The organism is Lascolabacillus massiliensis (genome assembly GCF_001282625.1).
GTDB lineage: Bacteria > Bacteroidota > Bacteroidia > Bacteroidales > Dysgonomonadaceae > Proteiniphilum > Proteiniphilum massiliensis.
In genome coordinates this window covers 57672-288357 of sequence record NZ_CTEJ01000001.1, presented here as the reverse complement: position 1 = coordinate 288357, position 230686 = coordinate 57672, and the positions used below count along the sequence as shown (strand labels likewise).

Annotated in this window: 184 protein-coding genes, 10 tRNA genes, 1 pseudogene and 1 riboswitch (2 of these 196 only partly in view); of the genes and pseudogenes, 108 read left to right on the top strand and 87 right to left on the bottom strand. The window is 36.9% G+C overall.

All coding sequences use genetic code 11. The features are described 5' to 3' along the window. The 6 genes from pnp to BN1354_RS01170 all read left to right on the top strand — a co-directional run. A protein-coding gene (pnp, locus tag BN1354_RS01195; protein WP_045090080.1) for a polyribonucleotide nucleotidyltransferase crosses the window boundary here: on the top strand, window positions 1-932 show its final stretch. The gene continues 1204 nt to the left of window position 1, outside the view; the window shows 932 of its 2136 coding nt (coding positions 1205-2136); its start codon lies beyond the left edge, outside the window; it ends in the stop codon at window positions 930-932. 228 nt (window positions 933-1160) lie between these two features. Continuing rightward, window positions 1161-2762 carry a thiamine pyrophosphate-dependent enzyme gene (locus BN1354_RS01190; protein ID WP_197271976.1) on the top strand — a complete coding sequence of 534 codons (1602 nt, stop codon included), beginning with the start codon at window positions 1161-1163 and terminating at the stop codon, window positions 2760-2762. Between the two features lie 13 nt (window positions 2763-2775). After that, window positions 2776-3351: an indolepyruvate oxidoreductase subunit beta gene (locus tag BN1354_RS01185; protein WP_045090082.1), complete on the top strand. Its 576-nt coding sequence runs from the start codon at window positions 2776-2778 to the stop codon at window positions 3349-3351. 1 nt (window position 3352) lies between these two features. Next, complete coding sequence (locus tag BN1354_RS01180; RefSeq protein WP_045090083.1) at window positions 3353-4648, top strand: phenylacetate--CoA ligase family protein; 1296 nt, start codon at window positions 3353-3355, stop codon at window positions 4646-4648. Window positions 4649-4690: 42 nt separating this feature from the next. Further along, entirely contained in the window at window positions 4691-5116 is a 426-nt protein-coding gene (locus tag BN1354_RS01175) for an ACT domain-containing protein (RefSeq protein WP_053825992.1), read from the top strand. A 252-nt stretch (window positions 5117-5368) separates the two neighbouring features. Further along, on the top strand, window positions 5369-6571 hold the full coding sequence (locus BN1354_RS01170) for an aminotransferase-like domain-containing protein (RefSeq protein WP_053825991.1): 1203 nt from the start codon (window positions 5369-5371) through the stop codon (window positions 6569-6571). A gap of 111 nt (window positions 6572-6682) precedes the next feature. Here the strand turns inward: BN1354_RS01170 and BN1354_RS01165 are convergent. The 4 genes and pseudogenes from BN1354_RS01165 to BN1354_RS01150 all read right to left on the bottom strand — a co-directional run. Beyond that, window positions 6683-7807 (bottom strand): annotated as a pseudogene (locus BN1354_RS01165) (sodium ion-translocating decarboxylase subunit beta); the annotation flags it as partial. Between the two features lie 86 nt (window positions 7808-7893). Then, a complete protein-coding gene (locus BN1354_RS01160) occupies window positions 7894-9795 on the bottom strand; it encodes a biotin/lipoyl-containing protein (RefSeq protein ID WP_045090087.1) in 1902 nt (633 codons plus the stop codon). Between the two features lie 10 nt (window positions 9796-9805). Then, window positions 9806-10060 (bottom strand): OadG family transporter subunit, encoded by a 255-nt coding sequence (locus tag BN1354_RS01155; RefSeq protein ID WP_053825990.1) that lies wholly within the window; start codon window positions 10058-10060, stop codon window positions 9806-9808. Window positions 10061-10346: 286 nt separating this feature from the next. After that, window positions 10347-13019: a calcium-translocating P-type ATPase, PMCA-type gene (locus BN1354_RS01150; protein WP_053825989.1), complete on the bottom strand. Its 2673-nt coding sequence runs from the start codon at window positions 13017-13019 to the stop codon at window positions 10347-10349. Window positions 13020-13443: 424 nt separating this feature from the next. Between BN1354_RS01150 and BN1354_RS01145 the strand changes: the two genes are divergently transcribed. Further along, entirely contained in the window at window positions 13444-15600 is a 2157-nt protein-coding gene (locus tag BN1354_RS01145; RefSeq protein ID WP_053825988.1) for an elongation factor G, read from the top strand. A gap of 135 nt (window positions 15601-15735) precedes the next feature. Here BN1354_RS01145 and BN1354_RS01140 read toward each other — a convergent pair whose 3' ends face one another. The 4 genes from BN1354_RS01140 to BN1354_RS01125 form a co-directional block, all read right to left on the bottom strand. Next, window positions 15736-16965 (bottom strand): NADP-dependent isocitrate dehydrogenase, encoded by a 1230-nt coding sequence (locus BN1354_RS01140; protein WP_053825987.1) that lies wholly within the window; start codon window positions 16963-16965, stop codon window positions 15736-15738. A gap of 9 nt (window positions 16966-16974) precedes the next feature. Continuing rightward, on the bottom strand, window positions 16975-18333 hold the full coding sequence (locus BN1354_RS01135) for a citrate synthase (protein WP_045090092.1): 1359 nt from the start codon (window positions 18331-18333) through the stop codon (window positions 16975-16977). A gap of 161 nt (window positions 18334-18494) precedes the next feature. After that, the gene (icd, locus tag BN1354_RS01130) at window positions 18495-19751 is read right to left on the bottom strand and encodes an NADP-dependent isocitrate dehydrogenase (protein ID WP_045090093.1); all 1257 of its coding nucleotides are present in this window, start codon (window positions 19749-19751) and stop codon (window positions 18495-18497) included. Between the two features lie 25 nt (window positions 19752-19776). Continuing rightward, window positions 19777-22026: an aconitate hydratase gene (locus tag BN1354_RS01125; RefSeq protein ID WP_053825986.1), complete on the bottom strand. Its 2250-nt coding sequence runs from the start codon at window positions 22024-22026 to the stop codon at window positions 19777-19779. Between the two features lie 291 nt (window positions 22027-22317). Here BN1354_RS01125 and BN1354_RS01120 point away from each other — a divergent pair, with 291 nt between their 5' ends. From BN1354_RS01120 to BN1354_RS01085, 8 genes are all read left to right on the top strand, one after another. Continuing rightward, entirely contained in the window at window positions 22318-22728 is a 411-nt protein-coding gene (locus BN1354_RS01120) for a SoxR reducing system RseC family protein (RefSeq protein ID WP_053825985.1), read from the top strand. A gap of 4 nt (window positions 22729-22732) precedes the next feature. Next, window positions 22733-23602, top strand: a complete 870-nt coding sequence (locus BN1354_RS01115; protein WP_053825984.1) for a Fe-S cluster domain-containing protein — start codon at window positions 22733-22735, stop codon at window positions 23600-23602. A 25-nt stretch (window positions 23603-23627) separates the two neighbouring features. Further along, window positions 23628-24959 (top strand): electron transport complex subunit RsxC, encoded by a 1332-nt coding sequence (gene rsxC, locus BN1354_RS01110; protein WP_053825983.1) that lies wholly within the window; start codon window positions 23628-23630, stop codon window positions 24957-24959. 19 nt (window positions 24960-24978) lie between these two features. Further along, window positions 24979-25944 (top strand): RnfABCDGE type electron transport complex subunit D, encoded by a 966-nt coding sequence (locus tag BN1354_RS01105; protein WP_045090098.1) that lies wholly within the window; start codon window positions 24979-24981, stop codon window positions 25942-25944. Beyond that, a complete protein-coding gene (locus tag BN1354_RS01100; protein WP_045090099.1) occupies window positions 25937-26614 on the top strand; it encodes an RnfABCDGE type electron transport complex subunit G in 678 nt (225 codons plus the stop codon). The genes BN1354_RS01105 and BN1354_RS01100 overlap by 8 nt, the downstream gene beginning before the upstream one ends. Next, complete coding sequence (gene rsxE / locus BN1354_RS01095) at window positions 26607-27206, top strand: electron transport complex subunit RsxE (protein WP_045090100.1); 600 nt, start codon at window positions 26607-26609, stop codon at window positions 27204-27206. Before BN1354_RS01100 ends, rsxE begins: the two co-directional genes overlap by 8 nt. Before the next feature lie 12 nt (window positions 27207-27218). Next, a complete protein-coding gene (gene rsxA / locus BN1354_RS01090; protein WP_045090101.1) occupies window positions 27219-27800 on the top strand; it encodes an electron transport complex subunit RsxA in 582 nt (193 codons plus the stop codon). Between the two features lie 175 nt (window positions 27801-27975). Next, a complete protein-coding gene (locus tag BN1354_RS01085) occupies window positions 27976-29250 on the top strand; it encodes a DUF6600 domain-containing protein (RefSeq protein WP_053825982.1) in 1275 nt (424 codons plus the stop codon). 82 nt (window positions 29251-29332) lie between these two features. Here BN1354_RS01085 and BN1354_RS01080 read toward each other — a convergent pair whose 3' ends face one another. The 5 genes from BN1354_RS01080 to lpxD all read right to left on the bottom strand — a co-directional run bounded on the left by BN1354_RS01080 (window position 29333) and on the right by lpxD (window position 34694). Continuing rightward, window positions 29333-30205 (bottom strand): carbon-nitrogen hydrolase, encoded by an 873-nt coding sequence (locus BN1354_RS01080; RefSeq protein ID WP_053825981.1) that lies wholly within the window; start codon window positions 30203-30205, stop codon window positions 29333-29335. 110 nt (window positions 30206-30315) lie between these two features. Further along, window positions 30316-31338, bottom strand: coding sequence for an agmatine deiminase family protein (locus tag BN1354_RS01075; RefSeq protein ID WP_045090103.1), 1023 nt, complete (start codon window positions 31336-31338; stop codon window positions 30316-30318). Between the two features lie 4 nt (window positions 31339-31342). Next, the gene (gene lpxA / locus BN1354_RS01070; RefSeq protein ID WP_053825980.1) at window positions 31343-32131 is read right to left on the bottom strand and encodes an acyl-ACP--UDP-N-acetylglucosamine O-acyltransferase; all 789 of its coding nucleotides are present in this window, start codon (window positions 32129-32131) and stop codon (window positions 31343-31345) included. Window positions 32132-32149: 18 nt separating this feature from the next. Then, window positions 32150-33535, bottom strand: coding sequence for a bifunctional UDP-3-O-[3-hydroxymyristoyl] N-acetylglucosamine deacetylase/3-hydroxyacyl-ACP dehydratase (locus tag BN1354_RS01065; RefSeq protein WP_045090964.1), 1386 nt, complete (start codon window positions 33533-33535; stop codon window positions 32150-32152). A gap of 112 nt (window positions 33536-33647) precedes the next feature. Further along, window positions 33648-34694 (bottom strand): UDP-3-O-(3-hydroxymyristoyl)glucosamine N-acyltransferase, encoded by a 1047-nt coding sequence (gene lpxD, locus BN1354_RS01060; RefSeq protein WP_045090105.1) that lies wholly within the window; start codon window positions 34692-34694, stop codon window positions 33648-33650. A gap of 451 nt (window positions 34695-35145) precedes the next feature. Between lpxD and BN1354_RS01055 the strand changes: the two genes are divergently transcribed. After that, a tRNA-Pro gene (locus tag BN1354_RS01055) sits at window positions 35146-35221 on the top strand. Window positions 35222-35353: 132 nt separating this feature from the next. On the opposite strand, the gene BN1354_RS01050 is transcribed toward BN1354_RS01055, so the two are convergent. Further along, the gene (locus BN1354_RS01050; RefSeq protein ID WP_053825979.1) at window positions 35354-36841 is read right to left on the bottom strand and encodes a butyryl-CoA:acetate CoA transferase; all 1488 of its coding nucleotides are present in this window, start codon (window positions 36839-36841) and stop codon (window positions 35354-35356) included. Window positions 36842-36905: 64 nt separating this feature from the next. Further along, on the bottom strand, window positions 36906-37424 hold the full coding sequence (locus BN1354_RS01045; protein ID WP_053825978.1) for a hypothetical protein: 519 nt from the start codon (window positions 37422-37424) through the stop codon (window positions 36906-36908). 289 nt (window positions 37425-37713) lie between these two features. Between BN1354_RS01045 and miaB the strand changes: the two genes are divergently transcribed. The 4 genes from miaB to BN1354_RS01025 all read left to right on the top strand — a co-directional run bounded on the left by miaB (window position 37714) and on the right by BN1354_RS01025 (window position 40249). After that, window positions 37714-39060, top strand: coding sequence for a tRNA (N6-isopentenyl adenosine(37)-C2)-methylthiotransferase MiaB (gene miaB / locus BN1354_RS01040; protein ID WP_053825977.1), 1347 nt, complete (start codon window positions 37714-37716; stop codon window positions 39058-39060). 148 nt (window positions 39061-39208) lie between these two features. Next, window positions 39209-39451, top strand: a complete 243-nt coding sequence (locus tag BN1354_RS01035; protein WP_045090131.1) for a YtxH domain-containing protein — start codon at window positions 39209-39211, stop codon at window positions 39449-39451. Between the two features lie 24 nt (window positions 39452-39475). Continuing rightward, entirely contained in the window at window positions 39476-39847 is a 372-nt protein-coding gene (locus tag BN1354_RS01030) for a phage holin family protein (RefSeq protein WP_053825976.1), read from the top strand. A 3-nt stretch (window positions 39848-39850) separates the two neighbouring features. Further along, a complete protein-coding gene (locus tag BN1354_RS01025) occupies window positions 39851-40249 on the top strand; it encodes a hypothetical protein (RefSeq protein WP_053825975.1) in 399 nt (132 codons plus the stop codon). Window positions 40250-40263: 14 nt separating this feature from the next. Here the strand turns inward: BN1354_RS01025 and BN1354_RS01020 are convergent, their stop codons facing one another. Next, on the bottom strand, window positions 40264-42570 hold the full coding sequence (locus tag BN1354_RS01020; protein ID WP_053825974.1) for a RelA/SpoT family protein: 2307 nt from the start codon (window positions 42568-42570) through the stop codon (window positions 40264-40266). Between the two features lie 200 nt (window positions 42571-42770). Next, a riboswitch (TPP riboswitch) is annotated at window positions 42771-42866 on the top strand. 102 nt (window positions 42867-42968) lie between these two features. Between BN1354_RS01020 and BN1354_RS01015 the strand changes: the two genes are divergently transcribed. Beyond that, window positions 42969-45203, top strand: coding sequence for a TonB-dependent receptor (locus BN1354_RS01015; RefSeq protein WP_053825973.1), 2235 nt, complete (start codon window positions 42969-42971; stop codon window positions 45201-45203). Between the two features lie 72 nt (window positions 45204-45275). Then, the gene (gene pnuC, locus BN1354_RS01010) at window positions 45276-45890 is read left to right on the top strand and encodes a nicotinamide riboside transporter PnuC (RefSeq protein WP_045090135.1); all 615 of its coding nucleotides are present in this window, start codon (window positions 45276-45278) and stop codon (window positions 45888-45890) included. Here pnuC and BN1354_RS01005 read toward each other — a convergent pair. The 5 genes from BN1354_RS01005 to BN1354_RS00985 form a co-directional block, all read right to left on the bottom strand. Continuing rightward, the gene (locus BN1354_RS01005; protein WP_053825972.1) at window positions 45839-46834 is read right to left on the bottom strand and encodes a lipoate--protein ligase; all 996 of its coding nucleotides are present in this window, start codon (window positions 46832-46834) and stop codon (window positions 45839-45841) included. The genes pnuC and BN1354_RS01005 overlap by 52 nt on opposite strands. Window positions 46835-46991: 157 nt before the next feature. Next, the gene (gene lpdA, locus BN1354_RS01000) at window positions 46992-48707 is read right to left on the bottom strand and encodes a dihydrolipoyl dehydrogenase (protein WP_045090137.1); all 1716 of its coding nucleotides are present in this window, start codon (window positions 48705-48707) and stop codon (window positions 46992-46994) included. Between the two features lie 66 nt (window positions 48708-48773). After that, window positions 48774-49880: a dihydrolipoamide acetyltransferase gene (locus BN1354_RS00995; protein WP_053825971.1), complete on the bottom strand. Its 1107-nt coding sequence runs from the start codon at window positions 49878-49880 to the stop codon at window positions 48774-48776. Between the two features lie 12 nt (window positions 49881-49892). Further along, the gene (locus tag BN1354_RS00990; RefSeq protein ID WP_045090139.1) at window positions 49893-50894 is read right to left on the bottom strand and encodes an alpha-ketoacid dehydrogenase subunit beta; all 1002 of its coding nucleotides are present in this window, start codon (window positions 50892-50894) and stop codon (window positions 49893-49895) included. Between the two features lie 81 nt (window positions 50895-50975). Further along, the gene (locus BN1354_RS00985; RefSeq protein WP_045090140.1) at window positions 50976-51971 is read right to left on the bottom strand and encodes a thiamine pyrophosphate-dependent dehydrogenase E1 component subunit alpha; all 996 of its coding nucleotides are present in this window, start codon (window positions 51969-51971) and stop codon (window positions 50976-50978) included. 282 nt (window positions 51972-52253) lie between these two features. On the opposite strand from BN1354_RS00985, the gene BN1354_RS00980 reads away from it, so the two are divergent. The 4 genes from BN1354_RS00980 to BN1354_RS00965 all read left to right on the top strand — a co-directional run bounded on the left by BN1354_RS00980 (window position 52254) and on the right by BN1354_RS00965 (window position 56613). After that, window positions 52254-52688: an RrF2 family transcriptional regulator gene (locus BN1354_RS00980; RefSeq protein WP_053825970.1), complete on the top strand. Its 435-nt coding sequence runs from the start codon at window positions 52254-52256 to the stop codon at window positions 52686-52688. A 149-nt stretch (window positions 52689-52837) separates the two neighbouring features. Beyond that, the gene (locus BN1354_RS00975) at window positions 52838-55102 is read left to right on the top strand and encodes a nitric-oxide reductase large subunit (protein ID WP_197271953.1); all 2265 of its coding nucleotides are present in this window, start codon (window positions 52838-52840) and stop codon (window positions 55100-55102) included. 52 nt (window positions 55103-55154) lie between these two features. Continuing rightward, window positions 55155-55880: an iron-sulfur cluster repair di-iron protein gene (gene ric / locus BN1354_RS00970; protein ID WP_197271951.1), complete on the top strand. Its 726-nt coding sequence runs from the start codon at window positions 55155-55157 to the stop codon at window positions 55878-55880. A 103-nt stretch (window positions 55881-55983) separates the two neighbouring features. Further along, entirely contained in the window at window positions 55984-56613 is a 630-nt protein-coding gene (locus BN1354_RS00965) for a thiamine diphosphokinase (protein ID WP_045090143.1), read from the top strand. Between the two features lie 20 nt (window positions 56614-56633). Here the strand turns inward: BN1354_RS00965 and recO are convergent, their stop codons facing one another. Beyond that, window positions 56634-57356, bottom strand: coding sequence for a DNA repair protein RecO (recO, locus tag BN1354_RS00960; RefSeq protein ID WP_045090144.1), 723 nt, complete (start codon window positions 57354-57356; stop codon window positions 56634-56636). Window positions 57357-57484: 128 nt separating this feature from the next. After that, complete coding sequence (gene rplS, locus BN1354_RS00955) at window positions 57485-57835, bottom strand: 50S ribosomal protein L19 (protein ID WP_045090145.1); 351 nt, start codon at window positions 57833-57835, stop codon at window positions 57485-57487. A gap of 216 nt (window positions 57836-58051) precedes the next feature. Here rplS and BN1354_RS00950 point away from each other — a divergent pair, with 216 nt between their 5' ends. The 4 genes from BN1354_RS00950 (at window position 58052) to aroB (ending at window position 63760) form a co-directional block, all read left to right on the top strand. Then, window positions 58052-58804, top strand: coding sequence for a 5'-nucleotidase C-terminal domain-containing protein (locus tag BN1354_RS00950; protein ID WP_053825968.1), 753 nt, complete (start codon window positions 58052-58054; stop codon window positions 58802-58804). Between the two features lie 11 nt (window positions 58805-58815). Next, the gene (locus BN1354_RS00945) at window positions 58816-59658 is read left to right on the top strand and encodes a bifunctional metallophosphatase/5'-nucleotidase (RefSeq protein ID WP_053825967.1); all 843 of its coding nucleotides are present in this window, start codon (window positions 58816-58818) and stop codon (window positions 59656-59658) included. A gap of 71 nt (window positions 59659-59729) precedes the next feature. Beyond that, the gene (locus BN1354_RS00940; protein ID WP_053825966.1) at window positions 59730-62705 is read left to right on the top strand and encodes a serine hydrolase domain-containing protein; all 2976 of its coding nucleotides are present in this window, start codon (window positions 59730-59732) and stop codon (window positions 62703-62705) included. Beyond that, complete coding sequence (gene aroB / locus BN1354_RS00935; RefSeq protein ID WP_053825965.1) at window positions 62705-63760, top strand: 3-dehydroquinate synthase; 1056 nt, start codon at window positions 62705-62707, stop codon at window positions 63758-63760. Before BN1354_RS00940 ends, aroB begins: the two co-directional genes overlap by 1 nt. On the opposite strand, the gene BN1354_RS00930 is transcribed toward aroB, so the two are convergent. Genes BN1354_RS00930 through BN1354_RS00920 form a run of 3 tightly spaced genes read right to left on the bottom strand, consistent with a single transcriptional unit; the run spans window position 63755 to window position 66950 of the window. Then, window positions 63755-64837, bottom strand: a complete 1083-nt coding sequence (locus BN1354_RS00930; protein WP_045090150.1) for a glycosyltransferase family protein — start codon at window positions 64835-64837, stop codon at window positions 63755-63757. The two genes, aroB and BN1354_RS00930, sit on opposite strands and share 6 nt — an antisense overlap. A gap of 11 nt (window positions 64838-64848) precedes the next feature. Continuing rightward, the gene (locus BN1354_RS00925; RefSeq protein ID WP_053825964.1) at window positions 64849-66192 is read right to left on the bottom strand and encodes a dihydroorotase; all 1344 of its coding nucleotides are present in this window, start codon (window positions 66190-66192) and stop codon (window positions 64849-64851) included. Beyond that, window positions 66192-66950 carry a polyprenol monophosphomannose synthase gene (locus tag BN1354_RS00920; RefSeq protein WP_053825963.1) on the bottom strand — a complete coding sequence of 253 codons (759 nt, stop codon included), beginning with the start codon at window positions 66948-66950 and terminating at the stop codon, window positions 66192-66194. The genes BN1354_RS00925 and BN1354_RS00920 overlap by 1 nt, the downstream gene beginning before the upstream one ends. A gap of 132 nt (window positions 66951-67082) precedes the next feature. Here BN1354_RS00920 and BN1354_RS00915 point away from each other — a divergent pair. After that, window positions 67083-67154 (top strand) — tRNA-Met (locus BN1354_RS00915). A gap of 61 nt (window positions 67155-67215) precedes the next feature. Here BN1354_RS00915 and BN1354_RS00910 read toward each other — a convergent pair. The 4 genes from BN1354_RS00910 to BN1354_RS00895 all read right to left on the bottom strand — a co-directional run bounded on the left by BN1354_RS00910 (window position 67216) and on the right by BN1354_RS00895 (window position 72997). Beyond that, a complete protein-coding gene (locus BN1354_RS00910) occupies window positions 67216-69510 on the bottom strand; it encodes a GH92 family glycosyl hydrolase (RefSeq protein WP_045090153.1) in 2295 nt (764 codons plus the stop codon). Window positions 69511-69548: 38 nt separating this feature from the next. Next, entirely contained in the window at window positions 69549-71006 is a 1458-nt protein-coding gene (locus BN1354_RS00905; protein WP_045090154.1) for a glycoside hydrolase family 125 protein, read from the bottom strand. 122 nt (window positions 71007-71128) lie between these two features. Further along, the gene (locus BN1354_RS00900) at window positions 71129-71605 is read right to left on the bottom strand and encodes an Lrp/AsnC ligand binding domain-containing protein (RefSeq protein ID WP_045090155.1); all 477 of its coding nucleotides are present in this window, start codon (window positions 71603-71605) and stop codon (window positions 71129-71131) included. A gap of 147 nt (window positions 71606-71752) precedes the next feature. Beyond that, complete coding sequence (locus tag BN1354_RS00895) at window positions 71753-72997, bottom strand: DUF1015 domain-containing protein (protein WP_053825962.1); 1245 nt, start codon at window positions 72995-72997, stop codon at window positions 71753-71755. A 150-nt stretch (window positions 72998-73147) separates the two neighbouring features. On the opposite strand from BN1354_RS00895, the gene BN1354_RS00890 reads away from it, so the two are divergent. Then, window positions 73148-73648: a DMP19 family protein gene (locus BN1354_RS00890; RefSeq protein ID WP_053825961.1), complete on the top strand. Its 501-nt coding sequence runs from the start codon at window positions 73148-73150 to the stop codon at window positions 73646-73648. On the opposite strand, the gene BN1354_RS00885 is transcribed toward BN1354_RS00890, so the two are convergent. The 4 genes from BN1354_RS00885 to BN1354_RS00870 all read right to left on the bottom strand — a co-directional run bounded on the left by BN1354_RS00885 (window position 73639) and on the right by BN1354_RS00870 (window position 78860). After that, window positions 73639-75216 (bottom strand): ADP-ribosylglycohydrolase family protein, encoded by a 1578-nt coding sequence (locus BN1354_RS00885; RefSeq protein WP_053825960.1) that lies wholly within the window; start codon window positions 75214-75216, stop codon window positions 73639-73641. The genes BN1354_RS00890 and BN1354_RS00885 overlap by 10 nt on opposite strands. Before the next feature lie 300 nt (window positions 75217-75516). Beyond that, a tRNA-Pro gene (locus tag BN1354_RS00880) sits at window positions 75517-75591 on the bottom strand. Between the two features lie 185 nt (window positions 75592-75776). Further along, window positions 75777-77420, bottom strand: coding sequence for a glycoside hydrolase family 31 protein (locus tag BN1354_RS00875; RefSeq protein ID WP_231623057.1), 1644 nt, complete (start codon window positions 77418-77420; stop codon window positions 75777-75779). Window positions 77421-77441: 21 nt separating this feature from the next. Further along, on the bottom strand, window positions 77442-78860 hold the full coding sequence (locus tag BN1354_RS00870; RefSeq protein ID WP_053825958.1) for a DUF4832 domain-containing protein: 1419 nt from the start codon (window positions 78858-78860) through the stop codon (window positions 77442-77444). 244 nt (window positions 78861-79104) lie between these two features. On the opposite strand from BN1354_RS00870, the gene BN1354_RS00865 reads away from it, so the two are divergent. Beyond that, entirely contained in the window at window positions 79105-80448 is a 1344-nt protein-coding gene (locus BN1354_RS00865; RefSeq protein ID WP_045090160.1) for a Gfo/Idh/MocA family oxidoreductase, read from the top strand. Here BN1354_RS00865 and BN1354_RS00860 read toward each other — a convergent pair. Beyond that, window positions 80441-81301, bottom strand: a complete 861-nt coding sequence (locus BN1354_RS00860; protein WP_045090161.1) for a DUF4886 domain-containing protein — start codon at window positions 81299-81301, stop codon at window positions 80441-80443. The genes BN1354_RS00865 and BN1354_RS00860 overlap by 8 nt on opposite strands. Window positions 81302-81414: 113 nt before the next feature. Next, window positions 81415-82413 (bottom strand): Gfo/Idh/MocA family protein, encoded by a 999-nt coding sequence (locus BN1354_RS00855; protein WP_053826379.1) that lies wholly within the window; start codon window positions 82411-82413, stop codon window positions 81415-81417. A gap of 320 nt (window positions 82414-82733) precedes the next feature. Between BN1354_RS00855 and BN1354_RS00850 the strand changes: the two genes are divergently transcribed. The 3 genes from BN1354_RS00850 (at window position 82734) to aspS (ending at window position 87795) form a co-directional block, all read left to right on the top strand. Then, window positions 82734-84380 carry an ATP-binding cassette domain-containing protein gene (locus tag BN1354_RS00850; protein WP_053825957.1) on the top strand — a complete coding sequence of 549 codons (1647 nt, stop codon included), beginning with the start codon at window positions 82734-82736 and terminating at the stop codon, window positions 84378-84380. Beyond that, window positions 84373-85971: an ATP-binding cassette domain-containing protein gene (locus tag BN1354_RS00845; RefSeq protein WP_053825956.1), complete on the top strand. Its 1599-nt coding sequence runs from the start codon at window positions 84373-84375 to the stop codon at window positions 85969-85971. Before BN1354_RS00850 ends, BN1354_RS00845 begins: the two co-directional genes overlap by 8 nt. Window positions 85972-86037: 66 nt before the next feature. Then, complete coding sequence (gene aspS / locus BN1354_RS00840; protein ID WP_053825955.1) at window positions 86038-87795, top strand: aspartate--tRNA ligase; 1758 nt, start codon at window positions 86038-86040, stop codon at window positions 87793-87795. 82 nt (window positions 87796-87877) lie between these two features. Here the strand turns inward: aspS and BN1354_RS00835 are convergent, their stop codons facing one another. Next, on the bottom strand, window positions 87878-89200 hold the full coding sequence (locus BN1354_RS00835) for a Gfo/Idh/MocA family protein (protein WP_053825954.1): 1323 nt from the start codon (window positions 89198-89200) through the stop codon (window positions 87878-87880). A gap of 112 nt (window positions 89201-89312) precedes the next feature. Then, on the bottom strand, window positions 89313-89969 hold the full coding sequence (locus BN1354_RS00830; RefSeq protein ID WP_074010712.1) for a Crp/Fnr family transcriptional regulator: 657 nt from the start codon (window positions 89967-89969) through the stop codon (window positions 89313-89315). Window positions 89970-90130: 161 nt separating this feature from the next. On the opposite strand from BN1354_RS00830, the gene hcp reads away from it, so the two are divergent. Further along, window positions 90131-91774 carry a hydroxylamine reductase gene (gene hcp / locus BN1354_RS00825; protein WP_053826378.1) on the top strand — a complete coding sequence of 548 codons (1644 nt, stop codon included), beginning with the start codon at window positions 90131-90133 and terminating at the stop codon, window positions 91772-91774. Window positions 91775-91806: 32 nt separating this feature from the next. Next, entirely contained in the window at window positions 91807-93045 is a 1239-nt protein-coding gene (locus BN1354_RS00820; RefSeq protein ID WP_053825952.1) for a DUF438 domain-containing protein, read from the top strand. Window positions 93046-93164: 119 nt separating this feature from the next. On the opposite strand, the gene BN1354_RS00815 is transcribed toward BN1354_RS00820, so the two are convergent. From BN1354_RS00815 to BN1354_RS00785, 7 genes are all read right to left on the bottom strand, one after another. Next, window positions 93165-94163 carry a malate dehydrogenase gene (locus BN1354_RS00815; protein ID WP_053825951.1) on the bottom strand — a complete coding sequence of 333 codons (999 nt, stop codon included), beginning with the start codon at window positions 94161-94163 and terminating at the stop codon, window positions 93165-93167. 133 nt (window positions 94164-94296) lie between these two features. Then, the gene (locus BN1354_RS00810) at window positions 94297-96498 is read right to left on the bottom strand and encodes a sodium-translocating pyrophosphatase (RefSeq protein ID WP_053825950.1); all 2202 of its coding nucleotides are present in this window, start codon (window positions 96496-96498) and stop codon (window positions 94297-94299) included. Between the two features lie 148 nt (window positions 96499-96646). Beyond that, the gene (eno, locus tag BN1354_RS00805; RefSeq protein WP_053825949.1) at window positions 96647-97930 is read right to left on the bottom strand and encodes a phosphopyruvate hydratase; all 1284 of its coding nucleotides are present in this window, start codon (window positions 97928-97930) and stop codon (window positions 96647-96649) included. Between the two features lie 191 nt (window positions 97931-98121). Continuing rightward, a complete protein-coding gene (locus BN1354_RS00800) occupies window positions 98122-98727 on the bottom strand; it encodes a MarC family protein (RefSeq protein ID WP_053825948.1) in 606 nt (201 codons plus the stop codon). 74 nt (window positions 98728-98801) lie between these two features. Next, a complete protein-coding gene (locus BN1354_RS00795; protein ID WP_052673201.1) occupies window positions 98802-99995 on the bottom strand; it encodes a glycosyltransferase family 2 protein in 1194 nt (397 codons plus the stop codon). An 84-nt stretch (window positions 99996-100079) separates the two neighbouring features. Continuing rightward, the gene (locus BN1354_RS00790) at window positions 100080-100712 is read right to left on the bottom strand and encodes an OmpH/Skp family outer membrane protein (RefSeq protein ID WP_045090173.1); all 633 of its coding nucleotides are present in this window, start codon (window positions 100710-100712) and stop codon (window positions 100080-100082) included. 12 nt (window positions 100713-100724) lie between these two features. Continuing rightward, a complete protein-coding gene (locus tag BN1354_RS00785) occupies window positions 100725-100946 on the bottom strand; it encodes a hypothetical protein (RefSeq protein WP_045090174.1) in 222 nt (73 codons plus the stop codon). A gap of 143 nt (window positions 100947-101089) precedes the next feature. On the opposite strand from BN1354_RS00785, the gene BN1354_RS00780 reads away from it, so the two are divergent. From BN1354_RS00780 to tatC, 4 genes are all read left to right on the top strand, one after another. Then, a complete protein-coding gene (locus tag BN1354_RS00780; protein ID WP_053825947.1) occupies window positions 101090-102559 on the top strand; it encodes an aminoacyl-histidine dipeptidase in 1470 nt (489 codons plus the stop codon). 101 nt (window positions 102560-102660) lie between these two features. Continuing rightward, a complete protein-coding gene (locus tag BN1354_RS00775; RefSeq protein ID WP_053826377.1) occupies window positions 102661-103650 on the top strand; it encodes an endonuclease/exonuclease/phosphatase family protein in 990 nt (329 codons plus the stop codon). A 154-nt stretch (window positions 103651-103804) separates the two neighbouring features. Continuing rightward, window positions 103805-104008 (top strand): Sec-independent protein translocase subunit TatA/TatB, encoded by a 204-nt coding sequence (locus BN1354_RS00770; protein WP_045090177.1) that lies wholly within the window; start codon window positions 103805-103807, stop codon window positions 104006-104008. 38 nt (window positions 104009-104046) lie between these two features. After that, complete coding sequence (tatC, locus tag BN1354_RS00765; RefSeq protein WP_045090178.1) at window positions 104047-104871, top strand: twin-arginine translocase subunit TatC; 825 nt, start codon at window positions 104047-104049, stop codon at window positions 104869-104871. A gap of 3 nt (window positions 104872-104874) precedes the next feature. Here tatC and BN1354_RS00760 read toward each other — a convergent pair whose 3' ends face one another. The 6 genes from BN1354_RS00760 to BN1354_RS00735 all read right to left on the bottom strand — a co-directional run bounded on the left by BN1354_RS00760 (window position 104875) and on the right by BN1354_RS00735 (window position 111750). Further along, on the bottom strand, window positions 104875-105252 hold the full coding sequence (locus BN1354_RS00760) for a YccF domain-containing protein (protein WP_045090179.1): 378 nt from the start codon (window positions 105250-105252) through the stop codon (window positions 104875-104877). Next, window positions 105249-105626: a RidA family protein gene (locus BN1354_RS00755; RefSeq protein WP_045090180.1), complete on the bottom strand. Its 378-nt coding sequence runs from the start codon at window positions 105624-105626 to the stop codon at window positions 105249-105251. Before BN1354_RS00755 ends, BN1354_RS00760 begins: the two co-directional genes overlap by 4 nt. Before the next feature lie 57 nt (window positions 105627-105683). Further along, window positions 105684-106424 (bottom strand): 23S rRNA (guanosine(2251)-2'-O)-methyltransferase RlmB, encoded by a 741-nt coding sequence (gene rlmB, locus BN1354_RS00750; RefSeq protein WP_053825946.1) that lies wholly within the window; start codon window positions 106422-106424, stop codon window positions 105684-105686. A gap of 5 nt (window positions 106425-106429) precedes the next feature. Further along, a complete protein-coding gene (recN, locus tag BN1354_RS00745; protein WP_045090182.1) occupies window positions 106430-108097 on the bottom strand; it encodes a DNA repair protein RecN in 1668 nt (555 codons plus the stop codon). 100 nt (window positions 108098-108197) lie between these two features. Continuing rightward, window positions 108198-110165: a PorE family type IX secretion system protein gene (gene porE / locus BN1354_RS00740; RefSeq protein ID WP_053825945.1), complete on the bottom strand. Its 1968-nt coding sequence runs from the start codon at window positions 110163-110165 to the stop codon at window positions 108198-108200. 67 nt (window positions 110166-110232) lie between these two features. After that, window positions 110233-111750, bottom strand: a complete 1518-nt coding sequence (locus tag BN1354_RS00735) for a DUF4301 family protein (protein ID WP_053825944.1) — start codon at window positions 111748-111750, stop codon at window positions 110233-110235. A 289-nt stretch (window positions 111751-112039) separates the two neighbouring features. Here BN1354_RS00735 and dnaK point away from each other — a divergent pair, with 289 nt between their 5' ends. From dnaK to rpoC, 18 genes are all read left to right on the top strand, one after another. Next, window positions 112040-113953, top strand: a complete 1914-nt coding sequence (dnaK, locus tag BN1354_RS00730; RefSeq protein ID WP_053825943.1) for a molecular chaperone DnaK — start codon at window positions 112040-112042, stop codon at window positions 113951-113953. 454 nt (window positions 113954-114407) lie between these two features. Further along, the gene (rpsU, locus tag BN1354_RS00725; protein ID WP_045090196.1) at window positions 114408-114599 is read left to right on the top strand and encodes a 30S ribosomal protein S21; all 192 of its coding nucleotides are present in this window, start codon (window positions 114408-114410) and stop codon (window positions 114597-114599) included. Window positions 114600-114664: 65 nt separating this feature from the next. Further along, the gene (locus BN1354_RS00720) at window positions 114665-115555 is read left to right on the top strand and encodes a tyrosine-type recombinase/integrase (protein ID WP_053825942.1); all 891 of its coding nucleotides are present in this window, start codon (window positions 114665-114667) and stop codon (window positions 115553-115555) included. Between the two features lie 13 nt (window positions 115556-115568). Next, entirely contained in the window at window positions 115569-115871 is a 303-nt protein-coding gene (gene hpf / locus BN1354_RS00715) for a ribosome hibernation-promoting factor, HPF/YfiA family (protein ID WP_045090198.1), read from the top strand. A 101-nt stretch (window positions 115872-115972) separates the two neighbouring features. Further along, window positions 115973-116046, top strand: a tRNA-Thr gene (locus BN1354_RS00710). 10 nt (window positions 116047-116056) lie between these two features. Beyond that, a tRNA-Tyr gene (locus BN1354_RS00705) sits at window positions 116057-116139 on the top strand. Between the two features lie 46 nt (window positions 116140-116185). Further along, a tRNA-Gly gene (locus BN1354_RS00700) sits at window positions 116186-116258 on the top strand. 81 nt (window positions 116259-116339) lie between these two features. Further along, a tRNA-Thr gene (locus tag BN1354_RS00695) sits at window positions 116340-116411 on the top strand. Window positions 116412-116539: 128 nt separating this feature from the next. Continuing rightward, the gene (gene tuf / locus BN1354_RS00690; protein ID WP_053825941.1) at window positions 116540-117727 is read left to right on the top strand and encodes an elongation factor Tu; all 1188 of its coding nucleotides are present in this window, start codon (window positions 116540-116542) and stop codon (window positions 117725-117727) included. Between the two features lie 100 nt (window positions 117728-117827). Beyond that, window positions 117828-117900: transfer RNA gene (locus BN1354_RS00685), tRNA-Trp, on the top strand. Between the two features lie 20 nt (window positions 117901-117920). Beyond that, complete coding sequence (secE, locus tag BN1354_RS11805; RefSeq protein ID WP_045090200.1) at window positions 117921-118112, top strand: preprotein translocase subunit SecE; 192 nt, start codon at window positions 117921-117923, stop codon at window positions 118110-118112. Between the two features lie 18 nt (window positions 118113-118130). Continuing rightward, entirely contained in the window at window positions 118131-118673 is a 543-nt protein-coding gene (gene nusG / locus BN1354_RS00680) for a transcription termination/antitermination protein NusG (RefSeq protein WP_045090201.1), read from the top strand. 76 nt (window positions 118674-118749) lie between these two features. Continuing rightward, window positions 118750-119199 carry a 50S ribosomal protein L11 gene (gene rplK, locus BN1354_RS00675; protein ID WP_045090202.1) on the top strand — a complete coding sequence of 150 codons (450 nt, stop codon included), beginning with the start codon at window positions 118750-118752 and terminating at the stop codon, window positions 119197-119199. Between the two features lie 15 nt (window positions 119200-119214). Next, window positions 119215-119916 carry a 50S ribosomal protein L1 gene (gene rplA / locus BN1354_RS00670; protein ID WP_045090203.1) on the top strand — a complete coding sequence of 234 codons (702 nt, stop codon included), beginning with the start codon at window positions 119215-119217 and terminating at the stop codon, window positions 119914-119916. A gap of 12 nt (window positions 119917-119928) precedes the next feature. Then, window positions 119929-120447, top strand: a complete 519-nt coding sequence (gene rplJ, locus BN1354_RS00665) for a 50S ribosomal protein L10 (protein WP_053825940.1) — start codon at window positions 119929-119931, stop codon at window positions 120445-120447. Between the two features lie 81 nt (window positions 120448-120528). Beyond that, entirely contained in the window at window positions 120529-120906 is a 378-nt protein-coding gene (gene rplL, locus BN1354_RS00660; RefSeq protein ID WP_045090205.1) for a 50S ribosomal protein L7/L12, read from the top strand. A 97-nt stretch (window positions 120907-121003) separates the two neighbouring features. After that, window positions 121004-124816, top strand: a complete 3813-nt coding sequence (gene rpoB / locus BN1354_RS00655; protein ID WP_053825939.1) for a DNA-directed RNA polymerase subunit beta — start codon at window positions 121004-121006, stop codon at window positions 124814-124816. A gap of 91 nt (window positions 124817-124907) precedes the next feature. After that, entirely contained in the window at window positions 124908-129194 is a 4287-nt protein-coding gene (gene rpoC / locus BN1354_RS00650; RefSeq protein ID WP_053825938.1) for a DNA-directed RNA polymerase subunit beta', read from the top strand. Between the two features lie 110 nt (window positions 129195-129304). Here the strand turns inward: rpoC and ppk1 are convergent, their stop codons facing one another. Then, window positions 129305-131377 carry a polyphosphate kinase 1 gene (gene ppk1, locus BN1354_RS00645; protein ID WP_045090208.1) on the bottom strand — a complete coding sequence of 691 codons (2073 nt, stop codon included), beginning with the start codon at window positions 131375-131377 and terminating at the stop codon, window positions 129305-129307. A 164-nt stretch (window positions 131378-131541) separates the two neighbouring features. Between ppk1 and BN1354_RS00640 the strand changes: the two genes are divergently transcribed. The 7 genes from BN1354_RS00640 (at window position 131542) to cysK (ending at window position 140847) form a co-directional block, all read left to right on the top strand. Beyond that, complete coding sequence (locus BN1354_RS00640) at window positions 131542-132030, top strand: metallophosphoesterase family protein (protein WP_053825937.1); 489 nt, start codon at window positions 131542-131544, stop codon at window positions 132028-132030. Window positions 132031-132169: 139 nt separating this feature from the next. Then, window positions 132170-135859, top strand: coding sequence for a phosphoribosylformylglycinamidine synthase (purL, locus tag BN1354_RS00635; RefSeq protein ID WP_053825936.1), 3690 nt, complete (start codon window positions 132170-132172; stop codon window positions 135857-135859). Between the two features lie 65 nt (window positions 135860-135924). Then, a complete protein-coding gene (locus BN1354_RS00630) occupies window positions 135925-136329 on the top strand; it encodes an acyl-CoA thioesterase (protein WP_045090211.1) in 405 nt (134 codons plus the stop codon). A gap of 75 nt (window positions 136330-136404) precedes the next feature. Beyond that, a complete protein-coding gene (dprA, locus tag BN1354_RS00625; RefSeq protein WP_045090212.1) occupies window positions 136405-137511 on the top strand; it encodes a DNA-processing protein DprA in 1107 nt (368 codons plus the stop codon). A gap of 153 nt (window positions 137512-137664) precedes the next feature. Further along, window positions 137665-138717 (top strand): recombinase RecA, encoded by a 1053-nt coding sequence (gene recA / locus BN1354_RS00620; protein ID WP_045090213.1) that lies wholly within the window; start codon window positions 137665-137667, stop codon window positions 138715-138717. A gap of 294 nt (window positions 138718-139011) precedes the next feature. After that, window positions 139012-139833 (top strand): serine O-acetyltransferase EpsC, encoded by an 822-nt coding sequence (gene epsC / locus BN1354_RS00615; RefSeq protein ID WP_045090214.1) that lies wholly within the window; start codon window positions 139012-139014, stop codon window positions 139831-139833. Window positions 139834-139935: 102 nt separating this feature from the next. Beyond that, window positions 139936-140847: a cysteine synthase A gene (cysK, locus tag BN1354_RS00610; protein ID WP_053825935.1), complete on the top strand. Its 912-nt coding sequence runs from the start codon at window positions 139936-139938 to the stop codon at window positions 140845-140847. A 104-nt stretch (window positions 140848-140951) separates the two neighbouring features. Here cysK and mfd read toward each other — a convergent pair whose 3' ends face one another. Continuing rightward, window positions 140952-144305 carry a transcription-repair coupling factor gene (gene mfd / locus BN1354_RS00605; protein WP_053825934.1) on the bottom strand — a complete coding sequence of 1118 codons (3354 nt, stop codon included), beginning with the start codon at window positions 144303-144305 and terminating at the stop codon, window positions 140952-140954. 66 nt (window positions 144306-144371) lie between these two features. Between mfd and BN1354_RS00600 the strand changes: the two genes are divergently transcribed. After that, entirely contained in the window at window positions 144372-146075 is a 1704-nt protein-coding gene (locus BN1354_RS00600; RefSeq protein ID WP_045090217.1) for a glycosyltransferase family protein, read from the top strand. Window positions 146076-146162: 87 nt separating this feature from the next. Beyond that, window positions 146163-148727: an alpha-glucan family phosphorylase gene (gene glgP / locus BN1354_RS00595; protein WP_053825933.1), complete on the top strand. Its 2565-nt coding sequence runs from the start codon at window positions 146163-146165 to the stop codon at window positions 148725-148727. Window positions 148728-148863: 136 nt separating this feature from the next. Here the strand turns inward: glgP and BN1354_RS00590 are convergent, their stop codons facing one another. From BN1354_RS00590 to BN1354_RS00530, 13 genes are all read right to left on the bottom strand, one after another. Next, window positions 148864-149337 carry an AraC family transcriptional regulator gene (locus BN1354_RS00590; RefSeq protein ID WP_053825932.1) on the bottom strand — a complete coding sequence of 158 codons (474 nt, stop codon included), beginning with the start codon at window positions 149335-149337 and terminating at the stop codon, window positions 148864-148866. Then, a complete protein-coding gene (locus BN1354_RS00585; protein WP_045090219.1) occupies window positions 149321-149758 on the bottom strand; it encodes a hypothetical protein in 438 nt (145 codons plus the stop codon). The genes BN1354_RS00590 and BN1354_RS00585 overlap by 17 nt, the downstream gene beginning before the upstream one ends. Window positions 149759-149917: 159 nt before the next feature. Beyond that, window positions 149918-151480 carry a tropomyosin gene (locus tag BN1354_RS00580; RefSeq protein WP_154904802.1) on the bottom strand — a complete coding sequence of 521 codons (1563 nt, stop codon included), beginning with the start codon at window positions 151478-151480 and terminating at the stop codon, window positions 149918-149920. 487 nt (window positions 151481-151967) lie between these two features. Next, entirely contained in the window at window positions 151968-153101 is a 1134-nt protein-coding gene (locus BN1354_RS00575) for an ABC transporter permease (protein WP_053825929.1), read from the bottom strand. Window positions 153102-153160: 59 nt separating this feature from the next. Continuing rightward, window positions 153161-154267: an ABC transporter permease gene (locus BN1354_RS00570; RefSeq protein ID WP_053825928.1), complete on the bottom strand. Its 1107-nt coding sequence runs from the start codon at window positions 154265-154267 to the stop codon at window positions 153161-153163. Next, on the bottom strand, window positions 154264-155007 hold the full coding sequence (locus tag BN1354_RS00565) for an ABC transporter ATP-binding protein (protein ID WP_074010692.1): 744 nt from the start codon (window positions 155005-155007) through the stop codon (window positions 154264-154266). Before BN1354_RS00565 ends, BN1354_RS00570 begins: the two co-directional genes overlap by 4 nt. A 1-nt stretch (window position 155008) precedes the next feature. Then, window positions 155009-155917, bottom strand: coding sequence for an ABC transporter ATP-binding protein (locus tag BN1354_RS00560; protein WP_053825927.1), 909 nt, complete (start codon window positions 155915-155917; stop codon window positions 155009-155011). Between the two features lies 1 nt (window position 155918). Then, complete coding sequence (locus BN1354_RS00555; RefSeq protein ID WP_053825926.1) at window positions 155919-156818, bottom strand: HlyD family secretion protein; 900 nt, start codon at window positions 156816-156818, stop codon at window positions 155919-155921. A 75-nt stretch (window positions 156819-156893) separates the two neighbouring features. After that, window positions 156894-158165, bottom strand: coding sequence for a TolC family protein (locus BN1354_RS00550; protein ID WP_074010691.1), 1272 nt, complete (start codon window positions 158163-158165; stop codon window positions 156894-156896). Window positions 158166-158177: 12 nt separating this feature from the next. Beyond that, the gene (locus tag BN1354_RS00545; RefSeq protein WP_053825924.1) at window positions 158178-158771 is read right to left on the bottom strand and encodes a TetR/AcrR family transcriptional regulator; all 594 of its coding nucleotides are present in this window, start codon (window positions 158769-158771) and stop codon (window positions 158178-158180) included. A 166-nt stretch (window positions 158772-158937) separates the two neighbouring features. Then, window positions 158938-161187, bottom strand: coding sequence for a patatin-like phospholipase family protein (locus tag BN1354_RS00540; protein ID WP_053825923.1), 2250 nt, complete (start codon window positions 161185-161187; stop codon window positions 158938-158940). A 256-nt stretch (window positions 161188-161443) separates the two neighbouring features. Beyond that, window positions 161444-161516, bottom strand: a tRNA-Lys gene (locus BN1354_RS00535). A gap of 77 nt (window positions 161517-161593) precedes the next feature. Beyond that, window positions 161594-161860 (bottom strand): HU family DNA-binding protein, encoded by a 267-nt coding sequence (locus tag BN1354_RS00530; protein ID WP_045090228.1) that lies wholly within the window; start codon window positions 161858-161860, stop codon window positions 161594-161596. 208 nt (window positions 161861-162068) lie between these two features. On the opposite strand from BN1354_RS00530, the gene BN1354_RS00525 reads away from it, so the two are divergent. From BN1354_RS00525 to BN1354_RS00490, 8 genes are all read left to right on the top strand, one after another. Beyond that, entirely contained in the window at window positions 162069-162746 is a 678-nt protein-coding gene (locus BN1354_RS00525) for a rhomboid family intramembrane serine protease (RefSeq protein WP_082057395.1), read from the top strand. Continuing rightward, window positions 162730-163617, top strand: coding sequence for a rhomboid family intramembrane serine protease (locus BN1354_RS00520; RefSeq protein ID WP_045090230.1), 888 nt, complete (start codon window positions 162730-162732; stop codon window positions 163615-163617). Before BN1354_RS00525 ends, BN1354_RS00520 begins: the two co-directional genes overlap by 17 nt. Then, a complete protein-coding gene (locus BN1354_RS00515) occupies window positions 163601-164731 on the top strand; it encodes an endonuclease/exonuclease/phosphatase family protein (protein ID WP_053825922.1) in 1131 nt (376 codons plus the stop codon). Before BN1354_RS00520 ends, BN1354_RS00515 begins: the two co-directional genes overlap by 17 nt. Window positions 164732-164887: 156 nt before the next feature. Continuing rightward, window positions 164888-165244, top strand: coding sequence for a 6-pyruvoyl trahydropterin synthase family protein (locus BN1354_RS00510; RefSeq protein WP_045090232.1), 357 nt, complete (start codon window positions 164888-164890; stop codon window positions 165242-165244). Beyond that, window positions 165234-165815 carry a 7-carboxy-7-deazaguanine synthase QueE gene (locus tag BN1354_RS00505; RefSeq protein ID WP_053825921.1) on the top strand — a complete coding sequence of 194 codons (582 nt, stop codon included), beginning with the start codon at window positions 165234-165236 and terminating at the stop codon, window positions 165813-165815. Before BN1354_RS00510 ends, BN1354_RS00505 begins: the two co-directional genes overlap by 11 nt. 1 nt (window position 165816) lies before the next feature. Then, window positions 165817-166731 (top strand): ribonuclease Z, encoded by a 915-nt coding sequence (locus BN1354_RS00500; protein WP_053825920.1) that lies wholly within the window; start codon window positions 165817-165819, stop codon window positions 166729-166731. Window positions 166732-166856: 125 nt separating this feature from the next. Further along, a complete protein-coding gene (locus BN1354_RS00495) occupies window positions 166857-167129 on the top strand; it encodes a T9SS type A sorting domain-containing protein (RefSeq protein WP_052673204.1) in 273 nt (90 codons plus the stop codon). 139 nt (window positions 167130-167268) lie between these two features. Continuing rightward, a complete protein-coding gene (locus tag BN1354_RS00490) occupies window positions 167269-168270 on the top strand; it encodes an aspartate-semialdehyde dehydrogenase (RefSeq protein ID WP_053825919.1) in 1002 nt (333 codons plus the stop codon). Window positions 168271-168281: 11 nt separating this feature from the next. On the opposite strand, the gene BN1354_RS00485 is transcribed toward BN1354_RS00490, so the two are convergent. From BN1354_RS00485 to BN1354_RS00475, 3 genes are read right to left on the bottom strand one after another with little or no spacing between them, the layout of a single operon-like run. Next, window positions 168282-168764, bottom strand: a complete 483-nt coding sequence (locus BN1354_RS00485; protein WP_053825918.1) for a DUF456 domain-containing protein — start codon at window positions 168762-168764, stop codon at window positions 168282-168284. 33 nt (window positions 168765-168797) lie between these two features. Further along, entirely contained in the window at window positions 168798-169568 is a 771-nt protein-coding gene (locus tag BN1354_RS00480; protein WP_053825917.1) for a metal ABC transporter ATP-binding protein, read from the bottom strand. Window positions 169569-169625: 57 nt separating this feature from the next. Next, complete coding sequence (locus BN1354_RS00475) at window positions 169626-170510, bottom strand: metal ABC transporter solute-binding protein, Zn/Mn family (RefSeq protein WP_053825916.1); 885 nt, start codon at window positions 170508-170510, stop codon at window positions 169626-169628. A gap of 134 nt (window positions 170511-170644) precedes the next feature. On the opposite strand from BN1354_RS00475, the gene mnmD reads away from it, so the two are divergent. The 7 genes from mnmD (at window position 170645) to BN1354_RS00440 (ending at window position 176846) form a co-directional block, all read left to right on the top strand. Next, window positions 170645-171415 carry a tRNA (5-methylaminomethyl-2-thiouridine)(34)-methyltransferase MnmC2 gene (gene mnmD / locus BN1354_RS00470; RefSeq protein ID WP_053825915.1) on the top strand — a complete coding sequence of 257 codons (771 nt, stop codon included), beginning with the start codon at window positions 170645-170647 and terminating at the stop codon, window positions 171413-171415. Window positions 171416-171487: 72 nt separating this feature from the next. Beyond that, complete coding sequence (locus BN1354_RS00465) at window positions 171488-172213, top strand: MBL fold metallo-hydrolase (RefSeq protein WP_053825914.1); 726 nt, start codon at window positions 171488-171490, stop codon at window positions 172211-172213. Between the two features lie 41 nt (window positions 172214-172254). Then, window positions 172255-172626, top strand: coding sequence for a DUF2200 domain-containing protein (locus BN1354_RS00460; RefSeq protein ID WP_045090241.1), 372 nt, complete (start codon window positions 172255-172257; stop codon window positions 172624-172626). Between the two features lie 97 nt (window positions 172627-172723). Beyond that, a complete protein-coding gene (locus tag BN1354_RS00455; RefSeq protein ID WP_053825913.1) occupies window positions 172724-173416 on the top strand; it encodes an ABC transporter ATP-binding protein in 693 nt (230 codons plus the stop codon). Between the two features lie 15 nt (window positions 173417-173431). Continuing rightward, complete coding sequence (locus BN1354_RS00450) at window positions 173432-174361, top strand: HlyD family secretion protein (protein ID WP_053825912.1); 930 nt, start codon at window positions 173432-173434, stop codon at window positions 174359-174361. Between the two features lie 6 nt (window positions 174362-174367). Continuing rightward, window positions 174368-175504, top strand: coding sequence for an ABC transporter permease (locus BN1354_RS00445; protein WP_074010690.1), 1137 nt, complete (start codon window positions 174368-174370; stop codon window positions 175502-175504). Between the two features lie 22 nt (window positions 175505-175526). Beyond that, a complete protein-coding gene (locus BN1354_RS00440; RefSeq protein WP_053825910.1) occupies window positions 175527-176846 on the top strand; it encodes a TolC family protein in 1320 nt (439 codons plus the stop codon). Window positions 176847-176848: 2 nt separating this feature from the next. Here BN1354_RS00440 and BN1354_RS00435 read toward each other — a convergent pair whose 3' ends face one another. Continuing rightward, window positions 176849-178906 (bottom strand): hypothetical protein, encoded by a 2058-nt coding sequence (locus BN1354_RS00435; protein WP_053825909.1) that lies wholly within the window; start codon window positions 178904-178906, stop codon window positions 176849-176851. 132 nt (window positions 178907-179038) lie between these two features. Here BN1354_RS00435 and BN1354_RS00430 point away from each other — a divergent pair, with 132 nt between their 5' ends. The 6 genes from BN1354_RS00430 (at window position 179039) to BN1354_RS00405 (ending at window position 184794) form a co-directional block, all read left to right on the top strand. Beyond that, window positions 179039-179482, top strand: a complete 444-nt coding sequence (locus tag BN1354_RS00430; protein ID WP_053825908.1) for a hypothetical protein — start codon at window positions 179039-179041, stop codon at window positions 179480-179482. 9 nt (window positions 179483-179491) lie between these two features. After that, entirely contained in the window at window positions 179492-180613 is a 1122-nt protein-coding gene (locus BN1354_RS00425) for a nucleotidyltransferase domain-containing protein (protein ID WP_053825907.1), read from the top strand. A gap of 229 nt (window positions 180614-180842) precedes the next feature. Beyond that, window positions 180843-182141, top strand: a complete 1299-nt coding sequence (locus tag BN1354_RS00420) for a Gfo/Idh/MocA family protein (RefSeq protein ID WP_053825906.1) — start codon at window positions 180843-180845, stop codon at window positions 182139-182141. 4 nt (window positions 182142-182145) lie between these two features. Continuing rightward, on the top strand, window positions 182146-183030 hold the full coding sequence (locus tag BN1354_RS00415; protein WP_053825905.1) for an SMP-30/gluconolactonase/LRE family protein: 885 nt from the start codon (window positions 182146-182148) through the stop codon (window positions 183028-183030). Between the two features lie 44 nt (window positions 183031-183074). After that, window positions 183075-184448 carry a dipeptidase gene (locus BN1354_RS00410; RefSeq protein WP_053825904.1) on the top strand — a complete coding sequence of 458 codons (1374 nt, stop codon included), beginning with the start codon at window positions 183075-183077 and terminating at the stop codon, window positions 184446-184448. Between the two features lie 37 nt (window positions 184449-184485). Further along, window positions 184486-184794 carry a hypothetical protein gene (locus BN1354_RS00405; RefSeq protein ID WP_045090251.1) on the top strand — a complete coding sequence of 103 codons (309 nt, stop codon included), beginning with the start codon at window positions 184486-184488 and terminating at the stop codon, window positions 184792-184794. Window position 184795: 1 nt separating this feature from the next. On the opposite strand, the gene BN1354_RS00400 is transcribed toward BN1354_RS00405, so the two are convergent. The 5 genes from BN1354_RS00400 to BN1354_RS00380 form a co-directional block, all read right to left on the bottom strand. Then, on the bottom strand, window positions 184796-185968 hold the full coding sequence (locus BN1354_RS00400) for a hypothetical protein (protein WP_045090252.1): 1173 nt from the start codon (window positions 185966-185968) through the stop codon (window positions 184796-184798). A gap of 10 nt (window positions 185969-185978) precedes the next feature. Further along, complete coding sequence (gene buk, locus BN1354_RS00395; RefSeq protein WP_045090253.1) at window positions 185979-187058, bottom strand: butyrate kinase; 1080 nt, start codon at window positions 187056-187058, stop codon at window positions 185979-185981. Between the two features lie 26 nt (window positions 187059-187084). Then, on the bottom strand, window positions 187085-187984 hold the full coding sequence (locus BN1354_RS00390) for a bifunctional enoyl-CoA hydratase/phosphate acetyltransferase (RefSeq protein ID WP_045090254.1): 900 nt from the start codon (window positions 187982-187984) through the stop codon (window positions 187085-187087). 18 nt (window positions 187985-188002) lie between these two features. Further along, window positions 188003-189433 (bottom strand): glycoside hydrolase family 140 protein, encoded by a 1431-nt coding sequence (locus BN1354_RS00385; protein WP_197271949.1) that lies wholly within the window; start codon window positions 189431-189433, stop codon window positions 188003-188005. A gap of 151 nt (window positions 189434-189584) precedes the next feature. Further along, window positions 189585-189923 (bottom strand): antibiotic biosynthesis monooxygenase, encoded by a 339-nt coding sequence (locus BN1354_RS00380; RefSeq protein WP_045090256.1) that lies wholly within the window; start codon window positions 189921-189923, stop codon window positions 189585-189587. Between the two features lie 163 nt (window positions 189924-190086). On the opposite strand from BN1354_RS00380, the gene codA reads away from it, so the two are divergent. Further along, window positions 190087-191328: a cytosine deaminase gene (gene codA / locus BN1354_RS00375; protein ID WP_045090257.1), complete on the top strand. Its 1242-nt coding sequence runs from the start codon at window positions 190087-190089 to the stop codon at window positions 191326-191328. 49 nt (window positions 191329-191377) lie between these two features. Here the strand turns inward: codA and BN1354_RS00370 are convergent, their stop codons facing one another. Next, window positions 191378-192064 (bottom strand): Crp/Fnr family transcriptional regulator, encoded by a 687-nt coding sequence (locus BN1354_RS00370; protein ID WP_045090258.1) that lies wholly within the window; start codon window positions 192062-192064, stop codon window positions 191378-191380. 143 nt (window positions 192065-192207) lie between these two features. Between BN1354_RS00370 and nrfH the strand changes: the two genes are divergently transcribed. The 4 genes from nrfH to ccsA are packed head-to-tail and all read left to right on the top strand — an operon-like array spanning window position 192208 to window position 196478. Next, the gene (nrfH, locus tag BN1354_RS00365; protein ID WP_053825903.1) at window positions 192208-192804 is read left to right on the top strand and encodes a cytochrome c nitrite reductase small subunit; all 597 of its coding nucleotides are present in this window, start codon (window positions 192208-192210) and stop codon (window positions 192802-192804) included. A gap of 36 nt (window positions 192805-192840) precedes the next feature. Beyond that, window positions 192841-194340 (top strand): ammonia-forming cytochrome c nitrite reductase, encoded by a 1500-nt coding sequence (gene nrfA, locus BN1354_RS00360; RefSeq protein ID WP_053825902.1) that lies wholly within the window; start codon window positions 192841-192843, stop codon window positions 194338-194340. Window positions 194341-194379: 39 nt separating this feature from the next. Next, window positions 194380-195696, top strand: coding sequence for a cytochrome c biogenesis ResB family protein (locus tag BN1354_RS00355; protein WP_052673207.1), 1317 nt, complete (start codon window positions 194380-194382; stop codon window positions 195694-195696). Then, window positions 195693-196478, top strand: coding sequence for a cytochrome c biogenesis protein CcsA (gene ccsA, locus BN1354_RS00350; protein ID WP_045090261.1), 786 nt, complete (start codon window positions 195693-195695; stop codon window positions 196476-196478). The genes BN1354_RS00355 and ccsA overlap by 4 nt, the downstream gene beginning before the upstream one ends. A 42-nt stretch (window positions 196479-196520) precedes the next feature. Here ccsA and BN1354_RS12100 read toward each other — a convergent pair whose 3' ends face one another. Continuing rightward, a complete protein-coding gene (locus BN1354_RS12100) occupies window positions 196521-196658 on the bottom strand; it encodes a hypothetical protein (RefSeq protein WP_231623056.1) in 138 nt (45 codons plus the stop codon). 64 nt (window positions 196659-196722) lie between these two features. On the opposite strand from BN1354_RS12100, the gene BN1354_RS00345 reads away from it, so the two are divergent. The 5 genes from BN1354_RS00345 (at window position 196723) to BN1354_RS00325 (ending at window position 208918) form a co-directional block, all read left to right on the top strand. After that, window positions 196723-198918, top strand: a complete 2196-nt coding sequence (locus tag BN1354_RS00345; RefSeq protein ID WP_053825901.1) for a glutamine synthetase III family protein — start codon at window positions 196723-196725, stop codon at window positions 198916-198918. A 49-nt stretch (window positions 198919-198967) separates the two neighbouring features. After that, the gene (gene gltB, locus BN1354_RS00340; protein WP_053825900.1) at window positions 198968-203500 is read left to right on the top strand and encodes a glutamate synthase large subunit; all 4533 of its coding nucleotides are present in this window, start codon (window positions 198968-198970) and stop codon (window positions 203498-203500) included. Window positions 203501-203535: 35 nt separating this feature from the next. Beyond that, window positions 203536-204960, top strand: coding sequence for a glutamate synthase subunit beta (locus BN1354_RS00335; RefSeq protein WP_053826374.1), 1425 nt, complete (start codon window positions 203536-203538; stop codon window positions 204958-204960). 37 nt (window positions 204961-204997) lie between these two features. After that, entirely contained in the window at window positions 204998-206650 is a 1653-nt protein-coding gene (asnB, locus tag BN1354_RS00330) for an asparagine synthase B (protein WP_053825899.1), read from the top strand. Window positions 206651-206722: 72 nt separating this feature from the next. After that, window positions 206723-208918, top strand: a complete 2196-nt coding sequence (locus BN1354_RS00325; protein WP_045090265.1) for a glutamine synthetase III family protein — start codon at window positions 206723-206725, stop codon at window positions 208916-208918. Window positions 208919-208936: 18 nt separating this feature from the next. Here the strand turns inward: BN1354_RS00325 and BN1354_RS00320 are convergent, their stop codons facing one another. Then, the gene (locus BN1354_RS00320) at window positions 208937-210022 is read right to left on the bottom strand and encodes a mannose-1-phosphate guanylyltransferase (protein ID WP_045090266.1); all 1086 of its coding nucleotides are present in this window, start codon (window positions 210020-210022) and stop codon (window positions 208937-208939) included. Between the two features lie 211 nt (window positions 210023-210233). On the opposite strand from BN1354_RS00320, the gene BN1354_RS00315 reads away from it, so the two are divergent. Beyond that, a tRNA-Leu gene (locus BN1354_RS00315) sits at window positions 210234-210317 on the top strand. A gap of 75 nt (window positions 210318-210392) precedes the next feature. On the opposite strand, the gene BN1354_RS00310 is transcribed toward BN1354_RS00315, so the two are convergent. After that, window positions 210393-212027, bottom strand: a complete 1635-nt coding sequence (locus BN1354_RS00310) for an ABC-F family ATP-binding cassette domain-containing protein (protein WP_053825898.1) — start codon at window positions 212025-212027, stop codon at window positions 210393-210395. 259 nt (window positions 212028-212286) lie between these two features. Between BN1354_RS00310 and BN1354_RS00305 the strand changes: the two genes are divergently transcribed. After that, window positions 212287-213492: an ROK family transcriptional regulator gene (locus BN1354_RS00305; RefSeq protein ID WP_053825897.1), complete on the top strand. Its 1206-nt coding sequence runs from the start codon at window positions 212287-212289 to the stop codon at window positions 213490-213492. An 85-nt stretch (window positions 213493-213577) separates the two neighbouring features. Continuing rightward, window positions 213578-214876: an O-acetylhomoserine aminocarboxypropyltransferase/cysteine synthase family protein gene (locus BN1354_RS00300; RefSeq protein ID WP_053825896.1), complete on the top strand. Its 1299-nt coding sequence runs from the start codon at window positions 213578-213580 to the stop codon at window positions 214874-214876. Between the two features lie 86 nt (window positions 214877-214962). On the opposite strand, the gene BN1354_RS00295 is transcribed toward BN1354_RS00300, so the two are convergent. Beyond that, the gene (locus BN1354_RS00295; RefSeq protein ID WP_053825895.1) at window positions 214963-215499 is read right to left on the bottom strand and encodes a DUF4488 domain-containing protein; all 537 of its coding nucleotides are present in this window, start codon (window positions 215497-215499) and stop codon (window positions 214963-214965) included. A gap of 317 nt (window positions 215500-215816) precedes the next feature. Between BN1354_RS00295 and BN1354_RS00290 the strand changes: the two genes are divergently transcribed. Beyond that, entirely contained in the window at window positions 215817-216707 is an 891-nt protein-coding gene (locus tag BN1354_RS00290; protein ID WP_045090271.1) for a hypothetical protein, read from the top strand. A gap of 24 nt (window positions 216708-216731) precedes the next feature. Beyond that, window positions 216732-218594, top strand: a complete 1863-nt coding sequence (locus BN1354_RS00285) for an SLC13 family permease (RefSeq protein ID WP_394331721.1) — start codon at window positions 216732-216734, stop codon at window positions 218592-218594. 32 nt (window positions 218595-218626) lie between these two features. Here BN1354_RS00285 and ligA read toward each other — a convergent pair whose 3' ends face one another. The 5 genes from ligA to panC form a co-directional block, all read right to left on the bottom strand. Further along, complete coding sequence (gene ligA / locus BN1354_RS00280) at window positions 218627-220633, bottom strand: NAD-dependent DNA ligase LigA (protein WP_053825894.1); 2007 nt, start codon at window positions 220631-220633, stop codon at window positions 218627-218629. 22 nt (window positions 220634-220655) lie between these two features. Then, complete coding sequence (locus BN1354_RS00275; RefSeq protein ID WP_053825893.1) at window positions 220656-221717, bottom strand: hypothetical protein; 1062 nt, start codon at window positions 221715-221717, stop codon at window positions 220656-220658. A 294-nt stretch (window positions 221718-222011) separates the two neighbouring features. Further along, window positions 222012-223334: an MATE family efflux transporter gene (locus BN1354_RS00270; RefSeq protein ID WP_074010689.1), complete on the bottom strand. Its 1323-nt coding sequence runs from the start codon at window positions 223332-223334 to the stop codon at window positions 222012-222014. Between the two features lie 60 nt (window positions 223335-223394). Next, a complete protein-coding gene (gene panD / locus BN1354_RS00265; protein WP_045090275.1) occupies window positions 223395-223748 on the bottom strand; it encodes an aspartate 1-decarboxylase in 354 nt (117 codons plus the stop codon). A 5-nt stretch (window positions 223749-223753) separates the two neighbouring features. Next, complete coding sequence (panC, locus tag BN1354_RS00260) at window positions 223754-224596, bottom strand: pantoate--beta-alanine ligase (RefSeq protein ID WP_053825892.1); 843 nt, start codon at window positions 224594-224596, stop codon at window positions 223754-223756. 198 nt (window positions 224597-224794) lie between these two features. Here panC and BN1354_RS00255 point away from each other — a divergent pair, with 198 nt between their 5' ends. Together BN1354_RS00255 and BN1354_RS00250 are read left to right on the top strand one after the other, a co-directional pair. Beyond that, window positions 224795-225613, top strand: coding sequence for a glycogen/starch synthase (locus BN1354_RS00255; RefSeq protein ID WP_045090277.1), 819 nt, complete (start codon window positions 224795-224797; stop codon window positions 225611-225613). A 139-nt stretch (window positions 225614-225752) separates the two neighbouring features. Then, the gene (locus BN1354_RS00250; RefSeq protein WP_053825891.1) at window positions 225753-227141 is read left to right on the top strand and encodes a DUF4270 domain-containing protein; all 1389 of its coding nucleotides are present in this window, start codon (window positions 225753-225755) and stop codon (window positions 227139-227141) included. 132 nt (window positions 227142-227273) lie between these two features. Here the strand turns inward: BN1354_RS00250 and ruvB are convergent, their stop codons facing one another. Both ruvB and queG read right to left on the bottom strand, forming a co-directional pair. Next, a complete protein-coding gene (ruvB, locus tag BN1354_RS00245) occupies window positions 227274-228302 on the bottom strand; it encodes a Holliday junction branch migration DNA helicase RuvB (protein WP_045090279.1) in 1029 nt (342 codons plus the stop codon). 23 nt (window positions 228303-228325) lie between these two features. Next, entirely contained in the window at window positions 228326-229246 is a 921-nt protein-coding gene (gene queG, locus BN1354_RS00240) for a tRNA epoxyqueuosine(34) reductase QueG (RefSeq protein ID WP_045090280.1), read from the bottom strand. Window positions 229247-229439: 193 nt separating this feature from the next. On the opposite strand from queG, the gene BN1354_RS00235 reads away from it, so the two are divergent. Further along, window positions 229440-230686, top strand: partial view of a lipopolysaccharide biosynthesis protein gene (locus tag BN1354_RS00235; RefSeq protein WP_045090281.1) — the 5' portion only. 205 nt of this gene lie beyond the right edge of the window; the window shows 1247 of its 1452 coding nt (coding positions 1-1247); its start codon is at window positions 229440-229442; its stop codon lies beyond the right edge, outside the window.

The following is a 230686-nucleotide window of genomic DNA, read 5'->3' as shown; positions in this document are numbered from 1 at the left end:
GTCGTGAAATAGGTCACGGTAATCTTGCAAACAGAGCTCTTAAGAGAATGATACCTGATGATTACCCATATGTTGTACGTGTGGTTTCTGATATTCTTGAATCAAATGGTTCTTCGTCAATGGCTACTGTTTGTGCAGGTACTCTTGCCCTTATGGATGCAGGAGTTAAGATTAAGAAACCAGTAAGTGGTATAGCAATGGGTCTTATCTCTGAAAACAAAGGTCAGAAGTATGCTATTCTTTCTGATATTCTTGGAGATGAGGATCATCTTGGTGATATGGACTTCAAGGTATGCGGTACTCTTGACGGGATAACTGCTACTCAGATGGATATTAAAGTAGATGGTCTATCTTATGAGATACTCGAAGAGGCTCTGGCACAGGCAAAAGCTGGCCGTGAGCATATCATGAGTAAAATGATGGAGACCATCTCTGAACCACGTGCAGATATGAAACCTCATGCTCCACGTATCGAGGTGATAGAAATCCCTAAAGACTTTATAGGTGCTGTAATTGGACCAAGCGGAAAAATTATACAGGGCATTCAGGAAGAGACAGGAGCTACTATCACTATTGAAGAGGTGAATAATAAAGGTCGCGTTGAAGTATCTGCTACTAATAAAGCATCAATCGATGCTGCAATGAACAAAATTAAAGGTATCGTTGCTGTTCCTGAAGTAGGTGAAGTTTACAAAGCAACTGTAAGATCAGTAATGCCTTATGGTTTATTCTGTGAATTCCTCCCAGGCAAAGATGGATTGTTGCATATTTCTGAAGTTGACTGGCAAAGATTTGAGTCTATCGAGGATACCGGTATAAAAGAGGGTGATAAGATAGATGTTAAATTGATTGATATCGACTCCAGATCAGGTAAATTTAAACTTTCACGTAAAGTTTTATTACCACGTCCTGCAAAGGAAGATAAAAATTAGAATTTAAGGGTAAGCATACTTTTTACTTATTATATAAGCGAATCTCAAAAGGATTCGCTTTTTTTGTGTGTTTAAATTGAATGCTTTGTTTCGTCTGGAAATGCAACTTTATAATCTAATCTTCTATCTTTTTGATCATTTATAGCGTTAATACTTTATTTTTAGTAATTTTGTAATCATAAACCTCGTTTTACTTATAAAACGAATTATTAACACAGGTTTTTATTAATAATAATGAAACAACTACTTCTAGGTGCTGAGGCGATTGCTCAGGCAGCTTTGGATGGAGGTATATCAGGTGTTTACGCTTACCCGGGCACTCCATCTACTGAGATAACGGAATTTATTCAAAAATCTCCACAAAGTACAAAAACCAGAGTTCGTTCATCATGGTCGGCTAACGAGAAAACAGCTTATGAATCTGCTCTTGGCATGTCCTATGCAGGTAAAAGGAGTTTGGTCTGTATGAAGCATGTTGGACTAAACGTTGCCGCTGATGCTTTTATGAACTCATCTATTACAGGTGTAAATGGAGGATTGGTAATTGTTGTTGCCGATGACCCATCAATGCACTCATCTCAGAATGAACAAGATAGCAGGGTTTATGGTAAGTTTGCAATGATTCCTGTACTTGAACCATCTAATCAGCAGGAAGCTTACGACATGACCAGATATGGTTTTGATTTGTCGGAGAAAATGGAATTACCTGTACTATTACGTATTCCAACACGTTTGTCGCATTCACGATCGGTTGTTATCAGACAGAACCCTCGCGAACAAAACGACCTTAATCCTTCTCCTATAGATGGTAAGTGGATATTGTTGCCAGCAAATGCCCGCAAGAACTATCAGGGATTACTTAAAAAACAGGAGACATTAATCTCACTTTCTGAAAAATCCAGGTTTAACAGAGTTATTGAGGGTATTGGCTCCAGTGCTGTTATAGCTTTTGGAATAGGGTTTAATTATGTAATGGAGGTAATTGATGCATTCAGATTAAATACTCCTGTTCTAAAGATATCTCAATATCCTATGCCAAAACAAACTATCAGGGAGTTTTGTGACAGATACTCAGAAATACTTATTGTAGAAGAGGGTTATCCTGTACTTGAAGAGCTTCTGAAAGGTTATCTGGGAAATAAAAAGTTTCGCGGGAGACTGGATGGCATATTGCCAAGAACAGGGGAACTATCTCCAAATGTTATTGCAAAAGCATTAGGAGTAAAATCTTCTAGTATTCAGAATGTGCCTGATATTGTTGTAGGCAGACCACCTATGCTATGCCAGGGTTGTAGTCACCGTGATCTTTTTGAAGCTATCAATATGGTAATGGAAAACTATTCACAGAAACAGATATTTGGTGATATTGGTTGTTATACTTTGGGTGCGCTTCCCCCTTATAGTAGTATAAGTACATGTGTTGATATGGGTGCCTCGATAACAATGGCTAAAGGGGCTGCTGATGCGGGAATGCGACCGGCAGTATGTGTTATTGGCGACTCCACTTTTACTCACTCGGGGATGACCGGCTTGCTCGATGCTGTTAATGATAAATCTCCTGTGACAGTAATTATTTCGGATAATGATACTACAGCAATGACCGGTGGTCAGGATTCTGCCGGTACAGGCAAATTCTTCGACATATGCAAAGGTATAGGTGTTGAAGAGGATCATATAAGAGTAATTAAACCTCTGAAAAAAAATCTCGAGGAGAATATTGCTATTCTTCGGGAGGAGTTTGAATATAACGGTGTCTCTGTAATTATTTCTCAGAGGGAGTGTGTTCAGACATTAAAAAAGAACAGGAAACAGGCAATTGAAATTGAGTAACTTAAAATTATAAATGCAAAAAAATATTATTATAGCTGGTGTGGGAGGCCAAGGGATACTTACTATTGCCTCTATTATTGACCTGGCAGCAATGAACCTGGGACTAAACCTTAAGCAGGCTGAAGTACATGGAATGAGTCAGCGTGGTGGTGCTGTAGAATCTCATTTGCGTATATCATCTAAAGAAATATACTCTGATCTTATACCTCTTGGAAAAGCTGATCTGATTCTTTCTATTGAGCCTATGGAATCTCTTAGATACCTCCCTTTTTTATCTCCGGAAGGTATAATTGTAACTACAACTGAACCGTATGAGAATATTGGTAACTATCCCGATATTGATGATTTGCTAAACAATATCAGGATGTCTGCAAAACATCTTTTAGTTGATGCAAAAATAATTGCTCAGGAAGCAGGTGGTTCCAAAACATACAATATTGCAATGCTTGGTGCTGCATCTCCATATTTGGGAATTGAGACTGAAGAACTGGAAAAAGCAATTGAAATTTTCTTCAAAAGGAAAGGTGATAAAATAGTGGAAATGAATCTGAAAGCTTTCAGATTAGGTATTGAAAAATGTAAGAATTAAAATGATCTGGAACCGTGAAATAGAGTGTGCCGAAAGGGAACAGATGCAGGAATTGCAAAGTAGCAAGTTTAACTGCATGGTAAAACGCATGTATAATAATGTGCCGTTTTACAGACTGAAATTTGACGAAATTGGTCTTAAACCTGATGATATAAAAGATATTGAGCAGCTAAAAGATCTGCCATTTACTACAAAAAATGATCTTAGAGATAACTATCCATTTGGCTTGTTTACAGTACCTCAGAGTGATGTGGTAAGAATCCATGCTTCCAGCGGTACAACAGGAAAGCCAACTGTTGTAGGTTATACTCATTCGGATATAGAGGTATGGGCTGAGGTGGTTGCCAGAAGTCTTACCATGGCTGGTATTCACAGTGGTGACACTATTCAGATTGCTTATGGCTACGGTCCTTTTACGGGTGGTCTGGGACTTCATTACGGAGCTGAGAAGATAGGTGCAACTGTAATTCCAATTTCCACTGGTAATACTAAGAAACAGCTTCAGTTTATGACTGATTTCAAAGCTACAGTGCTCGCTTGTACTCCATCTTATGCTGCTCATCTGGGTGAATGCATAGCAAATGATGGAATCTCTCCGGATGATATTAAGCTGCGTATTGGTGTTTTTGGAGCTGAACCATGGACTAATGAGCTAAGATGTCAGATTGAGAATCTACTGAGTTTGAAAGCTTTTGATATTTATGGTTTGAGTGAAGTGATCGGACCAGGAGTATCAATGGAATGTGAATGTCAATGTGGCAATCATGTGTTTGAGGATCATTTTATTCCAGAAATTATCGATCCTGAAACTCTTGAAGTTTTGCCTGACGGTGAGATTGGTGAACTTGTATTCACAACTGTGAGTAAAATGGCAATGCCTTTGTTAAGATATCGCACAAGGGATTTAACCAGGTTGCACAGAGAGAAATGTGATTGTGGACGTACTCTTGTCCGAATGGAAAAATGTCTTGGAAGAACTGACGACATGCTGATTATAAGGGGTGTGAATGTATTTCCTTCACAGATTGAATCTGTACTTATGGATATGTCTGAAATAACTCCTCATTATCAAATAATTGTGCGTCGTGAAAACAACCTTGACACTATGGAGATTTTGGTAGAGGTTGATCAGAAAAATTGGTCAGATAGTATTCGTGAACTCGAAGGTATAAGAAGGCGTATTGATAATAATATAAAAAGTATGCTTGGTATAGGAGCTAAGATCAGGTTAGTGGAACCAAATACGATTGAACGATCAGAAGGTAAAGCTAAAAGGGTTATTGACTATAGGAAATGATTGGAATAAGATACATAAAAATAATATATAAAATCAAAAATAATGCATATCAAACAACTCTCTGTTTTTCTGGAAGATAGGTCGGGGCGACTAACAGAACTTACCCGAATACTGGCAGTCAATGATATCAATATTACAGCTTTGAGTGTAGCAGAGACTGCAGACTATGGTATAGTGCGAATGGTTGTTGGCAGACCTGAACTTGCAAAGGATGTTCTCGAGAAAGCGGGCTTTTCGATCGGACTGACTGATGTTGTTTGCGTAAATATGCCTGACCAGCCGGGATCGCTTTACCGCATTCTGGAGATTCTTACTGATGAGGGTATTAATGTTGATTACATGTATGCTTTCTCGAATAATGATGTTGCTCTTGCTGTTATAAGGTCTGCTGATATTCAACGTGTTACGGAAGTGCTTGAGAAGAATCGACTTAAGCTGCTTTCTCAAAGCGATATTTACCAACTATAGAATGACTTAATTTAAATGCTTTGGCAAGTTTTTTCTGCGTCAATTAGAATTGTGATGTTTTTTTGAAGTCTCAACTAATTCTTTCGGGTACCCATTCTGTGAAATGAGTGTTAAATTTGATTTACTGTTTGAACGAAGTGAGTTTAAATCAAATAGCGAATGAACAGCTAATGGGTGAGAGAATTAGTGTAAACTAGAAAAAATATGACAATTCTATAGAAGAAAAAACGAACAGATAATAAAATAAGAAATATGACTAGATTTTCAAGCAGCGTAGCTGAACTGCGCTCTTCAGAAATACGCGATCTAATGAGCCTTGCAACTTCACCAGATATGATTTCTTTTGCAGGTGGAATGCCGGGTAATGAATTGTTCCCATTGAATAAAATAGATAAAATATTAAACTCTCTCTGTGAAAAAGAGAAACAGGTTGCATTGCAGTATGGACCAACCACAGGACTCCCTACCCTACTAGAATCGTTGTCGGAATGGCTTGAGAAAAAAGGATTGCCTGTTAAATCCAACAAACTTATTATAACTACAGGCTCTCTGCAAGCAATAAATATTTTGGCAAAGGCATTTCTTGACCCGGGAGATTCTGTAGTGGTAGAAACACCAAGCTTTATAGGGGCTCTCTCTGCATTCAGATCTTATCAGGCTAATCTTGTTACTGTTCCCTTGAATGGCGATGGAATGGATATTAAACTGCTAAAAGATAGGATAAATTCCTCTTCAGTTAAGCCTAAATTTTTATATTACTCTCCAAATTTTCATAACCCTGCGGGAATAGTTTATTCCGAAGAGGTAAAAAAAGAGATGATCGACGTACTAAGAAATCAGGAAATCCCTATAATTGAAGATGATGTATATAGTGACCTCTATTTTTTTGAAGAGGATAGACCTAAAATGAAACTGATTAAGTCAATGGATCCTGAAGGTATAGATGTCTGCTTTACCGGTTCATTTTCAAAGATACTGGGTCCTGGTCTTCGTCTAGGCTGGATGCTAGTTCCTGATAATATATATCAGAAGTGTGAATTGATAAAGCAGTCAATTGATGCATGCTCTCCAAGTATATCACAGGTTGTTGCTGATAAATTCATCCGTGAAGGTCATATTGATGCCTATATTTCTGAAGTCAGAGAGGAGTATAAAAAACGTGGACTAGCAATGATTGATACTCTGGAGAAATGTTTACCTGAAAGTGTTTCTTTCGAAAAACCTAGAGGAGGGTTTTATACATGGTTACAACTACCTGAGGGATGCGATGCAACAGATGTACTGAAAAAGTCTATTGAAAAAGGAGTGGTATTTGTGACAGGTAAAACTTTCGACCCTGATGGAATTAAAAATGATCATATACGTATATCATTCTGCAATACGGATGTTGAAACGATTAAAAATGGGGTGCCGGTTATTGCTGAAGCAATTAGAGATATTATGAATCTTGCATGAATTTAATGAATAATAATTGATTGTTTAACAATAAAAACGGTTCCAACTATAATAGTTGAAACCGTTTTTATTTTCTAATGATATGAATATTATCTGGTTATTCAAACAATCTTAGCTTAAGAAGGCTATCAGGACTCCTGCTGCAACTGCTGATCCTATTACACCAGAAACGTTACTGGACATACAGTACTGCAGAATATGATTTGATTTGTCATATTTAAGTGCAACATCGTTAGCAACACGTGAGGCCATTGGTACGGCACTTAGCCCGGTTGCTCCTACAAGTGGATTGATCTTTTTCTTAGATCCCTTATTATATAACTTAACTGTAAGTATACCTCCGGCTATTGAGATAGCGAAAGCAAAGAGACCAAGAACTAGAATCCCTATAGTCTCCCATCTCAGGAACACCTCTGCAGGCATAGTTGCACCAACACAGACTCCCAAGAATACGGTAGCCGTGTTCATAATTGGACCAGAGGCTGCATCTGCCAGACGTGCTGTGTTGGGGCCAATCTCTTTCAGCAGATTACCAAGCATTAGCATACCTATAAGTGGTGCAGCAGATGGAACAAGTATTGCTACAACTAATGTAAGAACTATAGGGAATAAGATTTTTACTGTTCTTAAGTGCTTGATTTCGTATTTAGGTGGATATAGTTTATCTTGCTTCTTCATATTGATCATGAAATCATCTTTGGTCATTAGCAATTTTGCAACACCGGGAATGATTACCGGAACCATTGCCATATAAGAATATGCAGCAATTGCGATTGGACCTAACAAGTGAGGTGCCAGCTTTATTGTAGTATAAATTGCGGTAGGTCCATCAGCACCTCCAATTATACCCATCGAAGCTGCTTCAGGCAATGTATAACCCATTATAACAGCAAGGAGTACAACTGTAAAGATACCTATCTGCGCTGCACTGCCAAAAAAAGCAAGCTTCAGATTTCTAAGCATTGGGCCAAAGTCAGTTAATGCTCCCACACCCATAAAAATTATAGGTGGAAGAAGACCCGATTTGATCAGTGAATAGTAAAGAAAATTGATTATTCCATATTCACTTGCAATCTCCGGGAGGTTCATCAGACTCCCGTCAGCCTCGACAACCATACTGCTTTCAACTACTGCCAGTCCAGCTCCCGGCAAATTAGCAAGTAGTACCCCAAAGCCTATTGGTACAAGCAGTAGTGGCTCGTACTCCTTAAATATACCCATATATAAAAGGATACCTGAGATAATCCACATTAGTACAGTGCCCCACTCTACAAATGCAAAACCTGTTACATCAAGAACGTTATTAAAGAATTCTATCATTACTACTGCAATTTAATAAGTATATCATCCTCATCAACTGTATCACCATTTGCAAAACATATCTCAGTCACAGTTCCATCCACCTCTGAAGCAATTGCATTGTATGTCTTCATAGATTCGATGTATCCAATAATATCATTTTTTTTCACTTTATCTCCAACCTTTATAGCAGTTTCACTCGAATCTTTTGTAAGGAAGAATTTTCCTTCCAGCGGAGAAGGTATCTCTTTTAGCTGGCCTGTTGACTGCACTACTACTGGTGCAGGAGCTGACTCTGCAGGTTTAGCTGCAGTTGGTGCCTGACTTATTGTGCCATTTCCGTTATCTGGATAATTTATGTGAACCACATACTCCTCTTCATCAATATTAACAACTAGTGTTTTTGGTTGGAATCCATTTCCGTTATAAGCAGGAACAGTATTGATTGATTCAGAAGCTTCTTTTTCGGCTTTCCTTTTTGCAATATCTTCATCAAATTCTCGTTTTGCATCACCTGATTTATATGCCCTGTACTGTTCTGGATGCATTGCAAGTTCGAATAGCTCTTCGTCATCCAGACCAGTGTCCCAGTTTTTCTTTTCCATCTCTGCACGGTACTCATCCAGTTGATCTGGATAAAGATCCTGTGGGTTACCTGTATAAAACTCAAGGCCTTTGCTTTTAGCCATCTCTATTATCTCAGGTGCAGGATCCACCGGAAGTTTACCTGTTTTGCCGAGTATCATATCCCACACATTATCAGCAATCATAGACCAGCGCTTTTTACCTTTCTCAAGCTGAAGTACGTTCATTAGCGCAAGGTTTTTAACATATTGACTATAAGGTGTCACCAATGGAGGATATCCCACCTTTGGCCATACATATGTTACTTCTTCAAAAAGCTTAATCATCAAGTCATCTTGAGTAAGTTCATTCTGATTATGCTTCCTTTTCCACTTGTTAATTGAAGCTAGGTTATTTTCAAGATCAGACATCAAACTACCCATCATTCCACCTGGTAAACCGGGACCTATAAGAAGCGAATTCATCATCCTGTTCTTTGGATTTATGTAGTATCCTAAGAAATCATCCATATATTTCTGTGTGAGGGTACGCACTTTCATATATGCATTCATGTTGATCTTTGGCACATTAAATCCGGCATCTTTCAACATTGCCTGTATTGCAAGAATATCTGCATGCCCTGTTCCCCATGAAAGTGGCTCCATACCTGCATCAATATAATCTGCTCCGGCATAAGCCGCTTCAAGAATTGAAGCCATCTGGAAACCGGGTCCGGCATGACCGTGATATTGAATAACTGTTTTTGGGTGACGCGCTTTTATATTCTTGATTATTTTCCCAATACTTGCAGGACGTCCAACACCTGCCATATCTTTAATACATATCTCATCTGCACCCATTTCAATAAGGGTGTCAGCAAGCTGAGTATAATATTCAACTGTATGTACAGGAGATACTGTGATACATAATGCTGCCTGAGAAATCATTCCGGCCTCTTTTGCATATTTAATAGAGTTTTCAAGATTTCTGGGATCATTAAGACCATCAAATGAACGAGCAATGTCAGTACCCTGTTTTTTCTTAACATGAAACATCAGTCTGCGTACATCAGCTGGTACAGGACTCATACGAATAGCGTTAAGTCCACGCTCTAACATATGCGTTTGTATACCGGCATCATTAAATGGTTGTGTCCATTCACGAACAGATTTATTTGGGTTTTCACCAAAAAGAAGATTTATCTGCTCAAAACCTCCTCCATTGGTTTCTATACGATCAAAACACCCCATATCTATGATTGCAGGAGCAACCTCTGTAAGTTGTTCAACCGTCGGCACATATTTTCCCGACGATTGCCACATGTCTCTATAGAGAAGACTGAATTTAATCTCTTGTGCCATATATTATTTATTATTTCTTTTTTTGAATTGATTCTACTCTGCCCTGTCCTTGTGTTATCACGTCAACTGCAGCTGTTATGGCTGCAATTTTTCTTGTATTTGTTTTCTTATTCTTTTTTATGGTACCATCATTTCTATTATCTTTTACATATTTATTGGTTAAGGTTATGATCATTCCACCAAGTAGTACAACTAGCCATAAAACTATAACAACCATAATCATACCAATAAACAATAAGCCTAATGCGGTTCCAAGATTTTCCATACGTATCTTACTTAAATTAAATAATTGAAGTTTCTCTAACCTAATTTCTCTTCAGTGATTTTCCATAACCTCAATTTAAATTGAAAGGAATAGGGACATTTTTATGAGAGAGTGTAAGTTTCTAAATTCAAAATTACAAATAATATTCGAAATTATGCACGAAAGGCTTCAAATTGTGCATTAATAAACAAAATTTAAGACATATTTCTTAAAATAGATAATCAGCTTTCTGTAATCATATTTTTATTTCAGAAAGCTGATAAAAATTAAAGCGTTAAATTAATTTTCAATATTCATCTACTGTATGATTCCATTTGAATAGCTTCATAAACTCAACTACAACAATAGGAACAATTGAAAGTGCAGTTACATATAACCAGTGAACAGCATCCATTTCTACTACACCAAAGATATTTCTTAAAACAGGAATAAGTAATACAGCCATCATTAACAAAGCAGAAGCAAGTATCGCCAGTATTAAGTTTTTATTACTTGCAAGACTTGTTCTAAAGGATGATAATTTATTTGAATGCAAGTTTCTTACATGGAACAATTGAGAAAAGGCAAGTACTGCGAAAGCCATTGTTTGACCAAGTACCTGTCCACCATCATTACATCCTATATAATAAGCTGCAAGTGATATTAGTCCTATTGCTGAACCTTGATAGACAATACGCCAGATCATCCCTTTTGAAAAGAAACCTCTCTTTGGATCACGTGGTTTTCGTGTCATAACATCTTTTTGAGCCGGATCCATACTTAAGGCAAGTGCAGGAAGACTGTCAGTTACCAGATTTACCCATAATATGAGAATAGGTGATAATGGATTACCTAAATTAAGGATTGCAGCAATAAATATCAGCAGTACTTCACCCATATTGGCAGAAAGAAGAAACTGAATTACTTTGAGTATATTATCATAAATACGACGACCCTCTTCTACCGCAGTTACTATAGTTGCAAAATTATCATCGGTAAGCACTACATCTGACGCATCCTTAGCTACTTCGGTACCAACAATTCCCATTGCTACACCTATATCTGCCTGTTTTAGTGCAGGTGCATCATTTACACCATCACCGGTCATCGCAACAATATCACCATGACTTTGCCAGGCTTTTACTATTCGCACCTTATGCTCAGGGGCAACTCGTGCATACACTGAGTAATCGCGTACATTGCGAGTAAGCATCTCATCATCCGTTTCCTCTAAATCGCTGCCGGTAACAGCTTTGTCACCCACTTTAAATATACCTATCTCATCAGCAATTGCAATGGCAGTAACTTTATGATCGCCTGTAATCATTACAGGACGAATACCTGCAGTCTTGCATTTTTTTACAGCATCTACAACCTCAGGCCTTGCAGGGTCTATCATGCCAAGCAGACCGATAAAGATCAGATCTTTTTCAATATTTTCTGAATTTACATCTTCAGGAATCTCATCTATATCTTTATATGCTACTGAGAGTACTCGCAGAGCTGATTGCCCCATATTGGTGTTCTCTTTACGAATGGTCTCTATATCCTCTTTAGTAATTGGTCTTATATTACCATGTATAAGAATTCGTGAAGTCACATCAAGTACTTCATCCAATCCACCTTTAACATTTACACGATAAGCATCATTTTCCATCCTGTTTATGGTAGTCATCCTTTTCCTCTCTGAATCAAAAGGTACTTCGCTGATTCTGGGGAATTTTTTTTCTATTTCATTTTTATTGACACCTAGTTTAAGTGCAATATCAACTATAGCTGTTTCAGTAGGATCTCCGGAAAGTTCATGATCTCCATTAGGTAAAATTTTAAGATGCGAGTCGGTGCACAAAAGTGAGCAATGCAGTAAAATATTTTCATCATCATCCTGTTCTTCCGGAAGAGGCAGGTTTCTAAAATTAATTTTATTGCCACCTGCCCAGCCTTCAACAACTGTCATTTTGTTCTGTGTAAGAGTTCCGGTTTTATCTGAGCAGATTACAGTAGTACTACCAAGAGTTTCAACAGACGGTAAAGTACGTACTATCGCATTCTTTTTAACCAGTCGCTGTACTCCAATTGCCAGAACAATTGTGGACACAATTTGAAGACCTTCGGGAATGGCTGCCACTGCAAGGCTAACTGACATCATTAACATTTCTAACCAATGATTACCATATATAATACCAATTACAAATATTACTGTACAGATAACCAAAGCTACATACCCTAAAACTTTTCCAAGCTGGCCAAGTCGTTTACTCATAGGTGTTTCTGTTGCCTCCGTGGATTGTAGCATATTAGCAATCTTTCCAACTTCGGTATTCATTCCGGTGCCTACTATTACTCCTCTTCCGCGACCATAAGTGACTATACTGGTTGAGAATGCCATGTTTGTTCTGTCACCCAGAGTTATATCACTACCTTCAAGTGTGGATTCAATCTTATCAACCGGAACTGACTCTCCCGTAAGAGCAGATTCCTGCACTTTTAAGTTGAATGCTTCAATAAGTCTCATATCAGCGGGAATAATATCTCCTGTATCAAGGACTACAATGTCACCTGGTACAATTTCTGTGGAATCTATCTCTTCAATCTGTCCCTCACGCATAACTTTTGTGCGTGGAGAACTCATTTTATTTAATGCCTCTAATGAAGTTTGTGCTTTTCTCTCTTCTACTGTACCAATTATTGCATTAAGTAACAATATTGCAATTATAACAAAAGATTCTACAAGCCCTTCTCCTTCCATAACCCCAATAACTCCTGACACAATAGCTGCTATAAGTAATATAGCCACCATACTGCTTTTGAACTGTTCAAGAAAAACTGAAAGTAATGATTTTTGTTTTTTTGAAGCTAATTTATTGAGACCATATTTTTCTCTGCGTTTTTCTATTTCTGTTTCTGAAAGCCCCATTTCAGGATTAACTCCGAATTTTTGTAATACCTCTTCAGCTGATTGGGTATAAAATTGTTCCATCTGTATTAATTTTAATTTTTATACTACTGATTTTGATGACAAAAATGGTCTGCCACATGAAATTGGTTCCACATTTTCTCAAAGTACAATATGATAAACAATATGATTATAACAGTAGTTTAGATGTTCATTTATTTAACATTTAGGTACATTTTATAACAGAGTATATGTTATATAACATAAGGGCAACATTTTTCTTTGTCACTCGTTTTGTATAAATTGCAGGTCAATAAATAAAGTTATGACTTTGCCGGTCTTAATAGACGCAAAGTCTTTTTTAATACTAAATATCTAACTAAAAACAGAGAATTGGAAAAACTAATAAACTGACAAACATAGACCTGAGATCAATTAATCATTTAAATTTATTGAATTACTTTGAATACAATTTGAATAATCTAATTAATTAAAATATTTTCTTATCATGAAAGTTTACAAAACAAACGAAATTAAAAACATAGCCCTGATTGGAAATTCAGGGTCAGGTAAGACCACTTTCGCTGAAGCAATGCTTTTCGAGAGTGGTCTGATAAGACGTCGCGGTACAATAGAAGGAAAAAACACAGTAAGTGATTATTTTCCGGTTGAAAAGGAGTACGAATACTCTGTATTCCCATCTGTAATTTCATATGAATGGAAGGATAAGTTAATGAATTTCATTGACTGTCCGGGTTCAGACGATTTTGTTGGTGGTGTTGTTACCGCTCTTAATGTTACAGATTTGGCTTTAATGCTTATTGATGCAGCAGATGGCGTGGAAGTTGGAACTATAAACCAGTTTCGTTATGTTGATGAACTAAAGAAGCCTGCTGTAATACTTGTTAACGGAATGGACCATGAAAAAGCTGATTATGAAAACACATTATCCAGCCTGAAAGAAGTATATGGAAATAAAATTGTTCCTGTTCAATATCCAATTGGTAATGGAGCAGCATTTAATGGCATCATTGATGTTCTGAAACAGAAGTATTACCATTGGGAACCGGGAGCCACTGCACCTGCAGTACTTGAAATACCAGAAAACGAAAAAGAAAGAGCTGCAGAATATTATCAGGTTCTATTGGAAGCTGCAGCAGAAAATGATGAAGGACTGATGGAGAAATTCTTCGATCAGGGAACTTTAACAGAAGAAGAGATGCGTGACGGTATACATAAAGGTATGCTAAATCACAGTTTGTACCCGGTTTTTTGCGCTTCTGCAGAAAAAAATATGGCTGTTCATCGCATAATGAATTTCCTGAGTATGGTTGCTCCATCTCCAGATGATATGCCTGCACCTAAGAACTCAGATGGTGTGGAGGTTGCTCCGGACTCTTCTGCTCCTACAAGTCTGTTTTTCTTTAAAACCACCGTTGAACCTCATATTGGAGAAGTAAGTTACTTCAAGGTTATGTCGGGAGTAGTTAAAGAAGGAGATGATTTTACAAACACAAACCGTCAGTCAAAAGAGAGACTTGCACAGATTTTCACAGTTGCTGGACAAATGCGTAATAAAACAGAACAGCTTCAAGCAGGAAGCATTGGTGTTGCTGTTAAACTTAAAGATGTACGCACTGGTAATACATTAAATGCTAAAGGATCTGATCATATATTCAACTTTATTAAATATCCGGAACCACGTTATAGAAGAGCTATAAGGGCGCTTAACGAATCGAATTCCGAGAAAATGAATGAAGCTCTGAATCGCATGCGTGAAGAGGATCCAACATGGATTGTAGAAATATCAAAAGAACTTAAACAGACAATTGTATCTGGACAGGGTGAGTTCCACCTTAAAACACTCAAATGGCGTATTGAAAACAATGATAAAATAGAAATTGAATTTCTTGAGCCAAAAATACCATATCGTGAAACTATAACAAAAGCTGCACGTGCTGACTATAGACACAAAAAACAGTCAGGTGGTGCCGGACAGTTTGGTGAAGTTCATCTTATTATTGAACCTTATACAGAAGGTATGCCATTACCTGAAATTTATAAATTCAATGGTCAGGAATTTAAGATTCAGAATAGAGATACACAAGTTATAAATCTTGACTGGGGTGGTAAACTTGTATTTGTAAATAGTATTGTTGGAGGTTCAATTGATGCAAGATTCATGCCTGCAATTTTAAAAGGAATCATGGGTAGAATGGAACAAGGTCCTCTGACAGGATCTTATGCCCGAGATGTCAGAGTAATTGTTTACGATGGTAAAATGCACCCGGTTGACTCAAATGAAATCTCTTTCATGCTTGCAGGTAGAAATGCATTCAGTACTGCCTTTAAAAACGCCTCACCTAAAATACTTGAGCCAATATATAATGTAACAGTTTCTGTTCCCGGCGATTATATGGGTGATGTTATGAGTGACCTTCAGGGACGTCGTGCAATTATCATGGGTATGGAAAGTGAAAAGGGATTTGAAAAATTGAATGCTAAGGTTCCTTTAAAGGAGATGAACACCTATTCAACTTCATTAAGTTCTATTACCGGTGGTAGGGGTTCATTCTCAATGAAATTTGCAAGTTATGAGCTTGTTCCTTCAGATGTACAGGAAAAACTTCTTAAAGAGTACGAAGAACAGGAGAAGGAGGATTGATATTTTCATTTTAATGTGGTTATCTTTCTAAGATAAAAGCATTTTAATTTTATAAATAAAACAGGACGGCTCAATTGAGCCGTCCTGTTTATTTAATCAAATACCTCTATAAAAGAGCCTATCTATTTCCGGAATTTAGTTATTGGATATTTTTTCGTCCAGATTCCTTTTCAGAGCTTCCAGGAACTCACGTGTTGTTAACCATTTATCACGTGAAACTTCTGGTCCATGAACAAGCAACGCCAGATCCTTAGTCATTTGTCCCCCTTCTACAGTCTCTATACACACCTTTTCAAGCTTTTCACAAAAATCTATCAGTGGCTCATTGTTATCAAGTTTTCCTCGATGAGACAAGCCCCTCGTCCATGCAAAGATAGATGCAATTGGATTTGTACTTGTTTCCTTACCCTGCTGATGCTGACGATAGTGACGTGTTACAGTACCATGTGCAGCTTCTGCTTCAACAGTTTTACCGTCGGGTGTAATTAAAACAGAAGACATCATCCCTAGAGAGCCGAAACCTTGTGCAACAGTATCTGATTGCACATCTCCATCATAGTTTTTGCAAGCCCATACAAATCCTCCGTTCCATTTCATTGCCGATGCAACCATATCATCAATTAATCGATGTTCGTAGGTAAGTCCGGCCATTTCGAATTTTTCTTTGAATTCATTCTCATAAACCTCTTGAAAAATATCTTTGAAACGTCCATCATAAGCCTTAAGAATTGTATTCTTTGTGGACATATATAATGGATAATTCTCTTTTAGGGCTATTTGAAATGAAGATCTGGCGAAACCATAAATAGATTCATCAGTATTATACATTGCCATTGCAACGCCATCTCCCTTAAAGTCATATACTTCCCAAGTTTTAACTTCACCATTTTCTCCTGTAAAAGTCATAGTGAGCTTACCTTTTCCACTTATTACAGTGTCGGTAGCCTTATACTGATCTCCAAAAGCATGACGCCCAATTATAATTGGCTTTGTCCATCCCTGAACATATCTGGGAATATTTCTGCATATAATTGGTTCCCTGAAAACAGTACCTCCAACAATATTTCGGATTGTACCATTTGGAGACTTCCACATACTTTTTAGTCCAAACTCCTTTACTCTAGCCTCATCTGGAGTGATGGTGGCACACTTAATTCCTACATTATACTTTTTGATAGCCTCAGCAGCATCAATGGTTACTTTATCATCAGTGGCATCACGATGCTGAATACTTAAATCAAAATACTTTATATCTATATCTAAATAGGGTAATATAAGTTCCTCTTTAATAAATGACCAAATAATACGCGTCATTTCATCCCCATCCAGTTCAACAACTGGATTGTCTACTTTTATTTTCTGCATGTTTATTATCTACTTTCTCTCATTTATAGGTATGAAACCCTGTAATTCACGAACATTCTTATAGGCAGGACGAATTAATCTTTTACTGGAGAAGTTCATCTCTTCAATTCGGTGAGCCGACCACCCCACGATACGTGCCATTGCAAAAAGTGGAGTAAATACTTCTGTAGGTAATCCGATTGCATCATATACAAATCCTGAATAAAAATCTACGTTCACACAGACATTAGCCTTAGCATTGGACTTTTTTGACTCTCTGAATACTTCCACTATACGGTTCTCAATAAGTTCCATGAGAGCAAATTCTTTTTCGCGTCCCTTTTCCTTTGCCAGGTCTCTTGCCATCTCTTTCAGCAATCCTGTGCGTGGATCACTTATTGTGTAAACAGCGTGTCCTAAACCATATATTAGACCGGTTTTGTCAAAAGCTTCTTTCCTTAGAATCTTTCTTAAATACTCATCTACCTGATTAGCATCTTCCCAATCTGAGATATTTTTTTTCATATCCTCCAGCATACCCATCACTTTGACATTTGCACCGCCATGAAGCGGACCTTTTAATGATCCAATACCTGCAGCTATTGCAGAATAGGTGTCTGTTTCAGTTGAGCTTGTTACGCGTACAGAGAAAGTAGAGTTATTACCACCACCATGTTCTGCATGCAGAATTAATGCAAGGTCAAGTATTTTTATATCCAGCTCGGTATATTTGTTAGGTCCCTTCATCATAAAGAGGAAGTTCTCAGCTACCGACTTCTCGGGATGTGGAAGACGAACGTGCAAGGATCTACCACGAACATCATGTCTTAATACCTGATAAGCATAAGCGATTATAGTAGGGAACTTTGCAATTAGATTTATGGATTGATGTATAAGATTATTAGGTGATATATCATCGGGATTTTCATCATAGCAATATAATTCAAGAACACTTCTTGCAAGTATATTCATAATGTTTTTCCCTTGAAGAGCAAGAATATTCATTGTTGCCATATGATTCAGAGGCATTGTTTCAGCGATCAGGCTTTTTGTTGCCTCTAACTCTTCCTTTAGAGGAAGACGTCCTGAAAGCAATAGAAAAATTGTCTCCTCGAATCCTAAGCGATTCTCTTTCTGAATACCTGCAACCAGCTCTTCTACATCCAACCCTCTGTAATATAGTTTACCCGGAATAGGTTTGAGTGAACCATCCTCCTGTCGTTCATAACCCACGACATCACCTATGCGTGTTAGGCCGGCAAGAACACCTGAATGATCTTCATTACGTAGTCCACGCTTAACACCCATTTTAGTAAATAGATTTTTATCTATGTTGCTGGTAAACGCAATTGAATCCGAAAGGATCTGTGTTAATTCTTCATTGTTCATATTTTATAAATTCTTTTTGTTTTGATTCTTTTTATTGTCTGCAGGTATTAATTACAGCTCCATTTTTTAACATTGGGAATACCTATTTTGTTTATCGATTCTGAAAAATTAAGTAATAATTATTTTAATATTTAAAGACCTGTTTAACTTATGACTAATTCTCATAAGTTCTCGATAACTTTATTTGAAAACTCGGAAGTAGATAATGGTTTCCCATTTTCCATGAACCTGGCCAGGTCGGGAGTACCATACCCATTCTCAAAAAGCTTTTCAAGTGATGATGTTATAAGCTTTCCTGACTCGCTCCAGCCCAAATGCTCTAGCATCATAACTCCTGACAAAAGCATTGAACATGGATTTGCTACATTTTTTCCAACAATATCAGGAGCTGTTCCATGAGTGGCTTCAAATATTGCATGCCCTGTAAGATAGTTTATATTTGCTCCGGGAGAAATTCCAATACCACCTACCATAGCAGCCAATTGATCTGATATATAGTCACCATTAAGGTTCAGAGTTGCAATAACAGAATATTCTTCAGGTTTTAAAAGAGTATTTTGCAGAAATGCATCAGCAATAACATCCTTTATGAAAACCTTTCCTGTGCTTACTGCTTCATTATACATCTCTACAGCTTTATTTAATCCTTTCTCAAGCTTAATCTGATTAAATCTGTGCTCTGTAAATGTCTGGTCAGGAAACTCACGTTCAGCCAGATCATATCCCCACTTCTTAAATCCTCCTTCTGTAAATTTCATAATATTCCCCTTATGAACCAGCGTTACAGAGGGCAGCCTGTTTTTAATTGCATATTCTATAGATGCGCGAACAAGACGCTCTGTACCCTCACGTGACACAGGCTTTACCCCAAATGATGAACTTTCAGGGAATCGAATCTTATTGACACCCATTTCATTTTTGAGAAAACTCAGGAACTTTTTTGCTTCTGCTGTACCTGCCGCCCACTCAATACCTGCATATATATCTTCTGTATTTTCCCTGAATATTGTTACACTAACCTTTTCAGGATGCAGCAATGGAGTCACCACTCCTTTAAACCATCGAACAGGTCGCAAACAAACATATAGGTCCAGTTCCTGTCTTAAAGCTACATTTAAAGATCTGATACCTTCACCAACAGGAGTAGTTAGCGGACCTTTTATTCCAATCTTGTTTACACGAAAAGCCTCAATAGTTTCATCCGGAAGCCAGGTACCTATTTCATTAAATGCTTTCTCACCTGCAAGAACTTCGATCCATTCTATTTTCCTTTTGTTGCCATAAGACTTTTCAACAGCAGCATCAATTATCTTTTTTACGAAAGGAGTAATCTCTTTACCTATACCATCACCTTCAATATAAGGTATAACCGGATTATCTGCTGCAATAAGTTCATCCACCTCTTTTGATAACTTCATTTAGATTTTATTTCTGATTAGACAACTACTTCATAGCATTTAATGCACTTCCTGCTTTGAACCACTCAACCTGTTGCTCATTGTAAGTGTGTGAAACCTCGAAAGTATCAATTGTTCCATCTGCATGAAGAAGCTGTACAGTCAGGTTTCTGTCAGGAGCAAAATCTTTAAGTCCTAAGATGGATATCTTATCTCTTTCCTGTACTTTATTGTAATCATCATTATTTACAAATGTTAGTGCAAGCATTCCTTGTTTTTTAAGGTTAGTCTCATGTATTCTGGCAAATGATTTTACAAGAATTACCTTAACATTAAGATGTCTTGGCTCCATTGCCGCATGTTCCCTGCTTGATCCTTCGCCATAGTTTTCTTCAGCTACAACAATTGATCCAACTCCACGCGATTTAAATTTACGTGCCAGGGCAGGAACATTTATATATTCGTTGGTTTCTGGGTCCAATACCGCATTAGTCTTATCATTAAAAGCATTAACAGCACCTATAAGCATATTGTCAGAAATATTATCCAGATGACCTCTGAAACGGAGCCATGGACCTGCCATTGATATATGGTCAGTAGTACATTTACCTTTAACTTTTATAAGCAGAGGTAGATTAGTTAAATCCTCTCCATCCCATGCAGGAAACGGTTCAAGCTTCTGAAGACGATTAGAATTTGGGTCGATAGAAATCTGAACTTCACTACCGTTTAAAGCAGGTTCAATGTACCCCGCATCCTTAACTTCATACCCATTTGGTGGCATCTCAAATCCTGTAGGCTCTTTTAGTTTTACCTCCTTACCATACTCATTAATCAGAGTATCAGTCAAAGGGTTAAAACATAAATCACCAGCAATTGTAAGTGCAGCTACAAGTTCAGGTGAAGTAACAAATGCATGCGTATTTGGATTTCCATCATTCCTTTTTGCAAAGTTTCTGTTAAATGAAGTTACTATAGAGTTCTTTCTATCATTAGCATCTTCACGCTTCCATTGTCCGATACATGGACCGCAAGCATTTGCGATAATTGTTGCACCTGCATCTTCGAACACCTGTAAAATACCATCACGTTCAGCAGTATATCGTATCTGTTCAGAACCTGGATTAATTAAGAACTGCGCTTTAACCGGCACATGATCTTCACCTGCCTGCTTAACAATTGAAACAGCCCTGGTAAGGTCCTCATACGATGAGTTTGTACATGATCCAATCAAACCCACTTCCATTTTACGTGGCCAATTGTTCTTTCTGACAGCCTCTCCAAATTCAGATATAGTATATGCCGCATCAGGAGTAAATGGTCCGTTTATATGTGGTTCAAGTTCTGAAAGATTAATCTCAATAAGCTGATCATAATACATTTCTGGATTATCAACTACTTCCTGGTCTGGCTGCAGATGCTCCATAATTTTACGTGCTTCATCAGCAACTTCTTTACGTGAAGTTTGCTCTAAGTAGTCGGCCGACTTATCATCAAAAGGAAATATTGAGGTAGTAGCACCTACTTCAGCTCCCATATTACAGATTGTTCCTTTTCCTGTTGCAGAAAGTGTTTTTGCACCCTCTCCGAAGTATTCTATCACTGCATTTGTTCCACCTTTGACAGTCAAAATACCAGCCACTTTCAGTATTACATCTTTTGGGGCACTCCATCCTGAAAGTTTGCCTGTAAGCTTAACACCAATTATCTTAGGCATTTTCAGTTCCCATGGTAACCCTGCCATTACATCAACAGCATCCGCACCTCCTACACCAATAGCAATCATTCCCAGTCCTCCTGCATTTGGGGTATGTGAATCAGTTCCAATCATCATACCACCCGGAAATGCGTAGTTTTCCAGAACTACCTGATGAATTATACCGGCTCCCGGTTTCCAAAAACCAATTCCGTACTTATTAGATACATCACGAAGGAATTCATACACTTCTCTATTGGTAATATTTGCTGTTTCAAGGTCTGCTTCAGCATTCTTATAGGCCTGTATCAAGTGGTCACAGTGAACTGTGGAAGGAACAGCAACTTTAGTGCGACCAGAATTCATTAACTGTAGTAGTGCCATTTGTGCTGTAGCATCCTGCATTGCTACCCTATCTGGTGCAAAATTCACATAATCACCTGCGCGTTTATAGTTTTTAATTGGAACACCATCAGAAAGATGAGTCAATAAAACTTTCTCTGTTAGAGTTAAAGGTCTCTGCAAAGCTTCTCTTACCTGTTTTATCTTTTCAGGCAGTTGCTCGTATACTTTACGAATAATGTCAATATCAAAAATCATACGGATTAGAGTATTAAAATATTTTAAATAATAAGTTTATCGAGATAATGTTTGACTTTTTAACAAAATAGTATGGGAAAAGTTCGTATGAAAAGAGGGTTATATCATTTAAAAGTACCGCATTGACAGTGTCTATCAAAATGAATCACGGCATTGATTTTTAATAAACCTACATTAACAACCCTAGCACTCATTATGTTCAATAATATTTTTAATAATCACGAAAATAATCTGTAACTTTGCTGTTCAATAAGAAACAGGGTTAAGTAAGGATCTATTTTACTTTACTTCATGATAGAGCACGAAGGAATTATCGAAAAAATCAGCGGAGATCAAATAACCGTTCGAATTATACAAAAGTCGGCATGCAGTGCGTGCCATGCCAAAGGTGCATGTATGGCAGCCGATTCTAAAGAAAAAATCGTTAGCATTTCAGATTCTTCAGGTCGGTTCAACGAAAAAGAACTGGTGATTATTGAAGGAAAGAAATCAATCGGTTACAATGCAATACTATGGGCATTTGTAATACCGCTCATTATTTTAATCTCAATTCTGGTAATTTCATTAAACAATTTAAAGCTTAGTGAAATTGAAGCAGCATTAGGCTCAATAGCTGCACTTATCCCCTATTACTTTATCCTGTATCTGTTAAGGAACAAAATGGCGAATTCGTTTAAATTCAGTATTAAAAAAACAAATTAATAATATGAGTGTATTACTAACTGCCGTTGCAACACTTGGAGCCATAGGCGCAGGAAGCGCTGCGATACTCTACATGGTGGGGCAAAAATTTAAAGTAGAAGAGGATCCTCGCATACAGGAGGTACAGGACTCTTTACCTGCAGCCAACTGTGGTGGTTGTGGTTTTCCCGGATGTGCATCATTTGCTGCTGCATGCGTGAAAGCTGAAACTATGGACAATCTTTATTGTCCTGTTGGAGGTCAAAATACAATGGATCGGGTTGCTGAGATACTAGGTAGAAAAGCACCTGTTGCTGTAAAAAAAATAGCTGTCGTAAGATGTAGCGGAACCTGTGAAAGTCGTCCTCGTACAAATATTTATGATGGCGTTTCTAACTGTACAATTGCAGCTGCTCTTTATGGGGGAGATACAGGTTGTTCTTTCGGGTGTCTGGGAATGGGAGACTGTGTTGAGTCATGTACATTTGATGCAATTCACATAAATCCCGAAACCATGCTTCCGGAAGTAGTAGAAGATAAATGTACTGCCTGCGGAGCATGTGTAAAAGCCTGTCCTAAAGATATCATTGAGTTAAGGAAACAAGGACCTAAATCACGCCGTATATATGTAAGCTGTGTGAATGAAGAGAAAGGAGGCGTTGCCAGAAAATCCTGTGAGGTAGCCTGTATAGGCTGTACAAAATGCCAGCAGGTATGTCCTTTTGAGGCAATTACAATTGAAAACAACCTTGCTTATATTATAGATGACAAATGCCGTCTATGCCGCAAATGTGTACCTGTTTGTCCTACAAATTCTATTCTGGAACTCAACTTTCCTCCAAAAAAAGAGAAACCTGGAACACAATTAGAAGAAGCGGTAGCAATCAAATCTTAATCTTTATCTGTAAGAAATAAACTATATGTTAAAAACATTCAGAATTGGCGGTATTCACCCTAAAGAGAATAAGATATCGGCAGGAAAATCAATACAAGAAATTGAAATTCCTGAACAGGTGATTATACCATTGTCTCAACACATAGGAGCTCCTTGCCAGCCTATTGTAAAAAAAGGAGATAAAGTCAAAGTAGGAACTCAAATAGGTAAATCGGTAGGATATGTATCAGCAAATATCCACTCACCAGTTTCCGGGACTGTATTAAAAATAGATAAAGCTCTCGACTCAAGCGGATATAGAAGAGATGCAATCTATATTAAAACGGAGGGTGATGAATGGGAAGACTCAATTGATACAAGTAGTAATTTAATAAGAGAATTAAGTTTTTCTTCGGAAGAAATACTTGATAAAATATCAAAAGCCGGAATAGTTGGAATGGGTGGTGCAACTTTCCCAACACATGTAAAACTCACACCTCCACCGGGAACAAAACCTGAAATATTAATTGTAAACGGGGTTGAATGTGAGCCTTACCTCACTTCGGATCATGCATTAATGCTTGAAAAAACTGAAGAGATTTTAGTTGGCACAACAATCGTAATGAAGGCATTAAAAGTTAGCAAAGCAATTATTGGAATTGAGAATAACAAAAAAGATGCTATTTCACGATTCAGACAACTGGTCAAATCATATCCCAATATTTCTGTAGAAGCACTTAAAGTACAATATCCCCAGGGTGGTGAAAAACAGCTTATTGATGCTTTAATTGGCAGACAAGTTCCTAGTGGAGCTTTACCAATATCTGTTGGAGCTGTTGTGCAAAATGTTGGAAGTATTTACGCAATATATGAGGCAGTACAAAAAAACAAACCACTTGTAGAACGAGTTGTTACCGTAACAGGTAATGATGTAAAGCAACCGATGAACATATTGTCCAGAATAGGAGTACCACTAAGTAATCTTATTGATAAAGCGGGCGGATTGCCTGAATCAACTGGAAAAATAGTCAGTGGCGGACCAATGATGGGCAAAGCGATTGCAAGTGTAGATATTCCTGTAACTAAAGGTACTTCAGGAATTTTAATAATCCCTACCCTTGAAGCTAAGCGTGAGGCTATGAGAGACTGCATACGCTGTACAAAATGTATTAGTGTATGCCCTATGGGACTCAATCCTACATTACTTATGAATCTTACTGAGTATGAGGTATGGGATCGTGCGGAATCAAATTATATCACTGATTGTATAGAGTGTGGATCATGCAGTTACACTTGTCCTTCACATCGCCCTCTGCTTGATTACATTAAATTGGGTAAAGGCAAAGTAAATACAATTATCAGAGCAAGAAAAAATTAAAGCATATTAATAGTAGGATATGGAAAACAAATTAATTGTCTCGCCATCACCACATGTGCATAGCGGCGACAGTATTGAAAAAAACATGTATCATGTTCTCATTGCGTTGATTCCAGCGTTTTTGATAGCATTATACGTTTTCAGATTAGATGCACTTCTAATCACACTCTTTTCAGTTATATTTTGTGTTGGATTTGAATATCTCATCATGAAATACATTATGAAGAGAAAGCCAACCGTTTTAGATGGCTCAGCTATAATAACAGGCGTATTACTTGCATTTAATGTACCTTCAAACTTGCCTATATGGATTTTGGCAATCGGATGTTTATTCGCCATTGGGGTAGTTAAACTGTCGTTTGGAGGATTAGGTAACAACATTTTTAATCCCGCTATAGCAGGACGTATATTTCTATTGATCTCATTCCCTGCTCAGATGACAACCTGGCCATCAGCAATGGTTAGATCAACAACAGATGCAGTAAGTTCTGCTACAGTTCTAAGCAATATAAAGTATCAACCTGAATTGTTGCCAGCATTACAGGATATGTTTCTTGGTTTTGAAGCTGGTTCTCTTGGAGAGATGAGTGTTGTTGCCATATTAATTGGTCTGATCTATCTTCTCTGGAAAAGGGTTATTACATGGCATATCCCAATTTCGATACTGGCTACTGTGGCATTGTTCACCGGTATTATATATATTTTTAATCCTATTGCCTTATACAATCCTTTAATACATCTCTTTTCTGGTGGTCTTATGCTGGGTGCTGTTTTTATGGCAACCGACTATGTGACATCACCTATGACCAAAAAGGGTATGATTATCTTTGGTTGCGGTATCGGAGTAATAACAGTTGCTATTCGTCTATGGGGAGCATATCCCGAAGGTGTATCATTTGCAATTCTCCTTATGAATGCGTTTACACCATTAATTAATAATTATACATCACCTAAAAGATTCGGGGAGGTAGTAAAAAATGGCTAAATTAAAATCGACTTTTAAGAATATGTTTCTTTCGCTTTTTTTGATCTGTCTTACAGTAGCTATTCTACTTGCACAGGTTAATAAGCTGACAGCTGAACCTATAGCAGCAGCAAAGGCGATGAAATTACAGAACGCAATTGGAGTAGTGGTTCCGGAATTTGACAACAACCCGGTTGAAGAAGCTTATTTAATGGCTGATGGAAGCGGTGATTCACTTCTTGTTTACCCTGCAAAAAAAGGTGATGAAATAGTTGGATACGCTATAAATAGTAATGCATCAGGCTTTGGCGGTGAAATTCAAATTATTGTAGGCTTTGATAATAAAGATAAGATTTTAAACTACGCTATACTGCAACATGCCGAAACACCAGGATTAGGATCAAAAATGGATGTATGGTTTAAAGATTCTGCGAAACCGTCTCAATCAATTATTAACAGAAACCTTTCGGAAGGGTTATTATCTGTTTCAAAAGATGGAGGCGAAATTGATGCTATTACAGCTTCAACTATAACCTCCAGAGCATTTTTAGAAGCAGTAAACAGAGCATATACTGCATATACAAATAGTAATGTAGATACTACTACCGGTGCTACAGATAGTACATGGGATAATGAAAATAATTCTACTGAAGAAGTCGAACTAACAGAGGAGGAAATAAGCAATGAATAAAAACTTTAATGTGCTGCTTAACGGAATAATAAAAGAGAACCCGATAACCGTTCTGCTGCTCGGTATGTGTCCAACTTTGGCAACAACAAGCTCTGCAATAAACGGTATGAGTATGGGTTTGGCTACAATGTTTGTATTAATATGCTCAAATGCAGTTATTTCGATGCTGAAGAATATGATTCCAGATATGGTCAGAATCCCGGCATTTATAGTTGTTATTGCGACATTTGTTACTGTTATCGAGATGATTATGAATGCTTATGTACCAGCATTGGCAGAAAGTCTCGGAATATTTTTACCACTTATAGTAGTAAACTGTATTGTATTAGGAAGGGCTGAATCTTTTGCTGCAAAAAACAGTGTAGTTTCATCAATCTTCGATGGAGCCGGTATGGGTTTGGGATTTACACTTTCACTAACAATATTGGGATCAGTCAGAGAACTTTTAGGTGCCGGTACAATTTTTTCTTTTAATATATATCCTGAACATTTCGGATCACTATTATTTATTCTCGCACCTGGTGCATTTATTGTTCTGGGTTATATGATATCTATTTTCAATAGTATCCAGAGGAAAAGACAAACAAACTAATAATCAATTATTATGGAACTTATAGGAATTATAATAGTAGCAATTTTTGTAAATAACGTAGTATTTGCACAGTTTTTGGGTATATGCCCATTTCTTGGTGTGTCTAAGAAAGTGGATACAGCAATAGGTATGGGAGTGGCTGTAATGTTCGTTTTAACAATTTCAACAATTGTTACTTATCTTATTCAAAAAGGAATTTTGGAGCCATTTAATCTGCAATATCTGCAAACAATATCATTTATACTTATAATTGCATCATTAGTACAAATGGTTGAAATTGTACTAAAAAAAACATCTCCTGCTCTGTATGAAGCATTGGGGGTATTTCTTCCGCTGATTACTACTAACTGTGTGATTCTGGGTGTTGCTATACTTGTAATACAAAAAGATTTCAACCTGCTTGAATCTGTGATATATGCTGTAGCCACAGCTATTGGTTATGCAATTGCTATTATAATATTCTCAAGTATTCGTGAACAGCTAGCATTAACAAAAGTACCAAAAGCAATGAAAGATATCCCAATTGCTTTAATTACTGCTGGTATAATTGCAATGGCTTTTATGGGATTTTCTGGTATCGATCAGGTATTTTAAACTTTATAAGAAGGTAATAAACAAACTAATTTAAAGCTGTCATAGTTTATTTGACAGCTTTTTTTATCAAACAGAATAGAAACATAATATTTAATTGAGATATTGTTAAACCATTATTTTGAATTTTTGTCTTAATGTTAAATTAAAGAAGTTCCACTTATTAAAGATTACGGATATGAAAGCAAAAGCATTAAAACACCAGATCACTCTAGCAATACTAACCTTGCTGTTAACATCATGTTTCTCAACAAGAGAAGTATACTCTCAAGGATATGGTGATTACTACGAGGATGAGTATTATTACGCCGATTATGATCGCGTAGGGGTGAATTTCAATGTGTTCTACAATGAACTCAGACCTCATGGCAGATGGATAAATAACGGTCGCTACGGTCGCGTATGGGTTCCTAACGTGGGCAGAAACTTTCATCCGTATGCCACAAATGGTTACTGGGTAATGACAGATTATGGCAATACCTGGGTATCAGATTACTCTTGGGGATGGGCTCCATTCCACTACGGTCGCTGGTACTATGATGACTTTTATGGATGGGCCTGGGTACCCGGATATGAGTGGGCACCTGCCTGGGTAAGCTGGAGAAGTGGAGGTGGATACTATGGCTGGGCACCAATGGGACCCGGGATCAATATAAACATAAATATAAATATCCCTGGAAGCTACTGGACTTTCCTTCCTCACAAATATATGTATCACCGCAATATGAAAAGATATTATAACAGATACAGTCCGGCAATTTATAACAAAACAACTATAATCAACAATACATATATCTATAACGATAATCGTTATTATAGTGGCCCAACAGTCAGAGAATATGAGCAGACAACAGGCAGAAAAGCAACTGTTATGAGATTAGAGAGTACAGATAATCGCTCAGCAAGAAACACAAGAGTTAGTAACAATACAGTAAGCGTTTATCGTCCTGAGAGTGGTGCCAGCAGGAATACTAACAGGACCTCTACCATTAATTCTACAGATAGAAGCTCTTCTACTAACAGAAACTCAACTATTGACTCTAACAACAGAAGCTCTTCTACAAACAGAAATGCAACTGTAAATCCTGCAAACAGAAGTACTACTACAAACAGAAATGCAACTGCCGAACCGGCTAACAGAAATACAACCACTAACAGAAGCTCAACCGCTGAACCGGCTAATAGAAGCACTTCAACTAACAGGAGTTCAACAGTAAATTCTGTAAGTACTAATAACAGTAATAACAATACAAGAGTAAGCCCATCAAGAACTACATCAAGCAATAGAACTTCAACTGTAGGATCTCAAAGTTCAACCAGCAGTAATAGCAGAAGTACTACTGTAAGATCAAGTTCATCATCAACAAATAACAGGAGCAGCTCTTCAGGATCTGGAAATTCAAATAGCAGAAATACAGAAACTAGTAGCAGAAGCTCTTCAGGACGCAGATAATTTTTTCAGAATGTGCTTTCAATTTAAAGGCCGAACAGTTCATTGTTCGGCCTTTTTTTATTCGATTATTCAAGATTATTTCCTAGTCTATCCATCGTTTAGTTAATTCTCCATACTCATCAATACGACGATCACGGAAGAATGGCCACCAGCGTCTTACATTCTCTGTTCTTTTTTTATCGATCTCAACAATATGGGTAATCTCATTTTCATCTGCTTTGAATATAAACTCTCCCTGAGGACCGCAAATAAAACTATTACCCCAAAACTGAATACCATTTGTCTGACCTGATGGATCGGTCTCATGACCTGTACGATTTACAGAGATAACCGGAACTCCATTAGCAATTGCATGTCCGCGCTGTACTGTGATCCATGCCTCCAGCTGACGTTGCTTCTCTTCATCACTGTCAGATGACTCCCATCCTATTGCAGTAGGATAAATCAGCATTTCAGCACCCGACAATGCCATCATCCGTGCAGCTTCAGGATACCATTGATCCCAACAAACCAGTACACCTAATCGTCCGACAGAAGTGTCAATTGGATTAAAGCCCAAATCACCTGGTGTGAAGTAGAACTTTTCATAATAGGCAGGATCATCCGGAATATGCATTTTACGGTATATTCCTGCAATAGATCCATCCTTTTCCAATACTACAGCAGTATTATGATATAGTCCGGCTGCTCTTTTCTCAAAGAGCGATAAAACAATTACAACACCTAACTCCTTAGCCAACTCACCAAAAGTATCAGTTGAATGACCCGGAATTGTTTCTGCCTGATCAAACACTTCAGTATCTTCAGTCTGGCAGAAATAAAGCCCGTTATGAAGCTCTTGCATCACAATCAGCTCTGCACCGCTATTTGCAAGTTGTCTTATTTTCTCTTTTAATTTATGGATATTGTCTGTTATATCAGCACTGTTTGCCTGTTGAATTATTCCAACCTTCATAATAAATTATATTAAGATGAAATTTCTAATTATATACCTTAATAGTCAACATTAAAACTACACTCATTGTTTTCACGTAGCTCACAGATTAAAAACTATAGTATATATGTTTATAAAAAACCCTCCGGAAACTGCATTGTCAAGCAATGAAGAGACCCATGCTGCTTTATAAACGGACGGCTATCAATACCAACAATATCACGATCCGGGAACACTTGTTGCAATAACTCTATAGCAACCTGATCTTTGGATGAACCGTATATAGGGACCAAAACAGCTTCATTTAAAATTATAAAGTTGGCATATGTGGCAGGTAAACGTCCACTGTCTCCATATAAAGCATCAGCCATAGGCATTGCAACAAGATTATACTTTTCACCTGTAAGAGTAACAAATGATTTGAGTTCATCCTCCATTGCTTTAAGTTCAGTATAATGCTCATCTGTAACATCTTCACATTTTACATAGGCAATAGTATTCTCATTACAAAAACGCGCAAGAGTATCAACATGACTATCTGTATCGTCACCCGCAAGATATCCATGATTTAGCCACAAGATTCTTTCAGCACCGAGAGTTTTTTTAAGATAATCCTCAATCTGATCCTTAGACATAGGCTGATTGCGATTTGGAGCTAAAAGGCATTGTGAAGTTGTTAATATTGTACCTTTACCGTCAGATTCAATCGATCCACCCTCCAGTATAAAGTTTAGGTTATTCTGATAACTTACTGACTCATTAAACAATGAATTCTCAAATAATCTGCTCGTAATCTGATTATCAAAGTTTGATGCAAACTTTAGCCCCCAGCCATTAAATCCAAAATCAAGCAATACTGGTTTACCTTCAACAAATACTGAAATTGCACCATGATCACGTGCCCATGTATCATTGCTATCAACCTCAGTATAGATTAAATTAGCCAGTTCATCTTCTGTAAAATGATCTTTTATATTATATCCACGAGGAATAACAATCAGAAGCTTTTCTCTCTTTAGAATTTCTTTTGATAACGTGATATAGCTTAAAGTCACCTCTTCAAGGACATCAGCCCAGTCGGTACCTGAGTGAGGCCATGTGATCTGTATACAACTTTGAGGTGACCACTCAGCCGGATAATAAATCTGAAGCATGCTATTACCCCTCCATATTACCACGAACGATACCGCGGCTGGACAAACGAATAAAGTCCAAAATCATCTTTCGTTCTTCACTTTCTGGAATTTCACTGTCAATTTTGCCAGTTGCCTGGGATACATTTAAGCCTGACTGATAAATAAATCTGTACATCTCCTGTATAGAATTGATTTTTTCGCTGGTATAACCTCTACGTCGAAGACCTACAACATTTAATCCAACATATACAATCGGCTCTCTTCCAACCATGACAAATGGCGGAATATCTTTAGATATTTTTGATCCCCCCTGAATCATAGTATGTGCTCCGATTCGAGAGAACTGATGAACAAGAGTGCCTCCGCTAAGAATTGCATAATCATCAATTTCTACTTCACCGGCCAGTTGGGTAGAGTTGCCAATAATAATATTATTCTGTAGGACACAATCGTGTGCCACATGACTATATGCCATTAGAAGACAATCTTTTCCCACCTTGGTAAAACCTTTGGATGCTGTACCTCTGTTAACAGTTGCACACTCCCTTACAGTAGTGTTATCTCCAATTTCAGCAGTTGTATCTTCACCCTGGAACTTTAAATCTTGTGGTATACCTGCAATAGTAGCATGTGGGAATATTGTACAGTTTTTACCTATTCTTGAACCATATAGCACTGTTGCATGAGACATTATTCGTGTTCCATCACCTATCTCAGTGTTTTGATCTACAAATGCAAATGCTTCTACGACAACATTGTCTCCTAGTTTGGCTTCCGGATGTACAAATGCCAAATTCGAAATACTATTCATAAATATGGAAATTTTTTATTACTTATTTTTCACTATCTGAGCTGTAAAATCAGCCTCCGATATAACTTTATCTCCAATGAAAGCAAGACCTCGCATGGTTGCGATTCCTCTTCTTACCTCACTTGACAGCTCTACACGGAAAATTAAAGTATCTCCGGGAACTACCTTATGTCTGAATTTGACATTGTCTATTTTTAGAAAGTATGTAGAGTATCTTTCCGGTTCGTCTAACTTAGAAAGAACAAGCAATCCACCTGTTTGAGCCATTGCCTCAACCTGCAGCACTCCCGGCATAACCGGTTCCTGTGGAAAATGACCTGTAAAAAATGGCTCATTACTTGTGATATTCTTAACACCTACAATAAATTTATCTGTAACCTGTATGATTTTATCAACCATCAGGAATGGATATCTGTGCGGAAGCAACTCCCTGATTTTGATATTATCCATAACCGGCTCGGCATTGGGATCATAGATAGGAGGCTGAACCTCATTAAGTTTTATATCTTTTCTGATAAGCCTGGCCAGCTGATTATTTATTTTATGTCCAGGGCGATATGCAATCAGACGTCCCATAATAGGTTTACCAATCAATGCCATATCTCCTATGATATCCAGCAGCTTATGACGTGCTGGTTCATTCGGGAATACTAACTCTCTGGTATTAAGATAGCCAAGCTCCTTAGCATCCTGACGAGGCACATTAAGTTCATCTGCAATTACATCAAGTTCGTTTTGAGGGAGCTCTCGTTCGTAAATTACAATAGCGTTATCAAGGTTGCCTCCTTTAATAAGACCAGCTTCACGTAATTTTTGTATTTCCCTTACAAAAACAAATGTGCGTGAAGGTGCAATATCTGTTTCAAAGTCGGTCACATTATCCATTGTTGCCGACTGATTAGGGATATATTGTGAGTCGAACTCAATGAATGAGTTGATACAGAAAGAATCATCCGGTAAAAGTGTCAGCTTTGAACCTGTTTCAGGGTCAGACACTTCAATCTTTTTTCTGACGATATAGTAATCTTTATCCTTTTCCTGTTCAACTATGCCAGCTTTTTTAATTGCTTTAACATATTCAATTGAGCTGCCATCAAGGATCGGAAATTCAGATGCATTTACCTCGATGAGGCAATTATCAATTCCTAAGGCATATAATGCAGCCATACCATGCTCAATAGTACTGACAGTAACATTGTTCTTACCTATGACAGTACCTCTCTGGGTATTTATAACATTTTCTGCTAATGCCTCTATTATTGGTTGATCTTCAAGATCAATTCTCTTTATCTTAACACCATGGTCTTCCGGTGCAGGGTTGAAAGTGACTACAATATCTAAACCTGTATGTAATCCTATACCCTTCAGGGTGAAGCTGTTTTGTAATGTTTGTTGTCTCACAATCTTTAAAATATTTTTTTCACAATACGGCAATATCTGTGCAAATATACAACCAAATGCACAAATTACCGCTACAATATTTGAAATGTTTATAAATCAGACTTAAAACGATTGTTTAGTCGATCTGTTGTAACCTGTTTTTCAGTTCTGCCACCTCTTTTTCAAGCGCATTGAGCTGCTTGTACATATCCGGAAGTTTGGGAATGATGATACTGGATTTAAAAAAGTTCTTAACAGGAAAAGCCGGAGATCCCATTATTTCAGAACCCTCTTTGGTGTTGCTTATAATACCTGACTGAGCACCTATCTGACTATTTTTACCAATGGTAATATGTCCACCTATACCAACCTGTCCGCCTAAAACAGAATTCTCTCCAATTTTTGCTGATCCTGCAATTCCGACCTGAGCTGCCATTGCAGTATTTTCTCCGATCTCGCAGTTATGAGCAATTTGAATCAGGTTATCAAGCTTGACACCACGATGTATTACTGTAGAACCCATAACCGCTCTGTCTATTGTTGTATTTGCACCAATCTCAACATCATCCTCTATCAGCACATTACCCATCTGTGGAATTTTATGATAAACATATTCCTCTTTGCTATATCCAAATCCGTCTGCTCCAATAACTGCTCCTGAGTGAATAATACAGTTATCCCCGATAACACAATCGTGATAAATTCTTACTCCTGGATACAGAATGCAGTTTTTTCCTATCTTCACACCATCTCCTATATAAACCTGAGGATAAACTTTGCAATTATCTCCTACTACTACCTTTTCTCCTATATATGCAAATGCACCTATATAAACTTCCTCGCCAATTTCAGCTGTTTCTGAAACAAAACTCATGCTTTCAGTTCCACTCTTTTGAGGTGTGCTTTTATTAACCAACTCCATTAGAGAAGCCAGGGCTGTATATGCATTCTTAACTTTGATAAGAGTTGCCTGAATTGGCTTTTCGGACACAAAATCTTCATTTACCAATACAATATCAGCCTTTGTTGTATAGATATATGAAGTATACTTTGGATTAGCAAGAAACGAAATTGTACCTGGCTTGCCCTCTTCTATCTTTGAAAAATTTGAAACGGAAACATCCTGATTACCTATTACTTCTCCTTTGAGATAATCGGCTATTTGTTTTGCTGTATAAGCCATTTGAAGATATATTTTAATGAGACTGCCCGGAATAGGGATAAGAATAATAAAGAACGAGCATTCTCCTAATTTATAATTATAAAATGCAAATTAACAACTTATTTTTCAACAAACCTTCAAATTGATTCATAATATATTTAAACAGAAAATTTCAAATTTCATCTGTAATATTAAAGCTAAACATTATATTTTTAGTAAAACGAATAGATTTAACACTTACTTTAGTCTTACTTGCTTCTTATTTCGCTCTTATAAACTCCTTTTGTGCAAGGGTTACAAGAGAGACATATAGAATATCTATACATCTATATAAATACAAATTTCATTTCAAATATTATAGATAGAGTTGAGATTAGAATTAAGCATGTCAACACCTAAAAACCGGAAATTTATAGTGGATAACTTGATTTGTGAAATTAAAAACAAATTGGTAATTTTGCACACACTTTTTCGGGATGTAGCTCAGTCCGGTTTAGAGTACGCGTCTGGGGGGCGTGGGGTCGGAAGTTCGAATCTTCTCATCCCGACAAGTAAAATTAAAGCAGTTACCTAAAAAGGTAACTGTTTTTTTTGTGTCACGTAAGTAAAAATAAAAGACTACCGGTTAAGTATTTTCTTGCACCGATAGTCTTTTTATTAATGAATTAAATCAAGTAAGCCTATAACTTAGAAAAATCAGCATTTATCATACTTCCTGTTTCCTTAAGTGCCTTATGAAATGCAAAGCAGGCATAGAGATCCTGTGGTATATGTCCCTTTACTCCACGATTTAGATAATCATGCAGAAGTGGACGATAATCAGGATGTGCGCATTTTTCAATTATTTCTTCTGCTCTATTTCTTGGTCCTTTTCCTCTTAGGTCGGCAACTCCGTATTCAGATACAATAATCTTTACAGAGTGTTCGTTGTGATCTTCATGAGTGACCTTTGGAACTATGCAGCTGATTGTTCCGTTCTTCGCTGTTGATGGAGTAAGGAAGATTGAAAGATATGAATTACGGGTAAAATCGCCCGATCCTCCAATACCATTCATCATCTTTGTACCATTAACATGCGTTGAATTTACATTTCCAAAAATATCAACCTCGATAGCTGTATTTAGTGCAATTATTCCTAATCTGCGTGCCAGTCCCGGGTTATTTGAAATCTCTGATGGTCTGAGGACAAGTTTATTTTTGAAGAATGAAAGATCTTCATAAAACTTATGTAATACCTCATTACTTACAGTTAGTGAGCAACCACTTGCAAATGAAATATTCCCCTGCTGCATCATATCAATAACAGCATCCTGAATCACCTCAGTATAGACTTCGAAGCGAGGTATGGCAGGATTACTTCCCATTGAAGCCAGAACAGCGTTAGCAATATTTCCAACACCCGACTGAATTGGCAGGAAATGTGCTGGAATTCGTCCAGCTTTTAATTCTGATACAAAAAATTCTGCTACATTATTACCGATTCGTGCTGTAACATCATCAACCGGTGCAAATCCGCCACCTTCACCATCCTTATTGGTTTCAACTACATAAATTTTAGCTGGATCAACTTTCACATATTCCAGACCTACCCTATTTTGTACTTCATAAATAGGGATTTCGCGACGTTTTGGAGGATCTTGCAATTCATACATATCATGAATTCCGCGAAGCTTTGTAGGTACACTTTTGTTAAGCTCAACGATTACAATATCTGCCAGTCGACAAATGGTTGGTGTGATACCAACTCCGGTTGTGGGAACAATTTCGCCACTTTCTGTTACATCGCATGCTTCTACAACTGCTACATTTATTTTACCCAGAAACCCATAACGAATTTCCTGAGCCAGTTGAGAAAGATGAAGGTCGAAAAAATCGAATTCTCCATTGTTTAGTGCTACCCTCATATCCTTGTTAGTCTGATACGGAGTGCGAAATTTAATTGCTTTGGCACGTGTTAATGAGCCATCGATAGAATCACCCGTTGAAGCACCTGTAAATACACCAATTTTGAAAGAATTGCCTTTTGCGTGCTCTTCTTCAGCTAGCTTGGCTATTGCAACAGGTACAACTTTTGGGCAACCTGCATGAGTAAAACCGCTGAATCCGACATTATCATTATGTTTAACTAGTGATGCCGCCTCTTCAGCGCTAATAAATTTTAAAGCCATAAGAATATATTTGTTTACTATTAAATTGTTTCTATGATTTACAAATATTTTTGAGGATCTCTGTTTAATATTTCTTTTTTAGTATCTCACTGTAAATAAATCCCTTTTTTAACTCCTCTGTTCGGTTAACTCCAATTAGATCCTCAACAATTGGATGAGTGCCATATTTAGTCTCACCTGTTGACTCCTGTATAACTTCCATTTCAGAATCGGAATCATATAAACCTGGAATATCCGCAACCTGTTCATATAACGAATCCGCTTCATTTCTAAAAATTGAACTTCCTAAAGAAGACTCTTTCTTAAAATCAGTGGCTAGATCCATAGAGGATTGGAACACATTTTTACTGCCACTCTGTTTCACTCTTCTCTCTTTTTGCAATTCAAACCTCTTGACCTGATCTTCTGTTAAGAAAGGTGGTGGTGATTGTGTTATTTCTCTATCCTCAGGTTGGAAGTCTGTTTTTGGATTTGGTTTCTGTTGCTGATTTTGCTGTTCCTTTTTCTTCCTGGAATCATTAAAAAATCCCAATATCATAAAAAGTAACAGAAGGATTATATAAATAAGGTCGCCTATTTCCATAATTTGATTAATTTTGCAACAAGACAAAAATAGTCTTTTTTTGTGTAATTCACGAGGTTTGGATATAAAAAAACCGAGAGTAACTTCACAGTCACTCTCGAAACTTTAACCAAAACCTTAACTATGAAAAAATTTTTATTTTTTCCTTACTGCAAAAATAAGACAACTAAGATAATAATACAACTTAAAATGCGATTAATCTTTCAGATTTAACTTTTCTTATACGGCTAAATAATAATTTATTAGCAAATAGCATTAATATCACAGCTTATTAAAAAAAAGGACAACAATGAACCCCGAAATACAAGACAAAAAACTTTACATAGAAACTTACGGTTGCCAGATGAATGTTGCTGACACCGAAGTGGTGGCTTCTATTATGGAGATGGATGGATATAGCTTAACTGAAAATGACAGTGAAGCAGATGCAATATTTGTAAATACCTGCTCTATAAGAGAAAATGCAGAACAAAAAGTGATACAGAGACTTGAATACTTCAACTCTCTAAGAAGAAAAAGAAAAGACAGCCTGATTATTGGAGTATTGGGTTGTATGGCTGAAAGGGCTAAATCTGACCTGATAGATAACCATAACGTGGATGTTGTTGTGGGACCCGATGCCTACCTTGATTTACCCAATCTTGTAGGTGCTGCTGAACAGGGAGAGAAAGCTATGAATGTTGAGCTCTCCAAAACAGAGACTTATAAAGATGTTATGCCGCTTAAACTCAATGGCAGCAACATATCAGGCTATATCTCAATTATGCGCGGATGTGATAAATTCTGTACATATTGCATTGTTCCATTTACCAGAGGACGTGAGCGAAGCAGAGAACCTGAAAGCATACTTAATGAGTTAAAGAATATGCAGATGAAAGGATTCAGGGAAGTTATACTGTTAGGTCAGAATGTGAACTCATATCGTTATAAAGATGGTGATACCAAAGTTGATTTTCACGATCTTTTGGCTATGGTTGCAGAAGCAGCACCTGAAATGCGCATTAGGTTTACAACTTCTCACCCCTGGGATATGAATGACGAGACATTGGAGACAATTGCAAAATACAAGAACCTGGCGAACTATATACATTTACCTGTTCAGTCTGGAAGTTCAAGAATGATGAAACTGATGAACAGAAGATACAACAGAGAGTGGTATATGAAAAGAATAGCTGCGATTAAGAGAATTATACCCGACTGTGGTATATCTACAGATATCATGTGCGGCTTTCACTCAGAAACAGAAGAGGATCATCAAGAGACACTTTCACTTATGAAGGAGGTAGGATTTGATTCTGCCTTTATGTTTAAATATTCTCAACGTCCAGGCACCTACGCAGCTAAAAAACTTGAAGATAATGTACCGGAGGATGTAAAGACACGCCGACTTCAAGAAATTATAGATCTTCAGCTTGAGCTTTCAAGAGCAAGTAATGAAAGAGATATGAATAAGGAGTTTGAAGTTCTTATTGAGGGCTTCTCCAAACGTTCACGAGAACAGCTATTCGGCCGCAATGAACAGAATAAAGTTGTAATATTTGATAAAAAGAATCATAGAATAGGACAATTTGTGAAAGTTAAAATAACAGGCTTTACATCAGCAACTTTATTTGGAGAAACAGTAGATTCTATATAATTTAGCAAAATAGAATATAAACAATTTTGTTAATAAAGCGTTTTACTTTAACAGAACCAAATAACAGTTGTACAGCGAGGTACTCCGAAAATTCAAGTTCTATCAATGAGATCTATTTAAAAATAACAAACTATTAAACGCAGAAATTATGAAATCAGAAGCAAAATTATTATTAGGTTTAGGTATTGGAATTGCACTAGGCGCTGCAGTTGGTTATATAATGGGAACAGATAAAAGAGAAGAGTGGCTTGAGCAAGCAAATGAGTTCGCTGACAAAATCAGAGCAAATGTCAAATCGGCTGTTTACAAAGGAAAAAGTGAAGTTCAGGATTTAAAAGAGGACATTGACGATATTGCTGATATTGCAAAAAAAGAACTTGCTAAACAATAATATTATCCTCTAAAAAGTACTGAAATGGAAGAGAAAAAAGTAAGTACGCTGTTCGAGGAAATGAGAGATGATGTTGGAAAATTTATCAAAAGCACACTCGAACTCGGAAAACTGGAAGCATTTGAAAAGCTTAGCTTAGGTTCATCTGCATTTTTATACGGCTTGATTCTTGCCGGTGCCGGTACAATAGCTTTGTTATTTGTACTGGTAAGTGCAGGTATATACCTGGGAGAATTACTAGGCAGCCTTTGGATGGGATTTGGCATTGTGGCTGCATTTACTTTATTGGTTGTATTTATACTATTGTTAGTAAGAAAACCAATTCAGAGGAGTTTCACCAATAGTATCGTGCGTTTCTTATTGAAACAGGATGATAAAGATGATAAAAATCAGTAACAAATGAGTAAGTATAGGTTAGACCCATTAGAAGAACTTCGACTTGAAAAGAGACACTTCAGAGAAGAGCGTAAAATTGCAAGTCAGCGCTTATCATATCAATTACAGTATTTGAATGATAACTGGGGTTCGATGCTTACAAAAGGTGTTGCCTCTTCCATAAAGTCTAAGTTTTCGGAAACTATGGATAATATGTCCTCTGTTTCTTCCACTTCAGTTACACCATTTATAACAAAAGCACGTAATCCATGGTTGCATAACACGGTAACACAGATAGTTCTGTCCAATTTACCAGTTATAGGTTCAGCAGCATGGAATCTTGCAAAACCTGCTCTTATTGCCTTTGGTGCCAAAAAAATGACATCTATACTTTTTGGCAGGAGAGGCAGGAGAAAAAAATAATTCTAAATTTCTATTTATAGATTAGATCTGTGAACGGTGGTAACACCGTTCACTTTTGCTATTTTAGCACATAGTTGGTTAACCTCTTCTGCGCTATGCACATGAATATTAAATACACCTTCGAAAATACCATCATTAGATGATACATTTACACTTTGGATATTCAACACTGCATCCTCGGCAAGCTTTGCAAGTATAGAGCTTAATATCCCTACTCTATCTATACCTGTGAATACAATTGAAGCAAGAAATGAATACTGCCTGTAATCACCCCATGCAACATCTACTATTCGGTCTCCAAAACTAGATTTCAGTTTTAATCCAGTCTGACAAGAACGTTTGTGAACCTCAAGCTCCTCTTTTTCGGTTACAAATCCAAAAACATCATCACCCGGCAGTGGATTGCAACATGATGGAACAATAAAATTCTTTTTATAATTTGTCTCTTTAAGGTTATAAACAGCCTTTCTGTCTATTTTGGATATAGGCTGAAGTATTGAAGTTAAATTCAGTTCTTCTCTTTCTTCCGTTAACTCCTCTCCTTCTTTCTTTTTTACTTTCTGTTCACCTGCAGGTTTTTTTATTGCACTCATTGCCTGTTTAACATATCGAACAAAAAGATTGTCTTTCTTCTCAGGCTCATCTTTGATCTTTATAAAAGCTTTTTTATCTGCAGGCAGAATTATATCATTATTACCAATCATATAGTACAAATCCTCTTTATTTTCAGCTTTGTACATATGAAGGATCTTATTGAAGGTTGTATTATCAATTACCTCCTGTTCAAATAGCTCTACTAAAATATTCTTTCCTTTATCAGCTATACGTCGTCGTTGTCGTCTGAGTGAAGCTTCAATTTTAGTTCTTGCCTTGGCTGTAGTAACAAAATTTATCCACTCTGGCTGAGGATTTACTGATTGTGATGTTAGTATCTCTATCTGATCGCCACTTCTTAGCTTTTGACTCAAAGGAACTAGAGTATGATTAACTTTTGCTCCAAGGCAATGATCTCCAATACGTGTATGAATAGAATATGCAAAGTCGAGTGCTGTTGCTCCCTGAGGCAGAGTCTTTATTTCACCTTTAGGTGTAAATACAAATATCTCTGATGAGAACAGGTTCATTTTCACAGTATCCAGAAAATCTATTGCATTAGGGTTTGGATTGGATAATATCTCCTGAATTGTTTTCAGCCATTTATCAAGTTCATTATCTTCCTCAATCCTATCTTCTTTATATTTCCAGTGTGCAGCGAAGCCTTTTTCTGCTATATCATCCATACGCCGGCTTCTTATCTGAATCTCAATCCATTTACCGTCGGGCCCCATAACAGTGAGATGCAATGCCTGATAGCCATTAGCTTTGGGGTGACTAACCCAGTCACGTATACGATCGGGACGCAATTTGTAAATATCCGTTATTGCAGAATAGATATCCCAGCACTGCTTTTTCTCATCAATACCGGGTGTCATTTCAAATACTATACGTACTGCAAAAAGGTCGTATACTTCGCTAAAATCAATACCCTTTTTCTGCATCTTATTCCAAATGGAATAAACAGATTTTACCCTTGCCCGCATCTCATACTCGATATTCATTTTATCAAGAGACTCAACAACAGGGACTGCGAAGTTTTCATATATCTTATTCCTCTCAGGAGCTGTTTCCTTAATTTTTCTGGTTAATTCAGCATAAGTATCAGGATGCTCATACTTGAAACATAGTTCTTCCAGTTCAGTCTTTATGGCAAAGAGTCCCAGTCGATGTGCTAAAGGTGCGTAAATATATAATGTCTCTCCAGTAATTTTATATTGTTTCGTTGAAGACATTGATGATAGAGTGCGCATGTTGTGTAGTCTGTCAGCAATCTTAATCAGAATTACACGTATATCATCTGACATTGTTAATAGCAGTTTTCGGAAATTTTCTGCTTGTGCTGAAACATTTTCACCAAACATTCCACTGGATATTTTCGTCAGACCGTCCACAATTGATGCTATCTTATCTCCAAAAAGCGCACGAATATCCTCTACTGTATATTCGGTATCTTCTACTACATCATGTAGAAGCGATGCCGAAATTGATGTTGAACCCAGACCAATCTCTTTGGATACAATACGGGCAACCGCCAAAGGATGCATGATATAGGGTTCTCCTGAGCGACGGCGAGCTCCTTTGTGAGCCTCCTTCGCCATATTGAAAGCACGTGTGATCACGTCTACTTTTCTTCGGTGATTAGAATTCAAATAATCGTTCAGTAGTGCTTGAAACTCATTTTCAATCATCTGATCCTCATCGATTAATTTTTCCTCATCTATCATTGTAAATAGTTATATTCTATATGTTTTACTTGCACCGGAATGTATCAGACCATTTTTTAAACAATAAGTTTAATGCTCGAATTGCTTGTTAAACTTACCTGTTATCTATTCTAATTATACGAAATTACTAATAAATTCAGATAATATTAAATGAATGTAGAAATTTTTGTAAATGAACAAAAAGGATATACCTTTGTTCTTTAATTCAACGGGGGTGCCTAATATAACAGGCTGAGATCATACCCAAAATACCTGATCCGGATAATGCCGGCGGAGGGAGTAAAAATCACATTTGAGTGATTATGGTATTTATCTTTTTTATCCCCTTTTTTATTTAACAAACCGGATGTCAGAGTTGATTAGTTTAATTACTCTGCACATTGTAAAAATTTTAGTAAATGAAAAAGGTTTTTTTATTGTTTATGCTGATTTATATATCAGCAGCAGGTTATCAATTAGGGGCAATGTCCCCTGACAGTCTTAGTCATATCGAATTAGAGGAGGTAATTGTTTCAGGAACTCGTGCAGGTGCAAATACACCGGTATCCTACTCAAACATTTCGATGTCAGAAATAAGAAGAGATAATGCAGCACGTAATATTCCTGCAATTCTGCAAACAACACCATCCCTTGTATCTTTCACAGAAGATGGACTTGGTGTAGGAAATACCTATTTGAGGATACGTGGTACAGATGCTACACGTATCAATGTGACTCTTAATGGGATGCCTCTTAATAATCCTGAAACGCAGGAGGTGTTCTGGGTGAATCTGCCTGATCTGTCCAACTCACTTCAGAATATACAGATACAGAGAGGAGTAGGTACTTCTACAAATGGTTCTGCTGCCTTTGGTGCAAGTATCTCTTTACAAACCACAGGAGCTCGTTCTGAATCTTATGGAGAAACTTCTACTGCAGTTGGTAGTTACGGTACGTTCTCATCTAGCAGTGCTGTGGGTACAGGTATACTGGACAATGGTTTGTCTTTTGATGCCCGTTTCTCAAGGGTTATTGGTGAAGGGTATATAAGAAACGGGACTGTTGATCACACAAACTTTTATGCTGCTTTATCCCACTATACTGACAAACAACTTCTCAGATTGAGTTACATTAAAGGAATTCAGCATACTGGTATCACTTGGGAGGGTGTTTCGGAAGAACAGATGAAAGATTATGAATATGGCAGAAGATATAATCCGGCAGGTGAATATTATGATGAAGCGGGAAACCGACTATATTATGATAATGAAACGGATAATTATTATTCTGACATTATTCAGTTGGTCCTTTCTCGTGAAATTAATCGAAAGCTTTCTCTAAATGCAGGCATAAGCTATAATTATGGTTATGGGTATTATGAGAATTACAGAGAGGACAGAAAGTTTTCTGAGTTTGGACTTGATGATCAAATTATAGATGGTATAACCTATAGTAGATCTGATTTTGTAAGACGCAAAATGTTGGAGAATGATTTCTATGTTGCAAATCTGGGTTTGAACTATTCATTGAACAGTTTTAAACTGACATTTGGAGGAATGTACAGCTATTATGACGGTGATCATTTTGGAAGGCTTCCGTGGATAAAAAATTGGGTTGGTGATGAATATGAAATTGAATGGTATCGAAATATTGGCACAAAGAGTGAATTCAATATTTTCTCAAAAGTTGATTATCAGATTAACGATAGACTATCTCTTTTCGGTGATCTGCAATTCAGAAGAGTTATATATAAATTAAGTGGCACTGATGATGATATGAAAGATCTTACAGGTGAGTTCATATACAATTTTTTCAATCCTAAAGCCGGTATTAATTATAATCTCAACAGCAGTAATCGAATATTTGTATCATTAGCAATAGGTCAGCGTGAACCTCTGCGCGCAGATCTTAAGGATGGTATTAAAGGAGAGTCAGTAAATCCTATTAAGCCTGAGCGAATGATTGACTATGAATTGGGTTATCATTTCACTGGTAAAAATGGTGTGAACCTGGGAGCTAATTTATATTATATGGATTACCACTATCAAATGGTGCAAACAGGTAAACTCAATGATGTGGGCTATAAGTTGATGGAGAATGTAGAAAACAGCTATCGTACGGGTCTTGAGCTTGAGGCTGCTGTTCCTTTTTGGAATAATAAATTTCTCCTTGATGCAAACATTACATTAAGCAGGAATATGATAAAAAACTATGTTGCATGGTTTGATCATTATGATAATCAGGATAACTGGAACTGGGAAGGTCAGATATCAAAGGAGTATGGAAATACTAACATATCTTTCTCTCCTGATATTATCAGTGCTGCTTCCATTACCTGGCAACCTGCAGATATATTCTATCTGAACCTGATGGGTAAGTATGTAGGTAAACAGTATATGGATAACACATCTGATGATGCAAAATCTATTGATGCATATTTTGTTTGCAATCTTTCTGCAGGTTATACATTTAAAAAAATATCTATAGGAACATTTAATTTACAGGTTTATATGAATAATCTGTTTAATAAAGAGTATGTTGCTAATGGTTGGGCCGCTACAGATACTTTTTCTGATGGTAGTTTGATAAACTGGATAGGATATTACCCGCAGGCTACTCGTAACTATATGGCACGCCTTACGCTTTCTTTTTAACAGTATTATGAATCCTAACGTTCTTTAATGAGTAGTAATATTAACTTTGTATTTTAAAGCAAAACAACATTCATGCAGACAATAGAAATAATTGGAGCCATAATCGGGTTATTGTACCTGTATCTCGAATACAAAGCCAACAAATGGTTATGGCCGGTTGGTGTTGTTATGCCTGTTGTATATGTATGGATTTTTTTCAATAGTAAGTTTTATGCCGATATGGGGGTTAATATTTACTACTTCTTTGCAAGTATTTATGGTTGGATTCTTTGGAACAGGCATAGAAATAATGGCCAGGATGAGCTCCCAATTACACATACACCAAACAAACATATTTTGCCTATAACGGTAACAGCTCTTTTACTGTTTGCAATTATTGCATTTATATTAGTTCGATTTACCGATAGTCCGGTTCCATTTGGTGACAGTTTCACCACTGCTCTAAGTATATTAGGTATGTGGCTACTTGCTAAAAAGTATGTAGAGCAGTGGTGGTTCTGGTTTGCAGTAAATATTGCGTCGTGCGGATTGTATATTTGGAAGGGACTCTACCCCACATCTGTTCTTTTTGGTATCTATTCAGTCATATCAGTTTTTGGGTACTTTAAGTGGAAGAAGATTATGCTAAACCAGTATCAATCTACTATAGCATCTGTCAGTTCTTCAGTAGAGAATCCAGCAAAATAAGGAGTTATATCTATATCTTTTATTGCTTTAAAAACATCTTCCTTTTCATACTTTATTCCTTTTAGTCTGTTTTGAAAATCAGTCAGATCGCTTTTTACTCCAAAAAAAGTACCGAAAAAGGTTATATCATCAATTAATCCTTTTTTGGTATTTATAAACACCTGGATCTTTCCACCCGGATATCTTCTGTTACGTACAATTTCAGCAACAGGATTAGAACCATAATTCCATTCCCAGTTTCCAAATTTCTCTTTCCTTCTTTTTTCTATTTCAAGTAATTCATTTTCACTGAATTTATATTCAACCATCTCTGGATATTTTCTTTTCATTTGTTCAAGTATCTTATTGGCAAATTCAGTTACTGTTATCTTTTCCGGGAGGTTGGGCAAAATATTATCTACTCTGCTACGTACAGATTTCACCCCTTTTGCTTCTACTACTTCGCTGGATGTTTCAAGTGCTTTTTGCAGTACTGTAAGATCTACATCAAAGAGTATACATCCGTGATGCATAACCCTGCCTTCAATATATGCCTGTGCATTTCCGCTAATTTTCTTTCCTTCAATTGTAATATCATTACGACCCGAAAACTCTGCATCAACACCTAACTCTTTAAGTGTTTGAATTACAGGCTCTGAAAATGCTTTGAAATCGAAAGTCCGACTTTCACTATCCTCATTTGAAATTATTGTATAATTTAGATTGTTCAGATCATGATACACTGCTCCACCACCTGATATGCGGCGTACTACATGTATCCCATTTTCCTTGACATATTTTTCATTGATCTCAACCTGAGTATTTTGATTCTTGCCTACGATAATTGAAGGTTCGTTTATCCAGAGAATAAATATCTTACCATATTGAGTTAGATTTTTAAAACAATACTCCTCCAGAGAAATATTAAAATCGGGCTTATTTGATTTGTTTACAATATATATCATGACCTAATAATGCTTATTTCACTTTTAAATAAGTTGTTAAATTTTATCCTTGCGAAATTACAAAAAAGAAAGGAAGATCAGCTCCTAACTTAATATTAAAGTCTGAACTGATCTTCTTTCAAATTAAAGTACGTATGTTAAGGTTTTTGGAACTGTACTATTTCTTCTTCTTTTTAGGAATATGAACAGCTTCGTCGAGTACATCGGCAAAAGCTTCGAAGATTGCCTCAGAATAAGTTGGGTGACCATAAATGGTATTTACCACTTCATCCACAGTAATTTCCATTTCCATAATTAAAGATGCCTGTGTTATTAACTCGGCTGCAGTTGGTCCTATTATATGTACGCCAAGAACTTCTCCATAACGGTTATCGGCAATAACCTTAACAAAGCCTTCAGCTTCACTTGAAGCTAGTGCTCTACCATTTGCAGAGAAGTTAAATCTACCAATCCGAATATCATCACCATACTTCTCTCGAGCTTGTGCTTCAGTTAAACCAACCATTGCAACCTCAGGCAGTGTGTAAACCACTGATGGTGCAGATAATAGTTTAACAGAACGGTGATTCCCCTTAACTGCGTTTTCTGCAGCCACTTCACCCATACGGAATGCAACGTGGGCAAGCATCTTGATTCCGTTTATATCTCCAGGAGCATAAATACCTTTGACGCTGGTTTCCATATACTTGTCAACTTTTATCCTACCCCTTTCTGTCTCAAATTTAACTTCGCCCAGTGACTCCAAATCTGGTACCCTGCCAATTGCAAGTAATGCTTTATCAGCAAATACAGATTCACGACCTTCAATTTTAATCTCAAGTTTATCACCCTTATCAACAACCTCTGTAACCTTTGCTGAAGTTACTATTTCGATACCTTTTTTCTTAATTAGTCTGGTAAGTTCATCAGTAATATCATCGTCGAACATAGATACAATATGATCCATCATTTCTACAATGATTACCTTAGAGCCAAGTCCGGCGAATGAAAGGCCCATTTCAGCTCCAATCACTCCACCACCTAAAACCACCATTGTTTCAGGTACCTCTTTTAAACCAAGCAGATCGTCACTAGTAAGAACTTTATCATTCTTAATTCCTGGTATATCTATCATAAAGACTTTTGAACCACCGGCAAGAATAATTTTGTCAGCTTTAATTATCTGCTTATCATCTATGACAACATCCTTATTTTTATTGATCTTACCAAATCCTCTGTAAATATCAACCCCATGGGATTTAAGCAGAGCCTCCACACCGGTGGTGAGTTTTTTCACTACACCGTTTTTAAACTCTACTACTTTCTCCATATCAAACTTGATTTCAGGATTTTCAATAATGATACCCCTGGAAGCAGCATGCTTGATATGTTCAACTATTTCAACATTTTTCAAATAGGCTTTTGATGGTATACAACCAACATTTAAACAGGTACCTCCAAATACTCCTTTTTCAACAATTGCAACTTTAGCACCAAGTTGTGCGGCTCTGATGGCTGCAACATAACCAGCCGGACCACCGCCTATCACAGCAACATTGTAATTGTCTTCCAGACGAATCATCCGCTTATCTTCTTCACTCTCTTCAGCACCTGTATCCTCAAACTCTTCAGGCATAAGAGTATCTATTGATTCGTTTTCATCTCCAATATAACCTATTACTGTTGTAACAGGTACAGTTTCATCATCTTTATGAACAATCTTCAACAGTATACCTGAAGCCTCAGCCTCAATCTCCATACTTGTTTTATCGGTCATAATTTCAAGAATGATCTCACCTTCTTTTACTTGATCACCCTCTTTCTTTAACCATTTTACAATTTGCCCTTCGGTCATGTCTATACCTGCTTTGGGCATGATTATTTCAAAAGCCATATTTTATTTTTTTTCTATTGTCAATTTTGTACAAATTTTCCTATTGTAATATTTAAAACCAGTCTTCTAAACAAACAATGTTAATGGATCCTCTAATGCCGCCTTAAGGTCGGTCATAAATTTAGCTCCTGTTAATCCGTCGATTACCCTGTGATCAGCGGTCAGACTTATTTTCATAATTGGGCGAATAACTATCTCTCCATCACGAGGTACAGCTCTTTGCTGTGTTGATGAAACACTTAGGATTGCCGAATTTGGCTGATTTATTATAGCAGTAAATTCATCCACTCCATACATTCCAAGATTACTGATTGTAAAAGTGCTTCCACTCTGCTCATCAGGGAGTAGTTTTTTAGCGAATGTACGCTCTGTTAAATCCTTCATTGCAACAACAAATTCACTTAACGACATCTTATCCGCACCTTTTACTACAGGGACAAGCAATCCATCATCCATACCAACAGCCATCCCAAGATTTACATAGTTGTGAAAGGTTAATTCAGTTCCCTCTTTGTTCAGGCTCGAGTTTATATATTTATGTTTCAGCAAAGTCTTTACAACCGCCATTGAAATAAGATCGGTCACCGTAAGCTTTTTACCTGTCTTTTCCATTATTGGGTTGATCAGTTTCTTACGCAGAGCAAGTAGCTCGGTCATATCAATCTCCCAGGTTTGAATAAATGTAGGTGCACCGAAGAAGCTTTCAGACATCCGCTTTGATATAATTTTTCGCATCTGTGTCATCGGAACTGTCTCTGTTTCCCCGTCAAAAGCTGCGACCTGAGCCGGCTGTGATTTCACAGCTGCAGGAGTTTGCTGAACGGTAGTCTGCTTAGTGGTTTGTGTTGAAACAGGAATTGTCGGATATCCGAAATCATCAAGCTTAAATCGTGATATAATTTCTGGATCATTTATTAGTTGAAGAACATCATCCTTCATGATCTTGTTGCGATAACCGGTGCCTACCACCCCTTTCAGATCTATATTATGCTCATCAGCAATCTTTTGAGCTAAAGGAGACACATGTATTTTATCTTCGTAGTTAAACCCTGCAACATCATCTCTGTGAATACGTCCTTTATAACCTGTTCCGGTTACATTAAACAGATCCACACCCAAGCGTTTTGCCAATGTCCTTGCTGCAGGTGTTGCTCTTAGTTTTCTGTTTTCCATCAACTCAGATTTTTACCTGTTATTAACTAGTTTGAGGATATATTTCCTAATTCGTTCTACACTTGGAATCATTGCAGATTCTAAAGTCTGGTTATAAGGAATTGGCACATCTTCTCCTGCTAATCTCAAAATCCTTCCATCCAGATAATCAAACGCTTCACTCTCTGCAATTGTAGCAGCTACTTCACCAATAAAACCACTGGTTTTGTGAGCATCGTTTACTAACAGTACTTTTCCGGTTTTCTTTACGGACTGTATAACTGCATCCTTATCAAGTGGAGAAAGTGTTCTTAAGTCCACCACTTCAACCTCTACTCCTTCTGCGTCATAAACTTCCTGAGCTGCTTGCATAACTCTTTCCAGCATACGACCATATGTTACTACTGTCACATCCTTTCCTTCTCTTTTAATATCGGCCTTACCGATTGGCAGAACAAAATCAGGATCGAGTGGTACTTCACCCTTCATATTATACTGAGCCTTATACTCAAGGAAAATTACAGGGTTATTGTCACGTACTGCAGCTTTAAGTAAACCCTTCACATCAGCAGGAGTACCCGGTGCAATCACTTTTAACCCGGGTATATGTGTAAACCATGCTTCTAGGGATTGAGAATGCTGTGCTGCGGATCCTACACCTCCACCTGCAGCTGCGCGGAAAACAACAGGTATCTGACCTTTACCACCAAACATGTATCTTGTTTTTGCAGCTTGATTGACAATATTATCCATCATATAAACAATAAAGTCCATAAAGGTAACATCTACGATTGGACGCATACCTGTCATTGCTGCACCGATGGCGGCTCCTGAAATTGCATTTTCTGATATTGGTGTATCACGTACTCTCTCTTTACCAAACTCTTCAAGCATACCAACAGAAGTACCAAAATCACCACCAAAAATACCCACATCTTCTCCCATTAGGAAAACGTTTTCATCACGACGCATTTCCTCGGACATTGCCATGATTATTGCATCACGGACTGACATTAATTTAGTTTCTTTTTCCATCTATATTTAACTGAGCTGTTTTATATGTTTGTGTCAGACCTCAAAGGTCTATCTCCTATTTTATTAATATAATTGTTAGAATTAAGGTGCGTAAATATCTTCAAAAGCAGATTCTAAAGTAGGTTCAGGACTGCTTAAAGCGAATTTAACTGATTCTTCTACTGCATCCTCAGAGGCCTTCTCAACTGCTTCTATTTCCTTCTTTGTTGCAAGGTTATTATCTAACATATATTTTTCGAAACGAGTAATAGGATCTTTCTTTTTCCATTCATCAACCTCTTCTTTTGTTCTATATTTACCAGGGTCTGAAGTTGAGTGACCTAAATAACGATATGTTATAGATTCTACCAACACAGGTCCGTTACCTTCACGAACATATTTTACAATCTCTTCAAATTTATTATATACAGCCAACAAATCATTTCCATCTTCAATAAAATGTCCTGGGATTCCGTATGATGCGGCTCTTCTATAATTATAATCAATATTTATTACGTCTGAAATGGGTGTACTAATACCATACATGTTATTAATTGAATAAAAAATAACAGGTAGTTTCCATATTGATGCCATATTTAGGGTTTCATGAAATGTACCTTCATTACATGCACCATCACCAAAAAAACATACAACGATATTACCTGTTTTTTTCATTTTCTGAGTCAGTGCAGCACCAATGGCCATACCCATTCCCCCTCCTACAATACCATTTGCTCCTAGGTTTCCGCCATCAAGGTCTGCAATATGCATTGAGCCTCCTTTACCTTTACAGGTTCCGGTAGCTTTTCCCATAATCTCTGCCATCATCTCATTTAGATCAATTCCCAGAGCAATACTCTGTCCATGTCCTCTATGATTAGATGTAATAAGATCTGATCCAATATTAATAGCGGCTACAGCTCCAACATTAGCAGCCTCTTCACCCACTGAGAAATGTGTCATACCAGGTACTACACCTCTTTTTACCAAACGGTTAACTTTATTATCAAAATTGCGGATATCCAACATCATCCTGTGCATCTCCAGCAATTTATCTTTAGACAATTCAGTCTTAACTTTAGCACTTGTCTTTGCCATATTAACTCCTTTAATATTTTCTGTTTGTTTGTTTTAATAAATTAGAATGAATCTACTTAAGAACAGTTTCCAGCTTCTATTGTTTGATGGAGATAACTTTTTATATTTTATTAAACATTTACACCAATTTGCATAAATATACTATTTAAACAACTATACTATCAATTTGAAATTTAACAGTAATATTTATCTACTTTTTTGTCTTAAATTAAAAAATAGACATATCTTTGTTATAGTTAGAGAATTGTTGTAGTTACAAAGTTTTATAGATAATTGAAATAGATGTTTTCAAAATCTTGTGAATATGGAATTAAAGCAGCGTTATATATCGCCTCTCAATCTATTGAAAAGAGAAGGGTTAAAATTGATGATATTGTACGCAATATAGATTCGCCAGAAGCTTTTACAGGAAAAATTCTTGGAGTTCTTTCAAAAAATAAAATAGTAGACTCTTACACAGGCCCTAATGGTGGTTTTGAAATTAAACAGGAAAATCTGCATTTAATTACTATTGCCGACATAGTCAAAGCTATTGATGGGAACAGCTTTTTTAAAGGATGTGTACTTGGGTTAAGCCATTGTGATGAAAATCAACCATGTCCAATGCATAACACTGTAACATCAATTAGAAATGAAATGAAAGAGGTATTGCATTCTACAACATTATTTGAACTTGCTACCGGTATTGGCAAAAAGGATTTTATGCTTATGCGTTAGTTGAAATTATTATTATTGAATTTTTATCTGCTCTGATTGCCGATATTTTTGTCTTTAATAAGATAATAAATTCATTTTTAAGGATTGATTCATATCTATATCAGAACAGCAATATAGAACATAATTTATAACATTTAAAAATTATCAGTATGTCACAGAAAAATCTTTGGATTGCCCTCTCAGCAGTTATTATTTTTTCTTTTGCTGTGCTGCTTTACTATGGAAAGCAAATATATCAAAAGGCACCACCTATTCCCGTTAATGTCGTAAACTCTTCAGGTAAAGTCCTTTTTACCGGACAGGATATTAAAGATGGTCAAAATATTTGGCAAAGCATGGGTGGACAAGAAGTTGGTACAATTTGGGGGCATGGTGCATATGTTGCACCCGATTGGACGGCAGACTACCTGCACAGAGAAGCAAAGTTCCTTCTCAATAAATGGTCGCAGGAAGACCACGGTGTTGAATTTGAATCACTATTGCCTGATGAAAAAGCATTTATGGAAAGCAGGTTGCAAAGATTTCTAAGAGAAAATACATATGATGAGAAAACGGGAAACCTGGTAATTCATAATGAAAGGTATGAGGCATTTCTCTTTTTAAATGAGTATTATTCCGGTATTTTCATGGATAATCCTGAATTCGACGAACTTAGAGCTTCATATGCAATTGCAAAGAATTCTATTAAAAGTGAAGACAGAATGAATAAAATGTCAACATTCTTTTTCTGGGCTTCATGGGCATGTGTTACCAATCGCCCCGGCGAAAATATTACCTATACTCATAACTGGCCGCCTGATGAACAAATTGGCAATGTACCAACCAGTGATCTGATTCTTTGGACCGGTTTCAGTATAATTATGTTGCTTGTTGGTATAGGTATAATGATATTTGTTCAGGCACGTTCTCGAGAAGAAGAGATTCTGCGCCCTGTCGAAGACCCACTTATGAACCAAACAATAACACCTTCCATGTGGGCTGTCAAAAAGTACTTCTGGATAGTAAACCTGCTAATTTTGGCACAAGTACTACTTGGAGTAATAACAGCTCATTACTCGGTAGAGGGTGATGGGTTCTATGGGATAGATATTGCAAGCTTTATTCCATACTCGATAACACGTACCTGGCATATACAACTTGCAATCTTCTGGATTGCAACTTCATGGCTAGCAACAGGACTTTATATCGCACCATCATTAAGTGGAAGAGATCCTAAACATCAGAAGATTGGAGTTAATGTTCTCTTTGTTGCCCTGTTAATAGTTGTTGCAGGATCATTAATTGGCCAATGGTTTGGGGTTATGCAGAGACTCGATTTGGTAAATAATTTTTGGTTTGGCCACCAAGGATATGAATATGTAGATCTTGGACGGTTCTGGCAATTATTACTAGTGGTAGGCTTATTCCTGTGGCTGGCACTTATGGTAAGACCTATTCTTCCGATTATCAGAAAAAAAACGTCGGAAAAAAGTCTGCTAATACTTTTCCTTATATCATGTGCTGCCATTGCTCTGTTTTATGCAGCCGGTCTTATGTGGGGCAGAACTACAAATCTGGCTGTAGCAGAATATTGGCGCTGGTGGGTAGTCCACCTTTGGGTAGAAGGTTTCTTTGAAGTATTTGCAACAGTAGTTGCCGCATTTCTTTTTGTACGTCTGGGTCTATTAGGAATAAAGTCCGCAACAAATAATGTACTGTTTGCTACTGTAATATTCTTATCAGGAGGTATATTAGGTACTTTTCATCACCTCTATTTTACGGGAACACCAACAGCAGTGATGGCTGTAGGTGCAACATTCAGTGCACTTGAAGTAGTACCCCTAGTAATAATTGGTTTTGAGGCATATCATAACTATCGACTCAGCAAAGCAACTGAGTGGCTCGAAGATTACAAATGGCCTATATACTTCCTGTTGTCAGTAGCATTCTGGAATTTTTTAGGTGCCGGTATTTTCGGTTTCATAATTAATCCTCCTATTGCATTGTACTATATGCAAGGATTAAATACCACCCCGGTTCATGGTCATGCAGCACTCTTTGGAGTATATGGAATGTTAGGTATTGGGCTGATACTATTTGTATTGCGCAGTATGTACCGCAAGCATAAATGGAACGATAAGCTGATCTCATTCACTTTCTGGACACTTAACATAGGACTGCTGTTGATGATAGTTTTAAGTCTTCTGCCTGTAGGACTAATGCAGACAGTAGCCAGTGTTAAAGAGGGAATGTGGTGGGCAAGGTCAGCTGAGTTTATGCAACAACCCTTATTAAATGTATTTAAATGGCTTCGCACAATTGGTGATACAATTTTTGCCATAGGAAGTATCGCTCTTTTCTTATTTGTATATCAATTAACAATAATGAAGAAAAGAAAACCTACAGAAAAAGAATTAGATGATAAAACAGAATAGTTATAACTGTTTTTAAAAGTAAAACATTAATTATTAATTAAATTCAAACTAAATGGAAATTAACAACCAAAGTATAATTGGAAAAATAGTAGCCGAAAACTACAAAGCTGCATCTGTTTTTAAAAAATACAAAATAGACTTCTGTTGCAATGGAAACAGAACGATCGCTGATGCCAGCAAAAAAAATCAAATAGATGAAGAAACTCTTATTAATGAGCTTAATGATGTGACCAGTGAAAAGAATCAAGGAGATATCGATTTCAAATCTTTTCCTCTTGATTTACTCTCTGATTATATAGAAAAGACTCACCATAGGTATATTGACTCAAAAATACCGGAGATCACTCCTTATCTTGAGAAAATTGTAAATGTACATGGCAACATGCACCCTGAACTCTATGAAGTAGAACGTTTATTTAAAGAGTCTGCAGGAGATCTCACAGCTCATCTCAGAAAAGAGGAGTTAATGTTATTCCCATATATCAGACAAGTGGTTAAAGCACAGATATCGGGAGGTAAAAAACCTGTTGCAAAGATGGGAGATGCAGCTGAATATATTGCCCTTATGGAAGATGATCATAATGTTGAAGGAGAAAGATTCAGAACTATCAGTGAACTCACCGACAACTATAATCCTCCTGCTGATGCATGCAATACTTACAGAGTAACATTAAGTTTACTTCAGGAATTTGAAGAGGATCTGCACAGGCACATTCACCTCGAAAACAATATTTTATTTCCAAAATCTATTGCATTAATAGAAAACATGGAAGATTAATTTGTATTGATAAAAATGATTACAGAAGAGGGACTCTTTTTTGAGTCTCTCTTTTTCATTTATATATAGAAGGTGATTATCTTTGCATGATAAAGATTCACAAATGAAAAATCTTCTAAGCAGTATTTCAACAGTAATAATTGCAAACGGTCGGTTCCCAACTCACCCCTTACCACTCTCATGTATAGAAAGTGCAACATATATTGTTTGCAGTGATGGAGCGGCAAACGAGTTTATAGAAAAGGGAGGAAAACCAGATGCTATTGTAGGTGATTGTGACTCTATCTCTAATGAGAACAGGGATCTTTATTCAGACATAATACATCCGAACAGTGATCAGGAAACTAATGACCTCACTAAGTCAGTTCAGTTTTGTATAGAAAGGGGTAAAAAAGATATAGTTATTGTTGGAGGTACCGGCAAGCGGGAGGATCACACTTTAGGCAATATTTCATTACTGGCTGATTATATTTCTGATGTTAATATCATTATGGTAACAAATTGGGGAATTTTTACACCTATAAATTCAACTACAAAATTTAACAGCTACAAAGGAGAGAAAGTTTCTATTTTTTCTATCGATAAAGTACAATTAACTACAGAAAACCTTAAATACCCTCTAATGAACAGAGCGCTGAATAATTGGTGGGAAGGATCATTAAATGAATCACTTTCTGACAGTTTTAAGATTCACACTACAGGAAGAACAATAATTTACCAAGCGTACAAATAGATAATATCTTACCCGTTCTATCAAACCATTTCTCGTAATATTTCCAGAGATTTAAGCTTTGGGAACTCATATAAATGTAATCTGTAGTATTCAATCAGATAATCCAATATCATATTTCTGTTCTCTCGAGACAGCTTAAACAGGTGCATATTCCCATAGTTCATACGTTGCAAATGGACTAAGTAAGAACACTGCATTCTATTAAGATAGTGTTTATGAGAAGGCGCACTACTTATAAACTCTCCATTAATCAGATCAAAATAGCCATAATTATACAAGTTTTCCCAATTTGGATAAATACCTGTAAAACGAGTCAAACCTATTATAAATGCAATATGAAAATTTGCAACACCTTTTTTTGCAGCCTCAAGCGCTTCCACAGAATTCTTTATATAATCAAAAGTTAATTCATTATTATCCGATTCTTTAAGAACACGCATTAAAAACTCAGAGAGAAAAAAAGCAAGTGACACTTTAATCATATTATTGCAAATATCATACAAAGGGAACTGTCTCTCTGCATCTTTCAATTTGTGTACATCGCGCAGGGGTATATGCTCAACTTCAAGATTAAGTACTGAAAGAGGGAAGAAAAGAGATGTTTTTATTTTTGCTTTTTTACTATTCGATAGAGGTAACAGGTAAGACACAGTCCCAAAATTACGAGTAAATATTCTTACAATTGAATATCGGTCACTATATTTTGAAGATCCAAGTACTATTCCCTCTGTCTTATGCAGCATATTTTGATTGATTAATAGTATGATTGTGTCGGCGGTAAAGTTAAACAATAAAATTTCTCTGTTTAAAAAGAAGCATAAAAAAAGCTCCGAGAAACCGGAGCATTTTTATTTCGTTAGTAAGCGGAGTATTAATAACCTTTTTTCTTAATACGTGCAGCTTTACCACGTAAGCTACGAAGATAGTAAAGTTTAGTTCTGCGAACTTTACCTTGACTGTTAAGAGTAATACTGTCAATAAAAGGTGAGTTAATTGGGAAAATACGTTCTACCCCAATATTGTCAGACATTTTTCTAACGGTGAAACGTTTATTTTCACCCTGACCTGATATTTTAATTACAACTCCGCGATATTGCTGAATACGCTCCTTGTTACCCTCTGCAATACGATAAGCTACTGTAATCGTATCACCACTTTTAAATTTTGGGAATTCTTTCTTTTCTTTTGCGAAAGCTTCTTCCGCTACTTTTATTAAGTCCATCGTTTTCAATGCTTTATGTTAATAATTAACCCTGTTTAAACCCAATATAACGAATTAATTTCGACAGAGATTGAGCAAAGCGGTTGCAAAGGTAGCAATTTTTATTTTAATTTCCATCTAAAACAATATTTAATGTTTATTCTATTTTTGCTCTTGATACAATAGAGAAAAAAACGTATTTTTGAAATTTCATACACCAAAATAGAAATAAATCGAATGAATATCAAGACAATATGGATTGTCTTCCTGGCAATCTCTCTGCTATCATGCAAATCACAATATCAAATAGCAGAAATTAATGGCACCTTAATAGAGGTTGACTCAACATTTGACAATCAGTCAAATTCAAAAATGCACAACCTGGTCAACACATACAAAACCGACCTGGATCTGGAGATGAATGAAGTCATAGGAAATTCATTTGAACAAATGGACTACAAGCGACCCGAAAGTTTGCTTACAAATTTCACTTCTGATGTAATGAAAAAGTATGGCGATGAACATCTTCCCGGTGGTGCAGATATTGGAGTGATGAACGTTCACGGTCACAGGGCCAACATGCCCAAAGGAGCTATTACAGTAGGTAACCTATATGAAATATACTCATTCGACAATACTATTACATTTCTTGAGTTAAAGGGAGTAGACCTGAAGAGAATGTTTGATGCATATGCAAGAATCGGAGGTGCAGGCATCTCATCTAATGTTAAACTTAAAATTGAAAACAGCAAAGTAAAAAGTGTCACAGTTGATGGCAAACCAATTGATAATGATAAGATTTACAAAATAGTAACACTTGATTATCTTGCAGGAGGTAACGATAATATGAGTGCCTTCCTCGATGCAGTATCAACAACCGATACAGGAGTTACATTACGAGATATTATGATTGATTGGGTAAGAGAACAAACACGTCAGGGAAATGAGATTAAATCAGTTCTTGATGGTCGTATTGAGGTAATTGAATAAACAGGAAAAATATGAAAACTAATATACAATATTATATAATTTGCTTACTGTTAACCATAAGCTGCAACGCTTACTCTCAAAAAAACCTGGTGATACTTCACACAAACGATACTCACAGCCGGATTGAACCACTTCCTGAAACTGACAGGACATCCCCTGGTAAGAGTGGTGTTGTCAGACGTGCAGAATTAATAGATCAGATAAGGAAAGAAAACAAGAATGTACTACTTTTTGATGCTGGAGACTTTCTTCAGGGCACACCCTACTTCAACCTTTTTAAGGGGGAAGTTGAGGTTAAAGCTATGAATCTCATGGGATACGATGCCGCCACATTAGGCAATCATGAGTTTGATTATGGATTAGAAATACTTGAAAAAGTTGTTCGTGAAGCAAACTTTCCTATTGTTTCCAGTAATTACGACTTCTCACAAACCGCTCTGAAGAATCTTATTAAACCATTCATTATTTTAAAAAAAGATGGAGTAAGGATAGGAGTTATCGGAATTAATATACAACCAAGAGGTTTAATTGCAGCTGGTAATTATGAAGGAATGAAATACCTGGACCCTGTCAAGACTGCAAATGAAATAGCAGAACTGCTTACTACAAAGTATAAATGCGACATGATTGTATGTCTTTCTCACCTGGGATATAATGCAGATCTCAATCTGGCTGAATCCACAAAAGGCATCGATTTAATTGTCGGTGGTCACAGTCACACCTACATGAAAGAGCCTGCAACAAGGAAAAACCTGGATAATAAAGAAGTTACAATATTTCAGACTAACGGAAGAGGCGTATATGTTGGCAGATTGGATATCGAACTTAAAAAAGTAAAGGGGAACAAAAGATAAATTATTTACTTTAACAGGAAAATTATAGGTGATAGAGTAAAAGTTATATTTTGAAAAAGCCCAATAGATTTATGACTAAAAGAACAGCACTACTTTTTATAATAAGCTTGTGTACTTTTATCACTTCGGCACAAGTAACAACTAACCTTTACAAGCAATCAGATCAGAAAGCAGTTGACCACTGGGTAGACTCAGTATATTCTACTATGTCACTTGACGAAAAAATTGGTCAGCTTTTTATGCCAATTGTTGAGTCTCGAAACGACTGGAAGCCAAGGATTGCAGGATATATTCAAAATCAGAAAGTTGGCGGATTATTATTTTCAAAAGGAACACTCTCTCAGCAGGCAAGTATAACTAATTATGCACAAGAGCTTAGTAAAGTTCCATTATTCATCTCTCTTGATGGTGAGTGGGGGTTATCAATGCGAATACAGGATGCTCCTTCATTTCCAAGGAATATGATAATTGGTGCAATTCAGGATGAAAAAATAGTTGAGCTATATGGGTCTGAAGTTGCCCGTCAATGTAAAGAGATGGGAATTCACATAAATTTTGCTCCGGTAATTGATGTGCACAGTAACCCTGCCAATCCGATTATTGGCAACAGATCATTTGGAGAGAATCCTGATAACGTTTCAAGAAAAGGAATAGCCTATGCAATGGGATTGGAGAGCAATGGCGTTATATCAGTCGCAAAACATTTCCCTGGTCATGGTGATACATCAGAGGACTCACATAAAACTTTGCCTGTAATAACACATAACAAAGCAAGAATAGAACAGTTTGAATTATACCCTTTCCGTAAGTATATCAATGCAGGCTTATCAGGAATAATGACAGGGCACCTCGACGTACCCGCACTGAATACCAAGGGCCTTCCGGCAAGCCTGTCACCTGAGGTAGGCATCAAACTTCTTAAAGAAGAGATGGGATACACTGGTTTAACATTTACAGACGGGATGGCAATGAAAGGGGTATCTACTCAAAATGAAGCAAGCGTAAAGGCTATTCTTGCCGGGAATGATATCATACTTGGAGTCATAAATCAGAAAAACGAGTTTGAATCGGTAAAGAAAGCGGTTGAAGAAGGCAGAATCCCTACTTCGATGCTTGAAGAAAAAGTACGTAAGATTCTCACTTACAAATTCATCGCCGGTGCACATAAGTTTACACCAATAAACACATCTCATGTCAGAAATGCTGTAAATTCATCCCAGGCTGAGTGGACGCAAAGAAAAATTTATGATGGAGCTGTCACGCTCTTAAAAAACAACAATAACTTAGTTCCAATTACAGAACTGCATAAAAGAAATATAGCATCAGTTACAATAGGTGCACCAGCATCAAACACTTTCCAAAAGTACCTTAAAAAATATGGTGAAGTTACCTCTTATCAGGTACAGTCACCTGCAGATGCAACCAAGATAATTGACCTAAATAAACATAACCTGATAATAATTTCAATTCATTCAGACAAGATCAGTGATATAGCATCACTTCAAATACCTACAAGCAGCAAACAGATTATTTTTGTTCTTTTCACCTCACCTTACAATCTGAGTAAATTTAGTTCTGCAACAGATAAAGCTAACGCAGTAATTGTTGCCTATGATAATTCTGAGTTCGCTCAGATGAGTGTTGCCCAGGGAATATTCGGAGGTATAAGAATGACAGGGAAGCTGCCTGTTTCATCCGGAAATTTCAAGGAGGGTACAGGTATAGATACAGAAAAGATACGACTGAGTTACTCTTTACCTGAGGAGGTTGGACTCAAATCAGAATTATTTGACAATATAGAAAATATTGCACTGGAGGGTATACGCCAGAGAGCATATCCGGGATGTCAGATATTAGTAGCAAAAGATGGTGTAATAATCTACGAAAGGGAGTTTGGTAAGCTGAGTTACGGAGAGAGTCCTGATGTTACAAGCGAAACAGTCTATGACCTAGCTTCAGTAACAAAAGCATCAGCTACACTCCCTGCTGTAATGAAGCTTTATGATGAGAAAAAGTTAGCACTTCAAGATAACCTGGGAAAATTCGTCAAAGAGACCAAGGGTTCTAATAAAGAAAATATTCGAATTAGATCTTTACTTTTACATGAAACAGGAATTGTATCATTCATCCCCTATTACGTAACCGCAATAGATAAAAACAGTTATACAGGTTCTCTTTTCGGATCACGTTCCAATACTTTTCATGCCCATTATGCAGGAGCATGGGGACGCACCGACTACAAGTTCTATCCTGATATGATCTCTTCTAAAGCATCAGATGAATTTTATATGCCTGTTGCAGAAAACATGTATGCAAGCGACAAAATGCATTCTGCACTTCTTAAAGAAGTTATTGACACACCACTGCAGAGAGTTGGTCAGTACCGCTACAGTTGTCTTAATTTTATGCTGCTAAAAGAGACTGTTGAAAATATTTCAGGCGTAGACCTCAACAATTTTGTTCAAAACAATTTTTATGACAAACTTGGCTCAGTTTCTACTACTTTCCAACCTCTGAAATATATGTCTGCCGACATAATTGCGCCAACTGAAAATGATCCTTTTTTCCGTAAACAACATCTAAGGGGTTATGTGCATGACGAGGGTGCAGCACTTTTTGGTGGCATATCAGGTAATGCGGGACTATTTTCAAATGCCAATGATCTGGCTAAGCTTTATCAAATGTGGTTAAACAAAGGTGAATATGGTGGTGAACGCTTTTTAAGCAAGGAGACAGTTGAACTGTTCACTACTGCAAAGAGCAGTATCAGCAGAAGGGGAATGGGTTTTGATAAGCCGGACCCCAGGAACTCAAAAGCAAATCCAACCAGTCCCGGCACCCCAATTGAAGTATATGGTCATACAGGTTTTACTGGCACCTGCTTTTGGGTAGATCCAACAAACAATATGATATATATATTTCTATCTAACAGAGTGAATCCAGCCAGGTCTCCTGACAGACTATCTTCGCTCGAAATCAGGGAAAGAATTCAGGAAGAGCTTTATCAAGCACTTGATAATAAAAAAAATAGTGAAATATCTAAGTAATGCAGCAAATAATAAAAAGTGACAATATAATAGAGGATATAGAGAAAGCGGTAAGAAGTATCAATTATGACAAACTTTACCTTCTGACTGATCAAAATACAGTAATCAACTGTTACCCTCTTATCGAAAAAAGTAGAATCATTCAAGAAGCAGTCAACATCTCAATTCCGGCAGATGACACCAATAAAACTGTTGAGAATTTGTGTAAAGTATGGAGAGTTCTCACCGAAAAGGGTGCCACCCGCCACTCACTGCTTATAAACCTGGGAGGGGGTATGGTTACCGATCTTGGAGGATTTGCTGCGGCAACTTTCAAAAGAGGTATAAAATATATAAATATACCAACAACGTTGCTTGGAGCTATAGATGCGGCTGTTGGAGGAAAAACAGGTATTAATTTCGGAGGATATAAAAATGAGATAGGCTCTTTTTACCCTGCCGATTATGTAATTATATCTACCGATTTTTTTCACTCACTTGGTCACAAAGGCATCCTTTCAGGCTATGCTGAAATGATTAAACATGCTCTTATACACTCTGAATCTGACTTGCAAGAGATCCTATCATTCCCTCTCAACGATATCGATTACTCAAGACTGAACGAACTTGTATTCCGATCTGTTGGAATAAAAAGAGAGATTGTTGAAAAGGATCCATTCGAGAAAAACATAAGAAAAGCTTTAAACCTGGGACATACAACTGCACATGCATTCGAAAGTTTTGCCATTTCAAAAAGCAGCCCAATTCTCCACGGTTATGCAGTAGCTTGGGGTATCATAGTTGAGCTATATCTCTCACACAGATTATGTGGCTTTCCAAAAGATAAACTTCAGGAGACAGTACGATTCATACAACAGAACTACGGTGCTTTTGATATCACATGCGACAACTATGAACAGTTGTATGAAATAACCGGTCACGACAAGAAAAATCAAGGTGGTATAATCAATTTCACACTTCTCTCAGATATCGGCACTGTTCAGATTGATCAAACTGCAGATAAAGAGTTGTTTTTTGAAGCTCTGGATTTTTACAGGGACTCGGTAGGGTTATAACTGTTCACCTGTTATTTCTTTAATGTAGATCTCTTCTGCTTTATGTACCCAATTGCGGAATTTCTCATCGGGTGAATATTTAGGTATAAAGTTAATCAGCTCATCAAGATTAAACTTTTTGCCAGTCACACCTGCACCTGAGAGTCCCGCATCATAAGCATTAAACTCCTGTTCAACATGCACAGGAATCATCAATATTGGTTTTCTGAAATAAAGTGCCTCACACACAGATTCAAAGCCGGAGGTAGTAGCATACGCTTTACTGCCCGCCATACTTTGTAAGAAGTTATTATCATTCAGAGTGTAAAGAATAAAATTCTCATCAATCTTTGTCACTTCTTCAGCATCTTTTTTATCCCAGAAAAATCTCAAAGGTATATCCGGATTTTTAATATGCCAGTTAAATACCTCATCATAAAATCCGGTATTTAACATATAACCATGTATGTAATCACCTTCAGAAGGTTTAATACTAAAAACTTCAGAGCGTAGAAGTGGTGGTACTGTTTTCACTTTCCCTGAGCAGGGAATATCACGAAATGAGAGTGCCAGTATTTTTGATGCTCTGCGTGAAGTAATTCTCGAGAGCATTCTAAGCAGATAATATTTCACATCCTGCTCTCTGGATGTTTTATAATTATTATTCAACAATATATACTGGTGTGCCAGACATATCATAGGGATTCCCAGCTTTCTATCAGGCTTATAAATTTGATAAACCATCCCTGTGATCATCTCATAAAAGTTAATCACAACATCAGGTCTAATCTCCTCAATTTTATCCCTTACCAATTGTAAACTCTTCCTGTATATAAAGGGACGGGAAAAGTTGTTCAGCACACTCAAAAAAATATTTGGCTTCTTATCTTTATAGAATGATGTAAAATTAGGACTACTATATTCATACACTGGTGCCTGAATCTTTTCTTTGAAAAATGAAGGTATCTGCCTGGATTCACTTGTACCTACCAGTACAGCTGCAACTTCATGCCCATGCTTTCTGAGAATAGCTGAAAGCGATAAGGCCTGTGTATAATGCCCTCTGCCCTCACCCTGAACAGTAAACAAAAATTTCACTTGAAAAGGTTTTAATAATTTTCAAACTCGAGTGCTTTACCGAATAGTTTTTCAGAAACTACACCATCTTCAAAAGCAATCTGACCGTTTATAAATGTTTTATTAATTGAATTATGGAATGTCTCACCTTCAAACGGTGACCATCCACATTTATATAAGATATTTTTATCAGTTACAGTATATGTCTCAGAAGGGTCAATAAGAACAAGATCTGCATAATAACCTTTACGAATAAAACCGCGACCCTTCACACCAAAAAGTTTAGCAGGTGCATGACACATCTTTTCCACTATAAACTCCTTAGTGAATAACCCTTCGTGAGCAAGCTCCAACATAACCTGCAAAGAATGCTGAACCAATGGTCCTCCCGATGCAGCCTGCAAACATCCTCCCTCTTTCTCACTTAATAAATGAGGAGCATGATCTGTAGCGACCACATCAAGTTTTCCAGTAATCAATGCTTCGCGAATTGCGTTTCTGTCTTCGACCGACTTTACAGCCGGATTCCATTTTATTTTTGTTCCAAGTCTTTCATAATCCTTGTCTGTAAACCAGAGATGATGAACACAAACCTCACCTGTAATTTTTTTGTCCTCCAAAGGTGAATTACTCAACAAACTCATCTCAAGGGCAGTTGACAAGTGTAAAACATGAAGTCTGGAACCATATTTATCAGCAAGTTCAATTGCCTGTGCAGAGGATTGATAGCAAGCTTCCGCACTTCTTATTATAGGGTGATACTTAATAGGAATATTCTCACCAAATTTCTTTTTATAAATATCTACGTTATCTCGAATAATCTCCTCTTTCTCACAATGAGTAGCAATAAGAGAGTCCACCTCAGCAAATATTTGCTGCAGTGCTCTCTCATTATTTACCAGCATGTTGCCTGTAGAAGCACCCATAAATACCTTTACCCCGCACACATACTTTTTATCAATTTTTTTTAGTTCAGAAATATTGTCGTTGGTCGCACCAAGATAAAACGAAAAATTAGAAGCAGATTTCTCTGCTGCCATTTCTAATTTTCTAAAAAGATCATCATTAGTTATAGTCTGCGGTTTTGTATTAGGCATCTCCATATATGAGGTTACTCCACCTGCAACACCAGCCCTGCTTTCAGTGTAGAAATCACCCTTGTGGGTAAGTCCCGGATCCCTGAAATGAACCTGATCATCAATAACACCCGGCATAAGATACAACCCACGTGCATCAATAACTTTATTACATGAATTAAATATACCTTCTGGTACATCATCTCTGAAAATTTCAGAAATTTTCTCCCCTTCAATTAATACAGAGCCAATAAAAGAACTGCCCTCATTTATTATTGTAGCTTTATTTATCAGTATCATCACTCACCACTTACTAATTTGACTTTTGGTTTTATTTTTCCAGTAAAACTACGCCAGCGTAAAATAATAACTCCAAAAAAAGCCTCCCCGAAAATACTAGTATTCATTTTTGACGTTCCCAATCGTCTGTTTACAAATATCACCGATACCTCTTTAACTTTAAAACCAAGGTAAGAAGCTGAATATTTCATCTCAATCTGAAATGCATAGCCCTTGAATTTGATATTATCAAGATCTATTGTTTCGAGAACTTTTCTCCTGTAACAAACAAACCCGGCTGTTGTATCATGAACTTTCAGACCAGTGATAATCCTCACATATTTAGATGCGAAATAGGACATAAGAACCCTCCCCATTGGCCAGTTAACAACATTCACACCTGTTGAGTAACGCGATCCAACAGAAACATCATATCCTTCGTCATGACATGCTGAGTATAATCTGGGAAGATCATTCGGATCATGAGAAAAATCAGCATCCATCTCAAATATATATTCATAAGAACGTGCCAATGCCCATTTGAATCCGTGAATGTAAGCAGTACCCAGTCCCATTTTCCCTTTTCTCTCTTCTATAAATAGTTTGTCTGAGAACTCATCTGATATAAGTCGATGTACAATATTCGCCGTACCATCAGGTGATCCATCATCAATAACCAGTATATGAAACTGCTTTTCAAGATTAAATACCGTTCGTATTATACTCTCGATATTTTCTTTCTCGTTGTAAGTTGGAATAATTACTAAACTATCAGACATCCTTTTTTAATTTTGTATCAAATGTAGTGTTTTCCAGTGGAACTTCAAGGATAAATAAAAAAGATTCGCTTAGATTTTGTTTTTATGAAATCTTTTTCTATCTTTGCACTCCCATTAGGGAACAAACATTATCGCGGAGTGGAGCAGTGGTAGCTCGTTGGGCTCATAACCCAAAGGTCGTGGGTTCGAATCCTGCCTCCGCAACTATCAAAAAAAGACCGACTCATTTGAGCCGGTCTTTTTTTGTACTTACTTCCTGATATTACTATTTGTTTTCATTTGAAAAAGAATAAGGAGCATCAGACTTTTCAATACCTCTTGTCTTGTTAGGCTCTTCTGACATTGTAAAGTCAATAGTTGCACCATTCATTAGATAAGAATGGTTAAAGTAGTTCTTAGAGTAATCCTTACCATCCAGCTTGATATTCTTTACAAACCTTGTTTCATGCTTGTTACCCGGAGCATTTATTACTACCTTCTTTCCGTTCTCAAGATTTATCGTCATCTTCTCAAACAATGGCGAACCAATCACATATTCATCACTACCGGGACAAACAGGATAAAATCCCATAGATGAGAATACGTACCAGGCTGAAGTCTGACCGTTATCTTCATCACCACAGTAACCATCAGGAGTAGGTGCATATAGTTTATCCATCACCTCACGCAGCCAGTATTGGGCTTTCCATGGTTCAGCTGCATAGTTATATAGATATATCATATGCTGAATTGGCTGATTACCATGTGCATACTGACCCATATTCATTATCTGCATTTCACGAATCTCATGAATAACACCTCTATAATAGCTATCATCAAAAATTGGAGGCATAATGAATACCGAGTCTAACATCTTTACAAACTCTTTGTTTCCACCCATCAGGTCTATTAAACCTTGAACATCGTGGAAAACCGACCAAGTATAGTGCCAGCTGTTACCTTCTGTAAAAGCATCTCCCCATTTAGTAGGACTGAAAGGTGATTGGAAACTGCCATCCTTATTCTTTCCTCGCATCAATTTATGTTCTGGAGAATACAGATTTCTGTAATTCTGACTACGCTTAGCATATAAATCAATTTCACTTTGCGGTCTTTTAAGCTCTTTTGCAAGTCTGTAAATTGTCCAGTCTGCATACGCATATTCCAAAGTTCTTGCAGCATTCTCATTAATTTTCACATCATAAGGCACATATCCCAATGTATTATAATACTCATGACCACGTCTTCCTGTAGAAGAAACTCTTGGATGAACATTCTCGGTACCATGAATCATACCTTCATAAAGTGTTTCGATATCATAACCACGCAATCCCTTTAGGTAAGCATCCGCTACCACTGATGCTGAATTATTACCTATCATAATTCCTCTGTGTCCGGGACTAGCCCACTCAGGCAGGAATCCACTCTCTTTGTAAGTATTAACAAGACCTTCCTGTATTTCCTGATTTACTGACGGATACACAAGATTAAGCAATGGGAAGAGAGCACGGAACGTATCCCAGAAACCAGTGTCTGTATACATAAATCCTGGAAGTACTTCTCCGTTATATGGACTATAATGAACTACATTACCCTTAGCGTCGATTTCATAAAACTTACGTGGGAAAAGTGTTGATCTATATAATGTTGAATAGAATGTGCGCTGTTGGTCCAGATTTCCACCCTCTATTTCAATTCTTCCAAGAACATCATTCCATGAATCACGTCCCTCTTGTTTTACAGTGTCAAAATCCTTGCCGTCAACCTCTTTAAGGTTCAGCCAAGCCTGATCATAGCTTATAAAAGAAGAAGCAACTTTTGCTATCACCTTTTCACCTCTACCAGTTGAAAAACCAATAAATGCTCCTGTATGAGCCGCCTCTGCTTTGTTAACACCTTGTTGCAGAATGCTGTCACTTACTGTCAATGTATATTCGAAAGGTTTATCGAATACAACTACAAAGTAATTCTTGAAATTCTGAGGTACACCACCACTATTGCGAGTTGTGTAACCAATGATTGCATTTTTAGAAGGTATAATCTCTACAGAAGATCCTCTGTTAAATGCATCAACCAGAACAAATGCACTATCTGATTCAGGAAATGTAAACCTGAAAATAGCAGCACGTTCAGTTGGAGTAACTTCTGTGGTAATATCATAGTCAGCAAGGTAAGCACTGTAATAATATGGTTTTGCTATTTCAGCCTTGTGTGAATACCAGCTCGCTCTCTTTTCCTGATCAAACTCTACCTTATCGACCATTGGAAAAATTGAAAACTGACCATAATCGTTCATCCATGGACTTGGCTGATGAGTCTGTTTAAAACCATTAAGTTTATTATCAGTATAAACATACTGCCATCCATCACCAATTTTTCTAGTCTGTGGTGTCCAGAAATTCATTCCCCATGGTCTTGCAACTGCAGGATATGTATTTCCGTTAGATAAAGCAAACTCAGATTGTGTCCCCATGAGAATGTTTACATAATCAACAGGATCACTAAAAGATCCTGCTTTTAATTTACCTGTTGAAACAATAGTGAATAACACTATAGTAAAAACAAAAATAATTTTCTTCATGTTTTATTAATTTATTATTAAGTATTTATCGGTTATTATCATAAGCTATTTACCAGATCCATCCTGTTTTTGGATTCAAGATTCACTATTAGTTCTCCAAATAGTGTATTAACCCAGGCAAACCAACTTCTTGTAAATTTAGCAGGATCATCTTTATGGAATGACTCATGCATAAATCCTGTATTTGCATCTGTATCTCGCAACATTCTCAGGCAGTGCTTTATCTCCTCATCACTGTTACTTGTTTTTGCTCTCATAATAATACTCATTGGCCAGATCATGTCATAACCAATATGAGGTCCGCCAATACCTTCACCTGCAGTCCCTCTGAAGAAATAAGGATTATCTTCACTCAATACAAGTTTTCTGGTATTCTGATAGATTGGATCATTAACATCTATTGTATCAAGATAGGGCATAGCCAGCAAACTCGGCACATTAGCATCATCCATAAAATAAGCATTTCCGAAACCATCCACTTCAAAAGCATATACTTTACCATATTTTGGATGCTCAACTATTGCATATTTCCTGATTGCTTCTTCAACTTCATCAGCCAATTCGGTACATTTAGCAGCAAGTTCTGTATCATTAGTAACCTTTTGGGCTATCTCGGCAACCTGTCTAAGAGACGTAACTGCAAAAAGATTAGAAGGTACAAGAAACTGGAAAGTAGTTGCATCATCAGAAGGTCTGAAAGAAGATACAATCAAACCAACCGGATTAACGGGATTACCCCACCCATCATTGTTCAATGTATCCAGCTGTCTCTCTGTTTTTCTTTGAAATTTATACGGTCCGTTACCATCTTTTCTCTGCTGCTCCCTGAAAGTCTTTACAACCAGATTCATTGCTTTAGTCCAGTCAGCATCAAAAACGGAAGTATCACCTGTAGTTTTCCAGTAATTATAAGCAAGTCTGATAGGATAAGCAAGTGAATCAATTTCCCATTTTCGTTCATGTAACATAGGATTCATATCAGTCATATCGCTCATCCATTCGTTATCAGGTTTAGGCTCATTATTAAATGCATTGGCATATGGATCAATCAATATGCATTTTGTCTGGCGGTTAATTACACCGGCAATCATCTGTTTTAGCCTGTTATCCTGCTTAGAAAGAGGCATATATGGCCATACCTGTGCAGATGAGTCGCGTAGCCACATAGCATCTATATCACCAGTAATAACAAAAGTATCAGGTTTACCATTTAAAATGCTGAAGTTTACTGTTGTGTCCAATGTGTTTGGAAAACAGTTTTCGAACATCCATGCAAGTTTTTGATCTTTTATCTTAGACTTAACTCTTGTTATCGTCTGTTCAACTGCAACAGATGTGAAGTTGCGTTCTCCTGGTGCAGGACGTTTCGAGCTATATAATGCACTCTGACTCAGATTATTGAGACTAAGGCTTTCAGCAGCTGCTTTTTTTGGATTCACAGCAAATGCAGTTAATCCTGCAGCTGTTTTTTTAAGGAAGTTTCTACGTGTTGTCATAAATAGTATAATTTTAATATCTAATGCTTGGTTAAGCTTAACATAAAAAGAGACTAAAATAGCAGTTCTTGTGCAAATCCACAACTATTTTAGTCTCGCCAGCGTATGATTAGAATACCTGTCTAATCATTCCTCTCAACGATGCGTATTGGAAATTTCTTCCTGAATGCATCTTTAAAACTTATTAAAGTTTCTGTCCTAGACAATCCAAGAGGTTGTAACTCGTTGTGAATGATACGGAGCAGATCTTTATTATTCTTAGCGTAAACTTTTATCAGTAAATCATATTGCCCGGTAGTGTAGTAGCACTCTACCACTTCTGGGATTTTTTCAAGCTCTTTTACAACATAATCGAATGTAGAAGGAGATGTCAAAAATATACCTATAAAAGCGCAAGTCTCGAAACCAAGCTTTTCCGCCTCAATAATATATTCAGACCCCTTGATAACACCAAGATTTGTAAGTTTCTGAACCCTCTGATGAATGGCTGCACCCGAAACATTACAAGCACGTGCCACCTCCAAAAATGGAATACGTGCATTATCTACTATCATTTTGAGAATCTTCTCATCCAGTTCGTCTAAATCATGATGTGCCATACACTACTTTTAAATTGATATAAAAAAGGGTTATTATCTACAAAATTAAAATAAATGTTTCTTATTACAATAGAATTAAGGTATTAAATATAGTCGCCGGCAATAAATTAATTATACCGGCGACAATAATTATTATCTGTAAGTATATTAATCTTCGAGTAAATGTATAACCAGACCCGAACGTAGTTTAGGTTCAAACCAGGTGGTCTTTGGAGGCATGATATTTCCTGTATCCGCAATATCCATCAGCTGTTTCATGGAGACAGGGTAAAGAGCTAATGCAAGAGCCATCTCACCGCTGTCGACTCTCTCTTTCAATTCACCTAATCCTCTGATTCCACCAACAAAGTCAATTCTTTTATCGCTTCTCAAATCTTTAATACCCAGAATTTCATCAAGTATCAAATTGGAAGTTATAGTTACATCCAGCTGCCCTATTGGATCATTATCATCAAATGTACCGGGTTTTGCAGTTACACTAAATGACCTGCCATCAAGATAAATTGAGAAGTTATGCAGATTTTTTGGTCTTTGAATTTCAGAACCAGTTGGTTCGACTATAAAATTTCTTTCCAGTTTACTTATAAATTCGTCAGGAGTCAAACCATTCAGATCTTTTACAACACGATTATAATCGATAATTGTAAGTTGACTATCAGGGAAACATACAGCCATAAAATAGTTATATTCCTCATCACCCTTGTGATCCGGATTATTTTTAGCTTTCTCTGCTCCCACAAGCGCTGCTGCAGCAGATCTGTGGTGACCGTCAGCAATATATAGTGCCGGAATTGTTTCAAATATATCAGTTATCCTCTTGATATCATTATCATCCTTAACCAGCCAGAAGTGATGCCCCACTCCATCAACAGAGACGAAATCATACTCAGCCTTGCCCGAAATCACCTTTTCAACAATTGCATTGATCTCATCATTATCAGGATAAGAGAAGAATACCGGTTCCACGTTAGCATCAGTAATTCTTACATGCTTCATACGATCCTCTTCCTTATCGCGACGAGTTAGCTCATGTTTTTTGATAGCACCAGTCATATAATCTTCAACAGAAGCACCAAGCACGAGTCCGTATTGTGTTTTGCCATTCATGGTCTGAGCATACACATAATACATCTCCTTTTCGTCCTGAACCAGCCATCCGTTATCAATAAACTTAGCAAAATTTTCTGCTGCCTTCTCATAAACATCAGCATCATGTTCATCTTTCCCTACCGGAAAATCTATCTCCGGCTTAATGATATGATACAGTGATTTTTCGTTCCCCTCAGCCTCTTTTCTAGCCTCATCGGAATTAAGAACATCATAAGGACGTGATGCAACATCCTTCACCAATGCTTTTGGGGGACGCACACCCCTGAAAGGTTTTACCTTCATATAAAAGTTACATTTAAAAGTTTAAAAACAATCAAAAGGTTATTTATCACAAATGTAGTGATTTTATCCATAATAACCCGATAGTAAAAAGGAGATTTGAGGAAAAACAGTTACATTTGCTCACTCTATCAACAAACAAGACAAAGCCTTATGGTACAAATTGCAGAATCAAAAATAATTGAAGCCGCCGAAAAGGGAATGGATGAGTTCCTTAAAGTATTCACAGATGCTTACCTCGAAGAATTAGGAGGTGATATTACAAGCGAAAATATTGACAAGCTAAACGGCTATCAGCACACACTAATTGCGCTGAGGTTTTTCTCTGAAGAGATAAACGAAGGCGGTTTTGTTCAACTCATACAAAACGGCTACGGTGGATATGTACTTGATAATCCAACCGCTAAATCCCTGAAACTGATGGGAGCCAAAGGCTTATCTAAGATTCTGTATAAAGCCAAGGATATTTATGATGCCCACCGTGAAGAACTTGAGAGAGAAACAACTGAAGAGGAATTCATGGCTATGTATACAGAATTCGAACAGTTTGATGAGCTAGAAGAAAAATACTTCTATATTGAGGAAGAAGAAATAGCTATTGTTGCTCAGTATGTTGATGAGAATCTGGAAGATTTTGCGGAGATTCAAAAATAGACATTTGCTTCAGACTTATTAATAGAGTATGTAATTAAATCTCTGACATTTACATAATAATTATCCGGTATATATTTTGCTTTTAACGTGATCTTGTGTTCACCCTCGGTCAGGTCATAACTCCATACTACCTCATGACGGCGAATCAAAGATAGTGTGGGCATTTTTATTGTTTCAGTTAAAGCATCATCGATATAAAGCTCGAACTCAAGAACAGCATCCTCCTGCTTCCCTTCATAAGATGCATATCCGGTCAGAACAAATGCCGAGCCATTAAAATTGATATCTATTTCTTTTTGTGTCTGACTTAATCTTTTATTTAAACCTGCTCTCTCAATAGGATATACCCCCTCAAACCCCACTTCGAGAGGAACTGTTTCAGGCGACTGATATTTAATTATTACATCTTTATCAGTTTCTTCTCCACCATTTCTTTTTATTATTTCAATGGCTTGACTCATACCCTCTTCATAGACTTTATTAAGAGACATTTCGATGAACTGAAAATTCAAATCCTCCACTTTATCTAAACCTAACTTCCAATATTCAGGTATTGCATCATATCCAATCATTGTTCCCAAAATTCCCGCAGCATTTGCTGGATTACAGTCGGAATCATAACCACATCTTGTACTAATATCAATTGTTGCACCATAATCACCTTTCCCATATAATAATCCAATTACTATATATGCAGCATTAATTTTAGCATCAATATTAAATGGCATAAAAACTCCATCAGGGCAACCTATGTCATGTGTCCATCTCTTTTGAGCTTCAAACCATGCAAATTTCCAATCATCAGGATTGCTTTTATATGATTTTATAACATCATAGATGCATTGATAAAAATCACTTTGCTCCGGTATCACTTTCAATGCCTCCTCTACAATAAATTCAATATCATCATAAACAAAAGCTAAGGAGTACATAGCAGCAACATACATACCACCATAAAGACCATCTCCATAGTTCATGATTCTGCCTATTCTGTTACATATTTCAACTGCGGAATTTACCATTCCCGGAGACATAAGTCCGGCAAAATCTGCCTCAATCTGAAAATCTATATCATCTGCGTGGGGATTATTCTTCCAATACCCTGATTCTGGAGGCATTATACCATTCAATATATTATAGCGGGCTGCCTGATTTGCATGCCACAAAGGATATTCAGCATTAGCAAATGCAATAGCGTGTAATGAGTCAGGCGCATCAATACCATATTTCCGGAAAACATCAACAAAAGTCAAGTCCATATATACATCATCATACAAACCAGGTGAAATCTCATAATACCAAAGCATTCTTGTATCATCCCACGGTATAGGAATATGGTCATCAATCATTGTACCATTCCACTTGAATTCAGTTGGTCCCCCATATGTACATCCTATTACCTGACCAGCCCAACCACCTTTTATTTTATTTAGCAGCTCGGTTTTACTAATTTCTATCTCACTTGAACTGGTAATGCTTTTCGCCTTAGATTTGGAGTTTTCTGTTTTACAAGAGAAAAAAATCAAAACTGAAAATAGAGTAATTGAGAAGAGAAATATTTTTTTCATGATGGTATAAATTATGTCTGACAAATATATTTTTCGAATTTAACAGACCTTGCCTAAAAATAATTAACAGCATGGTTTATTAGAGCCTTAAACTGAAACTGTAAATTTATACAAAAACAACTTTATTTTAAAATTATTTCTTCAAACATCACAAGTTGTTTTACCACACATAAGTCGAACCATGCCTAAAGATTTAAAGTAATCCGAAATATTTAGCACAAATATTTGAAATGTTGTAGTTATGTTGTAGTTAAACAAAAAAGGAGTTATATCTTTCGATATAACTCCTTGATTTTCAAGTCGGGGTGGCGGGATTCGAACTCGCGACCCCCTGGTCCCAAACCAGGTACACTAACCGGACTGTGCTACACCCCGAGACTTTCAATAAAAAACGCATCAGAAATATCTGAATGCGGATGCAAAAGTACAACTTATTCTTTTAACAACAAACCTTTTTGGCATTTTTTATTTATAAAATCAGAAAAAACAATCACACCACTCTTTCACTAAGACATGAATGATGTGATTGATTGTTCTGTTTATGAATAAAAAGTAATGACTTAAAGCTTTCTAAACCACAGCAATTGATCTAATGGAACATCAAAAGAGAGAGTCTGTCCTCCTTCAATTATATCTCCATTGGCATCAACCCAATTACCCTCTGGTAATCTCACTTCTCTGCTATCTTCTGTGGTAATTATTGGGGCAACAAGAAAATTCTGACCTAACATGAACTGATCCTTGCAATCACCAAATCCTTGATCAGGAAACATAAACTCCATATTGGAGACTATTGGGAGGCCGGTTTTTGCACTCTCCTCGGCCAATTTGACTATTTCAGGAACAAATTTCTGTCGCAACTCAACAGCTTTTTTGACCGCACGAAAATGAACATCGTCAAGTATTCGCCATGGAGCTACTGAGAACTGCATCATTGGCATCAAGGCATGGCATTGTGCAGATCGTACAATTAGTTTAGGATCCAGCTTATCCGAGTCAACATCGATAAATGAACTGTAATCACCTCCACCTATCATATCAGGACAGGAGTATGAGTAGCCCAGCAATCCTGCAGTTGTGATATGTGGAATTAATAACTGTAAATCCTCCCATGTATGATGCTTATCACGAAGTCGCTCAACCAGTGGTTCATTACCCATTTTCCACATTGCTCGATATTCATTGAGAGGGTATTTCAGCCCCAATTCTCCCCATAGTCGTGCATGCTCATTTGAAGTGACATTTTTATATGATAAAACATTGTGTGTATAATACTCCGGATCTCCTGCATCGAGCTTGAATCCATCTATACCATACTCCAACATCATGAAATCGAGCTGCTCTTGAAACCATCCGAGTGCTTCGGGATTAGTGAAATCCATCACCATACTAAATCCATTCCACCATTCAACAATGGCCGGCTTTGTTGCCTTATCCCAGCTTAAATCTATGTTACCCATATTGTCCATAAGTACCCATTTGTTTTTCATCAAGAAACGTGCCTCTTCAGAGTCAGGTCGAATAAATGGGCATATCCAGATCATAACCTTGAATCCAAGACTGTGCAGTTCGTCCACCATAGCTTTGGCATCGGGAAAGCGATCTTTTCTGAATTCGAACCGGCCATAGTATGGTGCCCAGTTATCATCTATCATAAGTACACCTGGAGGGAATCCATTATCAATTATCTGATGTGCATAATCAAGAATATCCTTTTGATTTTGATTATAAATGAGTTCAATCCATGTGTTATATTGAGGACTGGTAAAAAGTAGCATTTCCGGAAGTTTATTTTTTGGGGGGAAATATTTGCCTGATGCTCCCAGATAGCCCTCTTTTAATGTATTACCATTTTTTTCAAGGTGAATTGGTTCACTATTTTCACTTATAACTATATGTTTTTCCCTAAATTCGAAAGCGAAAGGAGCTTCTGACCAAATATACCTTCCTTTATTGGAGATCAATAGTGGTGAAGCCTGATTCCCATAGGCATTACCATTAAGATTGGCTTTATAACCTTTTTCGAATGGCATTTTCTCACCCTCATTAACAGCTGCTCCATACCATAACTCATTCTCCTCAATTTCTATTATCTGGTTGTAGTCTGTCTGGTTTGCTGAGGTACAAAAAATTAACATCGATGTTAACATCAGCAATGTAGTAGTCTTTGCCAACATCGATAAACTTAGAATTCTTTTTAGCATAATTGTTTAAAAGTATGATTATTATATTTTTTCAAAAATCTTTTCTCCGGAATAATTCTCGCTCATATTTTCTGATGAAACATTGATTGTAATATTCAGATTGTTGTAACCGGTGGAAGCTTCCCAAACGTTATCATTGGCCAATCGTATGGAATAGGCAGGTTTTCCATAAAGCGCAGGTTCAGGGTCCGGCAGATGAAGGTATAGTTTATAATCTCCCTGGGGAATATTAATAGGCAAACCTACCTCTTCTTCAATTATTACATTCTCCAGCGGATGCCAGAAACGAGGTTCAACATCAAGCTGAATCTTATACTTCTCACCCGATTCAACGTTCTGAAGAATAAGTTCTACTAAACGTGGATTATATAGTGGAGCATAACCCAGGTTTTTAATCGATATACGAGATTTGAAAAGCCCACCCGGCTTAACATTATTGGTATATTCTCCCGATGAAAGTTGAAAACGATATCCCAACTCTCTTTTTATATTATCCATTCCTCCATCTGTAATCCAGGTATTATTCACACCTTTGTAATAATCTTCATTAAGGTATGTCCATCTTAGATAACGCATATCATTTTGAGCCTTTGTGGAAGTAGCAGGGTCAACACCATCAGGTGGGCATGTTTCTCCACCTATAGGTACATAAAGACACTCATTGTTAAGAAAAGCTTTATCCACTACAGGATTCTCATATGTTCCATAATCGGTTGAACTAGCCAGAAAGCAATCGTTATGATGTCCAACCCTTGAGATATCTGATCCTGTGAATGCCTCTTCCAGAGTCAGAGCAGATTTTCGATTAAAGTACTCCTGTTTGTATGCAGGGGTGCGTACCTGAATGGTTCTGTTTTTTGGTACTACCTGAAGCAGCTTTTTTATTACTTCTCGTCTGGAATTTGCATTATAAAGATCATTCGTTGAATAGTACCATTCGCCCCAGGACCCAATAAAGCCTGCCTGAACAGTGGCAATTACATCACTATTTTTTTCAAATATCGGTTTCAGTTGATCGAGGTGCTGTATAATTATTTCGAGCGACGCATCTGGTTCATCCTGTGCCTGAGAATAAGCAAAACGAGGAATTATTTTGATCCCTGCTCTTCTTGTAGTCTCAAAGTCATTATCTATTTCTTTCAGCGCATCGGATGAGAGAGGCTTGTCTTTGAAATTCTTCAGATAGAAATAGCGCATTACGAGAGATATGCCGCTGTTTCTGTAATTTGACACCTGTGTAAAGGATAATGCTCCTGACCCACTACCCGGCTCTATCAGCGAATACTTGTAAAAACCTCTCTCAGGATTTGGGAATATCTCTTCTGTAGGTTGATAGGTAACGCTTTTCAGCTCCCTAACAACTATTTTTTTATCATCTTCTTTACATGAAGTGACTGCCAACAGACAAGACAGTGTAATCAACAAAACATTCATTGTCATTTTCTCAAAGTATTTAAGTTATGGAGTAATGTGGTTTATTATACAAATTAAGCAAATATTATTGAGTTAACTATAATACTATGCTATCCATTGATATTATTAGTTACATAAAATTTCATTGCACAATTTTCCTCTGTAAAAATTATAGTATCTATTTACGATACTATTTTGTTAAAAGCATAAATAAGAATATATTGTTTGTTTATATTTGCATTTAGTTGATTTACTTAACCCTGAAAACATAATGACTACCAGAAGAAATTTCATAAAAAAAGCTGCAATTGGAACTGCTGCTGCATCTGTTGGAGGTGTTTTACCCGGCTTTAGTGCAAAAAGTTATAATAGTATTATTGGTGCCAATGATAAAATCAGAATGGCCGCAATTGGTGTCAATTCACGTGGCAATGCATTGGCAGAAGGTTTTGCCAATGAAAAGAATTGTGAAGTAACCTATGTTTGCGATGTTGATAATCGTGCAATGGATAAATGCTCGTTAACTGTTCTCAAAAATGGAGGTAACACTCCAAAGCAGGAAAAGGATATTCGTAAGCTACTTGAATATAAAGACATTGATGCTGTTTTTATTGCAACTCCTGAACATTGGCATGCTCCGGCTGCATTAATGGCTATGAAAGCAGGAAAACATGTTTACCTTGAGAAGCCTACCGGTCATAACCCCGCAGAGAATGAAATTCTAATGGAAGCTGTAAAAAAATACAAAGTTGTTGCTGCAACGGGTATGCAACGCAGGTCGTGGCCAAACGTTATTAACGCTGTTCAAGAGGTTAGAAGCGGTGCAATAGGTGATGTCTTCTTCAGTAAATGCTGGTATTCCAATAATCGACCCTCAATTGGTGTTGGAAAAGCAACCGAGGTGCCTGAGTGGCTTGACTGGGAGTTGTGGCAGGGGCCTGCACCAAGAGTCTCAAACTATAAGGACAACTATCTTCACTATAACTGGCACTGGTTTTATAACTGGGGAACAGGAGAGGCAGGCAACAACGGTGTTCACTTTATTGATGTTGTACGCTGGGCAATGGGATTAACCTTTCCAACAGCTGTAAATTCGTCTGGTGGCAGATACTATTATAATGACGATTGGGAGTTTCCCGATTCTCAGGTTATTAATTTTGAATTCGGTAATGAAAAATTGATAACGTGGGAGGGCAAGAGTGCTCATGGCAGAGGGATAGAAAACTCTTCTGTTGGTGCAATTTTCTATGGAAGTGAGGGATCTCTGGTTTTAGGTGGTGGAAATGCATATAAAATATATGACAAAAATGATAAAGAGATAAAAAACGTTACAAGTGATATGGGATTCACTGCAGGTGACACAATCAATCCTACACAACTACTTGACCACTATCATTTTTTGAATTTTCTTGATGGAATTCGTAAGGGAACAGCTTTGAATGCCGATATAAATGTTGGTTGTATAAGCTCAACTTTAGCTTTACTAGGAAATATTGCACAAAGAACTAAAAGCTCATTTATGACCAATCCTGTGAATGGCAGGATACTTGATAATAAAGAGGCTCAAAGCATGTGGGGCCGTGAATATCAGAAAGGTTGGGAAATGACTATTTAGTAATATATTGTGTGATTTCATAAACCCAGATTGGAGTTACTGAAGTTGGCTTAGCTACTGCAGCATGTGCGGCAAGCTGAGCAATCCATGCTTGGTATGGTGTGATTTTATCTGGCACATAACTATTTCCGAGAACTGATTTCCCAAACAACTTCTCATACCAGGTACAGGATGCTGTATATCTTCCATATGTTAATTCTAAATGATACCCATCTCTGCAAAATGTATCTCCCAGACTACTTGACCTGCCATTCTGGATAGCTGTTCCCACAGGTATTACAATATCTATTCCGGCTTTCTCTGCAGCTCTGAAAGAGGCGTCAATTATTGCATTGTGCATCTGGGATTGATAATTATTGTAATTTGCAAAACCTGAATGTGTAGATGACTGTTCATAAGCCCATGTCAGGTGCAATACAAACTGAACATTACTGTTTGTTGCGTTTTTTTTCACATACTCTTTTAGTTCATCGAGATAAGGAAAATATGATTCATAAATTCCAGCTTCTGAACTTACCTGCTGAAATGATATGTAATCCCAATCCTCATCTGTTATTGCATCAATCAGTCTGTAGTCGGGAGTTTCAGTTTTTACTCCATTGACAATCTTTCTATATGAATAGTTACTTGAATTATCCTTTGAATTATTATAATGTGTTTCTAATGAGCAACCTCCAATATACATATTACCAATTACTATGGTATCTCCATTAGCTTCCGCCAGTCCATAAAGGTAGTGCTCTATTGCATCATCTGAAAAACTATTGCCTATGGCCAGAAGCTTAATCTGTTTGCCATATATCGATGTTACTGATATTAGTATAGAAAGTATAAGTATAACAGATTTTCTCATAATCTTATTTTTATCAACTTTGGGTTAAGATCAATTTATTTATTGATGGAAAATAATAGTACTATTTTGTATTAATTGCTAAATTAGAGCTATACTTTTAAAAAACCAATTTTTTATTTAAGACATTTAATTAACCTATGTGCCTCTTCAGCACCTTTTTTATAGGTTTCCTCCATTAAAATAATCTTTCCTTCTTTTCTTTTACTTTCATCAGCTGCTTCAATATATGTGAAGATCTCCAGAGTTTCTTTTTCAGAAACGGGTGATACTCCAGACTTGAAAAACTCCAAAATATTTATTAGTAAAGGCTCATAACCAATATAAGGACCAACATTTAAAACACCCTCGGCAGTAAATGCTTGTCCCCCATATTCAGGTTTTCCTGTACGCATACCTCTAACTGTCCCTATTCTGCCATCCTCCCATAATCCAACTGATATATCTGTTCCCTCTGACGACATCCTATTGACAGCTTTACAACCTTCTCCCATAATAGTAAATAGTGTTTCGACGCCATGTATGCCATACCATGCCAGATCTGCATGAGAAGGCTCATAAGTGGCAGGTGAATAACAGTCAGCACCGATTACTTCACCATAGTCTCCTTTTCTTAGCTTTTGTGCTGCCTCAATATATCTTAATGAAGAGGAAGTAAAGAGTGGTACATTATACTGTTTTGCCAGTTCAAATATAGCTATTGCCTGAGCTAAATTGGCTCCTACAGGTTTATCTATGAATACTGTTTTCCCAGCTTTGAACACTTCATAAGCCTGCTCCAGATGCAAGTTACCATCATTCGTTTCCAGCATAACGAAGTCAACTTTGTTTAATAGATCAGCAATAGAAGGTACTATTTCTACCTCTAATGCCTTTACCTGTTCAATATATTCCGGGATACGTTTGTAACTGGACTCTATAGTTTTTGAACCATAGGGGTAAGCTGCTACAATTCTAAAATCTTTAAATTCCTCCTTTTTATCATCTCCATTTAAAAATCTTGTAAATGCAACTGAATGAGAGGTATCCAGACCAATTATTCCGATTCTATTCTGTGCTTGAGAAACAGTAATAATACCGAATAAAATTGCTATAAACAATGCTTTTGTTTTCATATATTTATCTTTAATACTAATATATGTAGTCTTTTTTCTAATTACTATCAAAATCCAATAGCGATGCACCATTAAGTATTGGAACTCTTATTATCAATTCAAAGGATCTCACAATATGATTAATAACTATTTAATGTAAAAATACAATTTTAACCCATATAAGATTCTTTTCACACTAACATTTTTAAAATTGGTAATTGCAGCGTTAGTATTCTGTTTCTTTCTTTTAAAAACCTCAAATTTAATTATCTTTGCTTTAATAAGTATTTAAACATTTTCTTATCACTTATACCCGATAAGTTAAAAATTACAGTCCGACAATGAGTATTAAACAAGAGAGTGCCTCCGGTTGGCTCAGTAAGAGAATGGCAGGTGCTCGTGGCTATTATATATCTGCCTCTTTTTTCACACTGTTAAGTGCTGGCTGTTTCATAGTCTTCAGCTGGTACTTGTCTGTATTTGCCGCTAACTGGCTCGACAATGGAATTATAGTTCCTGATACATTATTAATTGCATCTGCTTTTCTTGCAGGAAGATATCTGTTTGCTAATATAGAGTCGAGGTTGAATTATAATGCCGGTAATGCTATTGTTGCCAATATTAAAAAGGAGCTTTTCCCGGTTCTTTTACATGACAATAAATTAAGCTCTACCGATAGTGCACTATATGTAACTAAAGTAAGCGATGATTTAAAACCATATTTTTCATTTTTTGTCCCATACTCAGTTGCTACAGTTCTGGTTAGCATATTATTACTGGTGATCTGTTTCTTAACAGAAAAATGGGTTGCAATGATACTCATGATCTCTTTATTCGTAATCCCAATACAGATGGCTGTAATAGGAATAGGTGCTGAATCAATTCACAAAAAACACACAGATCTTTTTCTGAAATACTCTGCTGTTTTTTATAACAGGATAAAAACTATTGCTGAAACAGTTAACCTGGATAATTTTATACCTCAGTACAAATTCCTGTCACGTAAAAGTGAAGAACTTAATAAAGCTACAACAGATGTAATGAGGGTAGCTATACTGTCATCAGCTATTCTGGAATTATTTGTAACAATTGCTATTGCGGCAATTGCAATTTATCTCGGCATGAGCTTGATGGGGATAATGAATGGTCCGAATTATGGAATGGGTTATAACTTCGGAACTGCCCTGTTTTTATTGACTATTACACCATACTTCTTCTTCTATATTAGAAAGTTTGTGAGTGCGTATCACGACCGCAATAAGGCTCTGGCAGCAGCAGATTTACTTATGCCTATGCTTAAAAATAAAAATGTTTATATTAAAGATAGCATGGATGAACCCTGTAGTAGTCTTATAATTGAAGATCTTAATTTCTCATATCCCGACTCACCAGTTAAAGTTTTACATAATATCAACCATAAATTTCCGGAAAGAGGACTTGTACTGGTGAAAGGTATCTCCGGTTCGGGAAAATCTACTTTGCTGAAGATCTGTACGGGAAGTCTTCAAGTGAGTGAAGGGATCATTGAAGTGAATGGGAAGGATAATTCCTGGTCACAACAATGGTTGAAAGAAAACAGTTCATATATGAATCAGTTCCCTTTTATTTTTGATGGATCTTTGAGATATAACGTATTTCTGAAAAAAGAGATAGAAAAGGGGATTAATTACCCAGAATTTATGAACAATATTTTAATAAAAAAAGAGAATGGATGGGATACCGAACTCACTAATAATGGGGTACAGTTATCGGGTGGTGAGCGGCAACTTGTCACTCTCGCCAGAATGATGCTCCATCCAAAACCGGTGGCCATTTTGGATGAACCAACATCTAATCTTGACTCTTTAACAACTGAATTGATCATATCTGAGATTGTGAAAATGGCTGAGGAGCGACTAGTGATTGTAGCCTCTCACGAACAGCGTTTTGAATTGTTTGCCGATAATGTTATTAACTTAAATTGGGGAGAGCAGATGAATTATGCGTGATTTTGTTTTTACACATATTATAAAGCCTTTCAAGGACAAATGGTTGAAAGGATTCACTTTACTGACATTATGGACTATCGCTTTTGTTGCTCTTCCTTCAATCTCAGGATGGTTCCTGGCAATATGCAGTGTAGTATTTGTAACTGCTAACACAGCTTTTGCTTATCTTATTCCGTCTGCAATAATACGCCTATTATCTCTATTTCGTACAGCTACTCGATATTTCGAACGTTTAGAGAATCATAAAACTACCTTAAGTGTTCAGCAGAGTCTTCAGCTGAACATATTCAAATCTATTGCACGACTGCCATTTATAAAAAAACAGGTTAATAACAACTCTTCATTGCTCGAAAACAGCACTCATGGAGTTGATCAGTTGTTAAATCATATACTTCTGTGGATATTACCCTTTACAGCTCTATTATTAACTATAGCTGTTTATTTTATATTTCTTCTGTTCTTTTCAAGAGTGATTGCAATAGAATTTATTATCTCTTCAGCAATTTTACTGTTTCTGATTCCTCAAATCATTTTTAGGAGAAACAGGATTTTAAGTGGAAAATTGAAGTCACTCCGTGTAGTTAATCATCAGAATCTTATTCAAAGTTTCAGAGGTAGGATAGAAATATCTAAGTATAAACTTGAAGATAAAGCTATTGATTCACATGAAAAGAATAGACTTAAAATTGAGGGGCTAGAAAAAAAGCTGCAGTTTAACTCATTTAATCTACAGCTTATTGTAGGCCTGGGCTTTAGTTATATAGCCGCTTTTCTGCTTTGGCATTCAAGTAAGCAACCATTGGATGCACCTATTGCAATTGGAATATTTTTCGGTATTATGGCACAGGCTGAACTTTCTGAAATATTATTTGCCGGTAAATCAGAGAGAAGTTCGGTAGAGCAAGAGGCGAAAGATATGGAAGCTTTATTTGAAGAGGGTTCTATACCTGTTAAAGTTATACAGGTGAAATCACAACTTAAATTATTAAGTTTAAAAGATATAGAGGCTGTTATTCCGGATACAACGGTACATATTGGTCCAATTTCATTCGATATCAGAAATAGTGAATGGGTTGCTGTATATGGTAAAACAGGCAGGGGTAAGAGCACTCTTTTAAATAGTCTATTCTATCCCGAATACAGAGAAAATGGGTTAATAACCTGGAATGATGAAGATGAACTTATAAATCTTCCTGTTCCTACTGTAATATATGTGACGCAGAAAGCTTATTTGCTAACCGGTACTCTACGTGAGAATTTCGAAGGTTATCCTGATGAAGAAATTGCAAAGGTTTTGGATATGGTGGATCTTACTTCATGGTGGATTGCTCTGCCTGATGGATTGGATACATGGATTGGAGAAAATGGTGAAACACTAAGTGGTGGTCAGAGGAAAAAACTGCTGCTTGCACAGGCTCTGCTTAAAAGACCTCAACTCCTTGTTGTGGATGAACCAACTGCCGGTATTAGTACTGAAAATGCTATTGAGATATTTAAAAATATCAGGTCTGATTACCCAGATATTTCTATCCTTATGGCTACTCATATGAAAGAGTTTGAGTCTGTTGTTGATAAGGTTATAAGGATTTAATGTCATTTTTGATTTTATTATGTACATTTGCAGTTAAATTTTAATGTAAATCAACGGAAATCATTTATGTACAGAAGTAAGACATGTGGCGAGTTACGACTGACCGATGTAAACAGTGAAGTAACATTAGCAGGATGGGTATCTAAGATTCGTAAGATGGGTGGTATGACTTTTATTGATCTTAGGGATCGATATGGCATAACACAGCTTTCATTCAATCAGGAGGTGAATAATAACCTATGTGAACAGGCTAATAAGCTTGGGCGCGAGTGGGTTATTCAGGTTAATGGTATAGTTAAAGAGCGTAGCAGCAAAAACAGCAATATTCCTACGGGAGACATTGAGATTATTGCTACGGAACTTACTGTATTGAATGCTTCCAAAACTCCTCCGTTTACTATTGAAACCGAGACTGATGGTGGTGATGAACTTCGTATGAAGTATCGTTATCTGGACCTGCGTCGAAGTGTGGTTCGTCAAAATCTGGAGCTTCGTCATAAAATGACTTTTGAAACTCGTCGCTATCTCGATGAAAGGAACTTCCTTGAGGTTGAAACTCCTGTACTTATTGGTTCTACACCTGAAGGTGCACGTGACTTTATTGTTCCTTCAAGAATGAATCAGGGTGAGTTTTATGCACTTCCACAATCACCTCAACTATTCAAACAGTTGTTGATGGTTTCAGGATTTGATCGCTATTTCCAGATTGTTAAATGTTTTCGAGATGAAGATTTAAGAGCTGACAGGCAGCCGGAGTTTACTCAAATCGACTGTGAGATGTCGTTCGTTAATCAGGAGGATGTTCTCAACATGTTCGAGGGCCTTACAAAGCATCTTTTCAAGAATATTAAAAATATTGAACTTCCGGATTTTCCCCGTATAAGCTATGCTGATGCAATGAAATTGTATGGTTCAGATAAACCTGATATTCGATTTGGTATGACTTTCACCGAAATCAAGGATTTAACAACTGGACAAGGTTTTGGGGTGTTTGATGATGCAGAATATGTTGCTGCAATTTGTGCAGAAGGGTGTGCTTCTTATACCCGCAAACAGGTTGATGAGCTGACTGATTTCGTGAAAAGACCTCAGGTTGGTGCTAAAGGTCTGATCTACGTCAGATATAATGAAGATGGTACAGTTAAATCTTCAGTAGATAAGTTTTATAGTGAGGAGATTCTTAAAACATGGATCGAAAGATGTGATGCAAAACCAGGTGACTTACTGCTTGTACTTGCAGGTGAAACTGAAAAAACGCAGAAACAGTTGAATGAACTTAGACTAGAAATGGGTAATCGTCTTGGTTTGAGAGATAAGAACGATTACAAATGCTTGTGGGTTGTTGACTTCCCTCTTCTTGAGAAAGATGAAGAGCTAGGTCGTTTCTTTGCCAAACATCATCCATTTACATCTCCTAAACCTGAGGATATTCCACTTCTGGACAGTGATCCAGGTGCTGTACGCGCAAATGCATATGATATGGTAATTAACGGAGTTGAAATTGGTGGAGGTTCTATTCGTATTCACGATAGCCAATTGCAGCAAAAGATGTTTTCTGTCCTTGGCTTTTCTGAAGAGCAGGCAGAATCACAATTTGGCTTCCTTATGAATGCTTTTAAATATGGTGCTCCCCCTCATGGAGGTATAGCATTTGGGTTGGATAGATTTGTATCGATATTCGCAGGACTTGACAGTATTCGTGATACTATTGCATTCCCGAAAAATACAGCTGGCCGTGATGTTATGATAGACGCACCTTCAAAAGTAGCACTGGAGCAGCTTGACGAACTAGGAATTATGCTTAAGCCTATTGAATCAAAATAAAACTCTCTGACAATAATGAAATAAAAAATAAAAGCTGCTAATAAGCAGCTTTTATTGTAATAAAATCCTGTTTAATTAATAGTTACAAAACGTATCCTTCTGTATATGTTTTATTGAACAGACGATTTGCATCTGCTTCAGGGTCATCTACAAACTTTTCTGCTGCAGGATCCCATTTAATTGGTCTGCCAAGATCATAAGCGATATTACCTAGTGTACAAACTACACATGAACTGTGGCCTACTTCTACTGGTACTGCGGGTTCTGTTCTGTTTTTAACTGACTGAATGAAATTAGTTAGGTGAGGTATTTGGGTTTCGTAAGCTCCAGTAGTTTCTTCAACCTTAACTGGTAATAAGCTATCATCAGATGCTAAGAAATGCTCTCTTGAAACTTCAATCCAACCTTTATCTCCCCAGAATTTAACACCTTTAGTCATCTGATCGTTAAATGGCTCTTCTGTCATTACAACACCATTTGCATATTTGTATGTAAGGAATTTGGTATCCTGATAACCTGCTGGAATAATTTCAACCGGTCCGTTACCATCCATTTCCAAACCCCATTGAGCAATATCAAACATATGAGCACCCCAGTCGGTAGTAAATCCTCCACCTAACTCTTTATACCAGCGCCATGCTCCCCAAATTTGCTCATTCTGCTCAGGTTCAATTGTGATTACAGGATTGAGTTGTGAATTGTAGTGTACATATTCAGATGGTCCTAACCATAGTGGCCAGTTTAAATCAGCAGGTATAGGTTCTTCCGGCAGATCGTAAGGTGTTGGTGGTGCTCCAACATAAGCATTAATTCTTTCAATTTTTCCAAGTTTGCCTTCCTGTACCATTCTAACAGCATGCTGGAAATTAGCATCGGAACGTTGCTGGCTGCCTACTGCTAAAATAACGCCATTAGACCTTACAGCCTTAATCAGTTCTTGACCCTCTTTTATTGTGAATGTCAATGGTTTTTCAAGGTATACATCTTTCTTCGCCTTACATGCCTGAATAGCAATGAATGCATGCCAATGATCAGGCGTTGCTATCACAATAGCATCTATATCATCACGCGCAATTAAATCTGTGTAATTTTCATAGACATCTACCACTACTTCATTTTCACTGCTTGAGTAGTATTCGCTAACTCTCTTTTTAAAACGCTCTCTTTTAACACCATATACATCACAGCCAGCTACTACTTTTACATCGGGCATACCTATGTATCCATTCAACAGGTACATTGCCTGCTGTCCCAGCCCTATAAAACCCAAACGAACTAATCCTTCGGCTGAGGTTGATTCTTTACTTTGTTTGCATGATGAAAGGAATTGTGGAAAGGCAGCAACTCCAACTACTCCAACGGCAGCCGTTTTGATAAAATTTCTTCTTGTTAATTGATTACTCATGACTTTAGATTATTATTGTTTAAACTACTTTTCAGATATTTTAATTGCAAATATATAATTTTTTATTATCTATTTGCATTTTTAACATGGAAATGTATTATTTACTAAAAGATTAAATCATGCTCTCCAGTTTCCCTCTGTCCAAAACTTTGACTTCTCTTTTATAAATAGATATCAACTCTTCTCTGATCATATCTCCCAAAGTGCGTGCAAGTGAAGGACGCTGCACTCCAAAATATTCGGCCAACTGACTTTGAGTCCTTCTTAATATGAAAGTGTTACTTTGTGGTGTTGTGTTTTCAAGTATATATAGCGATAATTTACCTTTTAATGATTTGATAGACATCATCTGAACCTTCTTGGAAAGAAAAACAGTCATATTTGAATTTAATTCCATGAAATTGGTAAGAAGTTGCTCGTTATTCATCATCTCCTTTAACCATAGCGTTTTAGGAATTATGTAAAACTCACTTTTCTGCATAGATATAACATCAACAGGATATCTGTTTTCGGTTGCTACAAGAAATGCAGGAGCTAAGGGTCGTACTGGTTCGATAAATTCTATTTCAACAACATTACCATCCTTGGTCACCATCTCCGTTCTGACCAACCCCTCAACAAGTATGTAAAGTGAATGAATTATATCACCCTGACGGACTACATGCTGACCTTTCTCAAATGTTACAACTTCATTTACTGAACGCGATAGGATCTCATCAATTTCACTCTTTGTTAAGTCGTAAAATAGGGGACAAGCAAATAATTCCATTTTCATTGATTGTTAGAAAACAAAGATACATAAAAAACTGCCCCTTCTATTTAATAAAATAGGTTAAAATGATCAGTTGTAACATTGGTTACACAATTGAAGAATTGAAGAAGGTAATTTTGGGGCAGAATATTTAAAATATATAACTGAAAATGGAGAAAATGTTTTGTTATCAATGTCAGGAAACCAGTAAGAATGAAGGTTGTACTATAATTGGAGTTTGTGGTAAGACAGCTGATGTGGCCAATTTACAAGATCTGCTAATGTTTCTGTGTAAAGGTATTTCTCATTATACTATGAGACTTAGAAAACTTGGCATCGAGATATGTGAGATTGACAGGTTTATAGTGGACAGTTTATTTATGACCATTACCAATGCAAATTTTGATAAAAGTAGATTTATTACCCGGATATTGATGGCCTATGAGATGAGAAACGCTGCCAGAGAACGCCTGATTTCAGCTGGAGGCAAAATAGATGACATCAAATTTGATGGTGCTCACTGGATTGGTGAAACTGAGGAAGAGATGGCAGAAAAAGCATTGAAAGTGGGTATATTAACAAGTGAAAATATTGATATCAGATCACTTCGTGAATTAACAACATATGGCTTGAAAGGAATGGCTGCGTACGCTGAACATGCTTATAATCTAGGTTACACTGATAGTAAGATATACAGTTTTATACAAAAAACTTTAGTGGATTTAACTGATGACACTCTCTCCATTAATGATCTGACAACTCTTGTTCTAGAGACCGGCAAGTATGGTGTACAGGTAATGGCATTACTTGACAGGGCAAATAAATCCAATTATGGAAACCCGGAGATTACCAAAGTAAACCTTGGTGTTAGAAATAATCCAGGTATTCTTATTAGTGGACACGACTTGAAGGATATGGAGGAGCTTCTCAAGCAGACTGAAGGTACAGGTGTTGATGTTTATACTCATAGTGAAATGCTTCCTGCACATTATTATCCGGCGTTTAAAAAATATAGTCATTTTGTGGGTAATTATGGTGGTGCTTGGTGGAATCAGATCAATGACTTTGAGACATTTAATGGAGTTTTCCTATTTACAACCAACTGTATTGTTCCTCCAAGAAAAAATTCTACTTATGGAGATCGAGTATATACAACAGGTGCATCAGGGTTCGGGGGATTTAAACATATTGAGGATCGCAATGATGGTCACCCTAAGGATTTTTCTGAACTTATTGAACATGCTAAAAGATGTAGTGCACCCACAGAGATTGAAAATGGAGAAATAGTGGGAGGTTTTGCTCATAACCAGGTAATTGCTTTATCAGATAAAATTGTGGAAGCTGTTAAAAATGGTGCTATTCGTAAATTCTTCGTTATGGGTGGATGTGATGGACGAGTAAGAGGTAGAAATTATTATACTGAGTTTGCTGAAAAGTTGCCTAATGACACTGTAATTCTGACTGCTGGTTGTGCAAAGTATCGCTATAATAAACTGCCGTTAGGAGATATAAATGGTATTCCACGTGTGCTAGATGCTGGACAATGTAACGATAGTTATTCGTTAGTTAAAATTGCACTTGCCTTGAAAGACGCTTTCGGACTAGATGATCTAAATGACCTTCCTATTGTATATAATATTGCATGGTATGAACAGAAAGCTGTTATTGTTTTACTTGCGCTACTTTCTTTGGGCGTCAAGAATATTCATCTGGGCCCCACTCTACCTGCTTTCCTTTCACCTAATGTAGCAAATGTGCTGATTAATATGTTTGGAATCTCAGGGATAACAACTGTGGATGAAGATTTAAAGGTTTTAATGTAAAATTGATCACTACTAAATTAAAAAATATCGATATGAGCGAATTTATTAATAACTCAACAATGCGCAAAGAGAAGCTTCGCAGCCTTTTACTAGAGCTTCACAATGGAGGAAATCCTGCATTGCTGCGTCGACATCTTATTAATGCACTTAGAAATATTCCCTATAACGAAGTTGTAGAGGTTGAACAGGAATTAATAACAAGTAATTCACTTACTGAAAAGGAGATTCTGGAGTTTTGTGATTTACATACTGCTGTACTTGATGGAAGTATTGACTTAGATGGAGCAAAAGATGTACTTCCTGGACATCCTGTAGATACTTTCATTAAAGAAAACAGTGCGATCCGTAAGCAAATAGAAGCTTATAGAGTGGTAAGTAAAGAAATAGATAACATAACAGACTCTGAGGTTCCTGGCTATGTTCTTCAGCTTCGTTCTATTTTCAACAATTTTTCAGATATAGATAAGCATTACAAAAGAAAAGAGTATCTTCTTTTTCCGTTTCTTGAAAAGCATCTTATTACCGGACCTCCTAAAGTAATGTGGGGGAAGCATGATGAGACACGTGAGCTTCTTAAGAAATCTCATGAAGTACTCACCTCTCCTATCACTAATTTAAAGGATTTAAGACTAATTCTCATCAACTCACTTGACATTACTGTTGAAATGATTGAAGGAATGATTAAAAAAGAGGAGGAGATTCTTTTCCCTATGTCGATGGATACATTGAATGAAGAGGAATGGTATAAAGTATATCAGGAAACTCCTGAATTCGGATACTGCTTGATTGATCCGGAAGATGAGTGGGCTCCGGCAAATATGAAAGTAGAAAAGCAGACTTATGTTCAGACTGATGGGATAAGATTATCTTCAGGAGCTTTTAACATTAACGAACTTGAAGCTCTTTTCCAATATTTGCCTGTTGATATAACTTTTGTAGATAAAGACGATAAGGTTAGGTTCTTTTCACATAGTCCCAACAGGGTATTTGAACGAAACCGTTCAATAATAGGTCGTGATGTAAGGATGTGTCACCCACCGGGCAGTGTACATGTTGTGGAGCAAATACTAACTGATTTCAAAAGTGGTAAGGAAAATAAAGCTATTTTCTGGATATCAGGATTCCAAAAAGATCGGTTTATTGTTATTGAATATTGTGCCGTTCGTGGTAAGGATAATGAATATCTAGGTGTTCTGGAAGTAACACAGGATATTACTAAACTACGAAGTTTGGAAGGTAACCAGCGACTATTATCATATGAGAAAAAATAACATAGCTCTGTAAAGTATTTAACAAACAGATTGTTAACAAGTAAAGCCGGCAATATTGCCGGCTTTACTATTATCAACTCATTATTCACCTCTATTTTTTCAAATATAAAGTCAATCTATTAGAGATTTGGGTTTACGCTATTCCACTGATCGGTAGTAGGAATAATACCCATAGAAATAACTTCATCGCGTAATTTAACAAGATGGCTGTAACTCTGTTTCAGTTCAGCTAATTCAGCTTCTGTACCATTTACTTTACCAAAAGAAACACCATTCTTATCAAGTGTTGTTTCCATTGCCATCATGATATGCTCGAAACCTTGCTCATTCACATAACAACCTGCTGGCCAGCGGAAAGCTTCACCACCCATAGTTGCACGTATCATCTCAACAGATGTATAAGCTGGACTCTGGAATGAAGAACGACCTCTCAACTTAATGATATTTGCACCACCTTTAGTAACACGAGTTTTAAGTTCAGCCCATTCTTCATTGGTAAGTGCATCTGTACCAATCAAATCGGTTAATGGTTTACCATCTACTTTAGCAGTAGAAGCAAATACAGCCATCTGTTCACCATGACCACCATATGTACGTGCATTAGTAACTTTATTTTGGGCTACACCAAAATGTTTAGCCAGTTCACTTTGTAATCTTGTACTATCTAACGCAGCTAATGTAGTAACTTGTGAAGGTTTAAGGCCTGAGTAGATTAATGCTACAAGACCAGTGATGTCTGCAGGATTAAAGATCACAGTCAAATGTTGCAATTCAGGACAGTAAGATTTAATATCTTTTCCTAATTGTGCTGCAATTTCAGCATTACCTTTCAGCAAATCTTCACGTGTCATGCCATTTTTACGTGGTGCACCTCCGGATGAAATCATATACTTGGATCCGGTAAATGCCTCTTTTACATCTGATGAGTATGTAAAATTGATATCATCGAAACCACAGTGACGCATTTCTTCAACTACTCCTTCAAGTCCTTTTTCAAAAGGGTCATAAAGGCAGATGTTTGGAGTTAAACGCATCATGGCAGCTGTTTGTGCCATATTGGAACCGATCATACCGGCAGCTCCTACAATTGTTAATTTGTCGTTCGTTAGAAAGCTCATAATTGATTAATATTTAAATGTTAGTGATTCTGCTTTAACAAAGTGATTTAGGACTTCAAATATACGAAATATTGCCATATCACCATCTATGCATTTTAATAAAATTCACTAAAATACGCACTGAAAGAAGTGTTTAAAGCAAACTCCAAGCAACTGTAAGTCCAGCCATTACTATAGAAACCATACTCATAAGTTTTATAAGGATGTTAAGTGAAGGACCTGAAGTATCTTTAAATGGATCACCAACTGTATCGCCTACTACTGCAGCCTTATGGGCATGACTACCTTTGCCTCCCAGATTTCCCATTTCGATATACTTTTTAGCATTATCCCATGCACCTCCTGAATTTGCCATAAATATAGCCATTACAAAACCTGTACCTAATCCTCCGGCTAAGAGTCCCATTACACCCGAAACTCCCATAATCAATCCTGTAACAATTGGAACAGTAACAGCAAGCAATGATGGGAACAGCATTTCTCTCTGAGCTCCTTTAGTAGAAATAGAAACACATCTTGCATAATCAGGTGTATCCTCACCTGTAAGAATTCCTTTAAATTCACGGAACTGGTAACGTACTTCCTCAACCATATTTCTTGCAGTCCTTCCAACTGCGTTCATTGTAAGGCCACAAAACAGAAATACCATCATTGAACCTAGGAAAATTCCAGCTAGTACTTTTGGATTCATTAATGTAACCTGGTAGTAATTCATAAAATCAACAAAACTTGCTTTTGCTACATCAACTGTATGACCATCAGCAAATTCAAGTACATTGTCATTTACTCTTAAGAGAGCAACTCTAATCTCCTCTACATAGGAAGCCAGTAAAGCCAAACCGGTTAAAGCTGCTGAGCCTATAGCAAATCCCTTACCGGTTGCTGCTGTTGTGTTACCTAAAGAATCCAACATATCTGTTCTTCTTCTTACTTCAGGATCCAAGCCACTCATTTCGGCTATACCACCTGCATTATCAGCAATTGGTCCATAAGCATCTGTTGCAAGTGTTATGCCCAGAGTTGAAAGCATTCCTACAGCTGCAATTGCAATACCATATAGCCCCATGCTTACATTCTCGGCTGTAAGCATATGAGTAACATCAAACCGAATAGCTGACAGATATGCAATCAGAATAGCTACAACAATAGATAGTACAGGTATTACAGTAGAAATAAATCCAGTACCAAGTCCTGATATTATTACAGTAGCTGGTCCTGTTTTTGCACTGTTTGCAATTTCAATAGCCGGTTTATGAGATGATGATGTAAAATACTCTGTTCCTTGTCCAATGATTATACCTGCCAAAAGACCAGTTATTACAGAGAATGACAATCCTATCCAATTACTGAAACCTAATATATAGAGTATCCCAAAAGTGAATATAGCTATAAATAGTGCACTTATATTAACTCCTCTGTTAAGTGAATCCATAAGTTGTTTAACAGTTGCATCCTCTTTGGTTTTTACCAGGTATATCCCAAGAATTGAAAGAAAAACACCAATAGCGGCAATCAGCATGGGTGCAAATACTGCATTTTCCTGCATAGTTGGATTAAGAGCAAAAGCTGATGCTCCTAATGCTGCAGTAGATAATATAGATCCACAATACGATTCATAAAGATCAGCTCCCATACCAGCAACATCACCAACATTATCTCCAACATTATCTGCTATGGTAGCGGGATTACGCGGGTCATCTTCAGGAATACCAGTCTCCACTTTACCAACTAAATCAGCACCAACATCCGCCGCCTTTGTATATATTCCCCCACCAACACGGGCAAAGAGAGCCTGAGTTGAAGCACCCATACCAAATGTCAGCATCGTAGTAGTTATCATAATTAATTTATGTCCATGATCTGCATTATCAACAAAAAAATCAAGTATCAGATACCAGAGTGAAATATCCAACAAAGCAAGTCCAACTACAACAAGTCCCATTACTGCTCCTGAACGGAATGCAATTCTTAATCCACTGTTCAATGATTTCTGTACTGCATTGGCAGTTCTTGCTGAAGCATAAGTAGCAGTCTTCATACCAAAAAATCCTGCAAGTCCGGAGAAGAATCCTCCTGTTAGAAATGCAAAGGGCACCCACTTATTTTGTAGTCCAAAAAATGACATTGTCACAAAAATGAGAGAGAGAATAATAAAAACAATAATTACAACCTTATATTGTTGTTTCAGATAAGACATTGCTCCCTCACGTATAAAACCGGCTATTGTCTTCATCTTTGGAGTGCCTTCATCCTTTTTCATTAAACTTCTGAAAAAATAGAATGCGCATAATAATGCTGCAATTGATGCAATCGGAACTAAGTAAAAGTAATTCATAGGTTGGTATTTAGAGTTTTACATTAAATTGGTATTATTTGCAAAGATGATAATTTTAATTTATAAAACTGTAAAAATTATCCGGAAATAAAGGTCAAAAAAAACCACCCTGGATGTCAGGGTGGTTATAAACTGAGCTACAAGACTATTATTTAATCTTCTTATAACCATATACTGCTCTATCACCGAGTTCTTCCTCAATACGAAGCAGTTGGTTATATTTTGCCATACGATCTGAGCGACTGGCAGAACCTGTTTTTATTTGTCCTGCATTAGTTGCAACTGCGATATCAGCAATCGTAGAGTCTTCAGTTTCACCTGAACGGTGTGAAGTAACACTAGTATAGCCATGTCTGTGAGCCATTTCTATAGCGTCAAGAGTTTCAGAAAGTGTACCAATCTGGTTTACTTTAATTAGAATTGAGTTAGCGCAACCCTCTTTGATTCCTTTCTTAAGAAAATCAACATTAGTAACAAACAAGTCATCACCTACCAACTGACATTTGCTGCCGATTTTATCTGTAAGTAACTTCCAGCCTTCCCAGTCGTTTTCATGCATACCATCTTCGATTGAATCGATTGGGTATTTTGTTATAAGCTCTTCTAAGTAAGCAACCTGTTCTTCACGACTACGTTTTTTGCCATTTTCACCTTCAAATAAAGAGTAATCGTAAATACCATCTTTATAGAACTCTGATGCAGCACAGTCTAAAGCAATTGTAACATCTTCAGCTGGTTTATATCCTGCATTCTTGATTGCAGTAAGAATTGATTCAAGTGCTTCCTCTGTACCACCGCTTAAGTTAGGAGCGAAACCACCTTCATCACCAACAGCAGTGCTTAATCCTTTATCATGAAGTACTTTCTTCAATGCATGGAATACCTCAGTACCCATACGAAGACCTTCCTTAAATGATTTTGCTCCTACAGGACGAATCATAAATTCCTGGAAAGCAATAGGAGCATCTGAGTGTGATCCACCATTGATGATATTCATCATAGGAACAGGTAAAACATAAGTATTTGTACCACCAATATATCTGTAAAGGGGTAATCCAAGATAGTTAGCAGCTGCTTTTGCTACTGCAAGAGAAACACCTAAAAGAGCATTAGCACCCAAGTTAGATTTTGTTTTAGTACCGTCCAGTTCTAGAATTTTTGCATCAATCTGAGTCTGTTCCAATACATTCATACCAATTAAAGCAGGAGCTATAATATCGTTGATATTTGCTACAGCTTGTAAAACACCTTTACCCAGGTAACGGCTCTTATCACCATCACGAAGTTCTAATGCTTCATTCTCACCTGTTGAAGCGCCTGATGGAACAGCTGCACGACCAAATGCACCCGATTCTGTTAATACATCTACTTCAACTGTTGGATTACCTCTTGAATCCAAAATCTCTCTTCCTAAGATACTTACAATTCTCATGTTGTTGATTTTTATATGTAATAAAATAGTTCTAATGAAATGGATCATTAATTAACTTAACAATCCTACTTGACTGAGTTACAACCTAATACCTTCAATCTTATATTATAACTTTTAATACCGCAAATATACATATTTTTCCTGTAAAACTCTCTGTTTATTAATTAGAATGTCATAATTCTATTAAACAGTTATAAAGCAGCATTAACAGTTTCAATTAGTGCACTCATATTTGAGGTGATGAGTTTTACTGAAATAGCCATGAGTATCACACCAAAAAACTTTCGGAGTATATATGCCCCACTCTCACCTAAAAGTTTCTTCACCTGATCCAGATACCTCAATACAAGGTAAACTATCACTAGGTTTATGAGAACAGCTATAATTATGTTTATGGTGTGGAATTCAGCTCTCATAGTAAGAAGAGTGGTAAAACTTCCTGGTCCGGCAATTAGTGGGAAAACAACCGGAAAAAGTGTTGAAGAGTTATCAGCAGATGGATTGTCATTTCTAAAAATCTCTACTCCGAATATCATCTCTATTGAAATAATAAGCAACACAACAGCTCCGGCCACAGCAAATGAAGAGATATCAACCTGAAAAAGTCTGAGTAATCCCTCTCCTATAAACAGGAATCCTATCAATATAATTGAAGAGTAAATAGCTGCCTTCTCCGCATGAATTGTTCTCCCCTGACTTCTTAAATTCAGGAAAATTGGCACAGAACCTGTAGCATCAATAATTGCAAACAAAACCAAAAAAGCACTTACTATTTCAACCCAGCTAAAAGCAAACATATAATAATGATTTTAGAATAATGAAAGGATAAACTTACAATTTGAACACAAAAATAATAAATTACATCAATACATCAAACAGTAGATTCTATTTTGTCAGTTATCATAGTGATTTTTTCAAGTTTAAAAGGTTCAGGATGTACATAATTTAAGTATTTTACTATCCTGAAAGCATTAAAGTTATGAAAAAACCTTTTCACAAAACTATTCAGTGTCGCACAATTTTCATTGCAATCCTTTAATAATTTCAGATAGTCGATTTCGTTTAAAAAATCAATCAAAACAGGATGTAATTCGGCTACCTTTAAAGTTATAATTTCTTCATCCTTCTTGAAGAAGAACTCTTTCATATCAAAAAACCTTTTAAGCTCTTTAAAAGACTGTCTAGAATATACCTTAAGAACACCGTCAGGTTCATCCAGAATCTTTTGTATTGCCGGTCCAGTGCCGAAAGGAACACGTTCTGAAAATCTTGCAAGGGGATAAACAAAAGTCTCTTTAAGCAATTTCACCCCACCTAATTGAAACACTTTCTGTAGAAAATAAAAGTCCTCCCCTCCCTGCTGACGCCCCATACCCCCAACTCTCACATAAGCATTTGCTGATACTGCAAACGCTGAACCTATCGTATGATAGTAATAAGGAAATCCGGTTGATTTAAGACATTCACTATAGTAGTGAAGATATGACTCATACTGTCTTACGGCAAATTCAATATTACTTTGACTACTTTCTACTCTATGATGAAAGTTGTGTATGGTAGCATTAAGATTACCATCACTTCTAAAAGTATTATAAACGGTGGTAATAAAATTGTCAGAGACTTCACAGTCGGCATCCAAAGAGACAATAATTCCCCTATAGTTTTCAGTCTTATAAAAATGCTCTACTGCAAGATCCATCCCTATTTTCCGTGCTAATCCAACACCTGCATGTTTGTTTGGTAACCCCTCTAATTTAGCAGCTCTTACAATAAAAGAGCGTTCATCTATTTTCTTTGAATAAGAACTAACCTCCTGATATGTTTTAGTATTTCTGTTTACAACATCAATATCAGTTTTAACTGCCGAATTGATAATTACTATCACTGATAAATTTACAGACTCAGGCCTGTCACATCTTCTTATACTCTCCAAAGTGTTTATAATATCCGGTTCATCATAACAGGGTATTACTACAATTATGTCAGAATTAAAGTTAACGTCAAAAACATCATCATGATATCTCTGACCCTGTTTCTGCAGGTATTTATTTAACGATTTCATCATGTAGTAAAATTAATAAATTAAACGCAAAGAAGGACTCTTAAAATAAGAGCCCTTCTTTACTATTCAATAAAATATCACAGAAGCTTATTCTGCTGTTGTTATTGCAGTTGCAGGACCATATTTATTATTAAGGAACTGCACCACTTCATCAGTGATATCATACTTATCCTTAGCATAAATTAGTGTGCTTGTTGAGATATTGCTGAAAATAATTTCGTAATTTCTTTCTCGATTAAACTCTTCCAGTCTTACCTTAATTGTATCTTCCATCTGAAGATTTAACTTCTGCTGTTCGATCATGAATTCCTGAGATAATCTATCAGCAAGTTGTTGATATTCCTGATTCATCTGGATAATACGCTCTTGCTCCTGCTGGGCTCTTTCCTGACTTAAAAACGCGTTGTTACGCAATTTACGTTCAAATTCCTGTGCTGCAGAGTTAATCTGATTTTGACGCTGATTTAGAGTAGCACGGGTACTTTCCTCTTTTCTTAATAGAGACTCATTTAAATCTTTTGCAAAATTGTAGTTCATTAAGAGAGAATCGACGTTAACATAAGCTATTGGCAAAGTAACTGAGGAGTCATTTAATAAAACTGATAGATCTCTACTGTCGGCTTCTTTTCCGGATTTTCCTGATGTAAAGTGCAGGATAAATAGAACAATAACTGCAATAGCCAGCACTCCACTGACTATATAATTGGAGAAATTCTTCATTATTAAGGAATTTTATAGTTTTTCGTTTTTCATTAATTTCAATATTGGGCTCTCTTTATAGCGATACTCAGTATCCTGAGAGGTAGCACAATTTATGCCTCTCTCTTGCATAGCTTTACTTGCACCTATATGAGTATTTGGAAATTCTCCTTTTTTGGTAAAGAAAACACGAATACCCATTAAAAGTATTGCTATAAATCCTACTGCTATACCTATAATTACTGTTTGTAACATAATAATCCTTCTTTTCGAGTCGCAAAGATAGATTATTTACCTAATTAATCACGATATTTTCCTATTAAAGATGCTAAAATTATTGCATGAAGGTTTTTTTTCACCTATTTTTATCGATTACAAACATTTCAATAAAACATACTATGACAATTAAAGATTTAGAACCTTCGTCAATATGGGGTTATTTTTATGACATAACTCAAATACCTAGACCTTCTAAAAAAGAGGATAAGATCAGAGCATATCTACTTGATTTCGCTGAAAAACACAGTCTGGAAGTGAAGCAGGACAAGGCAGGCAATATACTTATAACCAAACCGGCCACACCTGGTAAGGAGGACTTGCCAACTGTAATTCTGCAATCTCATATTGATATGGTTTGTGAGAAAAACTCAGACGTGGAACATGATTTTGACAATGATCCTATTGAGACTATCATTGATGGTGACTGGGTAAAAGCTAACGGTACTACACTGGGAGCTGATAATGGTATTGGTGTTGCAGCTGAATTGGCTGTACTGGCATCCGATGAAATTGCACATGGTAAAATTGAAGCCTTTTTCACAGTTGATGAAGAGACCGGATTAACAGGTGCCAACGCTCTTGAGAAAGATTTTCTGACAGGTAATCTTCTTATAAATCTGGATACGGAAGAAGAAGGAGAGATTTATATTGGATGTGCCGGTGGTAAAGGAACTAAGGCATATTTCAAATATAAAGAGAAAGATGCTCCTAAAAAATACTTCTGGTTCAAAGTAAATGTAAAAGGATTAAGAGGAGGCCATTCAGGCAGTGATATTGATAAAGGCTTCGGAAACGCCAATAAAATTCTTGCAAGATTTTTAAACTCCATTTCCAGGAAAAAATATAATATGATACTTTCCGAAATTGGAGGTGGCAATCTCCACAATGCCATACCAAGGGAGGCATATGCATTGATAGGAGTAAAAGAGAAATATAAAGAGGATATCAGAGTAAAACTTAATACATTTCTAGCAGATGTACAGAATGAATTGAAACATACTGAACCCAATCTTGATATTCAGCTTGAATCAGTGCAAATTCCTTCAAAAGTTATAAACAGAAAAACAACAGAAAAACTAATATTGGCACTTAATGCATGTCCTCATGGAGTTATTGGAATGAGTCACGACATTCCTGGACTTGTTGAGACATCAACGAATCTGGCTTCAATAAAAATACTGCCGGACAATCTGATTGAAATAGGCACTAGTCAGCGAAGCTCAGTAGAGTCACAAAAAAGATATATTGTAAATATGGTATCTTCAGTATTTGAGCTATCAGGTGCAAAAGTTCTACATAACGATGGATATCCGGGCTGGCAGCCAAATCCGGATTCCAAACTGCTTAAACTGGCACAAAGAGAATATAAGGCACTTTTTAATAAAGACACCAAAGTAAAGGCAATTCATGCTGGTCTTGAATGCGGATTATTCCTGGAAAAATATCCAAACCTGGATATGATCTCTATAGGGCCGGATATGACTGATGTTCATTCACCCGATGAGAAAATGAAGATTTCCTCTGTTGCAAAATTCTGGGATTTCCTTGTAAAAATATTGGAAAATGTATCTTCAGAAGATGTAGAATAGATGTCAGTGATATTTAAATGTTAGGTCACAGACTTTTCATATTGAATATTTTTTTATTAATATCATTCACGGAAATTGTTTCTCAGGACAATTTCCGTGTAATGTTTTATAATGTAGAAAATCTATTTGATACAATAGATGATCCTGCAAAGGATGATAATGATTTTCTGCCTGATGGCTTTATGAAATGGACACCCTGGAAGTATCGTAAAAAACTTCAGGATATTACAAGAGTCATTACAGCAGTCGGAGGCATGCAATCACCGGCACTGGTTGGTCTTTGTGAAGTTGAAAATGACAGCGTTATATTCGATCTTGTCAATCGATCTCCACTCATGGCTCAGGGATATGAGTATGTAATGACAAATTCACCAGATAATAGAGGAATAGATAATGCCTTGCTATACCAAAGGCATCAGTTTAAACCACTGGAAAGTAATGAGTACAAAATCGGATTAAACCAAAAAAATATAAAACCAACCCGTAATATACTACATGTAACGGGACTTGTTTTAAGTAAAGATACCATTGATGTATTTGTTTGCCATTTTCCTTCGAGAAGTGGAGGACAGAAAGAGACAGAGCCGGCAAGAATTGAATCAGCTAAAGCTCTAAGGAACATAGTAGACAGTGTGCTTTTAAAGCGCAATAATGCAAATTTTATTATTATGGGTGATTTTAACGATCAACCCAGTGATAAGAGTATGTCAGAAATACTCAGGGCTAATAGTACAGATCTTTATAATGACATATTACAATCTGACTCAGAATCAGAAATAGAAAAGGAACTTTTCAATCTGTTTTATAGAAAAAATAATAACTCTGAAATCGGAACATATAAATATCAGGGAAGATGGTATATAAACGACCATATAATAGTTTCCGGAAATCTTTTAGATACAAATAACCATATCTTTGTTAAAAACAGACTGGCACATATTTATAAGGCAGACTTTCTTTTGGAAGATGATCACGGGTACTATGGCAAAAAGCCGTTCAGAACCAATCTAGGGCCCAGATACAACGCTGGGTTCAGTGATCATTTACCGGTTTATATGGATTTAATTATTAACATACATTCCGAGATTTAACAGATACATTGAGTCCCGTTTTTTCAAACTTTATATTAAAACAGTTGGTTAGTTTCATAAATTAGCCATACATTTGCAATGTCTATGATAGATAGAAAAACAAAATCAATAAAGATTAAACATCAATAAAAACATTTCAAATAAATAAAAACCTATGAATCCATTACTTATTAATTTAAACGGTTGGGAAATACCTATTATTGTTATAGTAATTCTGATACTTTTCGGTGGTAAAAAAATACCTGAATTCATGAAAGGCCTCGGAAAAGGTATTAACAGCTTTAAGAAAGGGTTGAATGATATTGAAGAAGATATCAAAGCAGATCCTTCAGATAATAAAACAACAGGCGATAAATAAATTTATTTTAAGAACCCCTATAGATTACGGGTATATACATGGCAGAGAAAGAAATGTCCTTTTGGGATCATCTGGAAGAATTCCGATGGACTATTATTCATATAATCATTGCTGTTGTAGTCTTATCTATACTAGGATTCATCATAATACCTCATATTTTTGACTCAGTTATATTAGCACCGCGTAATTCTGACTTTGTAACATACAAATTTCTGGATAAGGCGAGCCAATTTATACCGTTCTTACCGGATTTTTCTGCTGAGTCATTTAATGTGAAGATGCTGAATATAAACATGACTACACAGTTCATGACCTATATTTCAACATCATTCGCTTTTGGAGTTCTATGCACTATCCCATATATATTATATGAGATATGGAAATTCATTAGCCCAGCACTCTATGAAAACGAAGCAAAAGGTGTAAAACAGGCCTTTGGTTTCGGAGGATTTATGTTTATCGTTGGATGCCTTGTAGGATATTTCATAGTATTCCCATTGATCTTCAGGTTTCTTATTACTTTTGAATTGAGTGAGTCTATAGATAATATGATATCACTTGATTCATACATGAGTAATTTCTATACTCTTATACTAATAATGGGGCTAGTCTTTGAACTACCCCTGGTATTTTGGCTACTTTCCAGTCTTGGATTGATTTACCGATCATTCTTCAGAACATACCGCCGTCATGCAGTAGTGGGTTCTCTACTGGCAGCAGCACTTATAACACCATCGGGTGACCCATTTTCACTTATTGTAGTTACCCTGCCAATTTATGCATTATGGGAGATCAGTGCCTTCGTGGTTAAAAAAGATCCGCCGGAAGAGGAAGAGGAAAATTTACCTGCAATCTTTGAGTAAAACTTATTTTATATTTATCACTACTTTACCAAAAGGGGAAAAAGCTAGCTTCATCAGTTTGAAGTGCTGATTACCAAATGGTATACCAATTATGGTAATATAAAAAAGCAACCCAAAAAGCAGGTGGGTCAGCACTATTGGCAATCCTCCCACAAAGAACCAAATGACATTCATCAATAGTGAAAGGCATCCTGAAGATGTACTGCTATGTACTGCCTTTTTACCAAACGGCCATAGTGCAACCTCCGCAAGTTTGAGCGACTGAATACCAAAAGGTATTCCGACAATTGTAATCATTAGGGTAATACTCCCTATTACATATTCAATTGCGATTACAAAACCCCCAAAGAGTATCCATATAATATTACCTAATGTTTTCATTTGGCAGCAATTACTTCTATTTCAACAAGTGAATTCTTCGGGAGTGTTTTTGCAGCAACTGTAGATCTTGCTGGAAAAGAGTCTTTGAACTGTTTTGCATACACTTGATTCATCCCATCGAACAGCGACATATCACTTAAAAACACGGTTGTCTTTACAATATTCTCAATATTCAATCCTGCTTCTGATAGGATAGCTTTAATATTGATAAATATCTGTGAAGTCTGTTCTATAATACCTCCAGGAACGAAATTTCCGGTAGTGGGGTCAATAGGTAACATTCCGGATAAAAATAGAAATCCGTTAACCTCTATTGCCTGACTGTATGGTCCAATTGCTTCAGGAGCATTTTTTGTTGATATAACTTTTTTCATATTATTACCAATTTTGAGATTAAAAGGTATATTTATAACTTTTTGTGTAGTAAAGAGCTATTGATTACGCCTTTGTCTAAGAACTTCATAAATCATAACACCTGCTGCTACTGATACGTTCAGCGACTTAATATTGCCAACCTGAGGCAGCTTAACCAGTTCATCACTGATTCTCAGATGCTCTGCTGCTATACCTACATCTTCTGAACCCATTAATATGGCAACAGGAACAGACATATCTACTTCTGTGTAAAGCTCTGCCGCTTTTTCCGATGCTGCAACAACCTTTACTCCACTATTTTTAAGGAAAAGAATGGCTTCTTTCAGACTGTTTTCCCGACATACAGGTATAGTATGCAAAGCTCCTGCCGAAGTCTTAATAGCATCTGCATTCACAGAAACACTTCCTCTGGAGGGTATAACAATTGCATCCACCCCTGCAACTTCACAAGTGCGAGCAATAGCACCAAAATTACGAACATCTGTCAACCCATCCAATACTATTATAAAGGGATTCTTACCCTCTTCATACAATAAAGGAATAATATTCTCAAGCTTTTGATAGGTTACAGCTGAAGTAAAAGCAATAACTCCCTGATGATTTTTTCTGGTAATCCTGTCAATTCTTTCCACAGGAACTCTTTGCATAGGTATATCATATTCACGAATAAGTCGCTGCAACTCACCTATCAATTCACCTGACAGTTCTCTTTTAATTAATACTCTGTCGATGTCTTTTCCGGCCTCAATAGCCTCTATAACGGCACGTATACCGAAAATCATTTCTTTATCTCTCATATTTTTTATTCTGATTGTATGCCAAGAATTGCTTTTGCATTTTCAATTGCTTCAGATGTTACCTCAGCACCACTCAACATCTGGGCAACCTCCTCAACTCTTTCGTCATGAGATAAAGCCTTGATTTTTGATGTAACACCATCTTTTGTATCTTCTTTATAAACAACAAAGTGAGCATCTCCCTTTGAAGCTATCTGTGGCAAATGTGTAATAGTAATAACTTGCATTTCGCGACTCATCTCCCTCATTATTGTTCCTACTCTGTCTGCAACATCTCCCGAAGTACCAGTATCTATCTCATCAAATATAATTGCAGGGAGTGCGGTTGCACCTGCTATCATAGCTTTCAGGCAAAGCATCAGGCGTGATATCTCTCCGCCTGAAGCGACTTCGGAAACGGGTTGTAAAGATGTATTCCTATTGGCTGAGAACAGAAATTCCAGGTTATCTATACCTGTTATGTCAGGGTTTGATTTTTCTTTGAATTCACATTTAAAGCGACTATTTGCAATCTTCAGATAAGCAAGTCTCTCCATCAATTGTTTCTCAATCTCAGGAGCTGCCTCTTGCCTTTTTTTACTTAATGACTTGCCTTTTTTAAGCATTATAGTGCGTTTTTCGGCTGTCTTCTTTTCAAGTACCGATATTTTTTCATCCAGCGAGTCAATATTTTTCAGCTGTTCATCTATTTCATCCCGTAGTTTAATCAACTCTTCTACTGTTGCAACAGAGTGCTTTTTCTGCAGATTGTAAATTGCACTTAGTCTCTCTTCTATTATTTGCTGACGTTCGGGATTATATTCAATCTCTTCAAAATTACGTGAGACATCGTCTCTAACATCTTTTAAATCAATATATGCCGACATCACCCTTTCAGTTAGTTCTGCCACTTTAGGATATACATTCTGCACATTTTGCAGTGTATCCTTTGTTGATTTTAGTAAAGATTCAATATTATTCTCATCCTCCGAAAGCATCGATATTACTGCAAATAAACCTGACTTTATCTCTTCTGAATGAGTTAATGCTTCAAGCTCTTCTTCAAGTTCTTCCTGTTCACCGGGTTTAAGTGAAACTTCTGATAAACCCTTGTGCTGGAACCGGAGATAATCCTCCTCTTCTCTGTTTTTCTGAGCTTGCAAACGCATATCGTTCAATTCTTTTTCTGATGAGCGATAATCTTTATATGCATCTACATATTCTCTCAGCTCTTTTCCTGTCCTTGCAAGAGTATCAACCACATTCAATTGAAACAGGTTATCATTAAGTGCAAGGTTTTGATGTTGTGAGTGAATATCAATTAGCTTTTCCCCAATTTCTTTCAGATCGTTTAGATAAACAGGTGAATCATTTACAAAAGCACGTGACTTTCCGGTACTCCATATTTCTCGACGCAATATGCATTCATTACCATCATATACCCAATCATGATCATCAAAAAAAGATTTAAGATTATAAGTTGAAATATCAAATACCCCTTCTATAAGGCATCTGCTTTCACCATGTTTAATATGGCGACTATCAGCTCTTTGACCAAGAATTAGTGACAATGCACCTAAAAGAATAGATTTGCCGGCACCTGTTTCTCCTGTAATAACAGTCAGTCCTGTATCAAACTCAATGTGAATTGAGTCGATCAGTGCATAATTTTCTATTGTTAATGATTTCAGCATATATTAAACAAAACCTCACTTGAAAATCCTTATTTCAAACAGGAACTCTAACAAACAAAAATACATATTATTTCGGAGATTCCATTTTAGTGATATTGATTTATTCAGGATTTAAAACCCTGAATTCAGTTCTCCTGTTTAACTGATCTGAAAGTTTTTGCTGTTCTGGAGTAAGTCTTCCTATAAATTCCTCATTAAGAATATCTCCAGTTTTTAAGAAGTCATATGTTTCAGCAATAATTCTGTTAATTACTTTTGGGGCTGACTTACCACACCCTTTTGCTTTTAGCCGATATTGATCTATTCCATTCTGAACTAAGTAATCAACTACTGACTTAGCACGATTGGCCGAAAGATTTATATTATACCCCTCATCACCTAACCGGTCGGTATGCGCAGTTAACTCAATTGAAATTTCAGGATGTTCGTTAAGCAGTGCAATCAGCTCATCAAGAGCCGATTTAGATTCAGGTCTAAGTTTAGCACTGTTTAAATCGTAAAAAACATTATCTAGAATGACAGGTTTATTGTATGGAATCATCTCAAAATCTACATAATATGTAGTATCAGATTCCAAATTAGCTGTGTGCAGCATTTTCTTCTGATTCAGAAAGCCATCAGCACTTGCCATAAGTAAATAGGTCTTATCTTTTTCTGCTTCAAATTTATATACACCATCACTGCTTGTTATAAAATTACTCTGAAAACCGTCACTCCCTACTACTGAGACAGTGGCTCCTGATATAAATTCATCGTCCTGATCTACTGCAAAACCCTCTATTATTATTCTTGCAGGCAGATACTCAAATGAATAAATATGATGGTAACCACGAACATCATTACGGTTAGAACTAAAATACCCTTTCTCTACTTTAGGTTCAAATGTAATTCCAAAATCGTCTTGTGATGAGTTAATAGGTGATTTTATATTTTCAACTATCCACTCATTCATTTTATCATTATAATATGCTTCAAAAATATCCAAACCACCCATACCGGGATGTCCGTCAGATGAGAAATATATACTGTTATCATCTCTGACATAGGGGTATAATTCATCACCGGAACTGTTTATTATTGGACCCATATTTTCAACTGTATCTACTTTAAATGATGATGAAAGTCTGGCACGCCAAATATCTTTTCCACCATAACCTCCTCTCATATCTGATACAAAATAGAGGTATCTTCCTGAAGGTGAAATCGAAGGATGGGCAAATATCGCAGTAGAATCTATATTATTAATTTCAAATGGAACTCCTTTGGTCCATAAACCATTTATTCTTCTAGATATATAGATTTCAGGTCTTGTTAATTGTTCACGATCGCTATAACTGGCAGTGTAAAACAGATATCTTCCATCTTTGGTTATTGAAGGAGTACTCTCATCAAATGCACTGTTAATATCAGGATTAAGCAATTCATGTTTTTGCCATTCACCCCTATAGTTCTTTCTTGAAATAAACAGATCACTGTATTTAGTTCCTGTTACAGGATTTTTTTCTTCACCTGTAGCTTCTTTCCCTGATGATGTAAAATAGATCACTTCACCATTTTGTGATAAAAAGGGACTATACTCAGACCCGCCGGAATTAAAAACATCTAATTTTTCTATCTTGTATCGTTTTGGATTCTCTTTCCACTCCTTTGCCTGTTCAACACCTTTCTTGCCATTAATTCCTAATATATTACCCGGCGATAGTTTTAAAAATTCATCATAGGCTTCAATTGCCAACTCATATTCACCCTCTTTATGAAGCATTTTTGCATAATGAAGATACATTAAAGTATCTGGGTATTTATACCTGATTGCGCTTCTATATGCCGACAGAGCACGTGCACTTCGTCCTAACTTCCTGTAAGACTCTGCCATTTCAAATGAAATTATTCCACGAATAGCCTCATTTTTGCCATGAGATTCACTATATAACTTCCTATAAGACTCTGAAGCTTTGTAATACAGACCATTTACATACTGATCTCTGGCATCACTCAATTTAACCTGTTTACAGGATAACTGCAGTAATGCAAAAACCAGTATTAAAGCATATGATAAGTAGTATTTCAATTCCCTGTTTTATTACATGAAACGTTTTCAGGGCTGAAATATTGCAATTGAGAGTAAAAACAGAGAATTATTGATGCTCCGGCCTCAGTAGATCATTTACTGTCTTAACAGGATTGAAGGTTGATATCGGTACTTCAACAAAAATGGTATTCCAGTCGCTCATAGCTCCATTCCATAGTCCCGGCAGCTCCAATGCTTTCAGATCTCTTCCATCTTTTGATTTCTGGGATATAAATCCTGTATTTTTATCCACGTATTTTGTCAGATTGAATTTATTATTCTGAAAACATTTTACTCCACAAACAAGATCAACAGGATTGAAATGAGAACCATTCTTAAAAGCATCCATTGCCTCAGGATTATTTTTATCTATCTGAGAACTCTCAAGAATCTGAGGTGATGTGGTGCCGTCCGGATTAACTGCAATAAAAGGTCCGCCTCCAGGTTCACCCACATTCTTTACCATACCGCATACTCTGTATGGACGATCAAGTTTTTTTCTCAGATACTTTTTAAGATCATCTTTTGTCTCAAACTCCTCTTTTGTGGTAATAAAAAGTTCATTCCTGGTAAATGAGAGCATTTCTGATAACTCCTCATCACTTACATCATCTGACACTAGTCTGTTCAAATAATTAAAAGCACGCTGTTGTACTGTGATAAGAACTCCTGCCAGTAGTTTTTTATAATGAGCTTCATTTTCTTTCAATCTGTCGGGAACAACATTATCAACATTCTTTATAAAAATAATATCTGTTTCAATATCATTAAGATTCTCTATCAATGCCCCATGCCCACCGGGACGGAACAGGAGTGAACCATCTTCATCTCTGAAGGGTTCATTGTTAATATCTACAGCAATTGTATCGGTTGAAGGTTTCTGAATACTGTATGTTACCGAAAATTTCGCATTAAGCTTTTGCTCATAATTTATTTTTCTTGCAGCCACCAACAGTTCAAACAATTGAAGATGCTCTTCAGATACAGTAAAATGAACATTTACCAACCCGTCTGCATTTTTGGCATAAAGTACACCTTCGGTCAAATGTTCTCCCACAGGTGTTCTGTTGCCTTCGGGATATTTATGGAAAAGCAATAGCCCTTTTGGCAAATTACCATAGTCAAGGTCATCCGCTGAAAGTAATGCAGCAATAATATCTTTGTAACTCCCCTCCTCCAGCAATTTTGATGCACTTTTACCTATTAATGATTTACAAGTTTCATCTAGTGAAGTGTAAAATGCGAAATTCTGAATATTTTCAAAAAATGTTTTTTCAAAATCAGTTACAGGTTCATCATAATCAGAATTATAAAAAGCATATAAATCTTTAAACATGCGACTTGCTGCTCCAGAAGCTGGCACAAATTTTGTCACCTTTTTATTGCTATTAAGATATCTATTCCAAGCCTCTATATATTTAGGCTCATCCTCCTCTTCAATTTTTAAAATACCTTTCCCAATTGATGCAGCGGATTCAATCTGCAGGAAAGGGAAGCCGGATCTGAAATAATCCAGTTGTGTTTCAATCTGAGATTCCGAGATTCCTTTTTTATTGAGTAAATCCAGGTCTTGTTTTGTATACATAGTTAATAGTGTTAAGAATTGAAACATTAAATTAAAGTGCTTTGACTGGTTAATGATTTTTAAACCAAAAATGAAAACACTCTGAACTAATAATCCAAAGGTAAAAAAAATATGTTGAAAAGAATGAAAACAGCAAAAAAACTAAAAAAAGGAGATAGTTATATCAGTCATTATGGCAGATTTGCTTTTCCATCAAAATTTTGGCACAAGATTTGAGAAAGAGATGATAAGAAGAATATATCAAATTGATAAGAAATATAAACTATATAAAATTAAATAGATTACAAAAATGGGAAAAATAATCGGAATCGACTTAGGTACAACTAACTCTTGTGTCTCTGTGATGGAGGGCAATGAACCTGTTGTAATACCTAATAACGAAGGAAAACGCACAACACCCTCCGTTGTTGCTTTTGTTGAAAACGGTGAGCGTAAAGTAGGTGATCCTGCAAAACGTCAGGCAATCACAAATCCACATAATACAGTTTCTTCCATAAAAACATTTATGGGTGAGACATATGAACAGGTACAGAAGGAAATTGGCCGTGTACCGTATAAAGTGGTGCGTGGCGATAACAATACACCTCGAGTAGACATTAACGGACAACTTTATACACCTCAGGAAATTTCTGCCATTGTTCTTCAGAAAATGAAAAAGACTGCAGAAGATTATCTTGGTCAGGAAGTTAAAGAGGCTGTTATTACTGTACCTGCATACTTTAGCGATGCACAGCGCCAGGCTACTAAAGAGGCAGGGGAAATTGCAGGTCTTACTGTACGTCGTATTGTAAACGAACCAACTGCTGCTGCTCTTGCTTATGGTCTTGACAAACAGAACAAGGATTCTAAAATAGCAGTATTCGACTTAGGTGGTGGTACTTTTGATATCTCTATCCTTGAGCTGGGTGATGGAGTTTTTGAAGTGAAGTCTACAAATGGTAATACTCACCTTGGTGGTGATGACTTCGACCATAGAATTATCGACTGGCTGGCAGATGAGTTTATAAAGGATGAAGGTATCGATCTGCGTAAAGATCCTATGGCACTTCAAAGATTAAAAGAGGCTGCAGAAAAGGCTAAAATTGAACTTTCAAGTGCAACTTCTACTGAAATAAACCTGCCTTATATAATGCCGGTAAACGGTATTCCAAAGCATCTTGTAAAAACACTTACACGTGCTAAGTTCGAACAGCTGATTGATGATCTTTTACAGAAATGTAAAGAGCCAATTCATAACGCGATGAGAGATGCAGGATTGACTAATTCTGATATTGATGAGGTTATCCTTGTTGGTGGATCAACAAGAATTCCTGCTGTACAAGATCTGGTAGAATCTCTATTTGGCAAAAAACCACATAAAGGTGTAAATCCTGACGAGGTTGTTGCTGTTGGAGCTGCTATTCAGGGAGCTGTATTAACCGGTGAAGTAAAAGATGTACTGTTGCTGGATGTGACACCTCTTTCACTTGGTATTGAAACATTAGGTGGTGTTATGACTAAGCTTATTGATGCAAACACTACTATTCCTACCAGAAAGAGTGAAGTATTCTCTACTGCTGCAGACAATCAGCCATCTGTACAAATTAACGTACTACAGGGAGAACGCTCTTTGGCAAAAGACAACAAGCAAATTGGAGTTTTCAACCTTGATGGAATTCCACCTGCTCCACGTGGTGTACCTCAGATTGAAGTTACTTTTGATATAGATGCCAATGGTATACTAAACGTAACAGCAAAAGATAAGGCATCAGGAAAAGAACAGAAGATCCGTATCGAAGCTTCATCAGGATTAAGTGAAGATGAAATCAAACGAATGAAGGAGGAAGCTGCTGCAAATGCTGAGGCAGACAGAAAAGAGAAAGAGCGTATTGATAAGCTCAATCATGCAGACTCAACAATCTTCCAGACTGAAAAGCAATTGAAGGATCTTGGAGATAAGATTCCTGCTGATAAGAAAGCTCCTATCGAAGCTGCATTAAATAAATTGAAAGAGGCTCATAAAGCACAAAACTTAGAAGCAATTGACGCTGCAACAAATGAACTTAACGCAGTATTCCAGGCAGCTTCTCAGGAAATGTACAATGCAGCTAATGCTCAGGGAGGAGCACAGCCAGGGGCAGACAGTGGTCAGCAATCGTCACAGGGAGGTGACACATCAACTAATAATGATGTAACTGATGTAGATTTCGAAGAGGTTAAATAATATAATATTCAAACTACATTTTATATATAATAAAAGAGGTCATCCCAAGTTTTCTTGCGGATGACCTCTTTTTTGGATTATAATTTACTCATACCTCGGTCTTATCTTCCTTATATAATAATGTGGAGGCACTGGACTTAGTAAGGGCTTGGTAAACCCCTTATAACTATAAAGAAGGTATGTAGTATTATTTGAAAAACATAGAAGCATAAATGAGTGCAAAAAGCAACAAAAAATCTGATTATGAGGTTGATCATAATGTTTTTATTCTTATCTTTGCAGCCCAAATAGAAAGGAGGTTATTGCAACACTCAGATAAACAGAGAACAGGGAAAAAATTTTAAAACAGTATTATTATAGATAATCAGGTATAGCAAACGATTACACTGATATTTCTATAAATCCCATTTGCAATAATATTCACAAACTAATAAACTAACAAATTTCAAATAAAATGATAATTGTACCGTTAAAAGAAGGCGAAAACATTGAAAGAGCCTTGAAAAAATTTAAACGCAAATATGAAAAAACAGGTGTAGTTAAAGAGCTTCGCAGACGTCAGGCATACATTAAACCTTCTGTGAAGAATCGTAAACAAAAACAACACGCTGTTTACGTTCAGAAAATGCAAGAAAACGAAGAATAAAATTTCCGAATTCTGAATATATTCTTTAACTTCGTAGTTCAAATGTTTTCATTGAGGGCTACTGAATGTGGAAAGAAAAATTTACAGAATATCTCCGTTATGAGAAGAACTACTCTTCTCAGACGGAGATTTCTTATTTAATAGATCTCACTCAGTTCGAAGATTTTGTTGTAGAAGAGACTGGTAGTTTCAATCCATCTGAAATCGACAGCGATATTGTAAGAATATGGATGAGCAGGCTAATGGAACAGGGAATGAAACCTTCATCCGTGAACAGGAAGCTAAGCTCATTAAAAACGTTCTTTAATTTTTTAGAGAGAAAAGAGTTAATAGGAAAAAATCCGGTTAAGCTTGTCTCAGGATTAAAAACCTCAAAGAGGCTTCCTGTCTTTGTTAACAACAGAGATATGACACGTATTCTGGATAGTCCGGATAATTATTCTGACGATTTTACAGGCTGCCGGGATCGTTTTTTAATTGAACTGCTATATGTAACAGGAATGCGACGTGCAGAGGTTATTTCATTAAAAGACAGCGACATTGATTTCAGCTCTTCCAGTCTTAAAGTGACAGGAAAAGGAAACAAACAGCGCTTTATACCATTTTCTGATGATACAAAGAATAAAATTCTAAAATATATAGAAGTAAGAGACAAAGAAATTAAGAACAAATCTCCTTTTTTGATTGTTAAAGAAAATGGAGAGCCATTAAGTCCTGTACAAGTTTATAATATTATTCGGAACCATTTGAACGACATCCCTACTCTTTCAAAAAGGAGTCCACATGTGATACGTCATTCATTTGCTACCGAAATGATGAACAATGGTGCAGAAATTAATGCTGTAAAGGAATTGCTGGGACATGTTAGTCTCTCTTCGACGGAAATCTATACTCATGTCACATTTGAAGAAATGAAAAAAACTTATCAAAAAGCTCATCCCAGAGCAAAAAAATAGAGGAGGTAAATTTATGGAACTAACGATTCAATCTGTAAACTTTGATGCAACTGAACAATTGAAAGCATTTACTGAGAAAAAGGTTAAAAAGCTTCAGCGTTTTTCTGATGATATTATTCAGGCAGAAGTAATCCTGAAAGTAATCAAACCTGAATCGGCAAAAAACAAAGATGCAGCAATTAAGATAAATATCAAACAAAAAGATGCATTCGCAAATAAAACTGCAGATACTTTCGAAGAGGCTATCGACCTGTGTATTATGGCAATTGAGAAACAAATCATAAAAACTAAAGAAAAAACTAAGGAAAACTTTTGAAAAAAAACAAACAAATGTTTTGTCATCAATAAAAATATCACTACCTTTGCGACCGTTTCACTCCTAAAAACGTTTAGGAACGGTTAAAATCAAGCATACAAGCCTCTTTAGCTCAGTTGGCCAGAGCACGTGATTTGTAATCTCGGGGTCGTTGGTTCGAATCCGACAAGAGGCTCAGAATTTTTGGGCAGTTACCAGAGTGGCCAAATGGGGCTGACTGTAACTCAGCTGGCTTACGCCTTCGGTGGTTCGAATCCATCACTGCCCACTTTTCTAGATTTAGTGATACTTTATTGAATCAATAAATCATTTTTGCGGAAGTAGCTCAGTTGATAGAGCATTAGCCTTCCAAGCTGAGGGTCGCGGGTTTGAGTCCCGTCTTCCGCTCTTTTAAATTATGTCGCAGTGCTGCACGGGACTAAAAGTTAAGTCCGAAGTAAATCGGTATGTTCCGTCTTCTACTCTTTTGCCTATGTAGCTCAGCGGTAGAGCACTTCCTTGGTAAGGAAGAGGTCGCGGGTTCAATTCCCGCCATCGGCTCGACAATTTATGGAACGAAATTAGGATCAAGATTAGGGGCAGAAGTGCCGAGTGTCTTGAGTTTCACTGTTTATAGACGTAAATACAAAGAATACATATATTATTTAAACTAATTAATAGGACATTTTATGGCAAAAGAACATTTTAACCGGACGAAGCCGCATGTGAATATCGGTACTATCGGTCACGTTGACCACGGTAAAACTACTCTAACGGCTGCTATCACCACCGTCTTAGGAAAAAAAGGATTCTCACAGGTTCGCTCATTCGATTCAATCGACAACGCTCCGGAAGAAAAAGAAAGAGGTATTACAATCAATACTTCACACGTTGAATATGAAACTGCAGAACGTCACTATGCACACGTTGACTGTCCGGGTCACGCTGACTATGTAAAGAACATGGTTACTGGTGCTGCTCAGATGGACGGTGCTATTATAGTTGTTGCTTCAACTGATGGTCCAATGCCTCAGACACGTGAACACATTCTTCTTGCACGTCAGGTAAACGTTCCAAGGCTGGTTGTTTTCATGAATAAGGTTGACTTGGTTGACGACGAAGAGATGCTAGAATTAGTAGAAATGGAAATGCGTGAATTGCTTTCATTCTACAACTTCGATGGTGACAACACTCCGGTTATTCAAGGTTCTGCTCTTGGTGCACTTAACGGTGAGCCAAAATGGGAAGAAAAAATTATGGAGCTTATGGATGCTGTTGATACTTGGATTCCACTGCCTCCACGTGATGTTGACAAACCATTCTTGATGCCTATAGAAGACGTATTCTCAATTACTGGTCGTGGTACTGTTGCTACAGGTCGTATCGAAACAGGTATCATCAAAACTGGTGAAGAAGTACAGATCATCGGTCTAGGAGCTGAAGGCAAGAAATCAGTTGTTACAGGAGTTGAAATGTTCCGTAAGATCCTTGACGAAGGTCAGGCTGGTGATAACGTAGGACTTTTACTACGTGGTATCGACAAAGATGAAATCAAACGCGGTATGGTTATTTCTCACCCAGGTAAAGTTAAACCTCACTCTAAATTCAAAGCAGAGGTTTATATCCTGAAGAAAGAAGAAGGTGGACGTCACACTCCATTCCATAACAAATACCGTCCTCAGTTCTACATCCGTACACTTGACGTTACCGGTGAAATTTCTCTACCAGAAGGCGTAGAAATGGTTATGCCAGGTGACAACGTTACAATTGACGTTGAACTTATCTACCCAGTAGCATGTAACGTAGGTCTTCGTTTCGCGATCCGTGAAGGTGGACGTACAGTTGGTGCCGGACAGATTACTGAGCTGATTGACTAATAATACCGAAATCATTTGTCTTTACTGACAAAGATTAAAGTATAATCAATATTGACCCTCCGAACCTTCTTCTTTATGAAGAAATAAGGAGGGTAACTTTACGGGTCTAGCTCAGTTGGTAGAGCACTGGTCTCCAAAACCAGGTGTCGGGAGTTCGAGTCTCTCGACCCGTGCTAGAAATGATCTGAAATAGATGAAAAAAATAGTTGCATATATAAAGGATTCTTATACAGAATTAGTTCATAAGGTATCCTGGCCATCCAAAGAAGAACTATCCGGCAGTACGGTGATTGTTTTAATTGCTTCCATAATAATTGCCTTAGTAGTATTTGGAATAGATTCTTTATTTGAGTGGATATTAAAAATCCTCTACGGTATTTTATAATCCTGAATTAGAGACACAATGACTGAAGAGAGAAAAAAATGGTACGTTTTGCGTTCCGTTAGTGGTAAGGAAAATAAGGTCAAAGAATATCTTGAGTCAGAGATAAAAAAAACCGATTTGGGGAAATATATTTCTCAAGTCTTAATCCCTACAGAGAAAACTTTTACGGTGCGAAACGGGAAAAAAGTGATGAAAGAACGCGCTTATCTTCCCGGCTATGTACTTATTGAAGCTGAACTGACAGGGGAGGTTATTCACGAACTTAAGAATATCAATTTTGTAGCCGGTTTTCTGCCTAATACAACTAACCCCCAACCTTTAAAAGAGTCGGAGGTTAAGCGTATTCTTGGCACAATGGATGAATTGGAAGAAGCTGGCGAAGATATGGATATGAAATACTATGTTGGAGAAAATGTTAAAGTGATCAGCGGTCCTTTCAGCAGTTTCTCTGGTGTGGTTGAAGAGGTGAATGACGAGAGAAAGAAACTCAAAGTGATGGTTAAAATTTTCGGCAGAAAACAGCTGCTGGAATTAAGTTATATGCAAGTAGAGAAAGAATAATCAGATATTTGGTTACGCAGATTCTGTAAATTCTTCAAAGTGTTTCGAAAAATCCCAATTAATTAAAATCAAGAAAATGGCTAAAGAAGTTGCCGGACAACTAAAATTACAAATTAAAGGAGGAGCTGCAAATCCATCACCTCCCGTAGGACCTGCATTAGGTTCGAAAGGACTAAATATTATGGATTTCTGCAAGCAATTCAATGCCAGGACTCAGGACAAAGCCGGTAAGATATTACCAGTGGTAATTACATACTATGCCGACAAGTCGTTTGATTTTATTGTTAAAACACCACCGGTTGCAGTACAACTGTTAGAAGCAAGTAAAGCAAAGGGAGGTTCAGCTGAACCTAATCGCTTAAAAATAGCTGCAATTACCTGGGAACAGGTTGAAGCTATTGCACGCGAGAAAATGACCGACTTAAACTGTTTCACACTGGAGTCTGCAATGAGAATGGTAGCTGGTACGGCCCGAAGCATGGGTATTACAGTAAAAGGGAAATTTCCTCAGAATATTAATATTTAAAACTTCAATTGAGACATGAGTAAACTTACAAAAAATCAAAAGTTAGCTTTAAGTAAAATTGAAGTGGGGAAAGCCTATTCACTAAAAGAGGCAGCAGTTCTGGTTAAAGAAATTACTACAACTAAATTTGATGCTTCTGTTGATATCGATGTACGCCTAGGCGTGGATCCACGTAAAGCTAACCAAATGGTAAGAGGTGTTGCATCTCTTCCACACGGAACAGGAAAACAAGTAAGAGTTCTTGTATTGTGTTCTCCGGAGGTCGAAGCCCAAGCTAAAGAAGCTGGTGCCGACTACGTAGGACTGGATGAATATATCGAAAAAATTAAGGGTGGTTGGACAGATATTGATGTTATAATCACTCAACCGCAAATTATGGGTAAAATAGGTGCACTTGGCCGTATATTAGGTCCACGTGGTCTTATGCCTAACCCAAAGAGCGGTACTGTAACTCCCGACGTAGCAACTGCTGTGAAGGAAGTTAAACAGGGTAAAATCGACTTTAAAGTTGATAAAGCCGGTATTATTCATACTTCTATAGGAAAAGTATCATTTACGCCGGAACAGATTCGAGACAACGCTAGAGAATTTATCCAAACGTTGATCAAATTGAAACCGTCAGCAGCAAAAGGTACTTATATTAAGAGCGTTTATCTTTCTAGTACAATGAGTCCCGGTATTAAACTGGATACAAAATCATTAGAAGAAACCAATTAAAAAAGGAAATCAATGAAAAAGGAAGATAAAAAACGAATAATAGAGCAAATATCAGCTGATCTGCAGAAATACGAAAACTTCTATCTCACAGACATTGCAACATTAAATGCAGAGAAAACGAGTATATTAAGAAGAGAATGTAACACTGAAGATATTAAGCTGGTAGTTGTTAAGAATACCTTATTGCAAAAAGCATTCGAATCATTAGATAAGAACTATGAAGAGCTGTATCCTGTATTAAAAGGAAATACAGCTATTATGTTCTCTGATGTAGCAAATGCTCCTGCTAAGCTAATTGATAAACATAAGGCAGATAAGATACCTGTATTTAAAGGTGCTTATGTTCAGGAAAGCTTCTTTATTGGAGCAAACACACTGAAAGACCTTGTAAACATCAAGAGCAAAACAGAGCTTATTGGAGATGTTATTGGATTATTACAATCTCCTGCTAAGAATGTTATCTCAGCACTCCAATCCGGCGGTAATACTATACACGGAGTTCTGAAAACTCTGTCGGAAAGAGAATCTTAATTAAAGATCCGAATAATTTATTGAAAATAAATTTTTCAGACAACAAACAGAATTAGTAATCAATTTAAACAAATACAAAAAATGGCAGACTTAAAAAAATTTGCTGAAGACCTGGTTAACTTAACTGTAAAAGAGGTTAATGAACTAGCCGAAATTTTAAAAACTGAGTACGGTATTGAACCAGCTGCTGCAGCTGTTGCTGTTGCTGCAGGACCTGTAGGTGGTGAAGAAGCCGCTGCTGAAGAAAAGAATTCATTCGATGTAATTCTTAAGAGCGCTGGCACTGCAAAACTTGCAGTTGTTAAAGCGGTTAAAGAACTTACCGGACTAGGGCTTAAAGAAGCTAAAGATCTAGTTGACGCTGCTCCAAGTGAATTGAAAAAAGGTGTAACAAAAGACGAAGCTGACGCTTTGAAAAAACAACTTGAAGAGGCTGGAGCAGAAGTTGAACTTAAATAGCATATACCTATATTAGGTTTATTCGGTTAGGAATCTTCAGCACTGAAGGTTCTTAACCTTTTCTGTCAATATATATTAGGTTCATAAATTCATCCCCATGTCTTCAAACAAAGCTAATCAAAGAATAAATTTTGCGTCGATTAAAAATCCGCTTGACTTCCCAGACTTTTTGGAAGTTCAGTTACAATCATTTCAGGATTTTATCCAACTCGACACACCCCCGGAAAGCAGAAAAAAGGAAGGATTGTATAAGGTTTTCACGGAAAATTTCCCAATCACAGATACCCGAAACAATTTTGTACTTGAGTTTTTAGATTACTATGTTGATCCTCCACGCTATTCTATAGATGAGTGCGTTGACAGAGGACTGACTTATAGTGTGCCACTAAAAGCAAAACTATATCTGTACTGTACTGACCCTGACCACGAGGATTTTACACCGGTCATTCAAGATGTTTATCTGGGAACTATACCCTATATGACCGAGAAGGGTACATTTGTTATTAACGGTGCGGAACGTGTTATCGTTTCACAGCTTCACCGTTCGCCGGGCGTGTTCTTTGGACAGAGCCTTCATGCGAATGGAAGTGTTCTGTATTCTGCCCGTGTTATTCCTTTTAGAGGATCATGGATAGAATTTGCAACGGATATCAACAACGTAATGTACGCCTATATAGATAGGAAAAAGAAATTACCTGTTACTACTCTTTTACGTGCCATTGGGTTTGAGAATGATAAAGATATTCTTGAAATATTTGATCTTGCTGAAGAGGTAAAAGCAAATAAAACAAACCTGAAGAAAGTTTTAGGCCGTAAACTAGCTGCACGTGTCTTGAAATCCTGGATGGAAGATTTTGTGGATGAAGATACGGGTGAAGTTACTTCAATCGAAAGAAATGAGGTAATCATTGAACGTGAAACAATTCTTGAACAAGAGCATATAGATGAAATTATTGAATCTGGTGTATCTTATATTCTTCTACATAAAGAGGCATCCAATTCAATTGACTACTCTATAATTTATAATACTCTGCAGAAAGACCCGAGCAACTCGGAAATTGATGCTATTAAACACATTTATCGTCTATTACGTAGCGCTGAGCCAGCAGATGATTCAAGTGCACGAGAAGTTATAAACAACCTATTCTTCTCCGAAAAGAGATATGACTTAGGTGATGTGGGACGATACAGAATAAATAAGAAACTCAATCTTAATATCGCAGATGATATTCGTGTACTCACGAAAGAAGATATTATTGAGATTATAAAGTACCTTATCGAATTAATTAACTCTAAAGCGGTTGTAGATGATATTGACCACTTAAGCAACAGACGTGTAAGAACTGTTGGTGAGCAGTTATATACTCAATTCGGTATAGGTTTAACTCGTATGGCACGTATTATCCGTGAAAGGATGAACGTAAGGGATAACGAGGTGTTTACACCTATTGATCTAATTAATGCGAAAACAATTTCTTCCGTAATTAATACATTCTTCGGAACGAATGCTTTATCGCAGTTTATGGATCAAACGAATCCTCTTGCCGAAATTACACACAAAAGACGTTTATCAGCACTAGGGCCAGGCGGTTTATCACGTGAGCGTGCCGGTTTTGAAGTGCGTGACGTTCATTTTACTCACTATGGCCGTCTCTGTCCTATTGAAACTCCTGAAGGTCCAAATATCGGACTTATTTCATCACTTTGCGTTTATGCAAAAATTAATGATCTTGGTTTCATTGAGACTCCATATCGTAAAGCTGAGAATGGTGTCGTAAATATAAATAATGAAGATATCATTTATTTAGCAGCGGAAGAGGAAGAAGAAAAAATTATTGCACAGGGTAATGCTCCACTTGATGAAAATGGCCGTTTTATAAATCCAAGGGTTAAATCAAGACAAGATGCAGACTACCCGGTAGTTGCACCTGAAGAGGTGGATCTGATGGATGTATCTCCAATGCAGATTGCATCTATAGCCGCATCACTTATTCCATTCCTTGAACATGATGATGCTAACCGTGCTCTCATGGGTTCAAATATGATGCGCCAGGCTGTTCCACTTATTCGTACTGAAGCCCCGATCGTGGGAACTGGTATTGAAGGAAATGTAATTAAAGACTCCAGAACCCAGATAGTAGCTGAAGGTAATGGGGTTATTACATATGTTGATGCAACAACTATTAAGATTAAATATGAGAGAACTGAAGAAGAAGAATTCACCAGCTTCGAAGATTCAGAAAAGACTTATAATATACCTAAATTCCGTAAGACAAACCAGAATACAACTGTTGACCTCCGTCCTATTTGCAGTGTAGGTCAGCAAGTTAAAGCTGGAGAGATTCTAACAGAAGGTTATGCTACTGAAAATGGTGAACTGGCATTAGGTAAGAACCTTAAAGTGGCTTTCATGCCTTGGAAAGGTTATAACTTTGAGGATGCTATTGTACTTAACGAGAGAATGGTTAGTGAAGATGTATTTACATCTGTTCACGTTGAGGAGTTCTCACTCGAGGTTCGTGAAACCAAGAGAGGTATGGAAGAACTTACTTCGGACATTCCAAACGTAAGTGAAGAGGCAACCAAAGATCTTGATGAGAGAGGAATCGTAAGAGTTGGTGCCAGAATTAAACCTGGTGATATTCTTATTGGTAAGATTACTCCTAAAGGTGAATCAGATCCATCTCCGGAAGAGAAATTACTTCGTGCTATATTCGGTGATAAGGCAGGTGATGTTAAAGATGCATCACTAAAAGCATCTCCTTCTCTTAAAGGGGTAGTTATTCATACAAATCTATTCTCTAAAGCATCCAAGAAAGGCAAGACTAAACTTTCAAATAAAGCTATACTCCCAAAACTGGATGAAGAGTATGAGGCAAAATTTGAAGAGTTAAGAAAAATTCTGATAGAAAAGCTTATTAAGCTGACTGATGGCAAAACTTCTGCCGGAGTGAAAGATTACACCAATATTGATATCGTTCCTAAAGGTGCTAAATTTACTCCAAAGATTTTATCTGACATAGATTATCAATCTGTTCAGTTAAATAAATGGACTACAGATACTCATAAGAATACACTTATACGTGCAACGGTTATCAATTATTTGCGCAGGTTTAAAGAACTTGATGCAGAACTTAAACGTAAGCGTTTTGACCTGACAATTGGAGACGAATTGCCATCAGGTATTATGCAAAGTGCTAAAGTGTATGTTGCTAAAAAGCGCAAAATACAGGTGGGAGATAAAATGGCGGGTCGACACGGTAATAAAGGTATCGTTTCAAAAATTGTTCGCCAGGAAGATATGCCTTTCTTAGCAGACGGAACACCTGTTGATATCGTTTTAAATCCTCTGGGTGTACCATCACGTATGAACCTTGGACAGATTTTTGAAACTGTATTAGGCTGGTCAGGAAAACAGCTGGGAGTTAAATTCGCTACCCCAATTTTTGATGGCGCTCAATTGGAAGACATGAATGAGTGGACAGATAAAGCTGGTATTCCTGCATATGGAAAAACTTATTTGTATGACGGTGGGACAGGTGAAAGATTTGACCAGCCGGCTACAGTAGGAATTATTTATATGCTTAAGCTTGGTCATATGGTTGAAGATAAAATGCATGCACGTTCTATTGGACCATATTCACTTATTACACAGCAGCCGTTGGGTGGTAAAGCTCAGTTCGGAGGTCAGCGTTTTGGTGAGATGGAGGTGTGGGCACTTGAAGCATTTGGAGCTTCTCACATTCTTCAGGAAATTCTTACTGTTAAATCGGATGATGTTGTTGGACGTTCCAAAGCATATGAAGCAATAGTTAAGGGTGAGGCAATGCCTCAGCCGGGTATACCTGAGTCGCTCAATGTACTTATTCATGAGCTTCAGGGATTGGGACTAGACATCTCTCTCGATTAATTTTTCACCGATGGATGATTATTGCAGTTTATCTGCATAATCATCTTCAGGAGATTCAAACAAAAAATTATAACTCTTTATAAAGGTTATTATGGCATATAGAAAAGAGAATAAAATAAAGAGTAACTTTTCAAAAATTACGATCAGTCTGGCTTCACCGGAAAAAGTTCTTGAAAACTCTTATGGCGAAGTTTTAAAGCCGGAAACAATTAACTACCGTACATACAAACCTGAACGTGACGGATTATTTTGCGAACGTATATTCGGTCCAGTAAAAGATTACGAATGTCACTGCGGAAAATATAAAAGAATTCGTTATAAGGGTATCGTGTGTGATCGTTGCGGTGTAGAAGTTACAGAAAAAAAGGTGCGTCGCGAACGTACGGGACATATCCATCTGGTAGTTCCTGTTGCTCATATATGGTATTTTAGATCATTACCTAATAAAATAGGTTATCTGTTAGGTATACCAACAAAAAAACTGGATACAATTATTTATTACGAAAGATATGTCGTAATCCAGCCTGGTATTCTTGAGGACAAATTGTCGGAAAAAGATCTTTTGACAGAAGATGAATATCTTGAATATCTGGACTCAATTCCAAAGGAGAATCAACTTCTAGAAGATTCCGATCCAAATAAATTTATTGCTAAGATGGGTGCAGAAGCACTGTTGAGCCTGCTTGAAAGAATAAATCTTGACAAACTGGCAAATCAACTGCGTCACAAAGCAAATACTGAAACTTCTCAGCAACGTAAGAATGAAGCACTTAAGCAACTACAGGTAGTAGAGGCCTTCCGTGGTTCAAAAAATATTAATAAGCCTGAGTGGATGATAATGAAGGTAATTCCTGTTATTCCACCTGATCTCAGGCCACTGGTTCCTCTTGATGGAGGAAGATTTGCCACATCAGACTTGAATGACCTTTATCGCAGGGTTATCATACGTAATAATCGTCTGAAAAGGTTGATCGATATTAAGGCTCCTGATGTGATCCTCAGAAATGAGAAACGTATGCTTCAGGAATCGGTAGATTCATTATTTGACAACTCTCGTAAATCGAGTGCAATTAAAACTGAATCAAACCGTCCGTTGAAATCTCTATCTGACAGTTTAAAAGGAAAACAGGGGCGTTTCCGTCAAAACTTACTTGGAAAACGTGTGGACTACTCTGCCCGTTCGGTTATTGTGGTTGGTCCGGAGCTTAAGATGCATGAATGTGGTCTTCCTAAGGACATGGCAGCTGAATTATACAAACCGTTTATTATCCGTAAGTTAATAGAAAGAGGTATTGTTAAAACAGTTAAGTCTGCTAAAAAGATTGTTGACAGGAAAGAGCCTGTTGTTTACGATATACTTGAATATGTGATGAAAGGACACCCGGTTCTTCTGAACCGTGCCCCTACCCTTCACAGATTGGGTATTCAGGCTTTCCAGCCAAAACTTATCGAGGGTAAAGCAATTCAGTTGCACCCACTTGCATGTACTGCGTTTAACGCGGACTTTGATGGTGACCAGATGGCTGTTCACCTTCCTCTTGGAAATGAAGCAATTCTTGAAGCTCAGCTATTGATGCTTGCTTCTCATAATATTCTTAATCCGGCTAACGGTGCACCAATTACAGTTCCTTCACAGGACATGGTTCTCGGACTATACTATATTACAAAAATACGTCCGGGTGCTAAAGGAGAAGGAATGATTTTCTATGGTGAAGAAGAAGCTATAATTGCTTATAACGAAGGAGCAGTAGATATTCATGCTCTTGTTAAGGTAATTGTTGATGATATTGACGAAGAAGGAAATCCGATTCGTAAAATGCACGAAACTACTGTAGGCCGTGTTATTACAAATGAGGCTATTCCAAAAGAGGTGGGATATGTAAACGAACTGCTTTCTAAAAAATCTCTTCGCGATATTATTGGAAAGGTTATAAAAACTTGTGGTGTTGCACGTACTGCTCAGTATCTTGATGATATTAAGGACCTCGGTTATAAAATGGCATTCAAGGGAGGATTATCATTCAATCTTGAAGATGTAATTATACCAAAAGAGAAAGAATCTCTTATTCAGCAAGGTTATGACGAGGTTGAGCAGATTCTTGAGAACTACAATATGGGATTCATTACCTATAATGAACGTTATAACCAGATTATTGACACATGGACACATATTAACTCCAAGCTGTCGAATATTCTGATGAAACAATTATCTGAAGATGACCAGGGATTCAACTCTGTTTACATGATGCTTGATTCTGGAGCGCGTGGTTCGCGTGAACAGATCAGACAGTTATCAGGTATGCGTGGATTGATGGCGAAACCTCAAAAAAGTGGTGCTGAAGGTTCTCAGATTATTGAAAACCCAATTCTCGCTAACTTTAAAGAAGGTCTGTCGGTTCTTGAGTATTTCATCTCTACTCACGGTGCTCGTAAAGGTCTTGCGGATACAGCTCTTAAAACAGCTGACGCTGGTTATCTGACACGCCGTCTGGTTGACGTATCTCAGGATGTTATTGTAAATGAAGTTGACTGTGGCACTTTAAGAGGTTTAACAGCAACAGCTATTAAGAATAACGAAGAGGTAATTGCTTCTCTGTATGAACGTATTCTTGGTCGTGTCTCTGTACATGATGTACAGCATCCTAACACTGGAGAAATTATCGTAAATTCAGGTGAAGAAATTACAGAAGAAATTGCTAAGAAAATAGAAGAATCTCCGATTGAACGTGTTGAAATAAGATCAGTTCTGACTTGTGAATCATCACATGGAGTATGTGCTAAATGTTATGGTAGAAACCTTGCAACCGGTCATATGGTTCAAAAAGGTGAAGCTGTTGGTGTTATTGCTGCTCAGTCAATTGGTGAGCCGGGAACTCAGCTTACACTTAGAACATTCCACGTTGGGGGTATCGCATCTAACATAGCTGCAGAAAGTAGAATAATAGCAAAATATGATGGTATTGTTGAGTTTGAAGAACTACGCTTTGTAGAAACAGCTGACTCAGAAGGCAAACCATACAAAGTTGTTGTAAGCCGTTTGATGGAAATGAGAATTATCGATCCAAATACAAAAATTGTATTACTTTCTCATAACGTACCTTACGGTTCTAAACTCTACTTCAATCAGGGTGACAAAATTAAAAAAGGTGATCTGATATGTGAATGGGATCCATTCAATGCAGTAATTGTATCTGAAGCATCTGGTAGAATCCGTTTCGAAAACTTTACCGAAAACCTTACTTATAAGGTTGAATCTGACGAACAGACAGGGTTGAAAGAAAAGGTAATTATTGAATCTAGGGATAAAACAAAAGCTCCATCTGCACATATTGTTGATGAGAACGATGATATTTTAAGAACATATACACTACCTTTAGGTTCTCACATTGTTAAAAATGAGAATGATGTTATTAAAGCTGGTGATACGTTAGTAAAAATACCTCGTGCAGTTGGAAAATCTGGTGACATCACCGGAGGTTTACCACGAGTTACTGAGTTATTTGAAGCACGTAATCCTTCTAACCCTGCTGTTGTAACCGAAATTGATGGTGAGGTATCTTTTGGTAAGATCAAGAGAGGTAATCAGGAAATTTCAGTTACTTCAAAAACAGGTGAAGTTAAAAAATATCTTGTTCCATTGTCCAAGCAGATACTTGTTCAGGAAAATGACTATATCCGTGCTGGTATGCCTCTTTCAGAAGGCGCAATTACTCCGGCTGATATACTGGCAATTAAAGGGCCTACGGCTGTACAGGAGTATATTGTGAACGAAGTTCAGGATGTTTATCGTCTGCAAGGTGTTAAGATTAATGATAAGCACTTTGAAGTAATAGTACGACAGATGATGCGTAAAGTTGAGGTTGTTGATCCGGGTGATACTCGTTTCTTAGAACAGCAACTGGTTGACAAACTCGAAATTATGGAAGAAAATGACCGCACTTGGGGTAAGAAAGTAATTACTGATGCGGGTGATTCTCAAATATTCGAACCAGGCCAGATTGTTACAGTTCGTAAACTACGTGATGAGAACAGTTCTCTGAAACGTCGTGACTTGAAACTAGTGGAAGCACGTGATGCAGTTCCTGCAACAGCTAATCAGGTATTACAGGGTATTACCCGTGCAGCTCTTCAAACAACCAGCTTTATGTCTGCCGCTTCATTCCAGGAAACAACAAAAGTACTTAACGATGCAGCTATTCATGGTAAAGTTGATACTTTGGATGGACTTAAAGAGAACGTTATTGTTGGGCATCTTATACCTGCCGGTACCGGTCAGAGAGAGTTTGACAAGCTTGTTGTTGGATCTCGTGAAGATTTTGAGAAGATCAATGCAAACAAAAGAAGTAATCTGTTCCAGGAAGCAATTTCTCAGGAATAAATTAACTGATATAATATTTAAAAACCCGGAGCTAATTATAAGTTCCGGGTTTTTTTATATAATAAATATTGGATTTCAAACCTTAGATTGAGATATTTTATCTGATAAGATTATTTTCCGGTGGATCTTTTCAGATATTCATAAATAGCTTTTTGTGCTCGTACAGAAGGTTTATTATCATGTTTAAATACATTGTTCAGATTTTCATCTACCCATACTGCACTTTTATTATCAGCAAGCTGAATTCTCAGAATATCTATTATCTGTTTTTTCAGAGATACAGTATAGATTGGGAAAGCAACTTCTATGCGTCGGTGCAAATTTCTCTGCATCCAGTCTGCTGAAGTAAGATAAACATTCTCTTCTCCTTCATTAAAGAAATACCACACTCTCGCATGTTCAAGATATGCACCTACTATTCTTGTTACAGTTATATTTTTACTATAGGGCTGATTAGGAATCAGACAACATATTCCTCTGACAATCAGATCTATTTTTACACCTGCTTCACTTGCGCGATATAGTGCATCTATCATACCTTTATCCTCAAGACTATTCATCTTGAGAATAATATAGCCTATACCACCTTTTTTCACATTCTCAATTTCCCGTTCTATCATACGATGAATCTCGGATAGCATGTTGAACTGTGTTACCAGCAGGTGTTTAAAATTGTGCATATGAGGTTTTCCTTCAAGTACCCGGAATACTTCGTCAATATCTTTTATAAATTCCTTATTAGATGTAAGTAATCCTTTATCTGAGTATATCCGGGCTGTTTTTTCATTAAAATTTCCAGTTCCCAAATATGCATATCCTTTAATCGGCTCATCAGGATCATTGCTGCGTTTACGAACATATGCCAGTTTTGCATGTACTTTTAATCCTGGAAGGCTGTAAATAATTTTTACTCCTGCCTGTTGCATCAGTTCAGATGAAATATAGTTGTTTTCTTCATCGAAACGAGCTTTAAGTTCAACGAAAACCGTCACCTTTTTCCCATTCTTTGCAGCGCTGATTAAACTGTTTATAACAGCTGAGTTTTCTGCAACTCTATACTGAGTAACCTTAATTTCTAAAACTTTAGGGTCAAATGCTGCTTGTAACAGAAATCTAAGCAGGTAGTCAAAAGATTGATAAGGAAAATGCAGCAAAACATCCTGCTTTCTTAATACACGTAATACAGAGTTGTGAGATTCCAGCTCAGGTACTCTTAATGGTTGTGGAAGTTGTTGCTTTAATGCATTTCCAACAGGATTTGGCAGTTGTGCAAGATCGGACAAATTTAGGTATTGACCTGAGGGAAGTAGCTCTTCTTCTTCTATTTCATATGCCTCGCATAGATAATTAAGAAAATAATCTGGCATATTCTTATCGTATTGAAAACGAGTTACAGCTCCTATCTTACGTTTGCGTACTTTTTTCAATATCTCTTCAGCTATATCTTTCTGATCTTCATCTTCGAGTGAGAAATCAGCATCACGCGAAATCTTTATACTAAAACAGTCCATAATTTCATACCCGGGGAAAACACTTTTCAGGTTGGCTTTAATTACATCATCAATAAACATAATGTAATAATTACCACCATAAGAGGGCAATTCAATAAACCTGGGTATTTTGGTATATGGAATCTTCATTATAGCGTAAGTGTAATTTGAAGGATCATCTTCAATCTTTTTTTTCTTTTTAAGCAGACTGATTGTTTGATATATACGACCATCCTGAATGAATGAGTGAATATCATCTTTTTGAATGATCATTGGCTGAAGATATGGAAAAACTTCTTCATTGAAATATTTCTCTACATAGCTCTTATGAAAGGATTTTACTTCGTGAGTTTGATATAGTACAATACTATTCCTTTTCAGTTCAGGAAGAATCATATTATTAAAAATATTATAATACTCTTTTTCCTGTGAAGTTACTTCGTTGTTAATCTGAACTATTGTTTTTAGCGCCTCTTCAACTGATTCATCGCGATTAATTCTTTCAAGCAGAGAACTATGATAACCGCTTACTCTGATTTTATAGAACTCCTCTAAATTTGAGGAGTAAATGGATAAGAATTTTATTCGCTCATAAACCGGCAGCCGCTCATCTTTAGCTTCAAGCAGAACACGATAGTTAAAAGACAGCCAGCTTATATCACGTTTAAAATACGAGTATTGATGATTTTTCATTGTAAAGGGGTTGTAACTGTTTATTTATACTCAAAAATACGAAGTTTGTTTGAATAAAAGACATTTTGACAATATTTAGGATTGAAAATAATAGTACAAATTATTGAATCAGTTGTTTTCTATTTAAAAATCTATCTTTGTTGTCAAGAAACAATGTAATTTATATGAAGAAAATTGGGTTGCTGTCTGATACCCACGGATATTGGGACAATAAATTTGAGTTGTATTTCAAGGATTGTGATGAAATATGGCATGCGGGAGATATCGGAACAGTAGAGCTTGCCGAAAGGTTTGAGAATTTTAAACCTTTCAGGGCTGTTTATGGAAATATTGATGACAATATACTAAGAGCTCAATACCCTGATATATTGCGGTTTAACGTAGAGAATATTGATGTCTTGATGACTCATATAGGAGGATATCCGGGTAGATATGATCCTTCTTTACGCTCACAGTTACTTGCTAACCCACCGAAATTATTTATAAGTGGTCACTCTCATATACTTAAGGTTATGTATGATAAAAAAATTGAATGCCTTCATATGAATCCGGGAGCTGCTGGTATATACGGTTTTCATAAAGTTCGCACAATTCTGCGATTTATCCTTGATAATGGTAATATCAGAGACTTAGAGGTTATCGAAATAAAGTAGATTTTTAATTCTTTAAAGGCTCTCGAAAAGATAATCCAAGTATCAAATCAGACAAAATGATTATTCTAACTGATTATATCACTCTTTTTTGGTAACTTTGTCTTTTAATTCTATATATAAATCGATCAAAAACTGAGATATGATTTCTTTTTTCAAAACTCCCTCTAATAGTATTATAGCAGTAGAAACAGGAAAAACATTTACTCCTGAAACACTGCGTAAACTAAAATGGTTATTTGGTGAAGCTGAGTTGCTTGATACAGATATAATAGAAAAGCAATATGTTGGACCTCGCCGTGAAATGATTACTCCCTGGAGTACATGTGCTGTAGAAATTACCAGAAATATGGGAATAGATGGTATAACTCGAATAGAAGAATATACCCCTTTTTCAGATAATGGAGATTCATATTTTGATCCAATGCTTCAACGTATATATAAGAAGCTGGATCAGTCAGTTTTCACGATCGACAAAAAGCCTGAAGATATTATTTACATTGATGATATAGAGGCTTACAACCAATCTGAAGGATTGGCCATGAGTGTTGATGAAATAAACTATTTAAACAGTGTTAGCAAAAAGATGGGACGAAAACTCACAGATAGTGAAGTATTTGGGTTCTCTCAAGTTAACTCTGAGCACTGTCGTCACAAAATATTCAATGGAAAATTCATTATAGATGGTGAAGAAAAAGAGATGTCACTGTTTCAGATGATTAAAAAGACCTCTTCTGTCAATCCAAACTCTCTTATTTCAGCATATAAAGATAATGTTGCATTTATACAAGGACCAGTAATTGAACAGTTTGTACCAGCCAGTGGAGATAAACCAGACTATTTTATTACTAAAGAGATTGAGAGTGTATTATCTCTTAAAGCAGAAACTCATAACTTCCCAACAACTGTAGAGCCATTTAATGGAGCATCCACCGGAACTGGTGGTGAAATACGTGACAGACTTGCAGGTGGTAAAGGATCATTACCTATAGCAGGTACTGCAGTTTATATGACTTCATACCCTCGTCTTGAAAGTGATCGCCCCTGGGAACAAACACTCTCCCCTCGAAACTGGTTGTATCAAACACCTGAGCAGATCTTAATTAAGGCTTCAAACGGAGCTTCTGACTTTGGTAACAAATATGGACAGCCTCTGATTTGTGGCTCAGTTCTTACATTTGAGCACACTGAGAACAATAAAAAGTTTGGTTTCGATAAGGTTATCATGCTTGCAGGAGGTGTAGGATATGCAAATAAACGCGATGCAAAGAAAGGCATTCCTGAAAAAGGAGAAAAAATTGTAGTTTTAGGTGGAGATAATTATAGAATTGGAATGGGTGGTGGAGCTGTATCATCAGTTAACACCGGAGAGTATTCTGAAGGTATAGAACTTAATGCTATACAAAGAGCTAATCCTGAAATGCAAAAACGTGTATCTAACGTAATCCGCTCACTTGCAGAGTCTGAAGACAACCCAATTGTTTCAATTCATGATCACGGAGCGGGAGGTCATCTAAACTGCCTATCTGAAATAGTAGAAAGCACAGGTGGCATTATTGAAGTTGATAAACTGCCAGTTGGTGACAAAACTCTTTCTGCCAAAGAGATAATTGGCAACGAGAGTCAGGAACGAATGGGTCTTCTGATGAGTCAAAAAGATATAGAAAGAGTAGAGCGGATAGCATCAAGAGAACAGGCACCACTTTATGTTGTTGGTGAAACTACCGGTGATATGAGATTAACATTCACACAATCTAATGGAGTAAAACCTATTGATATGGAGTTGGATGACTTCTTTGGTAAAACGCCAGAAACTGTGATGAATGACACTACAATAATAGAGGAATACACTAAACCTGAATATGATATACAGAATCTGGAGGAGTATGTAGAAAATGTACTCAAGCTTGAGTCAGTAGCATGTAAGGATTGGCTAACAAATAAGGTAGATAGGTCTGTAACAGGTAAAATAGCTCGTCAGCAATGTCAGGGTGAAATTCAGTTACCTTTAAGCGATTGTGGTGCCGTGGCGCTTGACTACAGAGGACATGCCGGTATTGCTACATCAATCGGACATGCACCTCAAGTAGCTATGATTGATCCTGCTGCTGGATCTGTAATGGCAGTTGCTGAGTCTTTGACAAACATTGTATTTGCTCCACTGGCAAATGGGCTCCAGAGTGTTTCTCTAAGTGCTAACTGGATGTGGCCTTGTAAAAATCCGGGTGAAGATGCAAGACTCTACAAAGCTGTAGAAGCATGCTCCGATTTTGTTTGTGATTTGGGTATCAACATTCCTACAGGAAAAGATTCTCTCTCCATGACACAACAGTATGGAGAAGATAAAATTTACTCTCCGGGAACTGTAATTATTTCTGCAGCAGCAGAGGTTAGCAATATTCGCAAGATTGTATCTCCTGTGTTAGCATATATAAAAGGCACATACATTTATTATATAGATTTCTCATTCGATACATTTAAGCTTGGTGGCTCTGCATTTGCTCAGACTATGAGCAAAATTGGAGATGAGGCTCCAAGTGTAACAGATGCTGAATATTTTAAAAATGCATTTGCAGCGGTACAGGAACTGGTTAACAGAGGCTTAATTTTATCTGGGCATGATGTTTCAGCCGGAGGTATGATCACAGCAATGCTGGAGATGTGCTTTGCTAATCCAAAAGGGGGACTCGAGTCAAGACTAGATAAAATACGTAATTCAGATCTTATTAAAATACTATTTTCTGAAAATCCTGGAGTATTGATTCAGGTTAAACATCATAGACTAGTTGAGAAGATTCTTCAGGACTATGGTTTAGGTTTTGCAATAGTAGCCCGACCGATAGAAGATCGTAAACTTGTAATTGCTAAAGACGAATTTGTTAAAGAGTTTGATATTGATAAACTGAGAAATATATGGTACAAGACATCTTATCTGCTTGATAAGAAACAAAGTGGACCTGAACATGCAGAACTAAGATTCAAAAATTATAGTCAACAACCTCTTCAGTTTGAAATCAAACCTGAATTTACCGGTAAAATGGAAGATATGGGACTTAACCCAAATCGTAAAGTAAAATCAGGATTGACTGCAGCAATTATTCGTGAAAAAGGAACTAATGGTGAACGTGAAATGGCATATTCACTATTTCTTGCAGGTTTCGATGTAAAAGATGTTCATATGACTGATCTTACATCTGGAAGAGAAACTTTGGAAGATGTTCAATTAGCAGTTTTCTGTGGAGGATTCTCTAACTCAGACGTTCTTGGTTCCGCAAAAGGCTGGGCAGGTGGATTTAAGTACAATGAGAAAGCTAAAGCAGCTCTTCGTAATTTCTTTGCAAGAGAAGATACATTAAGTCTGGGTGTATGTAATGGATGCCAGTTATTAATGGAAATGGGACTTATTTTCCCTGAACTTGGTGAACAACACCCAAAAATGCAGCACAACACTTCAAACAAGTTCGAATCTACATTTGTAAGTCTTGTAATACCTAAGAATGAATCAGTAATGCTTAAGTCACTTGAAGGAACTAAGTTAGGCATATGGGTTGCACACGGAGAAGGACGCTTCGAATTACCAGGTAATGAAAGTGATTATAATATTGCTGCAAAATACCTTTATGATGAGTATCCTGGTAATCCAAATGGATCCGACTATTCTGCAGCTGCAGTATGCTCAAAAGATGGTCGCCATTTAGCAATGATGCCTCACTTGGAAAGAACAATATTCCCATGGCAAAATGCTTACTATCCTTTTGCTTACAGAAAACATGAGGTTACTCCATGGATGGAAGCATTTGTTAATGCAAGAGAATGGTTATCTGCGCGATAAACGATCAAAGTTGTCCATATTTGTGATAATTGTGAAATCTATTTAACTTAGCAAAAAGATAAAAAGTGACTGAACCTATATTTGAGTGGGAGTTGAAAGTACGCGATTATGAGTGCGATGTACAGGGTCATGTAAACAATGCCAATTACCAACACTATTTTGAAGTAACACGTCATGAGTTTCTTGAAAAAGCAGGACTCAATTTTTATGACCTTCACTCACAAGGCATTGACGCAGTTGTTTCAAGCGTACAAATAAGATATAAAGTACCACTACTTGGAATGAACAAATTTAAGTGTACAATAACAAGACTGGAAAAAGTAAATGTGAAATATATATTTCATCAAGAAATAATAAGAATACCTGATAATGTTATTTGTGCAAAAGCAAAAATTGAAGTCGTAAATCTTATTAATGGTAAACTTTCTAAACCCGATATTTTTGACAAGGCGTTTGCACAATTTATTTAGCTGATCAGCAAGAAAGACATCAAATAAAGTGAGAAGTATTGATTGATCAGATTTAAAAATAGTTTAAACAAGAAATTGACAAATAAATCGTTATACCAAATTGCACTCACACAAATTAAAGGTGTGGGTGTTGCTCATGCCCGTAATTTAATGGAGTTTATGGGTGATGAAGAGGAGATTTTTAAAGGCAGCATATCAAAACTGGAAGCAATACCTCGTATATCAAAACGACTTATATCTGAAATACGCAATCCGGAGGTATTAAGAAAGGCTGAAAAAGAGTTAGAGTTCGTAATTAAAAACAACCTTCATCTTATCTTTTATACAGATGAAAAATATCCACAGAGACTGAATAATTGTGTCGATGCACCCATTCTAATGTATGCAAAAGGGGATGTAGATTTTAATCGTGAAAAAGTTATCAGTATAGTTGGAACACGCAATTCCACAAGATATGGAAATGATTTTAGCAGGGAGTTTATAAAAGAGTTATCACTAAAGTTCCCAGATGTTCAAATTATTAGTGGATTAGCATACGGAATTGATATCTGTGCTCACAGAGCAGCTCTGGAAAATGGACTTTCAACTGTGGCTGTCCTGGGACACGGTCTGGACCGTATTTATCCATATGTTCATCGCCAAACTGCCATAGAAATTACTAAAAACGGGGCACTATTGACAGAATATCCAAGTGAAACTAATCCCGATGGACACAATTTTGTAAGACGCAACCGTATTGTAGCGGGTATGGCAGATGCAACAATAGTGATGGAATCAGGAACAAAAGGAGGTTCACTTATTACTGCAGATATTGCCAATTCATATTTCAGAGAGGTCTTTGCTCTACCTGGTCGTATACATGATAAAATGTCTTACGGGTGCAATAAACTGATTTCAGAAAATAAAGCATTATTACTTCAAAATACCGAGAATTTCATTTCTCAGATGGGATGGGAAATGGATGAGAGAAAGATATTACCAAGGCAAACAGAATTATTTCATGATCTTACACCAGATGAAGAAAAAGTGTATGAAATACTCAAAAAGGATAGCCCAAAACAGCTGAACAATCTTTCAATAGAATTAAATGTTCCACTTACTGAACTTTTAATGACACTTTTAGAGTTAGAAATGAAAAATATTGTAACTGCTCTTCCCGGTGGTATGTATAAAATAGTATGATTTTTTTTCATATCTTTGAGAGGACAATCATGCAGTATTAAATGTTTTGTTCTTCGAATAAATCAAAAGAGTTAAAACTATTTTAGAGGAATAAAAAACAACCTTTTTATTTAAAGTACAGTATTAATTATAAAAAAACAAAAGTATAGAGTTATGGCTGAAGAAAAAGAAAACAAAGTCAACAAGAACACGGAGAAGATTAATGAAAAAAGCAGTGAAAAACTGAAGGCTCTACGTGCAGCAATGGATAAAATAGAAAAGACTTACGGCAAAGGCTCTATCATGAAGATGGGAGATGAGAAAGTTGAAGATATACCTGTAATCTCCTCCGGTTCAATTGGTCTCAATGTTGCACTTGGTGTTGGAGGCTATCCAAGAGGAAGAATTATTGAAATATATGGCCCTGAATCTTCAGGTAAAACTACACTCGCCATTCATGCTATCGCCGAAGCTCAAAAAGCAGGGGGTGTTGCTGCTTTTATAGATGCCGAGAATGCTTTTGATCGTTTCTACGCAGAGAAACTTGGAGCTAACACAGATGAACTTTTAATTTCTCAGCCAAACAGTGGAGAAGAGGCTCTTGAGATAGCAGAACAGCTAATCCGATCAGCTGCTGTGGATATTATTGTAATCGACTCCGTTGCAGCTCTAACCCCTAGAAAAGAACTCGAAGGAGAGATGGGAGATGCCAGCGTTGGTCTGCAGGCACGACTAATGTCACAAGCATTGCGTAAGCTAACATCAGCAATTAGCAAAACAAACACTACATGTATATTCATTAATCAATTACGTGAGAAGATAGGTGTTATGTTTGGCAACCCCGAAACTACTACAGGTGGTAATGCCTTAAAATTTTACGCTTCAGTGCGTTTGGATATTCGCAGTAATGGCACACCTATAAAAGAAGGAGAAAATCAGATAGGCCGACCAACAAGAGTGAGAGTAGTCAAGAATAAAGTTGCTCCTCCCTTTAGAAAAGCTGAATTTGATATTATGTACGGTGAAGGAATCTCTAAAATTGGAGAGATTATAGATATAGGTGTTGAACTTGAAATAATAAAGAAGAGTGGTTCCTGGTATAGCTACAAAGAAACTAAACTCGGTCAAGGTCGTGATGCCGCCAAAATAGCTGTCAGAGACAATCCTGAGCTGGCAGAAGAGATTGAAGGTCTAATATACGAAGCTCTTAAAGAACAAAATAAATAATCTGAGTTTAATTATTCAGATTCCACAAAAGAGGTTTCCTAAAGAAACCTCTTTTTGCTAATTATATTTTTAATAAAGAATTCAGTTATAATTCACCATAATTCAATAACTTCCGTTTTTCATTGAACACCATTGCCTCAGTTTTGTTATAATTTTCCGATCGATAAATTAATTTAAACGTATTTTTAGTTTTCATTGTAGTTATTACAGTTACCTATAAAATCCTACTATATACAGAACCAAATTTAAAAGAGGGAATAAAATAAATTCGTATTATTGTATAAAAAAACAATCATGACTGAAAGAGCATTAGAACTAATCAAACAGTTTAATCCTAAGCCTGTTGAAATTCCAATTAATAAGTGTGAGCTTGAGGAGATAGTTGAAGTTTTATATACTTCGATGTTCCCTGTTTGTGAATGTAAAAACTCTACCAGCTTTAGAGATGGATTAATAGTCGCTATAGAGAAGCTACACCGTAATATTGAAGGTGTGAAAGATACTGAAACAGCTGATCAAATTATAGAATCTTTTTTGGAAAGTTTACCTGCAATTCATCAAAGGCTTTATGAAGATGCACACTGTTATCTGCAATCAGACCCTGCGGCTAAATCCCTTGAAGAGGTTATCCTTACCTACCCTGGCTTTTTTGCACTCAGTATCCACCGTATAGCACATAAACTACATGAATTAGGTGTACCACTTATTGCCAGACATTTTTCCGAATATGCTCATTCAAAAGTTGGAATTGATATCCACCCTGCAGCTAAAATAGGTAAAAATCTATTTATGGATCATGGCACAGGTATAGTAATTGGTGAAACAACAGAAATTGGTGATAATGTAAAAATCTACCAGGGTGTTACATTAGGAGCCCTTTTTGTTGAAAAGAAGTTATCTGATATCAAACGACACCCCACTGTAGAAGACAATGTAGTTATTTATGCTAATGCCACAATATTAGGAGGAAAGACCGTAATTGGCCATAATTCAACCATTGGTGGAGGCTCATGGCTCACTCAAAGTGTCATTCCTTATTCACTGGTTTACAACTCTGTAGATGTAAAAATACGTACTGTTAAGAGCTTTGTAGAACCTCACGATTTCGTTATTTAATTTAAATAACACATTTTACTTTTTTATTAATTACAGTTGTAGTTAAGGCAAAAATCTGAAACAGCAAGAACTTCTTAATCATTAAAAAGAATAGTTTCAAATATGAAATACAATAACATTTTAGAAACAGTAGGAAATACTCCACATGTTCGACTAAACAAGTTATTCCCATACCACGATGTATGGATTAAACTTGAAAAGCAGAATCCTGCAGGCAGTATAAAAGATCGTATAGCACTATCAATGATTGAGGATGCTGAGAGAATGGGAATAATAAAACCTGGAGACACCATTATTGAACCAACTTCTGGTAATACAGGAGTGGGACTTGCATTCTGCGGGGCAGTAAAAGGGTACAATGTTATCATCGTAATGCCTGAGTCTATGTCGGTTGAGAGAAGACAAATTATAAGTCTGTATGGAGCAGAACTAGTTCTCACCCCACGTGAAAAAGGAATGAGAGGAGCGATCGAGAAAGCAGGTGAACTGCAAAATGATATTCCGGGATCATGGATACCACAACAATTTCAGAATTTATCAAATCCAAAAATACATGCAAAAACAACAGCACAGGAGATAATCAAAGATTTTCCTGAAGGGATTGATTACCTGATTACAGGAATTGGAACAGGCGGACATATCACTGGTGTTGGTCGTGAACTTAAAAAGAGATTCTCTGAAATAGAGGTAATTGGAGTTGAGCCTATGGACTCTCCTATAATCTCAGAGGGAAGATCAGGACCGCACTCAATTCAGGGCATAGGAGCCGGTTTTATACCAGATACTCTTGACCTGGATGTTCTGGATGATGTAATAAAAGTAACCAAAGAAGAGGCTTTTGAATCTGCTCGTAAACTAGCTAGAGAAGAAGGAATATTTGGTGGAATCTCCACCGGTGCCTCCATTGCTGCGGTAATTAAAAAGATTGATGATTTAGTAGAGAATAAGCGAATTATAACCTTCAACTATGACACAGGCGAACGCTATTTATCACTTGATGGATTATTCAAATAAAAGGTGGAAGCTAATATAATTCACGTATTAGTTTTTTGTTGAATATAATAAACAAGGTTATTTATATGCTCAATTTTTAGTCAATTCAACTAAAGTTCATACAATCAATTAGATATATTATATCCAGAGATCTCTTCAAGTGTTGCAACAGCAGTCTCTACTGTTTTAACATTATCAATTACAAGAGATCTCTTTTTACCTGCTTCACGTAATTTACAGTTCCGTGGATGAACTTGAACATAATTAAGTAGTTTACCAAATGCAGCAGACTGATAATAAGGCGATTCACTATCTGATACAAGATTTAGCGACATTTTACCATTCTTAAGCATAATTTTTTCAATACCAAGTGGTCTGGCCAAACGCCTCAGTCGCACAATTCGTATAAGCTCCTTACCTTGTTTAGGCATCTTCCCAAACCTATCCTCCATCCTCTCAATGAAATCAAGAATCTCCAGCTCTGTCTCCATATTGTCGAGCTCCCTATAAATCGCAACCCTTTCAGCATCATTAGGAATATATGTAACTGGGAACATAAGCTCGAGGTCACTTTCTACATGCACATCATCAACAAAATCCTCATCCTTTGCCTTTTCACTCAATTCCTCATTATACAGATCTGAAAACTCCTCTTTTCTCAATTCCTGAACAGCCTCAGCAAGAATTTTTCTGTAGGTTTCATAACCCAGATCAGCTATAAATCCGCTCTGTTCAGCTCCCAGCAAATTACCGGCACCTCTGATATCCAAGTCCTGCATGGCAATATGCAGACCACTCCCTAGCTCTGAAAAATTCTCGATTGCCTGCAACCTTCTGCGTGAATCACCGCTCAAAGTATAAAGAGGTGGAGCAAGAAGATAACAAAAAGCCTTACGGTTGCTCCTTCCCACCCTTCCACGTAGCTGATGTAAATCGCTCAATCCAAAATTCTGAGCATCAATCACTATAATAGTATTTACGTTAGGCATATCAATACCCGACTCAATAATGGTAGTAGCTATTAAAATATCCTGCTCATGGTTCATAAAATCAGAGATAACACCCTCAAGTTTTTTAGGATCCATCTGACCATGACCAATAGCAATTCGAACATCTCTTATCTCCCTTTTAATTAATTCTGCAAGTTCATAAATATTCTGGATACGATTATTAACAATGAAAACCTGTCCATTACGGCTCAGTTCAAAATTTATAGCATCCCGAATTAACTCTATATCAAAAGTATGCACTTCTGTCTGAATAGGATAACGATTAGGAGGAGGAGTACTTATTGTTGACAAGTCACGTGAACCCATAAGAGAAAACTGCAAAGTACGTGGTATAGGAGTAGCAGTCATAGTCAACGTATCCACATTCACCTTCAACTGTTTAAGTTTCTCTTTTACAGACACCCCAAACTTTTGTTCCTCATCAATTATAAGAAGTCCCAGATCCTTAAATTTAACATCTTTACTTACCAAACGGTGAGTTCCTATTAAAATATCTATCTTCCCTTCATCCAGATCCTTTAGAATATCTTTTTGCTCTTTAGATGTTCTTACTCTGCTTAAATAATCAACTCTGACAGGGAAATTAGCAAGTCGATCTTTAAATGTATTATAGTGCTGAGTAGCCAGCACAGTTGTAGGAACAAGTACAGCCGTCTGTTTTCCATCTGTTGCTGCCTTAAAAGCAGCCCTGACAGCAATTTCAGTTTTCCCAAACCCTACATCTCCGCAAATCAAACGATCCATGGGCTGTTCACTCTGCATATCAGCCTTCACATCGCGAGTTGCTTTTACCTGATCAGGAGTATCTTCATACATAAAAGAAGCCTCCAGCTCTGTTTGCAGATAGGTATCCTTTGAGAATGCAAATCCTTTCTCCTGCTGCCTTTCAGCATAAAGCTTAATTAAGTCGCGCGCAATATCTTTAATCTTCGACTTAGTCTTCGCTTTTACTTTTTCCCATGCTCCGCTTCCAAGTTTATTTAATTTTGGAGATTCACCCTCCTTACCCTTATACTTAGAAATCTTATGCAATGCATGAATTGAAACGAAAACAGAATCATTATTCAGGTAATTAATTTTAATAACCTCCTGAATCTTATCGCCAATGGGCAAACGTACAAGTCCTGAAAACTTACCGATACCATGATCCATATGCACAACATAATCACCCGGCTGCAACTGATTTATCTCCTTAAGAGTAATGGCAATCTTACCCGAACGTGCCCTGTCTGATTTAAGGCTATACTTATGGAATCTGTCAAATATCTGATGATCAGTAAAACAACATATTTTCAGAGTATCTTCTATGAAACCCTCATGCAGAGTTTTATTCACAGGAATAAAAGGAATAGAATCATTACGATCCTCAAAAATATGAAACAGACGTTTCTGCTGTTTCTCACTATCACTTAATATATAGATAGTATATCCATTATCAATATATTGATGCAGCGAGTCGGTCAGCAGATCAAAGTTCTTATGATACAGAGGTTGAGCAGAAGTTTTGAAATTAATAACAGCATCAGCTGTTTCCTGCATTTTAGCATCAAACCTAATCTGTTTAAAAGATTTTACAGAGGATAAAAACTCATCTTTTGTCAAAAGATCCGCTTTTACAAATTTAACATCCAGTGGATCAATCTCTATATGCAGATCATCTTCATTGAGTGATTCAATACGACTGATTATCCATCTGATATCTTCAATCCCGATTATTGAAGAAGCAGGCAGTAAGTTGAAGATAGATGAATTCTTATTACTATTTCTTCCAAACTCGGGAACAATACGAATAGTATCAAATCTCTCTTTAGAGAGCTGAGTTTCCATATCGAAGTTACGAATTGTCTCAACCTCATCACCAAAGAAATCTATTCTGAATGGAAATTCTGATGCAAAAGAAAACACATCAAGAATACTACCCCTCTGCGCATATTGACCAGGCTCATATACATAGTCCACATACTGAAATCCATAATCGTCAAGAACCTCACTAATGAATGATGAGTCGACCTTCTCCCCCACCGAAACAGTTAATGTCTGTTCTCTCAAATGATCACCCGAAACCGTCTTTTCGGCAAGAGCATCCGGGTAACTCACAATTATCAGCGAGTTATTCTCCTCTTGTAACCTGCTTAATGTTTCAGTTCTCAAAATCTCATTAGCCGCATCAAGCTGTCCAAATTTTGCAGCTCTTTTATATGCAGAAGGGAAGAATAGCACATCTTTTGAACCTACTATCTGTGTCAGGTCATGATAAAAATACCCTGCAGATTCAGCATCATTCAATATATAGAGATAAACGCCTGAATTTTTATTAAAAAGAGCAGATGAAAACAGTGCACGCGACGATCCGTGCAAACCCTTTACCGATATAACATCTGCTTTTTTCAGTATTGAGCCTGCTGCCGAAACCTCAGGTAGCTTTCCAACTAACTGCTGTAGTTCTGTAATGTCTAAAGTTTTAACCATTAATACGAAAGTGCAAAGGTATATTTTTTTTCTTATCTTTGCGATGACAGGAATAGAAAATAGATTATGCAAATAGAGACCAGATTTACACCTGATTATATATTCGAGAGCAGTTGGGAAGTGTGCAATAAAGTTGGAGGAATTTACACAGTACTATCCACACGTGCAAACTCACTTCAAAAGATCCATAAAGATCAGATTTTCTTTATCGGACCTGACATATGGAAAGATAATGAAAGCCCCTGGTTTAAAGCTGATGATTCAATGTTTGCCGAGTGGCGTGACTATGCATTTAAGAGTCAGAACCTCGAAATACGTGCCGGAAGATGGGATGTGCCGGGGGAACCAATTGTTTTCCTTGTAAAGTTTGAACAGTTTCTTAGTCGACAGAACGAACTATATGCCAGAATGTGGCAGGATTACGGCGTTGACTCAATCGCGGCATATGGGGATTATCACGAATCCACAATGTTTGCCTATGCAACAGGAATGCTTATAGAAAACTTCTACAGATTTCATCATCTGGAGTCGTTCAATGTAATAGCACATTTCAACGAGTGGATGTTAGGAGCAGGAGCGCTTTACATAAAGAAATATGTCCCAAAGATTGCGACAATGTTTACAACACATGCAACCTCAATTGGTCGCTCCATCGCCGGTAATAATTTACCGCTTTATGGTCATCTCCATGAGTATAATGGCGATCAGATGGCACGTGAGTTAAATATGGCAGCTAAACACTCAATTGAAAAGAAAGCTGCATTGAATGTGGACTGTTTCACAACGGTCAGTGATATTACTGCAGAAGAGTGTGCACAGCTCCTACAGCGCAGACCAGATGTTATAACACCTAATGGCTTTGAAAAAGACTTCATTCCTAAAGGCAGTAAATACACAAGTAAACATAAAAATGCCCGAAAAACATTACTGGAAGTGGCTGAAAAGACTTTAGGACACCCAGTTCACAGAGACGCACTTCTTGTTGGAATCAGCGGCAGGTATGAGTATAAGAATAAAGGGATTGATCTTTTTATTGATTCCTTAAGGCATCTGAAGGCAATGAAAGAGCTTACACGAGATGTTATTGGCTTCATAATGGTTCCTGCCTGGATAAAAGGCCCCCGCAAAGATCTTCAATTACGGCTCAATAATTTACCTGTTGATGAAAGCTTAAATAAAACAGGTATTGTAGATTGTCCTTTTGTAACCCACGAGCTTATGGATCCTCATCATGATAATGTCATAAATCATATTAAACATGCCGGACTCTGCAATGAACCAAACGATAGAGTAAAAATAATTTTTGTTCCATCATATCTTAATGGAGATGACGGAATATTTAATCTTGATTATTACGATCTGCTTATTGGTCTGGATATGTCAGTATTCCCCTCCTATTACGAACCATGGGGATACACTCCGCACGAGAGCGTTGCATTTTCCATACCAACAATAACAACTACTCTCTCAGGATTTGGAGTCTGGGCTAAAAAGAAGGGGGATCGTAAACCAGGTCTCAATGATGGTGTCGAAGTTATTTACCGTAATGATGACAACTATACTGAAGTATATGAAGAAATCGCATCCATAATATATGATTACACACTAAAAAGTGCCGAACAGATCTCAATCTTAAAAAAGAGTGCAGCAGAACTATCCAATAAAGCAGACTGGGCACACTTCATAAAGTATTACCGTGAAGCTTATGGCAAAGCGTTGCATAATTCATACATAAGATTATCTAAACCTTATAAACTAAGTTCAGAATAAATCAATTATCTTTGCTCTGTTCATCTTTTATTATTAAGAGTTATCACCTAATTTCTAAAGAAAAATAAATAAATAAAACCAACTATAATGATTATAAAATCAAATTATTCAAATAGTCCTGTTTGGAGAGATATTCATGTACACGCTGTTTTACCCCCCGAGCTTCAACCACTGGAAGAGATATCTCATAATCTGTGGTGGGTATGGAACGAAGAAGTAAAAGCCATTCTGGAGACATTAGATACAGAAGAGTGGGAAAAAAGCGGAAAGAATCCAGTCGTCATGTTACAAAATCTTAGATCAGATATAACTGAAAGATTAGTAAATGATAAACCACTGGTTGAACGTATCCAACGTGTTTATGCTCAATTCAAGGAATATATGAATGTTCCTTATAATACGGAAAGACCAAGTATAGCCTATTTCAGTATGGAGTATGGATTATCTCACGTATTAAAAATATATTCCGGGGGATTGGGAGTTCTTGCAGGAGATTACCTAAAAGAAGCAAGTGACAGTAGGGTTGACATGACTGCTGTAGGCTTTCTTTATAAATATGGATACTTCACACAAAGTCTGTCAGTTGACGGGCAACAAATTGCCAACTACGAGGCACAGAGCTTCGGAAATCTCCCAATCAGTCAAGTTATGAATGAAGATGGTACACCTATGATACTTGAGGTGCCTTTTCATGACAGAATAATATATTCATACATCTGGAAAGTAGCTGTCGGTCGCATTAATCTTTACCTGATGGATACTGACTTCGATCACAACAGTCATTATGACCGCTCAATCACTCACCAGCTATATGGAGGTGACTGGGAAAACCGTATGAAACAGGAGTTTTTACTTGGAATTGGAGGAATTCTGCTTCTCAATAAACTTGGGATTAAGAAAGATGTATATCATATGAACGAAGGTCACGCAGCCTTTATCAATGTACAGCGTCTTTTTGATTATGTAGTCGGAGAAAATCTTCCTTTCAACCTGGCTCTCGAGATTGTACGTGCTTCCTCGTTATATACAGTACACACACCTGTACCTGCTGGCCATGACTATTTCGATGAAGCACTTATAGGTAAATACATGACACCTATAATTGAGAAGATAGGTATTCCATGGCAACAATTCATGGATATGGGTAGATCCACTCCCGGCTCAAACGAGAAATTCTCAATGAGTGTATTTGCACTAAATACAGCTCAGGAGGCTAATGGTGTAAGTAAATTACATGGAACCGTTTCACAAAAAATGTTCCAGCCGGTATGGAGCGGTTACTTTCCTGAAGAATTACATGTAAGTTATGTTACCAATGGTGTTCACCTTCCAAGCTGGGCTACTTCGAGTGTGAAAGAGCTTTTTGCAAAACATTTCGGTAGCGATTTCTTTGAAGATCAGTCGAACACCAACCTGTGGAATAACATCTGGAATGTCAGTGATGATGAACTTTGGTCACTGCGTTGTCATCTAAAAAAGAAGCTTGTAGATTATATAAAAGTGGAGTTTACTGATGGTTGGCTAAAGAACCAGGCTGATCCAACAAGAATAATGAACATACTTGAAGAGGTTAATCCAAATGCTTTACTAATAGGTTTCTCCAGAAGATTTGCTACCTATAAGCGTGCGCATCTGCTGTTCACCGATCTTGACAGACTAGCTAAAATTGTAAACAATCCTAAACACCCTGTTCAGTTTATATTTGCCGGTAAGGCTCACCCCGCTGATGGAGGTGGTCAGGGATTAATTAAACAGATTGTTGAAATATCAAGACGTCCGGAGTTTCTAGGAAAGATAATATTCCTAGAGAATTATGATATGAGACTGGCTAAAAGACTGGTTTCAGGTGTTGACATTTGGTTAAATACCCCTACTCGGGCTCAGGAGGCCTCAGGAACTTCTGGAGAAAAAGCCGAGATGAATGGTGTGTTAAATCTATCTGTTCTGGATGGATGGTGGTATGAGGGTTATAAAGAAGGTGCAGGCTGGGCTCTTACAGAAAAAAGAACATATGACAATCAGGAGTATCAGGATGAGCTTGATGCATCAACAATATACTCTCTTCTTGAAAATGAAATTATCCCTCTCTATTATGCTCGTAATAGTAATGGTTATTCACATGAGTGGATTCAGTACATTAAGAAATCAATGGCTTTAATAGCTCCAATGTGTACTACAAAAAGAATGATGGATGACTATTTCGATCGTTTTTATAACAAACTTGCAGAACGTTCAAAACTACTGCGATTAAACAATTATGCAAAAGCAAAAGAGATAGTTGAGTGGAAAGAGCATACTGCTTCTAATTGGGATTCATTTGAGGTTAAACATATCGAGTTTAACCCGAATCAGAAAATGAATATCAACAATGATAATAAAGAAATATATGGGAAAGTGGTTATAGATAGGAAGAATCTTAAATGCGACCTCGCTGTTGAATGCGTAGTTGTAGATATAGATCCTACATCTAAAACTCCTCAATTCGTAGAATCATACGATTTTGAACTCGTAAAAACAGAAGGTAGTTTGCTATATTTTGAAAGCAGTAAAGCACTAAACGATCCTGGTTCTCATCAATATGGACTACGTGTTTATCCTAAGAATCCAGACCTGCCACATAGAATGGATTTTGCGTATACAAGATGGATATAATTACTGCATAACTATAAATCAAAAAGCGTATCTTGAACAAGATACGCTTTTTTTATCGGATAAACCGCACAATGTTAAAGTATTATTGAATTGAGATATAAAGATTGTGCTATGCTATATTATTAAAAGGTAGAGGTCAGATAGCATCCAATAATCTGCTTTTATGTGGAGAATTTCCGAAACGTTTACTATAAAGATTCACCAAGTGTGAAACACTTTTAAAATCGTACATCTTGGCAATCTCTGTAATGCTCATGTCAGAATTAAGTACTAGCGACTGAATTTCTTCCATTTTACGGTCTAGCATCCATTGGTAAGGAGTTTGTCCAAAACACTTCTTAAAATGGCGTGTAAATGTTCTTACGCAGTCGTATTGACAAAGTTCTGCCAGTTCAGTTACGTTTTTTGTAGACATATAGTTCCTGAGAACTTTATCTTCAAATGACTTTGATCTTGTTGAATGAGGAATCAGTTTAACAAGTACAATTTCTTTATCTGAATTGGACTTAACTTTACTAGTCATTCCATCTGAAAATGTAAATGTGCATGACTCAACATCTGTGAGCAAGTACTTACGTACGTTATCTGTGTTTTTATTTTCTGTGTCCATATTTTCCCTTATTAAATGTTCCTTTATAAGTAATATCACCTAGAGTAATGCGAATGTTATACTCATCTGCTCCTAAACCTGAAAGGCTTACTATACCAACCCCATTATCAAATACATCAAAGAATGAAGTCTTAGCACCTTTACTTCCATAAATTTCAACGAATACCGGACCGGTATAGTTTTCTACAGTAACGGTTACTTCATTTTTTCCTGAGTAAACTACGACAGCAGGTTCAACTGTAGCCATGAATGACTGAACACCAAATGATTGTCTTGCAATTCGTGTGGTTCCACCCTCTCTGCTTATATCTACAATATCTTCCCAATTATCCTGCACCCTGTTTTCATTCTGTATGTTTGAAGGAAAAGCTAGTGCTATACAAACTGTCATTAAGAATAACACAAATCCTGTTTTTTTCATTTTTTTGAATTTTTAATGCGTTAGAGATTAGTGACACAAAATAACTCACTATTGACACAAAAATCAATACCCTATCACTTTTTTAACGGCATTATTACACTCTTATCATTGATTTACAAATATTTAAGATTGTCCTTTTTAACGGCAATTAATGTCGTTTTAATCATTAAATAGCGAAATATCGAGATTATTTTCGCTCATTTTCTTCTTTAATTGCGATTTTCTAACTCTTACACTTTCAACTGTTGTATTCATAAAAGTTGCGAGCTGACGGTTGTCTGCATCGCATGCGATAAGCATAAGCATCATTTTTTCATTGGCATTTAAAATACCATTTTCATCTATTAAATGAGTATAGCTATAGAATGTCTCCTCATCAGGCGATAGTGTCCTGTTTATATCACGAAGATCAGTGTCCGTATTCTTCAATATTGTCTGCATCTCTTTATATACCTTGGGCTGAGAGGATACATACCTTTGTGTGAGTTTCTCAAACTCTCCCTGAAGAAATGTAAGCCTGTCCGAAATATTACTATATAATTGGATCAGCCATTTACGCTTACCCTCCTCTTTTCTCATTATCTCAGCCTGAATTTCCTGATGCCTCATTTTTTCCTCGGCCTGCATAAGTTTAATCTGAGTAACTCTCCTGACTTTCCTCGCATACATCAATATAAATATTAATACTATAACCAGAATAAGTGCAAAAATTATAACCCTAAGTGCTTGCTGACGTGCACGAAGCGCTTCGTTTTCTGATTCTGTCAAGTCATACCTCTTCTCAAACTCAGCGATCTGAGTATCAAATCTGTCTTGCGCTGAATTAACATACATTTCAAATGCATCTTTTCTATATTTGTTTGCAAGTGTATAATTTCCCTGCAATTCAGCAATATCAGCTATCTTCATATGATATAGATAATTCTGACTATAAGTGCTATCTTTTATCATATCCAATGCTATCTGAGCATAAAGCATTGCACTATCAAAAAGTTGAAGTCCAACATACCTGCTCGAAATATTGTAGTAAACCCTTGATACATCGATGCTCTCATCTTGCGATCTCACAAGTGACAATTTTGCTTTTTCTCTTTCAAGTGCAGTGACAGGATCTCCGATAACATCATAATAAAACGACTGGGCATTGAATATAAAATAGTCTTTTTCCGGCAACAGATTATAAAATGCAGACAAAGAATCAAGATAATTTTTCCCATTTACAATATTCCTCATCTTCATCTCATTCCAGAAAAATGCAAGATAGGTATCAAACAGATGTACTGAATCTTGCTCTAGTTGAGCAAAATCTTTCGCTTTTTGATAATGCTCATTAGCAGAAATATAGTTCCTGCCATTATAATTTATATTACCTAGAAAATAATTGATTAGATAACCCAGTGATGGATTGGGTTGTGATGTAGCATTCAGTAACCTGCTTGCCTCCCTGAGAGGCTCATAAACAGTACTATCCATAATACCCATACGAGTACGCACAATTCCCTGATAAGCTAATGATCTTATCAGATTAGGATTTTTTGGATCATGAGATTTATAATAATATGTTACTGAATTTATAAGTGAGTCACTCGTAAAATCTACATATGTCTTATCGTCAGATATAGTCTTAAGAAGGTTGTAATATGCTCTGTTAGACCTATTTAATGATTCTACATCCAGTGTTTTTAAACTATCTGACACAAGTCGGGGATTACTGTCTATCATAGTATCCCAGTATGAAAGCGTAAGATTAATATCTATGTCCTCTGCTTTCTCAGAACATGAATGACATATTAATATTAAATTAAATACCAGTAATGATATAATAAAACGGACGAAAACCATTTATAAATTTATTAATATAGCGACTGCAAAGATACAAATTTTTATTAATTGACTGCCAATTATTAAGCAAAATTGTTTACGAACACAGCATCTGCTCTATATTGAGAAACCAGTATATTGAACGTGTCTATATTTCGTAATTTTTGTCAGTAAATTTATTAATAATATCCTATATAAACCAAAAAAAAGAATACACATCGGCCAGAGATCGCTTATACATAGCTTATATAAAGTATAAGCTATGTATAAGTAATCTATAAATGATCTTTGGATATGGTATTGTCTAGTCCTGAAATAGGTTTACACTTAAATCAATTTAATGTAAATATAAAATAGGATTATGCATAGTGCGTAATCCCTTGGGTCACTATCTTTTCTTGTAACTGATCACTGCCCATCCATTAAGAACTATAGCAATAATTACCAGTGAAATTAAATTCATCCACACATCAGTTATATTGCTGCCATTAAGATAAATCATTCGGAATGTTTTAGTCAGATAACTAAAGGGGTTAACAGCTGCAATTAATTGAGCCCATACTGGCATACTTGAAACTGGAGTAAACATACCTCCAAGAAGTATCAGAATTAGAATAAAAAACATAACAAGAAAACTTGCCTGTTGCATAGTGGAGGAATAATTAGATATGATAAGTCCCAATCCTGAAATGGACAGAATAAAAACAATTGAAGAAAAAAGGATAGCGATAACACCTCCCATCGGCCAAAGCCCGTATAACATGTAGGCAGTTGTAACAGAAATAATCATTACAATTAATCCGACAATCCAGAATGGGATAAGTTTGGCAAGAATAAAATGATACCTTTTTACCGGGGTGACATTTATCTGTTGTATAGTACCATTTTCTTTTTCCATAACAATATTAAGTGCAGGTAAAATGCCACATATAAGCGTTAATAAGAGTACCATGAACCCTGGTATCATAAAATTCTTATAATCAAGTTCAGGGTTAAATTTATTTTGGGTGATAATATCAATCTTAGGTCTTCGCAACATGTTTTCTCTCGATTCCGGAGGAATTGTGTAAACTAACTCGTTACGTAGCTCCGACGAGAAATCATTCACAATCTGCATAATATAATTGCTGCCTAATAATCCAAGAGTGCCATTTACAGAATTCACTGCTACACCCAGAGAGGAAGTCCTGCTTTTAATAATATCTCTGTCAAACGATGCTGGTATCTCAATTATCATATCTGTCTCACCATTATCCATATTCAACATTGCTGTTTTATAATCAAGTGGAGTATCGTTAAGAATAAAATATTTAGAAGCATCAATTTTGTCGGTTAATCTTTTGGAGTAACTGCTTTTACTGTGATCCACAACATCTATTTTGATGTTTTTAATTTCAAAACTCACAGCCCATGGAAAAATGAGAAGTACCATAATTGGATACAATATGATCAATTTGGGAATCAAAGGATTTCTGAACATCTGCTTAAACTCTTTTTCTACGAGAAATTTTAAAGTTTTCATCCGATTAAAACTATTTATTTTAATATATCAGACTGAGGTAACCGCTTGTTACTTTATATCTACTCCAATCTCTTTTTTGTTTTTATAATTGTGACCCTCAAAAGGAACAGAGTCATTCCAATAAGTATCAGCAACTCTTTCCAGATTACAAATAATCCTTGTCCCTGGATCATTACTTTACGTACAGCATCAATAAACCATCGTGCCGGCACAATTGTAGATATTGCCCTTAATAATACAGGCATATTTTCCACGGGAAAAATCATTCCTGACAACATTAGTACCGGTATCATGGCAGTAATAGCCGAAAAAATAACCGCGTTAACCTGTTTATCTACTAAAGTGGAGACTGTCAAACCATATGTCAGAGTAAGTGAAATGTATATTATTGCGACCAAAGAAAGCAGAGTCAGGCTACCATTCACAGGTACACCCATAACAAAATAACTTAGTAGTAGTATAATAACAAAGTCAATAAATGATATTACCATATAAGGTATAGTCTTTGCAAAAATCATTGTACCCTGTTTAAGTGGCGATGCAAGCAAAACCTCCATTGTTCCTCTCTCTTTTTCTCTGACGATAGAGACAGATGTCATTATAGTACATATAATCATAAGCACAAGTCCCATTATTCCAGGAACAAACATATAAGATGATTTCATTTGTGGGTTGTAGATCATTCTGTTCTCAGTCAGAATCTGAAAAGGAACCTCCGTAAGTTCGGTTTGCTCTTGCTGATAACCTAATATAATTGCAGAAGCATAAGATGCCGAGATATTTCCTCGATTGGGATCTGAACTATTTGCAATTAATTGAACCGCTGCACTTCCTGAATTCACTATATCTTCCTGAAAGTTATGCTGAAAGACAACTGCCAGATCGAGTTTATCCTTTCTCAATGCTTCTTCCATGTCATTCATTGTTTGCATATATCCCAGAAAGGTAAAGTAGGAGTTGTTTTTAATTCTCTCAGCAATGTCTGTAGTAAAGTCATCTGGCACTGGATCATAAAAAGCTACTCTGATGTTCTGCACCTCCATATTTATAGCAAATCCAAACAGTAGGATTTCTACAACAGGCAGACCTATTATTATAAGCAATGTTCTGCTATCACGAATGATATGACGGAACTCTTTATCTACAAAAGCAATAAATTGTTTCATTTTAATCCCCTCTCTGCTTTGCGTGCAAGCTTTCTGAATACCTCATCCATTGTTTCAGCTTTGAATTGTCTTCTCAATTCTGAAGGTGAATCAAGGGCTTCAATTCTGCCATCTACCATTATTGATACTCGATTGCAGTATTCGGCTTCATCCATATAGTGAGTGGTCACAAAAACTGTAATTCCCCGGTCAGATGCATCATAAATCATCTCCCAGAACTGTCTCCGCATGGCAGGATCTACCCCACCTGTTGGTTCATCCAGAAAAACTATCTCGGGTTCATGAAAAATTGCAACCGAGAATGCCAGTTTTTGTTTCCAGCCCAAGGGAAGATATTTCACCAATGTATTTCGTTCTTTCTCAAAATCAAGTTTCTTGAGAAGTATATCTGTTTTTAATGCTATTTCTTTTCCTGAGAGACCATATATACCTCCAAAAAGTCTAATATTTTCCCAAACTTTCAGGTCTTCATAAAGGGAAAACTTTTGACTCATATAACCAATATTTCGTTTTATCAACTCGTTCTCTTTTATTATATCATAACCTGCAACCGTTCCCTCTCCTGCAGTTGGCATACTTATACCGCATAACATCTGCATTGCAGTTGTTTTACCTGCACCATTGGCACCAAGAAATCCAAATATTTCTCCCTCTTCAACATTAAATGATATATGATCCACGGCGGTGAAACTGCCAAACTTTTTGGTAAGATCTGAAACCTCAATAACCTTTTTGCTCATACTATTTACTTGTCAATGCCATAAAACAATCCTCAACAGTTGGCTCTATAGAAGCTATTTTCACATCACTGAACTCTTTATCTAAGAGATATTGCTTTAGCTCATCAATCTGCAGATCATCATCTACCGTAATATGAATTTTGTCTCCAAATGCGAAACTTCTTTTAATTCCTTCATGGTTCCGTAATTCGTGCAGAATAGCCGACATCCTGCTTCCTTCAACGGCCCATAAACTCTCGGTGTATTTATCAATAATTCCTTTTGGAGTATCAGATGCAAAAAATTTACCTTTGCGAATAAGAGCAATTCTATCACATCTGCCGGCCTCGTCCATATAGGCAGTAGATAATAGTATAGTAATACCTTGCTCTTTCAGACGTGCCAGCATATCCCAGAACTCTTTTCTGGAAACGGGATCTACACCTGTGGTGGGTTCATCAAGAATCAATATTTCAGGTTTATGAATCAGCGCACAACTTAATGCCAGCTTCTGTTTCATTCCTCCCGAAAGAGCACCTGCACGTCGATTCTTAAAAGGTTCAATCTGCTGGTAAATATCTTTAATGAGAAGATAGTTTTCTTCAATTGTAGTACCAAATAGTGTTGCAAAGAACTTTAGATTCTCTTCTACACTCAAATCCTGATATAGTGAAAATTTGCCCGGCATATAGCCAATAATCTGTCTTATCTTTCGGTAATCTTTCACAATATCATATCCGTTCATAATAGCTGAGCCGCTATCTGGTAGAATAAGTGAGGCAAGAATTCTGAACAAAGTGGACTTTCCGGCACCATCGGGACCAATCACTCCAAATATCTCTCCATCATCTACCGTGAAAGATATCCCGTTGAGGGCATTTTTTTTCCCGCTCTTTCCGTAACTCTTATGTAAATCTTTTACCTCTATCATCTTAATTAAATTTCACTTCGCCATACATGCCAATTTTAAGAAATCCATCATTAGGTACAGCTATCCTAAGTGCATAAACCAGATTAGCCCGTTCATTTTTGGTCTGTATGGTTTTAGGAGTAAATTCTGATTTTTCTGATATCCAGTTAATTGTCCCTTTGTACGATTTCATACCTCTTTTGCCATCATCAACACTAACTGTCACCAGATCATTTAACTTAATCATAGCAAGCTGATCGTTTGTAACATATGCCCTTAAGTACATCACACCGGTATCAGCAACCTTAAAGAGAGGAGTGCCCATAGTAGCAAGTTCTCCAACTTCGATATATTTATTTAATACTGTACCTGAGATGGGACTTACTACGCGGGTTTTCTCAAGCTGATCATCAAGTTGTGCTATCTGTATTTCTAATGAGGAGCTTTGTGCTGTTATATGTGCAATACTTTTCTGAAGAGTGGATGTTTGTGCTGAAAGCTGACTCTCCAATACTTCCAGTTGAGATACAATATCATCTAGTTGTTTTTGATTTGCTGCATTAGCAGAAACCAACCTTTCCACTCTTTCCTTTTCTCTCTTCAAGCTGTTTATCTGATCTCTTAAAGCTGCTGTCTGAGCATTAATATCAGGCTGTTGAGCTATAACTCCTTTGGCATTGGAAAGAATGCTCATTTTATGGAGGTATAGCTGTGTGCTATCTATAATTCCTACTAGTTGTCCCTTCTGTAATTGATCTCCTTCATTCAAATTAAATTCTAAAACTGTACCGTTTGCCTGAGAGGACACAATTACTTCAGTTGCTTCGAATGATCCGGTAGCGTCGTAATTATCTTCTCCATCTTTGCATGAAATCATCAATAGTAGAATTGATATTGCAGTGAATAATTTAAATGGTTTCATAATTTAATTATATGTTATATCTTATTGTAGCCATGTTGTTATTTTTCAGACATTTAAGCCCGAAATAAGATAGAATTAGTTTTGATTTGTAATGTATTTAAGAGAATAAACAGACATTAGAAATTGAATCTCATGCAGAACCTTTGCCTGCTTGGCTGACTCTTCTGCAATAATTTCCTTCATCAGATCGGAAACGGTCATAGTACCATTCTCTACCTTTATTTCGGTAGTCTCACGTATCTGAGTATGCAGTCTGATAATTTCTTCATCATCCTGCATAGTTTTTCTATATTTTTCAATTTCAATTTGTTGTTGTGGTATCACTATATTCAGATTTTGAAGAAATATTTCTCTGCGTGAGTTGACTGCCGACTTTTGCAAATCAATCTTCCTGATGTCACTCTTCAAGGTGTATAGATTGCTGAAATTCCAGGTCAGTCGCACTCCTCCTAAAAAATAGGGGTTAAATTGGTTATCAAACATGTTTAGACCTGGTTTACCATAGCCTCCCTGAGCAAATGCACCAATAGTTGGCATTACACCTGCATTCAGGAGCGATTTCTGTGATTCTAAGGCATTCTCTTGTGCTTCAAACATCAGGATTTCAGGCCTGTTGATTATCGGCAGGATTGTTGTAATTCCTGGATCTGGTTTAACAAATACCATATCGCTATTAAGCTCTTCACCTATAAGTACCGACAACATTTGAATATACGCCATCAGATTTGATTCAAGATTAGTTCGCTGTTGCCTTGCTTTTAGCCGTTCAACTCTTACTATCATGAGGTCGGACTCGTTAGCTACACCATTTTGCATATAAGCTTTTACATTATCATAATTACGCTGAAGTTCTTTCTCCAGAATTCCAAGTTGATTTAATTGCTCTTTAATCAGTAAAACACCAAAATAGAGATTATTTACACGCTCTTTTAAAGTATATATCTCATTGTTGAGCTGCCTTTTGTCTAACTCTGCATTAACCTCAATACTATTCTTTTGTGCCGAAACTCTTCCTCCGTCCCATATAAGCTGATTTAATTCAGCAACTACTCTGAATTGATCCCGATCAATAGTAGGAAGCTGAAATCCCGGTACTTCAAGATCAATACTTGTTACATCTGACTGCCATGTTCCTTGAGCAATAAAGGATCCCTGAGGGAAATATGCTTTATTAGCATTTGCAATGTTAAACTCTTTTGTTTTCTCAATAATATCATACATGGCAATTGCTGGATAGTTAGCCTCAGCCTTAACCTGACATTCTTCAATAGTTATATTTTGACCAGATATAAATGGTATGTACACTGAAGTCAAAACTATCGATATCAATAATGTTTTGAGTGGCATAATTATATTCTATTATTTTTTTATGGTTGCTGTTATCCATTCTAAAATCTTCTCTTTTCGTTCTGACACAAAATCAACAAACTCTTCTTTTTTTACTAATCCCGAAGATATGATCAATGGTTTTGCAACGAATGGGAAAATAGTTAGACTTAATATATTGACTATCATATGAGAAGCTGTCATTTCGATGTTTCTCTCCTTAAGCTGTTTCTCTATAACCGGCTGTGCTATCAATCGAGCATTTTCAGTAATCTCTTTGAAGAGCTCCTTGTTAATTGTCAGTTCATTAAGTATAAAGATTGGAAGTTCTTCATTTTCAATAAGCAATTTGGTATAATTTTCAGTTATCAGTCTGATCTTGTCTTCTAATGGAATAGTCTCATCCCACATAACAGGACCAATTGCACCTAATAGAATCCTGAACTTCTCTTGCACTACTTTTTTGTAAAGTTTCTCTTTACTGCCAAAGTAATAATTCAACAATGCCAGATTTGTTTCTGCTTCCTCTGCTATCTCTCTGGTCTTTGTTGCTGCATACCCTTTCTGTGTGAAGAGTTTATCTGCTGCTTTGATAATTTTTTGTTCTGTTGTATTCTTATTCATCATTTTTTTTCAATATTCCCTGCAATAGAAAGTAAATGTAATTTAATCACATGATTTAAACATCTGTTTAAATCTTTTGTTTAATCAGACATTATGTATTTAACATTATTTAGCGCAGATCAGAATAGCGTTATAATCTCCACATATTCATCAAACTATGACATGCATACTAAAAATAGTATCCATAACTAACGTACGGATGAAATCGCCGTGACAATTCAGAATAACCCAATTCAAGTCGCAGTGGCCCGGCAACAGTCAGATAAGAGTAACCCAAATTAACACCTAAAAATGAATCACCTTCAAGGAGTGTGTGCAGATGATTGTTATGTATAGTAAAATTAAGATTGGTATATAGATAGTTATTTGTAGTAAAATTGTAATGGATATTCACATCAGTTGAAAACACCATGTTTTCAAGAAACTCCATGCCGGTTGATCCCTGAAGTGATATCTGTTGTGGCATATAGTGTCCATCTGTTCTTCCTCCTACCAAATTCCTGTACATTCGAGGTACACTGTCGTTCATAATATATCTGGCAGTAATACGAGGTGTAATAAAAACTTTATCACTAAGAGAAAAAGGTTTTAACATTTTCATCCTCACCACATTCAGGGGTGCTTCATTTTCCATACTCACGAAGTTGTCAGTATGTAGTGAGTACTGAAAAGAAAAATACAGACCAGAGGTGGGGAAGAAATCTTTGTTGAGATTATCGTATACTCCATTTAGCAGATAATTAAAATAGAGAAGGTCATTTAATTCTGATTGGGGTGATTCGAAAACACTACCCATCGCCTTGTAGAAATGGAAATGTTCCATCTGAGCTCCAAGATGCAGCATTATATTTCCGAAGTAAAACTCAGAAAAAACGAGATTCAGGCTATTTCTTGTTATCCCAAGATTATATAATAATTTACCTCTATCATAAATACTTAGATCATTTTTACCTATTTTGTAATTTATACCCCCTTTAAAAAATATTCCACGGTTTATAGAATAATCAATCATCAGAAAGGGATCACGACTTAGTCTGGTGGTTATATCGAACATAGAATTGAGTGAACTATTCAGCCTGATTGTGGTATTTGCAAGTATTGCAGCCAAATCATTACTGTCAAAATGTATTCCCAGATTCAACCGATTAGCTTCTTTTACATCAACTGTTATAATAAGATCAAAAGGATCTTCACCTTCAAATCTGTAATAGACTCTGTCGAACATCCCGCTACCATAAATCTTGGAAATCATATTGTCCAGCTCTTCTCTGGTAATACTACCATTATAATTGTCTATCCATCTGTTCAGATAACTTCTCTCTCTTTGCGTTATTCCTTCAACATATATATTATTGATTGTAAGTGTATCAAGCTCAAGATATGGATTTCTCTTTTTAGTTTGATTGTAAAAATTGGTGTCGATGGAAAGAGACTTTTTAAGTTTGGTAAGTTCATCACGATGTTCAATTGCAGCAGTAAATCCCCTTTGAATAATAGTATCAATTGCTGTTTTGTGAAAATCCATCATTCCAAAAGGATACACATCAGGTGTAATTAAAATATCAGTATCTGAAATATTATTGTTTAATTTATACTGGCCAATAAAGTTCCAAATCTGCTGAGTAATCTCAGAAATAGTTCCTCTGCTTTGTTCCAGTTCTTTCTCATCACGAGAAAAAGTAACTCCTATTACAATATCCGCACCCATGCTACGAACCAGATCCACAGGGTAATTATTAACTACACCGCCATCAATTAAAAGCATACTATCTCTCTCGACAGGTGTGAATACCCCGGGAATAGCCATACTTGCACGAATTGCTTCTGCAAGATTTCCTTCACGCATAACAATCTCGTTGCCTGTACGTACATCTGCTGATATACATCCAAATGGTATGGGCAAATCATCAAAACTGATATTATGATGATAACCTATTGTTGAATTCAGAAAAAGATTGTAAATATTCTGACCTGTATATACTCCGGCAGGTAGAGATACTATACGGGAATTTTCACCAAAAGGAAACTCATAGGGTAAGGAAACCACATATCTGCTTTGGTTATTTCTCCTGAATGCGGGTATATTTTCACGGTAAACACCATCACTCATAAGGTGGTTCCAGTCTTGTACCTGAATTAATGAGTCAATCATATCCGTGGTGTATCCCACTGCATACAGACCACCCACAACAGCTCCCATGCTGGTACCGGCTATATAATCGATAGGAATACCAATTTCTTCGAGTACTTTTAATACGCCCACATGAGCAAAACCTTTTGCACCACCACCACTTAAAACTACTCCAACCTTTTTCCTTTGAGGATTACTTCCAGGTGTAGCAACTTTATTCACCTCACTGCCTAAAACAACAATCACCAGGAATAAGTAAATACATATTATAGAAAGTCGTTTTTTCATTTGGCTAGTTGTAATATTAAATAATTGGATGTTACAAATATAACCAAAATTCATAAAAAGCGACTCTCTCTATTTAGGGGTAATAAATTATATAAAAAAATGCAATCTGGTTGGAAAAAGATATGACTGTTTGTGGATTATAAAAAGGTATATTATGGCAATATTCTCTAATATTTGTTAGAAGATGTTCGAATAAAAAGAGCGATTCGTTTTAATGAACCGCTCTTTTTATAAAAATTTATTGCTCCAATTTTTGTGACCCCGGAGGGGCTCGAACCCTCGACCCATTGATTAAGAGTCAATTGCTCTACCAACTGAGCTACGGAGTCATAATTTGATCGCAAAGGTAAATAAAAAAGGAACAAAACTACAAAGTTTGTTCCTTTTTTATTCCGTTTCAATATCCTTAGAGATCTGAAAGCTCTGAGCCGGCTTTAAACTTAGCTGTTTTTTTGGCTGGTATATTGATAGGCTGTTTTGTGCGTGGGTTGATACCTTTTCTTGCACTTCTTTCTGAAACTGAGAATGTTCCAAAACCTACTAATACTACTTTACCACCACTTTTTACTTCTTCGGAGATTGTTTCTAAAGTTGCGTCCAATGCTTTTTTGGAATCAACCTTGCTAAGACCAGATTTCTCTGCAATAGCGCTAATTAGTTCTGATTTATTCATAAGAAAACGTAAATAAAGAAATTAAACAAACTTTAAGTATGGGCTGAAGCCCTGATTTGGCGTCAAATATAGATTATTAAATGAAAACAATCAAGAAAAAAGGTAAAAAGTATTTGATTTTTCTGAAAATTTGCTTTTTATAGGTCTAAAAACCTTATAAGCTTCGAAATAATACGTATTTTTGCGCCTAAACAGCAGATTTCAAATCATGAATAATTATAGAAATAGCTTTTCAGGCATGTTACCTACTGTAACAAAAAATTTACTTATTATTAATGTTATAGTATGGTTAGCACAATTCGTTTTACTAAGGAGGGGAGGGATCGACCTGACTCAGCAGTTTGGTTTGCATTTCCCATTTTCTGATAACTTCAGGATATATCAGCCCATAACTTATATGTTTCTTCATGACCCTTACTCTTTCTCTCATGTATTCTTCAATATGTTTGCAGTATTTATGTTTGGAAGAACCCTAGAACAGGTTTGGGGTCCTAAGCGTTTTCTGACATATTATCTGATTACCGGGATTGGGGCTGGATTGGTTCAGATTATAGTGATGTACCTTAGAGTAAGTGCAGTTGTTCCGGCAGACATGTTTTATGCGGTTAATACTGTTACTGTTGGTGCTTCCGGAGCTGTATTCGGTATTCTGCTTGCCTTTGGAATGTTGTTCCCAAATGCACAGTTATTCATTATCCCGTTTCCATTCCCTATAAAGGCTAAATGGTTTGTAATAGGTTACGGTCTCGTGGAGCTGATTTTTGGTGTTTCAAACCGTATAGGCGATAATGTTGCTCATTTTGCACACTTAGGTGGCATGCTGTTTGGCATTTTTATGATTTTGTACTGGAGAAAAAAGGACAGGTCTCATGGCAGATATTATTGACAACTTAAAACTGAAATACAAGTCAGGTACTGTACTGACAAAGCTAATATTTATCAATGTTCTGGTATTTGCTGCTTTAAAAGTTATCGATGTTATCTTCATTCTGTTTAATATTCATAGTCTGGATCTGATAACATTACTGGGTGTACCCTCAAATTTGCAGCTACTTACACAGAGGTTCTGGACACCTGTAGCATACATGTTTGTTCACGAAGGTTTTTTACATATCCTTTTTAACATGTTGTGGCTCTACTGGTTTGGTCAAATATTTATGCAGTATTTTACAGGACGCACACTGGGTAGTTTGTATGTACTGGGTGGACTGGCAGGTGCTATCCTATACGTTATTGCATTTAACACTATTCCTTATTATCTGGATATGGGAAGGGGCTGGATGATTGGTGCATCTGCGGCTGTAATGGCAATTGTAATGGGTGCTGCGTTTTACAGACCTGAACTTAAACTGAACCTTCTCTTTATTGGACAGATAAAAATTGTTTATATTGCGATTTTCGCATTCGTTTTGGATTTCATGTCTCTAGGCAGTGCCACAAACCCTGGTGGACATGTAGCTCATATTGGTGGTGCCCTGCTGGGATATTTATTTGCCATACAATATAAAAAAGGTACAGATATTACCGGGTGGATGAGTCGCCTGATAGATTTGTTTGCAGGATTATTTAAACCTCACAGAAAGAAACCCAAGATGAAAGTGTATCACAGTAGAAAAGAGACAGACTGGGATTATAATTATCGGAAGAACTCAGAGCAGGAGGAAATTGATGCTATATTGGATAAGTTGAAGAAGTCCGGTTATAGCGGATTAACTCCTGAAGAAAAAAAGAAGCTTTTTGATGCCAGCAAGAAATAAAAAAAGAAAATTCAGAGATGTAGTGAAATTGGTTATATTTTTAACCAATATATTTGCTATTGCACTTCTTTTTAGTTCTTTTCTTGCATGGAATGTATCTACTCTAAAAACTAATCTCTTTTCATATATTGGCCTTGGTTTCGGTTTCATTTTACTGTTAAATATCGCATACCTTGTTTTCTGGCTTCTGTTCTCTAAATGGAAATATGCGGCAATCTGTCTGATCGCTTTACTAATATGTTATAAGCCTGTTACAACATTTTTTCCTATAAAAATAAATCAACCTAAGGCTCCTGAAAAGTCAATTCAAATACTTACTTATAATGTACAGGGATTTCCTAAGGAACGGGATAAGAATTCAAAGGAGCGACCTATTCTGGATTATATTTCAAAGACTGATGCTGATATTGTATGTTTACAAGAGTATCTGGTAAGCAAAACAGGTCAATCAATATTCTCACAGCAGGATGTAAACCGTAAACTGAGTATGTATCCTTACAGGTCTGTCACCGGCCTTGAGTCATCAGGCAAGTATCATATTCTGGGACTAGCTTGTTTCTCTAAATACCCGATAGAGGATACTCATGAAGTTGTGTTTGAATCATCCTATAACGGAGCTGCTGTTTACACTATAAATATTGAAGGTAAAAGATATACAGTTGCTAATGTTCATTTGGAGTCTAACAGTATAATGGCTGAGGATAAAAAACTTTATAGTGACTTCCTGCAAAATACAGATTCAGTTAAATTAGAAACTGTGACAACTAACATACGAAATCGTCTGGGTAGTGCTTATCGTATGAGAGCTAAGCAGGTAAATCAGGTAAAGGATTATATTAAGACGCAGGGTACACAAGGCACTATAATCTGTGGTGATTTTAATGATACCCCCATTTCTTATGCTTATAATCAGATGAAAAAGGGATTGCAGGATGCTTATGTATCCACTTCTTTTGGACCTGGCATCACTTATAACGAATATCTTTTCCTTTTCAGGATAGACTACATAATGCACAGCGATAATTTTAAGGCTTATCAGACTAAAGTAGATAAAATTGATCACTCTGATCATTATCCTTTAAGAACTTGGCTGGAGTTAGATGTTACTGAATAGATTAAATATCTGATTTGCACCTGAAAAATTAATTGATTAGTTTTGATTAAAACTCATGATTTGAAACTATCTTGCATCTGGGAATAACTACTTACCGGAATCATTTTAGTGTCGGAAGTCAATCTCCTGAACAATTAACAGAAACAAAGAAATAAAATGTATAAAATAAGTAAAGAATTTGCTTTTTCTGCTGCTCACTCTCTTTTTGGATTACCGGAGGAGCATCCTTGCAGTCGCCTTCACGGACATAATTATGTTGTAACTGTGCATCTTAAAGCAGATAAACTAAATCCTCAAGGGTTTGTTCGTGATTATAATGAACTTAGTTTTGTAAAAGATTATATCGATAAAAACCTCGATCACAGAAATCTGAACGATATTATGGCTCCGCTGAACTCATCTGCTGAAAATATTGCAAAAATGTTATTTGAAGCATTCAAGCCTAAACTACCGGAGCTTTATGCTGTAGAGGTGAGCGAAACCCCCAAAACTTCGGCTATATATGAACCTTAATGTAAACGAAATATTTTACTCCTTGCAGGGTGAAGGTGGAAGAACCGGACAGGCATCTATTTTTATCAGACTTGCAAAATGTAATCTTGCCTGCAGCTTCTGTGACACTGATTTTGAAAGGGGTGTGAAGATGTCTCTCGAAGAGGTTTTTAAAGAGATAGAGAAATATAACTGTAAATGGATTATATGGACTGGTGGTGAGCCGGCATTACAGCTGAATGACAAAATTGTTGCATTTTTTAAAGAGAGGGGCTACCTGCAAGCAATCGAAACTAACGGCACTAAAAGAATACCTTCAGGTATTGATTACATAACCTGCAGTCCCAAGCAGAATTTTGAGATAGTAAAGGAGTTAATCCCTGAGGTTGATGAACTAAGATTTCCAATTCAAAAAGGAGATCCTTTACCTGACATTTCAATTTTACCTAAGACAAACAGATACCTGCTAAGTCCAATTTTTGATAACGATAAAGTTATTCAGGAGAATGTGGATTACTGTATCTCTCTTATAAAGGATAATCCTGTGTGGGCACTTAGTTTGCAAACACATAAATTAATTGGAATAAGGTGACATGACAAAATTTTGCATTACCATATTAGGCTGTGGATCAGCAATGCCAACAACACTTCACAACCCACCCTCGCAGCTAATAGAAATGAATGATAAGCTATTCATGATTGATTGTGGAGAAGGTACACAGCTTCAGATGCGTAAATTTAAGGCTCGTATGAGCAAGCTTCATTCTGTTTTTATTTCACACCTGCATGGCGACCATATCTTCGGTTTGCCTGGTCTGCTTTCCACGTTAAGTCTGCTTGGAAGAACTGCCGACCTGAATATTTATGCTCATAAAGAGATAGATTTTTTAATTAACCCTTTTCTTACCTATATGGGTAATCACATATCATTTAAGATAAATGTGATTCCTATTAATCCACACTCAGAAGAGATTATTTTTGAAAATTCTTCAATAAAAATTCACTCTTTCCCATTAAATCACAGAATAGATTCTAACGGTTTTTTATTTGAAGAGAAGAAATCAGCAAGTCATATAATCAGAGAAATGATTGATTATCACAAAATTCCCTATCATATGATTTATAATATCAAAAGAGGGGATGACTTTATCACTACTGAGGGAGATGTTATTAAAAACGAGACTCTTACTGTTCCGGGAACACCTTCAAAGAAATATGCATACTGCTCTGATACTGCTTATGACCCGGATGTTGTTAAGTACATAAAAAATGTTGATCTATTATATCATGAGGCTACATTTGCAGAAAGTGAAAATAAAAGAGCGGAAGAAACATATCATTCCACTGCAGGTCAGGCTGCAACTATTGCTAAAATGGCTGAAGTAAAGAAGCTTGTTATTGGACATTTTTCTTCCAGATATAATGAACTAGGAGTGCTTCTTAAGGAAGCATCATTAATTTTTCCTGAAACTGAACTTGCATCTGAAGGAAAAATATTTGAACTTTAGCTTTTTTATTGATGCAGCTAGAATTGATGTAATTTAGTACTATGAGGCTTTTCTATTTAGTATTGATCTCTTTTTGTTTCTCAGTTGGAACTTGCTTTTCTACTGAGCGCAATACTTTTATAGGGATGCCAGACAGCCATCTTAACTTTAATAATCAGAATCAATTTTATCACCAGCCCAATATAGGTCAGGATAGTGTAGTCATTAAACTTGCTGAGAATCGCCTCATAATCGAAAATCTGCCAAAAGACGACATTCTGGAAATTTATAATATTATGGGAGTAAAGGTCTATAACAGAAGGATAAATGCTGGCACAAATGAGTATATACTATCACTCCCAAAAGGTTATTACATATTAAAAATAGGGAAATTAACAAAGAAAATTGCAATAAGATAAGTTTTTATTCTCTTTTTCATATCTTTGTCAGTTGATCGAAGTAGATAATAAGGTTATCATTCTTCCAAAGAGTTAATTAAAAAGCTGGTAGATAAAACTATCTGCTTATTCAAACTAAAGTTATTAAAAATCAATCATTATGAACATCGCAATTGTTGGAACTAGCGGAGCTGTAGGACAAGAGCTGCTTCGTGTTTTGGAACAGAGAAATTTCCCTGTTAAAGAATTACATCTATTCGGCTCTTCAAGAAGTGCCGGAACATCATATAATTTCAAAGGTAAACAGATTGTAGTTAAAGAGTTACAGCACAATGATGATTTCAAGCGTATTGATATTGCATTTGTTTCTGCCGGTGGTAGCACATCGCTTGAATTTGCTGAGACAATCACCAAGCACGGAGCCATTATGATTGACAACTCAAGTGCATTCAGGATGGACGACGAGGTGCCTCTTGTTGTTCCTGAAATTAATGGTGAAGATGCATTAAACCGTCCGAAGGGAATAGTAGCAAACCCTAATTGTACAACAGCTCAACTGGTGATCGCATTAAAACCGATAGAAGATATTACTTATATAAAAAAGGTTCATGTTGCAACATATCAGGCAGCTTCCGGTGCAGGTGCCGCTGCTATGAAAGAGTTGGAAGAACAATACAGAGAACTTGTTAAAGGGGAAAAGCCTACAGTATCCAAGTTTGCTTATCAACTTGCATATAATCTTATCCCTCAGGTGGATGTTTTCACAGATAACGGTTACACCAAAGAGGAGATGAAGATGTATTACGAAACTCGAAAGATTATGCATTCAAATATTGAAGTTAGTGCTACATGTGTACGTGTACCTGTAATGCGTGCACACTCAGAAGCCATATGGATTGAGACCGAACGTCCGATATCTATAGAGGAAGCTCGCGAAGCTTTCAGCAAGGCAGATGGTGTAAAGCTAATTGACAATCCTAATGAAAAAGAGTACCCAATGCCACTCGGCCTGGAAGGTACTGACCCTGTTTATGTTGGTCGTATACGTAAAGATTTGACTAATGAAAATGGATTATCATTCTGGACTGTTTCCGATCAGATACGTAAAGGTGCTGCCTTAAATGCAGTTCAGATAGCTGAATACATTATCAAAAACTCTTAAATCCTTTCTCATCAAAGTAAAGTTCGGATAAAGAAGAATATTATAAAACCAGCTGTTATCAGCTTTAATAAAAGACCGGCCAAAAAACCTGCAAATGCTCCAGATGCTTGTTTTGCGGCCGGTTTTAATTTGCTGCCTGTTATTAATGCTCCAATCAGCGCTCCAGCGAATGGACCCAATATTATACCCCATGGTCCGATAAAGAAACCAAACAGAAGTCCTATTGTCGCTCCCCAGACAACCTTCCTATTTCCTCCCTTCTTCTTTGTTCCCCATATAGGCAGTACATTATCAAGTATTGAAATTACAACTGTCACCACACCAAGTATAATGATTGTAACCCATGATATCTCATTCTGAGTAGTTGGTATAAACTTCAGGGCAAGCAATCCTGCCCAGCATAACGGCAGCCCAGGGAGGATAGGAGCAATAGTACCAACTGCTCCAACAACCAACAGCAGCGCAGACAGTATAATCCAGATTAAATCGGCCATAGTTTAATCTTTAGTGTTAGCAGAGTGTTCATGTTAATGAAGATGATCATGCTCCATTAAAACTCTGTGAGGAAGAGAACCATGTCCCAATATCTCTATAGGACAAGACTGATAAGCATTTGTAAGCCATTCCTGAGAGATATCACTCCCAGAGTGATAATGAAGTCCCTGGTTAACACAAGCTATATTCTTAACTAAAGAAATGATGGTGCCAACATCATGCGAAACCAGCATTATGGCAATTTCTTTGTTTATATCACCCAGAAGTTTATAAAAGTTGGTTTCAAAAAGTTTATCAACATAAGTACTTGGTTCATCAAGAATAATAAGCTTTGGATTATCAATGATTGCTCTTCCAAGGAGAACCCTTTGCAGCTGCCCTCCTGAGAGTTCACCAATTGCTCTTGGAAGAAGCTCTTCGATTCCCATTCTCTCTGCTACATCCTTTACTTTCTGCCTGTCTTTTGAGGAGTAACGTCTGATTAATTGTTTATGGGGAGTAAGTCCTGAAAGTATTACTTCAGAAACAGAGATTGGGAATTTTTTATCAATCTGATTTATTTGAGGGAGATAGCCAATGTTCAATGATGGTACAACCTTACCGTTGTTGTAAAACTTAATAACACCATCCTGAGGTTCAATTAGTCCCAGTATAGTTTTTAATAATGTGGTCTTACCTCCTCCATTGGGACCAATTATTCCAAGAAAGTCATCTTCAAATATGGTAAGCGACACATCACTTAGCACATTTGGTTTATTTTCATAACCTACATTCAGTCTCTCTATCTCAATTAGCTTATTCATCTATTTCTTTTCAATAACTACAGAAAACTTGCAAAACTCAAATCATAAGTTTTTCAATTATTCCACTCTCGATAAAATTTCAGCTATGCGAATCAACTCTTCGTCCCATTTGTAGCTTAATGGATCTATCTCAAAAATCTCTGCTCCTACTTCAGAAGCAATAACTTCTGCATTTTTTTTATCAAACCCTTTTTGAATGAAGAGGGTATTTATATTCTCTTTTCTTGCAACATCCACTAACTCTCTGATTTGAGATAAAGAGGGACTCTTTCCCTCAAACTCAATACTATGCTGATGGAGGTTGTAATCCTCTGCAAAGTAACTCAATGCGGGATGGAATATTATAAAGGATCTTGCAGGTATATCTTCAAGTGCTGTACTAATAAGCTGATCTATACTATCCACTTTTGCAACAAATCTCTCCAGGTTTTCATTAAATATATCTTCATATTCAGGGTATTCAGAGATGAGAGCATCTGCCATATTCTGAACAAATATTTTCACAGCTTTAGGAGAAGACCACACATGTGGATCCATCGATTCATGATGATGATCCAAATCTCCATCCTCATGGTCGTGAATATGACCACCCATCAGCTCAATTCCCGCTGAACAATCAACAACTTTGACATCAGGATTATTGTCTGATAAGCGACTGCTCCAAGCTCTCTCAAAACCAAGGTCTCCCACCTTGAAGTAAATCTTGCTTTTAGCCATTTCCAGCATTACCGAGGGTGCAGGCTCATAAGTTTCGGGACTGGTTCCCGGTGGCACAAGCGTATTTATTCTGAATATATCACCAGCAATCTGATTCAGAAAGTATCGTTGAGGTTCAATCGTTACTGTCAATAGCTCCTTATCATCAACGCCATCTCTTTTGGACGCTGAGTTACATGAAAGGAAAAATAAAAAGACAATTATTACAGGAAAATATTTTTGCATCTTGTTAATTTGTAGACAAATGTAATAATTTTCATTCTCTGATGGAAATAGTAAACAAAGATTTAATAAATTTGTTTGTGGGACTTATTTTCACAGTAGACCTGACAATACAATATTCTACACGATAATTTATTATGCAACATAAAATAATAACTACAGAAGATGGCTCACACACCCTGTTTGTGCCTGAACTGAATGAACACTATCATTCTGTTAATGGTGCAATCCAGGAGTCGAAGCATGTCTTTATTGATACCGGTTTCAAATACTTCCTGGAGAAAAACATCAATCAGGATGACCAAAAGAGTATAAATATTCTTGAAATAGGTTTCGGAACCGGATTAAATGCTTTCCTCACTCTGATAGAATCTCAAAAGTTGAATGTAAATGTGTTTTACCAAAGCGTGGAGTTATACCCTGTCTCTATTAAAGAAGCAGAAAAACTTAATTACTTCGAATTAATAAATCAGTCTGAACAGAAAAAGTTTAAACAACAAACAAATTTGAGTGAATCAGAGCATTTTAAAGTAATAGATAAAACACTTTTCATGAAGCTTCACACTACTCCCTGGGAGAGAGCAGTTGACATTTTACCCGAATTCACACTACTAAAACAAAAGTTTGATTTTAGTAAATGTGAGAAGATCAGAGCTGACAGACTATTCAACCTAATCTATTTTGATGCTTTTGCACCGGACAAACAGCCGGAAATGTGGACAGAGGATATTTTCGGCAAAATATACTCTTTATCTGATGCAGATGCTGTTTTCACCACATATTGTGCAAAAGGAGTGGTAAGGAGAATGCTGCAAAGTGCAGGTTTCAAGATGGAGAGATTACCAGGACCTCCAGGTAAGAGGGAAATATTGAGAGGATCAAAATTATTAATATTTGACACAGAGTAATTAACTAAACAAGAAATTTATCTGTTTGTTTTATTAACAGGAACTTTTACTAAAACATTAAATTGCATCAATATGAAACTAAGAATTATTTTAATTTTTGCTGTAATTATGATTTCCAATCTACTATTTGCCGAAAACTTTGAGACTGACACCTTTAAAACTAAGTCAAATAAAGAAGTTGTAATTACATTTATAAAACATGGCTCACTGATGCTTTCATACGATGGATTGTATATACAGGTTGATCCTGTAACAATGTTCGCTGATTATTCAACTTTTCCTAAGGCTGATTTCATACTTGTTACTCATGAGCATGGTGACCACCTGGACATTAAGGCAATTAATAATTTAACGAAAGAGGATACCAGAATCATTATTAATCAATCGAGCCGTGATATAATTTCGAAAGGTGATGTGATGAAAAATGGTGATAATCTTAATCTGAGAGAAGATATTCATATAGAGGCTGTTCCTGCATACAACTATACCGAAGGAAGAGAAAAGTTTCATCCACGTTATCGCGATAATGGTTATATTCTTACAATTGATGGTATGAACATTTATATTGCCGGGGATACAGAAGATATTCCAGAAATGAATAGTCTAAAAGAAATTGATATTGCATTCCTACCTGTGAATCAACCTTACACTATGACTGTAGATCAAGCTGTTAAAGCAGCTAACATGTTTAAACCAAAAGTACTTTATCCATATCACTTTGGTGATACTGATGTAGAAGCAATAAAATCAAGACTGGAAAATTCAGAGATAGAGGTTCGAATCAGGAGTATGGAGTAAGATATTTCATATGGAGTTATACCTGAATAAAAATAACAATTATGCAAGTTACACCTGAACATAACGAGAAGATTGCAAAAATCACTTTTGCATCAGTATATCCACACTATATTGCCAAAATAGAGAAAAAGGGAAGAACCAAAGAAGAGCTTCTGCAGGTAATTAAATGGCTTACCGATTATAACGAGAGTCAACTTCTGGAATTTATTGAAAATAAGACAACATTAAGAGAGTTTTTTGAAAACGCCACTCTCAATCCAAATGCCGAACTGATTACAGGAGTCATTTGCGGTTACAGAATAGAGAATATTGATAATCCAATAACAAGACAGATCAGATATTTAGATAAATTGGTTGATGAGTTGGCTAAAGGAAAAAGTATGGATAAAATATTAAGAAATCAGTCAAAATGAGTTCTTAAATATATTTTTATAATAACCCACATTTGTAGAGCGATAAGTTTGCTGATTTGTAAATTTATCGTTTCTTTTGTTGTATCAAAACTATTCTATGGAAATAGCTGCACGACTAACAGAAGCCGGGAAGGAATATAAAACCGGAGAATCTACAATTGTAGCACTACAACCTACAACTACCGAATTCAGAACAGGTGAGATTACATTACTGGTTGGTCCGTCAGGATCAGGTAAAACAACACTTTTATCGCTACTTGGATCTGTAATTTATCCTACCATGGGTAAAGTATGGGTTGGGGACACATGTGTTAATGATCTTTCAGAAAAGGAACTTGCTAAACTGCGATTGAAACATATAGGATTTGTCTTTCAGGGTTTCAATCTTCTGGCTCCGCTTAATGCACTGGAGAATGTGATGGAGCCCCTGTTGCTGCAGGGTGTGAGTCGGAAAGAAGCAAAGAGAAGAGCCATGAAACTTATCAGACAGTTTGGGATGGAAGACAGGATCTATAATCTCCCAAGAAACCTGAGTGGAGGACAACAACAGAGAATAGCTATAGCCAGGTCATTAATAACTGATCCTAAGTTAATACTGTGTGATGAGCCAACAGCATCTCTTGATCATAAAAGTGCCAAGATGGTAATGGAAATGTTAAGTCAGCTCTCACTTGACAACCGTGCAGTTATTGTAGTAACCCATGATGTCAGACTTAAAAAATATGCTGACAGAACCATATATGTTTCAGAAGGCAGAATTAGCGAAACGGCTATTGAGGACGAGTTTTAAGAAAATAAATTACATATGTACAGAAAAATAGCATTTTTTTTATCTGTTTTAATTTTAGCTTCCTGTGGCAGTAAACAGGAAAATAGCGAAACCGAGGCTACCTCAATTATTCCAGTGAATGTTGTAGGTGTAGGTAAGATCGTACCACAGGGAGGTGTGATTGAACTGGCTGCACCAGCAGCAGGTATAGTGATGGAAATAAATGCCAAGCCTAGTGAGAAGGTAAGTCGAGGTGATCTAATACTTACTCTTTACAATAGTGACGAGGAGCTTGCATTAAAAGAAGCGGATTCACGTATCAGAACACAAGAGATGTCTATTGAATCAGCAAAAATCACTATTGACCAGGAGCGTATTGCATACAGCGATCTGACCCGACAGTTGAATGATGCAAAAGAGTTACTTAGTGCAGGAGCTACAACAGGTGAAAATGTGAGAAGATTGCAGAGTGAGTTCGATCAAAAAACAGAACGATTGAAAATACTTGAGAATGACTACAACCTAAAGAAATCTCAACTCAATGAGATAAGAGTACAACGTGCCTCTAAAGCTAATGAACTGGATAAAACACTATTCCGTGCACCCTTGGATGGAACTTTGCTGGATATAACACCAAGAGAAGGAGAGGCGGTAAGTATGCATCAGCAATATGGACGTCTTTCACCTGATAAACCATTGGTTGTTATTGTGGAAATTGATGAGCTTTTTGCTGACAGACTTGATATAGGACAAACATGCTATATTAACCTGCATGGCGATTCGGAACTGGCTGCAACAGGTAAAATAAACAGAATCTCTCCCGACTTAAAAAAGAAATCACTATTCTCAGATAGTGGAACAGATCTGGAGGATCGTCGTATTCGTGAAATAGAAGTATCCCTCGATGAGATAAATAAAACACTTTTTATTGAGTCAAAGGTAGAGTGCAGGGTACAACTAAACTAACTGAATATGTTCACAACCGCATTTAAATTTGTTCGCTTTGAAAAATCCAAGAGCATGGGTATCCTGGCGGCAATTGTAATCAGTATCTACCTGATTGGCATTGAACTGGGCATGTTCTTTTATCTTGCTGATATTATCGGAGGGATTGTTGGCAATTCAAACCCAAAATATTCTCAGGTTTTCGTAGTGAAGAAACAGACAGAAAACGTAAACCAACTTTCACCTTTCGATATAAGATGGGTAAATCAATTAAGAAGTATTGAAGGAGTTGAAGATACTCATGGATTTGTAATTACAAACGTAGCTGTTAGATTTCCAAATGGCAAGGATGCTCCAGCTGTAATAATAGGTAGTGACTACCCTACTCTCGCTGCTGGTCCCTATGCAGAACTTGTCCATTCAGGTTCTATAGAAAACCTGGCAAATCCGGAGATAGTGTCTACCGACTTCTATGATAACAAAACACTTAGATATGATGTAAAACTGGGTACACGCTTCGAAATAAATGGGAAGTCGGCTATTGCCGGAGTAATTACAAAAGATGCGAAAGGATTTACCGCACCATTGATATATACAACTACCGACAAGGCGCGATACTATTCAGGCATGCCAAAATCACAGATAAACGGTATAATTGTGACTGTACCCGACGCAACAAAAGTAGACGCCGTTACCGCAAAGATAAATCAAATTGCACCCGATCTCAAGGCATGGCCTAAAGATGAGATAAGAACAGCAACAATTGTGAATGTAATGACTGCTAATAACATGGGTATGAGTTTCGCTACGCTGGTACTGTTCGGGATAATAAGCGGATTCTTTATTATCGGACTTACCATGTATTCGGTAACGTATGACCGCATAAAGGATTATGGAACATTAAAAGCTATTGGGGCTTCCAGTGGTTATATCACAAGATTGGTTATCACACAATCTTTTATTTACGCTATATTCGGTTATCTTGTGTCTCTCCTGTTATTGATAATCTCCAAGATTGGTATGGCAAAAGGAGGACTTATTATTAGTCTCTCCCCCGCATTATTAAGTTTTCTCTTTTTTACAACATTGATAATATCTGTTGGCAGTTCCTATTTTTCAATACGTAAATTAAGAAAGGTGGAACCGTCTTCTGTCTTCAGGTAATTTTTTAATCAATTAAAAAATCATGTATAAATCTATCTTCATATATATAAACATAGTGCTGTTTTCAGCAGTTGCATTTGCTCAGGAAACCTATACACTTGATAAGGCTATAACTTATGCAATGGATCATTCTCCCGTTTTGAACATCAATAAACTGAAACTACAAGAGGCATCAATTCAGGTAGATGAGAGCAAGCTGCAGTATGTACCGGACATATATCTTTCAGGTGACTTAAGACGCAACCTTATAATACCGGCTACTCCGGTACCTGCTAATGTTTTCGATCCCTCAGCATCGGAAGGGGAGCTTATGTATCTGAAATTTAATACCAAGTGGAACTCATCTGCAGGTTTGAATATGAAATATGACCTTTTCAACCCTGAAAAAGTAAATAGTGTTGCAAAGCAACAGCATCAACTAAGAATTCAGGAATATGATACTGAAATGTCTGAAGCAGAATTAAAAGAAAAGGTTGCGCTTGCTTATGCCGACTGTATAATTGCTGAAGAGCAGGTGAAGTTACTTAAAGATGATGTTGTATATTTTGAGGAGCTTCTGGATAATGCCAATCAACTTTTCAAGAAAGAGCAAATTAGTTTATCCGAAAAAAATGATGCAAACAGAGCCTATAATGAGTCTGTTTCTAAATTCCTGGAGGCAGAAAAAATTGCTGGTGACAGGAAGGCTGAATTACTTTACCTTATAGGAAAGGATGTTACTTCAGAGAATATCGAATCACTTTTTTTAGAGGAAGATATCCCTTCACTGCTTGAAAAGGTTGAACAAAAGAAAACATCCAAAAACATTTTAAACGACTTGGAAGTTCTCCGTCAGCAGGAAGTTACAAATCTCGCATCACTTAAAGTGAAATCGGCTCAATTTAAATATGCCCCTACCCTTTCACTGAATGGATATCTTGGAAGCAATTACTACAATAACGATTTTTCTCTTTTCAACAATAATCATTGGAGAGGAAACAGCTATATCGGACTCTCAGTCATGTTGCCCATTTCCAGATCACTCAACACAACAAAAGAAGTATCACGACTACGCCTGCAACAGCAGATGGAAACTGAGAATCTTCGTGATATACATAATAAACAGGAGAAAGAGCGACTAAACAATCTTTCACTGCTTCAGGTGAGACAGAAAAATTACCAGCTTAGCAGGGATAGCTGGGAAATGAGCCTTCAGAACTCAAAAGCTGTACAGCTGCAATATGAAAAAGGTTACATCCGACAATCAGATCTTCTCAATGAACAACAGAAAGCAGGTCAGTACCGCCATAATTTTCTTCAGGCAGCCTACGACCTATTCAATATCCTGATTACAATGGATTGATACTATTTGTTCAGTTCCTCTAAAGCCCTATCAGTCGCACTAAGCAGTGGGTCAATTGATATTGGCGAACCAACAGCATTTTTCATCCATAATTGAGGAATGATACTACCTTGCGTATACATTCTGTCAATCTCTGATGCCAGGTTCTTTCCACGCACCTGCTGTTCAATCTGGAAGTCGATCAAATGACCCATAGGATAGTTTGGAAGATAAAGAGGATAATCAATCATATGAGAATATATACCTAGTAGTATCTCATCTTCTCCACCAAGTACATCAGCATAATATTCATTCCAAACAGCTTTAGAGATCGAAATCACAGCATCCTTGAGTTGCGATGCTGTTGCATCAGGATTTGCATACAGCCACTCCCACACCTGAATATCGACAAGAGATACACCCATAATCTCGTAGCTTGACCAGAAATTATCAAGTGCCAGATAAAACTCATCTTCCGGGTTGGGATTCTGCAGTCCAAGAAGATCAAGATCCCTTTTCTGAAAGAGGAATGCCACAGCTTCTGTAAATGCAGTATTTGGCACACCATTGAGAACATAATAATCCACATCATTCATTGTGATCGTCTGTTCCACGTTATGTCCAAACTCATGAATTGCAATATTATATCCCTTATAGTCCATACCACTGTCACCTATTCTGGTACGTAATCTACTAACATCATTACGCATTTCAGCACCCCAGGCATGACCTGCACCACGTGATGCATCAACCGTAACCAGCGATGATATCTGCCTGGCTTTCTCTGTTGACCATCCCAGCTTCACCAATATATTTGGCAAATCTTTCTCCAAAGCCTCTGCATTTGGATATTTTGCTGAAGTAATAGCTGTCAGGCGATCTTCAGAAACGGTCTCTCCCGAACTGAATCCGTTATACCAAATATCAAATGGTTCTAACTTGCGACCTAGTCTGGCTTCAATAAATGCTGCTACCTTTTTCACTTGTGAAGATGAAATCAAACCTTTAAACAGCTCTTCCACATCTTTTTTAGGGATCTCCATTGTTCCATCAAATGCACGATCGATTTGCGTCGGGTAATGAGAAGAATATGGGTCCAGCTTTCTCATCACATGAAAATTTTTCAGGAAAATCTCATATCTCCTTATATCCTCAGAAGGAGAAGAGACTACATCGTTATCCCTCACTTCGTTTGTATATGGATTCCATGTATATGTGTCGTTATTAATCACTTTGACAGGAATTGACTGATCAACAATGCGCTTCATCACCTGATATATCATCCTCTGTTTTTCAAGACCGTTTTCAGTATCAGCATAATTCGATTTAAGTTCATCACGCAATCCCCAGTGAGATATCAGTTTCATTCCGTCAGGAAACAGCTGCTCACCTTTATCATTACGCAGCTTATACATATTGATGTTATAATCAGAGATATAAGCATCAGCTTCAGTTAAAGTTTTCGATATCTCCTGCTGAATATTAGCCGGCACTCTGGATATAAACCTGTCGCCCATACGAGCATATGCCCACTTCTGGCGGCTCCATTTTTCACCCAGTTCAGTTTTTTCTTCAAGTGAATAGAATGGAAAGTTTAGTGCAGTGATAAAAGCAATTTTATTTGAATAGAGGTCGTCATTTAAATGTGCAGATGCATCATAACTGCCAAACATCATATCAACCGGAGTAATATCAGGTCCAACAAGCTGTAATGGCATTTTCAGCTCAACATCCATTTTGTGGTAATAACCATTAATCACTTCAAAATTACGTTCAAGGGTAGTAAATAGTTTTGAAAGTTCTTCTGAATCGCTTACAAAAGAGGAGTTGCAAAAATCAACAAAATCTTCTGTTGTTCCGTCAGACTCGCGCCAAAGCTGCGCCACCTGCTTTACACCTCTCTCTATTCTGAAAGCATGATCCTCTCCCAGAGAATCTTTCATCTCTGAAATTAATTTATCAGCTGTTGCTGCTGAAATATACTCTGCTTCTTTCATATCATCACTTTTAATCTTATCTGTGTTACATGCCATAAATCCGAAGATTAAAGAGAACAGGACTATAAATATTAAATCTTTCATTTTATTCAGTGATTACATTTTACGTTATTTCTGCAAATTTAATATTGATAAACTGATTATTGAAAAAAACTGAATTAAAAACCGGTAATAATTATATCTTTGAGGAGTTTTATATGTTCTTGGATAGTGCAAATGATTATTCCTAACGATGTTTTCTTCTCACATATCCTAAATGAGATTAATGATGGGAAAAGTGTCAGGATTCCTTCAAAAGGGAACAGTATGTTGCCATTAATAAGACCTGAAGTGGATGAAATTGAGTTAAGTCCGATATCAGAAAACTCAATTCAAAAGGGGAATATCCTGTTGGCTGTTATCAACAATAACTATTATGTAATTCATAGAGCAGAAAAAATTTCATCAGAAAAGATAACATTAAGAGGTGATGGTAATATAAAAAAAAGAGAAATATGTCCAACTGACTCTGTAATTGCCGAAGTTACATGCATATACAGAGGAAATAAAAGAGTAACAAAATCAAGTCTTATCTGGAAAATAACGAGAATCTGTTGGTTTAAATCACCCTTGTTGCGTAGGATTTACCTGGGTTTATACAGAAGAATTAGGCAGAAATAAAAAAAATATATGAATAACCTTACTATATCACTCTTTCTTGAATTAATAAAATCTGCAATCTGGAACAGAAAAGCTGAAGAGACCCTTTTTACAGATATTGATGAACAGATATGGACTGAACTTGTAAGCTTTGCTGAGTCACAATCGGTCAGCGCTCTCCTATATGATGGAATTATGACTTTACCTGAATCGGTCTGGCCAGACAGGAAGATTATATATAAACTATTTCTTCAAACACAGTTTATCGAAAAGCGAAACAGGAGATTTAATGAGGAGCTGAAAAACATTTTTTGGGAGTATGAGAAATTAAATACACCTTTTATCCTATTAAAAGGTCAGGGAAACGCTCTTTTTTATCCTATTCCAAATCACAGAAGTCCTGGTGATATTGATCTTTATCTTTTTAACAAGGGCGATTATCAGAAGGTAAACAGGTGGGCAGTATCAAATGGATATGAGATGGATGACGAAAATATTCATCATCAAGGATTTATATACAATGACATCCAAATAGAAAACCATAAGAATATATGCTTTTTTGGTATTGATAAATATGATAAACTATTTAGTGAAAAAATTCAGAATGTAGTTGAGAACAATAAATTTAAAGAAGTAGAGATTGAAGGGTTAAAAGTAAAAGTACTTCCCGATGAATTAAATGCTTTTTATATTTTCTATCATATATTCCACCATTTTATTCATTTGGGAATAGGAATGAAACAGATATGCGACTGGGTGCTATTTATGAAAACCAATTCTGATAATATTAACAGAAGCAGCTTTAATTTGCTGGTCGACTCTTTTGATTTATCATATGCCATGAAGCAATTTGCAGCATTCGCAATCAAATATTTAGAAGCTAAACCAGAATATTTCCCATTTGAAACAGATATCAAAGGCAAGTACGTTGATCTCATTTTAGACGATGTGTTCAGTGGGGGCAACTTTGGATATGACCTATTCAAAAGAAAAACATTTCAAAATGATCTTCATAGAAAATGGTACTCATTTAAACACTCTACAGTTAGAATAAGCAGAATAATTGGACTGGCACCTCAGCATATAAAACCTCTGCCTTATATAAAACTTACCACAAACCTTAAACTATTGTTGACAGGTAAAAAATATTAGACAGTATTCATTCTATTTTCGAACTGTTTTAAGCAAACATAATATTTACTAATCTCATTAAAAGGGTTAAGCAATCTGTTACCTCTCCCTTATGATCTTCGTTATTTTATTAGGTTGATAAGAGCGAGGTAAGAGTATTATAAGAACAATTTACAGATATAGTACGTTTAAAAATTTATAGCTTATTATTGAATCTACCTGAAATGAGCATTTTTTAAACTACTAATATATGAATAGAAGGAATTTCATCAAAAGTTCCTCCCTTGCTACGGTTGCCTTAGCATCAGGATTGAACAGTTACAGTACACCCATAAATAGATCCTCCCAAAAGGGGGTATTAAAACTTGGACTAATCGGAAGTGGATGGTATGGAATGGTGATTGCAAAAGCTGCACTGCAGGCAGGTAATGTAATAATATCTGCAGTAGCTGATGTTGACACAGAACATCTGAGCAACAGTATTGCAGAGTTAACATCATTGCAGGGTAGTACCCCCAGGGGCTTTAAAGACTACAAAGAACTGCTTGATGTATCAGATCTGGATGGTGTAATGATTGGTACTCCCCCACATTGGCATGCTTTGCAATTTATAGCTGCATGTGAGAAAGGTTTGCCAATTTACTGCGAAAAACCTTTGTCGTATGATGTAGATGAAGGTAAAGCAATGGTAGAAGCTGCAAGAAAAGCCGGCAACATTGTTCAGATCGGATTTCAGAGAAGGCAGAACAAAGCTTTTAAAAAGGCTAAAGATCTGATTCAGGATGGCAGAATTGGAGAAGTTTACCAAATAGGAGCACAGATACATTATAATCCCGGGACACAAGACACGACAATCCAGAACCCACCTGAATCACTCGATTGGGATGAATGGTGCGGACCGGCTCCCAAACTACCTTATAGCCCTTCTGTTGGTCATTTGGCATGGCGTCTTGAGAAAGAGTATGGAAACGGGCATCTTGTTGATTGGGGTATTCATAATATAGATATAATCCGGACAATAATGGGTTATGGAATGCCTCAATCTATACAGGCATCCGGAGGTCTCTATAAGTTGAAAGGTAAAATCACAACACCGGACACGCTTACTGCTACATTGAATTACAGTGAGGTTCCACTGGTTTGGCAACATAGATTATGGGGCACAGGTGAAATTGATTCTCAGTATAACAACGGAGTCTTCTTTTATGGTGACAAAGGTACTCTGTTTGCTTCGGACAACCGACTAATAATCAAGCCCACTGGCAATAACCAGGAGCAAGAAGTAATAGATCTTACAACTCCCGATATGCAAGAAAAGCATGTTGAAGAGTTTATAAATGCTGTTAGGAGTAATAATAAGGATTTGATTAGCTGCACTACCCTTGATGGATTCCACTCATCTGCATCAGTTCTGCTTAGTATGATTGCCTATGAGACTGGAGAAAAGCTGATTTGGGATAATCAAAAAGGAACTGTAACTAACAGTGAGAATGCTGTAAAATTACTTGCTAGACCATATCGACAGGGTTATAACAGACCAAAATATTAAATGTATGAAGGCCATAATATCAATTATACTATTAGCAATGACTGTTTCTTTAAGTGGACAGAAAATCAATCTTATTGCAGAGAGTGCAGTTATTGAGAAGATAGGCACCGGTTACTCTTTTACCGAGGGTCCTGCTGTTTCTGCAGATGGGAAAGTATATTTCACCGATCAGCCAAATGACCGTATCTATGTGTGGGATGAGATTGATGGAGTCTCTCTTTGGCTCGAGGGCACAGAAAGATCCAACGGTATGTACTTCAATAATAAAAACATGTTAGTTTCTTGTGCAGATCTTCATAACCGACTGATTACTATTGATGAAAATAAAAACATTAGTCCACTTTTTGAAAATTATGAAGGTGTTCACCTAAATGGACCAAACGATTTATGGATTTCTCCTGATGGCGGTATATATTTTACCGATCCATACTATCACAGGGGTTACTGGGCTGAAGGACATGTTGAGGCTCAGGATACAAGGGGTGTCTACTATCTTTCTACAGATGGAAATGTGACACGTGTAGTGGATGATTATGTACAGCCTAACGGACTTGTAGGTACTCCGGACGGAAAATTTTTGTATATTGCGGATATAAATGATGGCAAGATCTGGAGGTATGATATTGATACCGATGGAACACTGAGCAACAAGACTTTTTTTGCTCCTAAAGGTTCCGACGGTATGACCATTGATAATTATGGCAATATATATCTAACGATGGGAAAAGTATGGATCTACTCACCTGAGGGTGAATTAATTCAGGAGATTGAATTCCCTGAAAGTCCTTCAAACATATGTTTCGGTGGTAAAGAGCGAGACATACTTTTTGTCACTGCACGCACCTCTGTCTACACTCTGAAAATGAATGCAAGAGGAGTAAATAAATAATACTGAAATAGAAATATTAATAATAAAATTGTAAATAGTAAAACATGAACGAAATCAACAATTATGTAAAAGCTAATGAAGATCGTTTTCTGGATGAGCTTTTCGAACTTATTCGCATTCCTTCGATTTCATCACTTCCTGAACACAAAGAGGATATGTATCGTGCAGCAGAAAAGTGGAAAGAAATTCTTCTTGCTGCAGGAGCCGATAAGGCAGAGGTAATAGAGACCAATGGAAATCCTGTGACTTACGGTGAGAAGATTATTGATCCTGATGCGCCAACCGTAATGGTTTACGCTCATATGGATGTAATGCCGGTAGATCCTCTTGAGAAATGGAAAACAGACCCGTTTGAGCCTGTAGTTAAAGATGGTAAAATATGGGCACGTGGTGCAGATGATGATAAAGGGCAGTCGTTCATGCATGCAAAGGCATTTGAGTATCTGGTAAAATCCGGAAAACTTGAATGCAATGTAAAGTTCCTGATTGAAGGAGAGGAAGAGATTGGATCTCCAAATCTGCCTGACTTTTGTGAGAAACATAAAGAGATGTTGAAAGCCGATATTATATTGGTTTCTGACACCTCAATGATTGCGCCGGATGTACCTTCGATAACAACAGGATTAAGAGGGCTTGCCTACTGGCAGGTAGAGGTTACTGGTCCGAACATCGACCTCCATTCAGGATTATTCGGCGGCGCTGTAGCTAATCCTATTAATGTGCTTTCTAAAATGATAGCTCAGACCATGGATGATGATGGCAGGATATTAATACCCGGCTTTTATGATGATGTGGTTGAGGTATCTGCTGAAGAGCGTGCAAAAATGGCAAAAGCACCTTTTTCATTAGATGATTATAAAAAATCACTCGATCTGAAAGAGGTGTTTGGAGAGAAAGGATATTCCACTAACGAGAGAACAGGAATAAGACCAACCTTTGATGTATGTGGTATATGGGGTGGATATACAGGTGAGGGAGCAAAGACTGTATTGCCATCTAAAGCTTATGCAAAGATAAGTACACGACTGGTTCCAAATCAGGATCATAATAAGATTGCAAAAATGTTTGTAGAATATTTTGAATCTATTGCTCCTGAGTATGTAACTGTAAAGGCAGAATATCTGCATGGTGGTCCTTCATATGTTTGTCCAATAGATCTTCCCGCCTACAAAGCTGCTGAAAAAGCATTTAAAGATGTATACGGAAAAGATCCGGTACCTGTGAGATCAGGAGGCAGTATTCCTATTATTGCAACTTTTGAGGAAGTACTGGGAATTAAATCTGTGCTAATGGGCTTTGGCTTAGGTTCAGATGCTATTCATTCGCCTAATGAAAACTTTCCACTTGAACAATTTTACAATGGAATAAGAACAATACCTCTATTTTATAAATACTTTGCAGAAGAGATGAAAAAATAGTTGTATTGTTAGTTTAACAACTTAAAATGTTGACAATATGATAACTTATACAACTTTATCTGAAGCAATTAACGATCTGACTAAGAGAGGTTACACTGAAAACTTCAATATAGAGAGTGATTGCATAGTATGTGCTGATAACAAGATAAGATTAAAACCTGATGAGTTTGAGATAGATGAAGTCTATCGTTTTCAGGAGATGTCTGATCTGGATAATGAAAGCATATTATATGCCATTTCCTCTGAAGTAAATAAAATCAAAGGTCTGCTGGTTAATGCATATGGCATCTACTCAGACACAGCCACAACAGAATTGGTCAGAAAACTGGGACAGAAGGATAAGTAAATCACTTCACTATAACATACGCTACATAGTGAGTATCTGCTGTAACGGGAGTTAGCGAAAGGTAACCGGAAACAATTTTTCCGTTCTTTATCTTTAGTGGTGACTCCTGTTGCAGTCTTTCATGAAATTTACAGGCACTTTCAGGTTTCTTGAAGTAATCAACTATGTATTCTCCTTCACCATCTTCGTTCATAAACTGATTATGAAACAGACGTGACACCACTCCCATATTCATTCTCATATTTATTTCAACACAAGGCTGAATTTTAAATCCACTTAAAGTGTTGCAAATCATCATATCTACACCAGCATATCCATTGTAATCAGGGAATAGTCCCGCCAGCCTTACCTTCAATGATTCTCTCAATTGGGATAACAGTTCCGGATCAACATATTGAGCCAATACACTTTCAATTTTTTCATCTGAAATCAAAACATTACCCTTATATGCACCAGAAGAGGCAGAGCTGAAAAGAGAATATCCTATGAAATCTGCATCACCATTTACAAGACAGAACTCCATAGCAAAGTCAACAACCTTATCGAGTACAGGCTCTGCAACAACACCCCCCTGCCCTTTTATAACACGTCTGCACCAATCAGTTTGTTTATCAGTAATTTCACCCAAAATCCATATAAGTCCCCTTCCACTTCCAGATAGCGGCATTTTCAAAACTTTATCCCCTTTAGCAGAGTTCAGATAAAATAATAACTCATCCAATTCCTTAAAGTAATAACTCTCTCCACAGTAATCCTTGTTTTCACACTTCAGTTCTTTGAGCAGAGAAACTGCATGTTTACGGCTTGACTGATCACGTAGAAGTTGCAGTTTTGCCATATCAGGCAGATGACTCTCAGGCACTCCGTGCGAAATAAGTTTCCTGTATAACAACGGGTTCCAGCCCCAAGGTATAATTTTATCAGATTGAGAGCTGTTTAACTGTTTGGCAACATCACTATAGCTGATGAGCTCTGCCTTTAAAGGCAGTTTGTCTCTTATATCCTCTAAAAAAGCCCGGTTGATCTCTCCTTCAGCAACCACCATGCTCTGCTTTGAGTACCATACAGGCAGAATAGCCAGATCATATGCCATTTTTACTGCAGATGCAGGCGGTGTATAATTGGAGCTGAAATTGGCAAGTGACAGATCATGTTCGGGATTAAATATGTACATCCTGTAAAAGTTAAATGTACTCTTTGATCTCAATTTCTCCGTTTATAGCCATCAAAGCATTCTCAGCAAGAGCTCCCATCTCATCCTGCCCCGGATATATATAAACGGGTGCGATCCTGTAAACTCTTTCTATTATCATGTTGCAAAACCATTTGCTGTTTGCAATACCACCAGTAATAAGAATTCCATCAACCTTGCCCTTTAATACAGTTGACATTGCTCCTATCTCTTTTGCAACCTGATATGCCATTGCAGCTAAAACTTCACTGCATTTTTCATCTCCTTTATTAGCCTCACGCTCTGCCAGGTAGGCATCATTTGTGCCAAGGTATGCCATCATTCCACCTTTACCTACAATCATTTCAGCCATCTTATTATAGCTGTATATACCACTGAAGGCTACTTTAAGCAGTTGCCCCACTGGGAGAGTGCCGGAACGTTCAGGTGAGAATGGTCCGTCACCATCCAATCCCTGATTTACATCAATAACTTTGCCTTTATAATGTGCACCAACTGTAATTCCTCCACCCAGATGAACAACAATAAGGTTGAGATCTTCATATTTCTTCATTATAGACTTGGCATGTGAACGGGCAATTGCTTTCTGGTTAAGAGCATGAAAAACAGATTTCCTTTCGAATATAGGGTGACCAGAATATCTGGCAAGTGGCTGCAACTCGTCAACTACTACCGGGTCTGCAATAAATGCTTCTGCGTTGGGAATCAATTTTGCTATATCTGAAGCAATCAGTGCTCCAAGATTACTTGCATGTTCACCTCTCTTGCATTCCAGCAGGTCGTTCCGCATAGATTCATTAATTCTGTATACTCCTGAAGCTATGGGTTTAACAAGGCCACCGCGACCAATTACTGCATCTATTGTCTCTACCGGTACATCTGCACTACTGAGCTCTTTATAAATTACATCTTTCCTGTATTCATACTGATCAGTTATTCGTTTAAACTTACGCAGATCTTCTGGAGCATGTTTGATGGTTTTCAGAAATATCACCTTTTCCTGTTGATAAATTGCTATCTTAGTAGAAGTAGATCCAGGGTTTATGACTAATATTCTTGTATTTGTTGCCATATATTGTTATTTGATTTATTCTTTAATTAATTATGAATTAGAGTTGCCAGAGCTATTGACAGAAGTTTGCTTCTCTCATCATCAGAACGCGAAGTTAAAACAATTGGAGCAGATGCCCCCATAATAATTGCAGCAGTTGCAGCACCTCCCAGGAAATTTAGTGCTTTGTAAAACATATTTCCTGCTTCTATATCAGGTACAAGAACTATATCACAATTACCTGCAACCTCGCTATTTACACCTTTGTGTTTAGCTGCCTCTCTACTGAAAGCTATATCTATGGCAAGAGGACCTTCTATTAAACATCCTTCTATTTTACCTTTCTCATTCATCTCTTTAAGTTGTGATGCATGAACCGTTGCCTCCATCTTAGGATTCACAGTTTCTATTGCAGCAGCTACAGCTACATTCGGTTTTTTTATACCTATATGATGACATGCTGAAACAGCATTATTGATAATCTGCACTTTTTCATCAAGTGATGGTGCAATATTCATTGCTGCATCAGTAACACAAAATATTTTATGATAATAAGGTGATTGAAAAAAAGCAACATGACTAATCAGATTACCTGTAGATAATCCAATCTGCTTATCCAATACCGCTTTTAGCAGGTCGCCGGTTTTTGTAAGCCCCTTCATTAATATTTCTGCCCTGCCTGTTTTTACCATTTCTACAGCAATTCTGCATGATTCAATATTATTATTGCTCTCAATAAGTTCAATATTATCCAGATTGAAATTCAATGACTCTGCAATTCGTATAATTTTGCTCTTATCACCAATTAGTACAGGGGTGGCTACTCCTTCGCTGACTGCATTTTGAAGTGCCATCAACACATCCTCATCTTCTGCTGCAGCAACTGCAATTCTACGAGCAGGCCTCTCTTTCGCAAGTTTTATAAATTCTGACAACTCCTTTATCATCTCTGTTATTTTTTAATTCTATTCTATAACAAGCACCCAGTCGCGTTGCTCAGTATTTGGTGGAGTAAAGGTGTAAACATCTGAATTGTATTCTTCTCCTACTTTCAAGTATTGACCGGTTACAGGATTAAACCAAGACACTTTTTTTGGAAAATTGATAAGATATCTCAAGTCGATCTCAATCGGTTTTGGTTGTGGTATATAAACCAATGCGTATGAACCGGATATAGCTCTGGTAGCTATAATCTGGTCGTTATAGTCGGTCCCTTTCTCAGACACAATCATAGTATTATCCATTACACGCCTGAAATCTGAAGGTGACAACATTAAATCCTTAATGTGATGAATATGATTAGCAGCCTTGGCATTAAGAGCATTTTGCCATCCTATAATTGTATCACCTACCCAGACAGGTGCATTTCTGGTTGTGTCGAGAAATTGCCATATCTGATGGTGACCATATGTTGCACCTGCACCACCTGCAAATACACCTCGATAAATACGGGCTCTGACATCATAGTCATCAAAATAACCACGTTCAGATCTTGTCCATTTTCCATCCCAAACATTTACCGGATGGTCTTCATAACAAGGCTCCAGGTCGATTACCGGACGCTTAGGATCTCTGTTTAAGTCATTGACAATTGTTTCCCACGCTTTTACTGTTCTGCTGCCGTGTCCGCTTTGCAATGCATGCATATCAAGCCAATCTTCGTCTGGTAAAAATGCTGATGTTTCCGGCCATCCCGGGTGGTATGTAATAAATATATCTTTTCCATAAGTATCCTCTATTGCTTTTGCCATAGAACGCCAAACAGGACGATCATCATGCTGCTTGCCTTCTCGTTCGTATACTGCAGGCCTGTCTCCTCCAAGAATCCATATAATATTCCACTGATTCTTATATCTTTCTGCCAGTTTCTTGGCGTAATTATATGCTTTATCCGGATTATTATTGAAGACCATGGGACCTTCACCCCAGTTATAAGCTACCTTATCTCCCCAGGTGGGGAGCAGTCCGATATATATATTTCGATTTGCAGCCTCATTAATCACAAAGTCAACATGATCCCAGTAGTCATATTCAAAAGAATTGTCCGGACTCTCACCAGGAGTTACTGCCCACTCAAGTGTTTCCATATCTTTAAATGGTATGTCACCATACATGTTTGGTTGCCGCAAACCATTTAGTTCTGAAAGAGCAACTGCCATTATTACATTAAACTGCTGCTCCTCTCTTTTATCCAGATATTGAATTGCCTCTTCACGAGTAAGCCTGTGAAAGAGCTCCCAACCTGTATCTGCCAGCCAGAAGAAAGGTTTGCCATCATTTTTATTTATCAGATAGCTTTTAGTAGTATCAACACCAATTTGCCCTTTTAGAGAAAAAGTTGTTGTCACAATAAATACTAACATTAATAAACCAGATGGAGAGAAGTTCTTTTTCATGTTTATAGAAGTATTTAAGTTTGAACAAAAGTAAATACTTTTTTTTGAGGAGAACTCCTTTTATGACCTAATTAATTTACAAGTTTTGCTTTTTTATATAATTATGAAAGATCAGACATTTAAAAACCTTGAAATTAACTTATAAAATATATCATTCAGCCAGTAAAGAGTATACAACTTCATACTCCTCTATTGTAAGATTTAGTGCTTTACGGTTAATCGGCTCTTTTCCTGACTCCTTTTGTTGCTTATGCCTTTCTATATGACCCTGCTGGTGCTCTTTACTACCATGCCATTTTGTTAATGACTCTTTGTTTTCCCAATATATAATCATTTTTATTATATCGAAATCCTCGGCATCCCTGTTAATTAACACATCACGACGAATAAAACCTTCTGCTTTGGAAACAGCTGACGGATGAGACAGATCCTCTATTACTCTGTTCGTAAAATCTTTAGCAACTTTCATATTTCGTGTAATTACAATCATATAATTCCTAATTTTAAAAATTCTACAGTTATTATTTTTGTTATGTATAACTGTTTTAACCAGTTAAAATGTAATTAGTTCAAATTCATTTGTATAATTTAAGGGATTTTCGATCGCCCTTCTCATTAATAGTCAGTAACTTTAACACTTTAAAGGTCATCATATGAAGAGAAAATTTAAAAACGCTAAAATATATCGCAACCATTCAGCTAATGAATTTATAGTTGAAAATGGAAAGATTTCTGAAATAGGAACAAATCTACCTGAGTGTGATGAGGAAGTGGATCTTAAAGGGAAGCTGGTGATGCCTCCTTATGTTGATCCGCATTTACACCTTGACTATGTTTATACCGGACGCAATGACGGAGGGAAAGTTAAATCAGGAACTCTGTTTGAAGGTATCGAACGGTGGCATCATATAAAAAAATCGCAAAACATTGATGATGTAAAGGAGCGTGCTTTAGCTGGTATCAGAGAGGAGATGTCACATGGCGTTCAATATATCCGTACACATATTGACGTTACAGATCCTGAACTTACAGGTCTGAAAGCTATGCTTGAGATCAGGGAAGAACTGAAAGAGAATGTTACCATTCAAATTGTATCTTTTCCGCAGGAGGGAATGTATGCATATAAAAATGGCTATGAACTGGTAGAAGAAGGACTTAGACTAGGAGCCGACTGTGTTGGAGGAATACCTCATTTTGAGTGGGCTCGTGAGTTTGGAGAGAGATCTATTCACGCTATTGTAGATCTTGCAGTGAAATATGACAAAATGATTGATGTTCATTGTGATGAAACAGATGATATAATGTCGCGTTTTGTTGAACTCCTGAATGCTCTGGTAATGATAGAAGGTATAGGAGAAAGGACAGCAGCCAGTCATGCATGTTCATTTGGGAGTGCTGATAATGCTTATGCTAACCGAATGATTGGACTCTTTAAAAAGAGTCAGATTAATTTTATCACTCCGCCTACTGAAAATGCATATTTGCAGGGCAGAATGGATAACTATCCTAAACGCCGTGGATTAAACAGAGTGAAAGAGTTGCTTGAAGCGGGCATCAATGTTTGCTTTGCTCAAGATTCTATAAACGACCCATGGTATCCGCTTGGGAACGGTAACCTGATGAATGTACTGGATAATGGAATTCATCTGACACATCTTGCTTCTTATGAAGAGATTGAGAGATCGTTTGATTTGATAACCTATAACGGGGCAAAAACAATGATGATTGAGGATTATGGTCTGGAGGCAGGAAAATCGGCTAACTTCATTGTGCTTAATGAATCTGATGAGTTTGAGGCTATAAGAAAAAGAGTAGATGTTTTGGCTTCAGTAAGAAATGGAGAATTTCTATTTCGACGAAGTGAACCTGTGTATGACATACCTCTAAGAATATGACATACTTTTGAGTATCAATAGAGTAATACAGCAATCTGTTAGTTGCAGGTTAGACAATACTTTTAAGTATATTCCTGTCAATTATTCTTATTTCTCTGCCGTTTACTTCAATTATACCCTCTTCTGCCATCTCCATCATCACCTTTACCAAGGCCGGTCGTGAAACAGAAAAAATACGGGCAATTTCCTCTCTGGATATTTTCAGTTTTAAGACATTCTCTCCGGCTGACTCTTTTAGAAAATAGTATGATAGTTTGGCTCTGATTGATCTGAGTGATACTAGACGAAGTTTTTCTGAAAGGTAAAAAACTTTGTTGGAGATGTATGAGAGAAATTTCAACATAAAGGATTCATATTTTCTCATCAACAGATAGACATTATCCTTAGGGATTGCAATTACTTTACATTTACTTTGACAGATAGCTGAAACAGGTGATCTGTTATCTGCAGCAAAAAGGAATCCGGTAGACATTGGATTTGGAGCCGCTATATATTCAATCTCCATGAAATCACCTTTTTCGTCAGACATTTCTGTTGAAACCTCACCATCAATTACAATGTATAGTGTCTCACATACTGAGCCTTGTATTACAATAACATCATCTTTATCATACTCTTTTACAGAGTACTGCAGATCATCCAGGAATTCAGCACGCTGGTGAACTGGGATTGAACTGCATAATGGGCATTGAAATATCATTTGCATATTATCTAAGTGCGGTGTATCACGTTCCATATATTAAGGTTTTAATTACTTTAAAATTAAGCTGTTTTTAAACCTAAAATAGAGTATTTTTCATTATTGTCATAATTATTACAGTTTTTCTTTTTTTTTATTCTTTTCTTTGTTATTTGTAAAAATCTTTAAAGTTAGCAACTATGGGCAAACTGCGAGACTTTTGGGACCTTATCAAGCCTCAGGGCGGATGGAAATTTCCGGCAATAATCATTTCGGGAGCATTCGTGGGAATTTTCATTTACACATTCATCACCTCACGTGCATACACATATCTTTCAGATGATCCTGCTACATGTGTTAACTGTCATGTAATGGCTCCATATTATGCTACATGGCTGCATAGCTCTCATGGCAAAGATGCAACATGTAATGATTGTCATATTCCTCAGGATAATTATTTTAATAAATATTTCGTTAAAGGACTTAATGGCTACAGACATGCTGCTGTTTTCACTAAACGAACAGAAGAGCAGGCTATGACTGCAATACCTATGAATTCACAGGCATTAATGAATAACTGTATAAGATGCCATACCCAATTAAATAGTGAGTTTGTGGAAACAGGACGACATACCTGGAAAGAGATGCAGGAAATTGGAGGCAGTGTATGCTGGGATTGTCACAGAGACGTACCTCACACTCGAAGCAGATCCCTTTCCTCAACACCCGATGCAAGGGTGCCTATGCCTGAAAGCAACGTCCCGGAGTGGTTGCAGAAAATAACATCTGGTAAATAGATTGAACAAAAATGACTAACTGAAAACATATATACTATGAACAATAAACAGGAAAAAAACAAAATGAAGCCTTGGATGGGCTGGCTGCTATTTTTCGTTACGATAGGAGTAGTATTTTTACTTGGTATGCTTGCAGCATCAATTACTCAGCGAAGAGCAGAAATTACCAGTATGATGTACAACAGAATGGTTGATATTAAGGGAATTGAATCGAGAAGTGAAATTTTTGCTACCGACTTTCCACGTCAATATGAATCATGGAGTCAAACTGCCGATACTTCATTTCAAAGTGAATTTAATGGAAGCAGTATTGTTGATGTTCTTGATCAGCGTCCTGAAATGGTTATTCTATGGGCAGGATATGCTTTCTCTAAAGACTATGGTACTCCAAGGGGACATATGAATGCAGTTAATGACGTGGTTCATACATTGCGTACGGGTTCACCAATGACAGCCGAAGAGGGACCACAACCTGCTACATGCTGGACATGTAAAAGTCCGGATGTTCCTCGCCTGATGGACTCTGTAGGTGTAGCAGAATTCTATAATAAACCATGGGCTCATTGGGGCCATGAAATTGTAAACCCTATAGGGTGTGCCGATTGCCATGATTCGGAAAGTATGGATCTTCAAATTAGTCGCCCCGCCTTAATTGAGGGATACGAATCTATGGGTATGAATATTCAGGATGCAACACACCAGGATATGCGCTCTTTAGCTTGTGCCCAATGTCATGTTGAATATTATTTTACACCAGAAGGTAAATATCTGATTTTCCCCTGGCATAATGGAATGACAATGGAAGGTGCTGAGCAGTATTATGATAGTATTCAGTTCTCCGATTATACCCATGCTTTAAGCAAAGCTCCAATAATTAAAGCTCAGCATCCGGATTATGAGATATTTAAAACCGGCATTCATGCTCAGAGAGGTGTATCCTGTGCCGATTGTCATATGCCATACACATCAGAAGGAGGTATAAAATATAGCAGTCACCATGTGAGAAGTCCTTTAGCCAGTATGAATAATACCTGCCAGGTTTGTCACCGTGAAACTGAAGAAGATTTAAGAAACTCTGTGTATGAACGTCAGCGTAGTGCAAATCAAATACGCAATCTGGTTGAAAAAGAACTTTCAACCGCTCATCTTGAAGCACAGTTTGCATGGGAAAAAGGTGCTACTGAAGCTCAGATGAATAAAGCTCTTCAGCTTATTCGTCAATCACAATGGCGCTGGGATTATGCTGTAGCTTCACATGGAGGTGCATTCCACTCACCTGTTGAATTTCAGAGGATATTATCACTTAGTCTGGACCGTGCTCACAAGGCCCGCTTCGAAATAGCAAAAGTGCTTGCAGAAATTGGTTATACAGGTGACGTGCCTCTACCTGACATATCAACAAAGGCAAAAGCTCAGGAATATATAGGACTTAAAATGGAGACTGAAATTTCAAATAAGAAAAACTTCCATGAGACTGTTGTACCAAAATGGCTTGAAACGGCAAAAAGAAATAATCGACTTGTAAGTCTTAATTAAGTCGTAGCACAATTTTTAAGTTAAAACTATTGTTATTCAATGAGTAAATCCTCTAGAAAAATCTGGGAAAGTCCATGGGGATACCCGGAAGGTTACATAGTTGCATTGGGTGTTGTATTAACCGGTCTATTACTTCAGTTAGCCATAGGAAAGCTGGACACTGGTCTTTATGCTTATCCTATCAATCTGATTATTGGAGCTCTATTTATAATAGGGCTCCTGACAATATATTTTATCTTTAAAACCAGTAAAATTATCAGATGGTTTTCAAGTGTCTACTCAACACTCCCAAGCATTGTTGTATTACTAATAATTTGTATAATACTGGGATTTATTCCGCAGTTTACTAATATAGAGAATAATGCCCAGGTACCTAATGATATCTTTTCAACTCTTGGATGGTATCAGATGACCACGTCATGGCCTTTCATTCTTAGCTGTTTTTATCTGCTGGTTATATTAGGTTTTACCACTCTTAAACGAACCAGCAGGAGACAATCGTGGCGCGATGTTGGATTTTATTTGAACCACCTTGGTCTCTTTATAGCCTTGATGGGTGGAATTTTGGGAAGTGCCGACCTGCAAAGGTTGACTATGACAGTGAGCGAAGGCAATGTTGAGTGGCGTGGAACGACTTACAGGGGTGAGGTGGTTGAAATGCCCCTGGCTATTCAGCTGGACTCATTTATTATAGAAGAATATGAACCAAAATTAGTAGTTATTGATAACAAAACGGGTAAAATTTTACCAGAAGCAAGACCCGAAAACTATATGTTTGAAGGAATTGGCAAAAAGGCACAGCTGGCAGGTATTTCACTGGAGATAATTGATTATCTTCCAAATGCAGCCATATTCAGAGATAGCATACAATCAAATTTTGTACCAATGCAGATGGATGGTGCTACTACAGCACTAAAAATAAAGGCTTCACATGAAGGAATAACTCAGCCCGTAGAGGGATGGGTAAGTAATGGCAGCTATCTTTTTCCACATAGTATATTAAAGATTGACAACAGCAGAAGTATTGCCATGCCACCTCAAGAGGTAAAAAAATATAGTTCATTTATCACTCTGTATACAGAAGAGGGTAATTCAGAAAAGGCAGTTATTGAAGTTAATAAACCTCTTTCTATAAATAATTGGATTATTTATCAATATAGCTATGACTCTTCAAGAGGCAAATATTCTGACACCTCAGTTTTTGAGCTGGTATATGATCCGTGGCTTAAGGTGGTTTACATTGGCATTTTTATGTTGCTATCGGGTGCAATATTCCTTTTTGTAGCAGGACCTGACAGAGATCGCATTAGTAAAGAGAGTATTTTAGAAATTGACAGAGCTAAGATTGAACAATGACCTGGGATTCTTTTATATATTTTTCGTTGGGCTCCCTATTACTTTGGGGAGTCAGTGATATTTCTGCCTATATAGGCAGTAAAAAATTCACTCCGCTATTATTTCGCATTGCGGGACTTGCTTTATTTGCCTTTTTTATTGCAGGGCTATGGATTTTTCTTGATCGTCCTCCTCTGCGCACTATGGGTGAAACCCGATTATGGTACTCATTCTTCCTACCTTTGGCTGGATTGCTTACGTACCTGAGATGGGAGTATAAATGGATTCTACCTTTCACTACCATTCTTTCTGCTGTATTTATAATAGTGAATATTGCAAACCCTGACATACACAATAAAGCCCTGATGCCCGCTTTGCAGAGTCCCTGGTTTGCACCACATGTTATAATTTACATGTTCTCATATGCACTGCTTGGAGCAGTAACCCTTGTTGCTATTTACTTTTTGGTGAAAGGAAAGAAGCTATCAAATACAACTAAAATTATGAATATGGCAGACAATCTGGTTTATGCAGGAATTGCATGCATAACCTTAGGTATGCTTATGGGTGCTTTGTGGGCTAAAGAAGCATGGGGTCATTACTGGAGCTGGGATCCAAAAGAGACATGGGCTGCCGTTACATGGATGGGTTATCTGATATACATACATTACCGTCTTAAAAAAAGATCTTCTGACAGAACTTCTATGGTGATTCTGGTTATAGCATTTTTACTGTTGCAGATCTGCTGGTATGGAGTTAATTATCTACCTTCAGCTCAACAGAGTATACATACTTATTCGTAGACTTACATTTTATTTTATAGTTAGAAACCTTCCGTAATTCAATTATACGGAAGGTTTTTTTATTTGTTCGGCCTTCAACATACTGTTATCTTTTTGAAACCTTGCACCATCTTTCGTTGTCACTTTTCTTTTTTTTTTAATTTTTTCTGTCTTTTTTCTCCCTCTTTCTTTGTTTTTCAAACTTTTTGTATATTTTTGCACTGAAATAAAATAGAAATTATATAAACCTCCAAATTTGAATTAAATGTCAACATTAAGATTTAAAGCAGTAGAAGAAGCATTAAAAAGAGTTCCGGTAGATGTGGTAACTCCGGGTAAAATGCCTTCAGAGTATTTTGGCAAATATGTTTTTAATCGTACTCAAATGTCGAAATATCTCTCAAAAGAAACTATGGAGATTGTATTGGAAGCAATTGATAGTGGTACAACTTTAAACAGAGGCATCGCTGATCATGTGGCAGCAGGTATGAAAATGTGGGCCGTGGAAATGGGAGCCACACATTATACACATTGGTTTCAACCCCTTACAGAAGGTACAGCTGAAAAGCATGATTCATTTATAGACTATGCAGATGATCAGAGAAATAATATTATTGAGAGGTTTTCAGGTAAATTACTCGCTCAGCAAGAACCGGACGCATCGAGTTTTCCAAGCGGTGGTATAAGAAATACATTTGAGGCGAGAGGATACACAGCATGGGATCCTTCATCACCAGCATTTATAATTGATGATACTTTATGTATACCAACTGTCTTTATCTCTTATACGGGAGAGGCACTTGATTATAAGACTCCTTTACTTAAAGCATTAAATGCGGTTGACAAGGCCGCTGTGGATGTATGCAAACTTTTTTATCCGGATGTTAAGAAGGTATACTCATTCTTAGGCTGGGAACAGGAGTATTTTCTGGTAGACAAGTCTTTATATTATGCAAGACCTGATTTGATTCTTACAGAAAGAACACTAATGGGTCACGAGAGTGCAAAAAATCAGCAATTGGAGGATCACTATTTTGGATCAATCCCTCCAAGAGTTGCATCATTTATGCAAGAAGTAGAGTATGAAGCATATAAGTATGGTATACCACTTAAGACCTGTCATAATGAGGTTGCACCTAACCAGTTTGAATTAGCTCCGATATATGGAGAAACTAATCTTGCGGTTGATCAGAATCTTCTAATTATGTCATTAATGCATAGAATAGCAGATAAACATAATTTCAAACTGCTTCTTCATGAGAAGCCATTTGCAGGTGTTAATGGTTCAGGAAAGCATAATAACTGGTCACTCTGTACAGATACCGGAATTGGTCTCTTTACTCCAGGCAAGAGTCCTCATGACAACCTTCTTTTTGTTACCTTCTTGGTTAACACTCTTTTAGCAGTTTATAAACATAACGCATTATTGAAAGCATCGATTATGTCTGCAAATAATGCACATCGTTTAGGTGCAAATGAAGCACCTCCAGCAATAATCTCTGTTTTCCTTGGCAAACAAATATCTGCTGTACTGGACAAAATAGAAAACAGTTCTGAGGATGATGAAATTTCTGTTGATGAACTTAAGATGATGAAACTGGGTGTAGCGCATATCCCTGAGGTATTAATAGATAACACCGACAGAAACCGTACATCTCCTTTTGCTTTTACCGGAAACAGATTTGAGTTTAGAGCAGTAGGATCTTCTGCAAACTGTTCTTCTGCAATGACTGCACTGAATTCAGTTGTTGCTGCACAACTAGTGGAATTTAAGAAAGAGCTTGACAAAAAAACAGAAAAGGGCATGAAGTTGGAAACGGCTATTTTTGAAACCCTACGACACTACATTAAGGAATCCAAAGCAATACGTTTTGAAGGGAACGGATATAGTGAAGAGTGGAAAAAAGAGGCTGGAAAACGTGGTTTAGATTGTGAAACAAGTGTTCCTCTGATATATGATGCTTATACAACTCCTCAATCGATAGAGGTGTTTGAATCTTTAGGTGTTCTAAGCGAGAAGGAGTTGCATGCTCGAAATGAAGTAAAATGGGAAACATACACTAAGAAGATTCAGATAGAAGGTAGAGTTTTAGGTGATTTGTGTATGAATCATATTATTCCTGTGGCCACTGAATACCAGACAATGCTTTTGGATAACATATATAAGATGAAATCTGTATTTGATGAGGAAAAATTTGAAAAACTGTCAAAAGAGGATACAGCCATTATTGAGGAAATTGCTGACCATATAACTGCTATCAATCGTAATGTTTATGAGATGGTTGAGGCCAGAAAGGTTGCAAATAAGATAGAAGATGCTCGCGAAAAGGCAATAGCCTACCATGATACAGTTGAGACTTATTTCTCTAAAATAAGATATCACGTGGACAAACTGGAACTTATTGTGGATAACAGAATGTGGACACTTCCAAAATACAGAGAATTACTATTTATAAGTTAGTACATGTTCCATTTCTGTGAAATAGAAAGCTTTTCATAAAACTATTAAAATGAATAAAAAAGATATTTTCAGCCGTCTTGATGATTTTGAACAAAAGTCGTTATACTCATTCAACAATGAGCATGATGCCTGTGGAGTAGGATTGGCAATTACATTAAATGGAGAGAAATCACATTCAATAATTGAAAAAGGGCTCCAGGTATTGGAGAACATGGTCCACAGAGGTGCAGAAAGTTCAGATAATATAACCGGAGACGGGGCTGGAATTTTAGTACAGATTCCTCATGAGTTTATACTTCTTCAAGGTATTGCTGTTCCTTCTGAGGGTAAGTATGGTACAGGATTGGTATTTCTTCCTAAAGATGCTAAAGAGAGGGAGGATTGTATCGAGACTATTAAATATTACATTTCGAAAGAACAGCTTACTCTTCTTCATATCCGGGATGTACCGGTGAATAGTGAATGCCTTGGTGAAATTGCTCTATCAAATGAACCTGTAATCAAGCAACTTTTTATTTCCGGATCGGGGACACAAGATGAATTAGATAGAAAGCTCTACCTGTTAAGGAAGAAGATTGAAAATCATCTTGCAACAAGTAAGGCAGTTAAAGAACGTAGTTTCTATATTGTCAGCTTGTCTACAAAACAGATGATTTATAAGGGAATGTTAACGTCGATACAGCTCAGGCAGTACTTCCCGGATTTGTCGGATAAGAATTTCACTAGCAGACTGGCACTTGTTCACTCGAGGTTCAGCACTAATACTTTCCCAACATGGGATCTGGCTCAGCCATTTCGTATGCTTGCACATAATGGTGAAATTAATACTATTCGTGGTAACAGACAATGGATGAAGAGCAGAGAGAGCGTTCTCAAATCAGAACAATTGGGGGATCTGACCTCTATCTACCCAATTGTACAACCAGATATGAGTGATAGTGCCTCTATTGATAATGTCCTTGAATTTCTACTGATGTCAGGTAAATCACTCCCTCATGCAATGGCAATGCTTGTACCCGAGAGTTTTAATGATAAAAATCCAATTCCAAATTCTCTTAAGGCATTTTATGAGTATCATAGTATGCTGATGGAGCCGTGGGATGGACCTGCAACCCTTTTATTCAGTGATGGGCGTTATGCAGGAGGTATGCTTGACAGAAATGGTCTTCGCCCTGCAAGATACACAATTACTCATGAAGGTGTAATGATAATTGCTTCCGAGACGGGAACAATAGAGTTTGATGCTTCAGATATAAAATCGAGAGGAAGATTAAAGCCCGGCAAAATGATCATCGTTGATACCTACACCGGGAAAATATACTCTGACAAAGAGGTTAAAGCTGAGCTCGCGAATGCATTTCCTTACAGAGAATGGTTAAATAAAAACTGTATCAATCTTGATGATATCTCATCAGGCCGCAGTGTAACAAACGGAATTTCTAACTACGAAACATTATTAAAAATATTCGGATATTCGGTTGAGGATATAAATATGTTGATAAACCCAATGGCATCAGATGCAAAGGAACCGGTTTCATCTATGGGTAATGATGTTACAATTGCTCCTTTTTCTGAAAAGCCTCAACGTTTATTCAACTACTTCAGGCAGCAGTTTGCACAAGTAACAAATCCACCCATTGACCCCATTCGTGAAGAGTTGGTTATGTCTCTAACGGGCTATATAGGAGCGATTAATCAGAATTTCCTTGAAGAGATTCCTGAGATGTCACCTGTTGTGAAAATTAAGGGACCGGTTATCAGCAATTCTCAATTTGACATACTTCTGAATCTTCGTTATAAAGGATTTTCATCAGCTGTGGTTCCAATGCTGTTTGATCCTAAAAAAGGTTCTGAAGGTTTAACTGAAGCAATTGATCAGCTCTGCCTGGGAGTAGAAAAAGCAATTGATGAAGGTAAAAACTATATTGTTTTAAGTGACAGGGGTGTTGATGAGAATCATGCACCAATACCTTCACTCCTTGCAACATCAGCTGTACATCTCTATTTAGTGGAAAAACGCAAACGTATGCAGATAGATATCGTAGTTGAAAGCGCTGAACCTCGAGAAGTAATGCATTTTGCACTTCTATTTGGATTTGGAGCTAATGCAGTAAACCCCTATATGATTTTTGCAATTTTAGAGCAGCAGGTAAGAACAGGTCAAATTAACCTGGATATTGATACAGCCAAGAAAAATTACATAAAATCAGTAAATAAAGGGCTACTTAAGGTTTTGTCAAAGATGGGTAACTCTACACTTAGAAGTTACCGTGGCGCTCATATTTTTGAAGCCCTTGGCATATCCTCTTCAGTTTTAAACAGATACTTTAAAAGTGTCTCTTCTAAGATTGAGGGGATAGATATTGATGATATTGTAAATGAAGTTCTGCAGCCATTTAGTGAGGCATATAATGATGATAACTCAATACCATTCAGTCTTAAGAATGAAGGCAGATATGCATATCGTGTTGATGGTGAATTTCATGCATGGAATCCTGAAACCATTGCAGGCCTACAAATAGCTACTAAAACAGAGAACTACAATCTATTTAAAGAGTATTGCGAGAAAGTCAATAATAAACCAAAACCTGTGTTTATAAGGGATCTGATAGATTACAAAAATGCCCCTATTGATATTAGTGAAGTGGAGCCTGTTGAGAGTATAATGAAAAGGTTCTGTACAGGAGCAATGTCATATGGCTCTATAAGCAAAGAGGCTCACGAAGCTCTGGCTATGGCAATGAATATTATTGGTGGCAGAAGTAATACCGGTGAAGGTGGAGAAGATCCTTCAAGATACAGGGTTTCAGATAATGGATTATCAAAAAGAAGTTCAATCAAACAGGTTGCTTCAGGACGATTTGGTGTTACAACCGAATACCTTGTTAATGCGGATGAATTGCAAATAAAAATTGCGCAGGGAGCAAAACCTGGTGAAGGAGGGCAACTACCAGGTTATAAGGTAGATGAAATAATTGCTAAAACAAGGCACTCAATCCCTGGGATATCTCTAATTTCACCACCCCCTCATCATGATATTTATTCAATAGAGGATCTTGCGCAACTTATTTTTGATCTCAAAAATGTGAATCCAAGAGCCACAGTAAGCGTTAAGCTGGTCTCTGAAACAGGTGTAGGCACAATCGCAGCCGGTGTGGCAAAAGCAAAAGCTGATCTGATTGTCATAAGTGGATCTGAAGGAGGAACAGGTGCAAGTCCTGCAAGCTCAATAAAGCATGCGGGTATGCCACTGGAGATTGGACTGGCCGAAACACATCAAACGCTGGTTATAAACAATCTCAGAGGTAAGGTTAAATTGCAGACAGATGGTCAGCTGAAAACAGGAAGAGACATTGTAATTGCCTCTATGCTTGGAGCAGAGGAATTTGGATTTGCAACCAGCGCTCTCATAGTTCTTGGTTGCGTTATGATGCGAAAATGTCACTTAAATACCTGCCCTGTTGGTATTGCTACACAAAATGCCGATTTGAGGAAACAGTTCAAAGGTCATCATGAACAATTGGTATGTTATTTCAGATTTCTGGCAGAAAATACTCGTGAAGAGTTGGCCAGACTTGGATTTAAATCTCTGGATGATATAATTGGACGCACTGATTTATTAATCAGGAAACATTATGCCGACTCACCAAAAACTGATAAAGTTGACATTTCAAGAATTATTTATTTCCCTGAAGAGTCTAAAGTATATTCTATCAGAAATAAAGAGAAGCAGCTGCATAAGATTGATGAGGTTCTCGATAAGCAATTAATTGCAGAAGCATTGCCTGCAATAGAGCTTAAACATCCTATTGGAATTAAGAAGAAAATAAAGAACACTGACAGGACTACAGGTGCTATGTTATCTGGAGAGATCGCTTTACGTTATGGCAATGATGGACTACCGGAACATACAATATCTGCATATTTTGAAGGTTCAGCAGGTCAGAGTTTTGGAGCATTCTTAGTAAAAGGTGTAACATTTTACCTCCATGGTGATACTAATGACTATATGGGCAAAGGTTTATCAGGTGGAAGAATCATTATTACACCTCCGAGAGGAAGCACATTCAACTCTGAAGAGAACATTATCTGTGGAAATACTACCCTCTATGGTGCTACATCCGGTGAGGTATTTATCAATGGAGTTGCAGGAGAACGATTCGCAGTAAGAAACTCAGGGGCTACAGCTGTAGTTGAGGGTGCAGGAGATCACTGCTGCGAATATATGACCGGTGGTATCGTAGTTGTATTAGGACAGACAGGTAGAAATTTTGCTGCAGGGATGAGTGGTGGCGTTGCCTATGTTTTGGATGAGAGTAATGACTTCGATTATTTCTGTAACATGGAAATGGTTGAATTATCATTAGTGGAAGACAATACTGACATAAACGAACTTAAAACACTTATCTATAAACATCAGCAGTATACAAACAGCAACCTTGCAAAGAAAATTATTTCTAATTGGGAACAGTATGTTTTAAAATTCAAGAAAGTAACTCCTATTGAATATAAGAAGGTACTCCAGGAAAAAAAGATCAGGGAATTAGATCGAAAAATTGCAGTTGTTGAACGAGATTATTAATAAATCTATCCTTATTGGATATAAAAATATATATGATGGGAAACCCTAAAGCGTTTATGACGATTCCACGTAAAGAGGCAGGTTATCGTCTGATAAGTGAGAGAATACATGATCACGGTGAAGTTGAGCAAATTCTAAACAGAGAAGATCGCAAACAGCAGGCTTCTCGTTGTATGGATTGTGGAATTCCTTTCTGCCACTGGGCATGTCCATTGGGAAATAAGATGCCTGAATGGCAAGAATATATTTCACGGGGTGATTGGAAGAGAGGTGTTGAGATTTTGCATGAAACTAATAATTTCCCTGAATTTACCGGTAGGGTTTGTCCCGCTCCATGTGAAAAATCGTGCGTCCTTTCTCTTCATGATGCACCAGTAACAATTCGTGAAAATGAAGCATCAGTTACTGAATTTGCTTTCATGGAAGGTATGATAAAACCACTTCCGCCTAAACGCAGAACAGGCAAAAGGGTTGCTGTAATTGGTTCAGGACCATCGGGACTTGCCGTTGCACAGCAGTTAAATCGTAAAGGTCACTCTGTGACTGTTTTTGAGAAAGACAACAGCGTTGGTGGATTACTTAGATATGGCATTCCTAATTTTAAGCTGAGCAAGCATATTATCGATCGAAGGATCAAGTTGATGATAGAAGAAGAAATTGAATTTATAACCAACACTGAAATTGGAAAAGATATTTCAGGAGAAGAGTTATTGAATAGCTTTGATGCTATATGTCTTGCTATCGGTTCAGGAAAACCGAGGGATATAAATCCGGAAGGACGCGATCTTCAGGGAATTCATTTTGCCATGGATTTTCTTTCACATGAGATTAAGTCGCAATCTGGTGAACTTAAGAGTGGTGAAGAAAAAATTACAGCCAAGGACAAGCATGTACTTGTTATAGGTGGAGGAGACACGGGTTCTGATTGCGTCGGCACATCAGTAAGACAGGGAGCAAAAAGTGTAACACAAATTGAAATTATGCCTAAACCTCCAGTTGGTAAAAATCCATCCACTCCATGGCCCTCACCCTATCCTCAAATTCTGAAGACCTCCTCATCACATGAAGAGGGGTGTACTCGAAGATGGCTACTAAATACAATATCCTTTATGGGTGAAGATGGTAAAGTCAAAGAGGCAATGGCAGAAGAGGTTATTTGGCAAAAAGGTGCTGATAATAAATTCTCAATGGTATCTTCAGGTAACAAAGAGATATTAAAAGCTGATTTGGTATTGCTTGCACTGGGATTTGTGCATCCGGTACATGAAGGGCTGCTAACACAACTGGGCATAAATTATGATATGCGAGGAAACGTTGCAGTAGACAAAAAACATAGTAGTAATGTTGAGAAAGTTTATGCTACAGGTGATGCAATAATGGGAGCAAGTCTAGTTGTAAAAGCTATTGCTTCAGGCAGAAAAGTTGCAGAAGACATTCACCAATTATTATCTCAGCAATAGACACTACTAATATACAACCAATTAACAATAAATATTTATGTGTGGAATAGTATGCTCTTTTAATATATATAAAAACGAAGAGATGATGAGATCTCAAATCGTTGAGATGTCTTCTAAACTTCGTCATAGGGGGCCCGACTGCTCAGGTGTTTTTTCTTGTAAAAATGTGATAATGGCTCATGAAAGATTGGCTATTGTAGATCCTGAGTCGGGAAAACAACCACTGATTAGCAAGGACAAAAAGCTGGCACTTGCTGTAAATGGTGAAATCTATAATCATCTGGATATTCGAAAAAAATATGAGGGTGTATATGAATTTAAAACTCATTCTGATTGTGAAGTGATAATGGCGCTATATCAGGAGAAGGGTGTTGATTTTATGGAAGATCTGAATGGTATTTATGCATTTGCATTGTATGACACCGAAAAAGATGTTTTTATGATTGGGCGTGATCATATAGGCATTGTACCTCTCTATCAGGGATGGGATGATGAAGGAGTATATTATGTCGCCTCTGAACTAAAAGCCCTGGAAGGTTACTGCAGTAAAATTGAAGAGTTTCCTCCCGGTAGTTATTACTACAGCAAAGATGCAGAGATAACAAAATGGTATTCGCGAGATTGGATGTCCTATGAGAATGTAAAGGATAATATTACTGATATAGAGTTTTTAAAAGTATCTCTGGAAGAAGCTGTTAAAAGACAGCTAATGAGTGATGTGCCTTATGGGGCTCTGCTTTCGGGAGGTCTCGATTCTTCAATTATAACAGCAATTGCTGCTAAATTCTCTACACCTTTACACTCTTTTGCAATTGGCCTGGAGGGCTCTCCTGATCTTGCAGCAGCAAGAAAAGTAGCTAGGCACATTGGAACAGTTCATCACGAATTTCAATATACAATTCAGGAAGGAATTGATGCACTACGAAATGTAATTTATCATATCGAAACATATGATGTAACTACCGTAAGAGCAAGTACCCCAATGTTTATGATAGCTCGTTATATTAAGTCTTTGGGTATAAAAATGGTATTGTCAGGTGAAGGAGCTGATGAGGTGTTTGGTGGCTATCTATACTTTCACAAAGCACCAAATAGTGAAGAGTTTCACAATGAGACTGTTCGCAAACTAAGTAAACTGCATCAGTATGATTGCCTTAGGGCAAATAAATCACTTGCCTCATGGGGAGTTGAGGGTCGTGTACCATTTCTTGATAAGGAGTTTTTAGATATAGCAATGCATATAAACCCAAAAGACAAGATGGCCGGAAACGGGAAAATTGAGAAATACATACTAAGGAAAGCATTTGAAGATTATCTGCCAGAAGAGATTGCATGGCGCCAGAAAGAGCAGTTTTCAGATGGTGTTGGATATAGTTGGATTGATTCACTTTCACAATTAGCAGACAGATGCGTGACTGATGAACAGATGAATGAAGTAAATAAACGTTTTCCTATAAATCCTCCACTTTCTAAGGAGGAATATCTGTATCGTACTATTTATTCTGAACATTTTCCATCAGATAGTGCATCATTGTGCGTTCCTTCAGTTCCTTCTATTGCTTGTAGCACTCCTGTTGCATTAGCTTGGGATAAAGCTTTCAGAGAAAATGCCGACCCTTCAGGCAGGTCAGTGGCAACGGTGCATCAGAATCCAAAAAGGGAGGGAGTCGATATAAATATACTAGTTTAATCAGCTATTGACGCAAATTGATTATTTTTGCATCGGAAAAATGAACTTCTGATTCCAAAAAACTATTCAATTATGTCAATATTACGTTTTAAAGCTGTTGAAGAGGCGTCTAAAAGAGAACCCGTTGAAGTTATAGGCCCTAAAAAATTACCTTCAGAGTATTTTGGTAAATATGTATTTAACAGAACACAAATGTCTAAATATCTCTCAAAAGAGACTATGAAGACTGTTCTGGAAGCTATCGACCAAGGAAAAACTCTCCATCGTGAAATTGCAGACCATGTGGCAGCCGGTATGAAGATGTGGGCTATGGAGATGGGTGCAACACACTATACTCACTGGTTTCAGCCACTGACTGAAGGGACAGCCGAAAAGCATGATTCATTTATAGATTATATAAATGGTCCAGATAGCGGAATAATTGAACGTTTTTCCGGAAAACTATTAGCTCAACAAGAGCCTGATGCTTCAAGTTTTCCAAGCGGTGGTATCAGAAACACTTTCGAAGCAAGAGGATATACTGCCTGGGATCCCTCTTCACCTGCTTTTATAATAGATGACACACTCTGTATTCCTACAGTGTTTATTTCTTATACAGGTGAAGCATTAGATTACAAGACACCATTACTCAAAGCACTTTCTGCGGTAGATAAAGCATCTGTTGAAGTATGCAAGCTTTTCTATCCTGATGTAAGAAAGGTATACTCATTCCTTGGATGGGAACAGGAGTATTTTCTGGTAGATCAGGCTTTATATGCTGCAAGACCCGATTTAAGTCTGACCGACCGCACACTTATGGGGCATGAAAGTGCAAAAAATCAGCAGCTCGAAGACCATTACTTTGGTGCAATACCTCCAAGGGTTACCTCTTTCATGCAGGAGGTTGAGTTTGAAGCATATAAATATGGAATTCCTCTTAAAACACGTCATAATGAGGTAGCACCAAATCAGTTTGAAATTGCTCCTATTTATGGTGAAACTAATCTTGCAGTAGATCAGAATCTCCTTATTATGTCACTTATGCATAAGATCGCTGCAAAGCATAAGTTTAAATTATTGTTACATGAGAAACCATTTGCAGGAGTAAACGGATCAGGCAAGCACAATAACTGGTCACTCTGTACAGACACCGGTATAGGCCTATTCACTCCAGGCAAGACAGCTAATGAAAACCTGCTGTTTGTCACTTTTCTTGTAAATACACTTTTAGCAGTATATAAGCATAATGGTTTGCTCAAAGCTTCGATTATGTCGGCAAATAATGCACACCGACTTGGCGCAAATGAAGCACCTCCAGCAATCATTTCTGTATTCCTTGGTAAGCAGATCTCAGCAGTTCTCGACAAAATAGAGTTTAGCTCAGAAGATGACGATATTACGGTAGACGAGCTAAAAAAGATGCAACTAGGGATAGCACATATACCTGAGGTATTAGTTGATAATACTGACAGAAACCGCACATCGCCATTTGCTTTCACAGGTAATCGTTTTGAGTTCAGAGCTGTAGGTTCATCAGCAAATTGCTCAGCAGCCATGATTGCCTTGAACTCTGTTGTTGCTGCTCAGTTAATCGATTTTAAAAAGGAGATCGATATAAAGATGCAGAAAGGAATGAAAAAGGAGCAGGCTATCTTTGATACGCTCCGCGCATTCATTAAAGAATCTAAACCTGTACGTTTCGAAGGAAATGGATATAGCGATGAGTGGAAACAGGAAGCAAAAAAACGTGGACTTGACTGCGAAACCAGTACACCTTTAATTTACGATGCATACATTTCAAAGGAGTCTGTTGAAATGTTCGAAAGTATAGGTGTATTAAATGAGAAAGAGCTTCATGCACGCAATGAGGTAAAATGGGAAACGTACACTAAAAAGATTCAGATCGAAGCTCGTGTTCTGGGCGATTTGTGCATGAATCATATAATCCCTGTAGCGACTGAATATCAAACAGTTCTTCTTGACAATCTCTATAAAATGAGAATTGTTTTCGATAAAGAAAAAGCTGACAAGTTATCCAGAGAGGACGCTGCTCTTATTGAAGAAATTGCCGATCATGTTTCTGCAATCAAAACCAATGTGGATAATATGGTTGAAGCACGAAAAGCGGCAAATAAACTGGAAGATGCAAGAGAAAAGGCCATTGCCTACCATGATACTGTATTCATCTATTTCGATGTTATCAGATACCATGTAGATAAGCTAGAGCTTATTGTAGACAATCAGATGTGGACCCTGCCCAAATACAGAGAGCTGCTGTTTATCAGTTAAGAATAGACATACTCAAGATTATACATACTCATCACCGTAACGGAATTTTACGTCCGTTACGAAATGTTTTATACGTTGTTCTTCACTTTTCTTGCAAATGAGCAGAACATTGTCTGACTCTGCAACTATATAATCTTCAAGTCCCTGAAGTACAACAAGCTTATCTTCATTCATTGCTACAATATTATCGCTGCTTTCTATAAACAGTGTCTTGCAGTTAAGATTAGCATTGTTATTTTCATCACGTTCAGAAACCTCGTGAAGTGCTCCCCATGTTCCAAGGTCACTCCATCCAAAATTTGAAATATTTACATAAACATTTTCTGCCTTCTCCATAACACCATAATCGATTGATACATTGGGACAAAATGGGAAGCAAGTATCTATAAATTCTTTTTCTGAAGGAGTATTAAAGAGTTCTTTACCTTCTGAAAATCTTTGACTCACTTCGGGCAGATGAATCTTGAAGGCATCTAAAATGGTGTTCACATTCCATAGAAATATACCTGAATTCCAAACAAACTCACCGCTTTCAACAAACTTTGTTGCAAGATCAATGTTTGGCTTCTCTGTGAATGCTTTCACCTTATGAATTCCATCTTTCTCTTTATCAGTTACCTGAATATATCCATATCCTGTTTCGGGGCGACTTGGTGTAATTCCTAAAGTAAGCAGCACAGGATTTTCACTTACAAACTCAAGACCTTTGATCATATCAACCTCAAACTGATCTTCTTTCATAATTAGATGGTCCGAGGGTGCCACTATTATATTAGCATTAGGATTAATAGCCTGTATTCTGTATGTAGCAAATGCAATTGCCGGTGCAGTGTTTCTTCTCATTGGTTCCAGCAGAAGCTGATTATCTTTAAGTTCCGGCAACTGTTTCTTTGTCATTTCAGCATAAGCATCATTAGTAACAATATAAATATTCTCAGCTGGAACAACCTTTTTAAAACGATCATAGGTCGATTGTAAAAGTGACCGTCCTGTTCCAAAGAAATCAAGAAATTGTTTAGGCTTATTTTCCTTGCTAAAAGGCCAGAAACGGCTGCCTACACCACCACTCATTATCACACAGTAGTTATTATTATTGTTCCCCATTACTAAGATTATATATGTTTATTAAATTGTATATTCATTCGGGTTATAAATCAACCATTTAACAAAACAGAGTTTACACAAATAACATTTTTAGTATCTTTTTGTTTTGTATAGATGACATTTCATCCTTAAAGATACAAAACAAAAATGAAAAATTAGCGCCTCAAATGTATTAATTAATGAAAATATTACTACTTTTGCATTCGCATTTGCCCAGATGGCGGAATTGGTAGACGCGTTGGTCTCAAACACCAATGGATGCAAGTCCTTGTCGGTTCGATCCCGACTCTGGGTACTAAAAAACCCTGATTGTCTTTTGATAATCAGGGTTTATTCTTTTTAGACTATTACAAACCAATAATTTATATAATCATTTCCTTTCTATTTCCCGCAAACTATCCATCTTCTTTTTTGCAAGGAAACCATAAATATCCTCAAGGTGTTCAGTCACTTTTTGATTGCCAAATTCGTAAACTTTTTTAACCAGACCATTTAGAAAATCACGATCATGAGAAACCACAATAAGAGTTCCGTCAAAATCGATCAGTGCCTGTTTAAGAATATTTTTTGTCTTCAGGTCAAGATGATTGGTAGGTTCATCAAGAATTAGCAGATTCACCGGCTCCAATAATAACTTTATCATAGCAAGTCGTGTACGTTCACCACCTGATAAAACTCTCACTTTCTTGTCGATATCTTCCCGACCAAACATAAAAGCACCTAAAATGTCACGTATCTTGGTTCGAATATCACCCACTGCAATATCGTCAATAGTTTGAAATACAGTCAGCTCCTCATCCAAAAGCGATGCCTGATTTTGTGCAAAATATCCTATTTTCACATTATGCCCCAACTGTAAACTACCACCGAATCCAATTTCACCCATTATACATTTTACGAGTGTAGATTTTCCTTCTCCGTTACGACCTACGAAAGCTACTTTCTCACCTCTCTCGATTGTTAAATTTACTCCACTGAAAATCAGCTTTTCGTCGTAAGATTTACTTACATCTTCAGCTATTACAGGATAGCTGCCCGAACGTGGTGATGGTGGAAATCTCAGTTTAAGTGCCGAATTATCTATCTCGTCTACCTCTATTAGCTCTAGTTTTTCTAGCATTTTAACGCGTGACTGAACCTGCAAGGTTTTGGAGTATGTCCCTTTAAACCTCTCAATAAACTCTTTAGTTTCAGCAATCATTTTCTGCTGGTCGTCATACTGTTTTTGCTGCTGCTCACGTCGCTCTTTACGCAATTCAAGATATTGGGAATAAGAAGCTTTATAGTCGTATATGCGACCCATAGTCACTTCTATTGTTCGGTTAGTAATGTTATCCACGAATGCTCTGTCATGGGAAATTACCACCACCGCTTTAGCGCTATTTATAAGAAAGTTTTCGAACCACTCAACTGAGTCGATATCAAGATGATTGGTAGGTTCATCAAGAAGTATGAGATCCGGATCCTGAAGGAGAAGTTTTGCCAGCTCTATACGCATACGCCACCCACCACTGAATTCAGATGTCATTCGGTTAAAATCACTTCGGGAAAACCCCAAACCAATAAGCATCTTTTCCACTGCAGCATCATAATTGATCTCTTCTACACCATAAAACTTTTCACTTAAAGATGAGACACGCTCAATGAGCTGCATATACTCTTCTGAGTCATAATCAGTGCGAACGGTTAGCTCATGATTAATACGCTCAATCTCTTTCTCTAAATTCTGAACATGTGAGAAAGCACGTGAAGTCTCCTCAAACACGGTGCAGTCATCTTCTGTCATAAGGTGCTGAGGAAGATAGGCAATAGAAAAATCCTTAGGCATTGACACTCTACCTCTTGTCGGTTCTCTCACACCTGCCAGTATTTTTAGCAGTGTAGACTTTCCGGCTCCATTTTTACCCATTAAGGCAACCCTATCCTTTGGATTTATAGCAAAAGAAACATCTGAGAACAGGGTGGTTCCCCCGAACTCAACAGCTAACCCGTCAACCAATACCATATTTTATTTTTTAAGGCTACAAAGATACATTTTGAAAATGGTTTGTGAAAATAACAGTATAAACAAGGCTACTATTGCATTAAAAATAAATGAGTTGTACCTTTACTGAAAATTTATTTTAATCAGTAAAATAAAATTGACTAATTCAATTTTTTTCGTAACTTTGACCTTTTCAAACAAATTATTTATTATAGATGCCGATTAGTGATAGTGTGCTATTTTAAACAGACTACAATAAAAAGTTATCAAACAAAATATCATGGTTAAGAATCTATTCTTCAGAAGCGACAAAAGTCCTAAAAATGTACAGATTAAAAAAGACATTCTGACACACTTCATGTCTAATGGAAATGATACAATATCTGAGGTATCAAAAGTGCTGGATTTAAGTGTACCCACAATAACTAAATTCATTACAGAGTTAATGGACCAGGATTTGATAAAAGAGTTTGGCAAGGCACACACTCCTGGTGGAAGACATCCGATCGTATATGGTTTGAGTCCCGAGTCAGCCTACTTTGTGGGTGTGGATATAACACGTCACCACTTGAATATGGGATTAATGGATTTCACAGGAAATATGGTAGATATTCAAATGGGTATACCTTTCACTTACGACAATTCTATTGAGTCACTTGATCAACTTGGTAATCACATTCAAGATTTCATTGACAAAACTGGGGAGCGTAAACAGAAAATTTTTAATGTCAACGTAAATATCTCCGGTAGAGTAAATCCTGAATCAGGCTATAGTTACAGCAGTTTTTATTTTAATGAACGACCATTAAGCGAACTTCTTACCAAAAGATTAAATTTCAAAGTCGGTATTGATAACGACACCAGGGCAATGGCCTACGGTGAATATATGAATGGCATTGTTGAGGGAGAGCAGAATATTATTTTCATAAATATTTCCTGGGGACTTGGAATTGGTATCATAATTGATGGAAAACCATATTACGGGAAATCAGGTTTTTCAGGAGAGTTCGGACACTTCCCCACATTCGATAACGAGATTTTGTGCCACTGTGGCAAAAAAGGATGTCTGGAGACAGAAGCTTCGGGACTGGCTATGCACAGAATCATTCTTGAAAGAATTTCAAAGGGCGAAAGCACAATTTTAACCGATCAGGTAAAAGATATAAACAAACTCACTTTAACTGATATAATGAGAGCTACTGCTCTTGAAGATCCTCTATGTATAGAAATTATTGAGGATGTTGGTTACAAATTGGGAAAATATATTGCCGGATTAATAAATATTTTTAACCCCGATCTTGTAGTAATTGGCGGCCAGGTAGCTGAAGCAGAAGGATTTATAATGCTGCCAATAAAAAGCTCAATTAAAAAACACTCTCTAAGTTTGGTAAATAAAGATTCAGAAATTGTAGCATCTAAACTAAAAAGTAAAGCCGGAGTTATTGGGGCATGTATGATAGCAAGAAGCAGATTATTCCTTGAGTAACTGTTAATTTATCACTTATTATCCTCAAATCATTACATATTATTGTTTTTTATCCTATTTTTGCTAGATATTAATTTAGTAAAATATGGAAAAAAGACATTTTGAAACATTGCAAATTCATGCAGGACAGGAACTTGATCCAGTGACTGGCGCGAGAGCAGTTCCTATCTATCAAACCACAGCTTATACTTTAAAAAGTGCTGAACATGGCGCTAATTTATTTGGATTAAAAGAGTTTGGAAACATCTATACAAGGTTGCAAAACCCCACAACAGATGTTTTCGAAAAAAGAATGGCAGCACTGGAAGGTGGTGTTGCTGCAGTGGCCACTTCATCAGGAATGTCGGCGCAGCTTCTGGCTATTCATAATCTGGCTTCAGTAGGAGACAACATTGTTTCTACTTCTTTTCTTTACGGTGGAACCTATAATCAGTTTAAGGTAGCTTTTGCCAGAATGGGTATTGAAGTTCGTTTTGCAGATGGTGATAATGTTGATAGCATAGCTTCACTTATAAACGAAAAAACTAAAGCGATCTACCTTGAAACAATCGGTAACCCCGAATATAATATTCCTGACTTCGAAGCAATTGCCGAAATTGCACGTAAAAATGATATCCCACTGATTGTTGATAATACTTTCGGTCAAGGGGGATACCTCTTCAACCCTATTGAATGGGGTGCAAGTGTTGTACTTCATTCAGCCACAAAATGGATAGGAGGACATGGTTCTTCAATGGGTGGAGTGATTATCGATGGTGGTAACTTTAACTGGGGCAACGGAAAATTCCCAATGTTTAGTGAACCTTCAGAAGGTTATCATGGATTGAATTTCTGGGATACATTCGGAAGTGATTCTCCATTTGGAAATATAGCATATGCAATCAGATGCAGAGTTGAAGGGTTAAGAGATCTGGGACCGGTAAACAGTCCTTTCAACACATTCCTGTTGCTTCAGGGACTTGAGACTCTCTCTCTACGTGCTGAACGTACTAATCAAAATGCTTTAGAACTTGCACAGTGGCTGGAGAAACATCCTAAAGTTGAGAAAGTAACTTATCCCGGTCTTGAGAGCAATAAATACAACTCTCTGGCTAAGAAATACTTGAAGAACAACGGTTTTGGGGGTGTATTATCATTTTATGTTAAAGGTAATGTTGATCAAACTGCTAAGGTGATTGATAATCTTGAGTTACTGAGCCACGTTGCAAATGTTGGTGATGCAAGAACATTGATTATTCATCCTGCAACTACTACTCACCAGCAACTATCAGAAGAGGCACAGATTGCAGCAGGAGTTTATCCTAATGCACTTCGCATCTCTTTGGGTCTGGAGCATATTGATGATATTAAAGCTGATATCGACGGTGCTTTAAAACATATTTAAAATGAGCTGATATCAGATATATTTAAGGTTAGTGATTAACGGGGGTGATTTCAACATTTTCTGAAACACCCTCGTTTTATTTTCACTCAATCCAGAACCTGTTTTATCAACTCTTCATCATCAAGAAGTGATTTAAGCTCCTGACGAAGATCTACATTACTTACTTCAAGATCTTCAATAAGCACACGTTGCCAAATCTCTTCTACCCATCTGTTTTGTTCAACACCAAACTCATCAATGGGTTGAAACCATCTTAAATACATGAAGTTGTCATGCGACAATTTGATTTGCAATGGATTGTCCTTACCTTCCTGACTTTTATTAAATGAATTGATAATTGACTCTGTGTATACATCCCCTTCAATTTTATAAGAACCATCTACAGTAATAATTGCACCGTTTTCGGTTGACATAAAATTTATAAATCTTCCATCAGACTGAACAATTTTAAACATACCGTGAGGAGTAATCTTGTAACCGGATTCATTACTATTATGAATAGCTTTTACCTCCCACAATCCAATTATACTTTCAGCATTTTTGTTAATTGCACTTCTCGAAGCACTACATCCAGTTGTTAAAACCAACAGACAAACACAAAAAACAGACCACACCGTTTTCATAATATTATATTTTAGAAGCACCGTTAAAAACTATATTTCACTCAAATACAAATGACAACCACTTGACTACAGCTAATTTTCCAAAATAAAAAAAAGAAAAGAACCCTTCAATGATATAACAAAAAGTATCTTTTTTTGTTGATTAATTTTATAGAATTATTAACCGTTTTAATCATTCAATTTGATGATAAACTTTGATTGTTTATTAATACATAACAGGTTGGATTTATTAAATTAACGAAAAAGTATCCTTAATCATTGGCTTTTAGTATGAAAACCTATATTTTTGTCCTCCGTTGGAATAGAATTTACTAGAAATGAAGATAGACTTTAAAGAACGTACTCCTCAACTTATTGCACTTATTGGTGTACTGTTAATTGTAACTGTTGTACTTATTGGTTTTCTTGTAACGCGAAACTCGCAAATGAAAGAGATGCAGGAACAGTTTGTTATCGATAAACAGGAACTGGAAGATGAATATGAGGCAATTTCTTTACAATATGAAGGCTTCAAATTTAGTGTACAAAATGACTCATTGCTATATCGACTACAAAATGAACAGGCTAAAGTACTGCGTTTACAGGAAGAGCTTAGAATGACAAAAGCCACTGACAGGGCTGAGATTAAAAGATTAACCGATGAACTCTCAACCTTACGCAGGATATTACGTTCTTATATCCAACAAATTGATTCACTTAACACTCTCAATAACGAGCTAAGGGCAGAAAATGAGCAGATAACTGATCGATACAACAGAACAAGCAGAACGCTCCAGCAGGTATCTCAGGAAAAAGAGCAGTTATCGGAAAAGGTATCTCTTGCCGCACAGTTAGTTGCAACAAATATTAATGCTAAAGCAGTAAACGACCGCGGAAGAGAACAATCCAGATTAAGTCGCAGCACTCAATTTGTAGTAAATTTTACTATTGCAAGAAATATAACCACAGAACCGGGAGAACGTACTGTATATGTAAGGATACTTACACCTGATGGTACTGTATTGTCTAAAAGTCCAAACGACAAATTCCCATATGAAAACAGTGAAATCCTTTACTCTATGAAACGAATTGTGGAGTATGGAGGAGAAGAGATTCCTGTAACCATGTACTGGGATATTGAAGAATTCCTAATGCCGGGAACATTTAAAGCAGATATTTTTGCTGACGGACACCACATAGGTTCACATAGCTTCTTAATGGAAGATTAAATTTTTTACTTAATGGACACAAACATTATTATTGTTTTTGCAATAATTATTGTTGCAATATTTTTCTTTATTTGGGGAAAGATACGCTCGGATATTGTAGCTTTATCCGTAGTAGTTATGCTTATAACAACTGGAATTCTGACTCCTGCAGAGGGTTTGTCGGGATTTTCCAATTCTGTTGTTATAATGATGATAGCGCTGTTTATTGTTGGAGGAGGGATATTTCAGACCGGTCTGGCAAAAATGATAAGTACCCGTATCCTTAAATTAGCAGGGAATAGTGAATTAAGGCTGTTTATACTGGTAATGCTTGTAACCGGATCTATTGGTGGACTAATTAGCAATACAGGTACTGTCGCCGTGATGCTCCCCATAGTTATGAGTATGGCTTCTGAAGCAAAAACCAGTGCACGCAGATATCTCATGCCAATGGCATTTGCCAGCAGCCTGGGACTCTTAACACTGATCAGCACACCACCCAACTTAATTATTAATGATGCTTTAATGAGCGGTGGGTTCGAAAGTTTGTCTTTCTTTTCGTTCCTGCCTATCGGTCTCATTACACTCTCACTGGGTATTATGATCCTATGGCCATTGAGCAAGCTTTTAGTTTCGGGAAAAGACAGAGAAAAAGCATCATCATCAAAAGGTAAGTCACTTAATCAGTTAGTTTCTGAATATCAATTGGCCGACAACCTATACAGAGTCTCAATTGGTGAAAACTCCCCGTTTATTGGTAAATCGCTTCAGGAACTGAATATTACAAGTAAATATAATGTAAGCATACTCGAAATCAGAAGAGTTCAATCCAGGAAACGTTTTCATAAACCTGTAGATATGAAACTGGCCGGACCTGCAAGTACTTTTCAGGAGAATGATCTGCTATATGTATTTGGAAATATTAATGATATAATGACTTTTGTTGAAGATAACAATTTGACATTAGTAGATACACAGGAAACGGAAATGGGTAGAAATGCACTATCTGTTTCCAAGGCAGGAGGCATGGAATTTAGTAAAATAGGTATTGCAGAGGTTGTGTTGATGTCGAGCTCAAAACTTATTAATAAACGTGTAAAAGAATCTAATTTCCGTCAACTATACAATGTGAATATACTGGGACTTAGGCGAAAGAATGATTATATCATTCAGGATGTGAAAGATGTAAAATTGCATTCAGGTGACCTCCTACTGGTGCAGGGTAAATGGAAAGATATTGAGAAACTTACAGAAGAGACCTCTGATTGGGTGGTTGCCGGTCAGCCCATGGAGAATGCAATGAAAGTTCCCAGAAACCATAAAGCTCCAGTAGCTGCACTAATTATGGTGCTGATGGTTGTAGCAATGGTTCTTAATATCTTCCCCACTGTTGTATGTGCTTTGATGGCTGCTATTCTGATGATACTCCTTGGCTGCTTCAGAAATGTTGAAGCAGCATATAAATCAATAAACTGGGAAAGTACATTCTTGTTTGCAGGTATGTTCTCTTTAGGTGTTGCTATGGAAAAAACCGGTGCATCTTCATATATGGCTGACGGAATTGTGTCAGGTTTAAAAGAATTTGGTCCCACAGCTGTTTTAGCGGGTATTTATATAGCAACATCCATACTTACTTTTTTTATAAGCAATACAGCTACGGCTGTACTTTTTGCACCGATAGCATTTCAGGCGGCGATATCGATAGAAGCAAATCCCTACCCTTTCCTATTCTCTGTTGCTATTGCAGCAAGCATGTGCTTTGCAAGTCCTTTTTCCACTCCACCAAATGCTTTGGTGATGTCATCAGGTAGATATAGGTTTATTGATTATATTAAAGTAGGATTGCCATTACAGGTAATAATTGGTATTGTAATGATATTTATACTGCCAGTACTTTTTCCTTTTTAACACATAGTGAGCGTAGGGGAAACTGACTATCTCTACTCTATCAATTTTAGAAAATCCTCTTCATTGATGATTTTCACTCCCTGCTTTTGTGCTTTCTCAAGCTTTGCCGGACCCATATTATCGCCCGCAAGGATGTAGTCGGTATTTTTAGAAACAGAGCCACTATTCTTACCACCGTTCTGCAGAATCATAGCTTTATACTCATCCCTTGAATGAAGCTTGAAGGTACCGCTAATTACGATTGTCAGGCCCTTCAGTTTCTCCGTTTTGGCAGCCAGAACATCTTCACTTAATTCAAACTGTAGTCCATGCTCTTTAAGTCGCATTACAAACTGCATAAACTCAGGCTTAGAAAAATAATCGATCAAACTCTGTGCAATTCGGTTTCCAATCTCCTCAACAGAAGTAAGATCCTCAATAGTTGCTTTAATCAGCTTATCTATATTGGGAAATGCGCTGGCCAATTTCTGGGCAACTGTTTCACCAACATATCTAATTCCAAGAGCAAAAAGCACTCTCTCATATGGAACCGATTTTGATTTCTCTATGCTCTCTATTAGATTTCTGGCACTTGTTTCACCCCATCTTTCCAGGTTAACAAGATCTTCAAATTTCAGATTATAAAGATCAGAAGCATCTCTGATCAATCCTTTATCATAAAGCAGAGTTATAGTTTCTGGTCCAATAGTGATATTCATTGCTCTACGAGTAACAAAATGCTCTATACGTCCCTTTATCTGTGTAGGACAACCCTCTGAGTTTGGACAATAATGTGCAGCCTCATCCTCATTTCTGACAAGTGTTGTACCACAGTCCGGACATTTTGTTGCAAAACGAACTTTGTCTCCTATCATGAAATTTTCCTTGCGAGCTTCCAAGTCTACTGCTGTTATTTTAGGGATTATCTCTCCTCCCTTTTCGACATACACCATGTCGCCGATGTGCAGATCGAGAGCTTTTATGGCATCTTCATTATAGAGCGATGCGCGTTTTACGGTTGTACCGGAAAGCAGTACTGGTTCAAGGTTTGCAACAGGTGTAACAGCACCAGTTCTGCCAACCTGATAAGTAACAGATTCTAGTCTGGATATCGCCTGCTCAGCATTAAATTTGTATGCAATTGCCCACCTGGGGAATTTGGATGTTGAGCCCAGATTGCGCTGTTGAATTAATGAGTCAACTTTTATTACAATACCATCGGTAGTCACAGGCAGGTTCTTACGTTCCACATTCCAGTAATTGATAAAATCGAATATCTCATCAGGAGATTTGCATTTCCTCATAGTGTCTGAAACGTTCAGCCCCCAATTGCGGGCTAGTTTAAGATTCTCGAAATGACTGTCAGTCGGCAAATCTTCTCCTGTAATATTGTAAATGTATGACTCCAGTCTGCGAGAAGCAACCACCCTTGAATCTAGTAACTTGAGTGTTCCTGATGCTGCATTTCGTGGATTGGCAAAAAGTGGCTCCTCCTGCTCTTCACGCTCTTTGTTTATCTGTTCAAACGAACTCCAGGGCAATAAAATCTCACCACGAGCCTCCAGATAGTCTGGCAAATTATCTCCCTTTAGAATTAATGGTATATTTCTAATTGTTCTTACGTTATCTGTAACATCATCACCCATTCGCCCATCACCACGTGTGACAGCGCGTACGAGGCGACCTTTTTCGTATATCAGAGAGATTGAAGTTCCATCAAACTTTAATTCACAAACAATTTCAAACTGCTCATTCAATCCCTTTTTAACGCGGTTAAAAAAATCGGTCACCTCTCCCTCAGAATATGTATTCTGAAGAGAAAGCATAGGGTAACGGTGATTTACTTGTGGAAAATTGTTATTTATATCACTGCCAACTCTCACAGATGGTGAGTTTGGATCATGCAACTCGGGATGTTCAGCTTCAAGATCAATCAGCTCTTTCATCAGTTTATCAAATTCAAAGTCTGAAATAACCGGTTGTGACAGCACGTAATAATTGTAGTTATGCTCGTGCAGTTGTTTTCGAAGCAATTCAATTCTCTCTTTAACCTTTTCCATATATCTTTTATTGAAATATCTTTTACCTAAATATCCTCATCCATGGATAAACAGTTGCCTTACCGCTATTGTTTCTGAAATTGTCAATAGATGCCGACAGTGTAAGGCTTTGCTGAAAAAGTATGTTCCCCTCTGTTATATGCAGATTCCCATTCAGGCGAACTTTAACTCTTCCTGTTTCCATAAACCTGATGTAAAATTTACTCTGTAGATATGAGTCTCCCTGAAGAAACGGTGTACCCCAGTATAAATCTCCTCCATACCTGTCATAGAACCTCATCCTGTGATCTCCCAAATATAATGTATTTTCAGTTCCAATACCCCAAAACTCAAGGTTTGCTCTTGAAATAAAGCCAATAGGTTTATGAATTATATCTGCTTTTCTATCACGCTCTACTCCGGCAAAAACACCTGCTGACAACAATCCCTTAAAACTATTATCAGACTCATATTCTAAGCCTATTGATGCCATTCCCTGCATCTGTTCACTTACTCCATACTCAGGGTTTCGAGGATTGGTTCCCGCATAATGAAAAAGATAGGATTGGAAATCTCCGAAAAAAACACCTTTTGAAGCTTTACCTGAAAAGCCAATAAAAAAATTCTCTCTGTTTACTGTGGTAGCATATCCTGTCCAGTCCATCCACGCATTAAAATAATTCCTACCATTACCAATCTGCCAGAACAAACCCTGCATTAGTGGAGTAAAATAGCTTACAGAATCGCTGAAAAAGAAATCAGAATAGTTTGACAACACTTCTCTTCGGGGGAAAGAGCCGGCTCGAAAAGTAATTTTTGGTGTCTGATACTGATAGTAAAGTGTTAAATCCACTTTATCTATTGCCTTATGCATTCCCGGTATTTTCAATATATCTACTCCTGCAACAACTGTATGAGCAGAATCCCAAGTGATTCCAGCTGCAGGGGTTACCCAAATTCCGTTTAATGTCTGTGGATCGGTATAAGAAGATTTCTCATACTCTCTGTTATCAAAGAAATAATCCAATCCTAACTTCCAGATGTAGTTCTGGGCATGGAGAGAAACGACTGAACAAAGTGTTAACAATAAAAAAATATATCTCATATAACAGTCACTGTTTTAATTGCCTTTCATATCATCTTTTGAAATAGATGTAAAAATACAATTTTTCGATATACCTTAGGCTAGTTATTACATTATTACTCATAAATAGGTTGTATCGTCCTGATTTTTGTTTACAGTTAGTGTAAACCTATTTCAGGACTTGACAGTCGTACCAAACATGAACTTTATCCATACCATGTCCGTATCCTCTTCATATCCTCCTCATACTTTCTTCATATCCTCCTCATATTTTATTGAGGAGGGGCTGGATGATGTACCTTTAATGTAGGGCTGTTATATCTCTTTTTCTTTCCATTTCCCACTTCTGATATAAAAAAATGAGAGTGTCATGAGCATGAACCAATATACATGTTCGGTTGTCCACGCAGCAGCTACCGAGGCTCTTATATAAACAATTATGAACCACATATAGGCTACATAAAACAGAAGAGTTATCATTTCAAATTTAAGTGCTGTGCGAGTATTTCCGGTCCCGGATACCGAACTAAACAGGACAGTGCCTAAACTATAAATAGGCAGTGATGATATCATAACGTAAAGAGGTACAACTGTATCTGCGATCAAGGAAGGATTATCGGTGTAGATTTTTATCATTAATTTTGGGAAAGCAACAAGAATTGAAATGAAGATTATCATTACTCCCAGACTAATCATTGATAGCCGTTTAATAAGGTTTGGAACTTCATGATGTCTGCCGGCTCCAATTGTATTGCTTACCATAGTACTTGTACTTGAGCCTATAGCGTGCGATGGTATAGTGAAAATTGTATAGAAACTACGAACAATGTTTGTAACTGCAAGTGATCTCTCTCCCATATAATTTTCAATAAGCATGAAGAAAACAAACCAGGTGGAGATTGAGAAAAGATATTGTACCATCATGAAAATGGAAATATCCAATGTTTTTTTAATTACTGACCATTGCAATCTTATCTTAACAAATCCATATTTAACCAGATCTATTGTCTTCGTTGTATATATAATAAAAAACAGGGTTGATGCAAGTTCTGCTATAACTGAAGCTATGGCTGCACCGGCAATGCCCATTTCAGGCATTCCTAAATTTCCAAAAATAAGACCATAATCAAATATGATGTTAACAACTGCCATCACAGCAGCATTTATTGTTAGTATTTTGGTACGTGCAATTCCAATATAAAATGCACGAAACATCAGATTGACAAACGCAAATATTAGTCCAAACAGACGCCATTCAAGATATTCTGTTACTGCACCGGAGACATCTGCTGACTGAAATAATTGGGGAATCCAGTTAACAGCACCATATCTTAAAATAGGAATCAGTACTATTGCCGGGATTAAAAGGAAAATAGAACCCTGTATAACTATATCACCAATTTTATTGTAGTTTTTCTCTCCGTTTCGCCTTCCAATAAGGATCTGACTACCCATGCTGAATCCAAAACCGAGAGTGTAAATTGCTATATAGATTACTCCGGCTAAAGCAGAAGCACCAAGCTCAACCTCTCCTACTCTTCCCAGAAAGGCAGTATCTACTACCTGAATCAGGTTCTGAGTCAAAAGACTGAGAAATATAGGAGCACTGATTTTAAAAATGTGTTTGTTGGTATACACGTTTATCAATTAAAAACCGCCAGTTACATCTGTAGCTGACGGTTGATATTATGCTTAAATTTATTTTTTAATCTGATTCGTTTTTCCGTCAAGATTTATTACGGTAGGAGTGAAACTCTTTGCCTCCTCAAATGGTATAGTGGCATAACTCATTATTATAATTATATCTCCCTTTTGAACTTTGCGTGCTGCCGCACCATTAAGACATACGATTCCTGATCCACGCTCTCCGCGAATAATATAGGTCTCAAATCGTTCACCGTTATTATTGTTAACTATTGCCACCTTCTCATGAATAAACATATTGGCTGCATCAATTAAGTCTTCGTCAATCGTTATGCTACCTTCATAATTCAGGTTGGCGTCTGTTACTGTTGCTCTATGTATTTTTGATTTTAAAATTTCTACCTGCATATTATTTATTTGTATCTGATATTATCTATTAATCTTACCTCTCCGCAAAACAGGGCAATACAGCCCACAATGTAATCGGAGTCACTCCATGATGTTACCGGCTGAAGATTATCTCCATCAACTATCTGAAAGTATTCTACCTTTAAACCGGAGACTTTGTTTATACTTTCTGAAACATAATTAATCAGTTCATAAGGTATAAACTTATCAATCATAAGCTTACTTTCATTTAACACTTTGTAAACCTCTGAGGCATTCTTCTTCTGTTCTTCTGAAAGACGTTGATTGCGGCTACTCATTGCTAATCCGCTGCTTTCACGCACAATAGGCATACCGATTATATTTACCGGCATCTGCAACTGCCTTACCATATCTTTTACGATTGCAAGTTGCTGGAAGTCTTTTTCTCCAAAATAAGCATTGTCCGGCTTTACAATGTCAAACAACTTGCTTACAATTTGGGCCACACCATTAAAATGGCCGGGTCTGAATTCTCCCTCCATTACTTTATCAAGCTGACCAAAATCAAATACTCGTTTATCTTCTTCAGGATACATCTCTTCAACAGAAGGTGAAAAAACATAATCAACCCCCAATCTTTCCAGTAATTCGTGGTCCTTTTCAGGGGTTCTGGGATAATGTTTCAGATCCTCTTTATTATTAAACTGTGTGGGATTCACAAACAAACTTACAATACTTATTTTATTGTCTGCTACACATCTCTCTACTAATGAGGCATGACCTTGATGCAAGGCACCCATAGTAGGTACTAAACCAATTGTTTCTCCCTTATGTCGATAACCCTGTAGTTGATTCTCTAGTTCGGATATTGTATCTATAATTTTCATCACCCGCAATTTAGAGTGCAAAGCAACAAAATAATTGGCACATATAGAAAATAATTTGCATTATTTCACTCTAAAGAATAGACGTAAATTCGGTTATTCGTCTCATTATGTGCATCTTACAACTTTTGCCCATTTTTATTTTGTATTTATGTGGATTTTTTTTATTATCTTTGTACTCAAATTAAGATAATTAGCTTCATGTCTCAGAAAAAAATTTTATACATTTCACAGGAAATCTACCCTTATGTAGATGAAACACCAATCTCGAATACTTCACGATTTTTACCCCAGGCCATTCAGGAGAAAGGCATGGAGATTCGTGCATTTATGCCTAAATATGGCAATATAAATGAACGCAGGAATCAACTTCATGAAGTTATACGACTTTCAGGAATGAACCTCATTATTGACGATTCAGACAACTCTTTGATTATCAAGGTTGCATCTATTCAGTCTGCACGTATGCAGGTCTATTTTATTGACAACGAGGATTATTTTCAGAATAGAGAAACACTGGTTGACAAGAATGGAGAGGAGTATGACGACAATGAGGAGAGAAGTATCTTCTTTGTGCGTGGAGTAATGGAAACTATCAAAAAGTTACGCTGGGTTCCGGATATTATTCATTGTCACGGATGGTTTAGCGGATTAGCACCTCTATATGTCAAGAAAGGGTATAAAGATGACCCATGCTTCAAAGATACAAAGATAGTATACTCTATTTATGATGAAACCTTTAAAAAGCCTTTCAGTAAGGAAGTAGCCCACAAGCTCCGGTTTGAAGGAATTGGCGATGCCGAAATTGAAAAGATAAAAAGCAGAGGAGTGATGGATTATCAAAATCTTATCAAGCTGGCCGTTGATTATTCAGATGGCGTTGTTCTTGGAAGTAAAGATATTGATCCGGAAATTACTAAGTATCTTGAAACTGAGAAGGTCGATTTTCTACCTTATCAGCCCGATTTTGAGAAGAGTGTTGATGAGATTGAGGCCTTCTATAACAAGATTGCTGATTGAGAATCCAACTCTTAACTAAAACTTATTTAGTTTCCCCTATACACAATTATATTTAAAAATTGAAAGAAAGCTATTTTCCGTTTTTAAATCACATTATTTTTTTGGATATTTGCGGCGTTGAAATAATATTTTGAAACTAATGAAGCTCAAAACAATATATAAGTTATTTACAATAACCTTTGTCGCAATACTCGCTTTCTCTTGTAACGACAATTTAGATCAAATAGGATTCTCCATTCAGCCTGATAAAGACAGACTGACTGTAGGTATTGACACTTTACAGTTGCAGGCACGTACTGTTCAGGTTGACTCAGTTTTTGGTAAAACTAATTACCCTGTACTTGGAGAATATGCGGATCCGGTATTCGGTTCTATTAAGTCTGAATATATAGCTGAGTTTTATCTTCCAAAAGGATTGGAATTCAAAGATGGGGCTGTGATAGACTCCGTGAGTGTGGAAATATCTTACACTTCTTTGATTGGAGACTCTATTGCTCCTATGTCGTTGTCTGTATATGAGGTTACGAAATCTCTGAAAGGAACCAATGACTTTACTCATATTGATCCGGAACAGTTTGCTGATATGACTGCTCCTCTTGGAGTGCAAAGCTTCACAGGAAAAAACTCTACATACAGGACTAAATCATATACAGCAGATGATTTCACTACTGTCACATATACAGAATATTACATAAATGTTGATTTACCAAAGACTATAGGGGAAAGTTTTCTGGAAGAATATAATAAAGCTGGTCATGGTAAATTGTCAGACACTGATACTTTCAGGGAGTATTTCCCGGGACTATATTTTACCACCAGCTTTGGTAACAGTACTATTATAAGCGCTGATCTTACGTCACTGCTTGTACATTACCACTATCTGGATGAAAAAGGTTCTTCAACAAATCAGGATACTATCCGAACAGATGTATTCAAATTAAACAATACTCCTGAGGTTAGACAGATTAACCATATTAAGAGCAATAATGAAGAGCTGCTGGCTGATAACTCAGATGTCACCTATATAAAAAGTCCTGCAGGAGTAAACACCGAGATTGTATTCCCAATATCTCAGGTTCATGATAATCTGCAGTCGATGGCTCTAAATCTCGTAAACTTCACAGTTTATGCTTTACCAGATGAATCAGAAAAGGGTATGGTGAAATTGAGTCCGCCTGATTATCTTCTATTGATTAACAAAGACTCTTTAAATGGATTTTTTGAAAACAGGAAATTAAGAGATAATGTCACAAGCTTTCTTTCTGAAAAGTTTGATCCCTCTACCTACTCATACAAGTTTAACAATATATCGTCGATGATAAATTATTATAACCAGGAGTTTGATGGTGAACCTTATGATCTGACTTATTATCTTATTCCGGTTGATGCTACATATACCAATGTACAACAGGGCTATTCAACTCAGCAAGTGCTTACCAAGATTCAAAACCTGATGTGGCCTACTGCTACTATTTTGGATAAGAGAGCAGGAAGTCTGCAGTTGGAATTAATATTCAGTAAGCTTTAAATAAATTATTGGATATCTATAAATTAGCAATCAGATAGCTAAAGATCAAGAATCAGAAAGCTTCAATCAGAATTGCAAAGTATTGGTTTTCGGTAGTTAGTTTCCGTCTATCAGTATTACATTAATTAATTGTCAGAAAAGTAACCCCTGTTCATTGCCGGCTCTTTTTCTACCCAAGTGCTGGTAAGCAAGTTCAGTAACTTCTCTTCCACGCGGTGTACGTTTTATAAAACCCTCTTTAATCAGATAGGGTTCATACACCTCCTCTATGGTACCGGGATCATCACCAACAGCTGTTGCTATTGTAGTAATACCAACAGGACCTCCTTTAAATTTATCAATGATTGTAAGAAGTATCTTATTATCTATCTCATCCAGACCATACTTATCAATATTAAGAGCCTCTAAAGCATATGTTGAAATATATTTGTCTATAGACCCGTTACCTTTTACCTGTGCAAAGTCACGTACTCGTCGTAATAAAGCATTGGCAATTCGTGGTGTACCTCTACTTCTTGATGCAATTTCTTCAGCAGCATTTATCTCACATTTGATCTTGAGAATATCTGCAGACCTGAGTACAATACCGGTGAGTGTAGCAGAATCATAATATTCAAGGTGCATATTGATACCGAATCTAGCTCTTAAAGGACTTGTAAGCAAACCGCTTCTTGTAGTGGCACCCACCAATGTAAATGGGTTGAGATCAATTTGTATTGAGCGTGCACTTGGTCCTTTATCTATTAATATATCAATTCGGTAATCCTCCATTGCACTATACAGATACTCTTCAACAACAGGTGATAAGCGATGTATTTCATCAATAAAAAGTACATCGTTCTCTTCAAGAGAGGTTAATATCCCGGCAAGATCACCGGGTTTATCAAGCACAGGCCCTGATGAAATCTTAAAGCCAACACCCAACTCGTTAGCAATTATATTTGCAAGTGTAGTTTTTCCAAGTCCGGGAGGTCCATGAAGCAATACATGATCAAGAGACTCACCGCGCATGCGTGCGGCACTAACAAATATTTCCAGATTTTCAACAATCTTATTCTGCCCTTTGAATCCTGTGAAGGTCAAAGGACGTAAGGTCATTTCAAAGTCACTATCTGTCTCCTGAAAATTACTTCTGCTATGTATATCGAAATTATCTCCCATTCTATTTATTAATACAAAAATAGTTATTTATTACGGTTTTTGGAAATAGCATTAACGTTTCGTTTTAATCCTGCAAACTTCGTCCTTTTTACAGCTGAACCTCTAAAAAGATGTTGATACTCTTTCTCATTCATACCTATCAGTTTAGTTAAATCAAGTTCCATAAACTCTTCCGATGGCATAAACTCATCTGTGTTGTGAGGAGTTGACATTCTGTTCCATGGACACACTTTCTGACAAATATCACAACCAAAGACATAGTTTTTCAGTTTGGGAGCAACTTCCGCAGATATTTCACCTCTGTTCTCGATAGTTTGATATGAAATACACTTATTGGCATTTACCAGAAAAGGTTTTTCTATAGCTCCTGTAGGACATGCATCAATACAACGAGTACAACTTCCACAATTTTCAGGAATAGGTGAATCATAATCCAGTTCAATATCAATAATCAGCTCACCCAGAAAGAAAAAAGAACCTTTCCCGGGGATTATCAACAAAGTATTCTTACCTACAAATCCTATACCTGCCTGTGCAGCCCAAAATCTTTCCAAAACAGGAGCTGAGTCTGAAAAATATCTACCTGTAACATCAGTATATGTCTGTTTTATAAACTCAAATAGTAGCTTGAGCTTATCCTTTACAACATCATGATAATCTTTCCCATAGGCATAATAGGCAAATTGAGGAGCATAAGTGGGCTGTTTTTGGTGAGGGTAATAATTTAGTACAACAGAAATAATAGATTTTGCACCATCTACAAGCAACCTTGGATCAAGCCTCTTTTCTATATTCCGCTCCATATAACTCATGGTTGCATGATGATTTCCAGCTAACCATTTCATATATCGTTCTTCTTCACCGGTATCAGTAGCACGGCAAATACCGCATGCATCAAATCCCAGTCTCAAAGCCTCTTTTTTTATCTCTTCTGAAAAAGTCATAGTTTATTAAATATATTCCGGGCCAATTGGTCTTCTAAAATTAACTCCATGACACCTATATCAAAAATACAAAGATATGTTTGATTTGACACTGTATAAAATGCATTTAATTGAATTCCCAATTACTTTCAACATACCAGTTCTGGAAAAATTGACTACTTTTGCATGAGTAATTTGCAATATATAACCTCTCATGACGGAATCTTCACTTAAGAGTAAAACTATTCTGTCCCTTTTCTGGAGTTTTATTGATAAGTTTGGACAGCAGCTCCTAAATTTTGTGAGTATGCTGATCCTGATGAATATTATCAGTGCAAGAGAATATGGGATGATTGGTTCACTTGCAATATTTATAGCTTTTTCCTCAATACTTATAGATAGTGGTTTCGGGAGGGCTTTGCTTAACAGGCACAACCTCACAGATACTGATTACTCAACAGTTTTTATTTTTAATATAACACTGGGTATTTTATTGTATCTGATATTATTTATCACTGCACCATTTCTGGGAAATCTTTTCAATACTCCTGAAATAACAGTTGTAGCAAGAGTACTATTTATCTCAATAATATTAAATGCTTTAGGACTAATTCACCAAACTTTGCTAACAAAAAAAGCAGATTTCAAAGGACTGTCCAAAATTAATCTGTTTGCATTGCTCATTGCTGATATTGTTGCGGTAATTATGGCTATTTACAACTATGGAGTTTGGGCTTTGGTAGCGCAGACACTAATATATACACTTCTACGTACTATCTTCCTTTGGTTATACTCAAGCTGGCGTCCAAAAACAAGTTTTAGCAAGAAAAGTCTAACAGCATTCTTCTCCTTCAGTAGTAAACTACTTGCATCGAACTCGATCTCCACACTTGCTAATAATATTTACCCCAGCTTAATTGCAATGTTTTATCCAATGAATCACGTAGCATATTTTAATCAGGCAAAAAAATATCAGGATATCCCTTTTCTTACCATGTCAAATACTTTTCGCTCTGTAGCAATGCTTATACTATCCGAGGTAAACAGAGACAGTGAGAGGATGAAAAGAGTAATGAGCAAAATGATGAAATCCATCTCTTTTATCACATTTCCGGTAGGAATGATAATGATTATTACAGCAGAGTCACTGTTTTTCCTGTTCTTTAAAGAGAAGTGGCTCGAAGCAGTTCCTTATTTCAGAGTACTAACGCTGGCTGGAATGCTTTCACCATTTGTGTTTATTTTCAACGAATTGTTTATTGCTAAGGAGAAATCAGCTTATTTCCTTGGAGTAGAAATCATTAAGACTTTTATTTTAATTATTCTGATAATATTGCTACTCCCTCATGGATTAATGGCTCTGGCAAGTAGCTGGGTGATCTATATTATTATTACATTACTTATTTCGGCTACTTTATCCGGGAGACTTATAAGCTATAGTTCTATACAATTTTTAAAAGA

What these genes read in the sequence shown, in the direction of transcription:
- BN1354_RS00335 (WP_053826374.1), top strand. Translation starts at nt 203,536, where the DNA reads ATGGGAAACCCTAAAGCGTTTATGACGATTCCACGTAAAGAGGCAGGT.
- BN1354_RS01160 (WP_045090087.1), bottom strand. Translation starts at nt 9,795, where the DNA reads ATGGCACAAGAGATTAAATTCAGTCTTCTCTATAGAGACATGTGGCAA.
- gltB (WP_053825900.1), top strand. Translation starts at nt 198,968, where the DNA reads ATGAATAAAAAAGATATTTTCAGCCGTCTTGATGATTTTGAACAAAAG.
- BN1354_RS00390 (WP_045090254.1), bottom strand. Translation starts at nt 187,984, where the DNA reads ATGATAAAGGAGTTGTCAGAATTTATAAAACTTGCGAAAGAGAGGCCT.
- mfd (WP_053825934.1), bottom strand. Translation starts at nt 144,305, where the DNA reads ATGGTTAAAACTTTAGACATTACAGAACTACAGCAGTTAGTTGGAAAG.
- ccsA (WP_045090261.1), top strand. Translation starts at nt 195,693, where the DNA reads ATGACCTGGGATTCTTTTATATATTTTTCGTTGGGCTCCCTATTACTT.
- rsxC (WP_053825983.1), top strand. Translation starts at nt 23,628, where the DNA reads ATGTTAAAAACATTCAGAATTGGCGGTATTCACCCTAAAGAGAATAAG.
- BN1354_RS00640 (WP_053825937.1), top strand. Translation starts at nt 131,542, where the DNA reads ATGAAGAAAATTGGGTTGCTGTCTGATACCCACGGATATTGGGACAAT.
- pnuC (WP_045090135.1), top strand. Translation starts at nt 45,276, where the DNA reads ATGCAGACAATAGAAATAATTGGAGCCATAATCGGGTTATTGTACCTG.
- BN1354_RS00520 (WP_045090230.1), top strand. Translation starts at nt 162,730, where the DNA reads ATGGCAGATATTATTGACAACTTAAAACTGAAATACAAGTCAGGTACT.
- BN1354_RS00795 (WP_052673201.1), bottom strand. Translation starts at nt 99,995, where the DNA reads ATGATGAAATCGTTAAATAAATACCTGCAGAAACAGGGTCAGAGATAT.
- codA (WP_045090257.1), top strand. Translation starts at nt 190,087, where the DNA reads ATGAAGAGAAAATTTAAAAACGCTAAAATATATCGCAACCATTCAGCT.
- BN1354_RS01170 (WP_053825991.1), top strand. Translation starts at nt 5,369, where the DNA reads ATGACTAGATTTTCAAGCAGCGTAGCTGAACTGCGCTCTTCAGAAATA.
- BN1354_RS01030 (WP_053825976.1), top strand. Translation starts at nt 39,476, where the DNA reads ATGGAAGAGAAAAAAGTAAGTACGCTGTTCGAGGAAATGAGAGATGAT.
- BN1354_RS00570 (WP_053825928.1), bottom strand. Translation starts at nt 154,267, where the DNA reads ATGAAACAATTTATTGCTTTTGTAGATAAAGAGTTCCGTCATATCATT.
- BN1354_RS00790 (WP_045090173.1), bottom strand. Translation starts at nt 100,712, where the DNA reads ATGAAGAATTTCTCCAATTATATAGTCAGTGGAGTGCTGGCTATTGCA.
- eno (WP_053825949.1), bottom strand. Translation starts at nt 97,930, where the DNA reads ATGAGAATTGTAAGTATCTTAGGAAGAGAGATTTTGGATTCAAGAGGT.
- BN1354_RS01080 (WP_053825981.1), bottom strand. Translation starts at nt 30,205, where the DNA reads ATGAAGGTTGGAATAATTCAACAGGCAAACAGTGCTGATATAACAGAC.
- BN1354_RS00460 (WP_045090241.1), top strand. Translation starts at nt 172,255, where the DNA reads ATGCAAGTTACACCTGAACATAACGAGAAGATTGCAAAAATCACTTTT.
- cysK (WP_053825935.1), top strand. Translation starts at nt 139,936, where the DNA reads ATGAAATACAATAACATTTTAGAAACAGTAGGAAATACTCCACATGTT.
- BN1354_RS00920 (WP_053825963.1), bottom strand. Translation starts at nt 66,950, where the DNA reads ATGTCTGATAGTTTAGTAATTATTCCAACTTACAACGAGAAAGAAAAT.
- BN1354_RS01005 (WP_053825972.1), bottom strand. Translation starts at nt 46,834, where the DNA reads ATGATATATATTGTAAACAAATCAAATAAGCCCGATTTTAATATTTCT.
- BN1354_RS00855 (WP_053826379.1), bottom strand. Translation starts at nt 82,413, where the DNA reads ATGAAAACAAAAGCATTGTTTATAGCAATTTTATTCGGTATTATTACT.
- BN1354_RS00830 (WP_074010712.1), bottom strand. Translation starts at nt 89,969, where the DNA reads ATGGAATTATTTGCTTGTCCCCTATTTTACGACTTAACAAAGAGTGAA.
- lpdA (WP_045090137.1), bottom strand. Translation starts at nt 48,707, where the DNA reads ATGGCTTTTGAAATAATCATGCCCAAAGCAGGTATAGACATGACCGAA.
- BN1354_RS00255 (WP_045090277.1), top strand. Translation starts at nt 224,795, where the DNA reads ATGTCTCAGAAAAAAATTTTATACATTTCACAGGAAATCTACCCTTAT.
- BN1354_RS00720 (WP_053825942.1), top strand. Translation starts at nt 114,665, where the DNA reads ATGTGGAAAGAAAAATTTACAGAATATCTCCGTTATGAGAAGAACTAC.
- BN1354_RS00735 (WP_053825944.1), bottom strand. Translation starts at nt 111,750, where the DNA reads ATGTATACAAAACAAGACCTGGATTTACTCAATAAAAAAGGAATCTCG.
- nrfA (WP_053825902.1), top strand. Translation starts at nt 192,841, where the DNA reads ATGAACAATAAACAGGAAAAAAACAAAATGAAGCCTTGGATGGGCTGG.
- BN1354_RS00820 (WP_053825952.1), top strand. Translation starts at nt 91,807, where the DNA reads ATGAGCGAATTTATTAATAACTCAACAATGCGCAAAGAGAAGCTTCGC.
- aspS (WP_053825955.1), top strand. Translation starts at nt 86,038, where the DNA reads ATGTACAGAAGTAAGACATGTGGCGAGTTACGACTGACCGATGTAAAC.
- BN1354_RS00495 (WP_052673204.1), top strand. Translation starts at nt 166,857, where the DNA reads ATGCCAGACAGCCATCTTAACTTTAATAATCAGAATCAATTTTATCAC.
- buk (WP_045090253.1), bottom strand. Translation starts at nt 187,058, where the DNA reads ATGGCAACAAATACAAGAATATTAGTCATAAACCCTGGATCTACTTCT.
- asnB (WP_053825899.1), top strand. Translation starts at nt 204,998, where the DNA reads ATGTGTGGAATAGTATGCTCTTTTAATATATATAAAAACGAAGAGATG.
- BN1354_RS00575 (WP_053825929.1), bottom strand. Translation starts at nt 153,101, where the DNA reads ATGAAAACTTTAAAATTTCTCGTAGAAAAAGAGTTTAAGCAGATGTTC.
- BN1354_RS00480 (WP_053825917.1), bottom strand. Translation starts at nt 169,568, where the DNA reads ATGAATAAGCTAATTGAGATAGAGAGACTGAATGTAGGTTATGAAAAT.
- BN1354_RS00900 (WP_045090155.1), bottom strand. Translation starts at nt 71,605, where the DNA reads ATGGCACATCATGATTTAGACGAACTGGATGAGAAGATTCTCAAAATG.
- recN (WP_045090182.1), bottom strand. Translation starts at nt 108,097, where the DNA reads ATGCTGAAATCATTAACAATAGAAAATTATGCACTGATCGACTCAATT.
- rlmB (WP_053825946.1), bottom strand. Translation starts at nt 106,424, where the DNA reads ATGAGAGATAAAGAAATGATTTTCGGTATACGTGCCGTTATAGAGGCT.
- BN1354_RS00355 (WP_052673207.1), top strand. Translation starts at nt 194,380, where the DNA reads ATGAGTAAATCCTCTAGAAAAATCTGGGAAAGTCCATGGGGATACCCG.
- BN1354_RS01015 (WP_053825973.1), top strand. Translation starts at nt 42,969, where the DNA reads ATGAAAAAGGTTTTTTTATTGTTTATGCTGATTTATATATCAGCAGCA.
- BN1354_RS01025 (WP_053825975.1), top strand. Translation starts at nt 39,851, where the DNA reads ATGAGTAAGTATAGGTTAGACCCATTAGAAGAACTTCGACTTGAAAAG.
- BN1354_RS00420 (WP_053825906.1), top strand. Translation starts at nt 180,843, where the DNA reads ATGAATAGAAGGAATTTCATCAAAAGTTCCTCCCTTGCTACGGTTGCC.
- BN1354_RS00985 (WP_045090140.1), bottom strand. Translation starts at nt 51,971, where the DNA reads ATGGCAAAGACAAGTGCTAAAGTTAAGACTGAATTGTCTAAAGATAAA.
- BN1354_RS00775 (WP_053826377.1), top strand. Translation starts at nt 102,661, where the DNA reads ATGTTTTATAATGTAGAAAATCTATTTGATACAATAGATGATCCTGCA.
- BN1354_RS00875 (WP_231623057.1), bottom strand. Translation starts at nt 77,420, where the DNA reads ATGCTAAAAAGAATTCTAAGTTTATCGATGTTGGCAAAGACTACTACA.
- BN1354_RS00865 (WP_045090160.1), top strand. Translation starts at nt 79,105, where the DNA reads ATGACTACCAGAAGAAATTTCATAAAAAAAGCTGCAATTGGAACTGCT.
- BN1354_RS01115 (WP_053825984.1), top strand. Translation starts at nt 22,733, where the DNA reads ATGAGTGTATTACTAACTGCCGTTGCAACACTTGGAGCCATAGGCGCA.
- BN1354_RS01075 (WP_045090103.1), bottom strand. Translation starts at nt 31,338, where the DNA reads ATGCTTCAGATTTATTATCCGGCTGAGTGGTCACCTCAAAGTTGTATA.
- BN1354_RS00870 (WP_053825958.1), bottom strand. Translation starts at nt 78,860, where the DNA reads ATGACAATGAATGTTTTGTTGATTACACTGTCTTGTCTGTTGGCAGTC.
- BN1354_RS00580 (WP_154904802.1), bottom strand. Translation starts at nt 151,480, where the DNA reads ATGATAGACAGTAATCCCCGACTTGTGTCAGATAGTTTAAAAACACTG.
- rpsU (WP_045090196.1), top strand. Translation starts at nt 114,408, where the DNA reads ATGATAATTGTACCGTTAAAAGAAGGCGAAAACATTGAAAGAGCCTTG.
- BN1354_RS00465 (WP_053825914.1), top strand. Translation starts at nt 171,488, where the DNA reads ATGAAACTAAGAATTATTTTAATTTTTGCTGTAATTATGATTTCCAAT.
- panC (WP_053825892.1), bottom strand. Translation starts at nt 224,596, where the DNA reads ATGAAAATTATAGATACAATATCCGAACTAGAGAATCAACTACAGGGT.
- BN1354_RS00780 (WP_053825947.1), top strand. Translation starts at nt 101,090, where the DNA reads ATGACAATTAAAGATTTAGAACCTTCGTCAATATGGGGTTATTTTTAT.
- BN1354_RS00455 (WP_053825913.1), top strand. Translation starts at nt 172,724, where the DNA reads ATGGAAATAGCTGCACGACTAACAGAAGCCGGGAAGGAATATAAAACC.
- rsxA (WP_045090101.1), top strand. Translation starts at nt 27,219, where the DNA reads ATGGAACTTATAGGAATTATAATAGTAGCAATTTTTGTAAATAACGTA.
- BN1354_RS01125 (WP_053825986.1), bottom strand. Translation starts at nt 22,026, where the DNA reads ATGATTTTTGATATTGACATTATTCGTAAAGTATACGAGCAACTGCCT.
- ruvB (WP_045090279.1), bottom strand. Translation starts at nt 228,302, where the DNA reads ATGGGAGATAATTTCGATATACATAGCAGAAGTAATTTTCAGGAGACA.
- rpoB (WP_053825939.1), top strand. Translation starts at nt 121,004, where the DNA reads ATGTCTTCAAACAAAGCTAATCAAAGAATAAATTTTGCGTCGATTAAA.
- BN1354_RS00485 (WP_053825918.1), bottom strand. Translation starts at nt 168,764, where the DNA reads ATGGCCGATTTAATCTGGATTATACTGTCTGCGCTGCTGTTGGTTGTT.
- lpxD (WP_045090105.1), bottom strand. Translation starts at nt 34,694, where the DNA reads ATGGCTTATACAGCAAAACAAATAGCCGATTATCTCAAAGGAGAAGTA.
- BN1354_RS00760 (WP_045090179.1), bottom strand. Translation starts at nt 105,252, where the DNA reads ATGAAAACATTAGGTAATATTATATGGATACTCTTTGGGGGTTTTGTA.
- rplS (WP_045090145.1), bottom strand. Translation starts at nt 57,835, where the DNA reads ATGGACTTAATAAAAGTAGCGGAAGAAGCTTTCGCAAAAGAAAAGAAA.
- BN1354_RS01145 (WP_053825988.1), top strand. Translation starts at nt 13,444, where the DNA reads ATGAAAGTTTACAAAACAAACGAAATTAAAAACATAGCCCTGATTGGA.
- BN1354_RS00940 (WP_053825966.1), top strand. Translation starts at nt 59,730, where the DNA reads ATGACTAAAAGAACAGCACTACTTTTTATAATAAGCTTGTGTACTTTT.
- BN1354_RS00755 (WP_045090180.1), bottom strand. Translation starts at nt 105,626, where the DNA reads ATGAAAAAAGTTATATCAACAAAAAATGCTCCTGAAGCAATTGGACCA.
- secE (WP_045090200.1), top strand. Translation starts at nt 117,921, where the DNA reads ATGAAAAAAATAGTTGCATATATAAAGGATTCTTATACAGAATTAGTT.
- BN1354_RS00515 (WP_053825922.1), top strand. Translation starts at nt 163,601, where the DNA reads ATGCCAGCAAGAAATAAAAAAAGAAAATTCAGAGATGTAGTGAAATTG.
- lpxA (WP_053825980.1), bottom strand. Translation starts at nt 32,131, where the DNA reads ATGAATAGTATTTCGAATTTGGCATTTGTACATCCGGAAGCCAAACTA.
- BN1354_RS00860 (WP_045090161.1), bottom strand. Translation starts at nt 81,301, where the DNA reads ATGAGAAAATCTGTTATACTTATACTTTCTATACTAATATCAGTAACA.
- BN1354_RS01045 (WP_053825978.1), bottom strand. Translation starts at nt 37,424, where the DNA reads ATGGAAATAGGCGACCTTATTTATATAATCCTTCTGTTACTTTTTATG.
- BN1354_RS00405 (WP_045090251.1), top strand. Translation starts at nt 184,486, where the DNA reads ATGATAACTTATACAACTTTATCTGAAGCAATTAACGATCTGACTAAG.
- ligA (WP_053825894.1), bottom strand. Translation starts at nt 220,633, where the DNA reads ATGGAAAAGGTTAAAGAGAGAATTGAATTGCTTCGAAAACAACTGCAC.
- epsC (WP_045090214.1), top strand. Translation starts at nt 139,012, where the DNA reads ATGACTGAAAGAGCATTAGAACTAATCAAACAGTTTAATCCTAAGCCT.
- BN1354_RS01100 (WP_045090099.1), top strand. Translation starts at nt 25,937, where the DNA reads ATGGCTAAATTAAAATCGACTTTTAAGAATATGTTTCTTTCGCTTTTT.
- rsxE (WP_045090100.1), top strand. Translation starts at nt 26,607, where the DNA reads ATGAATAAAAACTTTAATGTGCTGCTTAACGGAATAATAAAAGAGAAC.
- panD (WP_045090275.1), bottom strand. Translation starts at nt 223,748, where the DNA reads ATGCAGGTAGAAATTTTAAAATCAAAAATACATAGAGCAACAGTAACA.
- dnaK (WP_053825943.1), top strand. Translation starts at nt 112,040, where the DNA reads ATGGGAAAAATAATCGGAATCGACTTAGGTACAACTAACTCTTGTGTC.
- BN1354_RS00310 (WP_053825898.1), bottom strand. Translation starts at nt 212,027, where the DNA reads ATGGTATTGGTTGACGGGTTAGCTGTTGAGTTCGGGGGAACCACCCTG.
- BN1354_RS00565 (WP_074010692.1), bottom strand. Translation starts at nt 155,007, where the DNA reads ATGAGCAAAAAGGTTATTGAGGTTTCAGATCTTACCAAAAAGTTTGGC.
- miaB (WP_053825977.1), top strand. Translation starts at nt 37,714, where the DNA reads ATGAACCCCGAAATACAAGACAAAAAACTTTACATAGAAACTTACGGT.
- BN1354_RS00845 (WP_053825956.1), top strand. Translation starts at nt 84,373, where the DNA reads ATGCGTGATTTTGTTTTTACACATATTATAAAGCCTTTCAAGGACAAA.
- BN1354_RS00560 (WP_053825927.1), bottom strand. Translation starts at nt 155,917, where the DNA reads ATGATAGAGGTAAAAGATTTACATAAGAGTTACGGAAAGAGCGGGAAA.
- BN1354_RS00430 (WP_053825908.1), top strand. Translation starts at nt 179,039, where the DNA reads ATGATTATTCCTAACGATGTTTTCTTCTCACATATCCTAAATGAGATT.
- BN1354_RS00590 (WP_053825932.1), bottom strand. Translation starts at nt 149,337, where the DNA reads ATGGACACAGAAAATAAAAACACAGATAACGTACGTAAGTACTTGCTC.
- BN1354_RS00450 (WP_053825912.1), top strand. Translation starts at nt 173,432, where the DNA reads ATGTACAGAAAAATAGCATTTTTTTTATCTGTTTTAATTTTAGCTTCC.
- BN1354_RS00785 (WP_045090174.1), bottom strand. Translation starts at nt 100,946, where the DNA reads ATGTTACAAACAGTAATTATAGGTATAGCAGTAGGATTTATAGCAATA.
- BN1354_RS00925 (WP_053825964.1), bottom strand. Translation starts at nt 66,192, where the DNA reads ATGATACTGATAAATAAAGCTACAATAATAAATGAGGGCAGTTCTTTT.
- BN1354_RS00910 (WP_045090153.1), bottom strand. Translation starts at nt 69,510, where the DNA reads ATGAAGAAAATTATTTTTGTTTTTACTATAGTGTTATTCACTATTGTT.
- BN1354_RS00275 (WP_053825893.1), bottom strand. Translation starts at nt 221,717, where the DNA reads ATGAGATATATTTTTTTATTGTTAACACTTTGTTCAGTCGTTTCTCTC.
- BN1354_RS00545 (WP_053825924.1), bottom strand. Translation starts at nt 158,771, where the DNA reads ATGATGAATAAGAATACAACAGAACAAAAAATTATCAAAGCAGCAGAT.
- BN1354_RS00510 (WP_045090232.1), top strand. Translation starts at nt 164,888, where the DNA reads ATGTATAAAATAAGTAAAGAATTTGCTTTTTCTGCTGCTCACTCTCTT.
- BN1354_RS00980 (WP_053825970.1), top strand. Translation starts at nt 52,254, where the DNA reads ATGTTTTCAAAATCTTGTGAATATGGAATTAAAGCAGCGTTATATATC.
- BN1354_RS00950 (WP_053825968.1), top strand. Translation starts at nt 58,052, where the DNA reads ATGAATATCAAGACAATATGGATTGTCTTCCTGGCAATCTCTCTGCTA.
- BN1354_RS00500 (WP_053825920.1), top strand. Translation starts at nt 165,817, where the DNA reads ATGACAAAATTTTGCATTACCATATTAGGCTGTGGATCAGCAATGCCA.
- rplL (WP_045090205.1), top strand. Translation starts at nt 120,529, where the DNA reads ATGGCAGACTTAAAAAAATTTGCTGAAGACCTGGTTAACTTAACTGTA.
- BN1354_RS01035 (WP_045090131.1), top strand. Translation starts at nt 39,209, where the DNA reads ATGAAATCAGAAGCAAAATTATTATTAGGTTTAGGTATTGGAATTGCA.
- BN1354_RS00475 (WP_053825916.1), bottom strand. Translation starts at nt 170,510, where the DNA reads ATGCAAAAATATTTTCCTGTAATAATTGTCTTTTTATTTTTCCTTTCA.
- BN1354_RS00890 (WP_053825961.1), top strand. Translation starts at nt 73,148, where the DNA reads ATGGTACAAATTGCAGAATCAAAAATAATTGAAGCCGCCGAAAAGGGA.
- BN1354_RS00410 (WP_053825904.1), top strand. Translation starts at nt 183,075, where the DNA reads ATGAACGAAATCAACAATTATGTAAAAGCTAATGAAGATCGTTTTCTG.
- BN1354_RS00345 (WP_053825901.1), top strand. Translation starts at nt 196,723, where the DNA reads ATGTCAACATTAAGATTTAAAGCAGTAGAAGAAGCATTAAAAAGAGTT.
- BN1354_RS00325 (WP_045090265.1), top strand. Translation starts at nt 206,723, where the DNA reads ATGTCAATATTACGTTTTAAAGCTGTTGAAGAGGCGTCTAAAAGAGAA.
- BN1354_RS00300 (WP_053825896.1), top strand. Translation starts at nt 213,578, where the DNA reads ATGGAAAAAAGACATTTTGAAACATTGCAAATTCATGCAGGACAGGAA.
- rplK (WP_045090202.1), top strand. Translation starts at nt 118,750, where the DNA reads ATGGCTAAAGAAGTTGCCGGACAACTAAAATTACAAATTAAAGGAGGA.
- BN1354_RS00895 (WP_053825962.1), bottom strand. Translation starts at nt 72,997, where the DNA reads ATGAAGGTAAAACCTTTCAGGGGTGTGCGTCCCCCAAAAGCATTGGTG.
- BN1354_RS00440 (WP_053825910.1), top strand. Translation starts at nt 175,527, where the DNA reads ATGTATAAATCTATCTTCATATATATAAACATAGTGCTGTTTTCAGCA.
- BN1354_RS00385 (WP_197271949.1), bottom strand. Translation starts at nt 189,433, where the DNA reads ATGAAAAAGAACTTCTCTCCATCTGGTTTATTAATGTTAGTATTTATT.
- BN1354_RS00585 (WP_045090219.1), bottom strand. Translation starts at nt 149,758, where the DNA reads ATGAAAAAAACAGGATTTGTGTTATTCTTAATGACAGTTTGTATAGCA.
- BN1354_RS01085 (WP_053825982.1), top strand. Translation starts at nt 27,976, where the DNA reads ATGAAAGCAAAAGCATTAAAACACCAGATCACTCTAGCAATACTAACC.
- BN1354_RS00370 (WP_045090258.1), bottom strand. Translation starts at nt 192,064, where the DNA reads ATGGAACGTGATACACCGCACTTAGATAATATGCAAATGATATTTCAA.
- BN1354_RS00415 (WP_053825905.1), top strand. Translation starts at nt 182,146, where the DNA reads ATGAAGGCCATAATATCAATTATACTATTAGCAATGACTGTTTCTTTA.
- BN1354_RS00525 (WP_082057395.1), top strand. Translation starts at nt 162,069, where the DNA reads ATGAATAATTATAGAAATAGCTTTTCAGGCATGTTACCTACTGTAACA.
- BN1354_RS00995 (WP_053825971.1), bottom strand. Translation starts at nt 49,880, where the DNA reads ATGGAAAACAGAAAACTAAGAGCAACACCTGCAGCAAGGACATTGGCA.
- BN1354_RS01050 (WP_053825979.1), bottom strand. Translation starts at nt 36,841, where the DNA reads ATGGCTTTAAAATTTATTAGCGCTGAAGAGGCGGCATCACTAGTTAAA.
- BN1354_RS00305 (WP_053825897.1), top strand. Translation starts at nt 212,287, where the DNA reads ATGGTTAAGAATCTATTCTTCAGAAGCGACAAAAGTCCTAAAAATGTA.
- BN1354_RS00965 (WP_045090143.1), top strand. Translation starts at nt 55,984, where the DNA reads ATGAAAAATCTTCTAAGCAGTATTTCAACAGTAATAATTGCAAACGGT.
- BN1354_RS00600 (WP_045090217.1), top strand. Translation starts at nt 144,372, where the DNA reads ATGCAAATAGAGACCAGATTTACACCTGATTATATATTCGAGAGCAGT.
- BN1354_RS00800 (WP_053825948.1), bottom strand. Translation starts at nt 98,727, where the DNA reads ATGTTTGCTTTTAGCTGGGTTGAAATAGTAAGTGCTTTTTTGGTTTTG.
- BN1354_RS00435 (WP_053825909.1), bottom strand. Translation starts at nt 178,906, where the DNA reads ATGAAAGATTTAATATTTATAGTCCTGTTCTCTTTAATCTTCGGATTT.
- BN1354_RS01140 (WP_053825987.1), bottom strand. Translation starts at nt 16,965, where the DNA reads ATGCAGAAAATAAAAGTAGACAATCCAGTTGTTGAACTGGATGGGGAT.
- BN1354_RS00770 (WP_045090177.1), top strand. Translation starts at nt 103,805, where the DNA reads ATGAATCCATTACTTATTAATTTAAACGGTTGGGAAATACCTATTATT.
- tatC (WP_045090178.1), top strand. Translation starts at nt 104,047, where the DNA reads ATGGCAGAGAAAGAAATGTCCTTTTGGGATCATCTGGAAGAATTCCGA.
- BN1354_RS00425 (WP_053825907.1), top strand. Translation starts at nt 179,492, where the DNA reads ATGAATAACCTTACTATATCACTCTTTCTTGAATTAATAAAATCTGCA.
- BN1354_RS00550 (WP_074010691.1), bottom strand. Translation starts at nt 158,165, where the DNA reads ATGCCACTCAAAACATTATTGATATCGATAGTTTTGACTTCAGTGTAC.
- BN1354_RS00555 (WP_053825926.1), bottom strand. Translation starts at nt 156,818, where the DNA reads ATGAAACCATTTAAATTATTCACTGCAATATCAATTCTACTATTGATG.
- BN1354_RS01020 (WP_053825974.1), bottom strand. Translation starts at nt 42,570, where the DNA reads ATGATAGATGAGGAAAAATTAATCGATGAGGATCAGATGATTGAAAAT.
- aroB (WP_053825965.1), top strand. Translation starts at nt 62,705, where the DNA reads ATGCAGCAAATAATAAAAAGTGACAATATAATAGAGGATATAGAGAAA.
- BN1354_RS00380 (WP_045090256.1), bottom strand. Translation starts at nt 189,923, where the DNA reads ATGATTGTAATTACACGAAATATGAAAGTTGCTAAAGATTTTACGAAC.
- BN1354_RS00835 (WP_053825954.1), bottom strand. Translation starts at nt 89,200, where the DNA reads ATGAGTAATCAATTAACAAGAAGAAATTTTATCAAAACGGCTGCCGTT.
- queG (WP_045090280.1), bottom strand. Translation starts at nt 229,246, where the DNA reads ATGACTTTTTCAGAAGAGATAAAAAAAGAGGCTTTGAGACTGGGATTT.
- nrfH (WP_053825903.1), top strand. Translation starts at nt 192,208, where the DNA reads ATGGGCAAACTGCGAGACTTTTGGGACCTTATCAAGCCTCAGGGCGGA.
- BN1354_RS01150 (WP_053825989.1), bottom strand. Translation starts at nt 13,019, where the DNA reads ATGGAACAATTTTATACCCAATCAGCTGAAGAGGTATTACAAAAATTC.
- BN1354_RS00250 (WP_053825891.1), top strand. Translation starts at nt 225,753, where the DNA reads ATGAAGCTCAAAACAATATATAAGTTATTTACAATAACCTTTGTCGCA.
- tuf (WP_053825941.1), top strand. Translation starts at nt 116,540, where the DNA reads ATGGCAAAAGAACATTTTAACCGGACGAAGCCGCATGTGAATATCGGT.
- BN1354_RS01175 (WP_053825992.1), top strand. Translation starts at nt 4,691, where the DNA reads ATGCATATCAAACAACTCTCTGTTTTTCTGGAAGATAGGTCGGGGCGA.
- BN1354_RS01120 (WP_053825985.1), top strand. Translation starts at nt 22,318, where the DNA reads ATGATAGAGCACGAAGGAATTATCGAAAAAATCAGCGGAGATCAAATA.
- recO (WP_045090144.1), bottom strand. Translation starts at nt 57,356, where the DNA reads ATGCTGCATAAGACAGAGGGAATAGTACTTGGATCTTCAAAATATAGT.
- hpf (WP_045090198.1), top strand. Translation starts at nt 115,569, where the DNA reads ATGGAACTAACGATTCAATCTGTAAACTTTGATGCAACTGAACAATTG.
- BN1354_RS00850 (WP_053825957.1), top strand. Translation starts at nt 82,734, where the DNA reads ATGAGTATTAAACAAGAGAGTGCCTCCGGTTGGCTCAGTAAGAGAATG.
- BN1354_RS00810 (WP_053825950.1), bottom strand. Translation starts at nt 96,498, where the DNA reads ATGAATTACTTTTACTTAGTTCCGATTGCATCAATTGCAGCATTATTA.
- BN1354_RS00885 (WP_053825960.1), bottom strand. Translation starts at nt 75,216, where the DNA reads ATGAAAAAAATATTTCTCTTCTCAATTACTCTATTTTCAGTTTTGATT.
- ric (WP_197271951.1), top strand. Translation starts at nt 55,155, where the DNA reads ATGGAAATTAACAACCAAAGTATAATTGGAAAAATAGTAGCCGAAAAC.
- BN1354_RS00295 (WP_053825895.1), bottom strand. Translation starts at nt 215,499, where the DNA reads ATGAAAACGGTGTGGTCTGTTTTTTGTGTTTGTCTGTTGGTTTTAACA.
- BN1354_RS01185 (WP_045090082.1), top strand. Translation starts at nt 2,776, where the DNA reads ATGCAAAAAAATATTATTATAGCTGGTGTGGGAGGCCAAGGGATACTT.
- BN1354_RS00990 (WP_045090139.1), bottom strand. Translation starts at nt 50,894, where the DNA reads ATGGAAAAAGAAACTAAATTAATGTCAGTCCGTGATGCAATAATCATG.
- rpoC (WP_053825938.1), top strand. Translation starts at nt 124,908, where the DNA reads ATGGCATATAGAAAAGAGAATAAAATAAAGAGTAACTTTTCAAAAATT.
- rplA (WP_045090203.1), top strand. Translation starts at nt 119,215, where the DNA reads ATGAGTAAACTTACAAAAAATCAAAAGTTAGCTTTAAGTAAAATTGAA.
- BN1354_RS00320 (WP_045090266.1), bottom strand. Translation starts at nt 210,022, where the DNA reads ATGGGGAACAATAATAATAACTACTGTGTGATAATGAGTGGTGGTGTA.
- BN1354_RS00540 (WP_053825923.1), bottom strand. Translation starts at nt 161,187, where the DNA reads ATGAAAAAACGACTTTCTATAATATGTATTTACTTATTCCTGGTGATT.
- mnmD (WP_053825915.1), top strand. Translation starts at nt 170,645, where the DNA reads ATGCAACATAAAATAATAACTACAGAAGATGGCTCACACACCCTGTTT.
- ppk1 (WP_045090208.1), bottom strand. Translation starts at nt 131,377, where the DNA reads ATGAAAAATCATCAATACTCGTATTTTAAACGTGATATAAGCTGGCTG.
- BN1354_RS00975 (WP_197271953.1), top strand. Translation starts at nt 52,838, where the DNA reads ATGTCACAGAAAAATCTTTGGATTGCCCTCTCAGCAGTTATTATTTTT.
- BN1354_RS01155 (WP_053825990.1), bottom strand. Translation starts at nt 10,060, where the DNA reads ATGGAAAATCTTGGAACCGCATTAGGCTTATTGTTTATTGGTATGATT.
- icd (WP_045090093.1), bottom strand. Translation starts at nt 19,751, where the DNA reads ATGAAGTTATCAAAAGAGGTGGATGAACTTATTGCAGCAGATAATCCG.
- BN1354_RS00905 (WP_045090154.1), bottom strand. Translation starts at nt 71,006, where the DNA reads ATGACAACACGTAGAAACTTCCTTAAAAAAACAGCTGCAGGATTAACT.
- BN1354_RS00290 (WP_045090271.1), top strand. Translation starts at nt 215,817, where the DNA reads ATGAAGATAGACTTTAAAGAACGTACTCCTCAACTTATTGCACTTATT.
- BN1354_RS01135 (WP_045090092.1), bottom strand. Translation starts at nt 18,333, where the DNA reads ATGAACAATGAAGAATTAACACAGATCCTTTCGGATTCAATTGCGTTT.
- BN1354_RS00505 (WP_053825921.1), top strand. Translation starts at nt 165,234, where the DNA reads ATGAACCTTAATGTAAACGAAATATTTTACTCCTTGCAGGGTGAAGGT.
- purL (WP_053825936.1), top strand. Translation starts at nt 132,170, where the DNA reads ATGATTTCTTTTTTCAAAACTCCCTCTAATAGTATTATAGCAGTAGAA.
- rplJ (WP_053825940.1), top strand. Translation starts at nt 119,929, where the DNA reads ATGAAAAAGGAAGATAAAAAACGAATAATAGAGCAAATATCAGCTGAT.
- BN1354_RS01105 (WP_045090098.1), top strand. Translation starts at nt 24,979, where the DNA reads ATGGAAAACAAATTAATTGTCTCGCCATCACCACATGTGCATAGCGGC.
- BN1354_RS00945 (WP_053825967.1), top strand. Translation starts at nt 58,816, where the DNA reads ATGAAAACTAATATACAATATTATATAATTTGCTTACTGTTAACCATA.
- BN1354_RS00815 (WP_053825951.1), bottom strand. Translation starts at nt 94,163, where the DNA reads ATGAGCTTTCTAACGAACGACAAATTAACAATTGTAGGAGCTGCCGGT.
- BN1354_RS00445 (WP_074010690.1), top strand. Translation starts at nt 174,368, where the DNA reads ATGTTCACAACCGCATTTAAATTTGTTCGCTTTGAAAAATCCAAGAGC.
- nusG (WP_045090201.1), top strand. Translation starts at nt 118,131, where the DNA reads ATGACTGAAGAGAGAAAAAAATGGTACGTTTTGCGTTCCGTTAGTGGT.
- BN1354_RS00530 (WP_045090228.1), bottom strand. Translation starts at nt 161,860, where the DNA reads ATGAATAAATCAGAACTAATTAGCGCTATTGCAGAGAAATCTGGTCTT.
- BN1354_RS00400 (WP_045090252.1), bottom strand. Translation starts at nt 185,968, where the DNA reads ATGTACATATTTAATCCCGAACATGATCTGTCACTTGCCAATTTCAGC.
- BN1354_RS01180 (WP_045090083.1), top strand. Translation starts at nt 3,353, where the DNA reads ATGATCTGGAACCGTGAAATAGAGTGTGCCGAAAGGGAACAGATGCAG.
- glgP (WP_053825933.1), top strand. Translation starts at nt 146,163, where the DNA reads ATGATTATAAAATCAAATTATTCAAATAGTCCTGTTTGGAGAGATATT.
- BN1354_RS00490 (WP_053825919.1), top strand. Translation starts at nt 167,269, where the DNA reads ATGAACATCGCAATTGTTGGAACTAGCGGAGCTGTAGGACAAGAGCTG.
- recA (WP_045090213.1), top strand. Translation starts at nt 137,665, where the DNA reads ATGGCTGAAGAAAAAGAAAACAAAGTCAACAAGAACACGGAGAAGATT.
- hcp (WP_053826378.1), top strand. Translation starts at nt 90,131, where the DNA reads ATGTTTTGTTATCAATGTCAGGAAACCAGTAAGAATGAAGGTTGTACT.